Source organism: Veillonella sp. S13054-11 (assembly GCF_002959795.1).
Lineage (GTDB): Bacteria > Bacillota > Negativicutes > Veillonellales > Veillonellaceae > Veillonella > Veillonella parvula_E.
Genome location: NZ_PPCY01000001.1, coordinates 1 through 230686, shown reverse-complemented (window position 1 = coordinate 230686; position 230686 = coordinate 1). Strand labels below are relative to the sequence as shown.

Sequence of the window (230686 nt, the reverse complement as noted above, 5' to 3'; positions counted from 1 at the left end):
CCAGAAGAGATTAAAGATGTTCCAGGTCTCCGAAAGAGTGTTAAGGATGAGCTATTTAATACCTTACTTGGCGAAGGTATTTTATCCGATTTAAATCATTTTTTTGAAAGTCATCACATTTCATCGAAATGGAGTCGTATTGTATATACCTATTATGGTGTGCAGTCCGTCGCAGTTATAGAGGACAATCCTTATACATTATTACGTATAGCACCGGATATGCTCTTTGGTACGGCCGATACACTAGCAGAGCATCTTGGTATTAATGGTAGTGATACACGTCGTTTAGAGGCTGGTTTAGAATGGATTCTACGTAGTTTAGATAATCAAGGTCATACATGTTTACCAGTAGATCAACTTATCGGTCGACTTGACGATTTATTACAAACTGATGTAGATGATATTGCGAACTTTATTGAAAGCCTGCTGGAACAAGGTGCACTGTATAGTACGTATTATGAAGATATCTTATATATCTATCCGCCAGAGATGTATGTTTCTGAAGTGGAAGGTGTCCACTATACTCGTGAGTTTCTATTAGAAGCTGATCCAATAGCATTAGATATTTCTAGTTTTATTGAAAAGTTTGAACGAGACAACTACATTACCTTTGGTGATGCTCAAAAAGAAGCTATACAGCTCTCATTTTTTGAAAAGTTTTCTCTTATAACTGGTGGTCCTGGTACAGGTAAAACAACTATCATCAAAGCACTAGTAAAAGGTTTCCAACTCGGTGGATTGGGGCGCATTATACTTTGTGCTCCTACGGGACGTGCTGCAAAGCGTCTGACCGAGGCCACTGAGTTTGAAGCTACTACAATTCATCGTCTATTGGTACCTGTTCAAGGTAGTGACTCCTATGACTTTACAAAGAATGAAGATGATCCTCTAGATATAGATGTCATTATCATCGATGAAGCATCTATGCTTAATGTGCGTTTATTCTATTCTTTGATGGCTGCTATTCCAAAGGAAGCCCATGTCATTATTGTGGGTGACGTAGATCAATTACCACCTATAGGTGCTGGGTTCGTATTAAAAGATTTATTAGATAGTGATTGTGTGCCCTATACACGACTTAATCAGATTTATCGTCAAAGCTCTGGTAATACTATCGTTGAAAGTGCTTACGCAATTAACCGTGGTGAAATGCCTAACCTGGAAGGTGTGAGCGAAGAGTTTTCTTTTATTCCTGTTAAATCTTATGACATGATGATGAAAGCCATCATTGATGTATATAAACGTGAACAAGAGACGATAGAGGATGAATTAGATATTCAAATTATTTCTCCTATGCGCCGTGGTGAAGCAGGTAGTACATTGATTTCACAATATGTACAACAAGCCGTAAACCCTCCAGACAGCTATAAGGGAGAAGTTCGTGTCAATGGTATTACGTATCGCGTTGGGGATAAGGTTATTCAAATTCTCAATGATTATGAGTTAGAAGTGTTTAATGGCGAAATTGGCGTTATCTATGCTATTACGCGGACCGATATTTGTATCCGATTTATCCATAAAGAGGTCCGTCTACCTATCGATGAAGCACATATGATTATGCCTGCTTATGCTATTACAGTTCATAAGAGTCAAGGTAGTGAGTATGGTGTAGTTATTATTCCATTTGTTCCACGTTATGGTGGTATGTTACAACGTAATTTATTGTATACTGCTGTTACACGGGCAAAGCGTAAAGTAATCATCGTTGGTACTACGAGCGCAGTTGAACGTGCTGTGCGTACTGTTAATGCCGATGAACGTTACACATTGTTTAAAGAACGACTACAAGGGAGATGTGATTCGTAATGAGTCTTTGGGATTTCCTATTTCCACCTGTATGCCCTCACTGTGGTGCACCTGTGGCAACACAAGGGGATTGGTGTAAAGCTTGTTTTACAGATTTATTACATATTCGTCATGTACCACATAAATTTTTACACTATGTAGATGATGTATGTGTGTTGGCCGAATATCGTGGTGGTCTAAAGTCTATGATTTACGATGTAAAATTTAATGAAAAAAAGGAGCAGTCCAAAGGGGCCGCTCCTTTTTTAGTATCGTACAACTTTTACATGAAATATAATGAGTCTAATATTGTGAATAGTAATTGTAAAATTATGTATGATTATATTGTTCCTGTACCATCTAGCAAAAAGAAAAAAGCTAAGAGAGGATATAATCAAGTAGATTTATTCTTTCTTGAATGGGCTCATTTTTTATGGGAAATAGATAGAAAAAACTTTAAATGGTTAGATTGTATATACAAGTTTGATACTTCTCGAGATATGTGGGGATTAACAAATAAAGAAAGGCATCAAAATATTGATGATGCCTTTGTTATATGTGCTGATTATAAGGATATTGATTTTACCAATAAGAATATATTAATTGTTGATGATATATATACTACAGGTGCCACAATTGAAGCTGTAGCAAAAGTCTTACAAAAGCATAAAGCGCTACGCGTTGATGCCCTTACGCTGGCTAGTGGTAGTTTCTAATCTTTATTACTAAATGTAGGAATATAATATTTGATTTCATATTAGCCAAGCACATCAATAAATGCTTTAACTACATCAGGATCAAAGAGTGAGCCAGATGCACTAAAGAGTTCTTCTTTTGCTTTAGCTTTTGTTTTTGCCCAAAATTCAGTAGAAGGATTAACTGTTGTATCATAGTAATCTGCTACAGCAATAATTCGAGCTCCTAACGGAATATTGGCACCACGTAAATGTTTGGGATAACCAGAACCATCCCATTTTTCATGATGGTAACGAATATAAGGTAAAATTTGTTGGCAGCAAGGATAGTTTTCAATCATATTGGCACCACTTGCCGCATGTTGTTTATACTTAGACATTTCTTGCTTATTAAGATATGGAGATTTTTGGATTAATGCATTAGGAACCATTAATAGACCCACGTCATGAAGTAAAGCTGCGTGACGAATCTGTTCAATTTCATTTAATGGTAAACCCATTTTAGCTGCGATGCTAACAGCATAGTTTGAAACCTGAATAGAATGTGTATAGAGATGATAGCTTTTCATTTGTATCATCTGTAAAAGTTGTGCGCTTATGGCTTCTAAACTGTCTTTCTCCAGTTCATACAAACCTGATGGTTGCATCAATGATAACATAAACATAATAAACCCCTCTAACTAACAAACTGAACATATGGTACAACCCCTCGTACTTATGTTCATATCGTACAACTTTAGGCCGTTCTAATTTAACAGTATACAAATTATACACCATAAATAATTTTTTGTGTATGATACGTATGTTCTTACAAATATGTTGTATTCATATTTGGCATACAAAAACTAATTGACAATTTAAGAATCCACTAGATATGGTACTTAAAAAATGTGATTTTAGAAATATTAAAATATTATGAAGAATATTTTAGGTTTTCTATTCCAATTTTCTATACATCAACAAATAGGGGTTGCAAAATTTATTCTCATTGTTCTAAGAATTATGCGATAATATGTTTGGTAAAAAATTATGTTTGGCTACTTAACTATATAATCAAAAATTTTTTAAAATAATAGTAAAACTAGACATGAATACTGTTATTCTTTATAATACGTCTATACGGGTCTGTGGTTGAAAGTCGAGGCTAGTCGCAGGCAAAACGATCCACATAAGCAGCCCAAAGGGTTGTGAGCATGGTGCGGCTTAGGTGTAAGTCCTGCCGATAAAATCGAGAGAGGTAGTAGTGGGGAGTCTTGGACTTATGAGCGAACCTTCCAGCAGGCGAGTGTGGGGGCAAAGACCAGGTCAGCCGTATAGGGGCACATGAGGCTTTTCTCATGTGCTTTTTTTATACAGTTGTATATTATAAAATCTATAGAAAACCACTAACTATGGGAAAGTTTTTATACATAACAGTAATATTTATACAAACAATGTATAAAATTAAAATATAAATATAGCGATTTTGCGATTGTATCTAAAATTATATACAAAATTATTGACATAATTATACTAAATCTATATACTATTATAAAGTAGTAGTAAGTTAAAATAATGAGGTTGATAATATGTTAAATAGCAAAGTAAAAAAAATAATTCTTGGCGGTTGTATGTTAGTGATGGCGGCTTCTTTAGTTGGTGGATGTGGTTCCTCTAATCAACCTACATCTAATAAACTTGTCGTTGGCACTAATGCTACATTTGTTCCATTTGAGTTTAAAGATGAAAAAACTCAAGATTATACAGGTTTTGATATTGAATTGATTCGTGCGATCGGTAAGCGTATTAATAAAGATGTGGAGCTAAAAAATGTAGCTTTTGATGCTTTGATTCCAGCTTTGAACACACATGATATTGATGTTGCTGCATCTGGTATGACTATTACAAAAGCGAGAAGTGAAAAAGTATTATTTTCTTCTCCTTATTATGAAAATGCCTTAGCAGTAGTATATAAAGATGGAACGGCTGTGAATTCTCTTGATGACTTAAAGGGTAAAAAAATTGCAGCCCAATTAGGTACTACTGGTGCAGATTTAGCTCATAAAATTGAAGGTACTACTGTAAAAGAATTTGACCATAGTAATGAAGCTTTGTTAGAATTACAAAATGGTGGAGTAGATGCAACTGTAATCGATTTACCTGTAGCTCAATATTACAGTACTAAGCATCCTGACCAACATATTAAATTTATGGCATATCCAAATACTAAAGAATATTTGGGCTTAGCAATTAATAAGGATAACAAAGCATTGCAAGAAGAAATCAATAAAGCAATTGCTGATATGAAGGCTGATGGTGAATTTAATACATTATATAAAAAATGGTTTAATGTAGATGCACCTGCTGATATGCCAGTAGTTTTAGAATTTAAATAATAGGAGAGATTATGAGTTTTAATTGGGGGTTAATTGCGGATAATTTACCGCTCTTGTTACAAGGTGCTTTAGTGACTGTAGAAATTACAGCCATGTCTGTAGGTTGTGGCTTTTTTATCGGTCTTTTAGTATCTTTAGCAAATTTATCTAAATTTAGATTAGTTAGATTGCTTGCAAAATGTTATGTAGATATCATTCGTGGTACACCATTACTGGTGCAAATTTTCCTAATCTATTTTGCCTTGCCTATGATTACAGGTCAACGGATTGATCCATATATTGCGGCTGTTACCGCATGTAGTATTAACTCTGGTGCTTATGTATCTGAAATTTTCCGTGCTGGTATTCAATCTATTGATAAAGGTCAAATGGAGGCTGGTCGTTCTCTTGGTTTAACTTGGGGACAAACCATGCGTTACATCATTATGCCTCAAGCTTTTAAAGCAATTATTCCTCCGTTAGGGAACGAATTTATTGCCATGTTGAAAGATTCCTCTTTAGTTTCTGTTATCGGTTTCGAGGAGTTGACACGTCGTGGTCAATTAATCATTGCTAAAACCTATGCATCCTTTGAAATCTGGGGTACGGTTGCTGTGATTTACCTTATTATGACAGTGACTATCTCACAATTAGTTGGATATCTTGAAAGGAAATATAGCATTAAATGATTAAATTAGAAAATGTACATAAATCTTTTGGTAAAAATGAAGTACTAAAAGGTATTAATTTACATATTGAACAAGGTCAAGTAGTTGTAATCATCGGTCCTTCTGGTTCTGGTAAAAGTACGGTACTGCGCACTATGAACTACTTGGAGGAACCTACATCTGGTAAGGTTATCGTAGATGGCATGGATCTTTCTGATAAGAAAAAGTTAAATGACGTTCGTGCTGAAGTAGGAATGGTATTCCAAAACTTTAATTTGTTCCCGCATATGACGGTTATGGAAAACCTTACCTTAGCTCAAACTAAGGTTCGTAAAACATCTATGGAAGAGGCTAAGAAGATAGGTCAAGCTTTACTTGATCGAGTAGGCTTGGCGGATAAAGCCAATGCATACCCTGATTCTTTGTCAGGCGGTCAAAAGCAGCGTGTTGCTATTGCTCGTGCTTTAGCTATGAAACCAAAAGTAATGCTTTTTGATGAACCTACTTCAGCTCTTGATCCTGAAATGGTTAGTGAAGTGCTAGATGTTATGAAGTCTTTAGCTGAGGAAGGTATGACGATGGTCATCGTTACTCATGAAATGGGCTTTGCGAAAAAGGTAGCGGATAGAGTGTTATTTGTTGATGGTGGCTTGATTTTAGAAGATAATACACCTGAACGCGTATTTGATGCACCTACCAATGAAAGAACAAAATCATTCTTAGATAAAATTTTGTTAGATTAAATAATATAATTATAGGAAGCAAATTCTAGAATTAGAAATTGCTTCCTGTTTTTTTACATTAAATTTAACCTATCTATTTATATTAATTTTTATTATATATGTATAGCTTAATATCTATTAATATATTTGATAACTTTTAGACTGAATTTATTAATTATAAAGAGTTTGTATAAAGCTTTGCAGGGTAGATTAATCTGAAAAACACGATTATTGCTATAAATATTTGTGATATAACAATAATTTATACAGTCATTTTTAAAAACAATAATTTTTAATTCACATATTTTTATGATTATAAAAATATACAATTAATTTATAGGGCGTATATAATTATTTATAACATGTATAGATATAGGGATTGTTGAGATTTACAGCAAATGATATTCTTGTTTCTAGTGTTTGTATATTCATTAAAAATGTAAATATTGTTGTTTGATATTTTATACATGCTGTGTTATGATACACATATAGAGCAAGACAGCAAGACAATATATATATTTTTAGGAGGATGTTACCATGTTAGGTAAAGTAAAATGGTTCAGCGCAGAAAAAGGTTATGGTTTTATTGAACGTGAAGACGGTAGCGATGTATTTGTACACTACTCTGCAATCCAAGACGAAGGTTTCAAATCTTTGACTGAAGGTCAAAATGTAGAATTTGAGATTGTTGATGGAAACCGTGGACCTCAAGCCGCTAACGTTGTTAAAGCGTAACTACATACCAAAAAAATTATAAAAACAATATATAATTGGACCCCGATAGTATATACTATCGGGGTTTTTGGATTTTCTATATACATTTTATACATAATTCTACAAAAAATATAAAATTTTTACATAAAAAAGAAGGAGTTTTACAGTTGGATGTAGAAGTACTAAATATAACACGAGAGATAAGGTTATATAATACCACACACTCGCATCTCGTGGATGATTTTTAGAAAGGGTGTTGACTTATGAAAGTAGCAATTAGAGGAAAAAACATTGAAGTAACAGATGCCTTAAGAGCATATATCGAAAAAAGATTGAGTAAATTGACTCGTTACTTCGATGATGAGTTAAATGCACAAGCGGTTTTATCCGTTGTAAAAGATAAATCTACAATTGAACTTACATGCTTTGTTGATAAAATCGTTCTTCGTGGTGTGGAAACCAACGATGATATGTATGCAGCTATTGATTTAGTAGTGGATAAAATTGTTCGCCAAATCCATAAATATAAAACTCGTTTGGCTAAACGTTTCAAAAAACAAGAAGCTTTCCATCCTGAAGCTTTGGCAACTCCTGTGGAAGAAGAAACTATTGAAGTTGTAAAACGCAAACATTTTGTTGTGCGTCCTATGGATGTTGAGGAAGCGATTTTACAAATGAATCTTATTGGTCATGATTTCTTTATGTTCTTCAATGCTGAAACTGAATCGATGAACGTTGTATATCGTAGACATGATGGTTTCTATGGTTTGATCGAGCCAGAACTTCAATAATATATAATGTCGGCTGAACTTAATCCTAACTCCTTTCTACTTTAAATCAGCCGATTATTATATTAAGGTGGATGACTTAAAATAGTCATCCACCTTTTTTGCCAAAATAATATTATAAATAATCTTGAAATGCCTTGAATTCTTTGACTATTCAAGGCTTTTTCGTTATAATAAGTTAGATAAAATAATGTAAGATGTCCCGTAGAGGAGTGATTTGTTTGTTAAGCTTTTTACAAAGGCTATTAGGCAATAATAACGCAAAAGAAATTAAAAAAATGCGTGCTATTGCAGATCATATTAATGAAATTGAACCTAATTATATTAAATTAAGTGATGCTAACTTAGTGGCAAAAACTGATGAGTTTAAACGTCGTTTGCAAAAAGGGGAAACGTTAGACGACCTATTGCCAGAAGCATTCGCTGTAGTTCGTGAAGCATCTAAACGCGTTTTAGGCATGCGTCATTTCGATGTACAGTTAATGGGGGGCATTTGCCTGCATAATGGTAATATCGCGGAGATGCGTACTGGTGAAGGTAAAACATTAGTAGCTACATTGCCCGTATATTTGAATGCATTGACCGGTAAGGGTGTACACGTTGTAACAGTAAATGATTATTTGGCGACTCGTGATAGCGAGCAAATGGGACGTTTATATAATTTCTTAGGACTTTCCACGGGCCTTATTGTGGCTAATCTTGACTTTAATCAACGTAAAGAAGCCTATGCGTGTGATATTACATATGGTACAAATAATGAGTTTGGTTTTGACTATTTACGCGATAACATGGTAACCGATGTTGTTCAAATGGTACAACGACCATTGAATTATGCCATTGTGGATGAAGTAGACTCCATTCTTATTGATGAAGCAAGAACACCATTAATTATCTCAGGCCCTGGTCAACGTTCCACTGATAATTATTATAAATTGGCTAAAATTGTTCCTCACCTTATAAAAGATGAAGACTATGTTATCGATGAAAAACAAAAAACTATTGCCCCTACAGATTCTGGCATCGCAAAGGTTGAAAAAATGCTTGGTGTTGAAAACCTATATGATGCAGAAAATATCGAGTTGAATCATTTGCTTGGTGCTTCTTTGCGTGCCTATGCTATGATGCATCGTGATACAGACTATGTAGTTAAAGATGGTGAAGTTGTTATCGTCGATGAATTTACGGGCCGTTTGATGTTTGGACGCCGTTACTCTGATGGTTTACATCAGGCTATTGAGGCTAAAGAAGGTTTGAAAGTTGAACGCGAAAGCCAAACCTTAGCATCTGTTACATTCCAGAACTATTTCCGTATGTATGATAAATTATCAGGTATGACAGGTACTGCTAAAACAGAGGAAAAAGAATTTATCGATATTTATGGATTAGAGGTTATACCAATTCCACCAAATAAGCCTTTAATCCGGATGGATTTGCCTGATCAAATTTTCAAAACTAAAGCTGCTAAATATCGTGCTGTAGTACGAAATGCAGTAGAACGGCACCAAATAGGGCAACCTATTCTGATTGGTACTACATCTATTACACAGTCTGAAGAACTTTCAGACATGTTGTTGCGTGCAGGTGTACCTCATAAAGTATTGAATGCTAAACATCATGAACAAGAAGCAGAAATCGTTGCAGCTGCTGGCCAAATGGGAATGGTAACAATCGCTACTAATATGGCTGGTCGCGGTACAGATATTACTCTTGGAGAAGGTGTGCCAGAACTAGGTGGTTTAGCAATTTTGGGGACAGAACGCCATGAAAGCCGACGTATCGATAATCAATTACGCGGCCGTGCTGGTCGTCAAGGGGATCCTGGTTCTTCTCAATTCTTTTTATCATTAGAAGATGACTTAATGCGTATCTTTGGTGCTGACAATATTACAGGTATCATGGATAAACTTGGTATGGAAGAGGATGAACCTATCGAGCATTCTTTGATTACTAAATCTATTGAACGTGCTCAAAAGAAAGTAGAGGATCATAACTATAACATTCGTAAATATGTACTCGAGTATGATGATGTTATGAATCAACAACGTGAAGTATTATACGAACAACGACGTCGTATTTTACGTAACGAATCCTTGCGTGAAACAATTAATGAAATGATTGACAAGCTTGTTACCGAATCTGTAGATGCTTATGCTGATGAAAAGCTCTATCCAGAAGAATGGGATTATGAAGGTCTCTATAAACATTTAAGTCAATATTTCTTAACAGAGGAGATTATGTCTTCTCAAGATATGGAAGAATATAGTCGTCAAGACTTATTAGAACGCTTATTAGAAATTGCTCATGAAGAGTATCAAGATCGCGTTGATATGCTTGGAGAGGCTATGTTTAGTCAACTTGAAAAGGCGATTATGTTGCGCGTTGTTGATAATAAATGGATGGAACATTTGGATAATATGGATATGCTACTAGAAGGTATTGGCCTCCGTGCATATGGTCAAAAGAATCCGTTGGTAGAATATAAGTTTGAAGCTTTCGATATGTTCCAAAACATGATTGCAGCTATTCAAGATGAGACAATCATGGCATTATATAAAATTCGTGCACAATTGATTCAAGAAATCGAAGAACCAGTTGATCACTTAGAAGGTGCACAATCCCATCATGAAGATGTGTTGGAGCCACAAAACATAGATTAAGATTTGTGAATGGCACGTTGCTCAAAGGGATTTCCACTGGGCAACGGCCATTTTTCTATTTTGTTAAGGTAATAGTTTATTGATGTAATAGGCTAATTAACTAAAGGTGGTGAACATAAATTGTTAGAAGATTTAAAACCGATTATTTCTAATCTAGAAGAACGTATTTATGGGATGAGGGATTCACTTTAACATCGCTCAGAAGGAAGACCGAATATTTACACTTGATGTACAGATGAGTGATCCTACATTTTGGGATAATCCAGATAAAGCTCGTGAGATTTCTCAAGAGGCCACACAACTAAAAAATGCTGTAGAAAGCTATAAGCAACTTGTTAGTGATATTGAAGATGCTAATATGATGCTTGAAATGGCTATAGATGAAGATGACCTCTCCATGGAGAGTGAAATCAAGGAATATGTTAAGCAAATAGAAGAAACCTTGGAAAAGCAAGAAGTACTTTTATTGTTAAGTGGTGAATATGATGCAAATAATGCTATTTTAACATTTCATGCTGGTGCTGGTGGGACGGAGGCACAAGATTGGTGTTCTATGTTAATTCGCATGTACTTGCGCTGGGCTGAAAAATCTGGCTTCTCCATCGAGTTAATGGATGAACAACCTGGTGATGAAGCAGGGATAAAATCTGCTACATTCCTTGTTAAAGGTGAAAATGCCTTTGGTTACTTGAAGTCTGAGAAAGGTGTGCATCGTCTCGTTCGTATTTCACCATTTGATGCCGCGGCTCGACGTCATACATCATTTGCTGCTGTCGATGTAATGCCTGAAATCGATGATACTGTAGAAATTAATATCGATATGAAAGACGTTCAAGTTGATACATATCGTGCTAGTGGCGCTGGTGGTCAGCATATTAATAAAACCGATTCTGCTGTTCGTATGACCCATAAGCCAACAGGTATTGTAGTACAATGCCAAACACAACGTTCTCAAATGCAGAATAGAGAACAAGCTTTACGTTTGTTACGGGCGAAACTATTTGAGTTAGAGCTCGAAAAGCAAGCTGAACTTAAAGAACAGATTGGAGGTACCTACCAAGCAATTGAGTGGGGGAGTCAAATTCGTTCCTATGTATTCCATCCATATAATCTTGTTAAGGATCATCGTACTAGTGTAGAAACTGGTAATGTTCAAGCTGTTATGGATGGCAACTTAGACCCATTTATTGAAGGTTTCTTAAAAAAAGAGGCTAACTTAACAATTTAGGAGATACTATGAAAAAGTTTTTACTATTCCTATTAGTGCTAATTATTGCTCTTGTAGTGGCATCCCAATTTTTATTACCATCTTTTATTGGCTCTCGTATTGAAAGTCAATTAAATGAAACATTGAAACCAACGGCTCAAACAGTAAATGTTGAGGCTCAACCTGCTTTCAAAATTTTATATGGTGAGGTGGATCGTGTTTATGGCACTTTGGAGAATATTAAACTGGGTAAATTGAATTTTGCTAGCTTCCGATTTGATGCTAAACAAATTTTTGTTAATCCAATTTCTTTATTAGCTAGTCAACAAATTGATATCGTTAGTGTTGGGAATGCTAGTATTGATGGGACTATTAATAAAGCTGATTTAGGGACTTTCTTAAGTAATGAAGCAGGTAGTGATATTCAAGACGTACAAGTTGACATTAGTAAAGATAATATCAGCCTAACCGGTAAAATGAATGTAGGCATGGTGTTTAAAGGGGATGTTAAATTAGATGGGAATTTAGAGTTAAAGGGCAATACATTATTGTTTTCACCTAAAAAGTTCACCATAAATGGTGCTACAATTCCTGGTATGACATCTAATGTGTTAGAAAGTACTCAAATTTATGACTTTAACAATTTTCCAATTCCTGTAAAAGCGGAAAGTTTAACTGTTGATAATGGTGAAATTCTCATTAAAGTTAAACCTGTACTCAACTAGAAAGGATTTGTCGTGAATCATCGGAACGCACAAAAAAGTAAGTACTCATGGATTCTTATACTTTGTATTATTATAGGTCTTTTATCTTCCTTATACTTAGTATTTGAACGCCATCAGATTGAGAAATCTCAAAATCATATTGAAAATATTGTAGACTATGATGCAGTTTTACGAGCCAGCGCCTTTGAAAAGCGTAGTCAACAAGAAGCTTTTGATGCATTACATAATGCTGGTGTGACTGCTTTTGCTATTTATGATCGCACGTTAGAAAAAGCAAAAGATGCGGGCCAAGTTAAAGTATTAAGCTCTGAAGAGATGGACTCTGTTCGTGTTAATGGCGCTGCGATTAAACCTGGGGCGACTTATGTGGCATTAATTTCAGGTAAAGAAGGTTATTATAAAGAAATTCGAGAGGATTTATACCACCGTATTGGCAAGGACAAGGTGAAAGAGCTTAATACAAGTATTGGTCCTGTTCTTGAATTGTATGGTGCAACAGCAGATAGCTATGCAAAGATGAATCTTGGTATTTCAAAGTTGCAAGCACAAGAGGTTGTAGATCGTGGTTTCAATGTTATCGTTCGTCCAACAAACTATAGAAACGTAACATCTGAAGATATTCAATATGTATTTAAACGACTTGAAGGCATTCCTCATGTAACAGGGATGATTTTTGCTGGTAAAGAAGCTCTAGGTGCACCTAATTTAACGGATGAAACATTAGCATTACTAAATAAAAACCATATTCCACTAGTTGGTATCGAAGCTGTAAATCAGTTGCAGTATGAGCCACAACAAGGTTTCTTGGAAATGGCGGCCAAAAATAATTATAGTGTAGGTCGTGTGTATACTATCGCTAAAGAGGAGTTAAAGAAAATTACCCCTGAAGAAGCGGCACAACGCTTTTACATTAGTGATATAGAGCGAAATATTCGTTTTAACTTGTTTCCGATGTATGAAACAGGTATAAATAATGAAACTGTATTACAGACTACAATCAACTATATTAACATAGCTACAGAGAAATTGGCTGTAAAAGGTTATGAATTTGGTCCAGCGGATATTTATCCTGCTTATACACCAAATCCATTATTAGTAGTTATTACAATGATCGGGGCTATAGCACTTTTTGTATATGTTCTACAAATGATGTTACCAATGTCTAAGCATACGCAACTTGTGGCCTTTTTTGGAATTTCTTTGGCATCCATTGTTGTATTTATTCTTACAAGTGGTACCTTAATTACTCAAATATGGGCTCTATCTAGTGCTATTATGGCTCCTGTAGGTGCTATGATACGCTTGATGGAAGAGTGGCGCCGTTATGATGGTGCACGTCCATTAGGTGCCATTAAGTCTACGATTCTTGCCTTATTATATCTTGTAATTGCTGCATTATTTGCTGCTATTGGCGGAATGTATATCGCATCTTTATTGGGCAATACGAAATTCTTTATGGAGTTTGCTCTCTTTAGAGGTGTTAAGTTGACCTTTGTTCTGCCAATTATTTTAGTTATTATTGCGTACCTTCAACGATTCCCATTGTGGAACGGCCGCATGATTAATTCCAAAGAAGAAGCGAAAACATTTGTAGTGGAATTCTTAACTATGGATGTTAAATTATATGTATTCTTTATAATAGCAGCACTTGGTGGTGCAGTATGGGTATTTGTTGGCCGTAGTGGACACACTGCAGGTGTTCCTGTACCAGGCTTTGAACTTATGCTACGTCGTTTTCTTGAAAATACAATGTATGCGAGACCGCGTGAAAAAGAGTTCATTATTGGTCATCCTGCTTTAATGCTAGCTACCTTTGCGTTCATGCGTAAGTGGCCTACAGTAATTCATTTCTTGTTAACTCTAGCTGGTGTTATTGGCATTGCTTCGATGGTTGAAACCTTCTGTCATCTTAGAACGCCAGTGTTCATGTCCATCATGCGTGGTTATGATGGTTTGTTAATTGGCGCCCTTTTTGGAGTGCTTCTTATCATCGCAGTACGGTTTATGATGTACGTAACACAATGGTTCCAAGCTAGGGAGGTTGACCATGAGTAATATTGTTATCTCTGGTTATTATGGCTTTGGTAATGCTGGTGATGAGGCCATGCTTTGTGCTATTATCGATGCTATTCGTAAAGAAGAGGCTGATGCACATATTACTGTAATTTCTGGTAATCCTAAAGAGACTAGTAAAAAGCATAATATTAATGCTGTAGGTACATTTTCTGCATTGGGTATCTTAAAAGCAATTGCTCATTCGGATCTTGTTATTAGTGGTGGTGGTAGTTTATTACAAGATGCTACTAGTATTCGCAATACTTACTATTACTTAAGTATTATGGCGTTAGCAAAGTTGCTTGGGAAAAAAGTAATGCTATACTCCCAAGGTATTGGTCCTTTAAATCGTTCATCAACACGTCGTGCCGTTGGATTTGTATTGCGTTTTGTAGATACTATTACAGTTAGAGATTCTATTTCAAAGGATGAACTAGTTTCTTTGGGAATTGAAGATGTAGAAGTTACTGCAGATGCGGTATTGGCCATGCAACCAGCAGATCTTTCAATTGGCTCTCATATTCTGAAAGGGTATATATCTAAAATATCTGAAGCAGATGAACAACGTAAACGAATTGGTGTGGCGGTTCGTAGTTGGAAAGAGGATACAGAGTATAGAGAATCCTTAGCTAATGTATTGAGCAGATTACAAGAACAAGATAATGTGGAAATTATCTTTATTCCTATGTCACATCCTGAGGATACAAAAGAGGCTAAGATCATTGCCAGCTATATGCCGAATGGCGCTATTGTGCTAGAAGGTCCGTTCTCTACAGAGCAACAAGTGTCATTATCTGGAAATGTGGACCTCATGATTGGTATACGTCTTCACGCTTTAGTTTTTAGTTCTTTAATGGGAAAACCAGTTATTGGTATTTCCTATGATCCTAAAATTACAAGCTTTTTACATATGATTGGTCAAGAGCCTATTGGCACAATGACTCATTTGCGTGAAGAAGCCTTATATCAATGGTGTCATAAATTGTTGAATTCTCGTGAGGAGTATCAAGCATCTTATGATCGCATTGAATCATTGCGTGTAGATTCCCAACGCAATGCAGAAATTGCTATTTCATTACTTAAAGATTATTAATATATTGGATTTTATCCAGAAAGTGAGGTCTCTATGGCTACATTAACACAAGATGTTAAACAATTAGTTCAAGAGAAGGCAAAAGCTATTCGCGTTGGTATTGTACAGTCTGTAACGGCAGCGAAATCCGGTCACCCAGGTGGTTCATTATCCATCGCCGATGTGATGGCCTTGTTGTACTATGTTGAGATGAATGTAGATCCAGCAAATCCAAAAGCTCCTAATAGAGATCGTTTTGTCCTTTCTAAAGGTCATGCAGCGCCTGCACTATACGCTACATTGGCTGAAAAAGGTTATTTCCCTAAAGAAGAACTTTTGAACTTACGTAAAATTAATCATATGTTACAAGGCCATCCTGATATGAAACACACACCAGGTGTAGATATGTCTACAGGTTCTTTAGGACAAGGCATTTCTGCGGCTTGTGGTATGGCATTGGCAGGCAAAATTGATAATGCAGATTACCGTGTATACTCTATTCTTGGTGATGGTGAGCTTGAAGAAGGTCAAGTGTGGGAAGCTGCAATGTTTGCTGGCTTTTATAAACTGAATAATTTGACAGCTTTTGTCGATTTTAACGGTCTTCAAATTGATGGTGATATTACTAAAGTTCTTTCTCCATTACCAATTCCAGAAAAGTTCAAAGCTTTCAATTGGAATGTTATTGAAGTTAATGGTCATGACCTTGATGAGCTTCATAATGCTATTGAAACTGCGAAAGCTTTCACAGAAGGCCCAACATGTATTATCATGCATACTGTAAAGGGTAAAGGCGTTGAAGAGATGGAAGGTCAAGCAGGCTGGCATGGTAAAGCACCAAGTGAAGAGCAAGGTGTAGCCTTTGTTAATGAAATTATGGGGGTGCAATAATGGGTAAAGCAACACGTGAAGCATATGGTAATGCGCTAGCTCGCATTGGTAAAGAGAATACTAATATTATCGTACTAGATGCGGATTTATCCAAATCTACTAAAACAGATACATTTAAAGCTGTGTGCCCGGAACGTTTCTTTAACGTAGGTATTGCAGAGCAAAACTTGATTTCTGTTGGTGCTGGACTTGCAGCGGCAGGTAAGATTCCATTTGTATCATCTTTCTCCATGTTTGCTACAGGACGTGCATTTGAACAAATTCGCAATGCTGTATGCTATCCTAAATTAAACGTGAAAGTATGTGCTACACATGCGGGCATTACTGTTGGTGAGGATGGTGCAACGCACCAAAGTTTAGAGGATATTTCCTGTATGCGTACATTGCCAAATATGACTGTAGTGGTGCCTGCTGATGAGCGTGAAACAGAGGCTGTTATCGAATGGGCTGCATCTTATAACGGTCCAGTATACGTTCGTTTGGGGCGTGCTGGTGTAGATGATGTAACAACAGAAGGCTACTCATTTGTGCCAGGTAAATCTACTATTTTGGTAGATGGTTCTGATGTTACAATTATTGCTTGTGGTGCATTAGTTGGACCTGCTGTAGAGGCATCTAAAACTTTATCTGAATCTAATATATCTGCACGTGTTATTAATATGGCATCTATTAAACCTATTGATGCTGAAGCAATTATAAAAGCCGCTGCGGAAACTGGTGCTATCGTTACAGCTGAAGAACATAATATTATTGGTGGCCTCGGTTCTGCTGTATCTGAAGTAGTAGTATCTAATAAGCCTGTACCTATGGAATTCGTTGGTGTCCAAGATACATTTGGGGAGAGTGGAACACCAAAAGAACTAATGGCAAAGTATGGCTTAACTGCCAATGATATTGTAGAAGCCGTAAAACGTGTAATCGCTCGTAAATAATCAAAGGGGATCCCATGATTGAATTTAAGAATGTTAGTAAAGTCTATGATAATGGTTCTGTTGCATTAGACGATGTGTGTTTAACCATTAACGATGGTGAATTTGTTCTCGTTTGTGGTCACAGTGGTGCAGGGAAATCAACATTATTTAAGTTATTAACACATGAGGTAGTGCCAGATGCTGGTACTGTCATTGTTGATGACTTTGATGTTACGCGTATGAAGCGCAGTAAAATTCCTAAATTGCGGAGAAAGCTTGGCGTTGTATTCCAAGACTTTCGATTATTGCCTAATAAAACGGTAGCAGAGAATATTGCTTTTGCTCTTGAAGTTATTGAAGAAAAACCAAAAATTATTAAAGAAAAGGTGAGTCATGTATTAGACCTTGTTGGTTTATCTGAGAAGGCTAATGATTTACCAGAGGATCTTTCTGGCGGGGAACAACAACGTGTTGCTATTGCGCGTGCAATTGTTAATCGCCCAACAGTATTAATTGCTGATGAACCTACTGGTAACCTTGATCCTGATACTAGTAAGGATATTGTTGAATTGTTTAAGCATATTAACAATTTCGGCACTACCGTTATTATGGTTACCCATAATATGGATCTTGTTTCATACTTGAATAAACGCGTTATTCGTTTAAAAGACGGCCGTGTTCAAAGTGATAATATGAGAGGTGCAGAAATTAATGAAGCCTAGAACGATAAAATACTATTTTAAAGAAGCACTGAAGTCTATGAAACGTAATGGACTTATGACATTAGCGTCCATTTCTACAGTGGCTTTATCCTTATTTATGCTCGGTGTATTCCTTTGTGGTGTCATTAATTTGAATAACATGGCATCCAGTCTAGAAAATCAAGTACAGTTAAGTATTTACTTAAAGGATGGCTTAACAACTGATCAAATTATGGCAGTAGGAAAGCAAATTAAGGCTATACCTAACTTAAAGCATTTAGAATTTGTTAATAAAGAGCAAGCTATGAAGGAGTTCAAAGAACGCCTTGGTGATCAGCAACAATTGGTGAATGCTTTAGGTGATGTAAATCCGTTGCCTAACTCATATGTGTTAACCTTTGATAATCCTAGCGATGTAAAAGCAACTGCAAAATTAGCTACGACATTCCAAGGCGTAGAAAGTACACACTATGGTCAAGATATTGTAGAAGAGCTTTTCCGCATTACGCAAGTAATTCGTATTGGTGGGATTGTATTGATTGCTTTCCTAGCAGCTGCAACACTATTCATCATTTCAAATACAATTCGGTTGACTGTATTCGCACGTCGTAAAGAAATTGCAATCATGAAATATGTAGGTGCTACTAATGGATTTATTCGTTGGCCATTTTTGATTGAAGGCATGTTGTTAGGCTTAATTGGTGCTATCATTGCCGTTCTTTGCGTTGGTGAATTTTATCACTTCATCACAATGGAAGTTTCTGAATCATTAGCATTCTTCCCTTTAGTACCAATGTTCCCATTCTTCTATGATGTAGCCCTTTATATCTTAGGTGGCGGCATAGTAGTAGGTGCTATTGGTAGTACTATTTCTTTGAAACAATACATGAAGGTGTAATGTTTATGAATAATAGTATATTTAAATCTCGCTTCGTAGCGGCAATTTTGACTGGTATAGTGGTATTGGGAACACCATTATACATCGTTGCAGAGGACGAAGATTTAACAAATCAACTTGATTCAATTCAACAACAAGTTAATCAACAAAATGCTGAAAAGGCAGATGCTGAAACTGTAATAGTCAGTGTATCCGAACAGTTACGTCAAATCGAAGAACAATTACGTCAGGCTCAGCAACAATTGGATTCTATTCAACAACAACGTATAGCTGTTGAAAATGATATTACAGTGAATGAAAAATTACTTGCTGAAGCACAAAAGCGACTAGAAGGGCGAGAAGCCGTATTTTATAAGCGTGTACGTGATATTTATATTAATGGTCGTTTAAGTTACTTAGATGTAGTTATTGGATCTAAAGATTTTACAGACTTTGCTAATCGTTTAGAAATTTTAAAACGAATTATTGATTCTGATATTAAATTAATTGAGGAAATCAAAAAAGAGCGCGCTGAAATAGCGGCTCGAAAGCAAGCACTAGAACAGTCTCGCGCAAAACTAGTTGAGCTTGAAAAAGCAGCTGCGGCAAAACGAGCTGAAATAGAGCAAAAGAAGAAAGAACGTGAGGTAGTTCTTCAAAAGGCTCAAAATGATCGTGCTACAGCAATGCAAGCAGTAGAAGAATTAAATGCATCTTCTGCACAGATTACAGCGTTATTGAAAGCACGTCAAGCAGAGCGTGCCGCTGCTCGTGCTGCAGCAGCGGCTCAACAATCTTCACCAACTTACTCTTGGGTACAAGGGTCTGGTCAACTTGGGTGGCCTGTAAGTGGTGAAATTACCTCTCCATATGGCTATCGTACACATCCGATTTGGGGCACTACAATTTATCATTCTGGCATTGATATTGGTGTTGATGAAGGTACACCTGTTCATGCTGCAGATGGTGGTACTGTTGCTTGGTCGGGTTGGATGGGTGGCTATGGTTATGCCGTAGTTATCGATCATGGTAATGGCATGTCTACTCTTTATGGACATAATTCTGAACTTGCTGTCTCTGAAGGGCAAGATGTAGGTAAGGGTCAAGTTATTGCCTATGCTGGTAGCACAGGTAATAGTACAGGGCCACATGTACATTTTGAAGTTCGTATAAGTGGGGATCCTGTGGATCCTATGGGATATTTATAATATGAAATTTGATACACGTACAGTGTTATGGAGTCTATTGAAATATATAGGCTCTGGCATTGTTATTATGTGGCTTACATTTTGGTATCTTTCCGGTTCATTCTGGGGGCTACCAAGATTATTTATAGCCTATTATACTGCGAGTCAAGTTTTTATGACACCTATGGCTAAAACTACCCTTTATGATGGTATGCTAAAGGGGTTAATTGACTCTTTGGGAGAACCGCATAGTGTTTATTTAAATGCAGAAGAATATAAATCTATGAAAATGCAAACATCTGCAACATATGCTGGTGTTGGTATGGTCCTTGGTACTGATGATAAAGGTCTATATGCAGTTAGCGTAATGGAAGACCAACCAGCTTTTAAAGCTGGAATTAAACCTGGAGACCACATTATTGCTATCGATGGACAATCCACTACTGAAATTCCGGTAGAGGAAGCATCTTCTCGTATTCGTGGCGAAGCTGGTACTACTGTATCTCTAGATATTGAACGTAATGGTGAAAAGTTGCATTTTGATATCACTCGTGAATCCATAGTTTTGCCTACTGTTAAAAGTAAAATGCTTACTAGCACAGTTGGATATATTCGTATTAGTCAGTTTGCAGAAAATACCGCAGAAGATTTTGCCACTCAATATAAAGAGCTTCAATCTCAAGGTATGAAGGCTCTTGTCTTGGACCTACGAGATAATCCAGGCGGTTTATTATCTACTACTGAAAAGATATCTAACTATATTATGCCTCCAGGTACACTCGTAACAGTACAAAATCGATCAGGTAAAAAGGATACTTATAAGTCAGATGGACCTGATGTAGCTATGCCATTGGTTGTTTTAGTTAATAAGGGCTCTGCTAGTGCATCAGAAATCATAGCAGGGGCTGTTCAAGATCGTAAATTAGGCACTATCGTAGGTACTAATACATATGGTAAAGGTACCGTTCAAACTATTTTCCCTAGTTTAGATGATGAAGGAATTAAAGTAACTATTGCTAAGTACCACACGCCAAGTGATCGTGTTATTGATGGAACAGGTATTAAACCTGATGTAGAAATCGATTTACCAAAAGGTGTACATCCATCTAGTACATTAGATGATATTCAAATTAAAAAAGCATTAGAGCTATTACAGCAATAATGCATAGGAGTTAAATTATGTTTATAGATAGAGCGCGCGTCTTTGTTAAAGCTGGTGACGGTGGGGATGGTATGTCCAGCTTCCGTCGAGAAAAATACGTTCCAAATGGCGGCCCTAGTGGTGGTGATGGTGGTAAAGGTGCGGATGTTGTTTTTAAAGCTGACAAGAATATTAATACGCTTGTAGACTTTAGATATAAACGTCAGTTTAAGGCACCAGCTGGCGGTAATGGTGAAAGCTCTAATAAGCACGGTCGAGGTTCCGATCCTCTTATCATTCCAGTTCCATTGGGTACAGTAATTAAAGATGAGGAAACAGGAAAAATCTTTTGCGATCTTGTCAACGATGGCGATACCTTTGTTATTGCCAAAGGTGGTCGTGGCGGCCGTGGCAATGCTCGATTCCAAACTAGTGCTAACCGTGCACCAACCTTTGCAGAAAAGGGTGAACCTGGTGAAGAATTCTGGTTACAATTAGAGCTTAAAGTATTAGCTGATGTAGGTTTATTAGGTTATCCATCTGTTGGTAAATCTAGTATTTTGCGAAAAGTATCTAAAGCTCAACCAGAAGTGGCAGCATATCACTTTACTACACTAACACCAGTACTTGGGGTAGTTACAATTTCTGGAGATCGTAGCTTTGTTTTGGCCGATATTCCGGGCCTTATTGAAGGGGCTAGTGAAGGTGTAGGTTTAGGTCACAATTTTCTACGTCATGTTGAACGTACGAATATTTTAATTCATGTTCTAGATGTATCTGGTATGGAAGGCCGAGACCCTAAGGTCGACTTTGATGCGATTAATGAAGAGTTACGTAAATACTCTGAAAAATTGGCTAATAAGAAACAAATTGTAGCTCTCAATAAGATCGATATGGTCTTTGATGACACGACGATTCCCGAAACAAAAAAATATTTTGAAGATAAAGGCTATGAAGTATTTCTCATTAACGCCTTAAGTGGTGAAGGTTTGTCAGAGCTTATGGAACGAGCTTACTACTATGTAGAAAACTACGAACCAGAGCCTGAAGCAAATGATGACACAGTTGTATACGAAGCAAAACAAGATGTAGAATTTGTCATTACTCGTGGTGATGATGCTGCTTTCTACATTACTGGTAAACGTATTGAACGATTAGTAGCTATGACAAATCTTGACGATGATCAATCTCTTCGTAGATTTCAACGCATTTGGCGCTTTATGGACCTTGATGCAAAATTGAAGGAAAAAGGCTGTAAAGACGGTGATGAAGTTGTAATCGGCGATCAGCGCTTTACTTTCCAAGAGTAGGAGTAATAATGACAGGAAAACAAAAACGGTATTTACGTTCATTGGCGGCTACAATACCACCGGTTGTCCAAATTGGTAAAAATGGTTTAGAGGATAGCGTTATAGATAGTGCTCGTGCAGCGATTACAGCACGTGAGCTTATTAAGGTTAAATTACATAATAATAGTCCTGAAGATAAGACAATTTTTCAAGACTTAGCAGATATGCTTGGCGCTGAACTAGTTCAAGTGATTGGTTTTAATGGTGTTTTATATAAAGCTAAAAAAGAACCTAAAATCATTTTGCCAAAATAATTTTATATCTAGTAGATCATAAAAATTTGTATACATCGTAGTTAAGAATTTCAACCTTAGGAGGTTAGTCTATGCGCAGCGCCATCGTTAATGCAAAACGAATTGTAGTCAAAGTTGGTAGCAGTACGCTTTGTTACACTAACGGACATTTAAATTTGGAGCGTATTGAAAGATTAGTGCGCCAATTATCAGATTTGGCTAACCAAGGTAAAGAGATTATTCTTGTTTCCTCTGGTGCTACTGGTGCAGGTCTTGCCCCTTTAGGCTTTAAAGAAAAGCCTAGAGATCTCGTATTAAAACAAGCAGCTGCTGCAGTAGGTCAAGGTATTCTCATTCATATGTACGAGCGCATGTTTCGAGAATATGGTCGAACCGTAGGGCAAATTCTTTTAACGAAAGAGGATAGTACTGGACGACATAGTTATCTTAACTTGCGTAATACATTACATACTTTATTGCAACTTAACGTTATTCCTATTATTAATGAAAATGACGTGGTTGCTATCGAAGAATTTAAAATCGGTGATAACGATACATTATCTGCTACTGTTGCAGGTATTGTAGATGCAGATTTACTTATCATTTTGTCAGATATTGAAGGCTTATATACAGCTAACCCAGCCACTAATCCAGATGCTACTTTGATAGAAACTGTTTCTGAAATTAACGATGAAACCTATGCTATTGCAGGTGGTGCTGGTTCTAATATGGGAACGGGTGGTATGTATACAAAAATTAAAGCTGCTCATATGGCAACAAATTCTGGTGTACCAATGGTTATTACCTCAGGTGAAGTAGAGGATTCTGTTCGTCGTGTATGTAAGGGTGAACAAATTGGGACACTCTTTGAAGCCCATGATGCAAGTTTATCTGGTAAACATCATTGGTTAGCTTTTGGTAAACGATTAAAAGGCTCCATTACGATTGATGACGGGTGTGCTCGCGCTGTTTTAGATAAGGGTGCTAGCATTCTGCCCGCTGGTATTATTGAAGTAGAGGGGACTTTTGGACCTGGTGATACAATTTCCATTTATCATGATCATAAGGAAATTGGTCGTGGACTTATTAATTATAGTATTGATGATATGAAGGCGATTAAAGGTCACAATACAAATGATATAGCCGAGATTCTGGGTATTAATACGACCTATGATGAGGCTGTACATCGTAATAATCTAGTTTTATTACACTGAGGAAATCCTATGAACCAGTATGAAAAAATTTGTAAAGATATGGGCCAGAGAGCTAAAACGGCATCTTTTGAATTAGCCCAACTCGACCAAGAAACTTTAGATTCTGCATTGTTAGCAATTGCTGATGCTGTAGAAGCACAAACAGATGAAATTATGGCGGCTAATGAGTTAGACCTAGAAAAATCTGTTGACTATAATTTACCTCGAACTATGATAGATCGATTGACTTTGACACCTAGTCGCATTGCTTTAATGGCAGAAGGGGTGCGTCAAGTGGCTGCTCTTGAAAGTCCTGTAGGTTCCATTATAGAAACAATCACTCGTCCTAATGGTTTGATTATTGAAAAGCGATCCGTACCTTTTGGTGTAATTGGTATTATCTTTGAAGCCCGTCCTAATGTAACCATAGATGCAGGTGTTCTTTGTTTAAAGACAGCAAATGCTACAATTTTACGAGGTGGTAAGGAGGCATTTCACACGAATCAAATCATCGTGTCTATCATGCGGAATACCTTAGAGTCGTTAGGTATTAATGGTGACTCTATTCAACTCGTTGAGGTGCTTGATCGAGATCTGGTTGGAGTACTTTTACAACAACGGGAATATATTGATGTAATCATTCCACGTGGGGGTGCTGGACTTATTCGTCGTGTTGTAGAAGATAGTAGTATCCCTGTTATTGAAACTGGTAGCGGTGTATGTCATACCTTTGTTGATGAATTTGCTGATTTAGAGATGGCTTTAGAAATTGCAGTCAATGCTAAAGTCCAACGTCCATCTGTATGTAACTCTATGGAAACCTTACTAGTTCATCAAGCTGTGGCTAGAGAGTTTTTACCACGCCTTAATATAGCACTACTAGAATATGGTGTTCGTATTCATGGTGATGAGGCTGTAGCTCAATATATGGTAAATACAATTCCTCTAACAGAAGAGTCTTTCAGCACAGAATACAATGATATGGACTTAAATGTGCGTATCGTTGAAAATCTTGAAGAAGCTATTGATCATGTGAATCGGTATACTACACATCACTCTGAGGCTATTATCACAGATGAACCTATGCGTGCTAATGTGTTTATGAATTTAGTAGATTGCTCTACTGTGTATCATAATGCATCTACACGTTTTACAGATGGCTTTGAGTTTGGCTTTGGTGCTGAGATTGGCATTAGTACACAAAAACTCCATGCTCGAGGTCCTATGGGGTTACAGGCTCTAACATCTTATAAATATTTTGTATTTGGAGAAGGCCAAGTACGGACGTGAAGAAATTATATTATTTTTTAAGGGCATACTATAGATACATTCAAACACCAAAGGGACGATATGAATGGATATCCTATATAAAAGCATTGCTCATATTCATCATTATTTGTGTCATTGTCATTAAGGGAGTGACCACATTATGGTAGATAAACGTCGTATAGGTATAATTGGTGGAACATTTAATCCCATTCATTTAGGTCATCTAATGATTGCAGAGGTGGCTTGTGAAAGCTTTAATTTAGAAAAGGTTATCTTTGTACCTGCTCGTATTCCACCACATAAGCAACATGATGTGATTGATAGTCATCATCGCTATGCTATGACGGCGGCCGCAGTTTCGGATAATCCAAATTTTGAAATTTCTGATGTAGAGATGCGCCGAGAAGGCCCTTCGTATACCGTTGATACGATTCAATATTTTAAAAAACTATATGGTCCTACTGTTGAATTTTACTTTATTGCAGGGACTGATACTATTCGTGCATTACCGACTTGGAAATTTATAGATGAACTTATAGATGAGGTTCATTTTATTGGAGCTACTAGGCCAGATGGATCAAGTGCTATTGATTCTACTTTGGATGAGTTAGGATCTAAAGCACGTGAAAAAATACATGTTATGGAAGTGCCTGAAATGAAATTGTCTGCTACGTATTTACGAGAGCGCTTACGGTCTGGAAAGACCGTTCGTTATATGTTGCCTAAATGTGTAGTGGATTATATAGAAGAAAACCATATATATGGGAAGGAATAAATGATGTTATCGTTTGATGAAATACAACATAGGGTAAGCCAATGGATGGGGAAAAAACGTTTTAAGCATACTCTAGGTGTTGTTGAATCCGCAACTCAGTTGGCTAAACTTTATAATGTTGATGTAGAAAAAGCACGATTAGCGGCATTGCTACATGATTGTGCTAAAGAAATGCCTTTGAAAGAGATGCAAGATTTGGTGAAGGAGAATAATTACAAAGCTGATGAAGAATTATTAGCCAATGGTAATCTTTTACATGGATTAGCAGGTATGATTCGAGCTAAACTTGAGTTCTCTATAACCGATTCAGAAATTTTAGAAGCTATTCGTGTTCATACAACTGGTAAGGTAGGGATGTCTACATTAGATAAAGTTATATTCTTAGCAGATTATATTGAACCCAATCGTGATTTCCCAGGTGTTGATGAACTTCGAACGGTAGCTAAAAAAGATCTAAATAAGGCTGTATTGCTTGGTTTTGACAATACTATTAATCACCTTATTGAGCAACATCTTTCTATTTATCCTTTGACCATTCTTGGTCGTAATGATGTATTAAAATCTTGTAAATAATGGAGTTTTATATGGACGAACGTGAACGAGCAAGAGCTCGCCGACGTAGAAAAAGACGTCAACAAAAGTCATCTGTGAAGTGGCCCAGAGTTATTCTGGCTATTGTTGTAGTTTTTACTTTGCTCGGTGGGATAGGGTATGGCATATATAGTGGTGTATCTTATGCATATAGAGCAATTGTCGGAACTACTGAAGCTACTGAAGCCGTGATAGATAGTGAAAATAAACAGGACGCAAATACTGTATCAGTAGAGCAAAAAGGCTTAGATAAACCTTTATATATTTTGGTTATCGGCACTGATGACAATAATCCTAGTCAAGGTGATAGTCTATTCCTATTATCTGTAAACCTTGATCAAAAAACGATGGACGTTATCGGCATTCCAAGTAATAGTAAAATCGATAATCGTGATCAAACCGATGCGACTATGTTAAATAGTATTTATGAAAAAGGAGGCATTGAACTTACTAAAGCTGTAATTGAGGATATGTTCCATATTTCAATCCCGTATTATGTAGTAGTTAATCAAACTGCCTTCAAGAAAACTAATGATGTGTTAGGAAATCAGCAAATTTATGTAGAACAACCGATGGAACATATTGATGCAGAAGGCAATATAGATATTGATTTGCGACGTGGTTACCAAACTTTAGATAGTAATAATGCCTTAGCGTATTTACGATATTCAGATCCTAAACACGATACCTTTACTCGTGTACAACGACAAGAGCGATTCTTAAAGTTGTGGGTAGAACAAGAGCATAATGCATTTTTTATAACAAATGCATGGCATATTTGGCGTATTTGGGAGCATTATGATAGTAATATCTCCACTTTAGATGCTATTAAACTGATATATAATGCGAGCAAAATTAATAAAGAAGAAATCCACTTCTATATACTTCCTGGTGAAAAAGAACTTATAGGTGAAACGACTTATTGGAAGGTAAACCCCACGGAAGCTCAACGTTTAGTGGGTATTACAATGGGTAATTTACCAGCTAATGAAATGACGCAATTTATATCTGCACCAACAAATAGTACGTCGAAGGTTGCACCTGAATCGGAACATAATGGTGGCACTATTACAAAACCCACAGAACCAGGTGAGGAGAGCGGTAGTAAGCGATAAGATAAGAGGCAATATAATGAAAAAGAAAGAAGATATTAAACAAATCGTATTAGAACTTGCACAAGCTGCATTTAATAAAAAAGGCAGAGATATTGAAATTCTTGATTTAGAAGGTATTTCAATGTTAGGTGATTATTTTTTGATTGCCAGTGCAAATAACATCAAGCAATCTCAAAGTATTGCTGATGAAATGGAAGATAAAGCAGCCGAATTAGGTATGACAGTTCGGCACAGAGAAGGTTATCGTGAAGGAGAATGGATTTTATTGGATTTCGGCGATATAATTTGTCATGTCTTTGGTGGTGATGAATTGCGTGAATTCTACAGTCTAGAAGAATTGTGGAATGACGCTGGTCGAGTTCCATTTGAAGGAGTATAATATGGCTACAGAATTGTTGGAAAATACAATTGCCACATTGAAAGTATTGCGTACTAGTGACCAAGGTGCTTTTCTAGATGGTCAAACAGGCAATACAAATGATGATATTTTGCTTCATAAAGATCAACAAACTTCACCAGTTACTATAGGAGATGAGGTAGAAGTATTTTTATATCGCGATCCAAAGGGGCGTTTAACTGCTTCTATGCGTTTACCAGCTATGAAGGTTGGCCAAATTGGTTATGTTGAGGTCATCAATACGACAAATTTTGGTTGCTTCGTTGAGGTTGGCACAGAACGTGGTATCTTTATGCCTCATGCTGAGATGCGTGGTCGCCCTCAGGTAGGGGAAAAGGTATGGGTTCGTCTATATACTGATAAATCTGGCCGTTTTGCGGTCTCCATGGATGTAGATGATGAAATGCGTCGTGCCTCTAAAGCTGCTACTGAAGCTACGGTTGGTCAACTTGTAAAAGGTGCTATCTATAACTTAACGAGTGATGGGGCATTTTTTATCACTCCTGAGCGTTGGATTGCCTTTTTACATCGTTCTGAAATGACGAGAAAGTTAAAAGTAGGGGAAATGATTGAAGGTCGTATTACTTTCAAACGCGATGATGGTCGTGTCAATGTATCTATGCGCCCTACAAAGGAAAAAGCTCTTGTTTCAGATGGTGATATTATTATGGAATATCTTTTAAATCGCGGTGGAAAGATGCCATATAGTGATGAGTCTTCAGCGATGTTGATTAAAGATAAGTTCAATATTAGTAAGGCTGCGTTCAAACGTGCCTTAGGGCATTTAATGAAAGAGAAAAAAATTGTTCAGGAGGATGGTTGGACATTGCTTACCGACATAGGTCGCCAATGGACACCTCTTGTTAGTGATGAGTCCCAAGATGAGGAATAAAGACGATGAAAATTGTCATTGTAGGCGCTGGTAAGGTTGGTTATTCATTAGCACAACGTCTTGTTCAAGACGATCATGATGTATATGTTATCGATCGCTCACCAGAACGCATTCATAATCTTGAAAATACATTAGATGTTAGCCTAGTTTTAGGGAATGGCAGTGATGTTCAATTATTGAATGAAATCGATATATCTGATGTTGGTATGTTTATTGCTGTTACTGATTCAGATGAGGTTAATATGCTATCCTGTTCGGTAGCTAAAATAAAAGGTGTGCCTACAACTATTGCACGCGTTCGTGATAATAGTGTGGCGGAACATATGGATGAGGAGATACGAGCTCAATTAGGTGTTGATCTTTTCATCAATCCTGAAATGGTTACAGCTCAAGAGTTACTACAAATTTTAGAAACACCATCAGCTATAGATGTTGAGGAGTTCGGTCAGGGTGCTGTGCGCCTTATGGAATTCAAATTGAATAATGAATTTCCTCTATTAGAACAGCCACTAAAAGAAATTCGCTTTCCTGAAGGTGTTCTATTAGTTGGTATTTTGCGCTATGGTGAAATGATTATTCCGCATGGTGAAAGTCGTTTACAGGCTGATGATAGTGTATTTTTCCTAGGTTTGAAAGAGTCCGTTTCTGAAGTGGAGAAACTTTGGTTCCATAATTATAATACATTCTATAAACGGGCTGTAATCATTGGGGCAGGTCTCTTAGGTCGTAACTTAACTGTATTACTAGAAAAAGCTGGTTTTTCTGTGAAGGTTATTGAAAAAGATTTTGACCGTTGTGAGAAACTGGCAAATCAAGTGGATAAAGCCATGGTTATCAATGGGGATGGTACTGATTTTGATTTGCTCGAAGCTGAGGAAATTGCTGATAGCGATGTAATTATTGCTCTAACAGATGATGATAAACTTAACTTACTTGTAGCACTTGTAGGGAAGCATATGGGCATCCCAAAAACCGTTGTTCGTGTGGGACGGCCAGAATATATTATGCTGATGGAGCAAGTAGGTATTGATGTAGTATTTTCTCCACGTTTATTAACTGCAAGTCAAATTTTGCGCTTTGTACGAAGTGGAGAAGGGGTTGTATCTATTTCCACCTTTGAAGGTGGTAAAGCCGAATCTATCGAAATTGAAATTACCAATGAATCACCTGTAGCAGGTAAACAATTGAAAGATATTCGTTTACCTGGGAAGGCCTTAGTAGGTGTAATTTTACGGGAAAATGAAGCTATCGTACCTCGTGGTAATACTCAAATTTTAGATGGTGATCATATCGTTCTCTTTACATTACCTGAATCGGTAAGCAAATTGCTTAAATATCTTACTTAGTAAGGAGGGGCTATGCGAATTCAAATCGTTATGTCCTTAGTGGGTCGACTACTCTATATATTTGGGGTTTTTACTTTAATCCCTTTTATATATAGTGTCGTATTTGAAACTGCATATTGGTCATTCCTTATAACCACAAGCCTTTCTTTAGTTTTGGGGACGCTTTTATCTTATTACGGTTGTGAAAGTCAAAGCTTTAGTATTCGTGATGGGTTCTTAGTTGTATCCTCTACTTGGATATTTACGGTTATTTTGGGGGCTTTACCTTTTTTGGGGAGTGGCATATTGACTAATGTTTTTGATGCTTTATTTGAAGCCACTTCAGGTATTACTGCAACTGGTGCAACTATTATTTATAGTGTTGATACGTTACCAAACACATTTGTATTGTGGCGTGGTCTTATGCACTGGGTTGGAGGGATGGGGATCATCGTCCTTATCTTATCATTTTTAAAGAATTTAGGAGCAGATGCAGCACATTTCTTTAATGCAGAGGCATCTGTACCAAAGCCTGGTGTTGTAATGCCGCGTATTCAATCAATGGCCACCAAGCTTTGGCAGTTGTATATTGCCTTTACTGCTCTTTGCTTTCTTATGCTGTGGGCTGGCGGCATTGAACCTTTTGATGCGTTAAACTATGCCTTTTCTATTATTGCCACGGGTGGATTTGCACCGACATCAGCAGGGGCTTTTATTTATGAACAAAGTAATTATATTTGTTTCGTATTTATATTCTTTATGTTTCTTGCTGGTGGCAATTTCTCTGTGTATTACAATGCACTTCAAAAAGGAATTCGCGTTTTAATTAATGATTTTGAAACACGTATGTACTGGCTTGTAGTGTTTATTGGTATTGCCATTGTATCAATATCTCTAGCATTACAATCTAGCTATTCTAGTCCTTTAGAGATTGTTAGAAATGCTGCCTTTAATTTAGTTTCGCTTCAAACTGGTAGTGGTTTTGCTATTAGTGATTATGATTTGTGGCCTGCTGCAGCACAGATGATGTTATTTATTTGTACATTTTTTGGTGGTTGTAGTGGTTCTACAACGGGCGGTGTAAAAATTATACGACTTATTATTTTGATTAAGAGTTCTATAATTTATCTGCGAAAATCAATTCATCCTGATATGGTTCAAGTAGTACGTATTAATGGCAAACCGATGCCTACTAAATGGATCCAGATGACACAGCAATTTTTATTTTTATATTTAATGATTTATGTGGTATCTGTTTTTCTAATGACTTGTACTGGTCTTAATACATATGATTCTATGCAAGTGGTTACGGCCTTTCTTAGCAATGTAGGACTAGGGTTTGGTGGCTTTGGTCCTACTGATTCCTTTAATGTTATGCCGGATACTGCTAAATGTATTGCTATTGTAGACATGTTACTAGGTCGTTTGGAGTTATTTACGATTTTAGTTATGCTTCACCCTCAGTTTTGGGAAGGGTATTTTATTAAAAAAGAGGTTCCTAAACGATATCGTATTCTATAGGAGGGCGGGAACTATATGGAAGTTATAAAACGTCCTCTAGGGCTTTATAAAGCAAATTGTTATGTACTTATCAAAGAGGGAAAATCTATAATCATTGATCCGGGCTTTCATTGTAACCACATTATTGATATGGTTGCGGATTCTGAACCTATAGCAGTTTTATTGACACATGGTCATTGTGATCATGTGTCCGCCTTGGATGAAGTATGTACACATTATAATATTCCCGCTTATTTACATCCTTTAGATCAAGAATTGTTACAGTTAATTCGACGGAGACCAAGTGTATATAAGAAAAAAATGTATACACATTGTAATGATTTAGTAGAAGGGCAATTACAGTTAGATCCTTTTAATATAATAGTTCATCATACACCTGGGCATAGTGCTGGATCGGTTTGTTTAGAAATTGAAGGCCATCTATTTACTGGTGATACTTTATTTAAACAAAATGTGGGAAATACAGATAATTATAACAGTAATCCAGCTGATTTGATTAAGAGTTTGAATCATCTTTTAACTTTGTCTAAGGAGTTAATTGTTGAGCCTGGACATAGGGAATCTACTATATTAAAACATGAGGAAGAATTTATTAAAAATATTGTAGTATAGTGTTGACAAAAGTCCTGATAACCGATATACTAAGCAAGTACTTTGGTTACGGCCCCGTGGTGTAGCGGTTAACATGTCGCCCTGTCACGGCGAAGATCGTCAGTTCAAATCTGATCGGGGTCGCCATTTATGCCTCGGTAGCTCAGTTGGTAGAGCAACGGACTGAAAATCCGTGTGTCGACAGTTCGATTCTGTCCTGAGGCACCATTTATATGCGGGAATAGCTCAGCGGTAGAGCACCGCCTTGCCAAGGCGGGGGTCGCGAGTTCGAATCTCGTTTCCCGCTCCAATTTTATATGGCGGCATAGCCAAGCGGTAAGGCAGAGGTCTGCAAAACCTTTATTCCCCAGTTCGATTCTGGGTGCCGCCTCCACAATCGTTACCCATGCCGGGGTGGCGGAACAGGCAGACGCAACGGACTTAAAATCCGTCGGTTGGAAACAACCGTACCGGTTCGATTCCGGTCCTCGGCACCAATTAAGACTAACTTTGGGTTAGTCTTTTTTCTTATATACAATTAAAACGATTTGTGAAAATTATTACTATAAGTTACGTATAAATATATAAGAGATAGATAAATCTATGAATAAGAAACCTAAGTTATTGATTAGTGAATGCCTATTTGGTGTACCCTGTCGATATGATGGCAAAGACAATTATATAGAAACGATAGAGGCTCTAAAGGAATATTATGAATTAGTACCAGTATGTCCGGAAGTGTTAGGGGGACTTAGTACGCCTCGTGATCCTGCGGAGCGGCAGGGTGAACGTATATGTACTGTTAATGGAGCTGATGTTACAGATGAGTTTGTAAGAGGTGCTCAATTAACAGTTGATATTGCACTAAAATATGGTTGCAAGCAAGCTTTGATGAAGGCGAAAAGTCCTAGCTGTGGATATAAGTGCATTTATGATGGAACTTTTACTAGAACATTGAAAAATGGTCATGGATGTACTGTAGAGGCTCTATTAGAAAAGAATATAAGAATTTATACGGAAAATGATATAGAGCTTTTGCTTGCAGAAAAAAAGAGATGAGTTAAACTCATCTCTTTTTGGTTATATTAAGTTGTTTTACTATTAAAATAACTTAATACAATAGAAAAATAATGGCAACAATATCAATTAAAGACTACTTGTTTGTATTAACAGGATCATTTGCTAATGGTTGTTCACCAAGTAATGTAGTTAAGTTATGTAGATTAAATCGATATTGAGCATTACTAAAATCTCGTGTTGCATCATATCGTTGACTTGGAGCATGCATGAGACCAACTAATGTATCGTATAGCAAATCATTAGTAAAGAATTGATGCTCGTGTTTTGCAAGTACCTTAGCAGTCTGTGGATAGGTTGAGCGATATTGTGGAGATAGGTATACCCAGAATGGAATATGTGTCATAACAAAATCAAATGTATCAGGGTTATGCGATTTGTCTAAACTTTCACCGTGATCGGAGAAATACACCATGGCTTGTAAGTTTAATTTGTCTTTGCCATAATTGTAAATTTGTTGTAATAACCAGTCTGTGTATAATTGGCTGTTAGCATATGCTTCTTGACCATCAGGATACGGACCTTGTTTCCACTTGCTAAATTCATGCGGGTAACGATCATTGTAGTAAATATGACTACCCATAATATGTATAACGATAAAGTTGTTCTTGGTAGGATCTACAGTTTCTAATAATGGCAATAGAGCTTCATCATATCGATCTGAGAATGCATAAGATTCATGGGCCCATTTTGTTGTGTCTGCAGTCTTAGCCATTAATGAAATAGCTGTATCATATTCACCGAATACACCTTGATTGCTAAACCAAGAAGTCGTGTATCCCGCTTTTTTAGCAATATCTAAGATATTGGCTGAATCAAGAAATGGTTTATCATCATATTGATTTCGTTCAGATAGTGCACGCTCCAAGGTTGGTACTGTTTGTACGTACGATGAATAGGCATTATCAAAGAAGACAAAGTCTTTATTGTCCGAACGCATATTGCCTTGCCATGGAGTATCGTCATATGGGAAGTTTGGATTATATACTTTCATATAATCTCGAGAACTAGATTCGCCAATGACTAGAATAATAGTACCAGGTGTTTTGTTCACCGCTGTTTCCTTTGTGTCTAAATTAAAGGAATCAAATACTAAGTGGTGATTATCATTATATTGTTGCATTTGTTTTACATAATCGCCTGCAGCAATCCAGTTCGCCACAATACAGGTTTGTGGGAACAAGAAGAATGGTACATATACTAAAAAAGCTACAAGGGATGCGATAAGCATAGCTGACCGCATAGGACGTGTAGTATTTAAGTTTACTACTGCTTTCATACCTAAGTTAGACCAGTACAATAAATAAGTCCATAAGATAAGACCAATACTTATTGCTATAAGACCAGGTATTCCAGCTGCATTCTTTAAAAAACCAAATGCTTCTTCTGGATTGGTCATATATACGGCTAGCAGACTGGCTGGCGTTAAGCAATGCCAAGTAGTCATGTAATAGCCGATCTGTAAGAATGGTATTAAGCTCAGAATCATGGAAATGATAGCCATGATTAAGGATGTTGTTTTATGGAAGCGATTTGTTTGGTTCAGTAAAAACTGAATGCCTGATAATCCCATGAAAATTAATAAGCCAAATAAAAAATCATTAGCAAATTCATAGAAGTATAATGGCTTCACATAGGACCAATGGAATAAAAGAGGAAAGGTAAGTGCCCATAAGATTCCGACTAGGCCATACCCTAAAAAAGGCCTGTGGAAAACGGTACACCCCATAAAATATTGAAATAAAAAGGTACCTACAATTGTTGGTACAGCTAAAATCGTAATATCCTCTACATCAAGCCCTAAGGTTATGGGCTCATAAATTAAAAATAAAATGATATATAAAACAATACCTATAATACCAAAGCGAAAAATTGGATTTCGCCCAATTTGCCTCACACTCGATGACATAATAAATCCTCTCTAAAAGGAATACACAATAACGTATCTTTTTTTAATATAAAATAATTACAATAATAAAGATAGCAGATGAGTGTAAAAAAAACAATTATTTGAAAGTACTACTATAAATGCTTTATAATTATATAGTTAAAAACATTTTTTCTGAGGATTGGGTTTTATGGGAGATTATAACTACAAGTTGGACGTTTTTGAAGGTCCCCTTGATCTGCTCTTGCATCTCATTGAAAAACATAAAATAGAAATTACCGATATTCCTATCGTTGAAATAACGAGTCAATACTTGGCATATCTAGACAATTGGAACCATTTTGATATTCATTATAGTAGTGAATTTCTTGTTATGGCATCTACCTTATTACAGATTAAATCACGCATGTTATTACCTAAGGCTGAACCTGAGCCCGATGAAGCAGAGGATCCACGTGACGAGTTGGTAGCAAAATTAGTAGAATTTAAGAAAATTAAGGATATTACATCTCTATTAATGGAGCGTACCGCTGTATCTGCGAATATATTTAGTCGTCCTGAAGAAACGAGTGTGCTTGGATTAGATAGTGTATATAATTTGGAACTTTCACAGTTATATCAAATTTTTTATCAAACTATAAAACGAGCTAAAGAGTTACCAGAAGAAGAGACGATTCGTGAGGTAAAGGTTGAAAAGGATACGTATAGTTTAGAGGACATGATTATATCCTTGTCTAGTCGGATACATCGTGGCGAATGTCTATATTTTAGGGAGTTATTAGTAGCAATTGAAACGAAAAGTGGTATGGTAACCATCTTTATGGCTGTTTTAGAATTGTTAAAACAACAAGTTATGGAAATGCGTTATGAAGATGATGATATTATATTCACTGCTATCTTAGAGCGGGCCGTGTAGAAAGGGGGCTATATGAGCTTACCAACGATGCATTTAGAAGCCGTTTTGTTTTCATCGGCAAAGCCTATATCGATAGATATGTTAGCAGAAGTGTTTGGGCTTTCCACAGAGGCGACACAAAAATATATAGAAGAATTACAACGAGAACTAGAAGAACAGAATCGAGGTATTCGAATACGTATATCTGGAGCCGGTGTTGAATTAGTAAGCGCTGTTGAATGTGCTGATTATGTTGGGCATATTCGTAAAAGAGAAGATAAATTATCTAATGCGGCTATGGAAACATTAGCTGTTATCGCCTATAAGCAGCCTATTACAAAGGCTGAAATCGAAGAGGTGCGCGGTGTAAATAGCGATAAAATTATAAAACAATTATTGACTCGATCTCTTATAGCTGAATTAGGTCATAAGGATACTGTAGGTAGACCGATTCTATATGGCACGACTGATGAATTTTTGAGAAGTGCTGGTGTAGAATCGATAGAAGCCTTACATCAAGAAGTTTCGGAAACAGAAGGGTAGCATGGAACGATTACAAAAATATATTGCCAGTTGTGGTATTGCATCACGGCGTAAGGCAGAAGAACTAATTACAGAAGGTAAAGTACAGGTCAATGGTCGCAAGGTAACCGAATTAGGGGTCAAAATTAATCCACAAAAAGATAAGGTTAAGGTTAATGGGCAATTATTGGCTCAAGAGAAACCAGTATATTATTTGTTAAATAAGCCAAAGGGGGTCATTACATCTGTGTCTGACCCTCAAGGTCGAGAAACGGTTTTAGATTATATAAAAAATGAAACGAAACGAATTTACCCTATTGGTCGTCTCGATTTATATACAGAAGGTTTGTTACTGCTTACGAATGATGGAGAGTTGGCACAAAATCTAACGCATCCATCTAAAGGCGTGGAAAAGACTTATGAAGTTCGTATCAAAGGTCGTGTTCGCGATGATGATTTGCAAATTATTGCAAATGGTGTAGAGCTTGAAGATGGTATAACTGCACCTGCAACAATTGTAGATTTAGGTTTTGATGATCATAATGGTGTACATGAAGTAGAAATTACAATTCATGAAGGTCGCAATCGTCAAGTTCGTCGTATGTTTGAACACTTTGGCTATCGTATTCATAATTTAAAACGCATTGCGTATGCTGGTCTTACTTTAGGTGGTGTGAAACGAGGCGCTTCTCGTCAACTAACAATTCGTGAAGTAAAAGCGCTAAAAGCATTGGGGACAGATAAGGCATGAAGCAAATCATAGTCATTGGCGGTGGTGCGGCAGGTCTAATGGCAGCTGTTATAGCAGGCCGTGAAGGAGCACGCGTCATCTTATTGGAAAAAATGAATATGGTTGGCAAGAAAATGGGCATTACCGGTAAAGGTCGCTGTAATATTACGAATAGTGCAGATATGGCCGAATTTATAAAAAATACGCCTGGTAATGGTAAGTTCTTGTACGGTGCCTATGAACGCTTTAGTAATGAAGATCTTCTGGACCTATTGCATAGCTGGGGGTTAAAAACTAAAGTAGAACGTGGGGGACGAGTGTTTCCTGAATCCGATTCTGCATTAGAAGTACGCAATATCTTTATGAAAATCCTAAAAAAGTATAATGTTCAAGTTCATTTAAATGAACCTGTTACATCGATTACTGTACAGGAAAATCGTGTAGTTGGTGTTACAACGGATAAGGAACAATATGCTTGTGATGCTGCTATTATTTGTACTGGTGGTGCATCTTATCCATTGACAGGTTCTACTGGTGATGGTTACGTTTTAGCCGAAAAAGTGGGACATACTATTACTGATATTCGTCCATCCTTAGTCCCTATCGTTACAAACGAAACGTGGGTAAAGGAAATTATGGGGCTTAGTCTTCGTAATGTTGAGGTATCCGTAATTTCTAAAAGTAAGGTACAAGCTAAACAATTTGGGGAAATGATGTTTACTCATTTTGGTCTTACGGGGCCTACAATTTTATCATTAAGTCACATGGTAGGTAAGTTGCTTCGTAAGAAAAATCCTCAAATTACCATTGAAATTAATCTTAAGCCTGCTTTAACTGCAGAAGTATTGGATAATCGCTTGCAAAAGGATTTTGATTTATATTCTAAAAAACAATTGGCTAATGGGATGAAGGATTTACTACCTGTAAATCTTATTCCCATTGTTATAAAGCTTGCTGAGTTAAATCCGGCTAAACCAATTAATCAAATTACAAAGGAAGAGCGTTTGCGCTTATGTCATGTATTGCAACATATGACAGTAACTGTTAAGGAATTACGACCTGTAGCGGAAGCTATTGTTACAGCAGGTGGTATTTCATTAAAAGAATTTAATCCTAAAACTATGGAGTCTAAATTGATTGGTGGTTTATATGGTGCTGGTGAAGTACTAGACATAGATGCTTTTACAGGAGGCTATAATTTACAAGCTGCCTTTTCCACAGGCTATGTGGCGGCTATGCATGCCGTACACGGTGATGAAGAATAGAGGTTATTATGAACACTAAAAAAATTGCCATTGCTATTGATGGTCCTGCTGGGGCTGGTAAAAGTAGCATTTCTAAAGTAGTGGCCAATGAATTAGGGTATTTATATATCGATACAGGTTCCATGTATCGCGGTGTTACATGGGCAGTTCTTGATAGTCAAATTGATGTTAAGGATCAAGCTGCTGTAGAAGCTTTATTACCTTCTTTAAATTTGACTTTAGAGCCTACTGCAACAGCATGCAAGGTCTATATTAAAGGGAAAGATGTTACATCATTAATTCGCCAGCAGCAAATTAATGATAATGTATCGACTATAGCTTCTTATAAAGGGGTTCGAAAATATTTGGTAGAACGCCAACAAGAGATGGCCGCCGTTGGGGGAGTTATATTAGATGGACGTGATATCGGTTCTGTCGTATTACCTAATGCAGAGCTAAAAATTTATTTAACCGCTTCTGTAGATGCACGTGCAAAACGTAGATGGTTAGAAGTACAAGGTACATCAAACGAGCAAACACTAGACGAAATTAAAAAGAATGTTGTTAGTCGTGATGAAATGGATAAAAATCGTGAAGAGTCTCCACTTGTATGCGTTGAAGATGCAGTGGTTGTAGACTCTAGCGATATGAATTTCGATGAAACTGTGGCATATATATTGAATTTAGTGCAGGAGACAATCAATCATGAATAAATTTTCAACCTGGTTATGGCGTACCGCTTTTTGGCTTCGCTATAAGGTAGGGTATGGACTGAAAGTATATGGTCGTGATAATTTTCCAATGGAAGGACCCGTTATCGTGGTGCCTAATCATTTAAGTAATAATGATCCCCCTATCTGTGGCTATGCTTTGCCTAGACATGTACACTTTATGGCTAAACAAGAATTATTTGTGAATCCTATTTCGCGTTTTTTTTGTACATGGCTTGGTGCATTTCCGTTAAATCGCGGTGCTATTGATAAAGTTGCTATTCGTCATGCCATGGGACTACTTAAAGATAATAAGGTTTTAGGCATATTTGCAGAAGGTAACCGTCAAAAAAGTGGTAAGCTTGGTAAATTTCATGATGGTGCAGCATCAATTGCTCTTAGAACAGCGGTTAGCATAGTGCCTGTTGCTATCATTGGCTCTCACAATATGGAACGTAATAAAGTGGCTTGTATTATTGGTAAACCGATTCCAGTTGAAAAAGCTAAAGCGACTCCAGAAGCGATTCAAAAAGTAAATGATAGTGTTAAAAGTGAAATCCAACGAATGATAGATTCTTATCATAACAATTGTATAGAGGAGACTTTATGGAAATAATTTTGGCTAAAAACCATGGTTTTTGCTATGGTGTAAAACGGGCTGTTGAAATGGCAAATGAAGCTGCAAATAACGATGGTAAAAGCTATACATTAGGTCCTATTATTCATAATCCTCAAGTTGTAGGTCGTCTTGAAGACAAAGGGGTAAGCCCTGTTCAAGAAGTGTCTGATATCGCTGAAGGCACAATGATTATTCGCTCTCATGGTGTAGGACCTGCTATTTACGAAGAGGCAGAAGAAAAAGGATTACATGTTGTGGATGCCACATGTCCACATGTAAAAAAAGCACAGCAAGATGCAAAGTCTGTTATAGATGAAGGTATGACTTTGGTGATTTTGGGAGAAAAAAACCATCCTGAGGTTAAAAGCATCAATTTATGGGCAAATAACGAAGGAATAATCATCGAAGATGAAGAATCCGCCCAAAAACTACAAGTTGTGGAAAAAATGGGCGTTGTTGTACAAACAACCTTTTCACAATTCAAATTTAACAGTATAATAGACATATTAGAGAAAAAATCTAAGAATCTTAAGGTTTTCAAAACGATATGCAATGCAACGCAAGAACGACAGAATTCTGCCGTTGATTTAGCACGTAATGTAGATCTTATGATAGTGATAGGCGGTAAGAACAGCGGCAACACAAACCGATTGGCAGAGGTTTGTCGTGACGTTGGATGTACAACGTATCACATTGAAACTTCTACTGAATTACAACTGGAATGGTTTAACCGAGTACAGACGGTAGGAGTAACAGCAGGAGCATCGACTCCCGACTGGATTATTAAGGAGGTCATTGAGACAATGAAAGATTTTGCAGAATTATTAGCAGCCGAAGGTCAAGAAGAATTTAAGAAAGGGAACGTTGTAGAAGGTACAGTAGTTCAAGTCGAAGATGAACGAGCTTATGTATCTTTTGGCTACAAAACTGAAGCCATTTTGAACAGAACTGAAATTTCTTATCCAGCACCAGAATCTGCCAAAGATGTGTTAAAAAATGGTGATGAAATTAAAGCAGTTATCATGAATCACATCAAAGAAGATAATCCTATTTATCTTTCTATGACTCGCTTGGCTAAAGATGAAGATTGGCAATATGTTATCGAAGCACAAGAAAAAGATGAAGCTATCGTATGTAAAGGTATTGATGCTATCCCAGCAGGTTTAGTAGTAACAGTTAAATCCCTTCGTGGTTTCATTCCATTGTCCCAAGGTGATGTTCATTTCGTGAAATCCTTAGACAACTTGGTTGGTACAGAATTTGAAGCTAAAGTACTTGAAATCGATGAAAAGAAAAACCGTTTGGTTCTTTCCCGTCGTGCAGTATTGGAAGTGGAACGTCAAGCTAAATTAGCTGAAGCATTGAAAAACATCAACGTTGGCGAAAACTATAAAGGTATCGTTCGTAAAATCATGCCTTATGGTGCATTCGTAGATATCGGCGGTATTGAAGGTTTACTTCACATTTCCGATATTTCTTGGCAAAAAATCAAAAAAGTGGAAGATGTTCTTTCTGTTGGCCAAGAAATCGAAGTTAAGTTACAATCCTTCGACGCTGAAAGCAATAAATTATCCTTGTCCTTAAAAGCTTTATCTAAGAGCCCATGGGACGTTGCTGAAGAAACATTGCATGTTGGCGATGTTATTAACGGCAAAGTTGTTCGTTTAGTAGCTTACGGTGCATTCGTAGCTGTTAATGACGACATCCAAGGTTTACTTCACATTTCTCAAATTACAAAACAACGTAATGCGAAAGTTGAAGATTACTTGAATCGTGGTCAAGAAGTTGAAGTTAAAATCATTTCTCTTAACAAAGATGAAAAGAAATTGGGTTTGGCTTTGACTGAGTTGATGGAATCAAAAGAAACTGCAGAAGACGCTGAATAATTCATTGTCTAATAAAAGGCTAGCCAAGGTTTCCTTGGTTAGCCTTTTTGCGTACTTTACTTAGAATATGATAAAATATAGTAATGTATTAGATTAGATAATGAGGTGAAACTATGGCAAAACCATTAGTGGCTGTTGTAGGCCGTCCAAATGTAGGTAAATCTACACTTTTTAATGCCATTGTTAATAAACGTATCTCTATCGTTGAAGATATTCCGGGGGTAACAAGGGACCGTATTTACTTCGATGCAGAGTGGTTAAATCGTGAGTTTACAATGATCGATACTGGTGGTATCGAGTTCATTACTGAAAATAGTCATGTTATTCCTAAGATGATGCGATTACAAGCTGAATTAGCTATTGAAGAAGCGGATGTAATTTTATTTGTCGTCGATGGTAAACAAGGTATTGTACCTGCTGATGAAGAAGTTGCAAATATTCTTAGAGCTAGTGGAAAACCTGTTGTACTCGTAGTTAATAAGATTGATAGTGTAAATCAAGAGCCGAATATTTATGAATTCTACAATCTTGGTTTGGGGGATCCCATTGGCATTTCCGCTAAAAATCTTATGAATTTAGGTGATTTGCTGGATGATACTGTTAAACATTTTCCACCAGTTGGCACTAATGTAGATGATGAAGATACTATTCATGTTGCCGTTATTGGTCGTCCAAATGTAGGTAAATCTTCTTTGACTAATGCATTATTAGGACAAGATCGTGTAATAGTATCTGATGTAGCAGGTACTACTCGAGACTCCATTGATACGTATTGGACTCATGAGGGCCAAAAATTTGTACTTATTGATACGGCGGGAATGCGTCGTAAGTCTAAAATCGAAGAAGCCGTTGAACGATATAGTATTGTCCGCTCTTTGCGATCAGTAGATCGTGCTGATATTGTAGTTCTTGTACTAGATGCTCAAGATGGTGTTACAGAACAAGATAAAAAAATTGCAGGTTATGCTTACGAAGCGGGTAAAGGTGTAGTCATTGTTGTGAATAAATGGGATCTTGTTGAAAAAGATGACAAAACAACATTGCGTTTTACTGAAGATATTTATGATGAATTAGGTTTTTTACAGTTTGCACCTATCCTGTTTGCTTCTGCTTTAACTAAGCAACGTATTCACCGTTTAGCTGATATGTTGAAGTTTGTATCTGAACAACAATACCGCCGTGTATCTACGGGGACGTTAAATCAATTATTACAAGATGCACAAACCGTAAATCCTGTACCATCTCGCAATGGTAGAATTCCAAAAATCTATTATATGACGCAAGCTAGTGTTAAGCCGCCTACATTTATTTTATTTGTAAATGAACCAGAGCTAATTCACTTCTCTTATATGCGTTTCTTAGAGAATCGATTGCGTGAGTCCTTTGGTTTTGAAGGAACTCCGATTCGTTTAGTATTACGTGGCAAGAAACGGGATGATGAAGACTAATGGATATTATGATTATTGTATATGCTGTATTATCATATCTTATCGGATCAATTCCTAGTGGATTAATTATAGGTAAGCTTTTCTTTAATACAGACGTACGACAATATGGCTCTAAAAATATTGGCGCTACTAATACATATCGAGTTATCGGTCTTAAAGCAGCCTTACCTGTATTTTTATGTGATGCTTTAAAAGGGGCAGCAGGAGTAGTGCTACTCTCACCTTATGGGCCTATGTTTATGATCTTAGGTGGTATTCTTGGGATGATGGGACATAACTGGTCTGTTTTCCTTGGGTTTAAGGGTGGTCGTGGCGTTGCTACGGGTTTAGGTGTACTTATTGCTCTTTCACCAATAGTAGCATTGATTTGCTTTTTGGTATGGGGTGTTATCGTATATTTCACTAAACTTGTATCTTTAGGCTCTATCATTGCCGCTGCATTAGTACCAGTACTGATGTATTTCACTGGAGAATCCTTCTGGTTTGTTGGCTTTGGCGGGTTAGCAGCTTTGTTTGTCATTGTACGTCATTGGGATAATATTAAGCGTCTACTTGCTGGAAACGAGTTAAAAGTAGAGCGCATTAAAAAGGATTAAAGAATGAATGTTGTTGTTATCGGCTCTGGTAGTTGGGGGACGGCCCTTGCTATTAAATCCGTTTTAGCTGGAAATACTACAACTATATATTGTCGTCGTCCAGAATTTGCAGATAAACTTGCAAAAGACTTAGAGAATAAAGACTATTTATCAGGTGTAAAACTTCCAGAAGAATTACAATATAGTTCTGATTTAGAGGCATGTATTAGTAATGCCGAAGTGGTATTAATGGTTACTCCTTCTGTACATGTACGTACCAGTTTAGAGGCTATTAAACCGTATGCTCATAAAAATCAAGCCTATATTCTATGTTCAAAAGGTGTAGAACGAACCAGTGGCAAACTTTTGACGACTGTGATGAAAGAGGTTCTTGCTACCATAGGGTGTCATTTAGCGGTTTTGTCTGGACCTAATCATGCAGAAGAGGTTGGTCGCAACTTACCTGCTGCATCTGTGCTGAGTACTGAAAGCCTAGAGGTAGCTACAACATTGCAAAAGGCATTATGTAGTCAAAATTTTAGAATTTATGCAAATACTGATATGATTGGTGTTGAACTAGCAGGAGCCACGAAAAACATCATTGCCCTTGCAGCTGGTATTGCAGATGGTTTAGCTTTAGGGGATAATTGTAAGGCTTTACTATTAACACGTGGCCTTCATGAGATGACTCGCTTTGGGGTGGCCTTAGGGGCCCAAAAAGAAACCTATGCTGGTCTTGCTGGTATGGGGGATTTGATTGCTACTTGTATGAGCCCACATGGTCGTAACCGTGCGGCTGGTCAAAAACTAGCCGAGGGTAAGACGATGGATTTTATTGTTAATCATACTAATATGGTTGTAGAAGGATTTTTCGCAACAGAAATTATTTATAAAATGGCTTGTAAACATCAAATTGAAATGCCTATAACGAAGGCTTTATATGAGGTTTTATACGAAAAAAAATCTCCATCCATAGCATTAGCTGAGTTGATGGGGCGTGATATTAAAATTGAAGTATCATAAATAAAAGATACTTTTAATTTGGTTATTTATATACTATAATTAATGAGTATAATCTTGTGAGGGTTGTATGCGAATTATTGGCGGAACTGCTAAGGGACATGCTATAAAAGCACCTAAAGGATTAGATACTAGGCCTACACTTGATCGTGTTCGTGAAAGTGTATTTAATGTATTAGCCAATAGAGGTATATTTGGTTCTGATATACTAGATATATTTTCTGGCACTGGTGCAGTAGCAATTGAAGCCTTAAGTCGTGGTGCAGCACATGCAGTAGCAGTGGACTTTAAAACGGGAAAACTAATTTTAGAGAATGCTAAACATTGTCGTGTGGATGATCGGTTAGAAATTATTCCGAGGAAACTTTCACAATTAAAAAATTATATAGTAGGGCGACAGTTCGATTATATATTTTCTGACCCGCCATATGAAAATGGATTTATACAAGATACCATAGATTTGGTTGTAAACTATGCTTTGTTAAAACCTGAAGGTGTTTTATTATTAGAACATCATAAGGATGAGGTTTTTACCTTACCAGAATCATGGGAATGTATAAAAGAACAGAAATTTGGTTATACGGTAGTTTCCTATTTTGTAAAGACAGCCGAAAGGAGCTAAACCTGTGCGTATAGGTGTATGTCCGGGTAGTTTTGACCCAGTTACTAATGGACATGTTGATATTTTTGAACGGGGCAGCCGATTGGTTGATAAATTAATCATTGCTGTCAGCTCAAATCCGAATAAAAATTCCTTATTTTCTATGGAAGAACGGGTTGAGATGATTCGAAATTCTGTCAAACATATTCCTAATGTTGAAATTGATTGTACAGGTGGCTTGCTCAATGAGTATGTTAAATCCAAGAATGCTACTATTATTATTCGAGGATTACGTGCATTGAGCGACTTTGAATATGAATTTCAGCGCGCATTATTTGCAAAATATTTGGATGATGACATTGAAACAGTATTTATTATGACAAATAACAAATACTCTTTTGTCAGCTCCACGGGTATTCGTGAACTAGCTAAATTTGGTGGTAAGCTAGATGGTCTTGTTCCGGATGATGTTAAGGAAAAACTTGAAGAACGCTTTAATACGGTCCATAATAAATAGGGGTGAATTGTATGAAAACAGAAAAATTATTAGAAGATTTAGAGGTTCTTATTGAATCTAGCAGCCGTATTCCTATGACTACAAAACGTATGGTTGAGGAAGACGAAATTATGCGTATTATTGATTCTATTCAGGAATCCTTACCTTTGGAACTTGAAGAATCTCGTCGTATTGTAGCAGATAAAGATAAAGTGTTAGCTGATGCTCAACGTCAGGCTGAAACTTTGATCGATCAAGCTAAAGACTACATTGCTAAATTGACAGCTGAAAGTGAACTTGTAAAACAAGCTCAAGAACAAGCTAATCAAATTATTAATGCAGCAAATCAATCCTCTGATGAGCTGAAAGCTAGCTCTATTCAATATGCTGGTGATGTTCTTAAATATGTTGAAAATAACTTGGAGAAAACATTGGAAAGCTTGCGTCAAAATCGTGAAAGTTTGAAACAAACTGAACAACGTACGGAAGAAAACCAATAGTTTAAACAAAGGCTAGATATCATATTATATCTAGCCTCTTTTTATATGTTAAATTCCATAGAAAACTTAAGATAAGTAATATCAAATTTCAGATCAATATGTAAAAAATAATGTGAGCAAAATAATAAGCCAAAAATAAAAGCGAAGGGATACCTTCGCTTTTATCATTCTCTATAGTTTTCTGGTTTTTTAGGTTCCACAATCATAGTTTGATGGGTATTAAAAATAACAAATCCCAAAGGAGATCCAGGTGGCTTTTTGATATTTTTAATGTATGTATAATCTACCGGGACCTTACTAGTATCACGAGCTTTACTAAAGTAGGCTGCATATTGTGCTACTTTAGATAGAATCATATCGTCTGGCTCAACATTGAGTCTTAAAATAAGGTGCGAACCTTGGATATCTTGTGTATGGAACCAAATGTCAGTTGGCTTTGCAAATCGGTGTGTTAAATATTCGTTTTGCTGATTGTTACGACCGATGAATATTTCACCTTCATCAATTGTTAAGTGAATGTAGTTAGATTTACCTAGTTTGTAAGATAATGGTTTTTTTGATTTTTTTATAATGCCTGCCACCATACATTCTTTGCGTATTTCTTCTAAACTTTCACGAGTGGTGGCTAAAGAGATACTGTACAGAATGGATTGTAAGTATACTAGTTTTGTGGTACTAGCATTGAGTTGGTACTCGCCGCTAACCATACGATTTTTTAGTTTTGTATAAAGCTTATAATACCATTGTGCATTTTCCACAATCGTTAAGTTTGGCTTTAAAGGAATAGTTAAGATTTCGTTTTCTTCGGAAAGAAGATTTTGCAATTCAATAGAAGGCTCATATTGCACTTGAAGGTGTGCATTTATCATTAGAAGATCACCATATAATTTATAGGTTTCCATTTTCTTAGTATCTTCTAATTCATCTTTAATCTTTTGATGGCGACCTTCTTCCTTTTTGATGGCTGCTGTTAAGATTTTTTCTAACTCTTTATCAGCTGTATGAATTGCTTTTGTATTATGAATGGATTCCTCTAAGGCTTCAGAAATAGTGTTGTATTCTTTTAATACCTTATAGTTGTGTAATAAAATACTTGCGTAAGCTTTTTTATTGTTATCGTTGACTAAAGTAAACAAACCTTTGCTATTTTCGAGCTTTACCTTGAGGTCGTACAAGGCTTTAGCAAGTGTATCTAGTTGAGAAGTATCTAAATCAGTTATGATTTCTTCACCACTTAATTTGGAAATATATAAAAGTTCATCCAATAAAGGTTTACCAAAACCGTTAAAGATAGCTCGAATAGATTGCTGCACAGAACCATTACCAAAGGAAGTAAGTAGATTTTTTATTTCATTATTATCAAAGTCCATTAAACTTACGCGATTAGTATTAGGTGGTAAATCATACTGTAATTTTGGACTAATAATACGTTCACGATTCATGAGAGGGGAAACGTGAATTAAGGACTCTAAAATAATACCGTCTTGTACGAAGATACAGTTGGAATATTTGCCCATTAATTCAATATAAATATATGTACTCGTAATAGAACCATCCATTTCTAGTTTATCCATTTGGATACACATGATACGGTCACCGTTGATTTGTTCCACCTTTACGATGCGGCTACCTTCAATATGCTTTCGCAAGAACATGCAAAGTGAGCTTGGTTCTTTTGGTAGATCTTGAAGTGGTTGGCTAAGATACATCGCTGGTGTGGCGCCTACGGTAATGATCAAGTTTTGATCTTCGTTAAGTGCTCGAACTTTAAATAATAATGTAGTTTTATCTATTTGATATAGTTTTTGTATTTGACCTGTTTGTAGACGCTCATTTAATTCTTTAGCGAGTACAGACATGGTAAGTCCGTCTAAATTCATAGTACTCCTTTCAAATATATTTAGAAGTATAGTTTAGTATACCATAGTGTACATATAATTCTCAGTATTTAAACACGGATTGTGTAATTCGTGGTACAATAATAAAAACTACTAAGGAGGATGATTTATGAAAAGTATGACCGGTTTTGGTTCTGGCACAGCAACCAAAGATGGCATTACCTGTACTGTAGAAATTAAGTCCGTAAACGCTCGCTTCTTGGATCTGTTTATTCGTAGTCCAAAACAAATGAATCCTTTTGAAAGTACTATTCGTGGAATGATACAAGATCGTATTACTCGTGGTAAGGTTGAGGTATCAGTTTCTATTCTAGATGCAGGGGAGCGACCTAAAACTTTTACTATTAATAGTGTATTGAGAAAACAAATACAAGAGTTGTTGGTACAAGAAGAATTCTATGATGATTCTAAAAAGGTACCTTTACAAGCTGTAAATTCGATTTCTACTGAATGGGTTCAACAACAAGATACACCAATTGCAGAAGATGTTCTATCAGATATTGTAAAAGAAGCAACGATTCAAGCATTAGATGCTTTAATAGCAATGCGAACTGCGGAAGGTCAACATATCAAGCAGGATCTATTAGATCGTATCGATACACTTGAAAAAATCATTACTAAAATTGACACTAATAAATCTGGTGCTGTAGAAGCATATCGCGAACACATAAAAACTAAAATTCAGGAATATTTAATTTCTTTAGAAGCGAGTATTAGTGAGGATCGTTTTATACAAGAGATTGCTCTATTGGCTGATAAGACGGATATTACGGAAGAGATTGTCCGATTTACCTCTCATGTGGTACAATTAAAAAATACACTTGCAGATACAAACTCAATCGGTCGTAAGGTCGATTTTATTTTGCAAGAAATGAATCGTGAAGTAAATACAATCGGCTCCAAAGCAATGGATTCGATTATTACTGAGCTTGTGGTTCAACTTAAATGTGAGTTAGAGAAAATTAGAGAACAAGTACAGAATGTAGAGTAATAGGAGGTCTATGAATGAGTATTCAATTACTGAATATAGGCTTTGGTAATATGGTATCTGCTAACCGTGTTATGGCTATTATTAGTCCTGAATCCGCCCCTATAAAGCGGATGGTTCAAGATGCTAGAGACAAGGGATTGCTCATTGATGCCACATATGGTCGTAAGACACGTGCTGTATTAGTTATGGACAGTGGTCAAATTGTATTATCTGCAATTCAACCTGAAACCGTAGCACATCGACTTGTGCAACATGATGTGGATGTAGATACAGTGGAATCATAGGAGTGCATATGTCAGACAGAGGATTATTAATCGTTATATCCGGGCCATCTGGCGCAGGTAAGGGTACGATTTGTGCGAATATTCGTAAAGAAATGCCTAATTTAGTTTATTCCGTTTCTATGACAACCCGTGCTCCACGTGTGGGTGAAAGGGAAGGAATTAACTATTTCTTCCGCTCTAAAGATGAATTTGAGTCTTTACTTAGTGAAGACGCATTCTTAGAATATGCTAAGGTATATGATAATTACTATGGTACTCCAAAACAGCATGTAATGGATTTATTAGATGATGGGAAAAGTGTACTATTAGAAATCGATATTCAAGGCGCTATGCAGGTTAAGGAACGTTTTAGTGATGCTGTATTTATTTACATTGTACCGCCGTCACTATCGGAGTTATCTGAACGTTTACATAATCGTGGCACAGATGCTAAAGAAGTCATTGATAAACGATTGTCATTGGCTTGTTCAGAATTAGCCTTAGCTCATCGTTATGACTATATCGTCGTAAATGATGATTTAGCAGAGGCTTCTGAAAAGGTTGCCTCTATCTTGCGAGCTGAGTCTTGTAAGATTAGTCGTAATAAAGAGCAAATTCAATATATTTATAAACAATATCAAGAGTCTAAGGAGAAGTGATAGTATGATGGTAAAACCTCCATTAAAAAAATTGGAAAGCCAAGTAGATAGCAAATATACATTGGTGACTTTAGCGGCTAAACGCGCTCGCGAATTAACAGATGGCGAACCTTGCTTAGCAGAATCTACACATGCGACTGACAAGCCTGTATCTTTGGCATTTTATGAAATTGCTGAAGGTGAAGTGACATATAAACGCACTAAAGAAGGCATTAAATAAAAAATCAATTCCTTGTATCAATGATACAAGGAATTTTTAAAAGGAGAAGAACATGCGCGGAAAACATATCATTGTCGCAGTATCTGCAGGTATTGCAGCGTATAAGGCAATTGAAGTGGTAAGCAGACTTCGTAAAAAAGGGGCTGAAGTAAAGGTTGTAATGACACAAAATGCAACGCATATTGCGTCACCTTTAACATTTGGTGAAATTAGTGGACATCCTGTAGCTTTAGACATGTTTGAACAAGTTCATCAGTGGGATGTAGAACATATTGCACTGGCCACTTGGGCAGATGCATATGTAGTTGTGCCTGCAACAGCAAATGTGATCGGAAAAATTTATGCAGGCATTGCTGATGATATGTTAACTACAACAATTATGGCCACCACAGCACCTAAGTACCTTTGTCCTGCTATGAATACAGAAATGTATAATAATCTTATTACTCAACGCAATTTAGAAGGATTACGTTCTTTGGGCTACCATATTATGGACCCTGCAGAAGGTTGGTTAGCTTGTGGCATCACTGGTGTAGGACGTTTACCGGAGCCCGAAGCAATTGTGGATTGGCTAGAAGCTAAAATGTGCAGCACCAATGAGCTTGAAGGTACTACTATACTTGTTACAGCTGGCGGAACACAGGAGAGTATTGATCCTGTTCGGTATATTGGAAATCGTTCTAGCGGTAAGATGGGGTATGCCATTGCAGAACAGGCTGCACGCATGGGGGCTAAGGTGATATTAGTAAGTGCTCCCACATCCTTGCCTATACCAAATGGCGTAGACTTTATTTCTGTAGATTCCGCGGTATCTATGCAGGAGGCTGTTGAAGCTCGTTATAATGATGTTAATGTAGTTATTATGGCTGCCGCTGTTTCTGACTTTAGAGTCCTTCATAAAGCAGAGCAAAAAATAAAAAAAATGGAGTCTATGACCATAGAACTTGTAAAAAATCCAGATATTCTACAAGGGTTGGGCTCTAAAAAAAGTCATCAAATTCTTGTTGGTTTTGCGGCAGAAACAGAACATGTAATCAAGTATGGTCAGGATAAAGTGGCTAAAAAAAATCTAGATATGCTTGTAGCCAATGATGTAAGCAAATCGAATGCAGGTTTTAATGTAGATACGAATGAAGGCTATTTTTTATATCCTGATAAAGAGCCTAAAGAAATGCCTAATATGAAAAAATCTGACCTTGCTCGACATATCCTTAGAGAAGTTATTGATTTAGTAGCAAACAGAGCTGATATAAATTAATTCTTGTGTGTGTTGTTTTAAAAAGGGTGTGTTTTTCTTACATGTTTGCTATACAAAAAGCATATTTAGACGGCTCATTAGGAAAAGGAAAATGGAGTAATAATATTATCGCCGGATTGGTCGTAGGGGTTGTGGCTCTGCCTTTAGCAATGGCCTTTGCTATTGCTAGTGGAGTTACACCGCAAGCGGGCATTTATACGGCAATCATTGCAGGTATATTTGTATCCTTGTTTGGTGGCTCCCCTGTTCAGATTGCGGGCCCTACAGGGGCATTTATCGTTCTATTGAGCAGTATCGTTGTCAATTATGGCTTTGAAGGTTTACAAATTGCGACCATGATGGCAGGAGTTATTCTGGTTTTAATGAGTGTTGCAAAGTTAGGGACAGTCATTCGGTTTATACCCACACCTGTTATTATGGGTTTTACAGCGGGTATTGGTGTTACAATTTGGGTGGGGCAATGGCCATATTTCTTTGGATTTCCACCGTTGCCTTATATGGCTCATTTCCATGAAAAATTATGTGCTATGATTCAGTCCTTACCATACTCTGACTTACCTACATTGGGGATTGCGATCTTAAGCTTAAGTCTACTGTTAGTTTTACCTAGAATCCCATATATTAATAAAGTTCCAGCTCCCATTGTAGCTATGATTGTTGCTACGGTTATTCAAGCCATCTACCAATTTCCTACGGTTTTAACCATTGGTAGTGCATTTGGTGGCATACCTCAAGGTTTGCCAGAATTTTCTGTACCAAAATTGAGTTTTGATAAAATCTTATCCTTAATCGGGCCGGCTTTTACAATTGCCATGCTAGGCGCTATTGAATCCTTATTGTCTGCAGTTGTTGCTGATGGTATGAGTGGAACCAAGCATGAATCTAATACTGAATTATTTGGACAAGGATTAGCTAATATATTTGCGCCATTGTTTGGTGGAATTGCATCAACCGGTGCTATTGCGCGAACTGCCACAAATATTCGTCAAGGTGGTAATTCTCCGGTGGCAGGTATTGTTCATGCCATTACATTAGGTGCCATTCTTTTATTTTTAGCCCCATATGCAGTGTATATTCCGTTGGCATCTATGGCAGCCATATTATTTGTAGTAGCCTACAATATGAGTGATGTACCACGTTTTATACGAATGCTTGTTCTCGCACCTCGTCCAGATCAAATAATATTATTGCTTACCTTTTTCCTGACTATTTTTACGGATTTAGTAGTAGCTGTAAATGTAGGTGTAGTACTTGCAGTGTTGCAGTTTATGCGTAAAATGGTTAATACAATTGATGTGCATGAAGCAAGTAGTGCCGAATTATCAGCTCAGATTAGGCATGAGATTACAATCCATCCAGAAATAATGGTATACACTGTAGATGGCCCATTATTCTTTGGCGCTATAAGTGCATTTGATAGAGCGTTAAACTCTATACATAAAGATCCTAAATATTTAATCATTCGTTTTGTAAAAGTACCATTTGTAGATTTAACGGGTTTACGTATTTTACGAGGTATTATTGAAGAACTTCAAAAAAGAGGCATAGAAGTTTTGCTTAGTGATGTGAGTTACGATATACGCAGAGAGATGTATAAATCTGATTTCTTGGATATTCTGGGCCGTCATCATATGTATCGTCAGTTTGAAAGTGCCCTTCATAAGGCCGAACATGATTTAGCTTTAAAAGAGGCAAGAGAGGTATAATAATGACTTGCTTTCTCACTGTAAATACACTATAATATTTTTGTAACTCATCAAGAGTAGTGGAGGGATAGGCCCTGTGAAGCTACAGCAACCATTCCAAGCGGAAAAGGTGCTAATTCCTATGACAAATGTCGTTAGATGGGAGGGTCTCTCATGAGTGCATGAGAGACTTTTTTTCGTATTAGGAGGATAAAATGGCTGAAAAACATATGTTTTTTACTTCTGAATCTGTTACTGAAGGCCATCCAGATAAAATAGCTGACCAAATTTCTGATGCTGTTTTGGATGCGATTATTGAAAAGGATCCAACTGCTCGTGTGGCTTGTGAAACTTTAGTTACTACTGGTTTAGTTCATGTAGTAGGTGAAATTTCTACTCACACATATGTTGATATTCCTCGCATCGTACGTGATACAATTCGTGAAATTGGTTATACTCGTGCAAAATTTGGTTTTGATTGTGATACTTGTGGTGTACTTGTATCCATCGATGAACAATCTGCGGATATCGCCATGGGCGTTGATGAAGCACTTGAATCAAAAGATGGCAATGGTGAAGTGCTTGATAAAATCGGTGCTGGTGACCAAGGTATGATGTTTGGCTATGCATCTAATGAAACACCTGAACTCATGCCTTTGCCAATTTCCTTGGCACATCGTTTATCTCGTCGACTTACAGAAGTTCGTAAGGATGGGACTTTAACTTACTTACGTCCAGACGGTAAAACTCAAGTTACTGTAGAATATGTTGATGGTAAACCTAAGCGCATTGATACAATTGTTATTTCTACGCAACATAGCCCTGAAGTGACCCAAGAACAAATTAAAGCCGATTTGAAGCGTTATGTAATTGACGCAGCGTTGCCTGCTGAATTCGTTGATGAAAATACTAAATACTTCATCAATCCAACTGGTCGTTTCGTAATTGGAGGCCCTCATGGTGATGCTGGTTTAACTGGCCGTAAAATTATTGTAGATACATACGGTGGTATGGCCCGTCATGGTGGCGGTGCATTTTCTGGTAAGGATCCATCTAAAGTGGACCGTTCTGCAGCATACGCAGCGCGTTATGTAGCTAAAAATGTTGTAGCAGCAGGTCTTGCTGATAAATGTGAAGTGCAAGTTGCTTATGCAATTGGGGTTGCTCATCCTGTATCTATTTTAGTTGATACTTTTGGTACAGGTCGCATAGAGGAAACAAAAATTCAAGAGCTTGTTAAAAAACATTTCGACCTTCGTCCAGCAGGAATCATTGAAATGCTTGATTTGTTAAAGCCTCATTATCGCAAAACTGCAGCGTATGGTCACTTTGGTAGAACTGATGTGGATTTACCTTGGGAACGTACAGATAAAGCACAAATTCTAAAAGAAGAAGCTGGCTTATAATACAAAAGGTCTTGGTAGAATTTCTACTGAGACCTTTTATAATAAACGAAAGGAAATAATGTATGCGCGTAGCACAAGTTATAATTAACAGACCAGCCAAACAACTTCATAAACCTTTGAGCTATTTAATGCCTGAAAAGTTTGGTAATGTTTTGCCTGGTACGCGCGTACTCATTCCTTTAGGACATAGTCGTGAAGAAGGCATTCTTATTGGTTACGACGAGTTAGTTGAGCCACCAGAGTTCACTTTACGAAATATTGTGCAAGTATTAGATAGTGAACCTTGGTTTACACCGGAAATGATGGATACGGCCCGTCGTCTAAATGAGTATTATTTATTCTCTTATGGCGATGCATTGCGATTGTTTACAGTGAATAAGACATTAAAATCTTACGAGGCACCAAAAGAAGAATGGTTAGTAGTTATGCCAGAATTTTCGGTGGCACAATTTAGTGAACGGAAAAAGAAACAACGAGAATTAGCAAAATACTTACTTGAAGTGGGCGGAGCATCTAAGGCATTACTGCTAGCTAAAGGCTATTCTCGTATGGTCATTAAACAAGTGAGTGAAGCTAAAGGTATTGTCGTTGAAGCTCGTTTTAAAGCCACAAAAACAACATTTGATGAGCTTTTAACAGAAGAAGTTAATATTCCTCTTACTGAAGCTCAACAAGCTGTATATGGACCAATACAAGCTGCAATGAATAGCCATAAACATAAAACCTTTTTACTTCATGGTGTCACTGGTAGTGGTAAGACTCAATTATATTTACGTGCTACAGCAAAATGTATTAGTCAGGATAAGACGGCTATTATTTTAGTACCTGAAATTATATTGACTGATCAAATTGTGAGACGATTTGTAGAAACTTTTGGTGACGAAGTCGTAGTATTTCATAGTAAATTGACGGTACAACAACGGAACAATAATTGGGAGCGTTTGCGCCGTAAGGATAGTCACATTATTATTGGCGCTCGTTCTGCCGTATTTGCGCCAGCTGAGGATATCGGGCTTATTGTGGTCGATGAAGAACATGATCCATCTTATAAACAAGAGGATATGGTTCGATATCATGCACGTAACGTGGCATTGTGGCGTGCTGAGGCACATGGTTGTCCCGTTATTTTAGGCTCTGCTACACCATCTGTTACTTCGTACTATAAAGCTAAGCAAGGGGAGTATCATTTACTAGAGTTGACAAATCGCATTTTTGAGCAACCTATGCCGAAGGTTACTATAGTAGATATGAAGGAAGAAATTCTTCATGGAAATTACTCCGTTTTTTCTGATGCCATGAGTCGCTTAATTCAACATACATTGGATGAGCATAATCAAATGATTATTCTGTTAAATAGACGCGGTTATAGTACTTTTGTTATGTGCCGGGATTGTGGGGAAACTATTATGTGTCCTCATTGTGATGTAGCTATGGTTTATCACCAAGCTAGTGAAGAATTGCGTTGTCATTATTGTGAACATCATGAACCAATTCCAACTGTTTGTCCCAAATGTAATAGTAAGAGGATTAAGTTTTTTGGTTCAGGCACACAAAAGGTAGAGGAAGAGTTACGTCGTCACTTTAAATCGGCCCGCATTGCTCGTCTTGATCAAGATGTGACAAAAAATAAGCAATTAGCAGAAGATATTTTACATGACTTTGGGGCTCATAAATATGATATTTTGTTGGGAACACAAATGGTATCTAAAGGACATGACTTTAAAGATGTAACAGCTGTTGGTATTTTAACAGCCGATTCAGTTTTGAATATTCCTGTTTATACAGCTTCAGAACGAACTTTTGATTTACTTACTCAAACCTCTGGACGTGCCGGTAGGGGTGAAAAACCGGGTAGCGTTGTAATACAAACATATAATCCTTTAAATTATGCTATAATAAAGAGTAAGGCTCATGATTATATAGGCTTTTACAATGAAGAAATTCAAAACCGTAAAGCTTTAGGATATCCTCCATTTCGCGAAATGATTCATATGGTTGTGCGTCATCAAGATATGAAAACATTAGAGTCTATAGCAAATCGTATTGTCGATGACTTGGAGTCTTATAAAGGAAATCAGGATATTTTGATTAATGGTCCTTATGAAGCGCCTATAAAAAAAGTGCGCGATATGTATCGTTTAGCTATTATGATTCGCGGTACAGATTTAACGAATTTGAAAGAATATATATATAACTCATGGATTTTCACGCAAGAAGGACTGCTGATTGACGTGGATCCCGTGTAGTGTAGGAGTATCAATGGCTGTATTAGATGTTGTGAAAGCAGGTCATCCCGTTTTAAAACAAGTGGCGGAACCTGTAGAACATGTTAATAAAAAACTTAGAGCCCTTATCGATGATATGGCTGAAACTATGTATAAGACTGAAGGGGTTGGTCTTGCAGCACCTCAAGTGGCTGTAGCTAAACGTATTATCGTTGTAGATGACCAATCTGGTAGTGGTCTTATTGCGCTAATTAACCCTGAAATCACTCATGCTGAAGGTTCTCAAGTTGGACCTGAAGGATGCTTAAGTGTGCCAGGATATTTCGGAGATGTGGAACGATTTAATAAAGTCACTGTTAAAGGTATTGATCCACATAATAAGAAGGTAACTATAAAAGCTGAAGGTTTTTTGGCGCGTATTTTCCAACATGAAATTGATCACTTGGAAGGTCATTTGTTTATTGAAAAAGCAACTAACTTACGATTAATTACTGATCATCCAGAGGAGAAAGAAATTGTCTGATAATAAACAATTACGCATCGTTTTTATGGGGACACCAGACTTTTCTGTGCCTACCTTAGAGGCTTTGATTCAAGCTGGTCATTCTATTGTCGGTGTGTATTGCCAGCCTGATAAACAAAAAGGGCGTGGTAAACAAGTTCAAATGCCCCCTGTAAAAGTAGCTGCTTTAGAGCATGACTTGCTTGTATATCAACCAGTCACTTTGCGTGATGAACAAGTGAGAGCCGAATTAGAAGCATTACAACCAGATGTAGTGATTGTTATTGCGTATGGTAAAATATTACCTCCTTGGCTTATTCGATTGCCGCAATATGGTTGTATTAATGTTCATGCCTCTATTTTACCTAGTTATAGAGGCGCTGCGCCAATTCATTATGCAATTCTTAATGGAGACTCTAAAACGGGTGTTACCATAATGCATATGGATGATGGCCTTGATACAGGTGATATCATTGACATTGTGGAGATAGATATTTTACCCGGTGAAACGACAGGACAGTTATTTGAACGTATAGCTGTACTGGGGGGTGAAACTATAGTGCCTGTATTAACTCGTTGGGTTAATGGAGAAATTGTGGCTACACCACAAGATGATTCAATGGCTACACATACTACTAAGATTACAAAAGAAATGGGGCAGATCGACTGGTCTAAGCCGGCTAATGAAATTGCAAATCTCATTAGAGGACTTAATCCAGCACCTGGATGTTATACATATCTCGATGGAAAACGTTTAAAAGTATGGTCTGGAGAAGTGGTTCCCAGTGATACGACTCACTGTTTGATAGATGTCCATGGTAAACATGTACCAATTGCTATATCAGCCACAACTGTGCCTGGTACAATCGTATCTAAAATAGCCGGTTTAGGTGTATTTTGTGGTGATGGAAATATAATTCTATTAACAGAAGTCCAACCAGAAAATAAAAAACGCATTTCTGCAATTGATTTTATAAATGGTCATCAAATAAAGGAAGGTATCGTTTTTGGGGACTCAATATAAGCAGTACGAAACGTATCCGTTATACTTGATTTTATCAACTATTACATGTGCTTTGCTCACAGCAGTACTAGCCTTTCTAATGTATATATTAGAACCAGGACTTTTACAATTGCATCCATTTGCATCAATTATAAGTAGTGTAGTTATATCTATACTTATTGCTATTATATGGATTTTGTGCTTATCTTTAATTGTTGCTAGCACAGGTATTATAAGGTTACATCCTATTGTTTTAAGACTAGCCAATCAGTTTATTTATGGATTATTTCCATTAACTTTGGCGATTGGTAAGGTGAGAGGGGTTACTAAGGATCAACTCCGCCAGTCTATGATTGATTTAATCAATCATTTAGTAATGCTAGATATGTATACGGTAGATCCAGAACGTATATTATTATTAACTCCTCACTGTTTACAAGAAAGTTCGTGTGTTCATAAGGTTACACATGATGTATATAATTGTAAGCAGTGTGGGCGATGCCAGGTTGGTAATTTGTTGCAAGTGGCTAAGGACTATGGTTGTCAATTTATAGTTGTCACTGGAGGCACCTTAGCGCGGATGAAGGTAAAGGAAGCACGCCCAAAAGCTATTGTAGCAATAGCTTGCGAACGAGATTTAGCAAGTGGAATGGCTGATGTATTTCCCATCCCAGTTATTGGGGTATTAAATGAACGTCCTAATGGGCCATGTTGTAATACAACAGTCGATTCTGAACGTGTTCGAGCAGTAGTAGAACAATTGATTGGTAGGAATAGTAATGATAGAGGTAAAGACTAATCAACAACAAAATATTCGATTGCTCGCTGTAAAAGCATTGAGTGAAATTAATCGCAATGGTGCTTATGCAAATATAAAGTTGCAAGAGTATTTACAGAAATATCATCTATCCGATTTAGATCGAAGATTCTTTACTGAACTTGTGTATGGGGTCATTCGTAGAAAAAATTACTTGGATGCTATTATTGTTCACTTTGCAAAGCGACCCTTAAAGAAACTATCTTCTATGGTTGTGGAAATCCTTAGACTTGGTATTTATCAAATTATCTATATGGATAAGGTTCCTGAAAGTGCGGCTGTTAACGAATCTGTTAAACTCGCCAAAAAGCTAACTAGAGGTTTATCTGGTTTTGTAAATGCTGTTTTGCGTTCGGTTTTACGTGAAAGTGATAGCATTTCTATCGGTGAACTAGCTAAGTCCGAAGCTGAAGAAATTTCCTTTATCTACAATCAACCATTATGGCTTGTCAACTTATGGATAAAAGAAATGGGAAAAGATAAGACCGTAGATCTTTGTTCTTGGTTTAATGAACAACCTCGTTTGACGGCTCGCATAAATACAGTGAAAGTATCTATTGAGGATTGTTTAAAAGAATTAGAAGATTTAGATTGGATTGTAGAACAGGATACATATATTCCTGAAGTAGTTTATATTGATGGACATCAAGGTCATTTAGAAAAAGCTAAACCTGTTTTAGAAGGTCATATTACTTTTATGGATAAAGCATCTATGTTAGTAGCCCATGTGGTAGATCCTCAACCAGGAGAGCTTATCTTAGACTGTTGTGCTGCACCAGGTGGCAAGTCTATGCATATGGCAAGTCTTATGAATAATACAGGAGCTATTATGAGTTGTGATATTTACGACCATAAATTAGAACTGATTAATCAAAATGCTGAGCGATTAGGTGTATCTATTATTTCTACTAAGCTTCAAGATGGTCGTTATCTTCCTGATAATTGGAAAGAACAATTTGATCGCGTCTTAGTTGATGCTCCTTGTTCTGGTCTAGGTATATTACAAAAGAAATTAGACATGCGTTGGCGTAAAACAGAGTCTTTACTTATTGAGTTGCCGCCGTTACAACTTGAAATATTAGAAAAAGCTTCTGAAATGGTTAAGGTTAATGGATATTTAGTATATTCCACATGTACTATGAATAGTGGTGAAAATGAAGCTGTTCTAAATAAATTCTTGGCAATTCATAAGAACTTTATCATCGATCCTGTATCATATAAAGGGGCACCACAAGCTATAGATGGTATGATTACAACCTATCCACCGCGAGATCATATGGATGGTTTCTTTATGGCTCGCATGAAACGCTTATCATAATATAAGAAATGGAGCACCATGATAGAATTATTGGGTAAGTCTTTAGAAGAATTACAATCTATCTTTAAGACCCATAATATACAAAAGTTTCGAGCGAAACAGTTAATTGACTATATCTATCATAGATATATTTTTGATTTTGAAGACATGACACAATTTCCGAAAGACTTGCGTCAATGGCTAGGTGATAATTGTGTTATTTCTTTACCTACATTAATTACAGAGTCTATTGCCCCTGATGGAAAGACTCGCAAAATACTTGTAGAGATGTCAGATCAAAGTCGTGTGGAAGCAGTTTTGATGGAGCAACACTATGGGTATTCTGTATGTGTTTCCTCTCAAGTGGGGTGTGCTATGGGATGTGTATTCTGTGCTTCTACACAAGGTGGCTTATACAGAGATTTAACAGTCGCTGAGATTATTGGACAAGTTGTCATATTTGGGGCTCTTACTAAAGAGGAAATACACTCTGTTGTCGTTATGGGCGCTGGGGAGCCGTTACAAAATTATGATAATGTATTACAAGCATTACAACTACTACATGATCCTATGATTTGTAATATTAGTTATCGTAAGATGACGATTTCCACTTGTGGTTGGGTTCCTAATATTTATAAATTAGCTGATGAAGGTTTGCCAATAACCTTAGCACTTTCATTACATGCTACAAATAATGAAGTTCGTCGTAGTATTATGCCCGTTGGGGCACGTTATGAATTGACGGAAGTCTTAGATGCGGTAAAATACTATTATAATACGACACAGCGTCGTGTTACCTTTGAGTATATTCTTATAGATTCTGTAAATGCATCTATAGATGATGCTCATGCTTTGGGGAAAATCTGTAAAGATTTCCCAAATTGTCATGTTAACTTGATCCCAGTTAATGGCAATGAACATATTGAATTATATAAACCATCTATTACGAATATGAATACATTTAAAGACATCGTTAGTTCCTATGGCGTATCAGTAACGGTACGAAAGGAAATGGGCGATGCAATCCAAGCCGCATGTGGACAGTTAAAGGCTGCTCATGGTCGGAAAAAGGAGAATCATGAATAATTTTGTTGGTTTAAGTAAAATTGGGCTTGTACGCCAGCGTAACGAGGACCGTTTTTTCATTGATGGCCATATTTGTGCTGTTACTGATGGCATGGGTGGTTATAGCGGTGGTGAAATTGCAAGTACCTATGCTGTAGATGAAATAAAAGAATATTTGTCCTCCCTTGAAACGATAGGTCAACAAGACTTATGTGATGCTATCATTCACGCTAATCAACGTATTGTAAATCGCGTTGCTTGTGAAGAACGACTTGCTGGTATGGGTACTACCGCTGTAGTTACAGCTATAAATGGTAATCAACTTTACTGGGCAAGTGTTGGTGATAGTCGTTTGTATGTATATAGAGATGGTCATTTACGACAAATTACTACGGATCATTCTATGGTACAAGAATTATTAACAGCTGGAGAGATTACAAAGGATGAAATGCTAAATCACCCTCAACGTAATTTATTAACCCGTGCAGTCGGTGTTGATGAAATCTTAGAGGTTGATAGTGGTGTAGAGTCTATTCTTCCCGGTGATCGTATTTTACTTTGCACTGATGGATTAAGTGGCTATGTATCTGATGATGTAATTGCCTCTGCATTACAATCAACGGATGATGATATGTTGGTTATTGAATCATTGATGGAAGCTGTATATGAAGTCGGAGCAGGAGATAATGTGACCATTGTGGTGGGAACAATCTAATCTAGAAATGGAGAAATAATGAGTACTATGAATATAAAAGGCATACTTCTAGATAACCGCTACCGTATTGTTGATAAAATTGGCGTTGGTGGAATGGCTGATGTATACCTTGGAGAAGATACCTTACTAGGTAGACAAGTAGCAATAAAAGTATTGCATGCTAATTTTGCAAATGATGATGAATTTGTGACTCGATTTAAACGAGAAGCACAAGCGGCAGGTAAATTAAATCATCCCAATATTGTAAATATGTATGATGTAGGTTTTGACCAAAATTTACATTACATTGTTATGGAATATGTAGATGGTGAAACCTTAAAAAAATATATAACTCGTCATGGAAGATTGTCTATAGATGAGGCTGTTAAATTTACTATTGCCATAGCTGAAGGCTTAGAACACGCTCATACAATGGGTATTGTTCATTGTGATATAAAACCACATAATGTTATTATTACCAATACGGGGCGCGTTAAAGTAACTGACTTTGGTATTGCTCGTGCAATAAATGCAACTAACACAGTTATGTATACGAATTCGATTTTGGGTTCTGCACACTATTTATCACCAGAGCAAGCTAGTGGTAAACCAGTAGATGGAAATACAGATATCTATTCATTGGGTGTTGTATTGTATGAAATGCTTACAGGTCGTGTACCATTTGAAGGGGAAACGCCAATTGCAGTAGCATTAAAACACGTTCGTGAGAAGGTAGAACCTCCAACTCGATATAATCCATCAATCCCTCCGCTTTTAGAAGCTGTTGTTATGAAGGCATTATCTAAAAATCCTGCAGATCGCTTTGATTCTATCTCTGATATGATCAGTGATTTGCGGTTATCTCAAGGTTTTACAATGGGGAAAACACAACGTCATGAACCATATGATTTTGCTACACAAATGATTCCTGCGGTTGATCCTGAAGCACTTGAAGATCTAAGTACTATTCAAGAAGAACGTAAAGACGAGGGTAAAAAGAAGAGTATGTTAAGTAAAATTGCATCGATTCCACAAAAATACATCGTTCTAGGTGCTGCTGTCATTTTTTTAGTAGCATTTTTAGGTGCTTTCTTAAGCTACGGAAATTTCTGGAGTAATACAACAGTAGATGTACCTAATGTGGTAGGCAAACAAGTTTCTGTAGCAAAAAATATCTTAGAAGATAAACATTTGCGTGTGTCTACAAGTGAAGTTACGAATCCTGATGTGCCAGCTGGTCAAGTTATTTCTCAAACACCTGGGGCTGGAGAAAAGGTTAAAGAGCAACGGACAATTCACCTTGTAGTTTCTAAAGGTGTAGGCGATATTACGGTGCCAGATTTAACTGATTTAACTGTCGATCAAGCCCGTCAACGACTTAAAGATTTAGGTTTAGTTGTGGGGAAAATAACACAACAATCTGTAGATGGTAAAAAAGATGGTGTAATTATTGCTCAGAGTCCTTCAGGAGATTCTAAAGTGTCTAAAGGGACAACAATTGATCTCGTAGTAAATAAAGCGAAGGCTAAGAAAGTCAAAGTACCTAATCTTGTTGGTATGACATTAAAAGATGCTCGTGATACATTGAGTAATATTCAACTAGGTGTAAACCAAGTATCTGGATCTGTGGAAGAAAAATCTGTGGTTATAGAGCAAAGCATTAAAGCTGGCGACGAAATTGACGAAGGTTCCACATTAAATCTTACGACTGAGTTCAAAGATGATAAAAAGAAATCCGATAAAAAAGAAGGAAACAGTGGTAATAAAACAACTGGTACTATAGATGTTACTGTACCAGCTGGTTCTAAAAATCAAGAACTTAAAATTGTCGTAAAAGATGATGAAGGTTCTGCCGTAATCTATGATGATACGAATAAACCTGGAGATCGTGTTGTTAAAAAAGTGTCTGGTGTAGGTAATGTACGTATTGAGGTGTACCTCAATGGTGCATTAGTGCAAGAAACTGCATTATAAGAGGTACTATGATTACAGGCATTGTTGTCAAAAATATGAATGGGTACTTTTATGTACAAGATGATACAGGTACCATTCATGAATGTAAGGTTCGTGGCAGACTTAAGCAAGGACGCTATAGTTTACTTGTAGGGGACCGCGTTACGATTTCGGAGGATGGGTTCGTTGAATCCATCCATGAACGTCATAATTCGATGGTTCGCCCTGCAGTAGCTAATATTGACCAAGTTGTATTAGTTGTGGCTGCCCATGAACCAGATATTAATGAGTTATTACTCAATAAAATGCTCGTTATGATTGAACATGCGGATATACCTATCGTACTATGTATCAATAAATGTGACTTGATGGATTCAGAGACGAAAGCTATGGTTGATCTTTATAAATCAATCGGCTATGAGGTTTTGATGACATCCACATATAATATGACAGGCATTGATGATTTGCGTCATGTGCTTCAACATAAGGTAACGGCTTTTGCAGGACCATCTGGTGTTGGTAAAAGTAGTCTTTTAAATGCGGTAGACCCCAAATTTGCCTTCCAGACTGGGGAGGTAAGTGATAAGATTAAACGTGGTAAACATACTACTCGTCACGCTTCTTTATATAGTTTAGATGCAGATTCTTTTATCATGGATACACCTGGATTTAGTGCTATTGAATTTAATGATGTTTCCCTTGAAAGATTGCCTACATTATTCCCAGAATTTGGTGAATATGTTGATACTTGTAAATTTAATCCTTGCTATCATGAACATGAACCCATTTGTGGGATTAAAGCTGCTCTAGAAGCTGGTCATATTCATCAAGGACGATATGATGCTTATATGTCTATACGTAATGATATAGAAAGTCAACGAAAGAGGTTTTAATATGATAAAAATTGCACCATCTATGCTTTCCGCAAATTTTGCGGTGTTAAGCGAAGAATTAAAATCTATTGAAGCAGCGGGGGCTGACTTATTACATATCGACATCATGGATGGACACTTTGTTCCGAATCTAACCTTTGGTGCTCCCATTGTGAAAGCCATTCGTCCATATACAAAATTACCATTTGATGTGCATTTGATGGTTACTAATCCTGGTGATTATGTAGAAGAATTTGCAAAAATTGGTGTAGAATATTTTACTTTTCATCAAGAAACTGTACCTCATATGCATCGTTTGATTCAACATATCAAGCAGTGTGGGATGAAGGCTGGTGTAGCATTGAATCCTAGTACACCTGTATCTCTACTAGAAGATGTAGCTGCAGATTTAGATATGATTTTAATTATGTCTGTGAATCCAGGATTTGGAGGACAATCTTTTATTAAGAATGCCATAAAAAAAGTTAAACAAGCTAAGATATTGTTAGAAGAAGTAGACAATTCAACGGCAGTCATTGAGGTGGACGGTGGTATTAACGATATTACTTGTGTACCGATTAAAAGAGCGGGGGCTACAGTTTTAGTTGCTGGTTCTGCAGTGTTTGGAGCAGAAAATCGTGCAAGTATGATTGACTCCATTCGCAATAATTGAATAAATAGTTTCATAATATTCTATAATTCAAATTTGAACATAAGATCGTACATCAATAAGAAAGAGAATGTATTTAAAATAAGGAGTGAGGAATACTTAAAGAATTCCTCACTCCTTGCTTGCTTTTGCTATGATTTTTTGTTAAAATTATTAGGTATGAAAAATATGCACGTCAGTGGACTTCGGTACTGTGCCTAATTTTGGGTGACCCGAAGGATGAAGCGGCGGAGGTTAATTAACAGGAGGTGCCACAATGGCAGTAGTATCAATGAAACAATTATTAGAGGCTGGTGTACACTTTGGTCATCAGACTAGAAGATGGAACCCTAAAATGGCGAAATTCATCTTCACTGAACGCAATGGTATTTATATCATTGATTTGTCTAAAACAGTTAAAAAAGTAGAAGAAGCTTACAATTTCTTGCGTGAAGTTGCTTCCCAAGGCGAAGTAATCTTGTTCGTAGGTACTAAAAAACAAGCTCAAGAAGCTATTAAAGAAGAAGCTATCCGTGCTAACATGTTCTTCGTTAACGAACGTTGGTTGGGCGGTATGTTGACTAACTTCAAAACAATTGAAACTCGTATTAAACGTTTAAAACAATTGGAAGCTATGGCAGAAGACGGTACTTTCGAAGTATTGCCTAAAAAAGAAGTTATCGGTCTTCGTCATGAAATGGATAAATTGGAAAAATACCTTGGTGGTATCAAAGATATGCCTAAAATGCCAGGTGCTCTTTTCGTAGTAGATCCTAAAAAAGAAAAAATTGCTATTGCGGAAGCTAAAAAATTGGGCATTCCAGTGGTTGCAACAGTTGACACTAACTGTGACCCAGATGAAGTTGATTTCCCAATTCCAGCAAATGACGACGCTATCCGTGCTGTTAAATTGTTGGCTGGTAAAATGGCTGACGCTGTTCTTGAAGGTCGTCAAGGCGAATCCTTCGAAGAAGCATTAGATAACATGGTAGCTGACTCTGCTGAAATGGTTCGAGACGGTAAAGCTTAATCGTTGTCGTATTAGCATTTGAAAGATAAATCTATAACATATATAATTGGGGTAAGGACTATATCCTTACCTTAATTAATACTAGGAGGAACAAAATAATGGCAATTACTGCTACTTTGGTAAAAGAATTGCGCGACATGACTGGCGCAGGTATGATGGACGCTAAAAAAGCATTGGTTGAAACTGACGGTAATATCGATAAAGCGGTTGACCTTCTTCGTGAAAAAGGTTTGGCTGCGGCAGCTAAAAAAGCTGGTCGTATTGCAGCTGAAGGTGTAGTACAATCCTACATTCATGCTGGTGGTCGTATCGGTGTTTTAGTGGAAGTTAACTGTGAAACTGACTTCGTTGCAAAAACTGATGATTTCCAAAATTTAGCACGCGATATCGCAATGCAAATTGCGGCTGTAAATCCTACATACTTGAACCGTGAAGAAGTTCCTACTGAAGTCATTGAACATGAAAAACAAGTATTATTGGAACAAGCTAAAGTAGAAGCTGAAGAAGACGTTAAAGCTGGTCGCAAACCAAAACCTGAAGCTGTTTTAGAAAAAATGGTTGCTGGCCGTATCGAAAAATTCTATAAAGAAAATTGCCTATTAGAACAAGTATTCATTAAAGATGGTGATAAAACTGTTACAGACATCATTAATGAAAGTATTGCAAAAATCGGTGAAAACATCAACGTACGTCGTTTTGTTCGCTATGGTTTAGGTGAAGGCATTGAAAAACGCCAAGATGACTTCGTAGCAGAAGTAATGGCATCTGTTGGTAAATAATTAATAAACAATAAGAGAACACCGTACAGTGTTCTCTTATTTTGCAATAGAGGAGTAAAAATATGGCAAAAAGAAACTTTCGACGTATTGTTTTAAAGTTGAGTGGTGAAGCATTAGCAGGTGAACAAGGTTTTGGTATTAATCCTGATGTTGTCGAAGAATTTGCAAAAGAAATTGCTGCTTTAGCAAAATCCACTGATTTAGAAATCGCAATTGTTGTTGGTGGTGGTAACCTATGGAGAGGTTTAGCTGGTAGCAATCAAGGTATGGATCGTGCTACTGCTGACTATATGGGGATGCTTGCAACAGTGATGAACTCCTTAGCATTGCAAGATGCATTAGAACAAGCTGGTGTAGATACACGTGTACAAACGGCTATCGAAATGCAAGAAATTGCAGAACCTTATATTCGTCGTCGCGCTATTCGTCATTTAGAAAAAAAACGTATCGTCATCTTCGGTGCTGGCCTTGGTAAACCTTACTTCTCTACAGATACAACAGCTGCATTACGGGCCGCTGAAATTGAAGCCGATGCTATTTTAATGGCAAAGAAATTTGCTGATGGCGTATATGATTCTGACCCTAAGACAAATCCTAATGCCGTTAAATTTGACGAATTAACATATAACGAGATTATCACAAAAGAATTAAAAGTAATGGATGCTACATCCACAACTTTATGTAAAGATAACAATATTCCTATTATTGTATTTAGCATGGATATTCCTGGTAATATTACAAAAGCTGCTAAAGGTGAAGAGATAGGGACCATTGTTCGAGGAGAATAATTCATATGGAAATTAAAGAATTGTTACAACAAGCAGAAGACCGCATGAATAAGTCTATTGAGGCTTTAAAACATGAATTCGCATCTATTCGTACAGGCCGTGCTAGTGTAGCACTACTTGATAAAGTAATGGTTGATTATTATGGAAGTCCATCACCCATTAATCAAGTTGCGAATATCTCCGTGCCTGAACCTCGCATGATTGTGATTGCACCTTGGGATAAAACAATGATTGGTGCTATTGAAAAAGCAATTTTACAATCTGATTTAGGTTTGAACCCAGGTAATGATGGTGCACAAATTCGTTTAAGTATTCCTCAATTAACTGAGGAACGTCGTAAAGAAATCGTTAAAGTAGTTCATAAAAAGGCTGAAGATGCAAAAGTTGCAGTGCGCAACATTCGTCGCGATGTAAATGAAGCATTAAAAAAAGAAGAGAAAGCTAAAACGATTACTGAAGATGATGCTAAAGACGGTTTAGATCAAATCCAAAAGCTTACCGATGCTAAAGTTAAGCAAATCGATGAGTTAAAAGCAGTAAAAGAAAAGGACGTATTAGAAGTATAATGTTTGATTCTAATAGCCTTATTGGAATACCATGGCAGCTTGCAAAGTCTCGTTTGCAGGCTGCCCATATTCCTTTTAAGGTAATGATTGGTGGATCCTTTAATCGCTTCTTTGAAATTTCAGATAAAGGATTTTATGTGGCACGTATTACAAAGGTTGATGAGTGCTTACATATACTACTATATAGACCAATGATTGCCAGCGACTTCGGAAATTCTATCGAGGTAGACTATGCTAAAGAAATTATTTAACCGTAAACGTTCTGATACGCCTGTCATTGATCGTAATATAATTCCACAACATGTTGCTATTATTATGGATGGTAATGGACGATGGGCTAAACGCAGAGGCATGCCGCGCTCCATGGGGCATCGTGCTGGTGCAGATGTATTAAAAGAAATTGTTATGGCCGCAGATGAGATCGGAATTAGAGCTCTTACGGTATATGGTTTCTCCACGGAGAACTGGAAACGTCCTGAACAGGAAGTTTCTTTACTTATGTCTCTCATAAAAGAATACTTAAATAATAATGTTAAGTATATGCATGAACATAATGTACGCATTCGATTTATTGGTTTTATTGGAGGGCTTTCAGAAGACCTACAAAAAATCATTCAAGATGCAGAATTATTAACTCAGAATAATACAGGCCTCACATTACAGTTAGCGATTAACTATGGTGGGCGTGATGAAATAGTTAGAACTATTCGCGACATTGTAAAATCCGTTGCGGATGGCGTTATTACAATGAACAAAATTACTGAAGAATATGTAAGTTCTCAATTATTCACTAAAGAGTTTAGCGATGTAGATTTATTAATTCGTCCTAGTAGTGATTTTAGAATTAGTAATTTTTTGTTATGGCAACTAGCGTATGCTGAATTTTGGTTTACCGATTTGCATTGGCCAGATTTTACTAAGGAAACTTTACTTGAAGCTGTGGCGGCATATCAGAAACGAGAACGCCGATTTGGTGGCTTATGTGATGAGGAATAAAAAATGTTAAAAACACGTGTTATTACCGCTGTTATTGGTTTTATTATTGCCTTAGGGGCCATTACATTTGGTGGATTAGTGTATGATGTGCTAATTACACTTTTAGCTTTATTAGGGTGGCGTGAGTTTGTATTACTTGGTAAAGCTAAACGTGTTCGGATATCCATTATATGGGGATATATTAGCATTTTATTGCTAATGATTGCTCTTGCATGTCATCAGTATATTATAGCTATAGCTATTTTAGTATTAAGTTTATTTGCCAATTATATGTTGTGTACATTTGGTGAAACTAAGTACTCGATGTCTAGTGTATCCTTTAGTGTATTTGGTTTATTATATATTGGTATGGGTATGACTTCATTGCTCTTGATTCGTCATGATTCAATTTACATGAATATATCAATGCCTTTTGAACTATATAACTGGGGCACTATTACACTTTGGTTATTATTGTTTACTACTTGGGCTAGTGATACCTTTGCATATTTTTCAGGTCGAGCTTTTGGTAAACGTAAAATAGTACCATCCATTAGCCCTAATAAAACACTAGAAGGTTTTATTGGTGGATTTATCGGCTGTATCCTTACAGGTGCAGTATTTTCGTATATCGTTGGCATTCCTTGGTGGATGGGAATCCATGTAGGTATGATTAGCGGTATATTAGCACCATTAGGTGATTTGTTTGAATCAAAGATTAAACGACTATGTAATGTAAAAGATTCTGGTACATTATTACCAGGTCATGGCGGTGTATTGGATCGCTTTGATAGTTTATTATTTGCGGCTCCTATTACATTAGTATATATATTACTATTTTCGTACTAATTTCATAGAGGTACACTTATGAAATACCTAAGTATTATCGGCAGTACTGGCTCAATCGGTACACAGACGCTTGATGTGGTGTCTCAACATCCAGATCAATTCAAGGTGGTTGCCTTAGTGGCACATCATAATATTGACCTCTTAGAACATCAGATTAAAGAATATAAACCTTTGGTGGCGGGTCTTGTAGATGAAGGTGCTTTTAAAGAATTACAAGCACGCTATACAGGTCCTACAAAATTGATAGGTGGTAAGGAAGCCCTCATTGCAGCAGCTACAATTCAAGAAGCAACAATGATTGTTACTGCTATTGTAGGTGCTGCGGGCATTGAGCCTACAGTGGAAGCTATAAAACAAGGTAAGACTATAGGTCTTGCTAATAAAGAAACTCTTGTTGCTGGAGGTCCATTAATTACGACTTTAGCTAAAGAACATGGCGTGCAAATCCTACCTATCGATAGTGAACATAGTGCTATATTTCAGTGCTTAGAAGGACAGAAACGTGACAATGTTGATTCTTTAATCGTCACTGCTTCTGGTGGTCCTTTACGCACATGGGATTCTAGTAAAATTCAAACTGCAACTGCTGCAGATTGTTTGCGACATCCTACTTGGAATATGGGCAATAAAATAACTATAGATTCTGCCTCTTTATTCAATAAAGGCTTAGAGGTAATAGAAGCTCATTGGTTATTTGGTTTTGATTTTGATCATATTGATGTAGTAGTACATCCTCAAAGTATTGTTCATTCTATGATACGTATGAAGGATGGTGCAATATTAGCGCAAATAGGTAATCCAGATATGCGCGAGCCCATTCAATATGCTTTGACGTATCCAAAACGTGAAGTTTTAAGTATGAATCATCTTGATTTTACTCAAGCTCTACAATTGGAGTTTTTACCTCCACGATATGACGATTTTCCTGCACTTCGACTTGCGTATGAGGTGGGACGTGCTAGTGGATTTAAACCTGCTGTATTTAATGCAGCCAATGAAACGGCAGTATATGCCTTTTTAGAAGATAAAATCGCCTTTGGTGATATTTATAAAGTCGTTACTTCTGTTCTTGAATCTATGGGAACAGAAGATGATTTTACATTAGATAATTTATTATCCATCGATAGATGGGCCCGTGAAAAGGCAACATCGTTGATGTTATAGGAGAATATATGATTACGGCATTAGCCACAATATTTGTATTTGGTTTAATCGTGTTTATTCATGAATTAGGCCATTTTATTACAGCTAAGATGTCAGGTATGCAAGTTGATGAATTTGCTATAGGTTTTGGTCCAGCCATATTTAAAGTACAAAAAGGGGAAACTTTATATTCTATTCGTATAATTCCTCTTGGAGGATTTAATCGTATTGCTGGTATGACACCTGACGAGCCTCTTAATGAGCGCTCCTTTTATAATAAACCTGCGTGGAAAAAATTTATTGTTATTTCTGCAGGGGCTGTATTTAACTTTATATTAGCCATTGTACTTTTCTTTGGCCTAAATGTGACTGTAGGAAATCTTACATATACAAATGAACCTGTAATTGGTAACATTATTGCGGGTAGTTCTGCAGAACAGGCTCATTTAGAAGCTAACGATAGAATTATTACGATTGATGGTAAAAAAATTAGTACTTGGGATGATATTCGTCCTAGCTTACAAGGCACAGCAAACCATGGTGTAACTGTTGTTGTAGAGCGTGAAGGAAAAACTATAGAGACTACGGTAATACCTAAAATGGAACAAGATAGTCCTAAGATTGGCATCTACCCTAGCTTTACTCGTGAAACTTATAGTATTGGTGAATCTTTGAGCCTTGCTGTTAGTCGGACGGGGCAAACTATTGTTGCTATGGTCAGTGGGATTTACGATATGATTCGTGGCACACAAGCAGCCGAATTATCTGGTCCAGTAGGAATTTCCCAAATGGCAGGTGCTATTGCACAATCAGGATTTGCACCACTATTAAGTTTTGCTGCATTCCTTAGTATTAACTTAGGGGTTATTAATCTTTTACCATTACCTGTTTTAGATGGTGGTCACTTGATTATTATCTTGGCGGAAGCTATAACAGGCCGTAGATTACCTGCTAAAGCTCTTATGTATATACAAATGGTTGGGGTTGCCTTAATGGTAGCATTATTCTTATATGTAACAACGCAGGATATTTTCCGTTTACTATAAGACAGATGGGAGATTACAATGATTGTACGTAAACCAACAAATGGTATCTATGTAGGTACAGTTAAAATCGGCGATTATGCACCGGTAAGTATTCAATCTATGATTACTACGGATCCAGTACATACAGAGAAGGCAATTGCAGAAATTAATCATTTAGCAGAGGCTGGTTGTGAACTGGTTCGTGTCGCCGTTCCTACAATGGCATCTGCAAAGGCTTTAAAGGCTGTTAGAGCGGGCATTTCAATTCCTTTGATCGCCGATATTCACTTTGATTATAGATTAGCTTTAGAAGCTATTGAAAATAATGTTGATGGATTGCGCATTAATCCAGGAAATATTGGTGGTGAAGATAAGGTTTTAGCCGTTATTGAAAAGGCAAAACCTAAACAAATCCCAATTCGCATTGGTGTTAATGCAGGCTCTTTACCAAAGCATATTCTCGATGCTCATGGAGGACATCCTACAGCGGATGGTATGGTTGAAACAGCTTTAGAACACGTAAGAATTTTAGAAAAACTCGATTATCGTCAAATGAAATTATCCATTAAAGCAACGGAAGTACCTCTAATGGTGGAAGCATATCGTAAGTTATCTGATAAGATTCCTTATCCGTTACATTTAGGGGTAACAGAAGCTGGTACTATTAAACAAGGCACTATTAAATCTGCTATGGGGATTGGTGCATTATTGCTCGATGGCATTGGTGATACATTACGGGTATCCTTAACTGGAGATCCAATTCACGAAATTGAAGTAGGTAGAAGTATTTTAAGTAGTTTAGGATTAAGAAATTTTGGGGCCACTATGATATCTTGTCCTACATGTGGCCGTTGCCAAGTAAATTTATTTGATATGGCTGGTATTGTAGAAGAACGTCTAGCATCCATAAAAGCGCCTATTAAGGTTGCCGTTATGGGGTGTGTTGTAAATGGTCCAGGGGAAGCGCGTGAGGCCGACTTTGGTATTGCTGGTGGTGATGGTCAAGGTATTATTTTCCGTAAAGGGAAAGTTATTAAGACTGTACCAGAAGCCGAATTAGTAGATACATTGTTTAGAGAAATTGACCAATATTTAGAAAATTTAGATGAGGAGTCTTTATGTTAGCCACTAAATTATATGCACCTACATTGCGTGAGGTTCCATCTGACGCTGATGTAGTAAGCCAACAGCTTATGCTTCGCGCTGGTTTTATGCGTAAAACTGCAAATGGTTTATATAGTTTTTTACCATTAGGTTGGAGAAGTATCAAAAAGATTGAAGCTATTGTACGTGAAGAAATGGATCGTGCTAGTGCTCAAGAAATTATGATGCCAATTTTACAGCCTGCAGAAATTTGGAAAGAGTCTGGCCGTTGGAACGCATATGGCGCAGAAATGATGCGTATCAATGATCGTCATGATAATGAATTCTGTCTAGGACCAACACATGAAGAGATGATTACAACCCTCGTTAAAAATGAGATTAACTCATATCGTCAATTACCAGTTAACTTATATCAAATTCAAAGTAAATTCCGTGATGAGCGTCGTCCACGTTATGGCTTGATGCGTAGCCGAGAATTCATTATGAAAGATGCTTATTCTTTTGATGTAGATGAAGCCGGTTTAGATGAATCCTATAAATCTATGTACGATGCATATACACGTATTTTTACACGTTGTGGTCTTACATTCCGCCCAGTAGAGGCTGATAGTGGTGCAATAGGTGGTAGTGGTACGCATGAGTTCATGGCCATTGCCGAAGCTGGTGAGGCTGATATCGTATATTGTACTAAGTGTGATTATGCAGCTAACATTGAAATCGGCAAGCCTGGTATCATGAAACAAGACGAAGAAGCTCTTCAAGAGTTATCCGTTGTGGATACTCCTAATGCTAGCACTATTGAAGCTGTTGCGGAAATGCTAAACTTACCACTACATAAAACTATTAAAGCTGTAGTGTTCTCTATTGATGGTAAAGTGGTATTAGCCATCGTTCGTGGTGACCATGAAGTAAATGAAGTCGCTGTACAACATGCCGTACTTGGCTCTGTAGAGCCTGAGATGGCTACACCAGAAGAATTAGAAAAAGTAGGTTTAACAGCTGGCTTCATCAGTCCTATTGGTTTAAAACAAACAGAAGATTTTGCTATTGTTGTTGATGAATCTGTTATGGAAACTTACAATGTTTGTGGTGGCGCTAATAAAAAAGATGCTCACTATGTTAATATCAATCCAAAACGGGACTTTAATGTAGAAGACATTATTATTGCTCCAATTCGTTTGATCACGAAGGACGATGTGTGTCCTAAATGTGGTGGTGCTTTAGAACATGCTAAAGGCATTGAAGTAGGTCAAGTATTTAAATTGGGTACAAAATATTCTGAAGCATTACAAGCTACATTCTTAGATCAAAATGGTCGTCCTAATCCAATGATTATGGGTTGCTATGGTATCGGTGTATCTCGTACACTAGCTGCTGCTATTGAGCAATATCATGATGAAAATGGTATTATTTGGCCACGTTCTATCGCTCCATTTGAAGCAGTTATTGTCCCAATTAATGCAAAAGACGAAGCATTAATGTCTACTAGTCAAACTATTTATACTGCATTACAAAATGCTGGTGTAGATGTATTGTTAGATGATCGTAAAGATCGTGCAGGTGTTAAGTTCAAAGATGCTGATTTGATTGGTTATCCACTTCGCATTACAGTAAGTAAAAATACTCTTGAGAATAACGAAGTAGAAATTCAAATCCGTAAGTCTGGAGAAGCTCTTCCATGTGCTATTGATTCTGTAGCTGATAAAGTAACAGAATTGCTTCAAAACTTATAATAGAATTGCGATTCTAGTGAATGTTCATTAGGGTCGCAATTTTTCTTTCTAAACTTGAATTAATAGATTAAATAAGTCATAATTAAATGATAGAATATTTGGAATGGAGGTGCTATATGCTTGTAGATTTTCATATGCATTCCATCTTTTCAGATGGTGTTGAAACACCTAAAGATCTATTGCAACATGCCATAGACTGTAATGTATCTATGATGGCTTTAACCGATCATGATGAAATAGACGGCATTCAAGCATTGCGTGCTGCTCAAAAGAAGTTAGATCCTAATGAATCTATTAAAATCGTAAATGGCTGTGAATTTAGTGCTGATTATAAAGATAAGTCAATTCATATTTTAGGATATTGTTTTGATGAAAATAATAAAGATTTAATCGATTTTATTACGTTTTTTAAAGGAAAACGTGAAGAACGTATCGATGAAATTATCCGTCGTTGTAACAATGAAGGATATTATATTACAAAAGAAGAGCTCATTAAACAATTTCCTGATACTAAAGCTTATGGTCGCCCACATATTGGTAAACTTTTAATTGATGGTGGTTATGCCAAGGATATTAATGATGTATTTAAAGGTATTCTTCGAAAAGATAGTCCTTGCTATGTTCCTAAGGTAAAAGTAGAGGTTCCTTATATTATTGATATTATACATAAAGCTGGAGGACTTGCTGTTATGGCTCATCCTAAATTGGTTACTAGTGATGAATATGTGTTGGAAATGTTAAATTATGATTTTGATGGTATGGAGGTATATCACTCAAAGCATAATGATGATGATGTGGAGCGATATAAAGAATTCGCTAAAAAGCATAAGCTATTTATTACTGGTGGTTCTGATTACCATGGTATTGTAGGCAAGAAACCTGATAGATTTGGTGATTACTTAGTATCTGGTAAGGATGTATCAGAATTTATTAGTTTGTTATAAATGACGAGGTAGGCTATGGAAGTCGTTGCTTTTGTAGGTAGTAGTGGCACAGGTAAAAGTCATCGTGCCCTCGTAGTTGCTCATGAAAATAAAATTGAATGTATCATCGATGATGGTATTTTGATTCATGATAATAAAATTGTAGCTGGCTTTTCTGCAAAAAAAGAGTCTAGTCGTTTAAAAGCTGTTCGTCGTGCTATTTTTCAAGACGAAGTACAAGTTAAATCCGTACGAGAACAATTAGATAAGATTAAACCTAATAAGCTTATGATTATCGGCACTTCTGATAATATGGTTAAGAAGATTACTAAAGCTTTAGGCTTACAAGAACCTGATCGATATATTCGTATAGAAGATGTTGCAACACCTAAGGAAATTGAAAAGGCACAACATGCACGTCTTAAAGAGGGTAAACATATAATTCCTGTGCCGACTATGGAATTAAAGCCACACTTTAGGGGGTATTTGATTGATCCAATCAAAACCATGTGGCGCCGCAGGACTTTGAAAAAACAAGATCAAGATACCTTAGGTCAAATTGGTTCTGAAGGATTTGAACGTTCTGTTGTACGGCCTGCTTTTAGCTACTATGGTCGACTCACTTTTGACGATGAAGTAATTATTAAATTGATTAGAAATGGGTTAAAAAAAGTAGCTGGTGTCGATGAGACCAGTATAATTTCTTTTAAAAAAAGCGACAAAGGTCAAAACGGTCTTGTTGTTGATATGGCTGTAGTTATTGAACATGGATATCCTGTTAAACCGTTGATGCAACAGGTACAAAAATCTGTTCGCAATGAAATTGAATATATTACCGGCATGTCTATTGAACGCATGTCCATTAAAGTTAAGAATATTATTGAAACAAAACGTAAGATTGTTAAAGTGTAGGAGTTAGAATGAAGTCTTATTATATTTACACCTATGGTTGTCAAATGAATACCGCCGACTCTGAGCGATTATCGCATCAGCTGGAATCTGTTGGGTATATACCAACAGAGAATGTTGAAACTGCAGATTTAATTCTGCTAAATACTTGTGCAGTGCGTGAAAATGCAGAAACTAAAGTTTATGGGCGTATAGGTGAGCTAAAAAGACTAAAACGTAATAATAAAAACTTGATTATCGCCGTCACAGGATGTATGGCTCAAAAAAATCAAGCAGAAATGTTTAAACGAGCTCCTCATATTGATATTGTATTGGGTACTCATAATATTCAACATATTAACGAGATGATTGAAGAAGTACAACATGGACATACGCATCAAATCAGCGTAGATATGGATAACTCTGTATTGCCTGAATTAGAGGCAAAACCAAATGGCTCTTTTTATGCATGGGTACCTATTATGAATGGCTGTAATAAATTTTGCACCTATTGTATTGTTCCCCATGTACGTGGTAGAGAGATTAGCCGTCCTGTAGAGGCCATTGTTAAAGAGGTTACAGACCTAGGGGTTAAAGGATTTAAAGAGATCACTTTATTGGGGCAAAATGTAAACTCTTATGGCCTAGATTTTAAAGATGGTACAGATTTTGGTACATTAATTGATGCTCTTGATGGTATTCCTGGTATAGAACGTATTCGCTATATGACAAGTCATCCTCAAGATATGAGTAAGTCTATGATTGATGCTCTTGGTAGGTCATCCAATATTGTGACGCATTTACATTTACCTATTCAATCTGGTTCCAATCGTATTTTAAAGAAAATGAATCGTCATTACACGGTAGAGCATTATAAAGAATTACTTTCTTATTGCCGTGAAAAAATAAAAGATGTGGTGGTGACTACGGATATTATTGTAGGTTTCCCAGGAGAAACTGAGGAAGATTTTCAAGCTACATTACAATTATTAAAAGATGTGCGCTATGACATGGCGTATACGTTTATCTACTCTAAGCGATCTGGAACGCCAGCAGCAACTATGGATGATCAAATTCCAGAAGAGATTAAGCGCGTTCGCTTACAAACATTGATGGATGTACAAAATGAAATCTCTTATGAATTAAATAAACCTATGGAAGGACAAGTATTTGATATTATTGTAGAGGGACCAAGTCCTCGTGATGAAGACATGTGGTTCGGTCGTACATCTGGTAATAAAATGGTTTTATTCCCTAAGGATGACTCCCTATCAATTGGTCAAACTGTACCAGCTCATATCGATAAAGCTCAAACATGGGTTTGTTATGGTAGTATTGTAAAATAAACTATTAGAATCAAAAAGAACTCGTCACTATTATGTTAACTCTAAGGTTAGAATTTTTATCTAAAATTAGTTTGCTAAACATGTGGTGGCGATGTTCTTTTTTACCATAGATGCTGATTAGAAATCATATGTGTTATAATAATAAAATAATATAAAAGTTGTATATTGAAGACATTCATAGGTATGAACACCATTTACATTTTGTATTTTTACAAAGAAGGTGTAACTATGAAACTTGATTTAAACGCTGTAGGCGAAACGGCATTATTGACACTATATGCAAGAGCGAAAGATTATGAGTCAGATCAATCTGTATTAAAGGATCAGAAATCCTGGGATATTTTAAAGCATATTGATTATGATTTTGATCAATTTAAAGATGTTAAGATGTCTTATTATGGAATTTTAGGACGAGCAAAAGTAATCGATGAAGAGATACGAAACTTTATATCTCTATATCCAGATTGTATCGTCGTATCATTAGGTGCCGGTTTAGATACTATGTTTTATCGAGTCGACAACGGTTATATTGATTGGTATAATATCGATTTTGCCGGAGTGATTGAAGCACGTACACAATTTTTTGAGCCTCATGAACGAGTACATAACGTAGTGAGCTCTATAACTGATGAATTGTGGACTAAAAATATTGAGATAAATGGCCGAAAACTATTGCTTGTTAGTGAAGGGGTAGTTATGTATCTTACACTGGATGAAATGAAGCAATTCTTAGGCTTACTGACTGATTCTTTTGAAGAATTTACCTTATATCTTGATATGATTTCTCCTTACGTGGCAAAACGTAGTAAACAACATGATATGCTCAGTAAAATGGATGTTACTTTTCAATGGGGAACTAAGGATGGTCATGAAATTGTAGTTATGAATCCTAAGCTTAAACAGACTGGATTGATTAATTTTACAGGAAGTATGTTGTCCTTAGCACCTATTGTTTATAAATTATTATACCCGTTTATATATTTGTTTAATAATCGTATGGGAATATACGAATATAAGCGGAATCTGTGATATGACTCATAATATATGAGGTGAATATGAGTAAAAAGCAAACACCTATGATGGAGCAGTATTTAGATATTAAATCTAGATACTCTGAAGAATTATTGTTCTTTCGATTAGGTGATTTTTATGAATTATTTAATGAGGATGCTTTAGTCGCATCACGTGAACTTAATATTACCTTAACAGGTCGTCCTACAGGAGATGAGGAACGCACACCGATGTGTGGCGTTCCTTTTCATGCGGCTGAAAGCTACATAGAAACGCTTGTAAAAAAAGGATATAAAGTTGCTATCTGTGAACAACTAGAAGATCCTAAAGCAGTTAAAGGCATTGTTAAGCGCGATGTCATTAAAGTTGTTACTCCTGGTACAGTGATGACAGAAAATGGTAACGATGCACGGTCAAATAACTTTTTATCATTATTTTATATGGTAAAAGATACGTGGATTCTTGTGTTTTCTGATGTATCTACAGGGGAAGTTATTTGGCACCGCATTACTGATTGTGAAAAACGCAGTGATATGTACGATGCACTCAGCATGTATAGACCAAGTGAAATCATATTGCCTGAAGGAACGATATTACCGCAAGATATTCAGGATTTTATTGAAAATCAATTTAGTAATGTCGTATTTTCTCCTTTTTCTACATACTATACACAACGTGAAGTAGCTGAAAAAGCTGTAACTCATTTCGGTGATTTAGGCCTTATGGAAGAGGATGTATGGGAAGCATTAGGTTATATGCTTTTATATTTAGAGGATATCATTAAATCTGAAATTTCTCATATCAACTATGTACATCAATTAAGTGTAGGTAATCGCCTTATTCTTGATACATCTTCTTTGCGGCACCTTGAAATTACTCATAATTTACGCGATGGTGGACAAAAAGGTACTTTACTGGATGTACTAGATCGTACGTTGACACCAATGGGGGCACGCCTTTTAAAACAATGGCTTGAAAGTCCATTAACTGATATAAATCAAATACAACGTCGTCAAGCAGCCGTTTCAGAACTTATTACACGCGGTGCTGAACGTTCTCATATTCGTAACTTTTTAGATTGTATTTACGATTTTGAACGCATCGTTGGTCGTGTTGAAACCGGATCTGTGTCTCCCAGAGATTTAACGGCTCTTCGTGAGTCATTAGCAGTTCTACCTGATATTAAGAATGTATTAGGTACATGTTCAAGTCTAGCTTTAACATCTATTAATGAGCGCATGCAAGATCATAAAGATATTTATGACTTATTATGTCGAGCTATTGCAGAGCAACCAGCGTTGACATTAAAAGACGGTCGTGTTATTAAAGATGGATTTAATGCTGATTTAGATGAGCTACGTTCTTTAGCGACTAATAGCGAGCAATGGCTTGCTAAGATGGAAGCGGATATTAAAGAAGCTACAGGGCTTTCAAAAATTAAGACTGGTTACAATAAAGTGTTTGGTTACTATTTCGAGGTATCCCATAGTAAATCAGAACAAGTACCAGACTATTTCATACGAAAACAAACCCTGGCCAATGCTGAACGCTATATTACGCCTGAGTTAAAAGAGTTTGAAATTAAAATTCTCAGCGCAAAAGATAAAATCATCGCTTTAGAGCACGAACTATATCAACAATTGCGTAATGATATTAAACTCGTTATCAAAGATGTGCAAGAAACGGCTCGTGCTCTTGCAGACCTTGATGTATTATGCTCATTAGCATTAGTTGGATACGAAGAAAACTATATTTGTCCAACTATTGTGATGAATGGTCAAATCAATATTCGTGATGGTCGTCATCCTGTTATTGAAAAGTTCTTAAAACGTGAGGTATTCGTACCAAATGATATCGTTTTAAATCATGATGAAGAAGAATTTTTACTCATTACAGGCCCTAATATGGCAGGTAAATCTACTTACATGCGTCAAGCGGCTATCTTAATGATTATGGCACAGATTGGTTCCTTTATCCCTGCTCGTGAAGCGTCTATCTCACCTGTGGATCGTATTTTTACACGTGTCGGTGCTAGCGACGATATTTCTACTGGTCAAAGCACGTTCATGGTAGAAATGAAAGAGGTAGCGTATATTTTAGAAAATGCTACTCATAATAGTTTAATTATTCTCGATGAAATTGGTCGGGGTACGAGTACCTTTGATGGTTTGAGTATCGCACAAGCCGTAGTGGAACATATTTGTAAGCACATTCATAGCAAGACTTTATTTGCAACGCACTACCATGAATTGATTTGCTTAGAAGAAAGCTATAGTAAATTAAAAAATTATACCGTTGCAGTTAAAGAAAAAGGGAAAGATGTTGCTTTCTTGCGTCGTATCATTAAAGGTGGTGCAGATCGCAGTTATGGTATCCATGTTGCCAGACTGGCGGGCCTACCTAACTCTGTATTAAAACGAGCTGAAGTGATTTTAGAATCCTTGGAAGATCAAAGTCATGATGCAAGTGACTTAAATAATCGAGTTATGGGTGCTCAACTTACTAATGTGGCAAAACCAGCGGTTAAGCAAGTTAGTGATTCTCCACTAGGCAATTTATTTACCCATTCCGTAGTAGATAGCTTACTGGAAGTCAATGTAATGAGCATGACTCCAATTGAAGCATTAAATAAATTATATGAACTACAAGATGAGGCTCGTAAAGGAGGCGGGAAATAATGGCAACCATTCACGTATTGGATGAAACGACAATCAATAAGATAGCTGCCGGTGAAGTCGTTGAACGTCCCGCATCAGTTATTAAAGAGCTCATTGAAAACTCTATTGATGCGTCTGCCACTAATATTGAGGTTGAAATTGGTGAAGGCGGTGTGGCCTATATGCGGATTACTGATAATGGTATCGGTATGACGGAGGAAGATGCTCGCTTGGCGATTCTACGTCATGCAACCTCTAAAATTCAACAAGTAGAGGACCTCTTTGATATTGCGTCCCTAGGCTTCCGTGGGGAGGCTTTGGCTAGTATTGCCTCTGTATCTCATTTCTCTTTGACTACTCGTAAAGCAGACTCTGATTTGGGGACTCGTATTACTGTTGATGGCGGCACTTTTACCGATTGCATTCCTTATGGTGCGGCACCTGGTACAACTATCGAAATTAAAGATTTATTTTATAATACGCCGGCTCGTCGTAAATTCTTAAAAACGGAGCGTACAGAAGCCTCTAAAATTCAAGATATTGTAGGGAAATTAGCTCTAAGTAATCCACATATTTCTTTTAAGCTTATCATAGATGATCGGGTAGCTATTATCACACCAGGAAATGGCGATATTAGTGATACTGTAGCTGCGCTATATGGATATAAAACCAAAGATGATATTTTTACTGTTGCTTATGAAAGTGATTCTATCTATATCGATGGCGTAGTGAGTAAGCCCACACTTCTTAAAAGTACAAGGATATGGCAGACCATTATCGTCAATAATCGCGTGATTTCTGATAAAACCATAATGAAGGCTATCGATAATGCATACCATGCACTATTGCCGAAAAATGGTCATCCTTTAGTGGTACTAAATATTACTGTGCCTGCGAGAATGGTTGATATAAACGTACATCCTCGCAAGAGTGAAGTTAAATTCTCAGATGATAAGATTATATTTAAAGCCGTATATCACGGTATCTTAAATGCTTTAAATAATCCACTCCATGAGAGATACGAACGAGAGTCATCATCTTATATGACTGGTACAGTTGCTAACATATCCGATAAATATGGTAATGATATTGCTAGTAATAGTAATAGTAATAGTGATATTAAGAATTTTAGTTCTAATAGTACATTCTTAGCTGGTAATACTACTTATGATTCTTATCAAGCACCTACTGTTGTACACGATTCGATGCAGTCAGCTGAACATATAGCAACAGCTATAGATTATGATAAGGTTTTTGGTGGACGCCGTACAAAAGGCTATGAAGTCATGCGCGGTGAAACTTCGCAGTTTGTGGAAAATCTTAAAACAAAGGGGTATACACCACCTGCACCTAAAGCTACTTATGAACAATCCTCTTTTGTAGATGAAAGTTTTGAAGCTGTTCCTACTGCATACACTAGTTATACTTCGGAAGATGTAGAGAAGTTTAAATCCTTGTCTCACGATATTCGTAACGAAGAGATAGAAGAACGTACAATTCAAAACTCGGGCTTTTTACCAATGGGTCAAGTTGCATCTTGTTATATATTAGCTAAAAAAGGTGATGATCTATATATCATAGATCAACATGCTGCACATGAGCGTGTGCGTTATGATAAGTTGTGTAAGTCTTCTGAATCGATTCCTATGCAATCTATTTTGGTTCCTCAGTATAGTGAGGCCACAAATGATGAAATGAATTTGGTAGAGGAAGAACGAGAAACATTACTTGATCTTGGCTTTGATGTAGAGTTAGGTGGTCCTACTAAGATAAAATTAGTAGGGGCTCCAGTAGATTTAGTAGAGTCAAAAGCATTTGAAATTCTCCAATATATATTCTCTTACTTACATGATCATCAACAGCCTACTAAGGCCCAATTACGACATGAAATGCTAGCTTATGCATCTTGTAGAGGGGCCATCAAGGCAGGTCATAATTTAAATATGTATCAAATGACTACCTTAATTGAGGACTTATTTAGTACCGAAAAACCATATGTATGTCCTCATGGTCGTCCTACGATTATCAAATTTACACCTGATGAATTAGGTAAATTATTCTTACGGTCTTAATATGAATATATTAACTACAGCTCAAAAATCTAATGAGGCCATTCAAGAGGAAGCCAAAGCTTTGGCTTCCTCTATGCATATGGCCTATATAAAAAGAGGAAAATTATCTATACCAGCATTATTTAATGCTTATCCATGTGATTTTATTGTTGTTCTTTCTGGTAATGGCTTAACTATTCATTTTCCTGATAATCAGCAACATAGCTTTCATTTATCCATGGCTCAATTACGTATACTACGTTTGCAACGTGGAGAAGGAGATCATTTAATTAATGCTGTTCAGACAATACTAAATACTAATAAAATAACTGATAAAGAAGAATTTTCGTTTCTTGATTGTACAATTGGTCTTGGTAGTGACAGTATCGTTGTGAGCTATGCTTTTCCTCAGGCTAAAATAAAAGGTCTAGAAGGTTCTTTACCTATATGGCTTGCCACATCTTATGGTTTAGCTCATTATTCGCATAATGTGAAAAGTGTGACGGACGCATTACGTCGTATTGAGGTAAGTTATGATATCTTTGAAAACTATGTACCTAATCTACCAGATGAAAGTATAGATATTATTTATTTTGATCCCATGTTTGAGGTCCCTGTAGAGGATAGTCCTCAATTTAAACCACTTCGTGGACATACTGTGGAAAGTCATATTGATGATAAAATTATGGAGGAAGCTATGCGTGTTGCCTCTTATGGTGTTATCATTAAAGAACGACCATTTAGTTCTGTCTTTCAGAAATATCCACCTCACCAATGGGTAGGAGGAAAATATAGCCGCATAGGCTATGGTGTATATATGAAGGAGCTATTGTGAATCCCTTAATTACCATCGTTGGACCTACTGCGGTAGGCAAAACAGATCTTACCTTGGACTTAGCAGAACAGCTACATGCTGAGGTTATTTCTGGTGATGCTTACCAGGTTTATAAACAACTTAATATTGGTACCGCTAAACCATCGGTGGATGAACTTAATCGGGTGAAACATCATCTCATCGATATACTGGAACCAAATGATTCATATTCGGTATCTATTTTTCAAGATCAAGCTAAAGAAATAATTGCAAGATTAAAAGATAGAAATATCCCTCCTATTCTGTCTGGTGGTACAGGACTGTATGTCCAATCATTATTGGAAAACTACAACTTTAATGATGTTAAACCTGACGAATATTTGCGAGCAGAACTCGATGAGCTCTATAGTACAAAAGGTATTGAAGGCTTACGAGAATATGCTTTCACATTAGGTAAAGAGCATAATATAGAGATACAATATAGCGACAAACATCGTTTGTATCGAGCTATTGAGATATTGCATCATGGTGATGTAGATTCGTTGCGAAATCAGACAAAAGATGGTGTATCCTATAAAGGTCCTGTTATCGGTCTCATGAGAGATCGTGATAAATTATATGAACGCATCAATTTACGCGTTGATATGATGTTTGATGCAGGTTTGATTGAAGAGGTGGAACAACTCATAAAATCTGGAGTGAATCCAGATTGCCAAGCTTTTAAAGGTATTGGCTATAAAGAGGTTGTAGACTATATAAATGACAATATAACATTAGATGAGTGTCGTGACTTAATTAAGAAGAATACACGTCACTTTGCTAAGCGCCAAATTACATGGTATAAACGTATGCCATATATAGAATGGATACATATTGATAGCAATACATCTAAAGATTTTATATTTAATAAAGCTATGGATTTAATCCGTAGAGAAGGATTAGCATGACATTAGAAGAAATACGCAGTAAAGCCCTAGAAATGGCTGAACCAGAATTTAAGAAATTTGAACCTATTGCATTGGCCAATACAAAAAAAGTATTAGAAGCCTTTAAGGAATGCCAAGTATCTGATTATCATTTCACTGGTACTACTGGTTATGGATATAACGACGTAGGGCGTGAAAAATTAGATGAAGTATTTGCCTATGTATTTAAAGGTGAAAAGGCTATCGTTCGTCCTCATTTTGTTTCTGGTACACATGCGTTAGCTACTACATTAATTTCTTTGATGGGAAATGGCTCTAAAGGGACAGAGTTTATCTATGCCGTAGGGGCTCCTTATGATACGATGCAATCCGTTATCGGTGCCGCTCGTGAAGTACGTGGTTCTTTAGTAGAAAAAGGTTTTACCTATACTGAGGTACCATTGAAAGATAATACTTATGATGTTGAAGCTATTGCTAACGCTGTTAACGATAATACGCGGGTAGTAGTGATTCAACGGTCTCGAGGCTATAGCACACGTGAACCTTTATCTATTGCAGATATTAAGGTTATTGTAGATGCTGTAAAAACTAAAAATTCTAAAACGATTTGTTTCGTAGATAATTGTTACGGTGAATTTACAGAGCTGCAAGAACCATTAGAAGCTGGTGCTGATATTATGGCTGGCTCTCTCATTAAAAATGCAGGTGGCGGTTTAGCACCAACTGGTGGTTACATTGTTGGTAGAGAAAACCTTGTAGAGGATGCAGCATATCAATTGACAGCTCCTGGACTTGGTGATCATATGGGTTCATATGCTCCTGGTTATCGCTTGTTCTTCCAAGGTTTATTTATGGCACCTCACGTAGTATTACAAGCTCTTAAAGGTGCTGTATATACGGCTGCTGTAGGTGAGTTACTAGGCTATGATGTATTCCCTAAGGTAAATGCTGATCGCTATGACTTGATTCAAGCCATTAATCTGAAAAATGGGGAAGAAATGGAGCATTTCTGTGTAGGTATGCAAGCCTATTCTCCTGTAGATGCTCACGTACATCCTATTCCTGGGGATATGCCTGGGTACGAAGATAAAATCATCATGGCTGGTGGTACCTTTGTACAAGGTTCCTCTATTGAACTCAGTGCCGATGGTCCTATACGTCCACCATATACAATTTTCATGCAGGGTGGCCTAGTATTTGAACATTCCATGCTTGGTATTTTAGGAGCTGCTGAAGAACTATTAAAACATAGATAATGTTTAGAATCTCTTTCTTTTGTGAAAGGGATTCTTTTTATTTCAAATCTTTTCAATATACCTATTTCTAGGCTATAATATAAGTTGCTATAATTTTATAGCAATACTACTCGGACTTTTACACCGAACTAGTGTTTTACACGTCAGGCTTTCACCCTGATTAGTTTTATGATCAAGAGATCATTAAAAGGAGAAAGTATGGAAAAAGTTATCGCTGTAGCTATGAGTGGCGGCGTAGACAGTTCTTTAACTGCTGCAATGCTATTAAAACAAGGCTATAAAGTATTTGGTATTACCCTATGGTTATGGGTGAGTGGTACGCCCTATGATGAGGTGCCTCTTGCCGTAACTGATGCTAAGAAGATGTGTGATTTTCTTGGTATCGAGCATCATGTTATCGATGCTCGTGATGTATTCTACGAAAACGTAGTAGATTACTTTGTAAAAGAATATGCCTATGGTCGTACGCCAAATCCTTGTGTATTTTGTAACAAGAACATCAAGTTTGACTTGATGCTCAATCGTGCTCTTGAATTAGGTGCCACACATATGGTAACTGGTCATTATGCACAAGTAAATTATAATGAAAAAACAGGTCTATATGAGTTACATAAAGGTGTTGATCCTACAAAAGACCAAAGTTATGTTATGTACAATATGAACCAACGTATTTTGAGTCATCTTATGTTCCCATTAGGTGGTCAATGTAAGACTGAAACACGTAAATTAGCTGCTGAATATGATTTGCCAGTCGCTAAAAAACCAGATAGTGTAGATATTTGTTTCTTGCCTCATGGGAATTATCAAAAGCTTGTGGTAGAAGAAATGAAGGGTAAGCCAGAGTCTGGTAATATCGTTACCGAAGATGGTGAGGTATTAGGTAAGCACAACGGCTTATTTAATTATACGATTGGTCAACGTAAAGGCCTTGGTATTGCTTATAAACACCCTTTATATGTTATTGGATTTAATGGGGATCGTAATGAGGTCATCGTGGGTCCTAACGAACATCTCTTTACAAATCGCATGATTTGTAAGTTCTATAACTTCTTAGATGATACAATTCATAAGGAATTGAAGGCAGAAGGAAAAATTCGCTATGCAGCTAATCCTTCTCCTTGCACAGCACGTATCCTCGATGACGATACAATGGAGGTTATTTTTGAAGAACCACAACGGGCTATTACCCCAGGTCAGTCTGTAGCCTTTTATAATGGCACTCAATTATTGGGAGGTGCTGTTATCGATCACGTATGTTAGAAAGGAGAATGCAAGTTCTTTGAACTTGTTTACATGGTATGTCAACGAAAAAGATTCGAAACTTCTGTATTATAGCTCATATCGACCATGGTAAATCAACCATTGCTGATAGATTAATTGAATATACTGGTACATTACAAAAACGTGAAATGGAGGCTCAAGTTTTGGACTCCATGGACCTTGAACGTGAACGCGGCATTACTATTAAAGCGCAATCTGTTCGTATTTTGTATAAAGCTCAAGATGGTGAAGAATATATTTTGAATCTCATCGATACTCCGGGCCACGTCGATTTCAGCTATGAAGTATCTCGTTCTCTTGCAGCCTGTGAAGGGGCATTACTTGTTGTTGATGCTGCTCAAGGTGTGGAAGCGCAAACATTGGCAAATGTGTATCTCGCTTTAGAACATGATCTTGAAATCATTCCTGTTATTAACAAGATTGATTTGCCGTCAGCAGATCCTGATCGCGTTAAACAAGAAATTGAAGATATTATTGGTTTAGACGCATCTGATGCTGTATTATGCTCTGCCAAATCAGGTATCGGTATCCCTGATATTTTAGAAGCTATTGTAAATAAAGTTCCTGCACCACCAGATAAATCTGATGAGCCAACAAGAGCCTTGATTTTTGATAGCCGTTTTGATGCGTACAAAGGTGCTATTGCTTATGTCCGCGTAAAAGAAGGGTCAATAAAAGCAAAAGATACAATTCGCATGATGCATGATAAAAAGGACTTTGATGTTACAGAACTCGGTATTTTTACTCCCAATCTTGTACCTGTGCAAGAATTACCATGTGGCTCAGTAGGTTGTATTGCAGCTAGCATCAAAAATGTAAAAGATTGCCATGTAGGCGATACTGTAACATTAGCTAATAATCCTGCAACTGAGCCATTACCTGGTTATCGTAAGGCTGTATCTATGGTGTACTGTGGCCTTTACCCAACAGAATCTAAAGATTATGAAAACCTTCGGGATGCATTAGAAAAGTTACAGCTTAATGATGCTGCTTTAGAATATGAAGCAGAAACATCATTGGCATTGGGCTTTGGTTTCCGTTGTGGGTTTCTCGGTCTTTTGCATATGGACGTAATTCAAGAACGTTTAGAACGTGAATATAATTTGACGCTTATTACGACGGCTCCATCTGTAAATTACAAAGTGTACAAAACAAATGGGGAAATGCTCGAAGTCGATAATCCTGCTAAATTACCACCTCCAACGGAAATTGACTATATCGAAGAGCCTTATGTAAAGGCTACTACAATCGTACCTAAAGATTTTGTTGGTACTATTATGGAGTTATCCCAAGATAAACGTGGTGAATATCAATCTATGGAATATTTGGATGAAACACGCGTATCTGTTGTTTATCATTTGCCATTGAGTGAAATCATTTATGATTACTTTGATAAATTAAAATCCGCTACAAAGGGTTATGCATCTCTTGACTACGAATTGATTGGATATAAACAATCTCCAATGGTTAAGATGGATATTCTCTTAAATGGTGATCCTGTGGATGCATTGTCCATTATTGTACACAAAGACCGTGCAGCTACACGTGGTCGTGCATTAGCTGAGAAATTGAAAGAATTGATTCCTCGTCAAATGTTTGAAATTCCTATTCAAGCGGCGGTAGGTACAAAAATTGTGGCTCGTGAAACTGTAAAAGCTTGGCGTAAGGATGTTTTGGCAAAATGTTACGGTGGTGATATTTCTCGTAAGCGTAAATTACTTGAAAAACAAAAAGCCGGTAAGAAACGCATGAAGTCCGTCGGTTCCGTAGAGATTCCACAAGAAGCATTCATGGCGATTCTCAAGGTTGAGGACTAATAAAATGAAAACAGATTCTGATATTCTGAATCTGTCTACACTGAGGGATATGGGGCTGTATGTCCATATCCCTTTTTGTAAACAGAAATGTATGTACTGTGATTTTTCTGCTTACCAAAATTTACAAGATTATTACGAAACCTATGTATATGCTTTAGTACAAGAAACCGATTTATGGGTCTCTGAACATCCAGAGTCTACATCTAAAGCTATTGATACAATTTATTTTGGTGGAGGTACGCCTACAGAATTATCGATTCAACAACTACAGATGATTCTTGATAAAATCAAAAATACTTTTACAATTACTGACGATTGTCATATGACTATTGAATCGAATCCTGGGGAAGTAAATTTACATTATTTAACGAAATTAGTTAAGCTTGGTTTTAATCGTATTAGCTTTGGTGTTCAAACATTTGACGATAAGGCACTTACCATGCTTCATCGCAGTCACAACGGGAAACAAGCAAAACAAGCCGTTTATGATGCTAAAGAGGCGGGCTTTGCTGATATTAATATTGATTTGATTTATGGTCTGCCACGACAAACATTAGAGGATATTCAACATAATTTAGATATTGTAAAAGACTTACCGATTAATCATATTTCAACGTATGGACTTCAAGTTGAGGTAGGAACGTATCTATATCATTTAGTACAAAAGAACCTTATTTCTATTCCTAGTGAAACCATTGATGAAGTTATGTATGACATGATGATGGACGGATTAAAAGAACTAGGCTTTGAACGATATGAGATTTCAAATTTCGCTAAGGCTAATTCCTATAGCCGTCATAATTTAAAATATTGGCACTATGTAGATTATTTAGGCTTTGGTGCTGGTGCTCATTCCTTCTATGACGGAGTTCGCCGTAGTAATAATCGTAATGTAATGCCCTATATACAATCTGTTGACAGATATATTATGCCTACTATCGATACGGAGACGATTACTTTAGAACGAGCTCAAGAGGATTTTTGCTTTTTAGCTCTTCGCACTAAATGGGGCCTTGATGAGCAAAAATTCGGAGATAAATTTGGCGTATCTGTTCATGATCTATTTGGTACTGCTTTAGAGAATTTAGTTAGTAAAGGTTTATTAAAGTATCAAAATGGAAGTTATCATTTAACCGCTGAAGGTGCCAAGCATGGGAACTATGTATTTAGTCAATTTATTCGTGAGTAATTTCTCACAGTTTCTCAAAATCTAATATGTTAGTATAAATAGGATGATGGTGAATAAGCATGCTAGATTTTAGGAGGAGCGATGAAGACATCTGTAATATTACACGGTTTACATAATGAATTTACTTTAGATCAAATGAAAGCATGCATAGAACTTGTTGAAAAATATGGCGGATCCTTCCGTCATGTTGTAACAGGTATACAAATTACAGGTATTGAAAAAGATGATAAGGAACAGTTTATTTCTGAATTGCCTGATGGCGTGACAACTGTTATTCATAGAGGTGTTAATTCTTTAATTGCTTGTGTAGGTAAAGGTCATTGTAAAAATGGACAAATGGAAACTAAAGAATTGGCTGATTATGTAGAGAGAAAGCATTACGGCCGAAAAACATCTCACAAGTGCAAAATTGGCATCAGTGGATGTGGACGTAACTGCCCTGATGCGATGGTAAAGGATATTGCTTTTATTGGCACATCTCAAGGTTTTATGTTGGCTGTTGGTGGTAATACAGGCATGAGACCAGAAGCTGGCAAAATTTTGGCTAGACATCTTACTGTAGAGCAATCCAAAAAAGCTGTAGATATTTTGATTGATTGGTATGCTAAATATGGTGAACCTCGTGAACGTATGGGGAAACTGTTAGAGCGTCTTGGTAATCCATTAGAAGGTGTAGAACTATAAATTATTATATTTCTAGTACTTATTGATTTATGGTTTTAGTCTGTAAATAGTTAGGGCCCAAAAAGTATTCTAACTAAGAGTCTATTAATAACAGAATTACAATAAAATTATTACAAATATAAACACTTATACTATTTCAGGTTTTAATAATATAAATTTTATTAGACCAACATATTCTAATATTAAAATTTTGGGATATGACATAAACGTAGATAGTATAAGTGTTTTCTTATTGTTACACTTTGATTTTTTGACTAATTAATCAAAAATATTGAATTGTCTTTTTGACTAAATAGATATTATTTGACTTTTTTGGCATTTTTTAGCTTGACAATTTTTTTTAATATGGTAATATTATACATGCGATTAGCACTCAAAGTTAATGAGTGCTAACAAGAGGTGTCATTATGGATGAAAGAAAACAGCGCATCTTGCGAGCCATAATTGAAGACTATGTTAAGTCCGCAGAACCTGTAGGATCTCGAACGATTGCTAAAAATTATGATCTTGGCATCAGTCCTGCTACGGTGCGGAACGAAATGTCCGATTTAGAGGAATTAGGCTATTTAGAGCAACCTCATACATCGGCTGGACGTATTCCTTCAGCTAAGGGCTATCGCTTATATGTTGATTCTATGCTGAGTCGACAACCTGTTCCATTACAGGATGCTGAAAAAATTGAAATGTTATGGAAACGTTCCAATGGATCAACGAGTGAACTCTTTCTAAATATGGCTAAACTACTTTCACAGGTAAGTCATAGCATGAGTTTATTCTTAGCACCAGCCCATGATAGAGCATTAATCAAATACATTCATGTATTACCGCTAGATAGTCATCAAGCCATTATGGTAGTTATTACTGAAACAGGAGCACTCGATAATGAGTTGATGTACTTTGGTGAAAGTGTTTCACCAGAGCTTTTACAAAGTCTAGCCATACAATTTAGCAATGCACTACAGAATGTAAGTATTGGTCATGTAACGGCTGAGGCCTTAGGATCTATATTGGTCCATATGGAAGGACCGCAGGGAATTTTATTAATCCTTTCGGAAACATTATTACGAGCTATTAATAAACGTAAGTTGTTCTATTCGGTAGGTACCACAGAGTTGTTAAATCAACCAGAGTTTAAGTCTGTTGAGAAGGTACAACCCTTGCTTTCCTTAGTGGAAGAACAAAATCAATTAGGACAGTTATTAAAAGATGATTCTCCAACACCTGTTAAGGTCAAGATTGGTATTGAGAATGAAACTGAAGCGCTACATTCAATGAGTGTGGTACAAGCTGATTTTACGAATCAAGATCAGCCTATCGGAACTCTTGCTATTCTTGGTCCAACGCGGATGGAATACGGACGTATCATCGGCATGTTGTCCCATATGAAACATATAATGGAAACTATGGTAAAAGAACAAAACAGAAAGGGCAAATAATGGCTGAAGAACAAGACATTAAACAAGAAACAGTGGAGGAAACAGAGGATACTACGAATGTAGAGGAACTAACTGTTGAAAAAACTGAAGAAGCTGTGGCTGATGCTGCTCAAGTGTTAGAAGAACTTAAAGCCGACTTTGATAATCGATATAAACGGTTACAAGCGGACTTTGAAAACTTCAAACGTCGTACTAACCAAGAAAAAGAGCAACTTGCTGGATATGTAAAAGGGGATGTATTAACGGACCTTCTTCCTGTATTGGATAACTTTGAACGGGCCGTTCAAAGTCCTGCAGAAGGGGAAGCAAAAGTATTCCTCGATGGATTCATTATGATTCATCAAAATTTGATGGCTATGTTATCTAAACATGGTTTAGCTGTTATTGAAGCTGTGGGTCAACCATTTGATCCAAATTTCCATCAAGCGATTATGCGTGTACCGTCAGATGAATATGAATCCGATACGGTGTGTGAAGTTTTGCAAACTGGTTATACTGTTGATGGTCGTTGTATACGTCCAGCAATGGTAAAAGTTGTTGAATAGATTATAAAGTTTTAGGAGGTATATATTATGGCAAAGGTAATTGGTATTGATTTAGGGACAACAAACTCTTGTGTTGCTGTTATGGAAGGCGGCGAACCTACGGTTATTACAAATCAAGAAGGTGCACGTACAACTCCTTCCGTTGTTGGGTTTGCAAAAAATGGAGAACGTTTAGTTGGTCAATTGGCTAAACGTCAAGCTGTATCCAACCCAGAAAACACAATCATTTCTATTAAACGTCACATGGGTACAGACTACAAAGTAACTGTAGAAGGTAAATCTTATACTCCTCAAGAAATTTCTGCAATGATTCTTCAAAAAATCAAAGCTGATGCAGAAGCTTACTTGGGCGAACCTGTAAAACAAGCTGTTATTACAGTTCCTGCATACTTTACAGATGCTCAACGTCAAGCTACAAAAGACGCTGGTGCCATTGCAGGTCTTGAAGTACTTCGTATCATCAACGAACCTACAGCAGCTGCTCTTGCATATGGTGTAGATAAAGATGAAGATGGTAAAGTTCTTGTATTTGACCTTGGTGGTGGTACATTCGACGTATCTATCCTTGAACTTGGTGATGGTGTATTTGAAGTATTAGCAACATCTGGTAATAACCACCTTGGTGGCGATGACTTCGACCAACGCATTATGAACTACCTTATTGAAGAGTTCAAAAAAGAAACTGGTATCGATTTGTCTAATGATAAATTAGCTGATCAACGTTTAAAAGAAGCTGCTGAAAAAGCAAAAATTGAATTGTCTGGCGTAGCTAGCACAAATATCAACTTGCCATTTATCACAGCTGATGCTACTGGTCCTAAACATTTGGATGTAACATTGACTCGTGCTAAATTTGAAGAATTAACTGCTGATTTGGTACAAGCTACTATAGAACCTACTCGTAAAGCTATGAGTGATGCTGGCTTATCTGCATCCGATATCGATAAAGTATTGTTAGTTGGTGGTTCTAGCCGTATTCCAGCTGTACAAGAAGCAATCAAAAAAGTATTGGGTAAAGAACCAACTAAAAATGTTAACCCTGATGAATGTGTAGCTATTGGTGCTGCTATTCAAGGTGGCGTATTAGTAGGTGAAGTTAAAGACGTATTGTTACTTGACGTAACGCCATTGTCCCTTGGTATCGAAACAATGGGTGGCGTATTCACACGTATTATCGATCGTAACACTACAATCCCTACATCTAAATCTCAAGTATTCTCCACTGCCGCAGATAACCAACCATCTGTAGATATCCATGTATTGCAAGGTGAACGTGAGTTCGCAGCAGATAATAAAACATTGGGTCGTTTCAACTTGGATGGTATCCCAGCTGCTCCTCGTGGGGTTCCTCAAATCGAAGTAACATTTGACATCGATGCTAATGGTATCGTACATGTAAAAGCTAAAGATTTAGGTACTCAAAAGGAACAAAAGATTACCATTACTTCTTCTAGCGGCTTGAAAGAAGAAGAAATTGACCGCATGGTTAAAGAAGCTGAAGCTCATGCAGCGGAAGATAAAGCTAGAAAAGAAGAATTAGATGTTAAAAACAATGCTGATTCCTTAGTATATCAAGCTGAGAAAGCATTGAAAGACCTTGAAGGTAAAGGCGATGCTGCTTTGATGAAAGAAGTAGAAGAAGCGAAAGATAAATTGAAAAAATCTATCGAAGCTGGCAATATCGAAGACATCAAAAAAGATAGTGAAGCTTTGGAACAACCATTACATAAATTAGCAGAACAAATGTATGCAGCAGCTCAACAAGCTCAACAAGCAGCTGGTGGTGCTGAACAAGGTCAACAACAAACAAAATCTGATGACAATGTAGTTGATGCTGATTACACAGTAGTGGATGATGACAAGAAATAAGAAGGGTTGGTAACGAATGGCACGAGATTATTATGACATCCTAGGGGTTAGTAAAAATGCCTCTCAAGATGAAATCAAAAAAGCCTTCCGTAAAAAGGCACGCCAATACCATCCAGATGTAAATAAAGATAATCCAAAGGAAGCGGAAGCAAAGTTTAAAGAAGCTAACGAAGCTTACGAAGTATTGTCTGATGAAACTAAAAAAGCTCAATATGACCAATTCGGCCACGACGCCTTCAAACAAGGAGGCGGCGCTGGTGCCGGTGGTTTCCAAGGTGGCTTTGGCGGTTTTGGTGGTCAAGCTGGAGGCTTTGGTGATATCTTTGGCGACATTTTTGGTGGCATGTTTGGTGGTGGACGCCAACAACAAGGCCCTCAAAAAGGTAATGACTTGCGTGAAGATATCGATATTTCCTTTGAAGATGCAGCCTTTGGTAAATCTATGGAAATTGAAGTGCATCGTCATGAAGAATGTGATCACTGTCATGGTACTGGTGGTGAACCAGGCTCTCGTGTCGATACTTGTCCAAACTGTCATGGTTCTGGTCAAGAAGCGGTTATTCAAAATACTCCATTTGGACGTATGCAGTCCGTTCGCACTTGTTCCCGCTGTCATGGTACGGGTAAAAGCATTGAAAAACCTTGCTCTAAATGCCGTGGTACTGGTGAAATGTTGGCTAAACGGAAGATTTCCATTAAGATTCCAGCTGGTGTAGATAGCGGATCTCGTTTACGTGTAGCTAATGAAGGGGAACCTGGTATTTTAGGCGGTCCTAAAGGGGATCTCTATGTATATATCTTTGTTCGTCCTCACAAGGAATTTGAACGAAATGGTAATGACGTTATTAGCCGTGTAAATATTAGCTTTGCTCAAGCTGCTCTTGGTGCGACTATACAAGTTAACACTTTAGATGGTAAAGTAGAGTTAAAGATTCCGGAAGGTACTCAAACGGGAACGGCATTCCGCGTAAAGGGCAAAGGTATTCCATATTTGCGTAACCCTAACCAAAGGGGTGATCAACACATTGTGGTAACCGTCCAAACGCCTAAGAAGTTGACAGACACTCAACGTGAGCTATTGTTACGCTTTGCAAATGAAAGTAATGAAGATGTAAATAACTTACAAGTGAGCAAAAGTCTCTTTGAAAAAATCAAGGACTGTTTAACGAAATGAACAGCTCATGTGAAGGAATGGTTTGTTCCATCACATTCCCTATAAAGGAGCATATATGCAATGGATAGAAATATCCGTTGTCTGTGAAAGAGTAGCCACCGATGAGGTGACTACTCTTTTTGACAATTATGCAGACAATGGAATTATAGAAGAAGATGTTGAAGATCAGCCTAATTTAATAAAATTGTCTATGTACAGTGATCCATCACTAGATGACGATATGATTAAGTCTGATTTGAAAAAACGTCTTACAGAAGCAAATATTGGAATTATATCGATAGATACACATATTCTTGATGAGTCAACTTGGTTAAACTCTTGGCAACAGTATATTGAACCTACAGAAATTTTACCTAACTTAGTCATTAAACCAGCATGGCAGGAATACAATAATGTAGATAATAAAACTATTATTATAATCGATTCAGATATTTCCTTTGGTACCGGGTCTCATGAGACAACACGGACTTGTGCAGAGTTATTAAAATCCTATAGTGAATCTATGGATCTTGATACAGCTACTTGTTTGGATATTGGTACTGGCACAGGTATTCTTTTATTAGTAGCAGCCCATTTAGGTATTAAAAATTTAGTTGGTATAGATATAGAAGAGTATGCTGCAAATCAAGCTCGAATTAACTGTGAGAATAATCATGTATCTGCTGAAATCATTTGTGGTAATTTGGATAGTGATTTCAATAGTACTGCCCAATTAATTTTAGCTAATTTAACAGTAGATCCCCTTAAAATACTATTACCTCAAATTGGTAAGAAACTGGATGATAAGGGCATTTTGATTATTAGTGGCATTATTGATGATCGTTATGATGAAATCATGCCATATATTGAGGCTCATTGGCATATTATTGAGGAGCGCGTTGCAGGACCTTGGCATACATTTGCGCTAGAAAAACGATGAAAAAGATTTTTATTCCTACACCATTAGATGAAATAATAGAATTGCCGAAAGATGTGACCCATCATGTACTACATGTATTTCGCCATAATATTGAGAAGCCTATAACTGTAACAGGTAGTGACAATCGTTGTGGTACATATCAAATTACAGAAGAAGTAGACGGTAAAGCTCAAGCAAAACTGATTGAATATGTAGATGCAAATCTAGCATCGTATCGTACTATTCTAGTTCAATCATTATTAAAAGGTGAAAAGCTAGAATGGGTGTTACAAAAGGCGACGGAGTTAAATGTGGATACAATTTATCTTGTGCCCACAGCTAACTGCGTAGCTAAATATGATGAAAAAAAGCTTCAATCAAAAGTAAATCGTTGGGAAAAAATAATGCTAGAAGCAGCTCAACAATGTGGACGAAATCACTTGCCTACACTCGTAGTAGGAGAGACGCTTTTACAAGCATTAGACATTGAATCTGAGGCGTTGAAATTGGTAGCCTATGAAAATGAAGCAGGGCAGACTATCAAAGATGTACTTAAAACTTTACATTCCGATAAGTCTGTAACTGATGTTTTAATTTGTATAGGTCCTGAAGGGGGCTATCAAGAGAAGGAAATCAATGCTATTATAAAATATGGTGGAAAATCAGTATCGCTAGGAAATACAATTTTACGGGCTGAAACTGCTGCTATTGGATCGTTATCGATGATTCAATATGAATTAGAATTATAAATAAAATACGAATAGAGAGGTGCAATGAAAACCGTTGCTTTTACAACCTTAGGGTGTCGCGTAAACCAATATGATACAGATGCCATGAAAGGTTTATTTTTACAAAATAATTACGAAGCGGTAGACTTCGATGAAAAAGCTGATATATATGTAATTAATACCTGTTCTGTAACGAATATGGGGGAAAAGAAATCCCGTCAATTAATCCGCAAGGCAAAGCGTCAAAATGAAGATGCCTATGTTATTGTAACTGGTTGTTATGCTCAGCTTGATCCAGATGCGATTGCCGCTATAGATGGTGTTAATCTCGTTATTGGTACAAATAATCGCTCTAAAATTGTTGAATTAGTAGAGCAATTAGAATCTACAGAACGACAAATTAATGCTGTTCGGGATATCATGAAGGAATCTAACTTCGAGGAAATGCCGTTATATGGTAATGAATCTGACAAAGCTCGTGCGTTCATGAAAATTCAAGAAGGTTGTAATAACTATTGCGCCTTTTGTATCATTCCTTATACTCGAGGAAAATTAAAATCTCGTAAAGTTGATGATATTGTACAAGAGGCAAAACGTTTAGTAGATCATGGATTCCATGAAATCGTATTAACTGGTATACATTTGGGTAATTACGGTGTCGAATTACCAGGTCGTCCAACATTAGCTGATGTGGTAAAAGCTTTATTAGAGATTCCTAATTTATACCGCATTCGTTTCGGGTCCATTGAATCCGTAGAGGTTTCTGATGAGTTAGTAGAATTAATGGCTACGAATAAACGTGTTTGTCCTCATTTACATTTACCATTACAAGCTGGTTCTGATCATGTATTAAAGTTGATGAAACGCCATTATACATTACAAGAATATAAAGATTTAATTACAAGTTTACGTTCTCGTATTAAAGATTTATCAATTACAACTGATATTATTGCTGGTTTCCCTCAAGAAACTGATGAAGACTTCGAAGAAACATTGAATACAGTACGTGAAATTGGATTTACGCACATTCATGCTTTCCCATACTCCATTCGTGAGGGTACACCTGCAGCCACTATGGCGGATCAAGTACCAGAAGCTGTTAAGAAGACTCGTGTAGCACTTTTAAATGGTCTCAGCCAATCTGGTTATGAAAAATATGCAAAATCTCGCATTGGTAAGCCTGGTGAGATTCTCATCGAAAAGGAAGAGAATGGATACTACATGGGCTTAACAAATGAGTATGTAAATGGTAAAGTTAAATCAGATGGGACACATAAAGTTGGTGATCTTATCGGAGGTACTGTAGTAGGTTTAGAAGATAATTATTTAATTATTGAATAAGGAGTTATAACATGAGTGAATGTATTTTCTGCAAAATTATCAATGGCGAAATTCCGTCTAAAAAAGTGTTAGAAAATGATAAATTCTATGCTTTTCATGATATTCAACCTGTAAAAAAAGTTCATGTATTAATCGTACCTAAAAATCACGTATCTAATATTGCACATCTTAATGAAAAGAATGCAGATTATGTTGAAGGGTTACTGCCATTTGTTCGTGATGTAGCAAAAGAGCTTGGTATCTCTAAAGATGGATATCGTTTAATTTTTAATACTGGTGAAAAAGCAGGTCAAACTGTATTCCATATGCATGCACACCTTTTAGGTGGAGAAGAAATGGGCTGGCCAGAAGCCTAATTTTGAGTATTATGTATTCTTTTTATAATACTCTTTAAAAAACCTATAAAATATACTTGAAAATATTGACAACATCTATACCTATACATATAATATTATATGTGCGTATGTAAATTATCAGCACTTCCCGAGATTATTTTTGGAGGGAGGGATATAGATGTCTGAAATCAAAGTCGGTAAAAACGAAACGCTTGAAAGTGCTCTTCGTCGATTTAAACGCTCCTGCCAAAAAGCGGGTGTTTTGTCTGAAGTAAGAAAACGCGAACACTATGAAAAACCAAGCGTAAAAAGAAAGAAAAAATCTGAAGCAGCAAGAAAACGCAAATTCAGAGCATAAGATGATTACCCTAATTCTGCCTTTTCATGGCTTTATGAAATCCAGAATTAGGGTTTCTTTATTATATACATAAGGAGGAAATATGAGTTTAAAAGATCAATTAAAGGAAGATATGAAAGCAGCTATGAAAGCTCGTGAAGAAGGTAAAACAGCGTTATCTGTAATTCGTATGGTCAATAGTGCCATAAAAAATACAGAAATCAATGACAAAATTGAGTTAGATGATGCTGGCATTCTTGGCATTTTAGCTAAGGAAATGAAAACTCGTCAAGATTCCTTAACAGAATTTGAAAAAGCAGGCCGTGAGGACTTAATTAGTCATGTAAAAGAAGAAATGGCTGTATTACAAAAATATTTACCAGAGCAATTGAAAGAAGATGAAATTCGTACAATTGTACAAGAAGCCATTGCTGCATGTGGTGATAACGTAAATATGGGCAATGTTATGAAACATGTAATGCCAAAAACAAAAGGGCGTGCAGATGGTAAGGTTGTCAATAATATTGTTAAAGAATTACTTGGATAATATATAGTGATATCAACGACCATTCTATATACAGTTATTGATTAAAGTTGATAGTATTGGATGTGTTAGATGTAACTTTAAAAGAATAATGAAATTCTATAGAAAGTTATTGACATATATTTTCAACATATGATAATATGAACTCAATAAAATAATTGGTCAACGAAGACTCCACTTTAGATATATAGATTTATATATTTATTTGTTGGAGTCTTTTTCTTTTAGGAGGAACAAATATGTCGACAACTAACGAATTATTATATTACATTCCGGCGGGTCAATATGGGAAAGAAGGCGTTCTTGCATTATTAGAACAACATCCTGAAATCAAGTTCGTATCTCTTGTAGGGATTGACTTAGCAGGTAATGATACTGATGAAAAGATTCCTATGTCAGCATTCTTCGATGACTACGAATCTTTCTTTGAAGGTCGTGCTGTTCAAACAGATGGTTCCTCTGTAGTACTTACAAATATTGCTACATTAAATAATGCTCGTGTAGATATGTGGGGCGATCCAAGTGTAAACTGGTTTGTTGATTACAACTACGAAAATATTGATCCTGTTACAGGATTACCAACTGGTACACTTCGTATTCCTGCATTCTTGATGCATAACTATCGCTATGTAGATTCTCGTTCTATTTTAAAACGCAGCTGCGACTATGTACGTGCTGAATTATTGGCTTTGATTAAAGAACATGGTTTACCTGGTATGCCGCATGTGAAAGCTGATGAAGTTGTAGATATCATTTTCACATCTGCAACAGAACTAGAATTCTGGGTAAAAACTCCATCTAGAACAGTTACCAAAAAAGAATTATCCGTATCCCAAAAATTACAAGAACAATACTGGCAACGTACTCATGGTACAGTTCGCACTGCATTAGAACAAGCTGTTGAACGTCTTGATAGATATGGTATGGTTGCTGAAATGGGTCATAAAGAAGTAGGTGGCGTTAAAGCTAAACTTGATGAAGATGGTCATGAAGCAGTTGTATTAGAACAATTAGAAATCGACTGGAAATTCTCAAATAATCCATTACAAACAGCAGATAATGAATTACAAGCTCGTATCATTGTTCGTGAAGTATTCCGTGAAAATGGTCTTGATGTAACATTTAATGCAAAACCAATAATTGGTGTAGCTGGTTCTGGTGAACATACTCATTTTGGTGTTATGGCTAAATTAAAATCTGGTAAAGTTGTTAACTTATTTAGCCCAGAAGATATGCGTAAAGAATCTGCTAGCTCTTTAGGCATTGGTGCAATTATGGGACTTTTAAAACACTATGAAGCCATTAATCCATTCATCAGCTCTACAACAGATTCTTTAAACCGTTTAAAACCTGGGTTTGAAGCGCCAGTATGTATTGTTACATCTTTAGGTACTGATCCATCTGAACCTAGCCGTAACCGTACAATCCTTTGCGGTTTAATTCGAGATATCGATAATCCTATGGCGACACGTTATGAATTGCGTTCTCCAAATCCTTACACTAATACATATACTGCTTTAGCATTGATCTTTATCTCTGCATTTGATGGTATGAAATATGCCATTACATCTGGTAAAACACAAGCTCAATTGGAAGCAGAGCTTTCCAAAGAAGTAGGTGAAACATCTGATTATCTTGCTACAAATCGTGCATACCGTACTGAAAAAGATGTGTTTGATGATTTCACACAAGAAGAACGTAATCAAATGTTTGGTGTTGCTCCAGCTACTGTATGGGAAAATATAAAGGGTTACCAAAATAATCCTGAATTAGTAGAAACATTGGCTCAAGGCAATGCATTTGCTAAAGATTTAATGGACTCTTTTATTGCGTCCATTCTTAAACGCTGGAAACTAGTATTGGCTAACCGCTTAATCCCAAACAATTTGGATACAGTTCGTAGCATGGTTGCAATTCATACTGACAGCCGAAATAGTGTAGATGATAAACGCTTTGCAGAAGTTAATGACTTACGTTTCTACCTTGCGAAAGATAGTGATGATCGTAAATCCTTATTCACTCGTTTAATTGATGCACTTAATGATGGTGAATATGATTTAGCATCCCAATTACAAATCGAAATGAATGATAAAATGGAAGAATTAGAAGCTAAGTACGCTAACTACGCTAAAAATATCTTCTAATAAAATCAATTTATTAATAAAAATGGCCTCTACTACGGTAGAGGCCATTTTTCATTTAAATATATCTAAATAAATTAGATATATTCAAACAAAACGATTTAAATTTTATTCGTTATGTCCAATAAATTTTTCTACTAATACTAAGCTACATACAAGTACAAAAATTGCAACAGACCAAATTAAATTATCAAATGATGATTCATGATTGATAATTAGAAGTCTTACAATTGCAGTTATGCCAATGTATAAAAAGAAGTTAAGCGGAAAGTGGAAGTTATTTTTAAAATATTTAACGATGAGTGCAATAAACTCAAAGTATAGAAAGAAGGTAATTAGTTCTTCAATCAATAAAGAGTATGTACTATAACCTTGAATATTCGCCCACGTAACATAGACAAGACTAATCAATGTATTAATAAGTGCAATACAAAGTGCAATACCAACGCCTACAAGGGCTATATTTTTTATCGTTAATAATAGTTTAGAAATACGAATCCACATATATAATTCACCTACAATAAAAATCTAAATACTATACTACATAAAAAAGACCGTACACCGTACGGTCTTTTTACCTTTATATTAAGCTATTAGCAAAAATCTTAAGATTAGATATCAGCTTTAATAGCTTCTAATGCAGCATCGAAGTTAACTGCTTGAGTTACTTCAGGTACATATTCAACATAAGTTACTTTGTTATCTTTGTTGATTACTACAACGCCACGAGTTAAAAGACGAAGCTCTTCAATCAAGAAACCATAGTTTTCACCGAAGGAAGCATCTTTGTGGTCAGACAAAGTAATAACTTTATCTACGCCTGCAGCACCACACCAACGTTTTTGAGCGAATGGTAAGTCCATAGAAATTGTCAATACGACTACATCTTCGGAAAGTGCTGTTGCATCTTGGTTGAACCAACGAGTTTGAGCATCACAAACACCTGTATCAAGGGAAGGAACAACGGAGATAACTTTTACTTTACCTTCGAAGTCTTTTAAAGTTTTAGCTTGCAAGTCATTGCTCAATACAGTGAAGTCTGGAGCTTGTTGACCTACTTTAATTTCTGGGCCAACTAATGTGATAGGGCCACCTGCAAATGTTACTACGCCAGTACGTTTTTCCATGTTGTATTCCTCCTAAGAGTTTTAATTCTAATTATGTAAAATATAATTTCTTTATATGCATAGTATAACATTTACATTACCATAAGTAAACTAAAAAATTCGATATAGTATTAATTAAAAAGATCTTTACGATTGATTACTGTAAAAATTTAAAGAGGCCATTTAACTAATATTAATATTGATGAAATAGAACTGCTACTGTAATAAAATATTTAATCTAACTGTTATACGTATAGGTGTATTAATGTATCATAAAAAATGTGTATACTATAAAGAGAAAAGTTAACGTAATAAAATTTGTTGATTTAGCTTTTACAGTATTGATTTAAATTCAATTACAATATAATGATACTAGTAATTATATAGGCAATGATTTTGATTAGACTTAATAGGATATGTTAGAGAGGACCTATGAAACCAATAGATTTATTTATGCAGTTTTTCCGGCGTGAAGGCTGGATCTATGCCATTGGCTTAACTATGTTGATGGCAATTGACGTGGCTTTTTTATTTGTTCCTCAATTTATTGGTAATGCTATAGATACGTTGAGCAATAATAAGGAAGGGTTAGGCACTTATATTTTTTATTTCATTTTATTATTTATTATTATCACTATTTTAAAAGTTATCTCACGCAGAACCCTATTAGGCTCTATTCGTCGCATGGAGTATCTTTTTCGTGAGATTTTGTGTAGTAAAGCATTACAAGTAAAAACAACGTACTATGAGGCTAATGGACCTGGTAAGGTTATGGCGCTCATGACTAACGATGTAACATCGCTACGTGTTGCCCTTGGTCTAGGTGTAATGATTATAGTGGATATTATTTTCTATTCCATTGTGGGCTCCATAATTTTAATTCAAAAGATTAATACTGTATTAGCTTTTAAAATTATGACACCTGTATTCTTAATTATTGTGGCTATATTTGTACTAGGCAGAAAGCTACGTATTAAACAACGTAGTGCACAAGCTACTTATAGCGATTTAACAGAGTTTGGACAAGAGTTATTTCAAGGGATGGATGTTATTCGAGCTTTTAATCGTGAAAGTATAATCTCTAATTCTTTTGAAAAAATAAATAAACTTAATTATAAGAAGAATATGGATGTTGCACTACTAGATGCAATATTAACACCGTTAACAAGAATTGCACCCTTTATTTGTATCAGTATTAGTATATTTATTTGTGGACATTTAGCTGTAGAAGGCAAAATGACTATAGGCGAATTTGTTACTATCAATTCTTTTATCATGTTAATTGTAGGGCCTTTAATAGGCTTGGGGGGACTTATTTCTATTGTACAAAAAGGTCTTGCTTCCTTAGATCGTATCATGGATTTCTTGCATTTGCCTACTGAAATAATAGAGGATACTGATGAAGTATTGCCGCTTGAGGATATTCATATTCGATACTTAGATTTTACTTATGAAAACTCTAAAGGGCATGCATTATCTCAGTTGACAACGACAATACCAAAAGGTTCATTTATTGGTTTAGTTGGTAAACCCGGTTCTGGCAAAAGTACATTGTTTAAATTGCTTATTGGATTACAAGAGTGTCCGGAAAAATCTATTTATTTTGGCAGTCAAGATTTAGCTACTGTTTCTTTATCAAAGCTTAGAAACTCAATTGCTTATGTGCCGACACAATCTTACCTATTAAGTACGACCATTGCTGATAATATTAAATTTGGTAAAGATTTATCCATGCATGAAACTGTAGAGTTGGCAGCACAAAAGGCAGACTTATATAGAGATTTAGGCGATTTGTTAAACGATGATTTACATGAGCTTGCTGAAGAAGGTCATGATTTATCAGGTGGACAGAAACAGCGAATCAATATGGCTCGCGGCTTTTATAAAAATGCGCCATATGTATTGCTAGATGATTGTTTTTCCGCTTTAGATGCAGTAACAGTTACAACAATATTAAATTCATTACATAATGTAAAAGATCAGACGATTCTATGTATTTCACAACGACTAGAGGTTGTAGAGAAAGCAGATAAAATACTAGTATTTGATGAGGGGCGTATCGTAGAAGAAGGTACTCATGAGGAATTATTAGCTAACAATGGTTTATACCGTACCTTATATGAAGCGCAGAATGGAGGAGACCATCATGAAGAAGCGTGATCTAAGAAATGACTGGGCTCTATTCTTCTATATAACTGCCTACATTAAGCCTTATTTAGGTATTCTATTTTTAGCAACTGTTGCGCTCGCAGGAAATTTAGTACTATTACTTTTACGCCCATATTTAACTAAGCAAGTTATCGATCTTGGATTTGCCACTAATGATATCGCTGTTATTGAATACTATGCTTTAATGTATGGCTTTACTATAATTGGTAGTGTATTATTTATCTTTGTAGAGAATTACTTTTTAAAAAGTTTTGGTCAAAAAATTATCTATAATATTCGTAGTATTATATTCCAAAAGATTCTTAATAAACCACATGATGAATTTTATAAGTTGCCAATTGGGAATTGGGTAACTCGCATTACTAATGATGTAGAGTCATTACGTACATTATATACAGATGTAATTCTGAATTTGGCAAGTAGCGGTTTAATGATTATTGGTATATTAGGATTTATGTATGCCATTAATATACCTTTAGCAATAATCATGACAATTTTACTACCTATAATGGGTGGAATTATTTGGGTGTTTCAAAAGTTTTCTCGCAAAGCATTCCGTCAGGTAAGACGTTCTGTAGCGGCTTCTAATGCAAGCATCAAGGAACTGTTAAATTATATTGTAATCGTAAAATCCTATGGTGGCGAAAGAGCAATTGAGGAACGTTATAATACTGTTAATAAAGGTTTCTTAGAAGCAGGTCTTTTTGAGGTTACCACATTTTCTATTTTTAGACCGCTCGTAGATGGTCTATTCTTTGTTGCGTTAATTGTTATTTTTACAACTACGAATTTAATAGACTCCGTAGCTGATGCTGGTACAGTATTTGCCTTTATACAATATATGGACCGATTTTTCCAACCATTAAAGGAAATTGCAGATAAATATAACTCCCTACAAAGCGCATTAGCTGGTGCTGAAAGATTAGTTCCCTTATTAGAGGAAGAAGAGCGTCAGATGGCTAATGAAGTTCCTGATGAATTTAAACATATAGAGACTATTGAATTCGAGCATGTATGGTTTTCCTATGAGAATAACGACGTTTATGCGCTAGAGGACTTTACATTCACTATTAAAGCTGGAGAATTCATAGGTATTGTAGGCCCTTCTGGTAGTGGTAAATCAACACTTTTATCATTGTTGATGGGAATCTACAAACCAACAAGAGGGGCTATCTATATTAACGGTATAAATATTGCTCAATATGATAGTTCTGTGCTTCGTCATTTAATGGGATATGTTTTTCAGCAAGCTTATCTATTTAAGGGTTCCATTAGAGATAATTTAACACTTTTTGATACATCAATTTCTAATGAGGATATGGTCAATGCAGCAAAACAAGTTAACTTGCATTCTATGATTGAACACCTTCCGGAAGGGTATGACACACCGGTTGGTTATTTAGGCTCTTTATTATCTGATGGGCAAAAGCAATTATTGGCTTTTGGCCGTACCTTGATTAAAAAAACACCTATTCTATTGTTAGATGAAGCAACGGCTAACATTGATAGTCATACGGAGAAGCAAATTCAAGCAAGTATTGAAAATATTCGAGGTAGTAAAACAATCGTAAGTATTGCTCATCGCCTTTCAACAGTTAAAGATGCCAATAAAATAGTGTATATGGAATATGGTAAAATAATAGAAATAGGATCTTTTGATGAACTTATCAACTTAAAAGGGGCCTTTTATAATCTCTGGAATAATCAACACAGTGGGAGTTAGTATGGAATATATCCAATCTAAAGATAATAAGACCATTAAGCGAATTATCTCTTTAGGGCAGCGTAAAAATCGCCAAAAATATGGAGAGTACATTGTTGAAGGTATTCGATCTATTCGAGATATTGCAGCTATGGGGGCAGTAAAAACAATTGTTATACGTGAATCTAAAGCGCAAGATAAACATGTATTAGATTTATTAGACTTAGATACTGTTCAATTTGTACCTAAATTTATTGCACAAGATCCAATATTTGATAAGGTGGATAATACCGTAAATGGACAAGGTGTAGTTGCTATTGTATCAAAACCAAAATACGATATGGAAAGCATTCACATTGATGATGGTTTATATATTACATTAGATGGAGTTCAAGATCCTGGCAATCTAGGTACCATAATTCGTACAGCAGTTGCAGCAGGTGTAAAAGGTATATTTTTGATGAAAGGAACTGTGGATCCTTTTAATGACAAGACAGTGCGCAGTACTATGAGCGCCTTACATAAAATACCTTTATATGAGGATATTACCTTATCTCTGTTACATGATATGGTAACTGAGTCTAATATGACTACCTATGTAACTGCTTTAGAACATTCCAATCCTTATCATACTGTACGTTATGCTAAGCGAACTATGCTAGTATTAGGAAACGAAGGGAATGGCGTAACACCAGAGGTTATGAATCTATGTACAAATCGTATTATGATTCCTATGTATGGTGATATGGAATCCTTAAATGTAAGCGTAGCTGCTGCATTATGTATGTATAAAGTACAAGAACAATTGATGCCTTAGTATATATGATAAAAATTTATGACCTTATAAAAAGTCCTCTACTAGTATACAAGTAGAGGGCTTTTGTATTGATTTTTTAGTTGTGTATTTGGTACAATAACATATATCCTTTGTGGGAGAACAAAGTTCTCCCTTTTTTTCATGAAAAGGAAGATAACTATGTCCAAATTAATTGTAAATGCAGACGATTTTGGCCTTCATAGTGCAGTTAATGCTGGTATTATTGATGGTCATCGTAGGGGTATTATTACCAGTACCTCTTTAATGGCAGGAGGAGAAGCTTTTACAGAAGCCGTAAGTATGGCAAAACAGAACCCTAAGTTGGGCATTGGTATTCATATTACCTTGGTAGGTGGGGTGAAACCAGTATGTGATCCATCAGAAGTTTCATCACTTCTCACACCAGAAGGTGTATTTCCAGAGAACTATGTAGAATTTATTAAACGTATTTACTCTGGCAAAATCAATTATAGTGAATTACGTAAAGAGATTCATGGACAAATAGCTCAAATAATGGATACCGGGTTAAGGGTAACTCATATTGATGGACATCAACATATGCATGTTCTACCAACGGTATTGCCAATTGTGATTGAACAGGCAAAATCCTTTGGTATACATGCTATACGTATACCCGATGAGTCTACTGGTTTTATGAATTATATGTATTCCCCAATTCGATTTCTTGGTAAAGTTGGTTTATCAACGGTTGCGGCTAATGCGCGACCAATCATACGAAATAATTGTATGACTACAACCCAATATTTTTGGGGCATGGCAAATGGAGGCCATATAAATCAGAAATCTCTAATGGGTATCCTAAAAGCGGTAAATAAACATTCTGGTACCCATGAATTGATGGTTCACCCAGGTAGTAATAGTAGTATTCTTAGTAAGCTTTATAATTGGGGTTATCATTGGGAAGATGAGTTGCAAGCACTCTGTTCCAGTCATACGCGATTATATATAAGTCAACATGATATAGAGCTCATTAATTATGGAGACTTGGTATGAGTAAAATGATGAAGAGAGGCATCTTTATGTTTCTCTTGTTGTTGGCTGTATCAATCGGTATCATTTACTATACTATTGATTTAGATGCATTGAAAGCCATATCATCTTTTAATAGTATTTCCTTATTATTAGCTGTAGTTGCTTTAGTATCAGGTATGTATTTTGATGGATTACGACTTCAAAGGCTCGTAAAAATTGGTGGTTACAAGTTATCGATACGAGCAGTGCTACGAGTTATTTTTAGTAATTATTTTATGGCTATGTTGACACCTGGAGCTAGCGGGGGGGCTGTCGCGCAAGTACTGGTGTTGAGAAGTTATGGCGTACCTATATCTAAAGGTACACCGATTGTATTAATACGTACCGTATTTTCCATTATGTTTTTGGTCATTATGCTGCCATTAGTATTCTTACGAGATGCTATTGAAATTCCATATATCTCTCGTGATATGCTTTTGATTTTTGCCGTGCTTGCTGTTATAGCGGCCTTAGTGGGAACTTATATATTACAGACTAAATATATGCGTCAATTTGTCTATAATCTAGCACAACGATTTAAAGCACATAACACTAAAGATTGGCTTTCTAAATTAGAAACATTAAATCAAGGTCTTGGTTTACTTTATAAACAACCTGTCCAATCTTTAATAGTTTTTATTGAATCTGGTTTGAGTTTATTATGCTTATATTGTATTGCACCCGCTTTAATGTATGCTTTCACACCAGATATTCCTATTATCGATATTTTAGATCGCATGATTTTATTAAATCTTATTTTGTATTTTGCACCAACCCCAGGGGGAACAGGCATTGCAGAAGGTCTATTTGTAGTATTATTTAGTGCCTTTGTACCTAATGGAACAGTGGGCATCATCGCTGTAGGATGGCGTGTTGTGGCTGAATATATGCCATTCTTCATCGGTATGTATGCAGTATTAACATTATATGGACGACAATTCGTTGCCCAAGAAACTTCAAGAGAACAATAAGGGAGTGTGCTCTATGTCTAAACCAAAAAAAGATAAATTTTATCTGGTTCAAGAAGATATTTTACCAGAGGCTATAAAAAAGACGATAAAAGTAAAAGAAATTCTAAAACTAGGTGAGGTTAAAACAATTAACGAAGCAGTTGAAAAAATGGATTTAAGTCGATCTGCGTATTATAAATACAAGGATTATGTTTTTCCATTTTTTGAAATTGCTCAAGGGAAAATTGTTAGTATTTATGTTTCTATGTCAAATGAATCTGGTATGTTATCAAGCGTTTTGAAAGCCATTGCTGAACGTAACGGTAGTATTTTAACGATTAATCAAGATATTCCATTACAAGGCATTGCGAATAGTAGTATTTCTTTTGAAACCAAGGATTTACAAGGTTCATTAGAAGATTTATTGCTAGATATTCGCTCTATGAAGGGGATTATCAAGGTAGAGATTTTAGGCCAAGCATAGGCTAATTAAGAGAGTAGGACGATTATGACCACTATAAAAATTGCTTTATTAGGTTTTGGTACTGTTGCACAAGGTACTTTTAACTTATTGCAAGACAATGCTGAATTAATTAAAAATCGTACAGGTGTCAATGTTGAAATTTCAAAAATTTATGTACGAAATCCAGAAAAATATAGTCATATTACATTACCAGAAACAGCTAAATATGTAACTGATATTGATGAAGTGTTAAAAGACGATTCCATCCAAATGGTAGTGGAATTGATGGGTGGTACAAACTTTGCAAAAAATTGCGTAGAAGGAGCCTTAAAAGCTAAGAAGAATGTGGTAACTGCAAATAAAGACTTACTAGCAGAAGCTGGTCCATACTTATTAGACTTAGCGAGTAAAAATGGGGTAGATCTACGTTTTGAAGCATCTGTTCTAGGTGGTATTCCTATAATCCGCACATTATATGAATCGTTAGCCGGTAATCGTATTACTGAAATCATTGGTATTATGAATGGTACTACAAACTTTATTTTGACTAAAATGTCTGAAGAAGGTTTAAGCTACCAAGATGTATTGAAAGAAGCACAAGATTTAGGATATGCAGAGGCAGATCCTACAGCTGATGTAGAAGGACTTGATGCAGCTCGTAAATTGGCAATCCTTGCATCTATTAGCTTTAACCGTCGTATTTTCTTTGAAGATGTAACTGTAGAAGGTATTACTTGTATTGATACTGAAGATATAAAATTTGGGAAAGAGTTTGGTTACAATATTAAATTATTAGGTATTGCTAAAGAAACTGCTCAAGGATTATCTTTAAATGTATATCCTGCATTTATTCCTACGACACATCCATTAGCATCTGTTCGAGGATCCTACAATGCAATTTATGTTAAGGGCAATGGTATCGATGATGTCATGCTATATGGTCGTGGTGCAGGTAGCTTACCGACAGGTAGTTCTGTAGTATCTGACATAATGGAAGTGGCAAAGAATGTCTCTTATAATGAAACAGGGCGCTTGAAACCGTTCTATTATGATCAAAAAGATATTTATTCTCCAGGTAAAATCCAATCTAGCTACTACTTGCGTTTAGCAGTGGATAATAAAACAGGTGTTCTAGCAAAAATCTCTGCAAAATTAGCAGAACAAAAAATTTCTGTTTTATCCATCGTTCAACGAAATATGGATCCAGAAACTGCAGTTCTTGCCATTGTTACATCTAAATGCCCAAGATCTTATATTTTAAATCTTATAGACTCTTTTAATAGCTTGCGCTCCGTTAAGGCTGTTAATAGTGTTATTCGTATTATGGAAGCTTAATTATGAATACTGTTCGTGTACAAGTACCTGCCACTAGTGCAAACTGTGGCCCAGGTTTTGATTGCTTAGGATTAGCACTAAATCTTTATAATATATTCAGATTTACACCAGATGAAAATGCTACAGAATATACATATACTTTTGAAGGTTTTGGTGCAGATATTTTACGCGCTGAAGATCCTAAAAAGAATCTAATTGGTTTCGCTATGGATCAAGTTTTTGCTACTGCTCAAGAACCAATTCGATATGGTCATATAACTTCTGAAACCTTGATTCCTCCCTCTCGTGGACTAGGTAGTAGTAGTACGGCTATAGTAGGGGGACTTTTACTGGCGAACGCATTAGTAAAGCATCCACTTTCAAAAGAAGAGTTACTGGTTATAGCAAATCGTATGGAAGGTCATCCAGATAATGTAGCGCCAGCTATTTACGGAAATTTATGTTGTGCTACAGGTTTAAAAAATAAGGTACTAAACACGGTCATTTCTATTCCTCCGGAGCTACATTTTGCTGTTGTAGTACCAGAAGTCATGGTATCTACTGAGTATGCTCGTTCTGTGCTACCAAATCATATTCCATTCAAAGAAGCTGTACAAAATGTAAGTCATGCTTCATTATTTGTAACAAGCTTAATTACGCATCAATTAAGTAATTTATCTGTTGCCTTAGATGACAACTTGCATGTACCTTATCGTAAGACATTGATTCCTCATTGTGATGAAGTTTTTGAAGCCGCAAAAGTTGCTGGAGCTTACGGTGCTACTATCAGTGGATCGGGTTCTACTCTAATTGCATATGTTGATAAAGCTCATGTACAAGAGGTAGCAAAGGCTATGGGGGCTGTATTCACAGCAAATGAGATTGAAAATAAAATATATTGCTTAGAAGCTGATACAACTGGAGCGTTAATTATATAGTTTATGGTATAATTATAGTGTTAGGCATAGTCCATAACAATAATTGGAGGAAACTATGAACAATATAAAAACAACACTTTTGTTAGCTACGCTAACGGCCATTTTAGTGGTTATTGGTGATATGATTGGCGGCAGAAGCGGTATGATTATGATGTTTGTCATATCCATGGGTATGAATTTTATGTCTTATTGGTACAGCGATAAAATCGTTTTAGCCCAATACAATGCTCAACCTGTTACTGCACAGTCTAATCCAAAACTATATGCAATGGTAGAGAAATTGACTAAAAATGGTAATTTACCAATGCCAAGGGTTTATATCATTCCCAGTGAAGTACCGAATGCATTTGCAACAGGTAGAAATCCTAGTCATGCAGCAGTTGCTGTTACAGAAGGTATCCAACGTCTATTAACTGATGAAGAATTAGAAGGTGTGCTTGCACATGAATTAACACATGTTAAGAATCGAGATACATTGATTAGTACAATTGCAGCTATGATGGCTGGTGCTATTTCTATGATAGCCAATATACTTCAATTCACTGCCATATTTGGGCGCTCTGATGATCGAGAAGGCACTAACCCTTTGGCGCTTCTTGGTACGATCATTATTGCACCTATCGCAGCTGGTCTTATTCAGATGAGTATTTCCCGTACTCGTGAGTTTTTAGCTGATGAGGGAGGCGGAGATATGTGTCGCAACCCATTAGCACTGGCTTCTGCACTTGCAAAAATTGACTACTACTCTAAACATGGTGCATTGCCTAATGCAAGTAATGCTACAGCCCATATGTTTATTATTAACCCTATGATGGGAATTGGTGAAAGCTTGAGCAATCTTTTTAGTACACATCCTCGCACGGAAGAACGTATTCAAAAGTTAAAGAAACAAGCTATGAATCCAAAGTATAAAGAAAAGGCAATATTATAATTAGTATCTACTGGAGGGTATCATGCAAGAAACATTAGTTTTAATTAAACCAGATGCAGTTAAACGTCAATTAAGTGGTGAAATCCTTAGCCGTTATGAACGTAAAGGCCTTGTTATTAAAGCATTAAAACTTTTACAAGTACCTCGTGAATTAGCGGAAGAACACTATGCAGAACATAAGGAAAAGCCATTCTTTGGTGAATTAGTTGATTTTATTACATCAGGCCCAGTTCTTGCTTTTGTGTTAGCTGGTGAGAACGCAATTGTATCCGTACGTGCTTTAAACGGAGCAACAAATCCTGTAGATGCTGCCCCTGGTAGTATTCGTGGTGACTATGCCCTAACAATGGATGCTAACGTAGTACATGCTTCTGATTCTCCAGAAGCTGCTGCTCGTGAAATTCATCTTTGGTTCCCTGAATACAAATAATCTCAAGGTTGGTATTATTTAGCTTTTATTTCTACATCCATGTATATCTATAGGAGGTAATCATATGGCAAGTAGTGTTTATACAAAAACAGGTGATGCTGGTACAACTGGTTTATACACGGGAGAACGTGTACAGAAATCATCTTTACGCGTAGAAGCTTATGGTACAATCGATGAATTACAAGCTTTTTTAGGATTGGCTCGCGCTTATGCTGAAAATCCACGTGTTGCTGCTGAATTATACGATATTGAGCGAAACTTATGGACATTAATGGCCGATATTGCAAGTTTAAATACTGCTCCGGTAATTACTGAGCAATATGTAAAGCATTTAGAAAAAGTTATTGATCGCTTTGATGCAAAGTTAGAACCTTTATCTAGTTTTGTCATTCCCGGTGAAAAACAATCTTCTGCTTATTTACATGTAGCTAGAACGATTACTCGACGTGCGGAACGCGCTTTATGGCGAGTATTAGACGCTGGTGAAAGTGTTCACGAATCTAATTTAAAATACTTAAATCGTCTATCCGACCTTTGCTTTATCTTGTGTCGTGTAGAGGAAGAACTTGGGGCTGAATAAACAAAAAAAGCTATGTATTTTACATAGCTTTTTGCTCGTTATAGACCTATTGTGAAATTGTTTGGTTTAAAACATCTTGAGGGCTAGGATAGTAAAAGAAGATATGAGGAATTTCATAACGGAATTTTTCTCTTAATAAATTGGCTAATGTTGTTTCAAAGTTTATAATTTTATCAGCGCCGAAATCAAAGTCTTCAACTAATACTAATAGTTGTGCTTCAACTTGCGGTGCGTTTTCAGGTAAAGCTTCTGGTGGTAGAGGAACATTCACTACTACTCGTGCAGTACCAATATATTTACCTTGTCCGTCATCGATGGCAACACGATATGTATTATCCCATAGCGTAGCCATCATTTTTAGTTTCATATTCATAATTTCCATAGTATCGCTCCTTTGTTATACTTATAATGATACTGAAATTATAAATTCTTGTATAGGTGCATTATGAAATCACAAATTATATTGTGTTCCGGTGGGGCACGCAGTGGAAAAAGTGAATTTGCTGAACGTTTAGCATTGGCTACAAAGGGGCCAAAAGCTTATGTAGCTACGGGCCAAGCTTTTGATGAGGAAATGGTGGATCGCATCAAAAAACATCAAGAGCGACGAGGAAAAATATGGAATAATTTTGAAGTACCTTTACATTTAGCTGATGAATGGGAAAATATCAGTCAATCAGCAGATGTAATTCTTATAGATTGTTTAACCATGTTCACTACCAATCACATGATGGCTTATGGCTCCATTCGTGGTCAAGAAGATGCTAATAGATTAGAACAGACAATACTTTCAGAATTAGACACTTTATTAGACTCGATACAATCATGTGAAGGTAAAACAGTTATATTTGTGACCAATGAAATTGGGTTAGGTATTGTGCCGGATAATAAACTGGCTAGATATTTTAGAGATATTGCTGGTCGTGTGAATCGAGCAGTAGCTTCTGTTGCAGATAAACTCTATTTAACAATTAGTGGTGTTACCATTGAATTGAAATCACAGGAGGTTCATATAAATGGCTAAGAAAATCATGTTTCAAGGAACGAGTTCTAATGTAGGTAAAAGTATTCTTTGTACTGCATTATGCCGTATTTTTTATAGAAAAGGTTTTAAGACCGTTCCTTTTAAAGCACAAAATATGGCCCTCAATTCTTATGTGACAAAATGGGGCGATGAAATTGGCCGTGCTCAAGTCGCTCAAGCCGAAGCCGCTGGTATTGATCCAATTGTTCAAATGAATCCTGTGTTATTAAAACCTACAGGAAATCAATCGTCTCAAGTTGTATTGATGGGGAAACCTGTTGGCGTATATAGTGCCAAAGAATATCATACAAAATATTCACTAACCGCTTTAGATAAGGTTAAAGAATCTATTGATTTCTTAGACTCAAATTTTGATATGATGGTTATCGAAGGTGCCGGTAGTCCTGCAGAAGTTAACTTAAAAGCAAATGATATTGTAAATATGCGTATTGCCAAGATGACTCAAGCTCCAGTTTTTCTCATTGCAGATATTGACCGAGGTGGTGCTATTGCGTCCATTGTTGGTACCTTAGAATTATTAGAACCAGAAGAACGCGATCTTATTAAAGGTATCGTTATCAATAAATTCCGTGGTGATATCAAACTATTAGAACCAGCTCTTACATTTATTGAAGAAAAAACAGGTAAAAAAGTGGTAGGTGTTATTCCTGCCATTGAGAACCTCGATATTGATGAAGAAGATTCTGTTGCATTAGAGAACAAACGCAATAGTGGTACTAAAGATATTCAGGTCGTAGTTATGCAAACACCTAAAATCTCTAATTTTACAGACTTTGATGCACTTAATTATGAGCCAGATGTATCTGTCCGTTTTGTAGGCCCTGGAGATGTTATCGGTACGCCAGATTTAATTATATTACCTGGTTCTAAAAATACATTGGCTGACTTAACATATTTACGTGATACAGGCTTTGCTGATGAAATCAAAAAATTGGCTGCTCAAGGTACACCTGTTATCGGTGTTTGTGGCGGTAACCAAATGTTAGGTAAAACTATTTATGATCCGCATCATATGGAAGGTGATATCGAGGAAATTGAAGGACTTGGCCTTGTTGAATCCTCCACGACTATGAAGGCTCAAAAAACTACCCATCAAGTACAATTCAATGTATCTAATTTACAGTTTTTAAATGGTACTTTCAGGGGTGAAAAATTAGTAGGCTATGAAATTCATATGGGGGATACTACGCCACTAGCAGATTCGGTGTCTCGTTGCTTTACAATTACAAGTCGCAGTGAAGAGGCTGTCAATGTTATTGATGGTTTTATTGATGGTAATCATCAAGTAATGGGTACATATATTCACGGTGTATTTGATAATGACGAGTTTAGACGTTTTATTATCAATCAATTACGTGAACGCAAGGGATTACAACCATTAGATGTAGTATTCCATTATTTTGACCATAAAAATGCGGCATATAATCGCTTAGCTGATATTGTGGAGGAACATCTAGATATGGATTATATTATGTCTACCTTGGGATAGTAGAGGAGATATATGGAACATTTAGCAATTTTTCACTGGTTTTCAAAGTATAACTTTGTGTGCATACCAGTTTTAGCATTTTTATTGGATTTAATTATTGGAGATCCCAATAGTAAATATCATCCAGTGGCCATTATTGGACGTATAATATCTTTTTTTGAAGCCGTTCTTTATAAAGACACTGATAATGATACGAAGAAATTGTGGTACGGTGGTATTGCAGTAGGTTTAATTCTTATATCGGTATATATCATAGTATCTTTATTGTTATGGCTAGGTGGAGTAGTAGACGAATGGGTATACTATGCTTTCGAAGTAGTGATCCTCTACATTGCCATTTCTCCACGTTCATTGGCTGGCGCAGGTTTTACCATTAGTCAGTTAATAAAACAAGGTAATATTGTAGATGCTCGCAAACGTTTATCATGGATTGTGGGACGAGATACGGAAGACTTAGATGAAAGCGAAATCACTCGGGCTACAGTAGAAACGATTGCGGAAAATACGGTAGATGGTATTATTGCACCTTTTTTCTTTTTTATTATCGGTGGCCCTATGGGGGCTATTCTTTATAGAACTGCTAATACTATGGATTCTATGTTAGGCTATAAGAATCAAAAGTACTTGTACTTTGGTCGCGTAGCTGCACGCTTTGATGACATATTAAATTGGATTCCTGCCCGAATTACCTTTGTATTATTTGTAATTTCTGCATTCTTTTTACGCTTTGATGCTAAAAAGGCAATAGAAATCGGTTTACGTGATGCAAAAAAACATCCTAGTCCTAATGGGGGGTATGCAGAAGCACCTGTGGCAGGGGCCTTACATATCCGTTTAGGTGGTTACAATCAGTATTTCAAAAAAATGACCTTCCGTGAATATATGGGCGATCCTATTGAAAAGCTAAACCGTAACCATATTACTCGAACAATTTATATGATGTATGTTACGACTATACTAATGGTTATCATTAGTACAGTCATTACCTATGGGATGAATGTATAATGACACCTTTTTTTATAGCACTACAATTTTTAACGCGTTTAAAAATTGTAAATCAAACTGAATGGTCTGTAGAGGACTTTGGTAAATCTGTTGTAGCCTTTCCTTATGTGGGCCTTATTATTGGTCTCATATTAGCTATATTATATGGCGTATTATCGCCATTTATTCCGATTATGCCATTGATGTTAATTATCGTTGTGGCTGAGTTTTTAATAACTGGTGGCCTTCATGCTGATGGTTTGATGGATACAAGCGATGGTTTGTTTTCCGGCCGTGAAAGAGAACGTAAACTAGAAATCATGAAAGATAGTCGTATAGGCTCCTTTGGAGTTGTTGCTTTTGTATTTGTTACACTTTTGAAATGGCAATTATTAGCTTCGATTCCATCGGCTGAATTTATACCTATGGCACTCATTATGATGCCTTTAATGAGCCGTTGGTCTATGGTTTTTAGTATTCGATCCTATCCATATGCTAGAGAACAGGGGATGGGGGCAGCATTTGCTAATTTAGCACCTAAACATGTTATTACTTATAACACCATATCTACGTTCTTTATGCCTATTCTATTACTATTAATCGGTTTAGTATTATATACACTTTTATATGGTGCTTATGCAATTTTTTCAGCACCTGATGTAGGGTATTTAGTAGGATTAGGTGTGTTAGTATATGCTACTATAGGTATTTTCCAAATCAATATTGTTAGCATGATTATTACGTATATTATTAACCGATTATTAAACCGCTATATTGTAAAAGCGTTAGGTGGCACTACTGGTGATACATATGGATTTGTTGTGGAAGTAACTGAAGTATTATTGATATTGGTATATAGCATAATTGTATCTATACAATCAGCTACGGTAGTTAATAATCCAACTATGTTCTAACTCTAAATTTTTGATTTTCAAAGTTTTAATATTTTTAGAACGTATACTTTATTTGATGTGAAAGGAGTTTAATGTGACCTATTATGTAAGAGCCCCAGGTACATGTGGGGAATTTCTACAAGGTTCTATTGATGGTCAGTCATTTTTAGTGACATGTCCAATTAATCGATACTCCTACGCATTGAGTAATGTAATACAACCTTTTTCTAAAGAATTTTGTGCACTTCAACCAAAGTCTGCACAAGCTCGTAAATTAGTACAAGAGTTGGTCCAACAAAAAAATAAAAATCAAATTTGCCCGCCTGTGTATGTAAGATCTGATATTCTACAAGGAAAAGGCATGGCTTCAAGTTCGGCAGATATTTCTGTAACAGCTATGGCTACAGCTTTGGCCATGGACTATGATTTATCATTAAAAGAACTTGAGCAAATTTGTCTATCTGTAGAGCCTACAGATGCCTCTTTTTATCAAGGTGTAACTCAGTTTGATTATATTAAAGGGACTATCTCTAAGCCATTAGGTATGTGCCCACCTTTAAAAATCCTCGTTTTTGACGAAGGCGGTAGCATTGATACAGTTAGCTTTAATAAACAAGCAGATTTACAAAATAAAATTTTAGAAAAAGAATCTATTATACAAGAATCCTTTGATTTGTTTAAACAGGGGCTTACAACGCATGATATAAAGCTTATTGGCCAAGCTGCTACATTGAGTGCCTTTGGCAATCAGCGTATTTTATATAAACCTAATTTATATGACTTTCACGATGTAGGTAATTCTTATAATAGTGTAGGAACAATCATCGCTCATAGCGGAACCATTATGGGACTATTATTCCCCGTTGATTATGGTCGTATTAATGATTGTAAGAATGAGATTTTGCGTAAGTTGCCACAATTATCCTATGTAGATACGGTTGAAACTACGAATGAAGGATTAACTTATATCAAACGATAAAGTATTTCATAGAAAGAGAATAGTATGTCTAAAATACATGGGGGCAATATCTTTCAGTTTGCCCATGAACAACGAATTGAACCATATGAGGTTATTGACTTTAGTGCTAATATCAATCCACTAGGCCCTAGCCAACGTGGCTTATCTGCATTAGAACCTCAATTGCGATATATATCACATTATCCGGATGCTACAAATGATGATATATTAAATGCCATTGCTGATATCTATGGTATGAATAAAAATCAAATTGTAGTTGGCAATGGAGCGGCAGAGCTATTATATGCAATTTGTCGGTTACCTGGCTATACGGGCGCTTTTGTTCCCGCACCAGGTTTTTCTGAATATAAAGCTGCTTTAGAAGCAAGTAGAATTCCAGTACGCGATATTTATTATAGACCACGGGAAGATGAACATGGAAAACCTTATTTTGAGGTTCCTTATTTAGCATTAGAAACTTTTGCAGCCGAGTTAAAAGGGCAAGATGGTCGTATTATTGTATTTCTAGGTAATCCCAATAATCCAGATGGTACGTTACTTGATAAGAACCATATTCGTACTATTGCAAGCATGCTGAAAGATGCTAATAGTTTACTTGTTATAGATGAGTCCTTTATCGATTTTGTTGGTAACGACACATTACAAGATAATGAATACTCCATGCGCTCCCTAGTTAACGAGTTTGATAATATTATCGTGGTTCATTCTTTTACAAAATTCTATGCCGTGCCAGGGCTACGAATTGGTGCTGCTTTCAGCAATCCTCTTATCATTGAGCAACTAAATAGTTTTATTCCAACTTGGTCTGTTAACACATTAGCTCAATCCTATACAGAGGCGGCTTTGAATGATGTAGAGTATGTGAAACGAACAAAACAAGTATTACATGAAGAGCAACTTTTTATGTATAACTCATTAGATACTATAAATGGTATTACTGTATATCCGCCTTCAGCTAATTTTATATTGTTCCACATTGAACAAGAAGGAATAACAGCAGAGTCGATTAATGAAGCGCTTAAAAAATATAATATGATTGTTCGCAACTGTGATTCTTATATGGGATTAAATAATCAATGGGTTCGCGTTGCAATAAAAGATCATGATACTAATGTTAAGTTAGTAGAAAAATTAACAGATATTTTGAAAGTATAGGAAGACTATGAAAACATTGTATATTGTGCGCCATGGTGAAACTGATTGGAACAAAATGGGAAAATACCAAGGCATCACAGATGTTCCACTTAATGAAAATGGTTTAAATCAAGCAAAGGCATGTGGTCAGGCTCTTAAAGATGTTAAATTTGATCGCATATTATCTAGTGATTTGAGTCGTGCTTTAGTTACAGCTGAAGTCATTCGCGGTGAACGTACTACTCCTATTACGGTAGATAAACGCTTACGAGAACTTAATTTTGGTGATTGGGAAGCTATGTTATTTTCAGATATCGAAGATCGTTGGCCTGGTTTGATAGATGAAATGTATTTGCGACCACATCTAGTTAAGGTTCCTAATGGTGAAAGCTTTAAGAATTTACAAGACCGTGCATGGGCAGGTCTAGAGGAATTCATCAATGTTAATAATGAGGAGGAAACACTTCTCATTGCTTGTCATGGTGGAACTATACGAACATTATTGTGTAAATTATTAGATATTTCCATTAGTCATTGTTGGAATTTTAGTCAAGGTAATACAGCAATAAATCGTATATTCTATAATGGCATGGGAGAATTTGATCATAATATTTTAAACTTGCTCAATGATACAGCACACGTAGATGTATTACAAGGTCATGCATAATGCGACTAGATAAATTATTAGCCAATAAAGCTTATGGTAGTCGAAAAGAAGTCCATCAAATCATAAAAGATAGAAGGGTTACCATCAATGGTAGTATAACAACGAAAAAAGATACTCATATTGATATTGATGTTGATATAGTTGCTGTTGATGGTAAGATTGTTAGTACTACTCAACTATATTATGTAAAATTTCATAAGCCAAAGGGCTATGTTACCGCCGTAGAAGATTCTAGTCACCCTGTTGTTATGGATTTACTCCCTCCAGAATTCATAAAAATGGGAGTAGTTCCAGTAGGCAGATTAGATAAGGATACAGAAGGACTTTTACTATTAACTAATGATGGTGTGTGGGGACATTCTATCATCAATGGTAATAAACATGTGCCTAAGGTTTATTACGTAGAATTTGAAGGAACGCTATCTGATGAAGGTATACAACGTATTAAAGAGGGAATTCTTCTTGGAGATGGTACGCAATGTAAACCGGCAGAAATTGAATTTGTATCGTTACATTCAGTACATGTAACAATTGAAGAAGGTAAGTATCATCAAGTTAAGCGCATGATTGGTGCTGCAGGTGGTACTGTAACATATTTGAAACGTCTTACGATTGGTCATATTGATTTAAGTGGCATTGAAGAGGTTGGTTCTGCAATGGAATTGACCGTTGAACAGATAGAGGGCTTTAAAAAATAGCATAAAATTCTATTCAATATAGGTATTTTATGGTAAGATTAATTGTACTTTATAGACTAGGAGCAAGATTATGAATGGATTAAATCTGCTACAACAGTATATTAAAGAGCAAGAATTAACAGGCGTCATTTTAATAAGCCCTATAAATCTACATTATTTTGCAGGCTTTACTGGTACTACAGGCTTTGCTATCATTACTCAAGATAAAGCCTTTATGATTACTGATTTCAGATATACTGAACAAGCAACAAAACAATGTGAAGGGTACACAGTTATTCAATATGAAACAACTGTTATGGATACTCTTGTAGATATATTCAATGAACATCATATTCACGAAGGTTTATTCGGTATAGAAGGCAAACAAATGCCTGTGGATACGTATGAAACTTTATGTGATACATTAGATGAACGCTTTAATTTTACATCTATCAATTTTGCAAAACTACGTGCGGTTAAGCGTGAAGACGAATTAGACTTATTGCGTAAAGCCGCTAAAATTGGTGATGATGCTTTTGCTGCCTTGCTACCACAACTAAAGGTAGAGATGACAGAAAACGAAGCGCGCATTATATTAGAATCAGAAATGTTAAAACGTGGATCAGAGGAACCTTCCTTTGCAACCATTGTTGCTTCTGGTAATCGTTCTAGTATGCCTCATGGTGTAGCCAGTGATAAGGTCATTGAAGCAGGTGATTTTGTTACCTTTGACTTTGGTGCAGTATATAAGGGTTATCATTCTGATATGACTAGAACTATTGTAATGGGGCCTGCCTCTGAATTACAAAAGAAGCTGTATGGTATAGTTTTAGAAGCACAAAAACGTGGCGTAGCTGCAGTTCGGGCTGGTATTACTGGTAAAGAACTTGATGCAGTTTGTCGTGATTATATTAAAGAACATGGATATACCAAGGAATTTAATCATGGTACTGGACATGGCGTAGGTCTTGAGATTCACGAAGAACCAGTAGCCAATACTAAATCCGATACGGTATTTACAGAAAATATGATCATTACGGTAGAACCTGGCATTTATATAACAGGTACTATCGGATTGAGAATAGAGGATAGTGTCATCGTCAAATCTGACGGCTATGAGGTGTTGACACATAGTCCAAAAGAGTTAATTGAAATAGGTATTTAGAAGGAGAAGAGTTAGATGATTTCCAGTAATGATTTTCGTCCAGGTGTAACCGTTGAAATTGACGGTAATGTATGGCAAGTAGTTGATTTCCAACACGTTAAACCAGGTAAAGGTGCTGCATTCGTACGTACTAAAATGAAAAACTTGCAAACTGGTTCTGTAGTTGAGCGTACATTTAATGCAGGTGAAAAAGTGCCTAAAGCACATGTTGATCGTCGTCGTATGCAATACTTATATGAATCTGATGGCTCTTATACATTCATGGATAACGAAACTTATGATCAAGTTGAACTTACCCTTGAACAATTAGGTGATGCTAAAAACTTCCTTCTTGAAAATATGGAAGTATCCATCATGTTCTTCCAAGGTATCGTAATCGGTATTGATTTACCTGTAGCTGTTGAACTTCGCGTAGTTGAAACAGATCCTGGTATCCGTGGCGATACTGCAACTGGTGGTAATAAACCAGCCGTATTAGAAACAGGCTACACTGTAAAAGTACCTCTCTTCATTGAAGTAGATGATGTACTTCGTATTGATACTCGTACAGGACAATACATCGAACGTGCCTAATACTCATTGATATGTATTGGGGCAAGATCTTTTCAAGGAATCTTATTCCCCATATATCGTAACATTTGCACTGTAAGCACTTGTCGTCTATGTAATTATATATAGGGACAGGTGCTTTTTTTGAAAGAGGCCAGTATGACCAAGAAAAATACTGAACTAGAGTCGGGTAAGATTAAGATTAATGATGATGTATATGCTACAATTGTAACAATGACAGCGCTTGACACAAAGGGAATTCATCATATGAGTTCCACCTTTAATGATGGCGTTAACACTTTTTTTAGACGTAAATCCGATCATGAAGGTGTTAAGATATCCTTTAACGATGAAGGAGCAATATCAGTTACACTATATGTGTGCATTCAGTATGGATATCGTATTCCTGATGTTGTTTTACGTCTACAAGAGCGCATTAAAACTGCTTTAGTCTCTTATACAGAAATTGAGGTTCAAACTATTGATGTAGTTGTACAAGACATTATTTTTGATGATTTAGTAACACCTCAACAGCCATAGGAGGTATCTCTATGAGTTCAGATAATCAATTAAATTATGGTTTAGACACGGATACCATTGATATTGCAGATTCTGTCATCATTGATGTAGCAACAAAAACTTTAGGAACCATTCCTGGTATTCATTCTTTAAGCCCACGCTTTTACGATGAGTTGGTAGAGGGTATTACCCATGCTTTTGGTCAGCGTAGCTTACCTGGTATCAATGTAAAGCATCGTAAAGGTTTTATTGAAATTAATATTTATATTAAAGCATTGTATGGATATAATCTCATTGAATTATCGAAACAATTGCAATTAGAAATCAAACAAACCTTAAAAAATATGCTAGATCTTGATCATATTAAGGTTGATGTGCATATTGAAGGTATTGTAAAAGAAAAGGAGCCAGTTTTACATGGTAACTAAGCGAAATCGGCGAGAGGCTCGTCAATACGCATTCCAAATGTTATATGCCAATGAATTTCATACTGATCAAAATGATGTTCAATTTCCCGAAGGAAACATTCATAAAGCAATGGATAAGGCATATGCAAATAGTATTATAGAGGGTGTACTATCAAATGTTGAAGCAATTGATGCTACATTACAGCCATTCTGTAAATCTCGTAAAGTAGCAAATTTAGATAAGGTGGATCGTTCTATCTTACGTATTGCAGTTTGGGAAATGAACAATAAAGTGGAACCTTTAGAGCCATCTATTGCTATTAATGAAGCCATTCAATTAGCTAAAGAGTTTGGCTCTGATGCATCTTATAAATTAATTAATGCAATCTTAGACGCATATAATAAGAGTAAATAATGAAACGATATTACTTAGGCATTGATACGAGTTGTTACACCACAAGTTGTGCCATTGTAGATAGCGACTTTCACATAGTAGGGGAAGCACGTAAAATCTTAGAGGTAAAACTGGGTGAGCGAGGACTACAACAATCAAATATGGTCTTTCAGCATACAAAGGCGTTGCCTAAGTTAATGTCAGAGTTGCCTCAGGTACCAATTAGCGGCATAGGTGTTAGTGGCTTTCCGCGCCGTGAAGAACGCTCTTATATGCCTGCCTTTATGGTCGGGTTAGGACAGGGGCAAACCTTGAGTCATCTTATGAATGTGCCTTTACATATTTTTGCACATCAAGAGAATCATATATTAGCTGCTTTGAGGGATTTAAAAAATATTCCTAATGACCCATTTTTGGCATTACATCTATCAGGTGGCACGACAGAACTATTATATTGCCATTATCAAGGAAACGGTATTTTTGAATCTCATATCGTTGGTGGTTCTAGAGATTTACAAGGGGGACAATATGTTGATCGCATAGGTGTCGCGTTGGGCTTACCATTTCCTGCAGGTAAACATTTAGAGGCATTAGCATTACAAACTACAGAATATGAACCATTGCCATCATCTGTAAAAGACGGATGGATTAGCTTTGCCGGTCCTTGTAGTGCTGCTATGCGGCGTATAAATAACGCTATGAGTGATATAGATAAATCTAAGTTAGCTAGAGCTGTTTTTACTTCCATTGGAAATGCTCTAGAAAAAATGATTACTTATCATACTAAAGAGAAACCTGTACGTGCACTCATTGCTGTAGGTGGTGTGATGAGTAATAGTTTACTTCGTAAGCGGATGGAAACCTATTGTAAACGAAATCATCTCCAATTACATGTGGCGCAACCACAATTCTCTGTTGATAATGCCACAGGTAATGCTTTTGGTGCTGCTTATTTACAAGAATCTAGAGGATAATCGTGAATGTATTAACCATTACACAATTAAACAATCTCATAAAACGTACCTTAGATCGTGAATATCTATTAAAGAATGTATATGTAAGTGGTACCATTATTAATGCAAAACGTCATAGCAGTGGTCATATGTATTTTTCTTTAAAAGATGAGGAATCTGCTATTGATGTGACAATGTGGTCTAGTACCGTCATGCAAAAGGGACTAGCTAATGCCATTCAAAATGGTTTATTAGTAACTGTAAAAGCATCTGTTAACTTTTACAATAAAATGGGCCGTTTAAATCTCATTGCATCAGATATGCAAATAGGTGCTAAAAGTCCGTTACAGCTCGAATTTGACGCTCTAAAACGAGAGTTAACTGCTTTGGGGTACTTTGATGATAGCCATAAAGTAGGTTTACCCTATATGGCGAGTTGCATTGGTATTGTTACATCCCAATCTGGTGCTGTATTACATGATATTCTACATGTTAGTAAACAACGCAATCCACTAGTTCAATTTAAATTGTTTTCCGTTCCTGTACAAGGTAGTACCGCAGGCCCAATTATAGCAAAAGGAATTGCTACGGCAGATGCTGATCCAGATATTGATGTCATCATCGTTGGTCGTGGTGGTGGATCTATGGAGGACTTGTGGTGTTTCAATGATAGAGCTGTTGTAGAGGCAATTTATAATGCTCATACACCGATTATTTCGGCGGTAGGTCATGAAACAGATTACACCTTATGTGATTATGTAGCTGATGTACGTGGTGCTACGCCTAGCCATGCTGCAGAAATGGCAGTACTTCCAATTACTATATTACAAGATCAGTTGACAGAAAAAGAAGAGTATTTACACGAATATATACGCTATACACTACAACAAAAACGTACAGATTTAACATTGCTCTTTAATCGAAAACTTGGCATTCCAGCTCTGCAATTTTTACATAAGCAAAAATCACACTTACAAGAGCTTTCTCAAACTCTAACTAATGCAACTAAAGAACGATGTAATGCAGAGAGACATAGCTTAGCATTATTGGCACAACAGTTAGAGTCACTAAATCCATTACAAATGATGATTAAAGGTTTTGCAAAGGTTGAGCATGATAACAAACCTATTACTTCGGTTGCCCAATTACAACCAAATGACGATATACGAGTTACACTAGCTGATGGTTATATTACTGCTACGGTAAAGGAGGCGCACAAGGATGGCCGCATCACTAAAAAGTTATGAGAAAAAATATAAGGCCTTAGAAGATATTGTTAAGCAATTAGATGATGGGGATATGACCATTTCTGAGCTTTTATCACAATATAAAAAGGGCTTAACTTTGGTAAAAGAATGTGCTGAAATGCTCGATTCTGTTGAAAATGAAGTACAACAAATTATCGAAGAAGTCCGCATCAGCGAATAAGGAGATTCTATGTTCAAAGATTATTTAGCATCTAGCAAACAAAATATTGAACAATGGTTAGGCGAAGTACTTAATAGCCCAAATCAAGAATTTGAACAACTTTATGAATCTATGAATTATAGTTTAATGCAAGGTGGCAAACGAATACGACCTATTTTAACTAAGGCTGTGTTGGAAATGCTTCATAAAGAGCCAGCTGATTATAAGGAATTTCTATGTGCTATGGAGTGTATCCATACGTATTCATTAGTTCATGATGATTTACCAGCTATGGATAATGATGATTATCGCAGAGGTAATTTGACCAATCACAAAGTATACGGTGAGGGACTTGCTATTTTAGCCGGTGATGGGTTATTAACATATGCCTTTCAATTGATGACTTCAAATACAGTTGCTAGTGCACAGCAAAAACTAGATGCTATACAATGTGTTGCTACTGCTGCTGGTCCAGAAGGTATGGTTGGGGGACAAGCCTTTGATTTGCTCAGTGAAGATAAACATATTCCTTTAGAAGAATTAAAGGTTTTACATACTGGTAAAACAGGTGCACTATTTAACGCTTCTGTAGAATTAGGTCTTATTCTTGGAAGTGCTAATAATACTACGCGAACAGCCCTTATGGAATATTCTAATTGCCTGGGATTATTATTCCAAATTACTGATGATATTTTAGATGTAACCGGTACTATTGAAGAATTAGGGAAAACACCCGGTAGTGATATTCGCCAACATAAATCTACCTATGTATCTTTACTAGGTTTAGAGCAAGCAAAACATCAATCCTACTTAGTAGGTAGCCAAGCTCATGATGCGTTAAATTTGGTTTCTTATGATACAACTATACTATCAGCATTAATTGATTATCTTTTAGAACGTACGAATTAATGGGTATTACCTGTAGAAGGTATAAACAATGATTGATATATTACCACAAATAGCACATAATTATATCGCACAAGCTGCATTTTGGGGCTGGTTTACGGCTCAAGCTATCAAATTTGTATGGCAACTCTTAAAACATGGTAAATTCCGTCCAGAACGCCTTGTTGGATCTGGTGGTTTTCCAAGTTCACATACATCATTTGTAATTGCTACAACAACAGCGATTTACCTTAAAAATGGTGTAACGGATCTATTTATATTATCCTTAGTATTTTCAATTATTGTTATGTATGATGCGTCTGGTGTACGATTAGAGGCAGGACGACAAGCTCAAATACTTAATCAAATTGTAGATTATTTTACAAAAAAAAATATACCTGTTGTCATTACACGTAAAGAAGCATTAAAAGAGTTGTTGGGACATACACCTATCGAAGTATTTGGTGGTTTAATTCTCGGTATTCTCGTGGCCTTTATTCAGTTTTATTGTATTTATCATGGTGTAATATGAACAATAAAGAACGATTAGATATACTCCTCGTTAATCGAGGCCTTTTTGAAAGTAGAGAAAAAGCAAAAGCAGCTATTATGGCGGGCCTTATATTTATGGATACTACGCGCATAGATAAAGCAGGCACCAAGATTCCTGCGGATGCTAATATTATTGTAAAAGGCAATACTTTACCTTATGTAAGCCGTGGAGGACTTAAATTAGAAAAGGCTATTCAAACTTACCCTATCGATTTACATGGGGCTGTGATGATTGATATAGGAGCTAGTACAGGTGGTTTTTCAGATTGCGCATTACAAAACGGTGCGTCTAAGGTCTTTGCCATCGATGTAGGATATAATCAATTAGCTTGGAAATTACGCCAAGATTCACGTGTAATTAATATGGAGAAGCAAAATATCCGTACTGTTACTGCTGAACAAATAGGTGAACTTGTTGATTTTATTTCTATTGATGTAGCATTTATTTCTTTAGACAAAGTTTTACCAGTAGCTACTAATTTATTAAAAGATACGGGCTCACTTGTGGCCTTAATAAAACCACAATTTGAGGCTGGTAAAGAAAATGTTGGTAAGGGCGGTATAGTGCGAGATAGTGAAATCCATAAAGAAGTATTACATCGTATTCTACATGTTGCGTATGATTGTGGATTGTATACACATGGCTTAACTTTCTCACCAATTAAAGGTATGGAAGGTAATATAGAGTTTTTAGGTTATTTTAAAAAGTACGAAGAAGGGGCCTTAACCATTGATGATACTTTGATTGATACAGTGGTTGCAGAAGCCCATTCATTATAGGAGATTACTATGCGTATCGGATTCTTCCCCAATATGGGGAAAAGCAATATTATGGCAGTTTTAAAAATGGCTGCACATATTTGTAAAGATGAAGGTATCGAAGTATTTTTGCCAGATGATCTCGAATCAGATGCACCTGCACGAGTACTTAAGATTCCTGAAACTCATATTTTAAGTCGCCCAGAAATCTTCAAACAAATAGATATTGCCTTTAGTTTTGGTGGTGATGGTACCATCATCCATCTTGCAAGACAAATTTATCCATATAATGTACCTGTTTGTGGTATTAATCTTGGCGAACTAGGTTTTTTAAATCAAATTGAAATTCATCAAATGCAAAGTCATATTAAACGTATTGCTAATGGTGATTATAATATTGAAAAGCGCGGACATTTATATGCTTATATCGAACGTCATGAGGGTAAAGAGGAAGAACTAGTTCCTATCATTAACGAAATTGTTATCACTCGTGCTGAACCGGCTAAAATGGCTCGAATTAATATGTCCATAAATAATCAACATACGCAAATGTATCCATCGGATGGTTTAATTATTTCCTCTGCTACAGGTTCTACCGGCTATAATCTATCGGCTGGTGGTCCAATCATGAAACCAGATAATCGATCTATCATTGTCACCCCAGTAGCACCACATTTAATTCAAGGTGTAAGCCTTGTTTTAGAGGAACATGATACGATTCAAATTACAATGCCGGAAAGAGAACCACAATTACATATTTGTATTGATGGTACATTTGACTATACTTTTACAAATAAAGAAACCTTACATATAAGCTCTAACCCTGTATATTGTTTATTTGTACGATTCAAGGATCAATGTTTCTTTGGTACACTATTTAAAAAGTTAGCATCTCGTCGAGATGAATTGTTATAACCAAATCTCAAGTGGGGTGGTTTTTTGATTAACATTAACAATGCTGTTCAATTCCAACATTTAATCTGGGATAGATGTATGGAAAATGCCAAAGTGGTAGTAGATGCTACATGTGGTAATGGCCATGATCTTTTATACCTTTCTAAACGGGCACAAAAAGCATGCCATCTATATGGAATTGATATTCAAATGAAAGCTATTAAAACTAGCAAGGAGCTTTTACAATCAAATGATATTGCGCCAGAAGTGAGTTTAACGTTTATTCATGACTCTCATGATTTAGCGGTAGCTCATCAATTAAAGGATGAAGTTATTGATTTAATGATTTTTAACCTAGGATATTTACCTGGAGGAGATCACCAAGTTGTAACAAAACCGCATCAAACCATTGATGCCATAAATGAAGGTTTACACAAACTTTCCAAGTCTGGAGTTATTACAATAGTTGCTTACCCTGGAACAACAGAGGGATTTGAAGAAATGCAGTCTCTTAAATCGTATTTATCAGATTTAGATCAGAAAATATATAATGTATGTCATTGGCATCCGATGAACCAAATACATAATCCACCTGAGTTATTTATATTGCAAAAACGATAAAACGAAATATATCTTTATTCATTATGAATAAAACTCATACTCAGTTAGTAAAACCCCCTTTATAGGGGATTTTAATTATACATGTATATTTTTTTATTTTTAAATTATTAATTCCCTATAAATAGATGAACCTTATGAGCTATGAATTTGCACGTTATCAATATATAGAATATTAACAATATTTTAAATATTAATATAATATGCATAAGACGTATAATATATGCGATTTATACCATATATTAATTATGAATATATGGTATAATATTATCAGAAAGATACTATTCTCTTTTATGTGCAAGGTTTAAAAAAGGGAGTTCAAAATGAAACGCTATCGCTATAACAAAATTAAAGAGATCGTGCAGTCCAAGGCGATTGAAACACAAGAGGAATTAGCTGCGGCTTTACTAGAAGAAGGTATTGAAGTTACACAAGCTACAGTTTCTCGTGATATTAAGGAATTAATGTTAATCAAAATTCCTACAGGCGATGGACATTATCGTTATGCATTATCTCCAGAGGAAAATGTAGTTTTATCTCGTAGTCGTATTAACCGACTATTCCAAGATTCTTTGATTAAGGTTGATCACAGTTTAAACCAAGTTGTATTACATACAATCCCTGGTTCTGCTCAATCTGTAGCATTTTCTATCGACCATGCAAAATGGACTGAAATTATTGGTACATTAGCAGGGGACGATACTATTTTGTTAATTGCAAAATCCGACGCTGAAGTTCCAGCAATTTTAGCGAAAATTCAAGATTTAATGAAGGACTAATAATATGTTAACGCAAATGAGCATTCGCAACTTTGCGTTGATTGAGCAAATGAATATTTCATTTAATGATGGCATTACTATCTTTACCGGCGAAACTGGGGCAGGGAAATCCATTCTTATGGATGCCTTTAGTATCCTATTAGGAGAACGCGCAAGTAGCGAGTTTATTCGTCACGGTAAAGATAGTTTTGTTATTGATGGAATATTTGATATTGCTAATCACCAAAGTATTCAAGACCTATTAGAGTCTAAAAATATCATGATAGAAGAAGGCCAGTTAATTCTATCTAGATCCTTTAACCGTAATGGCAAATCTAGTATATTGGCTAATGATCAACCAATACCTTTAAAAGCTTTAAAGGAGATTGGTCAATACTTAGCAGATATTCACGGACAATATAGCAACCAACGTTTACTAGACGCTGATACACATCATGAATATTTAGATACTTTTAATAAAGAAGGAAAAGAAGCCTATAAAGCTTATACTGATGCGTATAAAATGTATAAGCAAGCAAAACAAGATGTAGATCATTTACAAGAAAATATGTCTGAGCGAGCCCGGGAGCTTGATATGCTTAGATACCAAATCGACGAAATTGAAGATGCTGGTCTGAGTGTTGGTGAAGATGTAACTATTGCAGAAGAACTTAAGCGTCTTGACAGTTTTGAACATATCGATAAGGTTTTAGGTTCTTGTTATGATGCCTTTTATAATGGACGTCAACCATTACTTGATACGATTAACTCGATTAAGGTAGAGGTTAATGATCTAGTAAAATATGACAGCGAGTTAAAAGATGTCTCAGAAATGGTGGACTCTGCTTATTTCCAATTAGAAGAAGCTGCACAATCTTTAGATCGTTACAGGGATACTATCAGCTACGATGAAGAGCGTTATAAGTATTGCCAAGACAGAGATACCACAATTTATAGCTTAAAGAAAAAATATGGTGAAACCGTAGAAGATATTCTAGCATACGAAGAAAAGGCGCAATCTCGTTTAGAAGAACTAGAAGGCCTTGTATTTGCTCAAGATGAATTAGAAACTCGTCTTGAAGAAGCAAAAAAGGTAGCAGAAGAAGCGTTAACAGTTTTACACGAGGTACGTCAAAAAAATGCAAAAGATATTGCTACGGCCTTACATCAAGAATTAGTGGATCTAGGGATGCCCAAAGGGGATATTCAATTTCATATTGAAGAGGGGACTGAGTTATCCTCATTAGGTGCAAAGTCTATTGAAATGTTATTCTCTGCGAATAAAGGGGAACAGTTATTACCTCTACATAAAGTAGCATCTGGCGGTGAGTTAGCTCGCATTGCATTAGCCTTTAAATCAGTATTCCGCAGTGACGCTTTTAAAACGATGGTATTTGACGAAATTGACGTCGGTATCAGTGGTGATATAGCACTTAAGGTGGCAGAGAAAATACTTAATTTATCTAAAACCAATCAAGTATTTTGCATTACTCATCTGCCTCAAACAGCAAGTATTGCGAAACAACACTATCATCTATCTAAAATCGAGCAAAATGATCGTACAATTTCTACATTAGCAGTTTTAAATGAGGAAGAACGAGTAACACAAATTGCGTCTATGATGTCTGGTAAGGGAATGTCTGCTACAGCACTTGCAGCGGCGAAAGAACTTATTGACCATTTTAATTGACTAAAATCGCATAATTACTTATACTAATAGTATTAAATGAATATGTTGATAGAGGTGCGAGTATTAAGAGTAATCATGAGGAGTAGGCATGCATTGATCCATGATAAAAGGGATGCTTGCCGAAGTTCGATGATTGCGACTCATCGTTCTGGTTGTCTATTTAATAGATAGACAACTGTCATCAATCCTGTATTGGTGGAGTGCTATCATTGAGCTTTTCGTAAGAGTATATATAGTTATATAATCTATAAGGCCAGTGGATGCATCCACTGGCTTTTTTGGAGGTATATATGATTCGAGTAATGGTAAATGGCGCTGGCGGCAAAATGGGTCGTGAAGTAGTTAAAGCAGTACATAATGATCCTGAATTAACATTAGTTGGTGGTATTGATCCAACTAAGGCAGGGGAAGATGTAGGCTCCGTAGCAGGAATCGAACAATTAGGTATCAAGATGAATGCCTCCATCGATGAGGTATTAGATACAAATAAACCTGATGTCATTGTAGATTTCACTAATCCAGCTGTTATTTATGAAAACGCAAAGAAAATGTTATCCGCTGGTATCCATGTAGTCATCGGTACTACAGGATTGACCGCAGAACAACGAGATGAACTTGATGCAATTGGTCGTTCCAATCAAGCGAATTGCTTAGTGGCTCCAAACTTTTCTCTTGGGGCGGTAATGATGATGAAAGTGTCTGCAGAGCTCGCTCCATATTTCCCTAATGTAGAAATTATAGAATTACATCATAATCACAAATACGATGCGCCTTCTGGCACAGCTATTTTAACAGCTAAATTGATTAACGATGCTAAACAAGCTGCTAAGGTAACTGCTGATGAGGATTTGACTCGAGAAAGCTTACCAGGTGCTCGTGGTGCTAAGGTTGACGATGTAACAATTCATAGTGTACGCCTTCCAGGTTATGTGGCTCATCAAGAAGTATTATTTGGTGGTTATGATGAAACATTAACTATACGTCATGATAGCTTAAGCCGTTTATCTTTTATGCCAGGCGTAGTATTAGCATGTAAAAAAATTAGTTCTAAAACTGGCTTAACATACGGTTTAGAACATTATTTATAATATTTGTACAAGGAGATGTATCAATGAAAAAACCTAATGTTGCTATTCTAGGTGCTACTGGTGCAGTAGGTGCTGAATTTATTACACTTATTGAAGAACGTAACTTTCCTTATGAAAACTTAAAACTATTAGCTTCCGCTCGTTCTGCAGGTACAGAACTTACTGTGAATGGTAAAACATATATTGTAGAAGAAGCAAAACCTGAATCTTTTGATAATATTGATATTGCATTATTTGCAGGTGGCTCTATATCTAAAACATTAGCGCCTGAAGCCGCTAAACGCGGTGCTATTGTAATTGATAACTCTAGTGCATTCCGTATGGATCCTGAAGTTCCACTTGTAGTACCAGAAGTTAACCCAGAAGATATTTTAAAACATAAAGGTATCATTGCAAATCCTAACTGCTCTACAATCATTATGAGCTTAGGTTTAAAACCTCTTCATGATATTTCTCCTATTAGACGCGTAATTGTAAGCACATACCAAGCTGTATCTGGTGCAGGTAAAGAAGGTATTGAAGAACTTGAAAATCAAGTAAAACAATATACTGCAGGCAAAGAGATGACAGCAAATCTATTACCAACAGGCTCTGCTCCTAAACACTATCCTGTAGCTTTCAACTTATTGCCACAAATTGATGTGTTTTTAGAAAACGATTATACTAAAGAAGAAATGAAGATGGTTTACGAAACACAAAAAATTCTTCATGACGAAACTATTCAAGTAGTTCCAACTACAGTTCGTGTTCCTGTATATCGCTCCCATTCTGAATCTGTCTTGGTAGAAACAGCAGAACCGGTATCTGTAGAGGCTTTCAAAGCGGCATGTGAAAAATTCCCTGGTTTACAAGTTAAAGATAATCCTGCTGAACAAATTTACCCTATGCCATTGTATACATCTAATCAAAACGACTGTGAAATAGGTCGTATTCGTAAAGACTTATACAATGACAACGGTATGAACTTCTGGATTGTAGGGGACCAAATTCGTAAAGGTGCAGCTCTTAATGCGTTGCAAATTGCTGAGTACTTGGTGGAAAAACAAGCATTTTAATCTATCAAGGGGAGGATATATATGAAAACCTTTGGTCGAGTGTTAACAGCTATGGTGACATCCTTTAATAGTGATGGATCCGTAAATATTGAAAATTGTATTGATATCGCCAATTATCTGTTAGATAATGGCTCTGATGGTCTTGTAGTTTGTGGTACAACGGGTGAAAACCCAACTATGTCTAGAGACGAAAAATTAGCTCTATTTAATGCGATTGCAAAAGAATGTGGACATAAAGGTTCGATTATTGCCAATGTAGGCAGTAACGATACAAAAGCTTCTGCAGACTTTGTAAAGGAAGTCTCTAAAATCGATGGTATCGATGGTTTGCTAGTTGTAGTACCTTATTACAATAAACCTAACCAGCAAGGTCAATATTTGCATTTTAAAACTATTGCAGAAGCTACTACATTGCCAATCATGGTGTATAATGTTCCAAGTCGTGTGGGGACAGGTATTTTCCCAACTACCTTAGTTCAACTACATAACGAATATCCACATATTTGTGCGATTAAAGAGGCAAGTGGTAATTTGATGATTGCTTCTGAAATTAAGCGCTTAATGCCTAGAGATGATTTCATGGTATATAGTGGGGATGATGGTCTTACATTACCGATGCTTTCTATTGGGGGGTGTGGGGTAGTATCCGTAGTATCTCATGTAGCAGGCAAAGATATGAATGCTATGATTCAAGCTTATGAATCTGGTCATAACCACGAAGCGATTCGTATTCATCAAGCCTTATCAGAAATCATAAAAGCAATGTTCATCACCACAAATCCGATTCCTGTCAAATATGCAGCCCGTAAAATTGGCTTGCCTGTGGGAAAATTTAATTTACCAATGTGTGAACCAACGGCTGATGAAGCAGCATATATTGATAAAGCATTAGCAGAATATCTAAAATAAAATATCAGTATAAAATAAAAACCAGTAACTACATTGTAGCTACTGGTTTTTATTTTACACTACAATCTTACTGTTATTTTTGATTAGAGTGACATTATTTGTATTATATTAATTGTATTTTAATGTAAAAATTTATAATTATGGTATAATTTCTCTGGAGATAGTATTTTTAACTATACTCTAGTCTACTGTTAATTCATGATAAACAGATAAATTGTGAAAGTTCGAACCGACCAATATGGCGGGTACATTTAAAACACAAGGAGTTTAGCATGATACTAACAATGTTAAAAGGTAAAATTCACAGAGCTACTGTGACACAAGCAGAGCTTGATTATGTAGGGAGTATTACAATTGATACAGATTTATTGAATGCATCCGGAATACGAGAATATGAACAAGTTCAAATTGTAAATATTAATAATGGAGCACGTTTTAGTACATATACTATTGCCGGAGAAGCAGGTAGTGGTGTTATATGTTTAAATGGTGCTGCTGCACGACATGTGCAAGTACATGATAAGATAATTATCATGTGTTATGCACAGCTTTATGAAAACGAAGTTGAGAGCCATAATCCTCTCGTTGTATTTGTAGATAACAATAACAAGATAAGTCATATAAAAAACTATGAGAAACATGGTTTATTAGTTGATCAAAAATAATTGTCATTGATCGAATTACAGTAGACTGTATAGGAGACTATCTTCGTATTTACAATATAACGGAGGAATATAATGGAATTTATAACAACTATCGAAAATGTACGGAATATAGTAAATAGCTGGAGAAAAGAAGGTTACACAATTGGTTTTGTACCAACCATGGGATTCTTACATGAAGGACATGCTGCATTAATTGATCAAGCTAGAAAAAATAACGATAAGGTCATTGTCTCTATATTTGTAAATCCTATTCAATTTGGAGAAAATGAAGACTTGAGTACTTACCCTCGTGATATTAATAGTGATAAAAAGTTATGTGAATCACATGGTGTCGATCTTATTTTTGCTCCAAATCCGGAGGAAATGTACCAAGATAAAAAGGCATTTGTAAACATTGCGGATTTATCTGATACATTGTGTGGTATTCGCAGACCAATTCACTTTAAAGGCGTTTGCACTGTGGTGGCAAAATTCTTTAATATTACTCAACCAACAAATGCGTATTTTGGTGAAAAAGATGCACAGCAATTAGCCATTATACGTAAAATGGTCTTTGATTTAAATTTTCCTGTCAATATTATTGGTGTTCCCATTGTTCGTGAAAAAGATGGTTTAGCAAAATCTTCGCGTAATACATATTTGTCTAGTGAAGAACGGAAAGCCGCTACCATATTGTATAAAGCTATTCAATTGGGAAAACAAACTATACAATATGGTTGCTCTGCTAAATGTATCATTGATACTATGACAGACACTATACAAACCGAACCGCTTGCTAAAATAGATTATATTTCAGTTGTTGATGCTAAGACTATGCAACCTGTACAAGAGGTTACTGCTCCAGTATTAGTGGCTATGGCCATATATATTGGTCCTACACGACTTATTGATAACTTCTCATACGATCCAAAATAAGGAGAGAGGTTATGAATCATTTACTTACACTCAACAACGTTCTTTCCAAATACTTGATTTTTATAATCCTCGGCTTTTCATGCATTGCCTATATAGTACCAGAATACTTTACTTGGGCAATCGCTTATACACCTTTTTTACTTGGTATAGCCATGTTTGGAATGGGGCTTACTATTAAGTTTGAAAGCTTATGTAGTATCCTTAGGCATCCAAAAGATATTTGTATTGGTGTACTTGCACAATATACGATAATGCCTCTATTAGCTTGGGGAATTTGCCATATATTCACATTATCACCAGATATTGTTATTGGTGTAATATTAGTAGGTTGTTGTCCTGGTGGAACAGCCAGTAATGTTATAACCTATATTGCCAATGGTGATGTCCCTTTATCTGTAGGAATGACAATTACTTCAACATTAATAGCTCCCATAGTTACACCATTATTAATCTTATATATCGGTGGCGCATGGGTAGATGTTCAAGTTCTACCTATGATGATTACTATGGTAAAAGTTATTATTGTGCCAATCTTATTGGGCGCAGTAATCCAATATGTATGTAAATCACATATCAATACTTTAACCAGCATTAGTCCGATTTTCTCAATGATTGCTATTATACTGTTAATAGCAGCCATTATTGCTATCAACAAAGATAAACTATTGATTTCTGGGCTTGAAACACTTATTGTTGTTGGTATACATAATATACTAGGTCTACTACTAGGATTAGGTGTAGGAGCACTGCTTAAATTAAGATATGATAAAACTACAGCGCTAGCAATAGAGGTAGGAATGCAAAATAGTGGTTTAGCCGTAACATTGGCAGCAACAAATTTTGCATTAAATCCATTAGCAACGCTAGTAGGGGCTATTTTTAGTGTATGGCATAATATATCAGGTGCTATTTTTGCTACTCTACGGAGAGAAAATAGTTTACATTAAAAATAAACTTTTTACATGCAACAAAAAAACGGCAACAATATGTTGCCGTTTTTTTGTTGCTTATATTCTATCTCGTACAAGACCGATTACAAGGCCCTCAATATGACAATCATCTACAATGATTGGATCAAAGTCATCATTTTCAGGTTGCAAACGAATGTGACCATTTTCTTTATAAAAACGTTTTACTGTAGCTTCATCATCAATACGAGCAACAACAACATCGCCGTTATTAGCAGTATTTTGATGCCGCACGATGAGCATATCACCTTCATACATACCTATATTCATCATAGATTCGCCTTGAACACGTAATAAGAAACAGTCAGAATCACCAGTCAATTGAACTGGCAATGTAAGCGTGGACTCTAGGTTTTCTACTGCAGTAATAGGCATACCTGCTTGTACAGTGCCGATAAGAGGTACTTGTTTAAGTCCAGCACCTAAAAACTCAAAGTTATCAGAGCTAGACGTTTCATTACCGGCTACTGAAATAGAAGGTTTAGTATCTTCTAATACAGTAATAGCACGATTTTTATTGGGATCACGTTTAATATAACCAAATTTTTCTAAAGTATTTAAGTGAGATTGAACGGTGGAAGTAGAACTTAGCCCTACATGTGTACAGATTTCACGAACTGTAGGACAACGATATTCATTATGTAATGAATCTTTTATAAATTCTAATATACGGCGCTGTTTTGTATTGATATCTGTAGCAGGGCGTCTCATGATAAACCTCCAAAGCCAATCTAAGGTCAAAATAGTATCAATATATCTATGAGTAAAAATTACCACATAATGTACTATATAATAAAAATATAAGATATTTACTTAACTTATATACCTATTATAGGCAATTTTAAAATTTTTTGCAAACATTTGTTCTAAAACACTTGACCGAACATTCGTTCGTGTGCTATTATAAGCATGTAAACAAACAAATGTTCTCAGATATTATGTTCGATATAAATGTGAGGTATGAGATGAAAAATATATTGATGATGGTAGGAATGTGCTTAACAGTATTATTTGGTTATAATATGTCAAATCCTGCAACAGAGGTAAATACACATAATGTACGTGAAGTAAAGGTTCAAGTAGGCGATACAATGTGGGATATTGCAGCACGTACAGCTCATAAAGATATGGATGTTCGTGAAATGGTATATACCATGAAGGAACTTAACAATATTAGTGATTCTGGTGCTCTTGTACCTGGTACGGTTTTAAAAGTACCAACAAAGAAATCTGATAGTCCAGTTAGAGCTTTGGACTATGTGGCTCAAAACTAAATATATATGGGTTAATCCCACGCAAAAAAGCAGCTACTCTAACAGAGATAGCTGCTTTTTGTTATCTAATGTATGTTATTAAACGATTTATAGTTATTGTCTAAATCAACTGATTTATGATTGTTATCTAAATCGTTTTTCAAAGATCGTTGAAATAGGATTATCTACAAATTTGTTTGCCTCATTAATGTAACGACGAACCATATTTACACTATGATGACGGGTTTGACGCATAATATTACGCTCCTCAACACCATAAGCTGCTGCAGTCGTTGCAAAGCCATGACGTAAACTATGAGCGCCATACATAGTCGGATCTAGACCAATAAGAGAAATATATTTTTTTACGATTTCTGAAATCATCTTATCGGATATAGCTGTTTTACGTAAAGACATATTTTTTGTAAACCCTCTAAATACAGGTCCCTCAGTAATACCAGAAGCACGTAACCATTGTTGTAAGGCTCGTACTGCATCTAACGGAGAACCAGATAAATGTGGGATAGCTACCACTGCACCTTGACCTTCTTGGTCGGCCTTAGAGGATGCTACAAAGATTTCAACACCTTGTGGTGAAAATTGAAGATTTTCTACTGTAATAGCTGCAATCTCACTGCGCCGGAAAGCACCCATAAAGCCAATCAAAAGAATAGCTTTATCGCGCAATAATTGAAGTTCCGGTACATCTAGCTTAGTCATACAGTCTATAATATCTTCAATATCTTCTAATAAAACTGGGGTTTTTCCTTGTTGGAATGTTCCTTTTAATCGTCTAATACCACGTAAGGCCTGTTTAACGATAGGAGCCATACATGGATTATCTCTTTGGCCAGAAGCATTAAAATTTTCAGATATAGCACTAATACGACGTGAAATTGTATTTGCCTTTGCATAATCTGCTAGATCGTTAATATAATTTACTATTGTTTCTGGTGTAGCTGGAAAATAAGATACCTTTTGATAAGTACACCAATCTACGAAATCGTCCCAATCCGATTCGTAAGCATCAACAGTATTCTCAGCCTTAGATAACAATATGCTTTGTTTTGCTTTCATAGACAACTTTGTACTATTCATAAGCGCATCATTATTGCGCAAATAAAAATGCTTTTGTTGTTTCTTAGACTCTGACATAATTCACCCTTACCCATAAAATATTAATATAATTGTACCATAGATTAGATCTTTATATGCTATAATTAGAGAATATAATAAATAATTCGGGAGCGTTTACGAATACATGACGAAGAAATACATATTAGTAGGAACAGTACTTGTTCTTTTGGGTACAAGTGGTTGCTCATACATTCCAACAGAAAATATTTCTTATGGTGTATATTATAATGATACAGATCTATCAAATACACCAAAGAACGAATTACAAGCACGTTTACAAGAGGTGAATGATAAGATACCTCAGACTATATCTATCGATATGGGAAATAATAAAAAACAACAGGCCACATATCATGATTTAGGTATTCAATTCGATACAGAGGCTATGGTAAAAGCTATTTCCACATACGGCTATGAGGATGATATGTGGACAGTATTGTCACATAGATTTAATGGTTTATTTTATGGTCATCATTTTAAACCACAATATAAGTTAGACGAAGTAAAAGGCAAAACATATCTCACTGAGTTAGCAAAAACAATAGATACACCTGGTCATGATGCCTATCTTACTGTTGAAAATGGACAAGTAGTAATACATCCGTCAAAAGAAGGCAAACGTATTGATATCGATGCTACCTTGAAAAAGCTAAAAGATGATCTACAGATTAGCGATAGTATAAATTCTCTTTCTATGGTATTTACTACGCAGAATACGGTAAAAGTTACTGATACTGATCTAAAACCTTTAAATACTGTATTAGCATCTTTCACAACGGAGTATAATCCAAGTAATGAAAGCAGAACACATAATATCCAATTAGCTTCTGATAAGATAAATGGTACACTCATTAAGCCCGGTGCACAATTCTCTTTTAACGATGTTGTAGGCGAACGTACTGCAGAAGCTGGCTATGATGATGCGCCTGTTATGATTGATGGCAAATTAGTTCCAGGCATTGGTGGCGGTATTTGCCAAGTAAGTTCTACTATTTTTAATACAGCTTTATTATCTGGTATGAATATTGTTGAACGTACACCTCATTTTGAACCAGTTGGATATATTCAAGCTGGTAGAGATGCTACGGTAGCTTGGGGCTATTTAGACTTTAAGTTTAGAAATCCGTACCAACATTCTATTTATATCTTAAGTGTTATGAATAATGGTACGTTAACTATTTACATTATAGGTACAGCTGAAGATAAACCAAAAAATGTATCTATCTCTGTAGGCGATTATGGTGAGATTCCAAATAAAACAATAACTAAGGTAGATCCATCTTTAAAAGAAAAAGAGGTACAAGAGGGCCATGTAGGCTTAAAAATGAATACGTATAGAACCATTACATATGGTAACTGGGTTACTCAAACTGATTCCTTTGAGTCTGTATATGACCCTGTAGATACAATTATTACAATGCCTGCAACACCTGAAGTGCCACCTAAGAAAACAGATAAAAAGAAATCATAACTATAGCTTTTATGAAATATAGCCTAAACTATTGACCATTGTATATAAATAGTTTAGGCTATTATTTGGGCTGTAAATGAGAAATCATTATATACGTAAATAAATTAGTATAGATTAATTATTAAAATAAAAAGCATAATAAGACATTCTCAATAATTATCATTTAGGTAAAAGTAGAATAGAAGAGGAATTTATGGACACAATTTTACAATTTGATCACTCTTTAATCTTCTATGTACATGAACATTTTGTATATAGTTTTTTAACACCAATTATGGCATTTATCTCAAAAATTACAAGCAATGGCGCATTATGGATTATAATAGCCTTATTATTAATGCTACAAAAAAAATATCGTGTTTTAGGCGTGGCAATTATTATTGCTTTAGGATTTGTATTTATAATTGGCGACCAAGGTTTAAAACCAAATGTAGCGAGATTAAGACCATTTGTTGATTTTCCAAATGTAACGGTGCCGTTGGAATCTGCACTACCAAAAGCTACAAGCTATTCATTCCCATCAGGTCATAGCTTTGGTTCATTTGCATCAGCCATGACTATTTACCTAGGCTTAGGCCAAATAGCACCTCAGAAGCGATATTTAGGGATTTTAGCATTATTAGGTTCAATAGTAGTAGCATTCTCTAGAGTTTACTTATTTGCACATTATCCAACAGATGTATTAACTGGTTTAGTATTAGGAATCATCGTAGGATTCATTGCCTGGAAGTTAGCAAGAATTGGTTGGAACTGGTGGACTAACCGTCATAATGATGTAGAATACGAACCATACACATTTAAACGTAAATAAGCAAAAAACTTGATGAAATAAAGGATTGGGCCATTTAGGCCCAATTTTCTTATATAAATTACTTCCGATAATATATCGTTATCGGAAGTAATTTGTGTTCAAAACAAAAACTAGCCTATAAGTCTATAAGCTAGTTTATTTTAGTTAATCAAAATAATCAGTAAAAAATTAATTATTTATCATATGAATCTATTTCTTTTATATATTCCGCTAACTCAGGTTCATCAATAGTAACTTTATCAAACTTAGGTTCAATAATTATATTACCGTTATAATCCATTAGGCCATATTTCCCTTTAGATTTATAAACAAATAAAGCTTTATAAAATGATGTTATATCGTCATCATAATGTGGTAATTTAAATAATTTATAACCTGAGTTTGTATCAATTACATATTTTATTTTATCATAAGTTGCTGTAGTAACTTTATTTAATACATAATTAGGCTTTGATGTATCTATACTATCAAAAACATCAGCATAAAATACACCTGAACTAGCATTAAAAATACTATTACCATATGAATCTTTCAAAATAAAGCTACGATCACTTAATCTTTCATAAGAATAGTTATTCGTAGCAACTATAGTTTGATCTAATGAGTCTACAATACCATACCTATTATTTTCATCAGTCACAACAAAGTACTTAAACTCTTTACCTAAATGTTTTATAGATTTATATTTAGGAGGAATAACGATTATATTATCCTTTGTCTTCATACCATATAAAGTATTACCTTTATCATCTACTTCTGAAAATAAATCATAAACATCTGATGGAGCTCTACTATAAAAATTCTCATCAGAATATGAATCACCTCCCACACCATCATTATTACGTATTTCTATATAATCATTACTGTTAATAAGGTCTATAGCTTCATCAACACTAAGTAAAACACCATTTTCTGTAAGATATTTTGTATAATCATCTATAGTATATAATTTATAAAGATATTTTTTATCTTTTCTAGACCAATATTTGGTAATACTCTCTTTGATACTTCTAATAGGACTATCAATAATTGGATTGCCGCTTACTCTATTATATACATACCAATATTCTCCTTTTTTACCTAATATTATAGTATCACTTAAATCATCATAATCAGTAATAACATCATTAATAGCATATGTACCATCTAAGTTTAATAATTTAAAGCCCCCATTAGTGAAAGCTTTAGCAAATTTATAATAGAACTCATATTCATACCCTACTGGTAAATAGGCTAGTTCAACTAAATTTACATATCGTTTTTGACCATTTTCATAAAATGATCCATATACATAGTTATTATTATATCCTTTTATATACTCCACATGTAAGTTATCATATGGGCCCAATATCCATTGTCCTTTTTCATCAACAATGGTATTGCCAGTTTGGGATTCTAATGTAATATATTCTTTTGCAGCTATTATATTACATGCAACCAATGCTATTGCAAAGCTTAATATAAACTTTCTCATAAAGCACTCCATTACACAACACATCAATAGTTGATTTCATATTAACATATTTATATTCTTTAAATAAACTATACTTTTCATATTCTTAATTATTCTATATGCCAATAAAGTATTATTATTACATAAAATTTATATTGAATTTTTTAGAATCAGATTGTAAAATAGTAATATAAATTATCTGATTTACTCATACTCTTATGGAGGAATTTTATGTGCTGGTGTGATATTGTAAGTAAAGCCAAAATTGGCGGTTTAAAACATTTAGGAAATGGCATGGAGAGTTCTTTAAGATTTCTTGCTGAAATGGTTGTTGGTTTAAGTATTATTCGCGTGTTAGTTAACTGGGTTTTTGGTATCTAATTTCTCAGATGAATATAAACATATTAATAGGCGCTTAGTTATCTAAGCGCCTTATTTTTATATATTTTGATTTATAAAATTAGTTCCTTAACTATACACCCAGTGTATTATTCATATGCTTCGCTACAATCAATGTATTCCATAATAATTTGACAGATTTGACCATCTTTATCAAATGCCCAGTATACTGGATATAAACCATCACCAAATCCAGATTGAATCATCGGTACTGTCAATTCTGTATCAGGAATTGTAAAGTTAATCCAATCACCTTTAGAACGTTGGTATTGTGGATAGGCCATAGCATTTAATTGGAATAAATCACTATAATAGTCATCGTATATATTTTTTTCAGGATAGTTTATATGCCATTGTTCATAAAACTTATTATATGTTTCAATTGTTTGTGCATCTACAATTGTAGCTAAACCCGAATCTACAGGAAATCCAATATAGGTATCTCCATCATCTAAATCGGTTAAGTCCTCTGTCCCTTTTAATGCTAATTCATAGTATACAGGCTCATTGCCACTAAAAACAACTCGACTAGCTACATAACGATACTCATTTGGTTCCATTTCAATTATCTTAGTCTCTAACAAATACGTACCTGGTGTTACCTGTCTAAGATATGTATCTGGTTTGCTTGGCAATGTTACTAGAGGATCACAACACGTAATATAACCTGTTGGAAAATTTACCGTCCACATAGGTAATGTGTGTAACGGAAATCCTTTTAACTCCTTTCGGTTAAATAAATCGTGATATGGTACGGTAGGTTTTAATTTACCTTCAGAACCTAATCTGTTAAAGGTTTGAATCCATTCGCTAGTTAATTTAGATTGTTCCATATTACTCCTCGGCTTCGTATTTACAATGAATATATTCGCCTTCTAATACTTCATAGGCTGCGGTTTTACGAATAATTTGCTTCACTAAGGTATCTAGTTTTGAACCATTAGAATAGTCTGCAGGTGCATAATAACGGATACGATGATGACGCATCATCTTATATACCTTTTCTTTATCCTTCTTAAATGGATCATAAACACCTATAGAATGACCTCCATTAGCGTTCACAAGACTCATACAAGGAATATCTGTATCGCTATCCCCAATATAAATCATGTTACGGAACGGCACACGTTGATTTTCAGGCTTAATGTAATCATTAACACCAGTATCATTAATATCGAGAATTCCTTTTTGAATGCGGAACAAAAATTGTGTCTTATTCGTATAGTTAATGGCTTGTGCGGGCCAAACAGCTACACCTTTATCATCGAACATAAATGCACTGGCATAGATTTTGGTGAAAGCCCCCTCTTTTGCCATTTCAGTGCCTTCGATCATTTCTTTTAAGCCAGACGAAATAATATAATGTTCAATCTTAACGCCTTGTTCTAAGCCATATTGACAAATGCGTTCAAACCAAGTCCGTACCCCTTCGTATAATTCTACTTGATTGCCGTATTCCATGAGCTTATCTTTTGTTACATAGAAATGGCCTACTGCTTCTTGAATCATTTTGTACATATAGGCTAAGTTATTATCCATATCATGTTTTTTAGCCAATTGATTTGATTCATGCCAAAATTGTTTGATTTGCTCTTCGTTATAGCCTACCGATTGAATAAAACCTTGTGCCTGCATATCGTCAGGGGTTAATGTCTTATCAAAGTCATAACACATTGCTAACACGGGCATAGACGAGTCAGGTGATAGTAAATTATCTTTACTATCTTTCTTATACGTTATCATAAATGCACCTCCTTTTAAACTAAACAAAAAATACATTTACACTCTCTTATATTCCTGAGATACCTGCTTGACAACCCCTTTGGTATCTATTTTACACGATAAGTCAATTCATTTAATTTAGTAATTCCTCGTAATTCTCTCTAAAATAAGCTATCCTGTGTTACAGTTTCTTTTACAATCCAGCTCTTTTCCGTACTTTCTTTGATAATTTCTCTTTTTGAAAGTCTTCCAATAAGTAAACTAGAATTTGGATCATGATGTAAACGATTATATCGAACTACTGCTTGATTAGTATTAGCATAACAATAACGGCAAAAGTGGCTACAGCTATCATAGGCACCAATATCACCATGTAAATAACAATTACATTCTAATCGTGCTGGTGTGCGTTTAGGTGCTTTTAATTTTATATTCCAGGCCCTCTCATAACAATCTAAGGTTAAACACCCCTCTGTATCAGCACCAAACTCTTTAAAGATATCCCTTTCTCCACAGGTTTTAAGATTCATATGATTGGAATGAGCTATGGAAACAAATTCTTTAATGATCTTAGTTTGAACATCTAAACTTGGTCTATATCCTTCTGGAAAATTCTGAGCCACCTTATCCAATATATCTAAAAAGCTAACAACAACTGTATCTGTATAACCTTTAAGGGCTTGAGCCATTTTGTAAAATCTTTCACAATGAAAATCAACAGTATATTCATTAGTTAAAATGATAGGATCATAGCGCCACACCATAGATTGAGAATTAAGCTGTTTAGAAATATGTTTAAACCCTTCTATAATAGACGCATAAGTTGGCACATAGGGTTCAATATCAGTTCCATAAGGCGTTATAGTCATATGCCAGTATTGTCTGTAATCAACAATTTCATTTAGTAGTGGAATAAACGGTAAAGGATTCTTTGTACAGAATGCAATACCATCTACCACTTCTTGATTAATTGGATACCGTGTCACCTGTAGGGGATTATAAGGGTTACGAACATCTACAAATCCTTCACGTATACGATTGATTAGCCATTGCCCATAAAAAGCAGGAATATCTGTACGTTGTCCAGTCTGTAATATCATAGCCCCTGCCCTTTCAGTAAAATAAAAACATAGGAGTATTATATCATATCTAATAGTAAGTATTTATGGAGTTAATGTGATTTTTGCTGTATAGTTCATTATTATTTTATGGTACTATACATACTATAGAATATGAGGAGAACTAAATTATGAATGATACTTTTGAACGCAACCATCCTATGAAGGATGATAAAGAATTTATTACAGCCTATTGGGCAGATCGATCTCACGATTTTGGCGCTTTACGTGCAAAAGAATTAGAAAGTCCCAAACTAAAATTATGGAGAGAAGAATTAACTTGTCATATATTTGATTCTGATAGATCTTTACGAATATTGGATATTGGATGTGGAGCCGGCTTTTTTAGTATTATACTATCTCAGCTTGGTCATACAGTGCATGGCATTGATATTACACCTAATATGATAGATGAGGCAAATCAACTAGCAGAGTCCCTCGATTGTGATGCAACCTTTTCTGTGATGGATGCAGAGAATCTAGGATTTGATACTAATACCTTTGATATCGTTGTGGCCAGAAATGTAACGTGGAATTTACCCCATCCTGACAAAGCCTATGCCGAATGGTTTCGCGTCATTCGCCCAGGCGGTTTGATTTTAAACTATGATGCGGAACATGCTCGTAATCATCATAATGTACCACAATCTGTTCATCATGCCCATGAACATGTAAGCAACGAATTAAAAGAACGGTGTCATACCATTTATCATATGCTCGACATTTCGTCTTATACACGACCTCAATGGGATAAAGAACTACTTACTAAATTAGGTGCTAGTTCTGTTACCATTGATCTAACTGTAGGTCCGCGTATTTACAATGAGGAAGACGAGTTTTATATTCCTGTACCCATGTTCTTGGTGAAAGCAATTAAATAAATCTATATAATATATAACACAAAACCCACTCTATGATTATCATGAGTGGGTTTTGTGTTTAGATTGACTGCTAATTACTAAAATATACCTGAGCTTTATCAATCTCTGCCCGTAGTTTTTCTTCATCAATTGTAAGCAGTTCTTTGTCTTTCATAAGAACTTTACCACCCACAATTGTAGTATTTACATCGGAGCTATTAGCAGAGTATACAAGAGCTGCTAAATCATTGTAACGAGGCATCCAGTGCATACCAGATACATCATATAGCACGATATCTGCACGATAGCCTTTATCTAATACACCAAGATCTGTATATCCCAATGCTTTTGCACCTTCTACAGTGCCCATGTTCCATGCGGCTTGAGCAGGAATAGCCTTTGGATCATAAAGACGTGCTTTATGTAATGTTGCTGCAAGACGTACTTCTTCAAGCATATCAGCATTATTATTAGAAGCGGAGCCATCTGTACCAAGACCAACCGTAATACCTTTGGCAATCATTTCAGGTACTGGTGCAATACCGCTAGCTAATTTTAAATTAGATTGTGGATTATGCGCTACGGCTACATTATTTTCAGACATAATAGCCATATCTTCGTCTGTCACATGAACGCAGTGTGCGGCTAAGGTAGTATTCCAGAATAAACCTAAATCATGCATATGCGCAATTGGTGTCTTACCAGTAGCTTTCATAACAGTCTCCACTTCTCCTTTTGTTTCGGACAAGTGCATATGAATACCACAATTTAATTCATGAGATAAGGCAATCACCTTTTCCATATAATCATCAGGGCAAGTATATGGTGCATGTGGTCCAAGCAATACTTTGATGCGGTCATTATCAAAGCCGTTCCAAGTGCGGAATAAGTCAGCATTTTCAACTAATGCTTGATCTGCTGTTGGGGATACACCGGCTAAGCCACGTGACAATACAGAGCGAATACCTGTTTCTTTTACCACCTCAGCAGTAGTATTCATAAAGAAATACATGTCGCTAAATGTAGTGGTACCAGTGCGCAACATTTCAGCAATACCGAGTTGTGTGCCGTACCGTACATAATCGTCATTTAATTTTGCTTCTGTTGGCCAAATAGCCGTTTCAAGCCATTCCATAAGCTCAAGATCATCTGCATAGTTTCTAAATAGACCCATCGCAATATGAGTATGTGTATTTACAAGACCTGGCGTAGCCAATTGACCTTTACCGTCTAGTACTTCCTTAGCAGAGACTTTTACCTTTTCAGCTTCACTATCGTTTAAAATAGCTGTAATATAACCATTATTAATTGCAATGGCATGATTTTTTAGAACCCCCTCATCGGTGAGGACGTCTACATGAGTAATCAATAAATCAGACATAGTCTTCCCTCATAGGTATAACCGAGCCATGATAGCTCGGTTATATTTGTTTAATTTGAAAGCTAGTATAGTTTAGATACAAAATGTATTACAGAAACCATTATATTTCAATACAGTATTAGTTTACTTTTGTTAGATAATCGATTTGTTCTTGTGTTAAAGAATCTAAGTCATAGCCCATGGAGTTCAACTTAAGTTTAGCGATTTCCACATCTAATTCATGAGGCAATACGTATACTTTTGGATCCATTTCTTTACCGTTTTTCAAGATATACTCTGCAGCAAGGGCTTGCATAGCAAATGACAAGTCCATAATTTCTGCAGGGTGACCATCGCCAGCTGCAAGGTTTACTAGACGGCCTTCAGCCAATACATAGAGTTTACGACCATCAGACATAGTATAGCCTTCGATGTTTTGGCGAACCCTTTCGTGGCTTACAGCAAGTTCAGTAAGATCAGAAACATTCACTTCGCAGTCAAAGTGACCAGCATTACATAAGATAGCTTTATCTTTCATCACTTTGTAATGCTCTTTTACAATAACATCTTTACAACCTGTTACAGTACAGAAGATATCCCCAACCTTAGCGGCTTCAATCATAGGCAATACTTTGAAGCCATCAAATACAGCCTCTATAGCTTTAATTGGATCTACTTCAGTTACATATACGTGTGCACCAAGGCCTTTTGCGCGCATCGCAACGCCTTTACCACACCAGCCATAACCAGCAACAACAACGTTCTTACCTGTTACAGTTAAGTTCGTAGTGCGCATGATACCATCCCAAACGGACTGACCTGTACCATAGCGATTATCGAAAAGATATTTACAGTAAGAGTCATTTACAGCAATCATAGGGAATGTTAATTGTTTAGCGTTCTCTAATGCATATAAACGATGTACACCTGTTGTAGTTTCTTCACTCCCCCCTAACAAACGTTCTTTTGCATCTTGTCGTGTAGTATGCAATAGATTTACTAAATCACCACCATCATCAATGATAATATGTGGTTTATGATCAAGTGCTTTATGGAGAAAGTTAAAATATTCTTCATCAGTACAATCGTACCAAGCATATACAGTAATGCCCATATCTACAAGACCTGCAGCTACATCGTCTTGTGTAGACAACGGATTGGAGCCCGTTACAATTACATCTGCACCACCGCGTTTTAATACAGTCGCAAGGTATGCTGTTTTTGCTTCCAAGTGAACACTAACAACAATTGTTTGGCCTTTGAAAGTTTGTTCTGCTTCAAAACGGTCACCTAATGTGTTTAATGTAGGCATAAAGTTAGAAACCCAATCAATTTTTTTGCGACCTTCTGTTGCTAAATTTATGTCTCTAATTAAAGATTGCATAATATCTCCTTTTACTCATACAAGTAGATACAATAAAATAAATAGTTGATAGTAAATCTACTTAGATTTATTGATATTATATAATGTTGTTAATATCGTTGTAGATACTTACTTATATAGATAATATATTGCTTATATTTTGAATGCTTAATAAGCTAATCATTAAGATAATAGATTATTTAGATTCTACAATCTGGCGTAGCTTACCGATTGATTCTTCATAATTTGGAGTCAATACTCCCTCTTCGGTGATAATCGCTGTTACAAGTTCATGAGGTGTTACATCAAATGCAGGATTAAGTACATCAATACCACTAGGGGCTGTTTGAACACCGTGTAAAGCGGTTACTTCATCATCGTTACGCATCTCAATAGGAATATCGCTACCATTTTCCAAAGTAAAATCAAATGTACTATAAGGAGCGGCTACATAAAACGGAATATTGTGGAATTTAGCTAGTACAGCCACACCATAGGTACCAATCTTATTGGCTACATCCCCTTTTGTAGTGATGCGGTCAGCACCGACGATAACGGCATCAATTAATCCATGTTGCATCGCATAGGCTGCCATATTATCTGTTTCAAGAGTAATAGGAATACCATCCTCGTAAAGTTCAAAGGCTGTGAGTCGAGCACCTTGTAATAATGGACGTGTTTCATCAGCATACACGCGTTCCAGTTGTCCATTTTCATGTAATTTACGAACAACACCAAGTGCTGTTCCTAGACCACCTGTAGCTAGTGCACCCGCATTACAATGAGTTAAGATGCGAATATTCTTTTTACCTTCAAATAATGTAGCCCCTGCTTCGGCCATACGTCTATTCAAAGACACATCTTCTTCGTGAATGATAATAGCCTCTTTTGTAATGAGGTCTACTACTTCACTCATTGAGGACATACTGTCAACATTAGTTTTCACAAGAGAAATGACACGATCTACAGCCCAAGCTAAGTTGATTGCCGTAGGGCGAGTTTCTTTTAAGATCTCACTAAACTCATATAAGCTTGTAAGTTGTTCACTAAATGGCGCCTCTAAACGTCCTGCTTCCATAGCAGCTAAAATGAGACCATAACTAGCAGCTACGCCAATAGCAGGTGCGCCACGAACGCGAAGCATTTTAATAGCTTCGGCCACTTGGCGCCAATCTGTACAGTGAACGTATGTAATTTCAGTAGGCAATTTAGTTTGATCTAATAGTACCAGCGTATCTTTACGCCATTCAATATTAATCATAACTTCTCCTTCGATAAACTATTGTGTATCATTATGAGTTGATTATAGTTTAAAACCACCATATTCATGCATGCGATTATGAGCATCATAACGAGCATCCACATCGATTGCATCAATAGCTCCTAAGATAAGAGATTTTAGTTGAGCCGCCATATTGCCCATCATTTCTACAACTTCCGCATGTGTCAAAGCAGATTCAGAAATACCTGCTGCATAGTTGGTAATCATAGAGATCGTAGCATATGCCATTTCAGCTTCATTCGCTAAATTTACTTCCGGTACATTTGTCATACCTACTGTATCGCCACCGAGCATGTGGAACATTTTGATTTCTGCAGGAGTCTCAAAACGAGGGCCTTCAGTACATACATAGGTACCGCCATTATGTATCGTAAGGCCTTGTTCCGTACCTACCTTTTGAAGAATATCACGTAATTCAGGGCAGTATGGATTTGTTACATCAAGATGTGCCACTGGACGGTCCCCACCTTCATAAAACGTAGTGATGCGGTTCTTTGTAAAATCTAAGAATTGGTCAGTCAACACAAAATGACCTGGCTTAAAGTTCTCATTTATAGAACCTACTGCTGTCGTGGAGATAATAAATGTAACGCCTAGTTTTTTGAGGCCCCAAATATTAGCACGATAGTTAATTTTGTGTGGAGGAATTGTATGATCTTTGCCGTGACGAGCTACAAAGATTACAGTTTTCCCATGGTATGTACCTTGTACATAATCTATTTCACCATATGGTGTCATTAAGGATTCTTCATGAATATTTTCAAAGATGGACGGATCATAAACACCAGTACCACCAATTATGCCAATTGCACTCATTGTGACCTCCTATTATTAATAACTCTATCTTTTATTTTCTCATAGAATAGAAAAACAGGCTATAGGAAAAACCTAGTAGCCTGTATTTTTTCTACATATTATAAAGTTTTTATTGAATTGGACCTTTTGGGATGAACATATCTTGTAACTCTTCACGTGTGAAATGATATTTTTCATTACAATAATGGCAAACAAGCTCTGTTACGTCATCTTCCAAAATAGCATTCTTATCTTCTTCACGTAATGTCATTAGCACACTGGCAAAGCGATCACGACCACAACGACATTGGAAATGAATTGGTTCATTATATACTTCATTCACAGTTAAACCATCGAGAACACGTTCCATAAGACCTTTACCATCTGGGTTTGCTTTCAAATATTCTGTAATAGGACCAAGTTCATTAATATTCTTTTCTACTTGTGCTAATGCTTCATCTGTAGCATCCGGTAAGGCTTGTACGATAAAACCTCCAGCTACAACCGTATGGTAATCTGGATCTACTAATACACCTAAACTAATCGTAGACGGTACTTGTTCAGATGCATATAAATAATATGCCAAATCCTCTGCTACTTCACCACTTTGAATCGGGCTTGTAGAAGTATAGTCTTGCGCTAACTGCGTGAAACGAGTCACTTGCACTTCCCCATTATGACCTACGGCAGAACCAACATCAAGCTTACCAGCATGCTTTAAAGGTACATCAACATGTGGATCATCTACATAGCCTCGAACCGTATTATCAGAGAATGCATCTACATGAACTACACCTAGTGGACCATCACCTTTAATACGAAGACTTACGTTTTCATGGTTTTTAAAATCCCCAGCTAATAAAATAGCTCCCGTCATAGCACGACCTAAAGCAGCTGTTGCTACAGGCCATAAATCATGACGTACACGAGCTGTTTCAACTGTATCGGTTGTTACAGCTAAAGACATACGAACCCCTTCTCGGGTTGTAAAACGTTTTATATAATCCATTCTATCATTCCTTATTTCTACTGATTTTATTAAGGTATTACTTTTATATTGCTTATATAGTATATCATGTCAAATATTTAACTTTCAATAATAGAGAATATATGTTCGTCTAGTCTTATTTAAATTTAAAAGAACATATTTTCGATGATATAAAAACACCCAGTACCATAAGATACTGAGTGTTATATATACAATTCTTAGATTTGATCGATAAGGTTAACCATTTCGATTGCACCCATCGCACAATCATAACCTTTATTACCCGCTTTTGTACCTGCGCGTTCGATAGCTTGCTCAATGTTTTCAGTAGTTACTACACCAAACATAACAGGAATACCAGTTTCCAAAGATACATGTGCGATACCTTTGGCTACTTCGTTGCATACATAATCATAATGAGTAGTGGCCCCACGAATAACAGCACCTACACAAATAACTGCATCATAACGACCAGATAAAGCTGCTTTCTTAGCAATCAAAGGAATCTCATAAGCACCTGGAACCCAAATTACTGTAATATCCTCTTGTTTAACATCGTGACGAAGTAAACAATCTTCAGCGCCTCCGATTAATTTAGATGTAATGAACTCGTTGAAACGAGAACCGATAATAGCAAATTTCTTACCAGTACCTAATAAGTTACCTTCTTGAACCATCATTATATTGACCTCCTTTATTCCATCTAAGGAAATATATATGTAACGACCGAGTTATATGGTGAAAGTTAATTAGTCTTCTAACATATGACCCATTTTCTCTTCTTTTGTTTTTAAATAGCCTGCATTAAATTTATTTGCAGCAATGATGAGTGGTACACGGCTAGTTACATTGATTCCCCAATGTTCTAAGCCATGACGCTTTTCGGGATTGTTAGTTAATAAGCGGATGCTTTTAATACCCAAGAAACGGATAATTTGAGCCGCTAAGGAGTATTCACGCATATCTGCAGGGAAGCCTAATTGTTCATTTGCTTCTACTGTATCAAGGCCCTGTTCTTGTAATGCATAGGCTTTAATTTTATTGGTCAAACCAATGCCACGGCCCTCTTGTCGCATATATACAACAACGCCTTTGCCTTCTTTTTCAATAGCGCGCAACGCATTGTCTAATTGTTCGCCACAATCACAGCGCTTAGAACCAAATACATCGCCTGTTAAACATTCAGAATGAATACGTACAAGCACATCGCTACAATCTTGAACATTGCCCTTTACGATAGCTAAATGCTCTTTATGATCTAATTCATTTTTAAATACAAAGATATTAAAATCACCAAATTTAGTAGGCAACTTAGAACAAGCACCAAGCTCAACCATATCTTCATGTTGTTTACGATATTCTATAAGTTCTGCTACAGAAGCAATTTTCAAGTCATGTTCTTTAGCAAATTCCATAAGATCCGGTAAACGTGCCATATCGCCATCATCTTTTGTGATTTCACAAATAACGGCAGCCTCTTGTAACCCGGCTAAACGACAAAGATCAATAGATGCTTCTGTATGACCTTGTCGTACCAATACGCCTCCCTCTTTATAGACAAGTGGGAACACATGACCTGGACGGCGAAAATCTTGAGGTTTTGCAGATGGATCTAATAATTTTTGGATTGTATAGGCACGCTCTGCTGGAGATACACCGGTTGTAGTATCTACATGGTCAACAGTAACAGTGAAAGCAGTTTCATGGTTATCAGTATTTTTAGTAACCATTGCAGGAATGCCAAACTTTTCTAACGCTTCGCGGCGCATAGGCGTACATACGATACCGCGAGCGTATTTAACCATGAAGTTAATGTTTTCTTGCGTCGCAAACTCTGCAGCAATGATAAGATCACCTTCGTTTTCACGGCTTTCATCATCAACGATAATAACAGGTTTACCAGTTTTAAGGTCTTGTAAGACTTCATTAATAGAATGTAATTGTTCGCTCATAGGAACGCTCCTTACTTATATAAATCCATTCTCTACTAAGAGGGATTGCATAGATTTTTTAGGCTTTTCTTCGGTAGGTTCACTACCAAGATTCATAAAATGACGAATATATCGTCCAGCAATATCCGTTTCTAAATTGACCTCTGTTCCAATATGAGTAAAACCTAAAATAGTTTCACTCAAAGTGTGAGGAATGATAGAGACGGAAAAACTACTTTCTGTTCGTCGCATAATTGTGAGGCTAATTCCATCGATGGTAATGGAGCCCTTATAGATAACATAATCCATAACGGATTTTGGAGTTTCGATAGTAAAGATAATGGCATTATCGGTTTGTTCACGATTAATAATACGACCTGTACCATCTACATGGCCTGCCACAATGTGACCACCAAATCTACCATTAGCAAGCATAGCTCGCTCTAAGTTGACTGGTTGATGGACTTTCAAATTAGTAAACGTAGTCATCTTAATGGATTCTGGCATCACATCCGCTGTAAATATACTATTGCCAATCGTTGTGGCCGTCAAGCACACCCCATTAACAGCTACGGAATCACCAACTTTTAAATCGCTAAAAATTTTTTCTCCTCGAATTGTTATGGTTAAGGATTTAGGGCCCTTTTTAATGTTCTCGACGCGGCCAATTTCTTCAACGATTCCCGTGAACATAAGCGCCCCTCCTTCCTTGACGATACGCTTCAATGCGAATGTTATTATCTAATACTTTAATCTTGGTGAAAGTTAGTTGTGGCGAAGCCTTTAAACTTTCAAAACCTCGACCTCCTACAGCTGGTGTTGCATCGTTACCACCAATAATGGTATTTCCAATATATGTTACGACCTTATCAAAGTTCTTCGTTTCCACAAAGGAACTGATAATTGCAGATCCACCTTCAACAAGAATAGATGTGTAACCTAGTTCACCTAGTTTTGTAAGAATATCATCGATAGATAATTTCTTAATATCAATCACAATGTCTGTGCTCTTGCTTTTACGAGTAGAAATAGATTCTACTACGGTTACTTGAGCACCAACTTGTTCTAATACTTGTATCCGATCCTTAGGACAACCTTTAGATACGAATATATGAATCTTGCGATTATTTATTTCAAAGACGCGACTAGTAGTAGGTGTTCTACCAAGACTATCCAAGATAATTACATCTGGTTGATGAATCGTAATCGGTTCATCAAGTATGCTTTTATCTAATAACGCATCTGATAATTCACTATCCGTTAAACGACAATTTAACTGTGGATTATCTGCCAAAATTGTACCAATTCCAACGAGCATGGCATCATGCGTGGCACGCAACACATGTCCATCGCGACGAGAGGACTCATTTGTAATCCATTGAGATTGTCCAGTAGATGTAGCAATTTTCCCATCTAATGACATAGCACTTTTTATAGTGACAAAAGGCTTACCTGTCTGTATATAGGTAAAGAAATGCTCATTTAGTTCAGCACATTCATCACTACATACGGGGCAAACAACCTTAATACCTGCTTCACGAAGTAACTCCATTCCCTTTCCAGAAACTAGTGGATTTGGATCTGTACTACCTACTATTACTTTAGCTATGCCAGCCTCAATGATACGAAGCGCACAAGGTGGTGTTTTTCCATAATGAGAACATGGCTCTAATGTTACGTATAAAGTAGCACCTTTGGCATTATCACCTGCTTGATTTAGTGCATGCACCTCAGCATGAGCTGTACCAGCTTTATGGTGATAACCTTCACCGATTATTGTATTATCTTTTACCACAACAGCACCAACCAAAGGATTTGGTGAGGTGTGACCTGTGGCTAATTTTGCCAGTTCAATGGCGCGCTTCATATATACTACGTCATCCACCATATCACCTCAATAAAAAAAGGACTATTACATAGTCCTTGGGTCATCATAAATGCGCACAACAAATGTGCCTCGTCTTTTCTCATCCAGACTCTACTGTCGGTATCGGAATTGCACCGATTCATACCAAAAAGGTTCGCGGACTTTACCGCCGGTAAGGAATTTCACCTATCCCCAAAGACTTATCTATTTTGTTTATGAATTAATAGTAACACTTTTATTAATGTTATGCAAGAATAATAGTTTTGTATTGAGAAAGAATATTAAATAATTTGATTAAAATATAATTTTTAGAACACAAATACTAGAATAATATAAATAATAATATATATTTACTTTTAATATAAACATATATAAACTATGTATACAGTAAATAGTAACTTTTATCACATAATTACAAGTTAAACAAGTCTAATATAGTATATATGGTTTGAATAACCATATTTTAATGATAGTAATTATTAAATATAGGTGATAATATGGCAAAAAAACGAATTTCTGATGTACTTATAGAAGTCTTAGCCAATGCGGGCATCGAACGCATTTACGGTATCACTGGAGATAGTCTAAACTCTGTAAATGATAGTTTACGCCGCAATGGTAAAATTGCTTTTGAACATGTACGACATGAAGAAACAGCAGCCTTTGCTGCCGGTGCAGAAGCATCCCTAACTCATAAACTAACTGTATGTGCTGGTAGCTCTGGTCCTGGCAACTTACACTTGATTAATGGTCTCTTCGACTGTCATCGCAATCGTGTTCCAGTATTGGCCATTGCTTCTCACATTCCTCAATCTGAAGTAGGTTTGAACTATTTCCAAGAAACACATCCAGAAAATCTATTCAAAGAATGTTCTTGTTTCTGCGAACTTGTATCCAATCCTAAACAAATGCCGGAAATTCTATTCCGTGCTATGAACGCTGCTGTTGGTAACCAAGATGTTGCAGTTATCGTTCTTCCTGGTGACGTTGCCGTTATGGAAATGGAAATTGACGAATTACCTGTATGGACCCCACCTCGTTTACCTCATATCGTTCCACAACGAGAAGATATTGAAGAAATGGCTGCTCATTTAGAAACAGGCAAACGTATTACCCTATTCTGTGGTGCCGGCTGTGAAGGTGCCCATGACGAAGTGGTAGAATTAGCAAAACGCTTGCAAGCACCGGTTGTACATGCTTTCAGAGGTAAAGAATGGGTTGAATGGGATAATCCATATGATGTAGGTATGACTGGCCTATTAGGCTATACATCTGGCTACCGTGCTATTGAACAATGTGATACATTGGTAATGCTTGGTACAGACTTCCCTTACCGTCCATTTTATCCAGAAAATGCGAAAGTAATACAAGTAGATAGAGATCCTAGTGCTTTAGGTCGTCGCGTACCTCTTACACAAGGTATCATTGGTACTGTAAAAGATACGTTAAAAGAATTATTACCTCTTGTAGACCAACGTGGTGATACTGAATTTATCGACACAGTGCGTAAAGCGTACACTAAATTTAGAGGTGATTTAGATAGTTATGCCGTTGCCGAGCCAGATGGTGTAGCAATTCACCCTCAATACTTCGTAAATCGCCTCAATAAACTAGCAGCAGAAGACGCGATCTTTACCTTTGACGTAGGGACTCCAGTTATTTGGACTGCTCGCCATCTAAAAACAAATGGTAAACGCCGTATTTTAGGATCCTTTAGCCACGGCTCCATGGCTAATGCTATGATGCATGCTATTGGCGCTCAAAATGCTTGTCCAAATCGTCAAGTCATCTCCCTCTCTGGTGATGGTGGCTTTACAATGATGATGGGCGAAATGTTAACATTAAAACAACTTAACTTACCTATTAAAATCTTTGTATTCAATAACGAAGAACTTAGCTTTATCGCTATGGAAATGAAGGCTTCCGGCTATCTAGACTACGCTACAGACTTTGTAAATCCAGATTTCGGTAAACTTGCTGAAGCTGCTGGTATCAAAGGTGTGAGCATTCATAACTCTAGCGAAGTTGATGAAAAAATCATGGAAGCCCTTAACCATAATGGCCCAGTCATCGTTAACGTTCGCGTAGATAAACAAGAACTTGCTATGCCTCCTAAAATTGCATATCAACAAGCTAAAGGCTTTAGCAAATATTTAATAAATGCAATCCTTGATGGCCGTGGTACAGAGCTTAAAGAAATGGCCAAAACAAACTGGATGAAATATAAATCCTTATACTAATATTGCAAAATTTACAAAATCTGCCAAAATAAATAAACTGCAAAACTTTCAAAAAGAGGTGTCATCATTCGATGATACCTCTTTTATTGCATAATTTTAATCATATACTGTTATAAAACCTTCAGTCCAGCCCCTTAAATTGAGAGTAATTGTATCAATTCCTAAACAATCTAAACCATATACTTTAAATATATCCCAGGTCTTATACCACTTTAATGCTTTCTCTGCATATTCTAAAGTGCTAAATAAACCTATGTATCCAGAACTGGAATAATATGGATCTATATCGTAATCATACCAAACACCATAAATTTTGTTATTTACTATTTCATAGTTAATATCATCACCTATATGAGCACAATCATTTAAATAGTGATTTTTTATAGAAAAGGAATTATCATTTAACTTAGAAAATCCAGACAATATTTTAGATTCAACTAGAGCCTCTTCAGCTAATGATATATCAGAAAAAAATCCTAATCCAAAATATTCTGTATAAGGTAGCTCTTCATTCTTTTTATAGTGTGCTAACGCTTCATATATTGGAATTCTCATAATTCACCAACTTGATTCAATATACATATAACAGATTAACTATTTCTTGTTATCTATAATAATCATCCTCGTAATCGTCTTTATACCGTATTGCATTGACCTCCGATGGAGATAATACATTTCCCTCTTCATCTACATATTCCCGGAATTCGTTAAAGTATACACCTGGAATATCTGATTCTTCTAATTCAGGACTATCTTCTGGCTTAATATACCAAAGTTTAATATCATCAGCTTGATTCGAAAGTCGATCAGTTATGTTAAAAGTATTACTATTTTCTTCTACTTTTGTATTTAGTTTAGGCACTTTAGAAACACTACTATTTGATGAATAGATTCCTAATAATTTTAATAAACTACCTATCATTTCCCAACACTCCCTTGCACCAATGATATATATTAATTATATTGTAGCAAACTACATAAAAATAAGCACTATATCGACATTTGAGATATAGTGCTTACTTTGTATTTGAGTCTTACCTTGTATTTTGTTATGCTCCAAAGAGTGACATTTGTTCATCTTCAGGTAGTTCACCACAGCATTTGAGGTCTTTCATAAGATCAATGATGGTATTTGATACTTTACAACGGCGTTGTAAGTCTTTTAGAGATGTAAATGGACGTTCATTTCTTTCCTCGACGATAGCATCAGCCACTGTTTCACCAAGTGAATCAATAGCTAAGAATGGTGGCAATAAAGCTCCATCCTTAATGCTAAAGCGTCTAGCTTCAGAATGTTGAATATCTACATTAATAAAACGATAGCCTCGTTGATACATTTCCATAGATACTTCCAAGGCACTCATAAGGTCCTTGTCTTTAGGGCTGGCAGCACGATCAAGAGCCTTGATACGGTTAAACTCGGTCAATTGTGTTTTAAGGTCTCCTGTCATGATTCGTAAGTCGAAGGCTTTCGCGCGAATGGAGAAATATGCTGCATAGAATGCCAATGGATGGTATACCTTAAACCATGCAATACGGAAGGCCATCATTACATATGCTACCGCATGGGCCCTTGGGAATAAATAGGAAATCTTTTTACAAGACTCAATAAACCATTCAGGAATATTATTTTCACGCATTTCTGCTTCAAATTCCGTTGTAGCTTGACCTTGTTTATTTCGTTTTTCAATCCCCTTCCCTTTACGTACGTTTTCCATAACGAAGAAGCTGTGCTTTCTATCCATACCACGATGAATCAAGAAGTTCATTACGTCGTCACGGGTGGAAATAGCTTCGTTTAACTTACAAGTTCCATTTTTAATAAGGTCTTGCGCATTATCGAGCCATACATTCGTACCATGAGAGAAACCAGAGATACGTACTAAGTCAGAGAAGGTTTGCGGACGAGAGTCTTCCAACATGCCCCGTACAAACTTCGTACCACATTCTGGTACGGCTAAGCTGGCTACCTGGTCACCTTGCAATTGTTCAGGTGTTAAACCAATCCCCTCTGTAGAGGAAAACAAGCTCAATGTCTTTGGATCATCAAATGGTATTGTCTTAGCATCGATACCTGTCAAATCCTCTAGCATACGAATAATTGTGGGATCATCATGGCCCAGAATATCAAGCTTAGTCATACGACCTTCGATGGAGTGATAATCAAAGTGTGTCGTTAATACGCCACTTTCCTTTTTATTCGCTGGATGTTGTATGGGCGTAAAATGATGCACATCCATATCTCGAGGACATACCATAATACCACCAGGGTGTTGTCCCGTAGTATTCTTTACATTTGTAAAGCCTTTCGCTAAATGTTCAAAGAATCCATTGCGGGCTTGTATATCTCGAATTTCGGCGTATTTTTTAACATAACCAAAAGCAGTTTTATCAGCTATAGTACCAATTGTACCGGCTTTAAATACATTGTCACGACCAAATAGTTCTTCCGTATATTTGTGAGCTTTTGCTTGGTAATCACCGGAGAAGTTAAGGTCAATATCTGGAACCTTGTCACCTTCAAAACCAAGGAAAATTGCAAATGGAATATCATGTCCATTTGTTTGTAAAGCATGACCGCATTCAGGACAGTCTTTACGAGGCAAGTCAAAGCCCCCTGCATATTCACCCTTTTCAAAGAATTCTGAATATTTACAGTTAGGGCATACATAATGAGGCGGTAATGGGTTTACCTCTGTAATCTCAGACATGGTAGCGGCAAAGGATGACCCTACGGAACCACGGGAACCTACGAGATACCCATCATCAAGAGATTTTTTTACCAGCTTATGAGCGATGTAATACAATACGCCGTAACCATTGGAAATAATACAATCCAATTCATAATCGAGACGTTCTTGTACGACACGAGGCAATGGATCACCATAAATAGCCTTCGCATTTCTATAGCACATTTCTGTGAAAGCTTCGTCAGCACCTTCAATCTTAGGTGAATATGTACCATCAGGCACTGGCTTAATATCTTCAATGCTATCATTAATAGCACGTGTATTAGTAACGACTACTTCGTATGCTTTCTCTTCGCTTAAATAAGGGAAGGACGCAAGCATTTCATCTGTAGTACGTAAATGTAAATCTGGCTGTTCGTCTGCATCTGGATAACCACATGCAGTTAACATGATTTCACGATAAATTTTTTCTTCTGGTGTCAGGTAGTGAACGTCACAAGTAGCACATACAGGTTTGTTTAAGGCTTCTCCTAATTCGATAACGGTCTTATTCATATCAATAAGTGCCTGCTCGTCGGGCATGAGACCTTTACGAACCAAAAACGTATTGTTAGTATGTGGTTGAATCTCAAGATAATCGTAGAAGGATGCTACTTCCAAAAGCTCTTCTTTTGTAGCTCCACGAACAATGGATTGCATAAGCTCCCCTGCTTCACAGGCAGAACCGATGATAATACCTTCACGATGTTCTTCAATAACGGAGCGAGGCAAACGCGGACGAACTTTGTAATGTTCAAGGTGAGAAATGGAAATCATTTTATATAAATTACGCAAACCAACCATATTCTTAGCTAATAAAATAATATGGTAACGTTTATCTTTTTCTTTCTTTTTCTTTTTATCTAGTACAGGCTCTTCATCTTTTATTACCGTTTCATCTTCGATGAGGTAACCTTCTACACCATAGATAACTTTAACACCTAACTCCTTACCAAGAGCTTGCGCTTCTGGGAAGGCTTGTACTACGCCATGATCCGTAATAGCCACCGCAGGATGACCCCATTTTTTAATTGTTTTAAACAAGTCTTTTACAGATACGAGAGCATCTTTATCACTCATCTTAGTATGTAAGTGGAGTTCCACACGAGAGTCCGGACGATTTTCAGTTCGTTCCACACTAGTAGTTTCTATTGCTTCAATACTGCGAATAGAAAGGATATAATCCTTGTCAAAACGATCATCAAAGCTGACACTACCTTGTACGCGAACCCGTTGTAAGCCTTTTAGTTGTTTTAATAATTCATCCCCTTCTTCAGGACTGTTCGTAAACTTGATAAATTTAATGCTATTTGTATCATCTACAATGCTGCCGTTAACGATACTTTTACCCGTCTTAGTATCACGTTTATCTAAACCAACAAAGACACCTTCAAAAATTACACTAGGTGTATCCAAGGTCCCCATGATTTTAGATGTGACCCCTTCAATTTTAGGTCCTAAAATCATGCCTTCATCAGTAGGTGCATCCTTTGGTACACGACGAGGATATTTACCATCCCCTTCACTTCCTTTAGCCGTAGATTTTGTAGTTTTTTTAGGTCCAAAGCCTTTGCTTGCTTTAGGTGTACTACTCACAGATGCGATAGTATCACTACTGCTAGATTCGGCAGCCGTATGATTAGAACGAGACACAACAACTGGACTATTGTTGAAATAGCCTAATTCAATAGCTTCTACAAATGGGGCAAAATCATCTTCGTCTACATCATCATATTCATCTTGTTGGTCATAACCCGCAAAAGACTTGCCTCTAGGTTCTTGATTTTTAGCCTCTTCAGCTTCACGTTGTGCTTCAGCCGCTTCAATCCATTCACCAGCACCACAGCCACCGCCATAATAATAGGTATCTAACCCTTCACCCGTTTCAGTATCTACTTTCCAAGCAAAGCAACAAGCTGTATCTGTATTTGTTGGAATATCATCAAAAGAGATATTTTTTTCCTTATACCATGCAGACAACCTTTCACGTAGACTAAGCAATGTGGAAAATGCAGAGTCTGCTGCTTGAATCGTCACATGTTGGCTATGACAGTTCACATAGAAGGATGATTTCTTATTCCGTTTTGGTACAACACGATAACGTACTTTCATTTTTATCCTTTATACCCACAATAGGTAATACATAAATCTCTAAATCGCCAAATATCGCCCTTACTACTACGACTATCTAAAATAATCTCATAGAGCCCTTTTAATAAAGCTCGCAAGGCCTTAACTGAAATTCTAGGACTTGCTTCGTAAGCCAACTTAATCGGATACGGTTTAAATGACGAATCATGGTCCTTACATAAGTTTTGTATGGCTTGAACAGACATTCCCGCTTGGCGACATTCGCTAACCAGTAGCTGCAAACGTAACTGCCCCTCAATATAGCTCATAGCACGATCTAATTCTTTATAGCCGAACATAAACGGAAATAATTCAAGCAATGTATCAATATCTCGTTTCAACAAAGCCTCTTTAAAGGTGAAAATATTTTTAGCACCATAGTCACTGCCATTTTCCTCTAGGAATTCTTTGGTAATTACTTTTTCCCCAGTAATTTGCAAGAAATATCGGTCAAACTCAGTTCTCATAAAAGAAACAGGTACATCTTGCCACAAATCGATGAGATGAGCTACGTATTCTTGTGCATCAGGCGTCATGTTAAAGCCATGAGATGTACAATATTGACGAATCCACATCACAAGGTCTGCCCCTTCAAGGCGCTTGCATTCAAGATTCGGTATTTTATTTAAAAGCTCTTTATTCTGCTTGATTCGTTTATCTATCATGTCATGATAAATCAAAACAATTGGATTATCCCCATTATATTCCATGATGAGCTCATATAATGGGACCCAAGCATCACTATTTTTGCCGCTTTTACGAATAATGGGCAAGTTAACTAAGCAAAACACTTTTTGATCCCCAAAGAGTGAATCTTCACAGAGCTTTTCACTAATCTTCTGTGGGCCCGCCTCATCGTCTAATACGGTCACTGGAAGGTCTGGATAGGCACTTAAAAATTTGCGTTTCTCTTCTTCAATTAATTGTGGCTCATCGCCATAAATGAGTTGAATATGTGCCATGTTTCCTCCTTTCACAGATAGATATCTTTGATATAGCCGTATCCCATTATATACATATGTTCTGTTGATGGATCCACATCGCGTAACGCACCGTGGGGACTACCAAATAGAATTGTACTATGAGGTGAAATACGCCCTATTTCATTCATTACACTGGATCGACTCGTTATATATAACACATTAGTCTTATCATTTAATTTTAGATTTTTTTCTCTACTTTGTCCATTATATACGACGATTTGGTTCATACCATTTTTATATACCACCTGTGCAGAACCGTTACTGTGAAAGTACTCAACTTTTACATCTTTAGGCTTTACACCATATGCCCTTATGGCCTGATTAATAAGTCTTTCATTAGGTATAGTTTTAATATAATCTGGTGCATCGATTAATAGATATGCTCCTCTATGGTTTGGGTCTATGCAAAGTAACACATTACACTGTTTCATAGGAATATAATGGATTATTGTGTCCTTATGATACTGAGTCACATAGTATGAAGCACCAAAGGTTGCAACCATACATAATAAGGACATCACTATATATACAGTATACTTATTCTTATGTGTCAAAAAATACGTAAATAAACCTAATAGAGCATAATATATATAAACACAATAAAGATGCATCATACCAAGCCAAAGTAGACTATAACTACGTCCTAACACATGATTTAAATATAAAGATATTCGCAATAGTACATCTACTAAAGACCATATTAACGATATAGGGAATACGTAACTGACTAAAGTACTTACAAAAATTAAAACTATGGATATATCTAATAGGGGCGCTACTATACAGGCTGCTAGCAAACTAGCAATACTAATATAGTGAAAGTAATAGAGTTGTAATGGCAATATGAGTAACTGTGCGGATACACATAATACAAAAGGTGTTTTTATCCACCTTGGTAACCACTGTATCCGTTCATATAGTACCTTTCCCCATATGAGTAAACCATAGGTTGCACCAAAGGATAACTGAAAGCTTACATCAAATAAAGAAAAAGGATCATATACAAGACATATAATAGCGCATATACATAAAGCCTGTTTAGCTTGATATAATCGTCCTTTTACATAAGCCATGCACATGAGTATACTCATCATCGTTGCACGTATAACTGGTGCATCTCCACCAATGATACAGCAATATGTACAAGCTACTAATATACCTAAAATTAAGCATGTGCGCTTCCGTAATTTAACGAGTCTTCCTAAACCGTAAATTAAGGCTAATAGCAGTGCAATATGTGAGCCAGAGATAGAAAGAATGTGGATGAGACCCGTATAAGCAAAATCTTTTATTCGCTCTTCCCCTAGCTCACTATAATGACCACCCAAGCATAAGGCTTGTGCTAATACCTTTTGTGGGCCATCTAGATTACTAGCAATATTTTTTTCAATAGATTCTCGTATTTGACCACATAAATATAAACTTCTCCTATATATTTCTTCATAAATACTCTTTTTATATGAAAATGTTTGTAAATCTTTAGCACTGGCAGGTCGATAAACTCCATCGTAGATTCGTCCTCTTGTGTTAGAACCCATATATCTGCCTCGAAGATTGATTCGACCTTCCTCTTCGATGAGAAATAAAGACTTTGGAGTTCCTTCAATAATGGCTTGTTCTCCCAATTTTATTTTGTTATTTGTAGCTGATACCTTAGAGTATACTTGCAAACGTCCTTGAGCCTTTATATAGGAGTTTTTTGCGGTATCTTTATAAGGATGTAATCTATGAAGAGTAACATTATATTTGTAATATTTCTGTCCATCTAGATTTACTATTTCAGGAGATGATACAACAGTACCTAGATATTCTCCTTCTTGCTGTAAATAGTATGATGTATAACTATTATAATTAATAATTTGTAAATCTGTTTGATAATAAGATAAACCAACTAAAACAAAGACTAAGATGATTAACTTGCTAAGTGAATGCCATCTTTCAGACGATTGTAATGCTTTGAAAATACCCACAACTATAATAGCTAACCCAATAGCAAAGATGTAGTGCATCTGCATAAGTACAGGATAATACTGACCATAGCCTAATATTGTACCCATAATTATAGAACCCAATATAGTATGTGCCCATTGACTATGGGTTAAAACCTTAGTGTTCCAATTAACATCATTTGCATCAAAGAAGGGTTCATCATTCTTGCTATCTTGATGACTAAATTGTAATTTTGTCTTTAATCTTCTTAAATACTCCGTCACCAATGCCCTTCACCCCCTTAATACCTTCAATGGATGTAAAGGGACCCTTTTGCGAACGATATTCTTCAATTCTCTTCGCCATAGCTGGGCCAATACCTGGTAATGAATCTAATTCCTTTGCAGTTGCCGTATTGATATTAATCTTGTTACCGCGCAATAAAACCTCTGGATTACCGTGAAAGTTAAATACTATATGGATATGATCTCCCGCATTTACTGGTTTTGCCATATTGACTGATTCTATATCAGCATAAGGTAGTAGCCCACCTGCAAGCTTTACCATATCTCCATAAGTAGCTGAATTTTCATATTCATACAATCCTGGTGATACAACAGCACCTGTAATATACGCAATTGGTTTATTGGGCAATTGTTCTACATTTGATATAGAAGAATTTCCATCTATTGCCCCTTCAGCTAGGACAGAATCGCTTTCATCTGTTATAATAGGCCATAGGAAATAAATTCCTACTAAAATACATAGGATTAATATAATTATCGTATACGGCTTCAATTTACTTTTCATAATGCACCTCCTACTAAAGGATTTTCCAATATAAAAGTAAACTCCTACCGTTGACTCTATTGGTCACACAAGCAGGAGTTTTATAATTGATGTCGAATATAAGGAGACTCAATGAATCAAGATACATTAAGAAAATATGCCCGTACATTATTACAATACGGCGTAAATTTACAACAAGATCAAACTTTAGTTATTTCTGTTGATGTGGAAAATAAAGACTTTGCAGTTATCGTTACAGAAGAAGCCTATCAATTGGGGGCTAAAGAGGTTGTCCTCAACTGGCGCTGTTCACCTATTGCACGTCAACGTTTAATGCATGCCAAAGAAACAGTCTTAGAAAAACCTGCTAACTGGATTCCTGAATTCTATAAGCAATATATCGATGATAAAGCGGCATTCTTATCTTTAATTAGTGCCAACCCTAAAGCCCTTGCTGGCATCCCGACAGAACGTATTTCTTTACATTCTCGTAATTTAAACAAAGCCTTATCCTTCTATCACACAGCTATTATGAATTCGTCTGTTACTTGGTGCGTTGCTTCTGTGCCAACTGTCTTATGGGCAGATTTACTCGGTTATGAAGGTACCGATGAAGAAAAAATTGACCAATTGTGGGCAACTTTGCTTAAACTTTGTCGCATCGAAGGCATTGAGGCAAAGGATACATACCGTCACCACATGGCTAAATTACGCCATCGTCGCGAAGCAATTAATAAACTAGACTTAAAAGCATTGCGTTACACTTGTGAAAATGGTACTGACCTCTTACTAGAATTACCAGAAGGTCATATTTGGCAAGGCGGTGAAGAAGCGTCTAAAGATGGTACTATCTTCAATGCTAATATTCCTACCGAAGAAATTTTCTCTGCACCACAGTACAATGGTGTAAACGGCATTGTATATAGCACAAAACCTTTAATTTACCATGGCAATACGATTTCTGATTTCTCCTTCACTTTCAAAGAAGGTAAAATTGTAGAGTACACTGCCAAAGAAGGTTATGAAGTACTAAAAGAATTAGTTGAGACAGATGAAGGCTCACACTACCTTGGCGAAGTTGCATTAGTTGATCATTTTAGTCCAATCAGCCAATCTAATCAAATCTTCTATGAAACATTATTCGATGAAAATGCATCATGCCATCTAGCAATTGGAGCCTCTTACCCTACATGCCTCAAAAACAGTGATGGTTTATCTGACGACGAATTAAAAGAACGTGGTTTGAACCACTCTTTAACACATGTAGACTTTATGATTGGTCATGAACATATGAATATCAAAGGCTATACACGTGATGGCCAAGAAGTAGACATCATGATCGATGGTCGCTTACAAGTATAAACATAAATAAAAGATAACGAAATCCCCCATATACAACTGTATATAGGGGATTTTAAAAGCAATTAAATTTTTATTACATTACAATGTGATATTCAAAGTGCGGCCTGTAGGCTTGTATTCAATAATTTCTACACCTGCGGTTTTTAACATTCGTTTAGAAGCTTTTACCTCTTTCGTATCCTTATATAGGTCATCACGATAGATAACGGCCTTAATACCACTTTGAATAATGGCTTTCGCACATTCATTACAAGGGAAAAGTGTTACATATATTTTAGAACCTTCTAAAGAACCGCCCCGATAATTAAGTATGGCATTCAGTTCACTATGAACGGTATAAAAGTATTTATTATCATCCGCCGTATCGCGTTCCCATGTGAAATCATCATCACTACAATTTAATGGCATCCCATTATAGCCAATAGACAATATTTTATTATCATTGCTCACAATACAGGCACCTACTTGTGTGTTGGGATCTTTAGAACGCTGTGCCGCTAAAATGGCAACACCCATGAAGTATTCATCCCAGGAAATATAATCGTTACGTTTTGCCATAGTTACCTCTCTTAAAAATAAGCCCCCATCTACCTATGTAGTTGGGGGCTTACATTATTAACCAAAAATATCATCATTTATATTTATTTAACAACGATATTTACAAGTTTACCTGGTACATAAATAACTTTTACAATGTTTTTACCTTCTGTAAACTCTTGAACACGGCTAGACTCTTTAGCCATTGTTTCTAATTCTTCTTTCGTAATATTTACGGAAACAGTAAGTTTATCGCGAACTTTACCATTTACTTGCAATACTACTTCTACTTCATCTACTACAAGCGCAGCTTCTTCGTATACAGGCCAATTTTCAGTATGAATGGATGTAGCTTCACCCAATTCATGCCACAACTCTTCTGTCATATGAGGAACAAATGGTGCTAAAAGAAGCAATAAGGAATGTGTCAATTCATTAGCTAATGCGCTATTGATTGTTTCTGCTTTATCCTTATGAGCGTACATAGCATTTACAAGTTCCATGATAGCAGAAATAGCAGTATTGAAGTTGAAGTTGTTATCGAGGTCTTCTGTTACCTTTTTGATAACACGGTGTAATTCACGACGCAATCCGAATTCGTCTTTTGTAAGATCACCGGTTACATTTTTCTTAGCTTCTTCGTTGTACGCATCAACAATACGCCATACACGGCCTAAGAAACGATAAGAACCTTCAACACCTTGGTCAGACCAATCAAGGTCACGATCTACAGGCGCTGCGAATAGAATAAACAAGCGAGCAGTATCTGCACCATAAGTATTGATAATTTCTTCAGGAGAAACTACATTACCTTTAGATTTAGACATTTTACTGCCTTCTTTAAGAACCATACCTTGTGTCAACAAGCCACGGAATGGTTCATTTGCATCGATAAGGCCTAAATCGTGAATAACTTTCACAAAGAATCGAGAGTACAATAAATGCAAGATAGCATGTTCAATACCGCCGATATATTGGTCAACATTCATCCAGTAATTAGCAATTTTTTTATCGAATGGAGCTTGGTCGTTTTTAGCGTCTGTATAGCGCAAGAAGTACCAAGAGGAATCGATAAATGTGTCCATCGTGTCTGTTTCACGACGTGCAGGGCCACCACATTTAGGACATGTAGTATTTAAGAAGCTTTCAGATGTAGCCAATGGAGATACAGCACCAGATTCAAATTTAACATCCTCTGGCAAGCGTACTGGCAACTCTTCTTCAGGAACGAGTTGTTCACCACAAGTTTCACAGTATACTACAGGAATTGGCACGCCCCAGTAACGTTGACGAGAAATCAACCAGTCACGAAGACGGAAGTTTACCTTACCTTCACCAATGCCGCGTTCATTAAGAGCTGCCGTGATATTTTTACGAGCCTCTTCAGATGTTTGGCCATTATATTCACCAGAGTTAACAAGAATACCATCTTCATGATACCATTCTTGCCATTTTTCAAGGCTGTATTCTTCACCTTCACGAGTTACGACTTGTTTAATAGGCAAATCATATTTATGAGCAAATTCCCAGTCGCGTTCATCATGTGCAGGGGAGCCCATTACAGCACCAGTACCATAGTCTACCAATACATAGTTTGCAATCCACACAGGAACTTGTTCGCCAGACATTGGGTTTACTGCATAAGACCCAGTAAACATACCTTCTTTAGGTGCCTCTGTAGATGTACGGTCGATATCGCTCATATTGCGCATACGCGTAATGAAAGCTTCTAATTCAGTTTTATTAGGAGCATTTTCAATGAGGCGTTCCACATATGGATGTTCAGGAGCCAATACTACATAGCTTACGCCGTAAATAGTATCAACACGTGTAGTATACACAGATACGCGTTCATTGATGGATGGCACTTCAAAGGAAAATTCTGTACCTTCAGAACGACCAATCCAGTTCTTTTGCATCAACTTAACGCGTTGTGGCCAATGATCTAGAGTATCTAAATCAGCTAACAAGCGATCTGCATATTCAGTGATGCGTAAAAACCATTGCGACAAATCTTTTTTCTCAACAGGGTTATCACAGCGCCAACAAGCACCATCGATGACTTGTTCGTTTGCCAAAACAGTATGACAAGTTTCACACCAGTTTACTTTAGCTTCTTTTTTGTACGCTAAGCCTTTTTTATAAAATTGTTGGAAGAACCATTGAGTCCATTTATAGTAATCTTCTTTGCAAGTCGCTACTTCACGGTCCCAATCGTAGGACAAACCAAGAGCTTTTTGTTGTAATTTCATGTTCTCGATATTATCAAGAGTCCATGTTTTAGGTGCAAAACCATGTTTGATAGCCGCATTTTCAGCAGGCATACCAAAGGAGTCCCAGCCCATTGGATGCAACACGTTGAAGCCCTTCATTTTTTTGAAACGAGCTACTACGTCACCGATGGAATAGTTACGCACGTGACCCATGTGTAAGTTACCAGATGGGTACGGGAACATTTCTAATACATAGTATTTTTCTTTAGATTCATCATATTCTGTTTTAAATGTATGGTTATCTTCCCAATACTGTTGCCACTTTTTTTCAATATCTTGGGCTACATACTTTTCGTTCATGTAGGGGCCTCCTCATATGGTCAACCTCATAGGTTGCCATTTTATAATTAATATTTTTATTTTACTACGTACTGTAAAAGCAGTCAAACACTAGCGTTTTACGACTTGAATAGTTTTTATTAAATCATTTTTAGGGCTTGTATTTTGATCAGAACTATGACTAGTATATAAATCATTTTGCTCTTTAACAGTTTGTTTATTGTGTTCTTTTCTAGCTTTAGCCTCTTCTTCTAAGCGTTTTTTCTCAGCTTTTACTTTTTCAACTTCTTCTTTTGCTTTGCGTTTAGCAGCTTCTTTCTCTTCTTTAGCTTTCCGTTTTGCTTCCGCTTTAGCTGCTTTTTCTTTTTCTTTTTCTTCTAAGCGTAATTTGTATTGTTCAAGCTTTGTTAATGGTTTAGCTTCTTGAACTACAGGTTCAGGAACAACTGCTGTAGGAGATTTAGGAATACCACGTCCTAAGTCTTTTTCTTGAATCATAGTAATCGTAGAAATATCTTCAAACCCTTTACGCCATGCTGCAAACCCACCAAGGTGTAATTCTTTTACCAGATCAAGTTTTAAGCCTAACGATGTATTATCTTCAAACCAAATACGATCTGAACCAGAAGCTGTTGGAATAGATAAATAGTATAACTTTAATCGATCGTCCCAAGTCATTTTATCTCTGTAATTAGCAAAGTAATTACTTGTATTCTTCATAGCCAATGTCTCGCTTTTTGCATAACCATTCGTTTCATGCCATAAGCGCATATAGAATGGTACGCCTAATATTAACTTTTGAGAAGGAACTTCAGATAGCATTCTTTCTGTATGGCTACGGACCCAAGGATAACTTGCAACAGGACCTGCAGTAGTACTCTTAGCCCAAGTTTCGTCATACGCCATAAGAACTACATAATCTACTGTATCTGCCAAAGCTTTACGGTTATACACTAATGACCATTCTGGACTATCAGAATAGCCAGTCACATCGATAGAAGTTTTAATATTATACTGATGTAAATGATTAGACAAATATGCTACAAATGTTGTTAAACGATCACGATCAGCATAATTAATGTTTTCAAAGTCAAAGTTATAACCATCAAACCCATATATATAGGCATATTGAACAAGGTTATGAGCAAATTTCTTCCATACCGATTGATCCGACAAAATACCACTTGTAAAATTAGAGTCAAACCGATTAGTAATTAACGGCCAAATATGATAGCCTTTATCCTTATACGCTTTCACATAATCAATATTTACATTTGAACTTGCTTCTAAACCTAAGCTATGCAATTTAAACCAACTTGGAGAAATAATATTATCACCACTCGTATTGAGTTTTGCCTGATACGGAATTCCCTCTGTTGTCCATGGATCAAAAGCCCAAGCCAATGGTGTTTGCAATGTATAAGGCGCTTTCACCGTAGATGCTTCTGGTGCAGGGCCTAAAATAAGTTGACCATTATTTTTTGTATAACTAACACCCAGCATAGCTGGTTCAGACTCAATATCTACATAGGATAGACCATCTTTTTTGGTAATGGGCAATTTAACAGGTTCACCTACGGATGTAGGATTTAAAACAACCTTATCACCTTGTAATTCACTTTGTGGAACATACACGGTATATGATGTTTTATATTGATTTGCTTCGTAATGACGTGTAGTATTAGCTAAAAATTGATCTAATGGAACCAATACTTCTGCATGTACGAATGTACTTGATAATGCGGACATTACTAAAGCCGTTAACGATTTTATAATAGTAGATTTACGAATCATGTACTCTCCTAATTCTAGGTCCCATACTGGGATACAATACCAATTTCTATATTATACCATATTATATATAGTTCATCTCTTTTCTTGCACGAAGGATATATGTAATTTATAATTTAATCTATGTACTAATAAAAATTATCACATAAGGAGTTTTGTATGCATCAATATTTATTTTTCATAGGGGACTTCCCTATTAGAGCCTATGGTACCATGTTAGCTTTGGCTATCATCTGTGGTGCCTCTGTTGCCTATGTACTTTTGAAAAAGGATGGTCGCGGATGGCATGAACACATCATCGACTTTTCCATTACTGTTGCCGTAGCTGGTCTCATCGGTGCTCGCCTATGGGATGTCTTTTTCTTTGATTGGGATTATTACGGTAATCATTTATTGGAAATTCCCTTTGTTTGGCAAGGAGGCATGGCCATTCAAGGTGGCGTAGTACTAGGCACAATTGCGGGCTATTGGTATCTTCGTAAAAACAAGATTGACTTTTGGGCTTTTGCCGATTTATTTGCCCCTGCATTGATTTTGGCTCAATCCGTAGGTCGTATGGCAAACCTCTTAAACGGTGATGCTTTTGGTCATCCTACGGGCGGTAATTATGGTATTATCTATCCTGAAAGTACCCTTGCATACCGCACCTACGGTAATCAACCGCTTTGGCCTGCCGAAGTATGGGAAGGTCAAATCGATATTCTTATCTTTGTGGCCCTTCTATTATTTGGATCTTTTAAGCATGCTAAGGGTCAAGTATTCGTACTATATGCCATTCTCTATTCTACGGCTCGCTTTTTCTTAGAGTTCTTACGTGGCGATTACGTAAACGTAACGTTAGGTCTAAAATCTGCTCAAATGACGAGTTTAATAGCTATCATTGTCGGTATCTGTGTATTCATCTATCTAGGCTATCTAGAAAAGAAAAATCAAAAGGTACTTGTTGATATAGAATCAACAGTAAAAACTAAAAAACGTAAATAAATTACATATAAAAAGAAAAGTCCTGCATTCATTGGTTTTACCATTGAATGTAGGACTTTTACTATTTTTTGAAATAAAACTATTTCTTAAAAGGATATTTCTTATAAATTTTCTTTAGCTTTTAGAGCTTCCAGTTCTTCTAAAGCACGATTTGCAATCAGTGCATTTTTTTCTTTTTTCTTACGTACTTTTTGAGGCCACGACTCCATAATGCCAAAGTTGACATTCATTGGTTGGAAGTTAGAGCCTTCGTAGTTAGAAATATAGTGGCTAAGAGAGCCAATAGCCGTCGTCTTAGGGAATTCAATAAACGGTTGTTCCTTTAAATAACGATATACTTGTAGACCTACCATGAGACCGCTAGCAGCAGACTCCAAGTAGCCTTCTACACCTGTCATTTGACCAGCAAAGAATAGACGTGGTTCTTTTTTTAGTTGGAATGCGTGATTTAACAAATCAGGAGAATTGATATATGTATTGCGATGCATAACACCATAACGAACAAATTCTGCATTTTCGAGTCCTGGAATCATACCGAATACACGCTTTTGTTCACCCCATTTTAAATGAGTTTGGAAGCCTACCAAGTTAAACATGGTGCCTTCCTTATTTTCCTTACGCAATTGTACCACTGCGTAAGATTCCTCATTGGTACGTTTATCCACTAAGCCTACAGGCTTTAATGGTCCATAACGTAATGTATCTTCACCACGGCTTGCCATGATTTCTACGGGCATACAGCCTTCAAAGTAGATTTCTTTTTCAAAATCCTTTGGCTGTACGGCTTCAGCTGTTTTAAGCTCATGCCAGAACGCTTTATATTCCTCTTCTGTCATAGGACAGTTAAGATAATCCGCATCGCCTTTGTCATAACGAGAAGCAGCAAAAACTTTATCGTAGTTTAAAGATTCAGCCGTTACGATAGGTGCAGCAGCATCGTAGAAGTAAAAGCCTGTTTCACCAGTTAGGGCTTTAATCTTATCTCCTAATGCTTCAGATGTAAGTGGACCAGAAGCAAAGATAACAGTTCTCTCTGTAGGAATCTCAGTTACCTCTTCGTGATGAACTGTAATATTAGGATGGCTCTTTACCTTCTTAGTCACCATTTCACTAAATAAATGACGATCAACGGCTAATGCACCACCGGCAGGTACAGCAGTTGCATCGGCACATTCCATAATGATAGAACCTAAACGACGCATTTCTTCTTTCAAAAGGCCTACCGCATTTTCAATATTACCAGCACGCAACGAGTTACTACATACGAGCTCTGCAAATTGATCTGTTTGGTGCGCCGGAGAACTCTTCACAGGGCGCATTTCATATAAGTCTACATGAATACCTCGGTTAGCGAGTTGCCAAGCCGCTTCGGAGCCTGCAAGGCCTGCACCAATAACAATAACATTTTTATTATTCAATTGTAGTTTCCTCTTTTTTAGCTTTACTAGACTTTTTAGATTCTTTTACAGGTTCTTCACTAGCTTCGCTCTTTTTCTTTCTTGTTTTCTTTGGTGGTCGAGTCGGACAAGTTTCATTGGAACAGAACTTTTTAACTGTACCATTTTTATATGTCTTTTCAACCATTATAGAACCACATGTTTCACAGAAATCATGGGTTGGCTTATCCCATAGTGTAAAGTCACATTGTGGGTATCGATTACAGCCATAGAAAATGCGTCCACGACGAGACTTACGTTCTACGATTTCCCCTTCTTTACATTTAGGACACGTTACCCCAGTTCCCACTGTAATAGGTTTTGTGTTTTTACATTCTGGAAAATTAGAGCATGCTAAGAACTTACCGTATCGACCAAATTTATATACCATTGGACTATGACAAAGTTCACATATCTCATCGCTTTCCATAGATGCAATTTCAATGCGGTCTACATCACTTGCATCTTCTAGTTCTTGCGCAAAGACCTCGTAGAAATCAGATAATACTTTTACATACGTATCCTTACCAGATGCGATAGCATCAAGTTCTTCTTCTAAATCACGGGTAAAGCCAGTATTGATGATTTTTTCAAAATATGTAATCAAGAAGTCTACCACCACAAAGCCTAACTCTGTAGGCACGAATTGTTTATTCGTATTTTCCACATAGTTACGGCTTACGATAGTATCTAGAATTGGTGCGTATGTACTAGGGCGACCAATGCCAAGTTCTTCTAATGTCTTGATAAGACTCGCCTCGGAGTAACGTGGAGGTGGTTGTGTAAAATGTTGTTCAGGCAATACCTCTACCGTATGGGCAGCATCATTCTTTTTCAGAGCTGGCAATTGAGGTGCATCCTCTTTTTTCACATCTTCATAAACGGCACTGAAACCTGGGAAGATAACACGAGAGCCAGTTGCTTTAAAGGTATAGTCATCTTTAACATTCAACTCAATCGTTGTGGATTCATTTTGTTGAGGCGCCATTTGGCTCGCCATAAAACGATTCCAAATCAACGTATATAGCTTAAGTTCATCGCGACTCAAGAATGGTTCCACCATTTTAGGTGTTAACTCGAGAGATGTAGGACGAATCGCCTCATGCGCATCTTGTGCAGAACCTTTAGAACCGTACACATTTGGTTTAGATGGATAATATTCCTCCCCATAGTTACGAAGAATAAAGTCCTTAGCCATAACTTGCATCTCTTTAGAAATACGCGTAGAGTCTGTACGCATGTACGTAATCAAACCTACGTGGCCATAGGAGCCAATTTCTAAACCTTCATATAAATGTTGGGCAATCATCATCGTACGCTTAGCACCAAAGTTCAATTTACGCACACCATCTTGTTGCAACGTAGATGTTGTAAACGGAGGTGCCGCTTTACGAGAACGTTTGCGCTTTTCAATATTTGTCACTACTGCATCTTCACCGCCAATAGCATCAACCACCGCTTGTGCATCGCTTTCAGTAGTAATATCGATTTTCTCGCCTTTAATATGTGTCAACTCCGCTGTGAAAGATTCTTTTTTAGGTGTTTCAAAATTACCTTTAATGGTCCAATATTCTTGTGGTTCGAAGGCTTGGATTTCGCGCTCTCGTTCACAGATGAGTCGAACTGCTACAGATTGTACACGACCAGCGCTGAGACCCTTACATACTTTTTTCCAAAGTAATGGACTCAATTTATAGCCTACGATACGATCTAATACACGGCGCGCTTGTTGAGCATCTACCATATTCATATCGATGGTACGTGGAGCCTCCAAAGCCTCTGCTACGGCATTTTTAGTGATTTCATTAAACGTAATACGACATGTAGACTTAGGATCTACATTGAGAATGTACGCTAAGTGCCAAGAAATGGCTTCCCCTTCGCGGTCAGGGTCAGTTGCAAGCAATACGGCACTGCTTTCATCAGCATAGGAAACGAGTTCATCTATAACCTTTTTACGAGTTACAAGATTGCTGTAGCGCGGTGTAAAGCCATGCTCTATATCGATGCCCATTTGAGATTTAGGCAAGTCTCGTAGATGGCCCATACTTGCTTTTACCACATAGTTAGGACCTAAGAATTTTTCAATTGTTTTAGATTTAGCAGGAGATTCTACAATAACCAAGACTTTGCCGTTCGGATTATATACGCGAGGTTCCCGTTGCTCCGGTGGCACAGAAGTTTGTAGTACAGATTTATCCCGTACAATCCCCATTGGAGTAAGGGCTTCTTTAGTAACCTTACGCTTTATAGTAGTACTCTCTTTCTTAGTATTTTTCTTTTCTGTATCTTTACTAGTACTAGCTGCTTTCGGCTCGCCAATAACGATAGATCGTTTAATGGACAAGTATATCACTCCTAGTCATATTAATATAGCCTCTCGGCGGATGATTCTCTATAGCCCCTTCCATTTCTAATGTTAGTAATAAGGGCTGTAGTTGTTGTAATGGAATACGAGTCGCTTTCAAAATATCACTAACCGTAATACATCGATCATGAGGTATTTCATTCAATATTACACTCCTATCCACATTAAAGCTTAACATAGAGCACCCTTTTCTATCAACACTTTGACTATGATTCCCTATTTGAACGCTAGCTTTTACGCCTTTATTACCTTTATTATTTGTTGGTAAAAGTTTATGTTCACTAGAAAAATATTCCCGCATTGTTAAATGGTATTGTTCAACTATATCCTCATAACCAGTAAGTACATATGCACCATTTTTCATTAAGAATTTATTTCCATCTGCTGTATGGTCTAATAGATTACATGGTACCACAAATACATCTCGACCTTCACTAACCGCCATATCTGCCGTAATCAAAGAACCACTACTAGACTTGGCCTCCACTACGATAACACCTCTGCATAATCCACTAATGATACGATTCCGTGCTGGGAAATGTTTTGCGGACGGCGGTGTACCTGGCGGGTATTCGGAGAGAAGTAACCCATTATTTTGTAATATACGATCAAATAATTTTGCATTTTCTCGAGGATAGGTAATATCTAAACCACATCCCATAACAATGATTCCATACCCCTGACTAGCCAGAAGGCCTTCATGACCATGTGAGTCTATACCACGCGCCCCACCACTAACAATAATGGTACTATATTTACCTAATTCCTTGCCGAGCATTCTCGCCACATTCCGACCATATAAGGAGCAACTCCTTGCTCCAACAATAGCAATACGATTTAAGCGTCCATCTAAGAGTGCCCGATTACCTCTCATAAATAAAATGGCTGGCGGATTATATATATGATTTAAAATAGACGGAAAGTCTTTGTCTAAAAAGGTAGTAAAATCCATCTGGTATTCGTCTACTTTATGGATAATATACTCTAATTTTTCATCTTTAGCCGATGCTGAAATGGCACGTTTATCAGATGCAGAAATATATGTATAAGATTTTAAGTTTTCTACATTCTTAATAGCTTGCCACGCATCATAAGGGGATCCAAAATCCTCTATAAAACGCCTTACATATGTGGCTCCAACATTGTATAAGCTTTGTAATCCTGCAATATAAATATTGTCATCGTATCTAGTCATATAAACACCTAGTAATTCTTTCTAAGTATATAATCATTAATTTTATATAGAATCAAACAACTACTTTTGGCAAATAAACAACTACTAAATTTATGAGATAATTACTTTATTTGCCAGTTCTAAATAACATTGCTTCAGAAATATGATGTGGTTCTACTTTTGGATTTTCTTCTAAATCAGCAATTGTACGAGCCACCTTTAATATGCGATCAAAAGCTCGCCCACTTAAATGAAAATGGTCAAATATATTGCCTAAAACACTCCAAGCCTTATCTGTAATATTGCATAGTTCACTAATTGCCTTATGGGGAACTGCTCCATTCGAATTAAAGTCAAAACCTTCATATCGTTTCTGTTGCATAGCAGTGGCCATGATAACTTGTTGTCTCATACTTTCACTCGTCATATTTGAAGATGATGTATCTAACAGCTGTTCAAGGGTCGGTCTCTCAACGGGAATATGCAAATCAATACGATCCATAATCGGCCCTGATAACCGTTGCTGATAGTTTTTAACCATCGTTTCTGTACAGACACATTCCTTATAAGGATCATGGTAATACCCACAAGGACAAGGATTGGCCGCAAGAATACAAATAAAATTAGCTGGATATATATAATTTCCTTGAGACCGATTTATAGTAATCGTTCTAGACTCTAAAGGCTGTCGTAATGCATCGATTACTTGGCGTTGAAACTCAGGCGCTTCATCCATAAATAATACGCCTCCATGAGCTAATGTTACCTCTCCAGGACGTCCCTGTATCCCTCCACCGACCATACTAGCCAAAGTTGCCGTATGATGAGGATGTCTAAAAGGTCTAGATTTCACTAGCCCATTATCACCTAGTAAACCTATTACATCTTGTATACGACTCACTTCAACAATTTCATTCCAAGTCATAGGAGGCAATATGGTCGGCAATCGTTCGGCCATCATCGTTTTACCCCCACCTGGAGGCCCTATCATAATACAATGATGATGACCTGCAGCACTGATGAGCATGGCTCGTTTGCCTAACTCTTGACCTTGTACATCGCCAAAATCAACTGTATATGGTTGATTAGTCTTTATAGTTATACTTTCATCCGTAACAGACGTATCAACACAATTATTACTAATCATAGTTACTTGTGGTTTACTGATTGTATCTAGATTTTCATTGCTTCCGGTTAATGGCATAGACTCTAAAGGCCCTAGAATTGATTTATTGGCATTGTGTTTATCTACTTTTCCTTTTTTGATACTTATTTGTTTATTTTTATCAACTACCTTTGGCTTAATTTGTTCCTCTAAAATAGTAATAATTTCTTGTAGTGATGATCCACCATATATAGTTAAATTAGGAATAGACTGTAGCACTTTACCATTTTCAATACTTGTATAAATTTTTGAATAATTAGCATCTAATCCTGCTAGCGACATAGCTAGAGTCCCAAAGGTCGGTAATAACGAACCATCTAACGCTAACTCTCCCATAAACAAACTCTTATCAAATAAAGCCGAAATTTTAGCTTTACGCCCATTTATCTGTCCTGATGCAAGCAGAACCCCTAAAGCGATTGCTAAATCGAGCCCAGCGCTACTTTTACGAATTGTAGCCGGGGCTAAATTGACTACGATGCGTCTCATTGGAAATTCGTATCCACTATTTTTAATGGCCGCTCGTACCCGTTCACGAGCCTCTTTAACAGATTGATTAGGTAGTCCAACGATATCAAAGACCGGCAAACCTTGTGATATATCAACCTCTACAGTAATGATACATCCATCAATGCCGTGTAAGGTGGCTCCATTTAATTTTGCGTACATAAACTGACCTCACTAAAAGCACTGTGGTAAATAATGAATAGAACTTTGAAAGTCCTCGTGCAAATACACCTCTATTACATCAAAGGATATTTCCTTCCAACGGCGCTTTTTTTGATTTAAATCATATAGAAACAACATAGCAGCTCGTTTAATATGCTTTTGTTTTTTCTTGGTAACTGCCTCACGTGCTAGTCCATGTTGCATACCTCGGCGAGCTTTAATCTCTATAAAATGATAGACTAAATCACGTTTAGCAATGATGTCTATTTCGCCTAAACGGGTTCGATAATTTGTATCTACTACCGTAAGTCCCATTTTTTCAATATAATTGGTAGCTACTCGTTCCCCCCATTTGCCCAGTTCTTTTGAATCGAGTTCATTAAATGCTTTACCAGTACTAATCGTTTTCATATATACCTCCTAATAAGGTGTATCTGCAACAACAACTCATAGAATTTAATATCTATACTATATTAATCTTTCAACAGGTAATACTTACTTGTAGCGTAAATTATGGAGGTAACAAAAGTAAATACAAAAGAGGTTCCTAATAGTCACATAGGTGACCAATAGGAACCTCTTTACGGATATAAACTATATGCAATTTATAATGATATAACGAATAAAACTAATACGACTATAGGACTTAACTTAATAGTCGAATCATAAAGTAAATCTATTACCCATATATAAATAACTAAGATTTACTCAGGTTTAACCCAACGTACAATAGATTTAATAGGCTCAAAGCTCTTACGATGAAGCGGTGTTACCCCTTGTTGCTCGATAGCTTCTTTATGTAATTCCGTATAGTAACCTTTATGAATACCAAAGCCATAACCAGGGAACTCAACATCAAGGCTCTTCATATATCGATCTCGCGTAACCTTTGCAATGATGGATGCAGCAGCAATATTAGCGCTTTTACTATCGCCCTTAATAATGGATTCAACAGGAATCGTTAAATCAGGCAATTTCATAGCATCAGCCACTACTGCTTCAGCTGGTACGCTGAGCGTACGAATAGCCTCATACATCGCTTGTCGCGTTGCTTCATAAATATTGAGTTCATCAATCTTTTCTGGGCCGTAGGAAATACAGCTAACAGCAACAGCTTCGTCCATGATGATATCATAGAGCGCTTCACGCTTTTCTTCCGTTAGCTTTTTAGAGTCATTAAGGCCTGGAATTAATGTCATAGGTGGCAAGATAACAGCAGCTACCGTAACAGGCCCCGCAATAGGACCACGCCCCACTTCATCGACGCCAGCCACATGGTAGATACCTTGATCATAGAACATTCCTTCATAGTCATACATACCCATGAGGCGTTGCTGTTCTTTTAACTCTTTTTCTTGACGCTTAATATAAGAAGCAGCCAATTTCTGTACAGAACTACGAGTATCCTCTTGAGCAAAAGACAAAATCTCTAAGGCTTGTTCAGTTTCAAAGAGAGCTTTAATATCTGCTACTTTTAACTTAGAAAATACATCTTTATCCATTATGACTCTCCTCACCATCTGTAGAATAGTACGGTTCTTCATCAACTTGATCGAGAGTAATTGTACCTAACTTAGTATTGCGGTAATCTTGCAAGATAATACGGCGAGCCTTGTCAAAATCTACAATGCCACCGCTTACAAGACAACCTCGACGACGTCCGATGCTTTCAAGAATCGTATCAACATCGGTCATCTCTTCTTCTTTTAATTTATAACGCTCTACCAAAATATTTGACGTGTTCGTCAATAAGTAATTTAATAGCTGTTTTATAACATGCTCTAAATCATAAACATCATCGGAAATGGCACCTGTCATAGCGAGGCGAGCCGCTGCACGTTGGTCCTCTAATTTTGGCCATAATACACCTGGTGTATCAAGCAATTCAAGATTTTTACCGATTTTAACCCACTGTTGACCACGTGTATGACCTGCCTTATTAGCTGTACGCGTTGCAGCAGAACCAGCTAAAGAGTTAATCAATGTAGATTTACCAACATTAGGAATGCCTAAGATAATAGTCCTAACAGAACGACTGCGAATACCTTTCGCTACCCAACGATCAATGATAGGTTTACTTAGACGTTCTACGGTAGATAGTAATTTTTTATTGCCTTTGCCAGATTTAGAATCGATAGCCAATACTCTAATGCCTTGTTTAGTAAAGAATTCAGTCCATTCCTTTGTGGCTTTAGGATCTGCTAAGTCAACTTTATTTAACAGTACAATATGTGGTTTTTGACCAACGAGTTCAAGGATTACAGGATTCGCACTAGAGCGAGGAATACGCGCATCTAATAACTCGATAACAACATCTACCTTCTTGATGTACTCTGTAATCATACGAGTAGCTTTCGCCATATGCCCAGGGAACCAATGTACGATAGGTGAATCTGCCATTTTATATCCTTTCTACATACTTTATATACATCTCATAGAGATACTTAGTATATTTTATATTTATCTTTTTACAGCTCTATATTCCTCTATTATAACTCTTTAATTCATAGAATAATAAAATAGAACTATTCATATCCAATTTTAGCAAATCAGAACCACCCGTAAAACGGGTGGTTTGCTCACGGGCTATAAGCCCGTAGTACTAGGCCAGCGTCTAAAGGCGCTGGCTTTCACTACGTTCAAGCCGCATAGCCATTGACTCGTAACCTTCCCCTCAAAGGGGATATGTATTACTTGCTACCCTTAAAAGGGTCCTCATATTCTTTTACACTTAACTTATCCTTCATTTGGTCATGTAACTCTTGCTCACGTATATATTTTTTTACTGTTGCCTCATTTAGACCTACCGTACTAACATAATATCCCTCAGACCAAAAGTGTCTATTTCCAAATTTATACTTTAAGTTTGCGTGTTTATCGAACATCATAAGTGCACTTTTACCTTTTAAATATCCCATAAAAGATGAAACTGCTATTTTAGGTGGGATTAATACTAACATATGCACATGATCTGCCATAAGCTCCCCCTCTATAATCTTGACGCCCTTATATTCACATAAACGCCTCAGTATTTCACGTAAACTATTTCTATATTGATTATATATAACTTTACGTCTATACTTAGGTGTAAATACTATGTGGTATTTGCATAACCATTTTGTGTGCGCAAGACTCTGTGTCTTTGTTGCCATATAAAATCACCTTTCTTTTGCATATAATGCGGCTTGAACACCTACATTATACTTAAGCAAGGTGATTTTTTTGTATAACTTTCGTTGCCGCACCCGCATAGCGGGTGGTTTTATGGTTCGCGACTACGTCACGAACCAGTCTAAAGACAATAAAATAAAAGGCTGCCAACGGCAGCCTTTTATGAACATTAGCGTTTTTCGCGAATACGAGCAGCTTTACCAGTAAGGTTACGTAAGTAGTACAATTTAGCACGACGAACAACACCACGGCGCATAACTTCGATTTTAGCTAAACGTGGGCTGTGAAGTGGGAATGTACGTTCTACACCTACACCGGATGCAATACGACGAACTGTAAAAGTTTCACGTACGCCACCGTTTTGACGTTTGATTACCAAACCTTCGAACACTTGGATACGTTCACGAGTACCTTCCACTACTTTTACGTGTACGCGAACTGTGTCACCAGCGCGGAAAGTAGGGATGTCTGTACGAAGTTGTTCTTGTTCAAGTACGTTAATAATGTTCATTGTTTCCTCCTGTTTGCAGACATTCAATACCTACACCTTATAGGCAGCGGACTGTCTCAAATTAACAGCAATATAGTATCATAAATCACGTACTGTTAGCAAGTATTTTCTATATTATTTTAATAATCCAAATATTTACGTATTATTTACGTATAATTGGTCGTTTTAACTTACCTAATAAGCGGTATAAATTCTCCTGTTCTTCATCCGATAAATCAGAGAACATTACATTAAGAAATTCGTTATATGTATGTAAAAGAGTTTTGCCTAACCGTTTCCCCTCATCTGTTAAAGTAACTACAGATATACGTTTATCCATATAATCAATATGTTTTGTAACATATCCCAATTCAATGAGAATATCTGTCTGCTCCGACACAGTAGCAGGACGCATATTTAGAGCATCTACTAACTGCTTCTGTGATGCTCCTTGGGAACGCATATATAATTCAATAATAATTCTATCACGAGACTTTTCTTTACCGCTTGGCACCTTACATAAGGCTTTATATAATTCATCATGATTCATAATCATCTATCTCCTCATACAACTTTGTATATTATAAAGTATTCGCCATAGTCTCTAAAAATCCTGCATAAAATTTGCATATTCTTCGTAAAAGCAAAAAAGAGGTACACACGGTACCTCTTCTCTTGTATATCATTGTAAAAATTTAAACTTTTACTATAATATATTATTTTAATGCACTAATATCGCCGATAATAGCCATTACACTGTATGCTAAGCGAACAAGTTGTAAACGGTTTGCTTTAATAGCTTCATCTTTGTCCATAACCATTACATCTTCAAAGAATTTGTTGATGGCTGGAACTAAAGTAGCTGGAACTGCCACGACTGCATCATAATCGCCAGCTTCCCAAGCAGCACTACTTACTTCAGATGCTTTAGAAGCAGCTTCAAACAATGCTTTTTCAGCATCTTCTTTCAACAAATCGCTATTAACACCAGTATATTCCACATCTTTTACAAGATTGTACATACGAGTATAAGCTTGAACAAGTTCAACGTCTTCATCGATGCGGTTAGCTAACAATGCATTTACAAGACCTTCTACATCAGCAACGGACAATTCGTTGTTGGACAACAACAAGTCGATTACATGATGAGGAACCTCGCGATCAAGGAAAATATTTTTCAAACGAAGTGTGAAGAACTCTTCTACTTGGTCAAGCAATTCGTCTTGTTTTTCAGCTGGTACATTAAGCAATTCCATAGATGCTTTGAAGATTGGACGCAAGCTAATATTCCATTCGCTACCAAGCAAGATGTTCAAAATACCAATTGTTTGACGACGCAATGCATATGGATCTTGAGAGCCTGTAGGGATTAAACCACGGCTGAAAGTGGCAACGATATTATCTACTTTATCGATGATAGACAATACTTTACCTGCTTCAGTTTGAGGCAATACATCGCCTGCAAAACGTGGTAAATATTGTTCGAAAATAGCTTCTGCTACTTCAGGAGATTCACCATCAAGTAAAGCGTATTCTTTACCCATTACACCTTGTAATTCAGTGAACTCTGTAACCATACCTGTTGTAAGGTCAGTTTTAGCAAGCTCTGTAGCACGTTCTAACACAACAACTGCATCTTCGTGTAAGCCACATTCTTCACCGAATACACGGCCCAATTTAAGCAAACGTTCAGTTTTATCCGCTAAGTTACCAAGACCTTCTTGGAATACGATTTTAGTCAAACCATCTTGACGGTCGATAAGAGGTTTCTTGCGGTCTTCGTTGAAGAAGAATTTAGCATCATCAAGACGGGCGCGCAATACACGTTCATTACCAGCTTGAACTACTTCGATAGAATGATCAGAGCCATTACGAACTGTTAAGAACATTGGCAACAATTTACCGTCTTGACCAACCAATGGGAAGTAACGTTGATGGTCTTTCATCGGTGTGATGATCGCTGCATCTGGAAGTGCCAAGTAGGACTCTTCAAAACCACCGCACAATGCTGTAGGCCATTCAACAAGGTAATTGATTTCTTCTAACAAATCATCATCCCAAACGATGGATGCATTTTTAGAAGCTGCCATATCATGTAATTGTTTGGAAATCAATTCACGACGTGCGTCTTGATCAACCATAACAAAGTTTTCTTTTAATGTGTCTACATAGGATGATGCATTTTTGATAGTAATTTCATCAGCACCTAAGAATCGATGACCACGTGTTACATTACCAGATTTTACAGTAGCAAATTCTACAGGAATTACTTCTTCATCAAGTAATGCTACAAGCCAACGTACAGGACGTACAAATTTAGCATCTAAATTGCCCCAATGCATGGATTTAGGGAAGTTAAGACCTGTAATCAATTGAGGTAACATATCAGTTACGATATCTTTTGCAGGTACGCCTGCAGTTTTAGTTTCAGCATAAATATAACCGTCTTCTACAACGAGATCCGCTACATCAAGGCCTTTACCACGAGCAAAGCCGATAGCTGCTTTTGTGGCATTACCGTCAGCATCATATGCGATAGACGCAGAAGGACCTTTATGACGTTCACTGATTTCAGCAGATGTGTCAGTAAGACCTTTTACGATAAGAGCCAAACGACGTGGTGTACCGTATGTTGCGATGCTTTCAAAAGGAAGATGGGCATCATTTAATTTTGTTTCAGCCAATTGTTTCAATTGACCTAAGATATTTGGCATAAAGCCGGCAGGAATTTCTTCTGCACCGATTTCAAATAATAAATCCTTTGCCATCTTATTTATCTCCTTTCAAAAGTGGGAAACCTAATTCTTCGCGTTTAGCAAGGTATTGTTGTGCACAAATACGAGCTAATGCACGTACGCGGCCGATGAAAGCAGTACGTTCACTGATGGAAATAGCACCACGGGAATCAAGCAAGTTGAATGTGTGGGAACATTTCAATACATAGTCGTAAGCTGGTAATACATAACCGGCTGCACAAACGCGTTTTGCTTCTGCTTCGTACATATCAAATAATTTGAAAAGCATATCTGTATCAGCTAATTCAAAGTTATATACGGATTGTTCAACTTCGTTAGCATGCCAAACGTCACCATATGTAACATTTTCATTCCATTTAAGATCATATACATTTTCTACACCTTGAATGTACATAGCCAAACGTTCTAAACCGTATGTAATTTCAACGGAAACTGGTTTACAGTCGATGGAACCAACTTGTTGGAAATATGTGAACTGAGTTACTTCCATACCGTCGAGCCATACTTCCCAACCAAGACCCCAAGCACCCAATGTTGGAGATTCCCAGTTATCCTCAACGAAACGGATATCGTGATCTTCAGCATGAATACCCAATGCAGCCAAAGATTGTAAGTACAATTCTTGGATGTTATCTGGAGATGGTTTCACGATAACTTGGAATTGATGATGTTGGAACAAACGGTTAGGGTTATCGCCATAACGACCGTCTGCTGGACGACGAGAAGGCTCTACATAACATACAGCCCATGGTTCAGGACCAATAGCATGTAAGAATGTAGCAGGATTCATTGTACCTGCACCTTTTTCTATGTCATATGGATTTTGAACGATACAACCTTGATCGCTCCAGAATTTTTGTAAATTTAAAATAATCTCTTGAAATGTCATTGCTGCCTCCACTTTACACAACCGACATAAAATCAACCATTTCGTTACAAACAAAAAAGTCCCTGTAACGAAAAACGTTACAGGGACGAGTATACCCGCGGTTCCACCCTATTTGGCTTGCGCCCTCTTTTTTCTATGTTGGCCTTTACTAACAGATACCTGCGTTCCTGCCAATGCTCTACAGCGCCTTCAACCAAATGTGAGCTTACACCATCCTCACTCGCTAGAGAGGTTTACTACTCTGCTTCATTGCATATATTATAGATAATATTGTAGCAATACAGGGGGAAGAATGTCAAACTATTATTTTATACGCGTAAAGCTAGTTTCAGCACAATAAAAAATATTGAGAAACAAACAAAAGAAGTTAAGTAAAAATCATAATGGATTGGACTACCTGTTAAAATATCATCTACTATTCCATATAAGATATTAAGTATAGCTAATACTGCAAATCCATATACTATTAATCGTCGCATTATATTTTCCTCTCAATAAGCTAGTTATATTATAAAAATTTAACTTTAAGTCAAAAATAAATTTATACTTTTAGAACAAGTTTTAGTATACCAAAGAATATTAGCCAACAAACAAAGAATGCTCCATAAAAATCATAGTGAATTTCAGCACCAGTCATATAATCATAAGCAATACTATATATTATTGAAATTAAAATAAATAATGCAAAAGCATAGAAAAAGAATCGTTTCATGATATCCACTTCAATAATTCCTAAAATAAAAAACCATTCCAATAATACTAGAATATACAATTACAATAATAGATAAATATATACTTATATTAATATATATCTTTTTGAAAAACATTTAATAAAATTGTAAAACATCTACCAAAGATAATCAATTTATTCTCGATAGTAGTTTAGTCACCCTTAGTATTATAATCTAAAAGTGCAATGTATTTTTGTTTATTTAATGCTAAAGTGATATTGTCTAATGTATCTTTACAACTGAATGTATTATCACATTATAAATATATTCTTTAAAAATACTTTATAAATAAGAAAAACGATAAAAGTAATAATACAGATATTATAATCAAAACATCTAAAGTACGTATCAAACGCCATCCTCTTTTTTCATAATCAGTTAGTGTTCCTGCTTTACTTTTTCTCCATAAATTATAAGTACCTAAAATACATATTCCGAACATAAAAATGGTATTAAATATCTCAATAAATTTAGGTAAACCAATATATGATTTTATGAAAATACATATAAAAAAATAATTTCCAATTACTGTTAAAAGTGTAACCTTCTGAGTACCCCAACTTTTAAACATAAGATAGTTAAAACCTAATAGAAAAAATAGATTTACCATTTTTTCCATTCGTCTTCTTCCTCCTTTATATACTCTTTTATCAATTTAGTTTCCTCATCAGTAAAAATGTTATACTAGTTTTTTTTAATCTTTTGATGAATACAGAAAAGATTACTATACTAGACTAATTCAACCTTACTTATTGATGGTTTAAAAACAATCATATACAAAGCATAAATATTAACAAAAGGAATAAACATTGTTATTACCCAGTATCCACTATGCCCAGTATCATGTAACCGTCTTATAGTACAACTTAAATTTGCTAACATGTACCAACCCCAAAATATCCAATATATAATAATACTCGCAACAATAGCTGTTTCAATATTAAATATATTTTCATAAAAAAAGAACAATACAGAATTTAGAGCATTTGTTAAAATCTGAAACATAAGCACGCCCCAATATAATTCTTGTCGTTTTGCTCTTGTTCGGTAATCAAATAGCTTATTAATAAACATAGATTTAAAAGAATCTATAGAATGAGATAATCCAATAGCATCCCAGTAATCTTCTTTCTCAGTAGTATTACTAGGACTATAAAAGGGTTCAAAGAAAATAATATAATCATCACTCTTTTGATTCCCATTTGAAAGACCATGTATATTTGCTTCTTTATTTGATGGTAGTAGTACAAGCAATAGAGTTAATATATGTTCATAGAAAAAATAGCTATAAAGGTTAAATGTTACAATAATATTAATATGATCAAAACTTTGATTATATCCCCAATAGCATAAAACACCTATATTAAAAGCTAAAATACAACACTGTATATATTGTCCAATACGTGTATTACTATAATCATTCAAACGTCTCTTAACTAATTCAGATAATACATAAGCGCCTATAACATTAAAAATAACTGTTATTATAATAAACATTGGTTCATCAATCTTGTAATTAGAGGAAAAAATTACATCATCAAAATACTCCTGAAAAGTTTCATTGAAGTTAAATTTTAGGGAGCCTATAATCCCAAGAAGATTTATTAAGTTACCAAAATATATCTCTATAAAAAGAAATATTAAGCCTACCAAATACGAAAAACGAGTCAACCTTTGATTAAAAAAAAGATTTCTAATATTATGTTTTAATAACAACCATTCATCAAAAAATTTAAAGTTAATCATGACAAACTCCAAAGCTTAATTATCATACAAAGGTACAAAGTCTTCTATCGCAGATTTTTAATGTTAATACCATTCTTTTACAAGATTTGTTCTATATTAAATGATTATTGTAAAAGTAAGTTATATAAATTTAATAGGCTAGACCTCAAGACAATTTAAAATAACTATACTTAGATAAAATACTTAGTTGCAAAACTTATTTATAAAGATTACGTACCATAAATCAGTAGGATCTAGTAACCCAAGTATCACGATCATATCTTGGTTTGGAGTCCTTCTTAGTTATCTCAGATATAATCTTTCTTTCATCTTCTGAAAATTGATCAATACTCTCTAAAATTATAAGTTCATCACCATATGCTCTTTGCAAAGACTCTAAATTACCATCTTCTGGAGATTCAAATGTTTTACTTAAGCCTTTATGATTTGGAATAATACGTACTGTACCATAGGGTAATACGTTAACAACAACTATACCGAAATCACCATTAGAATATATATATGGAAAATCTGTTGCAAAACCAGTCATATTTTTATTCAGCCCGGTTTGTTTGCCATAATCTACAAGAGAGGTTATAAAAATTTGATATTCGTATATTCTAATTCCAACAAAAATTAAAATAATTACTAGTAGCGATAAAACTACTGTACAAATTATCTTTATGAGCTTTCTAATGGGCATAAAAACTCCTTAATTCTTTAGATGTAAATACAAAATATATATCCTCAACTACTTTTATAATATTTCTATAATCCTAATTGATTGAATACAAGTATTATTAATTAGATTAAAGTTATAATCAAGCTGATGAATAATTTGGAAAACTTTCTGTTTGAGAAAAAATTTTTTTACAGCTCAAAAAATAATTTTAATAAAGCAAAAATAATAAGCCAGCATACAAAAGCAAGGCCATAAAATTCATATTTTAACTTATGACCTTTAAGATAGTCATATATTATTTTTCCCATAATAGAGAATAATATAATCAAAAAGATCACATAAAATGCTAGCTGTATCATTGTAATAAAAACTCAAATAATTAAAATAATTGACATTTATAAGCGCAGAATTGCTTTCAATATACCAAAGAATACTAACCAACTAACAAAACCTGCACCGTAAAAGTCATAATGTATCTCAGCTCCAGTCATAAAATCATAAGATATTCCATATATAATTGATGTCAATGAAAATAATGCAAATGCATAAAAAAATAATTTTTTCATAATATTCACTTCAATAGTTCCCAGAGTAGAAAAGCTATTCCAATAATACTAAAAGAAACAATTATAATAATAGACAAAGAATTATTTATATCAAAATATATTTTAGATATCCCTTCCAATGTTCCCTTCTTATAACGATAATAAAATATATATTCACCAGCCAAGATAAGGAGTAATGTGCATAATGTATTGATTTTTTCAATACCATTAATATGCTTATACATAGAATAAAGATTTATTCCTCCCCATATATTACTAAATAGAAAAACTATGATAAATTTTTTGAGATTATTACGCTGATTTTTAAATAACATATAGTTAAATATCAATAAACCAATAACTATATACAGTGCCGCATCTGAATGCAATAAATTACTATACATAAAGGTATACTTTCTATTAATCAACAATTAGTGATTTTTTGAAAATCATTTAATAAAATTGTAAACCACCTACCAAAGATAATCAATTTATCTTCAATAGGTGGTTATTTTATTCACCCTTAGCAATACGGTCTAAGAGTTCAATATAGCTTTGTTTGTTTAATGCTGGTGTAAAGTTGTCTAATACATCTTTAGCGCCTGCTGCGTCATCGTATAGTAAGTCTACGATAGTCATAGCCAAGGCTTGTGCTGTTTTAATGTACGCTACATCAGGTACAGAGATTTCGTATTCTGCGCTGTGCAGTACGCCATTAATACAGCCAACCCAAGGATGGATAACCGGCATCAAGTGAGATACGTCGCCCATATCGGTACTTGCCGTCATGTGATCGCCTTGGAATACATTTTCTTCACCAAATAGCGGATTAGAGTTTTGGCGTAACATTTCATTCATACGAACATCGTTTCTCATCGGCAAATAACCTGGCAAATCGTTAATTACACAAGTTGCCCCTACTGCATCGCCACCAGCTTTTAAGGCACGGTTTACACGACAATTGCCATCTACAATAGCGTCGATATTGGACGCACGAACGTAGCTTTCAACTTGAACATAATCAGGTATGCAGTTAACCAATGTACCACCTTGATTAATAATTGGGTGGAATCTGAAATAGTCGCTTTCTTTGAAAGTTTCACGAATGGAGTTAACCCCCATTACGCCCATCAAAGCAGCATTAAGAGCATTGATGCCTTCATGGGGTGCTTGAGCCGCATGAGCTACCTTACCGTGATATTCAATCAGTTTAGATACAAAACCATTAGAGGTACTACCAAGTCCCATTTCACCAGCTGGTGTTTTGGCTGTCTCCACATGCATTTGCATAGCCATATCAATATCGTCGAAAGCTCCTTCATAGATGAGCTGTTGCTTACCACCCATATACTTAAGCTTACCTTGCTCACGCAATTTATTGCGGTAATCAATTTCAATCATTTCCTCTGCAGGGACAGCAAATAATACGACATCCCCAGCGAGTTGATCCATCACAGCTTGTAGGCCCATAGCGACAGCAAACATATTTGTAATTTGTACATTATGACCACAGCAATGGGCGGCGCCTGTTAAATCATCGGCACGAGGATGGCGAGGACAGAGAATAGCATCTAATTCTCCCACCATTGCAACCGTATATTTACTATTTCGGCCTTTCATTCTACCTTTTACACCTGTTAGTGCATGGCCAGTAGTATAAGAAATGCCAAGTTCATCAAACATATCTTGAACCTTTTTAGAGGTTTTTACCTCTTTAAAACCAAGTTCAGGTTCAGCCATAATAGATTCTGCTAGTTCTCGTAAACGCGGTTGTGCATCAACAATAACTTTACAAACACGTTGTTTTACTTCTTCCTTTGTCATACGGCTCATAATATCTCCTTTATAAAATCGACCGTATAAAATACGGTCGATCATGTCATCATAATGTATAGATATCTTCTAAAATATAAATCTATAATTATATCTTAACATAGTTTAGACATCTAACATTATAATTTAGTATTAAATTAAACCTTCTAAATGAAGTACTAATTGGGCTAATGCTGTTGCACAGATGAAAGTACCTGCTGTTACAGCTAGTGCAACAGGAATAATGCGCCAAGATAAACGACGGAATGCACCAAGGTCTTTACCTAAGGATAAACCTGCATAAGCAAGTACAGGTGTTGTAGTGGCAAGGAATGTAACTTGGCTAGTTTTAGCGATAATCCATTCTTGGCCAGGCATACCTGGTAAGGATGCAATAACACCAACTAAAGATACCCAGAACACCATAGGTAATTTATTAGCATATGGCAAATTAGAGAGCAAAGCGCCAATTGTAGCAAGGACAGCCAAGATAGCTACGCCAACTAAACTATCACTAAATAGATGTTTACCATCCATTACATTACCTACTGCAGTGATGATAGCAGCAATACAGATAACGATGACAAATTGTGTTAATTTTTCGCTTTTACTCATGATGTGCTGCCTCCTCTGCTAAATCTTGTTCACGGGTACGACCTGTAAAGAAATTGTATGTTTTTTCCATAACTGGTAAAGAAACAAATAGACCAAAGTATACGCCTAGCACAGTGGTCAACAAGTTTGCCGCCCCAGCAAGAGCCATAATTTGTTGTTCATAATCTGGATATACTGCAATGATTGGAGCTGTAGCAGCAGCCATCATACTAGCACTACCTACACCAGCGCCCATAGCTAATGCCAATGGATGGAACCAACCAGATTGTGCCAACATACCCGCCAATACAGAGGACCACATTGCGCCAATAAGAACACCACAGATGTACATGCCCATAACACCACGGCCCTCAGGAGAGCTAAAACCGAATTTGTCGATAATAATCGCTACGTTCGGCTCACGGTCTACAGAGTAACATGCGCCTACTGCTTCACGACGCATACCTACTAATAAAGCTACAGGTAAACCAAATACAATAGTACCAAAGAAATGACCTAATTCTTGTAACAACAATGCCCAGCCAGCACTCGTAAGAATACCAAGATTAGGACCGATACCTAAACCTACTTTTACCATCAAGATCATAACGGCAATACCGATATAATCAGCAGATTTTTCCATCTGTTTAATCGTAAGAATTTTAAACTTAGGAATAGAAATTAATAAACCTAGAATCAATGTGTACAATAATGGTAACAATACAACAGGACCTAGTTTTTTTATGCCTATAAATTCAGCGACTACAGTTAGTACGAGCGCTAGAAAATGTATTTTGAGATTTCCCAAAAGCTGCATAATGACCTCCTATAAAAATATACTATAAATATTATTTCATTATATATAATCTATATTTATAGAGTCAACATTATATGTATATCTATGTATAAAACTAAACCTTTTTAATTAGAACAATTTTTAATATGCTCTAATTCTCTCATTAAGTAAATATTTAAAACTCTCTTTTAAATAAAATATATTAATTTTACTTTATATAGTTCTTAGAATTCTAATTGAATAAATCATTATAATTATATAGATAAAAATATAAACCACCTACAAAAGATAGGTGGTTTATAAATTAACCTCTAAAATACAATCTAATAATTCAATCTACTGATGTAAATCAAGATTTTACTACAACAGATACACCATCAGGAATGACTGTAATGCTTGCATCTTTACCTTTTAATGTCAAAGCTTTATTCAATGCTTCATCGAATGTATCAGCATGTTGCAAATGCATATCTGTAAGCATCTTAGGATCACATTGGTCTGTTACAACAATAACTGTAAATTGATCTAAAATACGAGCCAAGATTTGCATTTCCCATTGGTCTGGAATTGTTTCATTACGAGGAACCTTAGTAATGCGATCTAGTAATTCACGAGGTGTTTTCGCATTTTTAAGATTTTCGTATAGAGATTCCCCACCATGTCCATCATTACATGCGGCAATCATGATAATAATACCATCTTTTTTACAAGATGCTTCTGCGGCGGTCATACCTTTTACAGCTTGATATACATTTTGATCTAATGGGTAACCACCATTTGTAGTGATGACGATATCTGCTGGTACAGCTTTTACACTTGCTAATTCAGACACAAAAGCACAACCAGTTTCATGAGCGTCTTCCATATCCCCAGCAAAGGCATTGATAATATGTTTTTCTGCATCAATAACTACATTTAAAATAAATGCTAATTTCGCAGTACGACCAGCATATACCATATCCTTATGAATTGGATTATTTTCGATAATACCTGTACGAGCATAAGGACTGTTAATAAATTCAGCACAGTGATTTGCCATTACAGTCACTTCGGAAGCAATTCCTGGTAATACGCTTTTTCTACCACCAGAGAAACCAGCAAAGAAATGTGGCTCAATAAAACCTTCAGAAATTAATAGCTCAGTTTCTACAGCTAGTTTATTGATAATACACTCCCCACCGGATGGCAATACACCAATTTTTGCCATTTGACTAGCATCGCCAGAAATATGATTTACAATCTTTTCATTTGCTACGATTTCAGGGCCAAATTTATCTACCATTTCTTCATGAGTAGTAGGACGATGGAAACCAGTTGCCAATAAAATGGTAATATCGATAGATGGATTGGCTTCACGAATACGACGAAGTAGAATTGGCATCGTAATTTTACTAGGTACTGGACGCGTATGGTCACTTGTAATAATGACCATATTGGATTTCCCCTTAACCAACTCCTCTAAGCGTTGGCTACCAATAGGATTATCTAGCGCATGTTCTACTAATGCTTCTTGCGATAGCTCAGCCTTATAAGAATGTGCTTTAGATTCTAATATACCTGCTATATTTTGATCAGGAATATTGATATCTACAAAACCTTTTGAATAGGGTACTTTAAATGTTTTCATGAAAATCACTCCTTAACTAAAAACTACCAAACTATAAATAGATCGCTACGACAAATCAATCCTCCTTCTTACCCAATTGTCGTTTAAGGTCTAATAAACTCATATCATTACGCTTAGCAATAGCAGCTAATGAATCATATTCATATTTATTTCTTATTACACCAAAGCCACTGCTTTTTTTGAAAGCAATCGTACTACCTTCCCAGTCTATTTCTCCTATAGACCTATTCAAAATATATCGTTCACATCGATAGTATCGAATACCAAGGCTAGTAGTATGCTTGAAAATTAAATTTCGTATGATCTCAATATCTTCAATCTTACATAGAACAGTTAGCATTGTGCCTGGACGTTGTTTTTTCATCATAATCGGTGTTGTAAACACTTCTAGTGCTGGTGAAAGTAGTAACTGTTCTATACAAAAGCCAATTTCTTCTGGTGTCATATCGTCGAGATTACAAGACAGTTCAATGATTGAATCTTCTGAATCATTTATCATTTCTACAAAGGCGCGAATACAATTAGGTCTTTCAAATTGTTTAGTACCAAATCCATAAGAAACTATAGTTGGTGTCATAACAGGCATTTCACTAAATGATGTACCAAAATACTTTGCTAATGCAGCGCCAGTAGGCGTGCATAACTCACCCTTAATCTGATAATCTGCGTACAATGGTATGCCAGCTAATAACTCCATCGTTGCTGGTGCAGGTACAGGTAGTTCTCCATGAGCACTCTGAACAGTTCCAGTGCCTACATGTATAGGCGATATAATAATCTCATCAAACTTCAATTTCTCTAAAAGAACACAAACGGCCACAATATCTGCAATAGCATCGAGCATGCCCAACTCATGGAAATGAATTTGTGTCACTGTCGATTTATGAACCTTGGCCTCCGCTTGAGCTACTAAATGATATACGTTTATAGCATTTTGTTTACAAACATCAGAAATAGATAAACTATTAATTATACTTGTTACCTCCTGTAGACCTCTACCATGAATATGCTCTTCACTATGTACATGGTGCAGAACATGTTCATTATGCGTATGTTTCTCAGTATGTTTGTCGTCTTTATAATGAGTACCATGAAGGTAATAATCATTATGATGATTACTATGATACTGATCATTAAAACTACCTTTATGGTTTTCAGATTCTTCTATATCATTAATGGTAACCACGACGCGATAGCCTTCTACTCCCTTATCTTCTTTAGATATTAGTGAGTAAGTAACATCAGGTATTCCCATTTGATTAAGTTGATTTATCCATGTTTGAGGATTATCTACTAAACCTAGTAATGTAGCGGTCAGCATATCTCCTGCAATGCCCATTTGGCAATCTAAAAATAATCGTTTCATTTATTTTCACCTATATGATTAATCATGTTTGCCGTATAAGCAGCACCAAATCCATTGTCTATATTGACAACTGTTACGCCACTCGCACAGGAATTTAGCATTGATAGTAGCGCAGTAACACCACCGAAGGCTGTTCCATACCCAACACTAGTAGGCACCGCGATGACAGGCACATCCACAAGTCCCCCAACTACACTAGCTAAGGCCCCCTCCATGCCTGCAATGACAACTATAACTTTTGCAGACATAATAGTATTTAGATGTTGTAATAATCGATGAATACCCGCAACGCCTACGTCATAAATTCTATGAACGGTATTACCGTAAAACTCTGCTGTAATAGCACATTCTTCGGCAACCTTATAGTCACTTGTACCACCAGTAATAACTGCTATAGCGGATTCAGTTTTTTGACTTGGAAGATCTCCAATATAACCAATATGAGCAGCATTTATATAGGTCAATTGATGCTGTTCTTGAACCTCTGCAGCCACATTCGGTGCTAAACGTGTAAGTAATATTTGCTCTTGCCCATAAGATAACATAGAGGAGATAATGGCAATTATTTGTTCTGTAGTTTTACCGGCACCATATATAACCTCTGGCACACCTTGTCGTATTTGACGATGAAGATCAACGTGCGCAAACCCTAAGTCTTCTATAGGTTTTATTTTTAGCTTTAATAAGGCTGCATCCACATCTACCTGTCCGTTTTTTACTTGCTCTAAAAGAGCTCTAATATTGTCACTCATGAACGCACCTCTAAATCTAATACAACATCATCAAACATAGATTTAAAATATGTGAGGATCTCACTTCTTTTATTAATAACTATAGTTATTTGATTTTCTGGAACTTGGATTTTGGCATTATTTCCCATCAAACGAACCCGAAAATCAGATAATCCTAGCGAGAAAAGATATCCCTCAGCTCGTTCTATATGAATCAAATCATTAAAAGTAATTCGTTGTCCTGATTGAAATCTTGTAGCCAAGCAAGCATAAGATGGTTTATCCCAAGTAAACAAATCAGCTTTATGAGCTAATTTTCGGATCATAGTCTTAGTTAGATTACATTCTCGCAGAGGTGATTTAACAGATAGCTCTGCAATAGCTTTCATTCCTGGTCGATCATCTACATCATCACTAGCATTAGTGCCATCACATAAAATAGTAAAACCATCACGTCTAGCATGTTCACTTATAGTTGAAAACACATGATGTTTACAGTAATAGCATCGATTACTTGGATTACTCGTTATATCGTCATATTCAAGTACATCAATATTTATTATTTTTAAGGGAATATCTATTAATTCTGCGACTTTCTTAGCATCTTCTAGTTCAAATTGTGGCACAAATTGAGATTTTACAGTATATGCTTTGCATAAAACTCCAGATTGTTTGGCTGCATATGCTAAATAAGTTGAATCGACACCGCCCGATAGGGCGATTGCAATATTACCAAAACCCATTAAATACTCTACTAAATTCATAACTTATATAACCTTTATCGATATTCTATACTCTATAGTATTATATATAAAAATAAAATAGAGTCTCAAACAAGGACTCTATCAACACACTTTCTTTAAATTCAATAAAACAACTTACTTCTGTATGTAGTATATGCTTTTTGATTTAATATTTCTAACGCATAAATAAGATAAATATGTATATATCAAATTGTTTTTTTTCTATATAAGGAAACAACCTACCCTAAAAAGATTTATAAGACCTTTTTAGGCTAGGTTGTTATTTATTAAGAAAAAAATATTATAAGTTAACTATATTTTCATAATTACCAAATATATTTGATTTTTATATACTCATTAAAAACTTTACACTTTGCAACGGCTTATCTATTTCTTGCTCGCAGTATGCAAATAGTAGCTTTTCTAGTTCCTTCCATATTGTTTTTGGAAGTTCTATAGGCGCGTCTTCGCCCCACTGGTAAGCTAAAATCTGAGGTAATGCGGCTTTCAAAGAACGAGAAATGCTAAGATTTGTAGTTTCCCGCACCTGCATCCAGAATGGCTCAATTCCGTCTTGATGGGTAAAAGCATTAGCACTAGGGACAACCCCTGCGAGGGATAATAGTTGCCATCCAAGCATTATCGTTCCCAATTGTACATTGCGGCGCCGAATTTGCTTGGAATAGTTTACAACAGTATCAAAGACTTTGCGATCTACGTCATACATGGCAAATAACTCTTGAATGAGCTCACTCGCTACCGCTGCATAAGCAATATTATCAAGGTTTACATCTAAGGATTCCACTACATAGGAGCCATCAATTTGCGTAACATTTACATATTCTCCATCGGGTACAACTGTAATATACATGGCACTAAATGGACGTAAATAGGAGCTGTTGCGCATCGTCATCATTCGCTTATGTGGAATCGATGCTTTAATAAGGCCCAAACTAGGCGTAATAAATGTAAATACGGAATACAACTTATACTTTTTTCTACTGATAACGATGGCTGGCGTATTAAAACCACCATTAAGCTTCTTCATTTTCTTCTTCCGTTGGTTCCTCTACTGGTATAGGTGTTACTTTAATGCGAGAGATACGATATCCTTGCATTTGAGTAACTTCAAAGGTGTAACCATGAGCATCCACCGTATCACCTACGATTGGTGTACGTTCTAATAAACCAAAGACATAGCCACCAATTGTATCAGAATCAGAATTATCAATTTCAATATTCATAATTTCTTCTACTTCGTCTACGAGGACCTTGCCATCAAACTCAAAAGAACCATCTGCATAGGACATCGTAGCTGGTAAATGCGGCTCATGCTCGTCTTGTATATCTCCAACTAGCTCTTCTATAATATCTTCTAAGCCTACAAGACCTACCATGCCACCATATTCATCTACTACTACAGCTAGATATATACGGCGCGTTCTCATATATTGCAACAAGGTAGATAATTTCATTACCTCTGGAACAGTAAGAATATCTCGTTTAATATTGCGCAAATCCTTACGGGCTTGATTAGGGCGTTCCATTAAATCTTTAATATGAACGAGGCCAATAATGTGATCCTTATCCTCTACACAGAGTGGATAACGTGTATGTACTTTAGAGCGGATAACCTTCATCGCTTCATCGTAACCATCTTCTACGAATACGCAGTCTACGTCTTGACGAGGCACCATAACCTCTTTCGCCATGCGATCTACGAAGTTAAAGACATTATCGATTAACTCAGACTCTACTTGGTCCAATTGCCCTTCCTCGTGGCTTCGAGAAATCATCATGCGAATTTCTTCTTCTGAGTACACAAGGTCAAGCTCTGTTAAATATTTTGTTTTGTAAAAGCCTAAAATAACATTGGAGATTTTACTAGCAATCCAAATAAATGGATACACCAATTTACCTGCAGCCACGACGATACGGCTATAGGTATTTACATATTTTGTAGGGAAGGATAGGCCCAATGCTTTAGGTACAATTTCCCCAAAAATTAAGACGATTAAGCTAATTAATAGTAATAGAATAATATCTAACACTAAATGCATCCAAGTACTATGAATATTAAGAACCGCCACTATACGATCAACAGTATTATCGAATACAAAAGTACCTGTGCCTGCAAGGGCCAAAATAAAGAATAGAATCAAAAACTGTGTAGTATTTAAAAAATACTCAGGATTTTGATAAAGCTTTAATAAAAATTCTCTATCCTTCTCCAAGAGGATGTCCATATCCTCTACATGTTCTTTACGAAGGCGTGCAAAGGAGAACTTTGCAACCACAAAAAAGTTAATTAAAAAAATACATAACAGACCAAACCCTATGGGTAACAGGCCATCTACACTATCCATCTTTATTCCTTTCATATGAATATGGAAACACTTATTTCTTTTTATTATATCAAATTATTTTCTATAACCAAGTTCAGATAACATACCAGATTTATTTCGCCAATCTTTTTTTACTTTAACCCAAAGGTCCAAGTACACCTTTGTAGCTAATAGCTTTTGAATATCTGCGCGCGCTTCAGCACCAAGTTGTTTTAATAAAGCACCTTTTTTACCGATAATAATACCCTTTTGAGAATCTCTTTCACAGTAGATTGTAGCGCGGATATAGGTAGTACCGTCATCACGTGTTTTCATTTCATCTACGTCTACAGCGATAGCATGAGGAATCTCATCTCGTGTAGCTAACAAGATTTTTTCACGAATGATATCGGAAATAATAAGGCGTTCCGGTTGATCCGTAATCATATCCTCCGGAAAATATTGTGGACCTTCCGGCAAGGTTTCCTCTAGAACCTTAAGAATTTCAGATAAGTTCTCTTTATCTTTTGCTGAAATAGGAATGACACCTGCAAAAGGATATGCATCTTGATAAGAAACGATTGCTTCTAAAAGCTCTTCTTTTTTGAGTGTATCAATTTTGTTGACTACCAAAAATACAGGAACCTTTACACGTTTCAATTGTTCAATAATAAAATTATCCCCAGGACCACGTTTTTCATTGCCTGCTACGACAAATAAAACGGCTTCCGTTTCTTTTAAGGACTCAATAGCAGCATCTACCATGAATTCGCCTAACTTGTGCTTAGGTTTATGCACACCAGGTGTATCCATAAATACGATTTGTTTGGATTCATCCGTATATACGCAGATGATACGGTTACGCGTTGTTTGAGCCTTATCGGATACGATAGCAATCTTATCGCCAATAAGAGCGTTGATTAAGGTAGATTTACCCACATTAGGGCGTCCTACAACGGCAACAAAGCCTGATTTAAAATGTTCGTTCTTATTCATTATATGGTGCATCCTCCCGCACATAACCCAGATTACCTAGGATAAATTCTTCCTCTGTGCGCATCTCTTTTTTATCTTCGTCGTTCATATGGTCATAGCCTAAAATATGTAAACAGCTATGAGTTGTCAAGTATGCTAATTCCCGTTCAAAACTATGTCCATATTCGATAGCTTGTTCACGAGTACGCTCTAAGGAAATAATCATATCACCAAGTAAGTGATGTTCCTCTTCACTACCTTCATAATCATCCCCTTCATTGAGGGCAAAAGATAATACATCTGTAGGTCTATCGATGCCTCGATATTCCTTATTAAGCTCATGAATTTTAGCATTATTGCAGAGTAAAATACTCATTTCATCTTCTTCGAGGCCATATACGCGACTCACTTCATCGCAGACCTTGCGTATAACAGCCTCAATATTGGAATCCTCTTGAATCTCTTCATCATAGCTAATGTGTATATACATGCTTATCCTTTCGCTACATTCTCTTTGGATACTGCGTTAGATTCTGTTAACTTACGTTCGTGATATGCATCGTAAGCTTTTACAATGCGACCTACTAAATCGTGACGAACAACGTCTTGATCGCTAAAGTAAACCATATTAATACCAGGCACATGACGCAATACCTTTTCAGCCTCGCCCAGACCAGACACAACACGTGGAGGTAAGTCAATTTGTGTCTTATCACCGTTGACTACCATTTTAGAATTGTTACCTAGACGAGTTAGGAACATTTTCATCTGCTCTGCCGTCGTATTTTGAGCCTCATCGAGAATGACGAAGGCATTTTCCAATGTACGGCCACGCATATATGCTAGTGGTGCTACCTCGATAGTACCACGTTCCATAAAGCGTTGTACTTGCTCGATACCAAACATTTCATGTAATGCATCATAAAGAGGTCTTAAATAAGGATCAACCTTGTCTTGTAATTCACCAGGTAGGAAGCCTAACCGTTCACCTGCCTCTACAGCAGGGCGTGTCAAAATAATTTTATCTACATTGCGGTTTTTTAAATAGAATGCAGCTAACGCTACGGCTAGGAATGTTTTACCTGTACCAGCAGGACCAATACCAAAAGTAATAGTATTTTTTCGGATACTATCTACATAGTATTTTTGACCTTCCGTTTTAGGCGTAATATTTTTACCGCGCATATTAACGGATAAAGTATCCTCAAACATAGTATGTACGGCATCAGCTTTACCATTAGCTACAAGTTTAGCCGCAATACGCACCTGAGACTCAGTTATGGTACTGCCTTCACGGTAGAGAAATACTAATTCTTCAAGGGTACGATAGAGAGCATTGACTTGGTCCTCATCACCCTTAATAACTACCGTATCACCACGTGCCACTACATCTGCAGAAATGACCTCAAGCATCATATGTAAATATCGATTATGTTGACCTAGTATGGATTGTGCTAGGTCATATGTAGGAAATGTAAATACTTGTTCGCTCATACAACCTCCTAATCTATAAATTTACGAACTGCTTTACCATTTAGGTAATCACAGAGATCACCTTGATGAGCATCTAGTTCGTCTAGTTTATCATCAATTAAATCTTGTATGCGCCACCAACCCATGGACCAGTTTGTAAAAAGTGTATTATCTTCAGGCGCTCGGCCTACAAGACGCTGTAAAACAATATCAGGGTGTAAATGACGTACAAAATTAACAACCCGATCAGCATATTCTTCCGCACTAATTAGGGTAAACTGACCCTCTTGATACCACTTGGCCATCAATGTGTTTTTTACAATATACAAAGCATGTAATTTCACTTGATCGACACCGAGTGCAGATAAAATACGAGCCCCTTCGATTGTGTCCTTCATTGTATCCCATGGTAAATTAACTATCATATGAGTTGTGACATTAAATCCATATTGCTTGATGCGTAACACGGCATCAATAAACTGGGCTAAATCATGACCACGATTAATCTTCTCTAATGTATCATAGTTAACCGTTTGAAGTCCTAGCTCAATATAGATATCCTTATGAAAACGATCCCTAATATCAGCTAATATTTCAAGATATTCATCGGCAATACAATCGGGTCTTGTTGCAATAGCAATGCCCACGGCTTCATCGATGCATCCTTGTTCAATATAGCTTTTAAAATCATCAAGATTCAAGTAGGTATTACTAAAGTTTTGGTAATAAGGGATGAACTTCTTTGCTTTATATTTAGGACCTATGTGAGCAATGTTTTCCTCTAATTGCATGCGCACAGTCATCCAGGCAGGACGATTTTCGTAACCCGCGCCAATTTCACCACAAAAGGTACAGCCTCCAACACCAGCCGAACCATCTCTGTTAGGACAGGTCAAGGGTAGTGCTACAGGTAATTTATAAACCTTTTCCCCATATGTTTCTTTATAATATTTAGATACCATGCGGTATCGTTTTGGTCTCGTTGTATCGGTCATAATACTCCTATTAAACTAACCAATCATCGCTTATTATGTAATATTTCAACTATCATAAATTCTCTAATCTTTTGATTATAAAAAATTAGATAAATTATTTTTATATTACTAACAAGCCTCTATTTCAGGACGTATAAAAGGTTTTACCTCTTTATTTACGTCGATTACAACTGTAAAAGGTACATTTGGTACATTCTCTATACCTAACACTTTAGCCGTATCTTCAGACATAGGCATTTCGACATATTGTTGGCGAATTTTGCGCCACTCTTTAAATGTATAGTTAGGAATATACTGAGATGCAATTTCTTCATTGCGCCAGAATGCTTCCCCTTCTTGTAAAAGTTCTTTTGTCTGTTTTGGTAAACCTACGGCTTCACTGCGGACCTTACCACGATAGCTAACGAGTGTATCATATTGTAATAATTCGGCAGCTACTGTATCACCTTTAGACAAGAAAAAATTGTACAAGAACTCTATTTGATCTATATCTTTCAAATTAATCTTATGATTACCTGCATCGAGCCAAGCCTGTGTCATGTCACAAAAATAGGAAAAGGCATCTTTTTTTGTCTCCACTTTAGATGGATCGTACTTTTCCATAGGTGGTACATGATTAGTAGTTAATCTATCCTCACCAGTTATAGATGTATCAGTATGTTCCTTTATGAGCTTACTACCAATATAACCAAACACAGTTCTAAATCGTTCGCTATTATAGAAGCGTTCAAAGACATCTTCAAAGTGTTTTAAAAAGCGTATGTCTCTATAAGGGAGCACGTGAGTGCTTAGTACTTCATATGGCGCTAAAGGATCACTAATATATTGATACTCATCCATGCGACGTACACCAGATCCTTTTAAAAGTTTCAAGAACCCTATTTGTAACGCATGAGGTTGTAAACTAAAAAGATCATTAAAGGATAAACCAAATCGCTGTTTATTCTCATAAGGCAGGCCTACAATTAAATCCATGTGCACATGAGTTCGGCCTGCTTCAATAATAGGGCGAATAGCCTTTTGAATATACGGCCAATCATTATATCGATTAATAGCATCTAAGGTTTTCTTATGTGTACTTTGAACCCCTACCTCAATTTGAATACGGCCTGGTGGTGTTTCACAGAGAATATTTGTTTCCCATTCCGTCATTAGCTCTGGTTCCATTTCTAGATGGAAATTCGTCTCCGTATCGGCATCACGCATGAATTCCATCATAGGTCGATGATGATGTGGCGCACAGTTAAAAGTTCTATCAACAAATTTAACTTGTTTTACCTTATGATCGATAAACCACTGTAGTTCTTTAAAAGTTCTTTCCTGCGGGAAAAAGCGAACTGTATTTTTATTGCCAGATAAACAGTACTGACAAGAGAATGGGCACCCTCGAGAGGATTCATAGTAGATGATTTTATGTTCTAAATCTATCATATCCTCTTCTACATATGGGAATGGTATAGTACTCAGATCTTTTACCTCCACCGTATCAGTAGAGCCCAGGAGTCGGCCAGAAATGTGGCGACCACGTACGCCAGGAATCTGCTCTTCTAAGCCATCCTTGCCAGCGATTAGTGCACTAATAAGTTGATAAAAAGCTTCTTCCCCCTCACCTTGTACGACATAGTCCACAGCAGCACAACGATTTAAGATTTCATCAGCTGTGAAAGACACCTCCGGCCCACCTAAAATAATTTTAATATCTGGTCGCACAGCTTTCACCATGTCTACTACATGTAAAGTCATCTCAATATTCCAGATATAGCAAGCAAAGCCCAATATATCTATATTGCGCTCTGTAATATCGCTAAGAATATGTAAAACAGGCATATTAATAGTATATTCTACTATATCGTATGCCTGTCCGTGAGCCTGCCCATACGCTTTAAGATAACGCAAAGCCAGAGAAGAATGTATAAATTTTGAGTTTAATGTGGATAAAACTACGTTCATAGGTCCCCTTTAAATCATCGAATGGCTCAGCCACCGTCTAGTCATAATATATGTATTATACCATTAAAAGAGACTAAATATAATAGAAATAATAGCACCCACTAAAATAACAACAGATGCGACAGTGAGAATGATACTGCCAAAGAATACAACAGCAGCCAAAATAATCCCTAAAACAATGAACAATATAATTCGACTAAGCCAGCTTGTACTATTAAAGCTATACACCTTAACTTTCGGTTCATATTGATTGTTTTCATCGTAATATTGTTGCTCGTCATTGATATTAGTTGGCGTTGAATCTACATGGACGGAATCGCCTACCTCTTCAATAGTTACACCATCAAATTCTCGTCTCTCATCGTCGGATAATACGCGTGTATTAGGTTCACCAGAATAAGTACTGCGACTATAAGTATCATCTGATTGACCATTTCTATATGTATTTTGATTATTGTTTATATTGTGTTGATCATTCATATGTATTTCCTTTATATGAACAAATACTAATTGATTTTATACAATTTATTATACCATATTTTACCATCATAATGGCAAATAGAAATCCCTTCAGATATAAAGCCATATATCTGAAGGGATTATTTTTTATATTGCTTAATGCTAATATATGTTAACACTCATATCAGTCATTTAAGAATTTTTTAAGTAATTCATTTACCATACCAGGATTAGCTCGGCCTTTGGATTCCTTCATAACTTGACCAACTAAGAAGCCTATAGCCTTACCATTACCACTCTTGAAGTCTGCTACTGGTTGTGGATTATTAGCAATAACTTGCTTAACAATTTCTTCAATAGCACCAGTATCTGTGATTTGAACTAGACCTTCCTCTTTTACAATAGTATCAGCATCCTTGCCGGATTCCCACATGGATACGATAACTTTTTTCGCAATTTTGCCGGAAATTGTACCTTTATCGATTAGGGCAATCATACCAGCCAAGTTTTCAGGACTTACCTTGGATTCAGCAAATGTTAAACCACTTTCGTTAATCATCTTAGATAAGTCACCAAGCATCCAGTTGGCCACAGTTTTAGCATCTGCACCTGCTTTAACAGTAGCATCTAAGAAGTCTGCAGTCTTACGAGATACTGTGAGAATTGTAGCATCCTCACGAGACAAACCATATTCAGATACAAAGCGTGCAATTTTAGCATCTTGTAATTCTGGCAATGCACGGCGCACTTCTTCGATTTTTTCGTCTGTAATTACGATTGGTACCAAATCTGGTTCTGGGAAGTAACGGTAATCGTTTTCTTCGTCTTTTTTACGCATCCCAAGCGTGATACCTTGTGCATCATCCCACGTACGTGTTTCTTGATCTACTTTGCCGCCAGCTTCGATTAACTTAGCTTGACGCAATGCTTCATATTCAACAACTTTTTGAATTGCAGTTAAAGAGTTAACATTTTTAGTTTCTGTACGTGTACCAAATTCTGTAGTGCCACGTAAACGTACGGATACGTTACAGTCACCTCGTAAAGAGCCCTCTTCCATACGACCGTCAGATACTTCTAAATATTGCAAAATAGACCGTAATTTTTCAACGTATGCTCGCGCTTCTGCACCGGAACGAATATCTGGTTCAGATACGATTTCAAGAAGAGGTACACCCGTACGGTTGTAGTCAACATTAGAAGATTTAGAGTCGGAAATAGTGTTGCCACTATGAATGAGTTTGCCTGCATCTTCTTCCATATGAATACGGGTAATACCAATGCGTTTAGTTTCACCATTAACCTCAATATCTAAATGACCATTTAGGCAAATTGGCAAATCATATTGAGATGTTTGATAGTTTTTAGGCAAATCAGGATAATAGTAGTTTTTACGGTCAAATTTGTTAAAGTTAAGGATTTCACAATTCAATGCTAAACCTACTTTAATAGCAAATTCTACTACCTGTTTATTTAACACAGGCATTGCACCAGGTAAGCCAAGGCACACTGGGCATACATGTGTATTTTGATCACCGCCGAATTCAGTGGTACAACCACAGAAGATTTTAGACTTAGTCTTAAGCTCCGTATGAACCTCTAAACCAACGACTGTTTCGTATTTACTACTCATAGAGAAACCTCCCCAGTTGGTGCTACTAATTGACAGTCTGGACGTGCTTGTTCAAATGTGAAAGCGGCACGTAACAATGTTTCTTCACCCATAGCAGGGCCAAGCAATTGTAAGCCGATTGGCAAATTACTGCTACTCATACCTGCTGGAATGCTAATGCCTGGAATACCTGCAAGGTTTGCTGGTACTGTACAGATATCCTCTAAGTACATTGCCAATGGATCATTTGCTTTTTCACCAAATTTATAAGACGTATTAGGTGCAGTTGGTGTTAAAATCAAATCCACTTTGGAGAATGCTTCATCAAATTCATTTTTAATGAGGCGACGAACTTTTAATGCTTTCAAATAGTAAGCATCATAGTAACCAGCGCTCAATACATAAGTACCTAACAAGATACGGCGTTGTACTTCAGGGCCAAAACCTTCTGTACGTGTTTTAGTAGACATGTCTACTAGATTATCTGCAGGTACGCGCATACCATAGCTTACGCCGTCATAACGAGCCAAGTTGGAGCTTGCCTCTGCCAATGCGATGATATAGTATGCAGACAACGCATATTTAGAGTTAGGCAAGGAAATCTCAACGATTTCAGCACCTAATTTTTTATATGTTTCGATAGCCTCTTCTATAGCTTTGCGAACTTCGCTATTAAGACCTTCGCCAAAGAATTCTTTTGGCACACCGATTTTAAGATTTTGTACATCATTTACAAGAGCTGTAGTGTAATCTACGCGAGCACCTGGAATCGATGTAGAATCTTTTGCATCGTAACCAGAAATAGCATTCAATACCAATGCAGCATCCGTTACATCCCGTGTAACAGGTCCGATTTGATCTAAAGAAGATGCAAAAGCAATAAGACCGTAACGGGATACATTACCATAGGTTGGTTTTAAACCTACTACGCCACAGAAAGAGGCTGGTTGACGAATGGAGCCACCTGTATCAGAACCGAGAGCCCAAATTGCAGAACCACTAGAAACAGCAGCTGCACTACCACCAGAAGAACCACCCGGTACACAGTCAATATTCCATGGATTAGTCGTTTTTGCTAATGCAGAATTCTCTGTAGAACCGCCCATAGCAAATTCATCCATATTAAGTTTACCAAGGCTAATATAATGATTGTCTTGTAAGCGTTCGATAACAGACGCATTATATGGAGGAACAAAGTTTTCTAACATTTTAGACGCACAAGTTGCGGGTTCGTCTTTGATACAAATATTATCTTTAATTGCACCAGAAATACCAGCTAATGGAGAAATCGCTTCACCTTTAGCAATTGCTTCGTCTACAACCTTAGCTATAGTTAAAGCACGGTCATGAGAATCGGACAAGTACGCATGCACAGTCGGTTCCACTTTAGCTTTATGAGCAATAACAGCATTCGTCAATTCAACGGCACTGATTTCTTTATTCACAAGTTTTTTATGTAATTCATGAATTGTCGGCACAGCAAAATCTCCTATTCTTGTACAACACGAGGCACTTTAAAGTACCCATCTTCTGCTTCTGGAGCATTGGATAAAGCTAACTCATGATCAAGGGATGGTTTCTTTTCATCCTCTCTAAATACATTGTGTAAAGGTACAGCATGAGCCATTGGTTCAACACCATCTAGTTCTAATGCATCTAGTTCAGCAACATAGGTCAAGATGTCAGACAACTCTTTTTCTACATGTGCCATATGTTCTTCTTTAACTTCCAAACGTGAAAGCAAGGCGATTTTTTTTATTTCCTCTTGGCTGATTTTCATCGGAACACATCCTTTCATAATTACTTATTATAAAGCATAGATGTATTATTTTCAAAGGAATTACTATAGCTGTACTACGGCTTTACGTAGGACGGAGCAAGCAGGTATAGTAATTTCTTTTTTACTAATTAATGCTAATAAAACGGGACCCCATCAAAAATTAAATATCTTCTCCGAGTTCTTTTAATAGCTCTACGAACTCTTCTTCGTTTATCACACGAATACCCAATTCATTTGCTTTAGTGAGTTTACTACCACTATCTTCACCAGCTATAACAAGTGTTGTCTTCTTAGAAACGGAACCAGTAACCTTAGCCCCATGAGCTTCAAGGATTTTACCCGCTTCAGTACGTCCCATCACCTCAAGCTTGCCTGTGAGAACGACGATTTCGCCTTCCAATTGATTGCCTGCAGCTTCTACTACATCTACAGTCATCTTAAGACCTGCTTGAGTTAAGCCTTCAATAATTGCCACATGTGATGGATCTTGACGATATTCAATAATGCTATCTGCCATTGTGGGACCGATTTCTTCAACTGCAACTAGCTCATCCTTAGTAATAGTCATGAACCGTTCCATAGATTTGACTACATTAGCTATAGTGGTAGCAGCCTTAGAGCCAATTAAACGGATTCCTAAACCATATAAGACTCGATCCAAACCGCGTGATTTAGAATCATTAATAGCCTTCACCAAATTTTCTGCAGATTTTTTACCCATACGATCCATCGTAACAAGTTGATCCACAGTTAAGTGATATAAATCAACCACATTTGTAATTAACTTGTTGTTGATTAAATTTTCTACGATACTAGGACCAAGGCCATCGATATTCATAGCATCACGAGAGGCAAAGTGGATAATTTGTTCCTTTTCAATAGCTGGACAATGTTTATTCGTACATCGAACTGCCGCTTCTCCTTCACGACGAACTGCAGGAGATTCACATACAGGACATGTATTAGGAATTGTAAAAGGAATTTCAGAACCATTTCGCTTTTCAGGAACAACACGGATAACCTCCGGAATGATTTCCGCCGCCTTGTGAATGATAACGTGGTCCCCAATACGAATATCCTTTTCATCGATAAAATCTTGGTTGTGTAATGTGACTCGGCTTACGTTCGTACCAGATACAAATACGGATTCAAGCTCACCAGTAGGAGTTAGAACCCCTGTGCGACCTACATTAATGGTAATATCTTTAAGGATTGTTTCCACTTCTTCAGGTGGATACTTGTACGCAGTGGCCCATTTAGGATCCTTTGCAGTGCTACCAAGAACCTCTTGATCATCAAAGCTATTTACCTTAATAACCATTCCATCTGTATCATATGGAAGTTCATGGCGCTTATCACCCCAATAATTAATGGCTTCAATTACTTCATCAATTGTTTTACATACACGATAATGAGGATTTACAGAGAACTTAAAGTTCTCTAAGCTCTTAAGCAATTCCTCTTGGCTATGAATATTGGCTCCCACTTCAGAACCTATAGCATATGCAAAAAATGCTAAATTCCGGTTAGCAGTAATAGCTGGGTCTTGTTGGCGTAAGGAACCTGCTGCAGCATTTCGGGGATTTACAAAGGTTGGGAGACCTTCTTCATCACGTTCTTCATTAATACGTTTAAATTCACTATGAGGCATATACGCTTCACCGCGAACTTCAATAAACTCTGGCGCATTATCTAAAAATAATGGAATAGATTTAATGGTACGTACATTAGCTGTTACATCTTCACCAACGCGACCATCACCACGCGTAACAGCACGAACAAACATACCATTTTCATAATGTAAATTAACCGCTAAGCCATCGATTTTTAGTTCTACAACATACGCAGATGGCTTATGGCCAAGTTTCTTTTCTACACGATTCCCAAATGCTCGTACTTCATCAGCATTAAATACATTACTAAGGCTTAACATAGGACGTCCATGAACGACCTTTTCAAAGGAGCCTTCCACCTTCATACCAACCCGTTGTGTTGGAGAAGATGGCACAATATATTCAGGATGAGCTGTTTCTAACTCCACAAGCTCACGATATTTTTTATCATATTCAAAGTCGCTCATAGTAGGAGCATCCTTTACGTAGTATAAGTACTGCGCATGAGTGAGTTCCTGTTGCAACTCTTTAATTCTATCTTTCGGATCCATTTTATATCCTTTTTTACAGAAATATAGTTATTTAAATAATTGTATATGTTCCCCATTTAACCATATACATAATTAGGATAATCATCCCTTTTTAACTGGTGCAAATTTTGCCATTACAACGCGCACACCTTGTGTAGGAAACTCAATGGTCAATTTCATACCAGCACCTTCACCAGTTACGTTGATTACTTTGCCATTACCCCATTTACTATGAATCGCCGTATCGCCCACCTTCCAGTCGGCAATTACTTCATTGCGTACGATTGGCTTCGTCACGGGGCGGCTAGTAACACTCATATGTTGAGGTACATGACGTTTAATATCATCAGGCACTTTACGCTTAGCACGTAAGCCATCTACTAATTCTTCGGGAATTTCATCGATAAATCGAGATGGTAAATAACTACTAGTACGGCCAAATACTGTTCTAGTAGTGGCATTAGAAATATATAATTCCTTTTCAGCACGCGTAATGCCTACATACGCAAGACGACGTTCCTCTTCAATTTCTTCAGGGTTCATCAAGGTACGACTATGAGGAAATAAACCTTCTTCCAAACCACATAAGAATACGATAGGAAATTCCAGACCTTTTGCGGCATGTAATGTCATCAATGTCACCTTAGACTCTTCTTGCTCGAAAGAATCTACATCATTGACAAGCGCAACTTGCTCTAAAAAGTCCTCTACAGTACCAGATGGATTTGTATCTTGGAAGTCTTTTGCCACAGATAAAAGCTCGCCAATATTCTCAGCACGAGCTTGATCCTGCGGGTCTGTACTCTCTTCTAATTGTGCCAAATAACCTGTTCTATCTAGAATAGATTCCAAGATATCTAGTACAGTTCGATTCTCCATTTCAGATACAAGAGTAAAGATGAGAATACCAAATTCTTCTAACTTTTCCTTAGTTTTTTCCTTAATAGAATCAATTAAATGTAATTGCGTAAGCGTCATAAATAAAGATGTACCATTCGCACGAGCATATTCTTGTAGCTTAGCAACCGTAGTGGCCCCAATACTCCGTTTAGGCACATTGATAATACGCAACAAGCTCAAATCATCAAAAGGATTATATAATACACGTAGATATGCTAAAACATCTTTAATTTCCTTACGATCATAGAACTTTGTGCCCCCTACCATCGTATAAGGTAAGGCCCGCTTAATGAGTGCTTCCTCAAGGACACGAGACTGGGCATTTGTACGATATAAAATGGCCATATCCCCGAATGGAACATCGTGAATATCATGTTTCTTTGCGATTGTGTCACCGATAAAAGCAGCTTCCTCATGTTCAGATTGAGCCGTAAAATGCTGAATTTTCGCACCTTCCGTCTTATCGGTCCAAAGATTTTTCTCTGGACGTCCCTCATTATTATCGATAACAGCATTGGCTGCATCGAGGATAATTTTTGTTGAACGATAGTTTTGCTCCAATTTTATAGATGTGCAATTAGGATAGTCTTTTTCAAAATCTAAGATGTTTTGAATATCCGCACCACGCCAAGCGTAAATACTTTGGTCAGCATCCCCTACAACGGCAATATTCTTCCAATGTGAAGCTAATAATTTCGCCAATAAATATTGTGCATGGTTCGTATCTTGATACTCGTCAATCATAACATAACGGAAACGATGACTATATTTATCAAGAACAGCTGCATTAGACTGTAATAATTTAACGGCTACTAATAAAAGATCATCAAAGTCTAATGCATTATTCTTACGCAACTCCCGCTCATAATACTCATAAACATCAGCTACCTTTTGTTGGTAAAAGTCTCGCGCTTGTTTTCTAAAATCAGAAGCAAAAAGCAATTGATTCTTAGCATCTGATATGGCGGCTATCATAGCCCCTACTGGATAGTATTTATCATCCAAATTTAACGCTTTCAATGCGGCCTTAATAACAGCTTGAGAATCAGATGTGTCATAGATAGTAAAATTGCTGTTATACCCTAAGAAACTATCGATTTCAAAGCGTAAAAACTTAGCACAAAAACTATGGAATGTACTAAGCCATATACGATTTGCCACATCGCCTACAAGACATTCTACACGGCTTTTCATCTCTTTTGCCGCTTTATTGGTGAAAGTAATAGCCAATATTTCATAAGGATTAACACCTTGTGCCAATAAATGTGCAATACGAACTGTTAAGACCTTTGTTTTACCAGATCCAGCACCGGCTAAAATCAATAAAGGGCCTTCCGTATGCTGGACAGCTTGTTGTTGTTCTTTATTTAAACCTGTTAATAATGAATTCATCGGAATACACCTATTGCCCTTACATATACAACATAAACTCCAAATATACATAAATAATCTTTAATAAGCTGTGAAACAAGTATGTATAGTTAAAAGCTAAATTGTTATAAGTAAATAAACACATTTATAATAGCAATTAAAATATTCATGCAATATACTTGAAGCCCTATAAATAGAGAAGAAGAACGTTGCGAGCAACGTTCTTTTTTAGTTTGTATACTATTTCATAGCACCAAGAATTGGTGGTACAATTTGTTTTTTACGAGACATAGTATTAGGTAAGAATACACCATTATCTTTTATTTCTTTTTCAAATGCTTTAGTAACTACAGCTTCTACATCGCCACTAAACAACAATGTTGTACTCTCATCGAGAATATTTGTAATCATGATGTAAGATGCATCGTAGTTATTAGCATTGCGAAGCGCTTCTAAGGCTTGTACTAGTTCACCTTGTTTAGCCAATATATCAGTTGTATCCATAACAGAAATTTGACCGATAGAAATAGTCTTACCTGCTTCAGAGAATTCTTTCATGTCTGTACGAACAATATCATCGTTAGTTAAATCAGAAATATCTGCTCCCGCTTTCAACATATCTAGCCCATAGGACTCAATATCTACGCCAGCGATTTCAGCTAATTTATGAGCCATTTCTTTATCTGTTTCTGTACATGTTGGAGAACGGAATAACACAGTATCAGAAATGATAGCAGATAACATCAAGCCTGCAACGCCTTTAGGAATTTCTTGATTATTCTCCATGTACAACTTAGTAATGATTGTATTAGAGCAACCTACAGGTTCTAAACGCATGAATACAGGTCCATCAGTTTCGAAGTCACCAATGCGGTGATGATCGACAACACCACACATATTCATGGATTTATAGCCATCAATTATTTGTTTGGATTCGTTATGGTCTGTTAAATACAAATTACCGCCTTCTGGAGCAAACTCTTCCCAATTTTTAACAACTTGAGGGTGAGCAAAGCCAAAATGGTTCAAAATATATGTTGTTTCTTTGTTAGCTTCACCTGCACAGACTGGAGTTGCTGGTGTCCCCATTTGTGTTAGTAAGTTAGCAAAGGAAATAGCAGAACAAATTGAATCAGTATCAGGGCTTTTATGACCTGCTACATATGTTTTTACATCACTCATAATATACCTCTTTTATATTAATTTCATACTTAATATCGACTTACGTCAATCCGATTTTTAACTATATCATTATATCATAAATCATACAAAAAAACACGCCACTACTAAGTAGTGACGTGTTTTTAACATTCTATAAAATTATCTAATATAAATGATTAGTCGTGATTCTTTTTGCGGTTTGTAAACAAACCAGGTCCAATTGTTTCAATGATGATAAACAACATTGGGATGATAAAGATACCAAACAATGTAGCTGTTGTCATCCCTGCTACTACAGTAATACCCATAGAAGTACGTGCACCAGAACCAGCACCACTAGATACTGCCAATGGTAATACACCAAGGATAAATGCAAAGGATGTCATCAAAATTGGACGCAAACGAATTTTTGCAGCTTCGATAGCAGCATCAACAACATTCATACCACGCTCGTCAACGCGAATCTTAGCATACTCGATAATCAAAATCGCATTTTTCGCAGCCAAGCCAACCAAGGTTAAGAGACCGATCTGCATATAAATATCATTTGCTAAGAAATATCTGCCTGTGAAGTTCAATAAGAATGGTACTAAAGAAGCACCAATCATACCAGATGGTACGGAGAACAATACGGCAAATGGAACCTTCCAAGACTCATATAAGGCAGCCAAGATTAAGAATACAAAGACAAGCCCTAAACCTAGAATCAACATAGTTTGAGAACCGGCTTTTAACTCTTCACGAGATTGCCCTGCCCAATCATATGTATAACCAGCAGGTAATGTTTTAGCGGCGGCCTCTTTTAATGCATTGATAGCATCACCAGAGGAATATCCTCTAGCTTGAGAACCACCAATTTGTACGGCCATCGCATTATCAAAGCGAGTAATGCTAGATGGTGTACCCGTTTGTTCCTTTGTAATATAGTTAGAAACAGGTACCATTTGGCCATTACTATTTCTAACAGCTAACATATTAAGCTGATCTGCATTTTGACGATATGCGTCTTCCGCTTGGACTACAACCTTATAGTTTTTACCATAAGTAGTAAAGTCGTTAACTTGAATACTACCGTAGAACCCTTGCAAAGTGGTAAAGATATCAGCTAATGCTACACCATCTTGAGCCGCTTTTTCACGATTTACATCAAATTGTAATGTCGGCGTAGATGTATCAAAAGTAGTATAAATGGATTGAATTGCTGGGCTCTTACGAGCTTCCGCAATAAATTCATTAGTACGATCAGCCATAACTTGTGGACTATCGCCAGCTTTATTGATGATGTACATACTAAAACCACCAGTTGTACCCAAACCAGGAATGGATGGTGGATTCATAGCAATTACAGTTGCTTCTGGTACACCTTGAGCGGCAAAACCAAAGGTTTGACCAACCATTGCATTAATAGAAGTTGCAGCAGTAGTACGATATTTCCAGTCAGACATAGTAGCAAAAATTACACCAGCACTAGACTTTTGACCACCACCTAAAAGGTCAAAACCAGCGACAGTAAATACTTCTTGGAATAATTGTTCATCCTTAGGTTTTTCAGGATCATTTTTTTCTTCCAAGAAAGATGCAATTTTTTCAAGTGTAGCCATAGTCCGTTCAGATGTAGCACCAGGTGGCTCATTAATAGCAATCATGTAGTAACCACTATCTTCAGCTGGTACGAAAGAAGTTGGTAAGAAGTGGAAAACTAAGGCTGTACCACCTGCAAATACTAGCAATGTAATAACAATTAAACTTAAACGATGGCTTAAACGCGCTAATTGGATGCCATACCAATTACTGAATCGTTCTAGAGCAGCATTAAACTTATTTAATTGGCGATGTAACCAATCTTCACGATTTTTAGATATATGTGGTTTCAACATTGTAGAACATAATGCTGGTGTCAACACAAGTGCAATAATAGCTGAAATTACAACGGAAACAGCAATCGTTAATGCGAACTGTTTGTAAAGGATGCCTGTCATACCACCCATGAAAGCAACTGGTACAAATACAGCAGTCAATACAAAGGCAATACCAATTACTGGTCCTTGCACATTTTCCATTGCTTTAATAGCCGCCTCTTTTGGAGGTAAACCATTATATTTTAACTCATATTCAACAGCCTCTACCACTACGATAGCATCATCAACAACAAGTCCGATAGCCAAAACCATGGCAAAAAGCGTCAAAGTGTTAATAGAGAAATCTAATAAAACAAAAGCGCCAAATGTGCCAAGCAAAGATACTGGCACAGCAATCATAGGAATGATTGTGGAGCGCCAAGATTGTAAGAAGACATATACTACAACTAAAACAAGGAGTAATGCCTCTACAAATGTATGCTCAACCTCATTAATAGATGCACTTACGAATTTAGTATTATCTACAACTACGTTATATTGCATATCTGGTGGGAAGGATTTAGATTGCTCATCTAGAACTTTCTTAACATTAGCAATTGTTTCTAATGCATTAGCATCATTTTGTAGGGAAATAGCAAAACCGGCAACCTCTTTATGAGCAGATTTTGCGATGAAGTCATATCCTTCAGCCCCAATTTGAATACGGGAGACATCTTTTAGATGTAATACCTTACCATTAGTACTTTTAATAGCAATATTACCAAATTGTTCAGGTGTTACGAGACGTCCATCAATTTTGATAGGATATTGAAAGGCTTGTTCACCATTTGTAGGGTTTTTCCCTACTGTACCTGCTGCAGCTTGTAAGTTTTGACCTTTAATAGCCGCTGTAACTTCAGAGATAGTAACACCAAGTTTTTGCATCTTCGCAGGATCTAGCCAAATGCGCATAGAATAATCAGATCCGAACTCTTGTACAGAACCAACACCCTTAATGGATTTGATAGTATCCATCATATAATTGGTACCATAGTTCTTTAAGAATGTTGCATCATATGTGCCATTTGGTGAACTCAAAGAGAATATAAGTGCCATATCACCAGAAGATTTAGTGGTTGTAACACCTACAGCTTGTACCTCTGAAGGCAATTGTGCAAGTGCTGCTTGAACACGGTTTTGCGTATTAACCGCATCCATATCAGCATCTGTACCTTGATTGAACTGAACAGTCAACGAATAGCTACCGTTACTGGAACTATTAGATGTCATATAGTCCATATCTTGTACGCCTACAATCTGCGTTTCAATAACACTGGCTACTGTATCATTAACAACTTGAGCAGTTGCACCAGTATAAGCAGTATTAACTTGAACTGTAGGTGGAGAAATTTGTGGATATCGAGCTACCGGAAGGTTCATCATAGAGATAAGCCCTACCAACGTGATAACAATGGCTATTACGATGGCAAAGATAGGTCGATTAATAAAGAATTTCGACACGATCTATCCTCCTTTTATTTTGTAGCTTTCAACTGTTCTTTAGTTAGTAGTTTGCCATTTACTTTTACGCCATTTTTCACCTTAGTTAAGCCGTCAACGATGATTGTATCACCAGCAGCCAAACCAGATTTAATGATTGTTTCATTACCTTTAGTACCACCAACCTCTACTGTCTTTTGTTCTACTACACCAGCTGCATTTACAACATAAACAAAGTTTTTGTCCATGATTTGTAAAATAGCACGACTTGGTACAAGGATTGCATTTTTAATCTTTTCACCAGGAGAAACAACAGTGGCATACATATTAGGTAATAATAAATGATTAGGATTTGGGAAGGATGCTTTCAATACAAGCTTACCCGTAGATTGATCTAAACTCTTAGCCGCTTGAACGATAGAACCAAGTTCATTATACGTTTCGCCATCAGCAAGTTTTAATTGAATATTTGGACCATTAGAATCATCCGTTGTAGGATTCTTCATAAAATCAAGATATTCTTGCTCAGTCATACTAAACTCAACAAAGATTGGATCGATAGAATCGATTGTAACCAATGTAGTGGAGCCAGCCTGAACGTAAGTGCCTGTATCTACGTCATCCATACGTAATGTACCAGAATATGGTGCATATACCATGGTATCCCCCATATTATCTTGAGCAATTTTTACGGATGCTTCATACGCTTCATACGTAGCCTTAGCTTGCTCTGTAGCACTACGTTGCGTATCTACACGTTGTTGAGCAATCGCATCTTGTGATGCCAAAGTTTCATAACGTTGAAGATCCACTTCTGCATTTTTCAAGTTTGCATTAGCTTGAGCTGCTTGGGCTTCTGCATTGGCAAGACTCGCTTCATATTGACGGGAATCAATTCGATATAGTGGTTGTCCAGCTACTACTTGTTCGCCACCTTTTACAAACTTCTCAACAATATAACCACTTACACGAGCATGTACAGCTACAGAGTTCTCCGCAACTACAGTACCAGCAAATGTTTGATCAACTTGTGTATCACTTGCTGTAAGTTTATATGTATTAACATTAATCTCACCAGCTTGCTGTTGATTGTTGCCACACCCAGCAATCATCACAGCAGACATTACGAGAGCTGCTAACATACGGGAATAACGATACTTCATTATCTGTACTCCTTTTCAGAAACTAATCATTCATGTCACATAATTACATAAATATCTTTATATATTTTACAGGATTCAATAGATAAAGTCAATTTTTCCGATACCCCTCTACCTTTGTAGAACATAGATAAAATCTGATTAAACCCACATATATTGTATACAACAAAAATGTTAAAAATTATTGACATTTTATATTCAACATAAACTTAAATAGTTTTAGAACTATAAAACTATAAATTACTAATTTACTTTTTTTCAGTTAATACTGTATAACCATGATCCTCAACTAGGATTGCTTCATTATTGTTTATCGGCACTAATGATATCTTATCTTGATAAGTATCTAATGTTTTCTGAGCAGTCTCTTCAAATGGATACTCTCCTAAATGAGGCACAACATAATGATTAAATACATTTACACCCATATAATCATCTAATTCAGATGCTATACTTTTATCATCCATTATCTGATTATATTCAATATTTTCAGACATAATAATTGCACCAGCAGATTCACCAATATAAAATAAGCCTTCTTTGATTCTTTCATAAAATAGGCCTATAAGATTTTTCTTTTTCAGCTCTTGTAATAGATAAAATGTGTTACCACCAGATATACAGATACATTCAGTCTTTGAAAATTTATCCTTTAAATAATCTTCATCATATTTAGAAATATCAATAATTTCCAATTCATATCCTAAAGACTTTAACATCTCAACACCTTCATCAATATATCCAGTATATGGTTCAACATTTCCAGCAGTAGGAATAAAAACTATTTTATTCGAAATCATTTTTGAAAGATACTTTTTTGTTATATTTTTTGTTCCTGCTAAATATGACATAAGTAAAATTTCCATGCTTTATCACCTCTAAGATTCTTTATTTAAATTAATTTGAAAATTTTATTATTAATATACAAAAAACCGCCTAAGAATCTACCTAGACGGTTTTAAAACCACTTAATCGACTTTCCTCTATTTATTATGGCCGAATAATCACAAATTTATCTATAAGCGCAGACTTATTTCTTAAAATGTCCGCTTATTATTTGGTGGAGATGAGGGGAGTCGAACCCCTGTCCAAGAGTGTTGCCATATAGACTTCTCCGAGCACAGTCTATGATTGAAATCTCGGGTTGCTATCGCTCACAGACAAGCTACACAACCCCAGTTCATATTGTCTCGCCTAATTCATATGAACAACTAAATTAGACCAGCCTACTGTTTGACGTCCATTCACACTTGGTAGGCACAAGTATGAGGGACGTAGCTTATGCAGCTAATGCAAAATTTTCTTCTGCGTTTAAATGTTTTTCCACCGTTTAACGGCCTCATGGAACGCCGACTCGCTATCTATACCACACGCACCCCTGTCGAAACCTTTACATCCCCGTGCGTCGGTTTAATAATTATAAGCCTATTTGGTATTACTGTCAATTGTATGAAACCTTTACAGTTCAGATATATTCACTCTTCTTAGACTACTCGTTTTATCTGATATAGACTAATTAACCAATCAATTTAGGATTCTTTTAATACTGTCTTTATTTAGATATATTATCTACTATCATGAGTCTAATTGCTTCATAGCATTATGCAGTGATTGGCACACATAATCAATTTCTTCTTTATTATGGGCAGCTGTAATGGTTAAACGAATCCTACTTTCACCAATAGGAACTGTAGGAGGACGTATCGCTGTACCTATAATTCCAGCATTGTATAAATAATTTGATACTGTTAGAGTATCCTCATTGCTACCGATAAGTATTGGGAAAATTGGAGTATCATTCGTAGCACATATTCCTATAGAATTTAAGCAATCTGCCATATAGTTCACATTATTTTGTAGTCGCCTTAAAACAGATGTATCAGACTCAAGAACATGTAATGCAGCCAGGGCTGCCCCTATGTCAGCAGGAGATAATGCAGTGGAGAATATAAAGCTACGACTCATATTCACAAGATAATCAATGATGGTGCTATTAGCAGCTACATAGCCGCCAACAGAACCTAACGATTTGCTCAATGTACCTAGCTGAATATCCACTTCTTTTTCGAGTCCATAATAAGCAGCCGTGCCATGCCCGTTGCCAATGGTCCCTGTCGCATGAGCATCGTCTACCATAAGTAAAGCATTATACTCACGGCTAAGCTCGTAGAGCTTATCTAATGGAGCTATATCGCCGTCCATGCTAAAGACCCCATCTGTGACAATGAGCTTACGTACATTACGATCTACTTGTTTAAGTAAAAACTTTAATTCCTCTACATTACAGTGACCATAGGCATTTACAGTAGCCTTACTCAATCTACAACCATCAATAATACTAGCATGATTTAATTCATCGCTAAAGATAATCGTATTTTTATCTGCTATAGCAGAAATAGTACCTACATTTGCCATGTATCCAGTATTAAACACGAGAGCCTTTTCTGTATTCTTAAATTTTGCTAGTTCCTTTTCAAGTTTTGTAAACAAGGGAAATGTACCAGATACAAGACGGGAACCGCCTGAACCAGTACCATATTGTTGAGCCCCTTTAACGGCTTCATTTATTACACGTTGATCAAAGGTAAAACCTAAATAATTATTTGATGCCATCATCAAATATTCTTTATCATCTTTTTTAACTCGTACTGCATCTATAGGGCAGTATTCCATTAGAGTACGCAAATTATGGTTATTTATTTTACTATCTAATTGTTCTTGGAAGAATTTATACATACGATCACCACTGAACAAGTACAGGTTCTTTTTCCAAGTACTCAATTACGCCTTCCAAATCAATATTCGGCTTTACAAAGAATACACGTCCCCCTAAATTAGAGCCAGTTTCCTTCATATTAGGGATACGATGATAAACACCATTACAAGCGACGTAGCCTATTGTGTAATCTGGATCATCAGACCAACATAATTCGCCTACAATCCCTTCTGCAGATTGCACCTTAGACGCCAATACTAAGGCCTCTCTCATATGTTCATTTTCCCCTAGTTTTTCCGAATCAAATGAATCCATATGACTCACGCGAACACCACGATTACCAGAATCTATGCGCTCACCAGAAATTGCATCAACTAACATAGCACCTCGCATAGATGAATCCAAACCTTCTAATAGAAAAATAGCATGTTTAACAGCAGTTTCACTAATATCGGCGCCCTGTAAAAGTTCAACAGCTAATTGATGCGCCTCAGCAACAGTATTTGCAAAATGTTCATTTACTTTTAAGCATTCTATATATGTAATTGTTTCTGAAGGAATCAAGTCCACTGTAATATTAATAAAATCAGCTGGCCCCTTACTATGATGCAGCGCTCGTTCGGCTAAAGACTGAGCGATAGCTCCAACTTGATTTAAGGTCACAATGCGTTCTGCGCCAGAAATATGGTGGCCCCCGTTTTCATGGGGACCACCTTGAGCTGCGCGCATACGCACACTATATAATTCATCCATTATGATACCTTACCTTTAACTACATTACTTTGAGGTACTTGGTTGTGAATTTTATGGAATACTTTCACAAATACTGGTGCCATAATTACTGTAAAGATCATACCTGGAACTGCGAGAGCTATCATAGGTAATGCAGCCTTACCAACATATAAAGACAAAGATAATCGCGCCAAAGCAGATGCAATTGGACCAGAAACCATAATACCTATCATGTGATTATGGCACATCCAAAGGATTAATCCTACAATGAGCCGGAATTGCATAGCAATCATAACATTTAAAATAGTTTGAGTACCTAATGCTAAGCCTATTAGACTAGATAAACAACCACTTATAATATACTTTTTAAATCCGAATACGGCACATATCGCTACCGCCAACGGGGCTGATAATTGAAACTCTATACCTGGAATGACATTAGGTATTTTAATAGCCCCTAATACAGTAATCATGGCAGTTAAAATAGCAACCTCTGTAATGTACCGAATGTTCTGATTCATAATGTATCTCCTCTACTTAGAAAATGTCAACTACAAACATCTCTTATTGCTGTCTCTTATACACATCT

At 36.4% G+C, this 230686-nt stretch carries 218 protein-coding genes, 5 tRNA genes, 1 other RNA gene and 3 riboswitches (1 of these 227 cut by a window edge); of the genes, 149 read left to right on the top strand and 75 right to left on the bottom strand.

The genetic code is table 11. The features are described 5' to 3' along the window. Together VPHSUH08_RS01120 and VPHSUH08_RS01115 are read left to right on the top strand one after the other, a co-directional pair. Window positions 1-1806 carry the 3' portion of an ATP-dependent RecD-like DNA helicase gene (locus tag VPHSUH08_RS01120; RefSeq protein WP_105086526.1) on the top strand. It extends 348 nt beyond the left edge of the window, so the window shows 1806 of its 2154 coding nt (coding positions 349-2154); the start codon falls outside the window, past its left edge; the stop codon is at window positions 1804-1806. After that, window positions 1806-2501, top strand: coding sequence for a ComF family protein (locus VPHSUH08_RS01115; RefSeq protein WP_105086525.1), 696 nt, complete (start codon window positions 1806-1808; stop codon window positions 2499-2501). Before VPHSUH08_RS01120 ends, VPHSUH08_RS01115 begins: the two co-directional genes overlap by 1 nt. 41 nt (window positions 2502-2542) lie before the next feature. Here VPHSUH08_RS01115 and VPHSUH08_RS01110 read toward each other — a convergent pair whose 3' ends face one another. Further along, window positions 2543-3145, bottom strand: coding sequence for an HD-GYP domain-containing protein (locus VPHSUH08_RS01110; RefSeq protein ID WP_004693025.1), 603 nt, complete (start codon window positions 3143-3145; stop codon window positions 2543-2545). A gap of 903 nt (window positions 3146-4048) precedes the next feature. On the opposite strand from VPHSUH08_RS01110, the gene VPHSUH08_RS01105 reads away from it, so the two are divergent. From VPHSUH08_RS01105 to VPHSUH08_RS00940, 34 genes are all read left to right on the top strand, one after another. Beyond that, a complete protein-coding gene (locus VPHSUH08_RS01105; protein WP_024061785.1) occupies window positions 4049-4855 on the top strand; it encodes a basic amino acid ABC transporter substrate-binding protein in 807 nt (268 codons plus the stop codon). An 11-nt stretch (window positions 4856-4866) separates the two neighbouring features. Next, a complete protein-coding gene (locus VPHSUH08_RS01100; RefSeq protein WP_004693053.1) occupies window positions 4867-5523 on the top strand; it encodes an amino acid ABC transporter permease in 657 nt (218 codons plus the stop codon). Next, window positions 5520-6245 (top strand): amino acid ABC transporter ATP-binding protein, encoded by a 726-nt coding sequence (locus VPHSUH08_RS01095; RefSeq protein ID WP_012864269.1) that lies wholly within the window; start codon window positions 5520-5522, stop codon window positions 6243-6245. Before VPHSUH08_RS01100 ends, VPHSUH08_RS01095 begins: the two co-directional genes overlap by 4 nt. A gap of 516 nt (window positions 6246-6761) precedes the next feature. Further along, entirely contained in the window at window positions 6762-6959 is a 198-nt protein-coding gene (locus VPHSUH08_RS01090) for a cold shock domain-containing protein (RefSeq protein WP_004693056.1), read from the top strand. A 242-nt stretch (window positions 6960-7201) separates the two neighbouring features. Then, window positions 7202-7729, top strand: coding sequence for a ribosome hibernation-promoting factor, HPF/YfiA family (hpf, locus tag VPHSUH08_RS01085; RefSeq protein ID WP_008600782.1), 528 nt, complete (start codon window positions 7202-7204; stop codon window positions 7727-7729). A 218-nt stretch (window positions 7730-7947) separates the two neighbouring features. Further along, entirely contained in the window at window positions 7948-10383 is a 2436-nt protein-coding gene (gene secA / locus VPHSUH08_RS01080; RefSeq protein ID WP_105086524.1) for a preprotein translocase subunit SecA, read from the top strand. A 120-nt stretch (window positions 10384-10503) separates the two neighbouring features. Then, window positions 10504-11611 (top strand): peptide chain release factor 2 gene (prfB, locus tag VPHSUH08_RS01075; protein ID WP_206669385.1). Its coding sequence is split into 2 segments (ribosomal slippage): window positions 10504-10560 and window positions 10562-11611, totalling 1107 coding nucleotides; the frame shifts between segments, so codons are not numbered across the junction. A gap of 8 nt (window positions 11612-11619) precedes the next feature. Continuing rightward, window positions 11620-12315 (top strand): LmeA family phospholipid-binding protein, encoded by a 696-nt coding sequence (locus VPHSUH08_RS01070; protein ID WP_004697145.1) that lies wholly within the window; start codon window positions 11620-11622, stop codon window positions 12313-12315. A gap of 12 nt (window positions 12316-12327) precedes the next feature. Further along, complete coding sequence (locus tag VPHSUH08_RS01065; RefSeq protein WP_021148074.1) at window positions 12328-14370, top strand: DUF5693 family protein; 2043 nt, start codon at window positions 12328-12330, stop codon at window positions 14368-14370. After that, a complete protein-coding gene (gene csaB / locus VPHSUH08_RS01060) occupies window positions 14363-15463 on the top strand; it encodes a polysaccharide pyruvyl transferase CsaB (protein ID WP_004693157.1) in 1101 nt (366 codons plus the stop codon). Before VPHSUH08_RS01065 ends, csaB begins: the two co-directional genes overlap by 8 nt. A gap of 33 nt (window positions 15464-15496) precedes the next feature. Further along, window positions 15497-16333, top strand: coding sequence for a transketolase (locus tag VPHSUH08_RS01055; protein WP_012864276.1), 837 nt, complete (start codon window positions 15497-15499; stop codon window positions 16331-16333). Beyond that, on the top strand, window positions 16333-17265 hold the full coding sequence (locus VPHSUH08_RS01050) for a transketolase family protein (RefSeq protein ID WP_004697368.1): 933 nt from the start codon (window positions 16333-16335) through the stop codon (window positions 17263-17265). The genes VPHSUH08_RS01055 and VPHSUH08_RS01050 overlap by 1 nt, the downstream gene beginning before the upstream one ends. Before the next feature lie 14 nt (window positions 17266-17279). Next, on the top strand, window positions 17280-17966 hold the full coding sequence (ftsE, locus tag VPHSUH08_RS01045) for a cell division ATP-binding protein FtsE (RefSeq protein WP_004693165.1): 687 nt from the start codon (window positions 17280-17282) through the stop codon (window positions 17964-17966). Continuing rightward, a complete protein-coding gene (gene ftsX / locus VPHSUH08_RS01040; RefSeq protein ID WP_004693167.1) occupies window positions 17956-18843 on the top strand; it encodes a permease-like cell division protein FtsX in 888 nt (295 codons plus the stop codon). Before ftsE ends, ftsX begins: the two co-directional genes overlap by 11 nt. Window positions 18844-18848: 5 nt before the next feature. After that, window positions 18849-20030, top strand: a complete 1182-nt coding sequence (locus VPHSUH08_RS01035) for a murein hydrolase activator EnvC (protein ID WP_369907481.1) — start codon at window positions 18849-18851, stop codon at window positions 20028-20030. 1 nt (window position 20031) lies between these two features. Continuing rightward, a complete protein-coding gene (locus VPHSUH08_RS01030) occupies window positions 20032-21171 on the top strand; it encodes a S41 family peptidase (RefSeq protein WP_008600791.1) in 1140 nt (379 codons plus the stop codon). A gap of 17 nt (window positions 21172-21188) precedes the next feature. After that, the gene (gene obgE, locus VPHSUH08_RS01025; RefSeq protein WP_105086522.1) at window positions 21189-22460 is read left to right on the top strand and encodes a GTPase ObgE; all 1272 of its coding nucleotides are present in this window, start codon (window positions 21189-21191) and stop codon (window positions 22458-22460) included. A gap of 8 nt (window positions 22461-22468) precedes the next feature. Further along, on the top strand, window positions 22469-22753 hold the full coding sequence (yhbY, locus tag VPHSUH08_RS01020) for a ribosome assembly RNA-binding protein YhbY (protein ID WP_004693176.1): 285 nt from the start codon (window positions 22469-22471) through the stop codon (window positions 22751-22753). A 71-nt stretch (window positions 22754-22824) separates the two neighbouring features. Beyond that, window positions 22825-23946 (top strand): glutamate 5-kinase, encoded by a 1122-nt coding sequence (gene proB, locus VPHSUH08_RS01015; protein ID WP_004693178.1) that lies wholly within the window; start codon window positions 22825-22827, stop codon window positions 23944-23946. Between the two features lie 9 nt (window positions 23947-23955). Further along, on the top strand, window positions 23956-25215 hold the full coding sequence (locus VPHSUH08_RS01010; RefSeq protein WP_004697040.1) for a glutamate-5-semialdehyde dehydrogenase: 1260 nt from the start codon (window positions 23956-23958) through the stop codon (window positions 25213-25215). A 139-nt stretch (window positions 25216-25354) separates the two neighbouring features. Next, window positions 25355-25969 (top strand): nicotinate-nucleotide adenylyltransferase, encoded by a 615-nt coding sequence (nadD, locus tag VPHSUH08_RS01005; RefSeq protein WP_004693184.1) that lies wholly within the window; start codon window positions 25355-25357, stop codon window positions 25967-25969. 3 nt (window positions 25970-25972) lie between these two features. Next, complete coding sequence (gene yqeK / locus VPHSUH08_RS01000) at window positions 25973-26542, top strand: bis(5'-nucleosyl)-tetraphosphatase (symmetrical) YqeK (RefSeq protein ID WP_038150274.1); 570 nt, start codon at window positions 25973-25975, stop codon at window positions 26540-26542. A gap of 11 nt (window positions 26543-26553) precedes the next feature. Beyond that, a complete protein-coding gene (locus tag VPHSUH08_RS00995; protein WP_004697102.1) occupies window positions 26554-27675 on the top strand; it encodes an LCP family protein in 1122 nt (373 codons plus the stop codon). 16 nt (window positions 27676-27691) lie between these two features. Further along, complete coding sequence (gene rsfS, locus VPHSUH08_RS00990) at window positions 27692-28054, top strand: ribosome silencing factor (protein WP_004697255.1); 363 nt, start codon at window positions 27692-27694, stop codon at window positions 28052-28054. Between the two features lies 1 nt (window position 28055). Then, window positions 28056-28964 (top strand): S1 RNA-binding domain-containing protein, encoded by a 909-nt coding sequence (locus tag VPHSUH08_RS00985; protein ID WP_004697457.1) that lies wholly within the window; start codon window positions 28056-28058, stop codon window positions 28962-28964. A gap of 5 nt (window positions 28965-28969) precedes the next feature. Further along, entirely contained in the window at window positions 28970-30310 is a 1341-nt protein-coding gene (gene trkA / locus VPHSUH08_RS00980) for a Trk system potassium transporter TrkA (protein ID WP_105086521.1), read from the top strand. 12 nt (window positions 30311-30322) lie between these two features. Further along, on the top strand, window positions 30323-31810 hold the full coding sequence (locus VPHSUH08_RS00975) for a TrkH family potassium uptake protein (protein ID WP_004697205.1): 1488 nt from the start codon (window positions 30323-30325) through the stop codon (window positions 31808-31810). Between the two features lie 15 nt (window positions 31811-31825). Next, window positions 31826-32422 carry an MBL fold metallo-hydrolase gene (locus VPHSUH08_RS00970; protein ID WP_004697139.1) on the top strand — a complete coding sequence of 199 codons (597 nt, stop codon included), beginning with the start codon at window positions 31826-31828 and terminating at the stop codon, window positions 32420-32422. Window positions 32423-32472: 50 nt separating this feature from the next. Beyond that, window positions 32473-32548, top strand: a tRNA-Asp gene (locus tag VPHSUH08_RS00965). A 5-nt stretch (window positions 32549-32553) separates the two neighbouring features. After that, window positions 32554-32629 (top strand) — tRNA-Phe (locus VPHSUH08_RS00960). A gap of 7 nt (window positions 32630-32636) precedes the next feature. After that, window positions 32637-32711 (top strand) — tRNA-Gly (locus VPHSUH08_RS00955). A 9-nt stretch (window positions 32712-32720) separates the two neighbouring features. Beyond that, window positions 32721-32795 (top strand) — tRNA-Cys (locus tag VPHSUH08_RS00950). A 14-nt stretch (window positions 32796-32809) separates the two neighbouring features. Beyond that, a tRNA-Leu gene (locus VPHSUH08_RS00945) sits at window positions 32810-32898 on the top strand. 106 nt (window positions 32899-33004) lie between these two features. Beyond that, on the top strand, window positions 33005-33460 hold the full coding sequence (locus VPHSUH08_RS00940) for a DUF523 domain-containing protein (protein WP_105086520.1): 456 nt from the start codon (window positions 33005-33007) through the stop codon (window positions 33458-33460). Window positions 33461-33554: 94 nt separating this feature from the next. On the opposite strand, the gene VPHSUH08_RS00935 is transcribed toward VPHSUH08_RS00940, so the two are convergent. After that, window positions 33555-35387 carry a phosphoethanolamine transferase gene (locus VPHSUH08_RS00935; RefSeq protein ID WP_004697153.1) on the bottom strand — a complete coding sequence of 611 codons (1833 nt, stop codon included), beginning with the start codon at window positions 35385-35387 and terminating at the stop codon, window positions 33555-33557. Between the two features lie 169 nt (window positions 35388-35556). On the opposite strand from VPHSUH08_RS00935, the gene VPHSUH08_RS00930 reads away from it, so the two are divergent. The 13 genes from VPHSUH08_RS00930 to VPHSUH08_RS00870 all read left to right on the top strand — a co-directional run bounded on the left by VPHSUH08_RS00930 (window position 35557) and on the right by VPHSUH08_RS00870 (window position 46612). After that, a complete protein-coding gene (locus tag VPHSUH08_RS00930) occupies window positions 35557-36282 on the top strand; it encodes a ScpA family protein (protein ID WP_004696959.1) in 726 nt (241 codons plus the stop codon). A 12-nt stretch (window positions 36283-36294) separates the two neighbouring features. Then, window positions 36295-36804 (top strand): SMC-Scp complex subunit ScpB, encoded by a 510-nt coding sequence (gene scpB / locus VPHSUH08_RS00925; protein ID WP_004693207.1) that lies wholly within the window; start codon window positions 36295-36297, stop codon window positions 36802-36804. A 1-nt stretch (window position 36805) separates the two neighbouring features. Then, a complete protein-coding gene (locus VPHSUH08_RS00920) occupies window positions 36806-37534 on the top strand; it encodes a pseudouridine synthase (protein WP_004697430.1) in 729 nt (242 codons plus the stop codon). Continuing rightward, window positions 37531-38778, top strand: coding sequence for an NAD(P)/FAD-dependent oxidoreductase (locus VPHSUH08_RS00915; protein WP_004697422.1), 1248 nt, complete (start codon window positions 37531-37533; stop codon window positions 38776-38778). The genes VPHSUH08_RS00920 and VPHSUH08_RS00915 overlap by 4 nt, the downstream gene beginning before the upstream one ends. Window positions 38779-38786: 8 nt before the next feature. Further along, on the top strand, window positions 38787-39470 hold the full coding sequence (cmk, locus tag VPHSUH08_RS00910; RefSeq protein WP_105086519.1) for a (d)CMP kinase: 684 nt from the start codon (window positions 38787-38789) through the stop codon (window positions 39468-39470). Beyond that, window positions 39463-40083, top strand: coding sequence for a 1-acyl-sn-glycerol-3-phosphate acyltransferase (locus VPHSUH08_RS00905; RefSeq protein WP_004697382.1), 621 nt, complete (start codon window positions 39463-39465; stop codon window positions 40081-40083). The genes cmk and VPHSUH08_RS00905 overlap by 8 nt, the downstream gene beginning before the upstream one ends. After that, window positions 40074-41972, top strand: coding sequence for a bifunctional 4-hydroxy-3-methylbut-2-enyl diphosphate reductase/30S ribosomal protein S1 (locus VPHSUH08_RS00900; RefSeq protein ID WP_004697305.1), 1899 nt, complete (start codon window positions 40074-40076; stop codon window positions 41970-41972). The genes VPHSUH08_RS00905 and VPHSUH08_RS00900 overlap by 10 nt, the downstream gene beginning before the upstream one ends. 113 nt (window positions 41973-42085) lie before the next feature. Then, window positions 42086-43420 carry a ribosome biogenesis GTPase Der gene (gene der, locus VPHSUH08_RS00895; RefSeq protein ID WP_004697047.1) on the top strand — a complete coding sequence of 445 codons (1335 nt, stop codon included), beginning with the start codon at window positions 42086-42088 and terminating at the stop codon, window positions 43418-43420. Further along, a complete protein-coding gene (gene plsY, locus VPHSUH08_RS00890; RefSeq protein ID WP_004696947.1) occupies window positions 43420-44016 on the top strand; it encodes a glycerol-3-phosphate 1-O-acyltransferase PlsY in 597 nt (198 codons plus the stop codon). Before der ends, plsY begins: the two co-directional genes overlap by 1 nt. A gap of 3 nt (window positions 44017-44019) precedes the next feature. Continuing rightward, window positions 44020-45018, top strand: a complete 999-nt coding sequence (locus tag VPHSUH08_RS00885; RefSeq protein ID WP_004697398.1) for an NAD(P)H-dependent glycerol-3-phosphate dehydrogenase — start codon at window positions 44020-44022, stop codon at window positions 45016-45018. 67 nt (window positions 45019-45085) lie between these two features. Beyond that, the gene (gene rsmD, locus VPHSUH08_RS00880) at window positions 45086-45637 is read left to right on the top strand and encodes a 16S rRNA (guanine(966)-N(2))-methyltransferase RsmD (RefSeq protein WP_004697242.1); all 552 of its coding nucleotides are present in this window, start codon (window positions 45086-45088) and stop codon (window positions 45635-45637) included. Window positions 45638-45641: 4 nt separating this feature from the next. Next, window positions 45642-46133 carry a pantetheine-phosphate adenylyltransferase gene (coaD, locus tag VPHSUH08_RS00875; RefSeq protein WP_004693226.1) on the top strand — a complete coding sequence of 164 codons (492 nt, stop codon included), beginning with the start codon at window positions 45642-45644 and terminating at the stop codon, window positions 46131-46133. A gap of 11 nt (window positions 46134-46144) precedes the next feature. Continuing rightward, on the top strand, window positions 46145-46612 hold the full coding sequence (locus tag VPHSUH08_RS00870; protein WP_004693228.1) for a hypothetical protein: 468 nt from the start codon (window positions 46145-46147) through the stop codon (window positions 46610-46612). 164 nt (window positions 46613-46776) lie between these two features. On the opposite strand, the gene VPHSUH08_RS00865 is transcribed toward VPHSUH08_RS00870, so the two are convergent. Beyond that, a complete protein-coding gene (locus VPHSUH08_RS00865; RefSeq protein ID WP_004697185.1) occupies window positions 46777-48492 on the bottom strand; it encodes an NFACT family protein in 1716 nt (571 codons plus the stop codon). A gap of 127 nt (window positions 48493-48619) precedes the next feature. On the opposite strand from VPHSUH08_RS00865, the gene VPHSUH08_RS00860 reads away from it, so the two are divergent. The 52 genes from VPHSUH08_RS00860 (at window position 48620) to VPHSUH08_RS00605 (ending at window position 104255) form a co-directional block, all read left to right on the top strand. Then, window positions 48620-49501: a YicC/YloC family endoribonuclease gene (locus tag VPHSUH08_RS00860; protein ID WP_004696991.1), complete on the top strand. Its 882-nt coding sequence runs from the start codon at window positions 48620-48622 to the stop codon at window positions 49499-49501. A 14-nt stretch (window positions 49502-49515) separates the two neighbouring features. Beyond that, window positions 49516-49785, top strand: coding sequence for an extracellular matrix/biofilm regulator RemA (remA, locus tag VPHSUH08_RS00855; protein WP_004695657.1), 270 nt, complete (start codon window positions 49516-49518; stop codon window positions 49783-49785). 8 nt (window positions 49786-49793) lie between these two features. Next, window positions 49794-50423, top strand: a complete 630-nt coding sequence (gmk, locus tag VPHSUH08_RS00850) for a guanylate kinase (protein ID WP_004697194.1) — start codon at window positions 49794-49796, stop codon at window positions 50421-50423. A gap of 4 nt (window positions 50424-50427) precedes the next feature. Next, window positions 50428-50643, top strand: coding sequence for a DNA-directed RNA polymerase subunit omega (rpoZ, locus tag VPHSUH08_RS00845; protein ID WP_004695660.1), 216 nt, complete (start codon window positions 50428-50430; stop codon window positions 50641-50643). 52 nt (window positions 50644-50695) lie between these two features. Further along, complete coding sequence (gene coaBC, locus VPHSUH08_RS00840) at window positions 50696-51901, top strand: bifunctional phosphopantothenoylcysteine decarboxylase/phosphopantothenate--cysteine ligase CoaBC (RefSeq protein WP_004697207.1); 1206 nt, start codon at window positions 50696-50698, stop codon at window positions 51899-51901. Between the two features lie 41 nt (window positions 51902-51942). Then, complete coding sequence (locus tag VPHSUH08_RS00835) at window positions 51943-53607, top strand: SulP family inorganic anion transporter (RefSeq protein ID WP_004697039.1); 1665 nt, start codon at window positions 51943-51945, stop codon at window positions 53605-53607. A gap of 44 nt (window positions 53608-53651) precedes the next feature. Next, a riboswitch (SAM riboswitch) is annotated at window positions 53652-53752 on the top strand. A gap of 49 nt (window positions 53753-53801) precedes the next feature. After that, on the top strand, window positions 53802-54992 hold the full coding sequence (metK, locus tag VPHSUH08_RS00830; protein ID WP_004695665.1) for a methionine adenosyltransferase: 1191 nt from the start codon (window positions 53802-53804) through the stop codon (window positions 54990-54992). Between the two features lie 62 nt (window positions 54993-55054). Then, window positions 55055-57238, top strand: a complete 2184-nt coding sequence (gene priA / locus VPHSUH08_RS00825; protein ID WP_105086518.1) for a primosomal protein N' — start codon at window positions 55055-55057, stop codon at window positions 57236-57238. Between the two features lie 13 nt (window positions 57239-57251). Continuing rightward, entirely contained in the window at window positions 57252-57740 is a 489-nt protein-coding gene (def, locus tag VPHSUH08_RS00820) for a peptide deformylase (RefSeq protein ID WP_004695669.1), read from the top strand. Continuing rightward, entirely contained in the window at window positions 57733-58743 is a 1011-nt protein-coding gene (gene fmt, locus VPHSUH08_RS00815; protein ID WP_004697120.1) for a methionyl-tRNA formyltransferase, read from the top strand. Before def ends, fmt begins: the two co-directional genes overlap by 8 nt. Next, window positions 58727-59521 carry a DUF116 domain-containing protein gene (locus tag VPHSUH08_RS00810; protein ID WP_004695673.1) on the top strand — a complete coding sequence of 265 codons (795 nt, stop codon included), beginning with the start codon at window positions 58727-58729 and terminating at the stop codon, window positions 59519-59521. Before fmt ends, VPHSUH08_RS00810 begins: the two co-directional genes overlap by 17 nt. Continuing rightward, window positions 59502-60857, top strand: a complete 1356-nt coding sequence (rsmB, locus tag VPHSUH08_RS00805; protein WP_004695675.1) for a 16S rRNA (cytosine(967)-C(5))-methyltransferase RsmB — start codon at window positions 59502-59504, stop codon at window positions 60855-60857. Before VPHSUH08_RS00810 ends, rsmB begins: the two co-directional genes overlap by 20 nt. A gap of 18 nt (window positions 60858-60875) precedes the next feature. Continuing rightward, a complete protein-coding gene (gene rlmN / locus VPHSUH08_RS00800; protein WP_004695677.1) occupies window positions 60876-61922 on the top strand; it encodes a 23S rRNA (adenine(2503)-C(2))-methyltransferase RlmN in 1047 nt (348 codons plus the stop codon). Next, complete coding sequence (locus tag VPHSUH08_RS00795; protein WP_004697417.1) at window positions 61915-62616, top strand: Stp1/IreP family PP2C-type Ser/Thr phosphatase; 702 nt, start codon at window positions 61915-61917, stop codon at window positions 62614-62616. The genes rlmN and VPHSUH08_RS00795 overlap by 8 nt, the downstream gene beginning before the upstream one ends. A 27-nt stretch (window positions 62617-62643) precedes the next feature. Beyond that, entirely contained in the window at window positions 62644-64569 is a 1926-nt protein-coding gene (gene pknB, locus VPHSUH08_RS00790; RefSeq protein WP_008600842.1) for a Stk1 family PASTA domain-containing Ser/Thr kinase, read from the top strand. A gap of 8 nt (window positions 64570-64577) precedes the next feature. Beyond that, the gene (gene rsgA, locus VPHSUH08_RS00785) at window positions 64578-65441 is read left to right on the top strand and encodes a ribosome small subunit-dependent GTPase A (protein WP_004696976.1); all 864 of its coding nucleotides are present in this window, start codon (window positions 64578-64580) and stop codon (window positions 65439-65441) included. Window position 65442: 1 nt separating this feature from the next. After that, on the top strand, window positions 65443-66093 hold the full coding sequence (gene rpe / locus VPHSUH08_RS00780) for a ribulose-phosphate 3-epimerase (protein ID WP_004695686.1): 651 nt from the start codon (window positions 65443-65445) through the stop codon (window positions 66091-66093). Window positions 66094-66346: 253 nt separating this feature from the next. Beyond that, window positions 66347-67099 carry a 30S ribosomal protein S2 gene (gene rpsB / locus VPHSUH08_RS00775; protein ID WP_004695687.1) on the top strand — a complete coding sequence of 251 codons (753 nt, stop codon included), beginning with the start codon at window positions 66347-66349 and terminating at the stop codon, window positions 67097-67099. A gap of 98 nt (window positions 67100-67197) precedes the next feature. Next, window positions 67198-67878 carry a translation elongation factor Ts gene (gene tsf / locus VPHSUH08_RS00770; RefSeq protein WP_004697365.1) on the top strand — a complete coding sequence of 227 codons (681 nt, stop codon included), beginning with the start codon at window positions 67198-67200 and terminating at the stop codon, window positions 67876-67878. A gap of 62 nt (window positions 67879-67940) precedes the next feature. Next, window positions 67941-68666, top strand: coding sequence for a UMP kinase (pyrH, locus tag VPHSUH08_RS00765; RefSeq protein WP_004697414.1), 726 nt, complete (start codon window positions 67941-67943; stop codon window positions 68664-68666). A 5-nt stretch (window positions 68667-68671) separates the two neighbouring features. Further along, on the top strand, window positions 68672-69232 hold the full coding sequence (gene frr, locus VPHSUH08_RS00760; RefSeq protein WP_004695693.1) for a ribosome recycling factor: 561 nt from the start codon (window positions 68672-68674) through the stop codon (window positions 69230-69232). Beyond that, window positions 69232-69483: a hypothetical protein gene (locus VPHSUH08_RS00755; protein ID WP_004697100.1), complete on the top strand. Its 252-nt coding sequence runs from the start codon at window positions 69232-69234 to the stop codon at window positions 69481-69483. Before frr ends, VPHSUH08_RS00755 begins: the two co-directional genes overlap by 1 nt. Then, window positions 69464-70228, top strand: a complete 765-nt coding sequence (locus VPHSUH08_RS00750) for an isoprenyl transferase (RefSeq protein ID WP_004697327.1) — start codon at window positions 69464-69466, stop codon at window positions 70226-70228. The genes VPHSUH08_RS00755 and VPHSUH08_RS00750 overlap by 20 nt, the downstream gene beginning before the upstream one ends. A 3-nt stretch (window positions 70229-70231) precedes the next feature. Continuing rightward, on the top strand, window positions 70232-71056 hold the full coding sequence (locus tag VPHSUH08_RS00745; RefSeq protein WP_004697008.1) for a phosphatidate cytidylyltransferase: 825 nt from the start codon (window positions 70232-70234) through the stop codon (window positions 71054-71056). 18 nt (window positions 71057-71074) lie between these two features. Then, window positions 71075-72220 carry a 1-deoxy-D-xylulose-5-phosphate reductoisomerase gene (locus tag VPHSUH08_RS00740; RefSeq protein WP_004697114.1) on the top strand — a complete coding sequence of 382 codons (1146 nt, stop codon included), beginning with the start codon at window positions 71075-71077 and terminating at the stop codon, window positions 72218-72220. An 8-nt stretch (window positions 72221-72228) separates the two neighbouring features. After that, window positions 72229-73245, top strand: coding sequence for an RIP metalloprotease RseP (rseP, locus tag VPHSUH08_RS00735; RefSeq protein ID WP_004697010.1), 1017 nt, complete (start codon window positions 72229-72231; stop codon window positions 73243-73245). An 18-nt stretch (window positions 73246-73263) separates the two neighbouring features. Beyond that, complete coding sequence (gene ispG, locus VPHSUH08_RS00730) at window positions 73264-74349, top strand: flavodoxin-dependent (E)-4-hydroxy-3-methylbut-2-enyl-diphosphate synthase (protein WP_004695704.1); 1086 nt, start codon at window positions 73264-73266, stop codon at window positions 74347-74349. Beyond that, the gene (locus VPHSUH08_RS00725; protein WP_004695705.1) at window positions 74343-76061 is read left to right on the top strand and encodes a proline--tRNA ligase; all 1719 of its coding nucleotides are present in this window, start codon (window positions 74343-74345) and stop codon (window positions 76059-76061) included. The genes ispG and VPHSUH08_RS00725 overlap by 7 nt, the downstream gene beginning before the upstream one ends. A 116-nt stretch (window positions 76062-76177) precedes the next feature. Continuing rightward, on the top strand, window positions 76178-77005 hold the full coding sequence (locus tag VPHSUH08_RS00720; RefSeq protein WP_004695708.1) for a PHP domain-containing protein: 828 nt from the start codon (window positions 76178-76180) through the stop codon (window positions 77003-77005). A 15-nt stretch (window positions 77006-77020) separates the two neighbouring features. Then, entirely contained in the window at window positions 77021-77896 is an 876-nt protein-coding gene (locus VPHSUH08_RS00715) for an Asp23/Gls24 family envelope stress response protein (RefSeq protein ID WP_004695710.1), read from the top strand. Between the two features lie 8 nt (window positions 77897-77904). Next, window positions 77905-79218, top strand: a complete 1314-nt coding sequence (gene miaB, locus VPHSUH08_RS00710; RefSeq protein WP_004697437.1) for a tRNA (N6-isopentenyl adenosine(37)-C2)-methylthiotransferase MiaB — start codon at window positions 77905-77907, stop codon at window positions 79216-79218. 228 nt (window positions 79219-79446) lie between these two features. Continuing rightward, window positions 79447-80247, top strand: coding sequence for a class I SAM-dependent methyltransferase (locus VPHSUH08_RS00705; protein WP_008600861.1), 801 nt, complete (start codon window positions 79447-79449; stop codon window positions 80245-80247). Window positions 80248-80273: 26 nt separating this feature from the next. Next, window positions 80274-82907, top strand: coding sequence for a DNA mismatch repair protein MutS (gene mutS / locus VPHSUH08_RS00700; RefSeq protein ID WP_105086517.1), 2634 nt, complete (start codon window positions 80274-80276; stop codon window positions 82905-82907). Next, window positions 82907-84958 (top strand): DNA mismatch repair endonuclease MutL, encoded by a 2052-nt coding sequence (mutL, locus tag VPHSUH08_RS00695; protein ID WP_077708390.1) that lies wholly within the window; start codon window positions 82907-82909, stop codon window positions 84956-84958. Before mutS ends, mutL begins: the two co-directional genes overlap by 1 nt. A 1-nt stretch (window position 84959) precedes the next feature. Then, window positions 84960-85772: a class I SAM-dependent methyltransferase gene (locus tag VPHSUH08_RS00690; RefSeq protein ID WP_008600865.1), complete on the top strand. Its 813-nt coding sequence runs from the start codon at window positions 84960-84962 to the stop codon at window positions 85770-85772. Next, window positions 85769-86698, top strand: coding sequence for a tRNA (adenosine(37)-N6)-dimethylallyltransferase MiaA (gene miaA / locus VPHSUH08_RS00685; protein ID WP_004697251.1), 930 nt, complete (start codon window positions 85769-85771; stop codon window positions 86696-86698). Before VPHSUH08_RS00690 ends, miaA begins: the two co-directional genes overlap by 4 nt. Further along, the gene (locus VPHSUH08_RS00680; protein ID WP_004695726.1) at window positions 86695-87933 is read left to right on the top strand and encodes a methionine gamma-lyase family protein; all 1239 of its coding nucleotides are present in this window, start codon (window positions 86695-86697) and stop codon (window positions 87931-87933) included. The genes miaA and VPHSUH08_RS00680 overlap by 4 nt, the downstream gene beginning before the upstream one ends. A gap of 198 nt (window positions 87934-88131) precedes the next feature. Next, window positions 88132-89193, top strand: coding sequence for a tRNA 2-thiouridine(34) synthase MnmA (gene mnmA / locus VPHSUH08_RS00675; RefSeq protein ID WP_039964943.1), 1062 nt, complete (start codon window positions 88132-88134; stop codon window positions 89191-89193). A gap of 38 nt (window positions 89194-89231) precedes the next feature. Next, window positions 89232-91031, top strand: a complete 1800-nt coding sequence (gene lepA / locus VPHSUH08_RS00670; RefSeq protein ID WP_024061692.1) for a translation elongation factor 4 — start codon at window positions 89232-89234, stop codon at window positions 91029-91031. Between the two features lie 4 nt (window positions 91032-91035). Next, window positions 91036-92220: a radical SAM family heme chaperone HemW gene (gene hemW / locus VPHSUH08_RS00665; RefSeq protein WP_105086516.1), complete on the top strand. Its 1185-nt coding sequence runs from the start codon at window positions 91036-91038 to the stop codon at window positions 92218-92220. An 81-nt stretch (window positions 92221-92301) separates the two neighbouring features. After that, on the top strand, window positions 92302-92904 hold the full coding sequence (locus tag VPHSUH08_RS00660; protein ID WP_060919779.1) for a nitrite/sulfite reductase: 603 nt from the start codon (window positions 92302-92304) through the stop codon (window positions 92902-92904). A 407-nt stretch (window positions 92905-93311) separates the two neighbouring features. Beyond that, window positions 93312-94340 carry a heat-inducible transcriptional repressor HrcA gene (gene hrcA, locus VPHSUH08_RS00655; RefSeq protein WP_021148127.1) on the top strand — a complete coding sequence of 343 codons (1029 nt, stop codon included), beginning with the start codon at window positions 93312-93314 and terminating at the stop codon, window positions 94338-94340. Continuing rightward, entirely contained in the window at window positions 94340-94885 is a 546-nt protein-coding gene (gene grpE / locus VPHSUH08_RS00650; protein WP_021148128.1) for a nucleotide exchange factor GrpE, read from the top strand. The genes hrcA and grpE overlap by 1 nt, the downstream gene beginning before the upstream one ends. A gap of 27 nt (window positions 94886-94912) precedes the next feature. After that, entirely contained in the window at window positions 94913-96754 is a 1842-nt protein-coding gene (gene dnaK, locus VPHSUH08_RS00645; protein WP_004697142.1) for a molecular chaperone DnaK, read from the top strand. Window positions 96755-96770: 16 nt separating this feature from the next. After that, window positions 96771-97928 carry a molecular chaperone DnaJ gene (gene dnaJ / locus VPHSUH08_RS00640; RefSeq protein ID WP_004695739.1) on the top strand — a complete coding sequence of 386 codons (1158 nt, stop codon included), beginning with the start codon at window positions 96771-96773 and terminating at the stop codon, window positions 97926-97928. A gap of 55 nt (window positions 97929-97983) precedes the next feature. Next, window positions 97984-98847 (top strand): 50S ribosomal protein L11 methyltransferase, encoded by an 864-nt coding sequence (locus tag VPHSUH08_RS00635; protein WP_021148129.1) that lies wholly within the window; start codon window positions 97984-97986, stop codon window positions 98845-98847. Continuing rightward, complete coding sequence (locus tag VPHSUH08_RS00630) at window positions 98844-99575, top strand: 16S rRNA (uracil(1498)-N(3))-methyltransferase (protein WP_021148130.1); 732 nt, start codon at window positions 98844-98846, stop codon at window positions 99573-99575. The genes VPHSUH08_RS00635 and VPHSUH08_RS00630 overlap by 4 nt, the downstream gene beginning before the upstream one ends. A gap of 24 nt (window positions 99576-99599) precedes the next feature. After that, window positions 99600-100895, top strand: a complete 1296-nt coding sequence (gene mtaB / locus VPHSUH08_RS00625; protein ID WP_021148131.1) for a tRNA (N(6)-L-threonylcarbamoyladenosine(37)-C(2))-methylthiotransferase MtaB — start codon at window positions 99600-99602, stop codon at window positions 100893-100895. 11 nt (window positions 100896-100906) lie between these two features. Next, complete coding sequence (locus tag VPHSUH08_RS00620) at window positions 100907-101251, top strand: histidine triad nucleotide-binding protein (RefSeq protein WP_077708393.1); 345 nt, start codon at window positions 100907-100909, stop codon at window positions 101249-101251. A gap of 157 nt (window positions 101252-101408) precedes the next feature. Beyond that, complete coding sequence (rpsU, locus tag VPHSUH08_RS00615; RefSeq protein ID WP_004695751.1) at window positions 101409-101588, top strand: 30S ribosomal protein S21; 180 nt, start codon at window positions 101409-101411, stop codon at window positions 101586-101588. Between the two features lie 82 nt (window positions 101589-101670). After that, entirely contained in the window at window positions 101671-102114 is a 444-nt protein-coding gene (locus VPHSUH08_RS00610; RefSeq protein ID WP_004695753.1) for a GatB/YqeY domain-containing protein, read from the top strand. Window positions 102115-102350: 236 nt separating this feature from the next. Continuing rightward, window positions 102351-104255: a glutamine synthetase gene (locus VPHSUH08_RS00605; RefSeq protein ID WP_004695754.1), complete on the top strand. Its 1905-nt coding sequence runs from the start codon at window positions 102351-102353 to the stop codon at window positions 104253-104255. A gap of 105 nt (window positions 104256-104360) precedes the next feature. Here the strand turns inward: VPHSUH08_RS00605 and VPHSUH08_RS00600 are convergent, their stop codons facing one another. Next, the gene (locus VPHSUH08_RS00600) at window positions 104361-104756 is read right to left on the bottom strand and encodes a phosphate-starvation-inducible protein PsiE (protein WP_004695756.1); all 396 of its coding nucleotides are present in this window, start codon (window positions 104754-104756) and stop codon (window positions 104361-104363) included. 107 nt (window positions 104757-104863) lie between these two features. Continuing rightward, a complete protein-coding gene (tpx, locus tag VPHSUH08_RS00595) occupies window positions 104864-105379 on the bottom strand; it encodes a thiol peroxidase (RefSeq protein ID WP_008600893.1) in 516 nt (171 codons plus the stop codon). Between the two features lie 411 nt (window positions 105380-105790). Between tpx and VPHSUH08_RS00590 the strand changes: the two genes are divergently transcribed. From VPHSUH08_RS00590 to VPHSUH08_RS00540, 11 genes are all read left to right on the top strand, one after another. Continuing rightward, window positions 105791-107518: an ABC transporter ATP-binding protein gene (locus tag VPHSUH08_RS00590; protein WP_105086515.1), complete on the top strand. Its 1728-nt coding sequence runs from the start codon at window positions 105791-105793 to the stop codon at window positions 107516-107518. Then, window positions 107505-109250 (top strand): ABC transporter ATP-binding protein, encoded by a 1746-nt coding sequence (locus VPHSUH08_RS00585; protein WP_105086514.1) that lies wholly within the window; start codon window positions 107505-107507, stop codon window positions 109248-109250. Before VPHSUH08_RS00590 ends, VPHSUH08_RS00585 begins: the two co-directional genes overlap by 14 nt. Before the next feature lies 1 nt (window position 109251). Beyond that, window positions 109252-110046 (top strand): RNA methyltransferase, encoded by a 795-nt coding sequence (locus VPHSUH08_RS00580; protein ID WP_024061681.1) that lies wholly within the window; start codon window positions 109252-109254, stop codon window positions 110044-110046. Window positions 110047-110205: 159 nt separating this feature from the next. After that, window positions 110206-111060, top strand: a complete 855-nt coding sequence (locus VPHSUH08_RS00575; protein ID WP_105086513.1) for a ChbG/HpnK family deacetylase — start codon at window positions 110206-110208, stop codon at window positions 111058-111060. Then, window positions 111057-112049, top strand: a complete 993-nt coding sequence (locus VPHSUH08_RS00570; RefSeq protein WP_024061679.1) for a lysylphosphatidylglycerol synthase transmembrane domain-containing protein — start codon at window positions 111057-111059, stop codon at window positions 112047-112049. Before VPHSUH08_RS00575 ends, VPHSUH08_RS00570 begins: the two co-directional genes overlap by 4 nt. 13 nt (window positions 112050-112062) lie before the next feature. Further along, window positions 112063-112512 carry an ACT domain-containing protein gene (locus VPHSUH08_RS00565; RefSeq protein ID WP_004695770.1) on the top strand — a complete coding sequence of 150 codons (450 nt, stop codon included), beginning with the start codon at window positions 112063-112065 and terminating at the stop codon, window positions 112510-112512. 24 nt (window positions 112513-112536) lie between these two features. After that, window positions 112537-113826 carry a homoserine dehydrogenase gene (locus VPHSUH08_RS00560; RefSeq protein WP_024061678.1) on the top strand — a complete coding sequence of 430 codons (1290 nt, stop codon included), beginning with the start codon at window positions 112537-112539 and terminating at the stop codon, window positions 113824-113826. 2 nt (window positions 113827-113828) lie between these two features. Continuing rightward, window positions 113829-114743, top strand: coding sequence for a homoserine kinase (thrB, locus tag VPHSUH08_RS00555; protein ID WP_021148135.1), 915 nt, complete (start codon window positions 113829-113831; stop codon window positions 114741-114743). 55 nt (window positions 114744-114798) lie between these two features. Then, a complete protein-coding gene (gene htpX, locus VPHSUH08_RS00550) occupies window positions 114799-115674 on the top strand; it encodes a zinc metalloprotease HtpX (protein WP_105086512.1) in 876 nt (291 codons plus the stop codon). 22 nt (window positions 115675-115696) lie between these two features. After that, on the top strand, window positions 115697-116104 hold the full coding sequence (gene ndk / locus VPHSUH08_RS00545; RefSeq protein WP_004695778.1) for a nucleoside-diphosphate kinase: 408 nt from the start codon (window positions 115697-115699) through the stop codon (window positions 116102-116104). A 64-nt stretch (window positions 116105-116168) separates the two neighbouring features. Continuing rightward, window positions 116169-116684, top strand: coding sequence for a cob(I)yrinic acid a,c-diamide adenosyltransferase (locus tag VPHSUH08_RS00540; RefSeq protein WP_004695779.1), 516 nt, complete (start codon window positions 116169-116171; stop codon window positions 116682-116684). A gap of 46 nt (window positions 116685-116730) precedes the next feature. Here VPHSUH08_RS00540 and VPHSUH08_RS00535 read toward each other — a convergent pair whose 3' ends face one another. Beyond that, on the bottom strand, window positions 116731-117066 hold the full coding sequence (locus VPHSUH08_RS00535) for a hypothetical protein (RefSeq protein ID WP_004695781.1): 336 nt from the start codon (window positions 117064-117066) through the stop codon (window positions 116731-116733). A gap of 63 nt (window positions 117067-117129) precedes the next feature. Between VPHSUH08_RS00535 and cobU the strand changes: the two genes are divergently transcribed. From cobU to VPHSUH08_RS00390, 29 genes are all read left to right on the top strand, one after another. Continuing rightward, window positions 117130-117708 carry a bifunctional adenosylcobinamide kinase/adenosylcobinamide-phosphate guanylyltransferase gene (gene cobU, locus VPHSUH08_RS00530; protein ID WP_004695782.1) on the top strand — a complete coding sequence of 193 codons (579 nt, stop codon included), beginning with the start codon at window positions 117130-117132 and terminating at the stop codon, window positions 117706-117708. After that, window positions 117701-119218, top strand: a complete 1518-nt coding sequence (locus VPHSUH08_RS00525; protein ID WP_004697395.1) for a cobyric acid synthase — start codon at window positions 117701-117703, stop codon at window positions 119216-119218. Before cobU ends, VPHSUH08_RS00525 begins: the two co-directional genes overlap by 8 nt. A gap of 12 nt (window positions 119219-119230) precedes the next feature. Next, a complete protein-coding gene (gene cbiB / locus VPHSUH08_RS00520) occupies window positions 119231-120223 on the top strand; it encodes an adenosylcobinamide-phosphate synthase CbiB (protein ID WP_004695785.1) in 993 nt (330 codons plus the stop codon). Further along, the gene (cobS, locus tag VPHSUH08_RS00515; RefSeq protein WP_105086511.1) at window positions 120223-121116 is read left to right on the top strand and encodes an adenosylcobinamide-GDP ribazoletransferase; all 894 of its coding nucleotides are present in this window, start codon (window positions 120223-120225) and stop codon (window positions 121114-121116) included. Before cbiB ends, cobS begins: the two co-directional genes overlap by 1 nt. Before the next feature lie 73 nt (window positions 121117-121189). Further along, complete coding sequence (locus VPHSUH08_RS00510) at window positions 121190-122074, top strand: GHMP kinase (RefSeq protein WP_008713891.1); 885 nt, start codon at window positions 121190-121192, stop codon at window positions 122072-122074. Between the two features lie 24 nt (window positions 122075-122098). Then, complete coding sequence (locus VPHSUH08_RS00505; RefSeq protein ID WP_008713893.1) at window positions 122099-123229, top strand: histidinol-phosphate transaminase; 1131 nt, start codon at window positions 122099-122101, stop codon at window positions 123227-123229. A 7-nt stretch (window positions 123230-123236) separates the two neighbouring features. After that, window positions 123237-123875 (top strand): alpha-ribazole phosphatase, encoded by a 639-nt coding sequence (cobC, locus tag VPHSUH08_RS00500; protein WP_004697091.1) that lies wholly within the window; start codon window positions 123237-123239, stop codon window positions 123873-123875. Then, a complete protein-coding gene (locus VPHSUH08_RS00495; RefSeq protein ID WP_008713895.1) occupies window positions 123875-124573 on the top strand; it encodes a pseudouridine synthase in 699 nt (232 codons plus the stop codon). The genes cobC and VPHSUH08_RS00495 overlap by 1 nt, the downstream gene beginning before the upstream one ends. 70 nt (window positions 124574-124643) lie before the next feature. Continuing rightward, a complete protein-coding gene (locus tag VPHSUH08_RS00490; RefSeq protein ID WP_008713897.1) occupies window positions 124644-125717 on the top strand; it encodes a Xaa-Pro peptidase family protein in 1074 nt (357 codons plus the stop codon). 15 nt (window positions 125718-125732) lie between these two features. After that, window positions 125733-126290, top strand: coding sequence for an elongation factor P (efp, locus tag VPHSUH08_RS00485; RefSeq protein ID WP_004695799.1), 558 nt, complete (start codon window positions 125733-125735; stop codon window positions 126288-126290). 135 nt (window positions 126291-126425) lie between these two features. Next, complete coding sequence (locus tag VPHSUH08_RS00480) at window positions 126426-126806, top strand: Asp23/Gls24 family envelope stress response protein (protein WP_004695801.1); 381 nt, start codon at window positions 126426-126428, stop codon at window positions 126804-126806. A gap of 11 nt (window positions 126807-126817) precedes the next feature. Continuing rightward, window positions 126818-127213 carry an Asp23/Gls24 family envelope stress response protein gene (locus VPHSUH08_RS00475; RefSeq protein WP_004695803.1) on the top strand — a complete coding sequence of 132 codons (396 nt, stop codon included), beginning with the start codon at window positions 126818-126820 and terminating at the stop codon, window positions 127211-127213. After that, on the top strand, window positions 127203-127607 hold the full coding sequence (gene nusB / locus VPHSUH08_RS00470) for a transcription antitermination factor NusB (protein WP_008713900.1): 405 nt from the start codon (window positions 127203-127205) through the stop codon (window positions 127605-127607). The genes VPHSUH08_RS00475 and nusB overlap by 11 nt, the downstream gene beginning before the upstream one ends. After that, a complete protein-coding gene (locus VPHSUH08_RS00465; RefSeq protein WP_008713902.1) occupies window positions 127607-128560 on the top strand; it encodes a metallohydrolase in 954 nt (317 codons plus the stop codon). Before nusB ends, VPHSUH08_RS00465 begins: the two co-directional genes overlap by 1 nt. A 2-nt stretch (window positions 128561-128562) precedes the next feature. Continuing rightward, complete coding sequence (gene xseA / locus VPHSUH08_RS00460; protein ID WP_008713905.1) at window positions 128563-129786, top strand: exodeoxyribonuclease VII large subunit; 1224 nt, start codon at window positions 128563-128565, stop codon at window positions 129784-129786. Further along, complete coding sequence (gene xseB, locus VPHSUH08_RS00455; protein ID WP_008713906.1) at window positions 129761-129967, top strand: exodeoxyribonuclease VII small subunit; 207 nt, start codon at window positions 129761-129763, stop codon at window positions 129965-129967. Before xseA ends, xseB begins: the two co-directional genes overlap by 26 nt. Before the next feature lie 9 nt (window positions 129968-129976). Next, a complete protein-coding gene (locus VPHSUH08_RS00450; RefSeq protein WP_105086510.1) occupies window positions 129977-130855 on the top strand; it encodes a polyprenyl synthetase family protein in 879 nt (292 codons plus the stop codon). A 28-nt stretch (window positions 130856-130883) separates the two neighbouring features. Further along, on the top strand, window positions 130884-131363 hold the full coding sequence (locus VPHSUH08_RS00445) for a divergent PAP2 family protein (RefSeq protein WP_105086509.1): 480 nt from the start codon (window positions 130884-130886) through the stop codon (window positions 131361-131363). After that, window positions 131360-132163, top strand: a complete 804-nt coding sequence (locus tag VPHSUH08_RS00440) for a TlyA family RNA methyltransferase (protein WP_105086508.1) — start codon at window positions 131360-131362, stop codon at window positions 132161-132163. The genes VPHSUH08_RS00445 and VPHSUH08_RS00440 overlap by 4 nt, the downstream gene beginning before the upstream one ends. A gap of 9 nt (window positions 132164-132172) precedes the next feature. Next, window positions 132173-133057: an NAD(+)/NADH kinase gene (locus VPHSUH08_RS00435; protein WP_024061669.1), complete on the top strand. Its 885-nt coding sequence runs from the start codon at window positions 132173-132175 to the stop codon at window positions 133055-133057. Between the two features lie 24 nt (window positions 133058-133081). After that, window positions 133082-133657, top strand: a complete 576-nt coding sequence (locus VPHSUH08_RS00430) for a class I SAM-dependent methyltransferase (RefSeq protein WP_004695822.1) — start codon at window positions 133082-133084, stop codon at window positions 133655-133657. Window positions 133658-133977: 320 nt separating this feature from the next. Beyond that, entirely contained in the window at window positions 133978-134433 is a 456-nt protein-coding gene (gene argR / locus VPHSUH08_RS00425; protein ID WP_105086507.1) for an arginine repressor, read from the top strand. A 4-nt stretch (window positions 134434-134437) separates the two neighbouring features. Continuing rightward, window positions 134438-136102 (top strand): DNA repair protein RecN, encoded by a 1665-nt coding sequence (gene recN / locus VPHSUH08_RS00420; RefSeq protein WP_105086506.1) that lies wholly within the window; start codon window positions 134438-134440, stop codon window positions 136100-136102. A gap of 41 nt (window positions 136103-136143) precedes the next feature. Next, a riboswitch (Lysine riboswitch) is annotated at window positions 136144-136316 on the top strand. Between the two features lie 76 nt (window positions 136317-136392). Then, entirely contained in the window at window positions 136393-137190 is a 798-nt protein-coding gene (dapB, locus tag VPHSUH08_RS00415; protein ID WP_105086505.1) for a 4-hydroxy-tetrahydrodipicolinate reductase, read from the top strand. 23 nt (window positions 137191-137213) lie between these two features. Beyond that, the gene (locus VPHSUH08_RS00410) at window positions 137214-138245 is read left to right on the top strand and encodes an aspartate-semialdehyde dehydrogenase (protein WP_105086504.1); all 1032 of its coding nucleotides are present in this window, start codon (window positions 137214-137216) and stop codon (window positions 138243-138245) included. A 21-nt stretch (window positions 138246-138266) separates the two neighbouring features. After that, window positions 138267-139154, top strand: coding sequence for a 4-hydroxy-tetrahydrodipicolinate synthase (dapA, locus tag VPHSUH08_RS00405; protein ID WP_105086503.1), 888 nt, complete (start codon window positions 138267-138269; stop codon window positions 139152-139154). Window positions 139155-139426: 272 nt separating this feature from the next. Beyond that, window positions 139427-139819, top strand: coding sequence for an aspartate 1-decarboxylase (panD, locus tag VPHSUH08_RS00400; protein WP_101928273.1), 393 nt, complete (start codon window positions 139427-139429; stop codon window positions 139817-139819). 72 nt (window positions 139820-139891) lie between these two features. Then, complete coding sequence (gene panC, locus VPHSUH08_RS00395) at window positions 139892-140734, top strand: pantoate--beta-alanine ligase (RefSeq protein ID WP_105086502.1); 843 nt, start codon at window positions 139892-139894, stop codon at window positions 140732-140734. Window positions 140735-140745: 11 nt separating this feature from the next. Further along, window positions 140746-141681: a bile acid:sodium symporter family protein gene (locus tag VPHSUH08_RS00390; protein WP_008713926.1), complete on the top strand. Its 936-nt coding sequence runs from the start codon at window positions 140746-140748 to the stop codon at window positions 141679-141681. 60 nt (window positions 141682-141741) lie between these two features. Here the strand turns inward: VPHSUH08_RS00390 and lexA are convergent, their stop codons facing one another. Further along, on the bottom strand, window positions 141742-142413 hold the full coding sequence (gene lexA, locus VPHSUH08_RS00385) for a transcriptional repressor LexA (protein ID WP_008600953.1): 672 nt from the start codon (window positions 142411-142413) through the stop codon (window positions 141742-141744). 254 nt (window positions 142414-142667) lie between these two features. Here lexA and VPHSUH08_RS00380 point away from each other — a divergent pair, with 254 nt between their 5' ends. Beyond that, window positions 142668-142976: a LysM domain-containing protein gene (locus VPHSUH08_RS00380; protein WP_105086501.1), complete on the top strand. Its 309-nt coding sequence runs from the start codon at window positions 142668-142670 to the stop codon at window positions 142974-142976. A 123-nt stretch (window positions 142977-143099) separates the two neighbouring features. Here VPHSUH08_RS00380 and VPHSUH08_RS00375 read toward each other — a convergent pair whose 3' ends face one another. Next, the gene (locus tag VPHSUH08_RS00375; protein ID WP_105086500.1) at window positions 143100-144110 is read right to left on the bottom strand and encodes a site-specific integrase; all 1011 of its coding nucleotides are present in this window, start codon (window positions 144108-144110) and stop codon (window positions 143100-143102) included. Window positions 144111-144216: 106 nt separating this feature from the next. Here VPHSUH08_RS00375 and VPHSUH08_RS00370 point away from each other — a divergent pair, with 106 nt between their 5' ends. Together VPHSUH08_RS00370 and VPHSUH08_RS00365 are read left to right on the top strand one after the other, a co-directional pair. Then, window positions 144217-145563 (top strand): VanW family protein, encoded by a 1347-nt coding sequence (locus VPHSUH08_RS00370; protein WP_105086499.1) that lies wholly within the window; start codon window positions 144217-144219, stop codon window positions 145561-145563. A gap of 193 nt (window positions 145564-145756) precedes the next feature. After that, the gene (locus tag VPHSUH08_RS00365; protein WP_008600961.1) at window positions 145757-146374 is read left to right on the top strand and encodes a phosphatase PAP2 family protein; all 618 of its coding nucleotides are present in this window, start codon (window positions 145757-145759) and stop codon (window positions 146372-146374) included. 172 nt (window positions 146375-146546) lie between these two features. On the opposite strand, the gene VPHSUH08_RS00360 is transcribed toward VPHSUH08_RS00365, so the two are convergent. Beyond that, window positions 146547-147848, bottom strand: a complete 1302-nt coding sequence (locus tag VPHSUH08_RS00360) for a hypothetical protein (RefSeq protein ID WP_105086498.1) — start codon at window positions 147846-147848, stop codon at window positions 146547-146549. A 210-nt stretch (window positions 147849-148058) separates the two neighbouring features. On the opposite strand from VPHSUH08_RS00360, the gene VPHSUH08_RS09535 reads away from it, so the two are divergent. Next, window positions 148059-148208, top strand: a complete 150-nt coding sequence (locus VPHSUH08_RS09535; protein ID WP_004695850.1) for a hypothetical protein — start codon at window positions 148059-148061, stop codon at window positions 148206-148208. A 107-nt stretch (window positions 148209-148315) separates the two neighbouring features. Here VPHSUH08_RS09535 and VPHSUH08_RS00355 read toward each other — a convergent pair whose 3' ends face one another. The 3 genes from VPHSUH08_RS00355 to VPHSUH08_RS00345 form a co-directional block, all read right to left on the bottom strand. Further along, window positions 148316-149059, bottom strand: coding sequence for a DUF4241 domain-containing protein (locus VPHSUH08_RS00355; RefSeq protein WP_004697361.1), 744 nt, complete (start codon window positions 149057-149059; stop codon window positions 148316-148318). A gap of 1 nt (window position 149060) precedes the next feature. After that, complete coding sequence (locus VPHSUH08_RS00350) at window positions 149061-149969, bottom strand: HAD family hydrolase (RefSeq protein WP_004697132.1); 909 nt, start codon at window positions 149967-149969, stop codon at window positions 149061-149063. A gap of 140 nt (window positions 149970-150109) precedes the next feature. Continuing rightward, window positions 150110-151048 (bottom strand): DUF1848 domain-containing protein, encoded by a 939-nt coding sequence (locus VPHSUH08_RS00345; RefSeq protein WP_105086497.1) that lies wholly within the window; start codon window positions 151046-151048, stop codon window positions 150110-150112. 149 nt (window positions 151049-151197) lie between these two features. On the opposite strand from VPHSUH08_RS00345, the gene VPHSUH08_RS00340 reads away from it, so the two are divergent. After that, window positions 151198-151947 carry a class I SAM-dependent methyltransferase gene (locus tag VPHSUH08_RS00340; RefSeq protein ID WP_004697068.1) on the top strand — a complete coding sequence of 250 codons (750 nt, stop codon included), beginning with the start codon at window positions 151198-151200 and terminating at the stop codon, window positions 151945-151947. A gap of 70 nt (window positions 151948-152017) precedes the next feature. Here the strand turns inward: VPHSUH08_RS00340 and VPHSUH08_RS00335 are convergent, their stop codons facing one another. The 9 genes from VPHSUH08_RS00335 to ribD all read right to left on the bottom strand — a co-directional run bounded on the left by VPHSUH08_RS00335 (window position 152018) and on the right by ribD (window position 161533). After that, a complete protein-coding gene (locus VPHSUH08_RS00335) occupies window positions 152018-153307 on the bottom strand; it encodes an amidohydrolase (protein WP_004697167.1) in 1290 nt (429 codons plus the stop codon). A 118-nt stretch (window positions 153308-153425) separates the two neighbouring features. Then, window positions 153426-154670: an adenosylhomocysteinase gene (locus VPHSUH08_RS00330; RefSeq protein WP_004697218.1), complete on the bottom strand. Its 1245-nt coding sequence runs from the start codon at window positions 154668-154670 to the stop codon at window positions 153426-153428. Between the two features lie 175 nt (window positions 154671-154845). After that, window positions 154846-155910 (bottom strand): S-methyl-5-thioribose-1-phosphate isomerase, encoded by a 1065-nt coding sequence (gene mtnA, locus VPHSUH08_RS00325; RefSeq protein WP_004697241.1) that lies wholly within the window; start codon window positions 155908-155910, stop codon window positions 154846-154848. A gap of 42 nt (window positions 155911-155952) precedes the next feature. After that, the gene (gene mtnP / locus VPHSUH08_RS00320) at window positions 155953-156747 is read right to left on the bottom strand and encodes an S-methyl-5'-thioadenosine phosphorylase (protein ID WP_004697166.1); all 795 of its coding nucleotides are present in this window, start codon (window positions 156745-156747) and stop codon (window positions 155953-155955) included. A 109-nt stretch (window positions 156748-156856) separates the two neighbouring features. Further along, window positions 156857-157735: an Hsp33 family molecular chaperone HslO gene (hslO, locus tag VPHSUH08_RS00315; protein ID WP_021148164.1), complete on the bottom strand. Its 879-nt coding sequence runs from the start codon at window positions 157733-157735 to the stop codon at window positions 156857-156859. A gap of 197 nt (window positions 157736-157932) precedes the next feature. Continuing rightward, a complete protein-coding gene (gene ribE, locus VPHSUH08_RS00310) occupies window positions 157933-158394 on the bottom strand; it encodes a 6,7-dimethyl-8-ribityllumazine synthase (protein WP_004697404.1) in 462 nt (153 codons plus the stop codon). Window positions 158395-158463: 69 nt separating this feature from the next. Then, entirely contained in the window at window positions 158464-159666 is a 1203-nt protein-coding gene (locus tag VPHSUH08_RS00305; protein WP_004697328.1) for a bifunctional 3,4-dihydroxy-2-butanone-4-phosphate synthase/GTP cyclohydrolase II, read from the bottom strand. A gap of 15 nt (window positions 159667-159681) precedes the next feature. After that, window positions 159682-160338, bottom strand: coding sequence for a riboflavin synthase (locus VPHSUH08_RS00300; RefSeq protein WP_004696980.1), 657 nt, complete (start codon window positions 160336-160338; stop codon window positions 159682-159684). Continuing rightward, window positions 160319-161533 carry a bifunctional diaminohydroxyphosphoribosylaminopyrimidine deaminase/5-amino-6-(5-phosphoribosylamino)uracil reductase RibD gene (gene ribD / locus VPHSUH08_RS00295; RefSeq protein ID WP_004697371.1) on the bottom strand — a complete coding sequence of 405 codons (1215 nt, stop codon included), beginning with the start codon at window positions 161531-161533 and terminating at the stop codon, window positions 160319-160321. Before ribD ends, VPHSUH08_RS00300 begins: the two co-directional genes overlap by 20 nt. A 67-nt stretch (window positions 161534-161600) precedes the next feature. Then, window positions 161601-161716, bottom strand: a riboswitch (FMN riboswitch). A gap of 293 nt (window positions 161717-162009) precedes the next feature. On the opposite strand from ribD, the gene poxB reads away from it, so the two are divergent. Further along, on the top strand, window positions 162010-163752 hold the full coding sequence (gene poxB / locus VPHSUH08_RS00290) for a ubiquinone-dependent pyruvate dehydrogenase (protein WP_004697269.1): 1743 nt from the start codon (window positions 162010-162012) through the stop codon (window positions 163750-163752). Window positions 163753-163848: 96 nt separating this feature from the next. Here the strand turns inward: poxB and VPHSUH08_RS00285 are convergent, their stop codons facing one another. From VPHSUH08_RS00285 to VPHSUH08_RS00260, 6 genes are all read right to left on the bottom strand, one after another. Beyond that, the gene (locus tag VPHSUH08_RS00285; protein ID WP_004697195.1) at window positions 163849-164307 is read right to left on the bottom strand and encodes a hypothetical protein; all 459 of its coding nucleotides are present in this window, start codon (window positions 164305-164307) and stop codon (window positions 163849-163851) included. Window positions 164308-164356: 49 nt separating this feature from the next. Further along, a complete protein-coding gene (locus VPHSUH08_RS00280) occupies window positions 164357-164674 on the bottom strand; it encodes a hypothetical protein (protein ID WP_004697299.1) in 318 nt (105 codons plus the stop codon). Window positions 164675-164801: 127 nt separating this feature from the next. Further along, the gene (locus tag VPHSUH08_RS00275) at window positions 164802-168593 is read right to left on the bottom strand and encodes a PolC-type DNA polymerase III (RefSeq protein ID WP_004697377.1); all 3792 of its coding nucleotides are present in this window, start codon (window positions 168591-168593) and stop codon (window positions 164802-164804) included. Between the two features lie 2 nt (window positions 168594-168595). Continuing rightward, window positions 168596-169573, bottom strand: coding sequence for a DNA polymerase III subunit delta (holA, locus tag VPHSUH08_RS00270; RefSeq protein WP_004697054.1), 978 nt, complete (start codon window positions 169571-169573; stop codon window positions 168596-168598). An 11-nt stretch (window positions 169574-169584) separates the two neighbouring features. Further along, a complete protein-coding gene (locus tag VPHSUH08_RS00265) occupies window positions 169585-171807 on the bottom strand; it encodes a ComEC/Rec2 family competence protein (RefSeq protein ID WP_004697097.1) in 2223 nt (740 codons plus the stop codon). After that, window positions 171764-172333 carry a helix-hairpin-helix domain-containing protein gene (locus VPHSUH08_RS00260; RefSeq protein ID WP_004697355.1) on the bottom strand — a complete coding sequence of 190 codons (570 nt, stop codon included), beginning with the start codon at window positions 172331-172333 and terminating at the stop codon, window positions 171764-171766. The genes VPHSUH08_RS00265 and VPHSUH08_RS00260 overlap by 44 nt, the downstream gene beginning before the upstream one ends. 111 nt (window positions 172334-172444) lie before the next feature. Here VPHSUH08_RS00260 and VPHSUH08_RS00255 point away from each other — a divergent pair, with 111 nt between their 5' ends. Continuing rightward, entirely contained in the window at window positions 172445-173674 is a 1230-nt protein-coding gene (locus tag VPHSUH08_RS00255) for an aminopeptidase (RefSeq protein ID WP_004697444.1), read from the top strand. 78 nt (window positions 173675-173752) lie between these two features. On the opposite strand, the gene VPHSUH08_RS00250 is transcribed toward VPHSUH08_RS00255, so the two are convergent. The 3 genes from VPHSUH08_RS00250 to VPHSUH08_RS00240 all read right to left on the bottom strand — a co-directional run bounded on the left by VPHSUH08_RS00250 (window position 173753) and on the right by VPHSUH08_RS00240 (window position 178557). After that, complete coding sequence (locus VPHSUH08_RS00250; RefSeq protein WP_004697136.1) at window positions 173753-174232, bottom strand: dCMP deaminase family protein; 480 nt, start codon at window positions 174230-174232, stop codon at window positions 173753-173755. Between the two features lie 83 nt (window positions 174233-174315). Further along, complete coding sequence (gene leuS, locus VPHSUH08_RS00245) at window positions 174316-176784, bottom strand: leucine--tRNA ligase (protein ID WP_105086496.1); 2469 nt, start codon at window positions 176782-176784, stop codon at window positions 174316-174318. A gap of 90 nt (window positions 176785-176874) precedes the next feature. Then, window positions 176875-178557: a glycosyl hydrolase family 18 protein gene (locus tag VPHSUH08_RS00240; protein WP_105086495.1), complete on the bottom strand. Its 1683-nt coding sequence runs from the start codon at window positions 178555-178557 to the stop codon at window positions 176875-176877. Window positions 178558-178713: 156 nt separating this feature from the next. Between VPHSUH08_RS00240 and lgt the strand changes: the two genes are divergently transcribed. Continuing rightward, window positions 178714-179538, top strand: coding sequence for a prolipoprotein diacylglyceryl transferase (lgt, locus tag VPHSUH08_RS00235; protein WP_024061640.1), 825 nt, complete (start codon window positions 178714-178716; stop codon window positions 179536-179538). Between the two features lie 101 nt (window positions 179539-179639). On the opposite strand, the gene trmFO is transcribed toward lgt, so the two are convergent. From trmFO to VPHSUH08_RS00005, 45 genes are all read right to left on the bottom strand, one after another. Continuing rightward, on the bottom strand, window positions 179640-180956 hold the full coding sequence (trmFO, locus tag VPHSUH08_RS00230; RefSeq protein WP_024061639.1) for a methylenetetrahydrofolate--tRNA-(uracil(54)-C(5))-methyltransferase (FADH(2)-oxidizing) TrmFO: 1317 nt from the start codon (window positions 180954-180956) through the stop codon (window positions 179640-179642). After that, window positions 180949-183321: a type I DNA topoisomerase gene (gene topA, locus VPHSUH08_RS00225; protein ID WP_024061638.1), complete on the bottom strand. Its 2373-nt coding sequence runs from the start codon at window positions 183319-183321 to the stop codon at window positions 180949-180951. Before topA ends, trmFO begins: the two co-directional genes overlap by 8 nt. Next, window positions 183311-184537 (bottom strand): DNA-processing protein DprA, encoded by a 1227-nt coding sequence (gene dprA / locus VPHSUH08_RS00220; protein ID WP_105086494.1) that lies wholly within the window; start codon window positions 184535-184537, stop codon window positions 183311-183313. The genes topA and dprA overlap by 11 nt, the downstream gene beginning before the upstream one ends. A 106-nt stretch (window positions 184538-184643) precedes the next feature. Next, complete coding sequence (locus tag VPHSUH08_RS00215) at window positions 184644-186350, bottom strand: YifB family Mg chelatase-like AAA ATPase (protein WP_024061636.1); 1707 nt, start codon at window positions 186348-186350, stop codon at window positions 184644-184646. Window positions 186351-186362: 12 nt separating this feature from the next. Then, the gene (locus VPHSUH08_RS00210; RefSeq protein WP_004696986.1) at window positions 186363-186761 is read right to left on the bottom strand and encodes a YraN family protein; all 399 of its coding nucleotides are present in this window, start codon (window positions 186759-186761) and stop codon (window positions 186363-186365) included. Between the two features lie 293 nt (window positions 186762-187054). Then, window positions 187055-187852: a ribonuclease HII gene (locus tag VPHSUH08_RS00205; RefSeq protein WP_024061635.1), complete on the bottom strand. Its 798-nt coding sequence runs from the start codon at window positions 187850-187852 to the stop codon at window positions 187055-187057. Then, complete coding sequence (gene ylqF, locus VPHSUH08_RS00200; protein WP_024061634.1) at window positions 187845-188750, bottom strand: ribosome biogenesis GTPase YlqF; 906 nt, start codon at window positions 188748-188750, stop codon at window positions 187845-187847. Before ylqF ends, VPHSUH08_RS00205 begins: the two co-directional genes overlap by 8 nt. 290 nt (window positions 188751-189040) lie before the next feature. Further along, the gene (tnpA, locus tag VPHSUH08_RS00195; RefSeq protein ID WP_004693034.1) at window positions 189041-189502 is read right to left on the bottom strand and encodes an IS200/IS605 family transposase; all 462 of its coding nucleotides are present in this window, start codon (window positions 189500-189502) and stop codon (window positions 189041-189043) included. A gap of 188 nt (window positions 189503-189690) precedes the next feature. Continuing rightward, a complete protein-coding gene (rplS, locus tag VPHSUH08_RS00190) occupies window positions 189691-190032 on the bottom strand; it encodes a 50S ribosomal protein L19 (RefSeq protein ID WP_004695921.1) in 342 nt (113 codons plus the stop codon). A gap of 142 nt (window positions 190033-190174) precedes the next feature. Continuing rightward, a complete protein-coding gene (locus VPHSUH08_RS00185; protein WP_024061633.1) occupies window positions 190175-190561 on the bottom strand; it encodes a MarR family winged helix-turn-helix transcriptional regulator in 387 nt (128 codons plus the stop codon). Between the two features lie 166 nt (window positions 190562-190727). Then, the gene (glyS, locus tag VPHSUH08_RS00180; protein ID WP_021148182.1) at window positions 190728-192779 is read right to left on the bottom strand and encodes a glycine--tRNA ligase subunit beta; all 2052 of its coding nucleotides are present in this window, start codon (window positions 192777-192779) and stop codon (window positions 190728-190730) included. 1 nt (window position 192780) lies between these two features. After that, entirely contained in the window at window positions 192781-193656 is an 876-nt protein-coding gene (glyQ, locus tag VPHSUH08_RS00175) for a glycine--tRNA ligase subunit alpha (RefSeq protein ID WP_021148183.1), read from the bottom strand. Window positions 193657-194197: 541 nt separating this feature from the next. Next, window positions 194198-194368, bottom strand: coding sequence for a hypothetical protein (locus VPHSUH08_RS00170; RefSeq protein WP_021148184.1), 171 nt, complete (start codon window positions 194366-194368; stop codon window positions 194198-194200). Window positions 194369-194658: 290 nt separating this feature from the next. After that, entirely contained in the window at window positions 194659-195006 is a 348-nt protein-coding gene (locus tag VPHSUH08_RS00165) for a hypothetical protein (protein ID WP_024061631.1), read from the bottom strand. 110 nt (window positions 195007-195116) lie between these two features. Next, the gene (locus VPHSUH08_RS00160) at window positions 195117-196133 is read right to left on the bottom strand and encodes a DUF805 domain-containing protein (RefSeq protein ID WP_024061630.1); all 1017 of its coding nucleotides are present in this window, start codon (window positions 196131-196133) and stop codon (window positions 195117-195119) included. Between the two features lie 223 nt (window positions 196134-196356). Further along, entirely contained in the window at window positions 196357-196815 is a 459-nt protein-coding gene (locus VPHSUH08_RS00155) for a hypothetical protein (protein ID WP_024061629.1), read from the bottom strand. A gap of 374 nt (window positions 196816-197189) precedes the next feature. Then, window positions 197190-197360, bottom strand: coding sequence for a hypothetical protein (locus tag VPHSUH08_RS00150; RefSeq protein WP_021148187.1), 171 nt, complete (start codon window positions 197358-197360; stop codon window positions 197190-197192). A 492-nt stretch (window positions 197361-197852) separates the two neighbouring features. Continuing rightward, window positions 197853-199172: an amidohydrolase gene (locus VPHSUH08_RS00140; protein ID WP_105086493.1), complete on the bottom strand. Its 1320-nt coding sequence runs from the start codon at window positions 199170-199172 to the stop codon at window positions 197853-197855. A 132-nt stretch (window positions 199173-199304) separates the two neighbouring features. After that, the gene (locus tag VPHSUH08_RS00135) at window positions 199305-199766 is read right to left on the bottom strand and encodes a hypothetical protein (protein ID WP_105086492.1); all 462 of its coding nucleotides are present in this window, start codon (window positions 199764-199766) and stop codon (window positions 199305-199307) included. Then, a complete protein-coding gene (locus VPHSUH08_RS00130; RefSeq protein ID WP_012864410.1) occupies window positions 199759-200562 on the bottom strand; it encodes a DUF3100 domain-containing protein in 804 nt (267 codons plus the stop codon). The genes VPHSUH08_RS00135 and VPHSUH08_RS00130 overlap by 8 nt, the downstream gene beginning before the upstream one ends. A gap of 328 nt (window positions 200563-200890) precedes the next feature. After that, window positions 200891-202168, bottom strand: a complete 1278-nt coding sequence (larA, locus tag VPHSUH08_RS00125; protein WP_024061828.1) for a nickel-dependent lactate racemase — start codon at window positions 202166-202168, stop codon at window positions 200891-200893. A gap of 55 nt (window positions 202169-202223) precedes the next feature. Next, a complete protein-coding gene (larC, locus tag VPHSUH08_RS00120) occupies window positions 202224-203534 on the bottom strand; it encodes a nickel pincer cofactor biosynthesis protein LarC (RefSeq protein WP_024061829.1) in 1311 nt (436 codons plus the stop codon). After that, entirely contained in the window at window positions 203531-204286 is a 756-nt protein-coding gene (larB, locus tag VPHSUH08_RS00115) for a nickel pincer cofactor biosynthesis protein LarB (protein WP_024061830.1), read from the bottom strand. Before larB ends, larC begins: the two co-directional genes overlap by 4 nt. After that, window positions 204283-205029 carry an ATP-dependent sacrificial sulfur transferase LarE gene (gene larE, locus VPHSUH08_RS00110; protein WP_024061831.1) on the bottom strand — a complete coding sequence of 249 codons (747 nt, stop codon included), beginning with the start codon at window positions 205027-205029 and terminating at the stop codon, window positions 204283-204285. Before larE ends, larB begins: the two co-directional genes overlap by 4 nt. A 325-nt stretch (window positions 205030-205354) precedes the next feature. Continuing rightward, window positions 205355-206056, bottom strand: a complete 702-nt coding sequence (locus VPHSUH08_RS00105) for a DNA repair protein RecO (protein WP_105086491.1) — start codon at window positions 206054-206056, stop codon at window positions 205355-205357. Further along, a complete protein-coding gene (locus VPHSUH08_RS00100; protein WP_105086490.1) occupies window positions 206043-207374 on the bottom strand; it encodes a hemolysin family protein in 1332 nt (443 codons plus the stop codon). The genes VPHSUH08_RS00105 and VPHSUH08_RS00100 overlap by 14 nt, the downstream gene beginning before the upstream one ends. Window positions 207375-207428: 54 nt before the next feature. Beyond that, window positions 207429-208328 carry a GTPase Era gene (gene era / locus VPHSUH08_RS00095; RefSeq protein ID WP_077708456.1) on the bottom strand — a complete coding sequence of 300 codons (900 nt, stop codon included), beginning with the start codon at window positions 208326-208328 and terminating at the stop codon, window positions 207429-207431. Then, window positions 208321-208797: an rRNA maturation RNase YbeY gene (ybeY, locus tag VPHSUH08_RS00090; RefSeq protein WP_105086489.1), complete on the bottom strand. Its 477-nt coding sequence runs from the start codon at window positions 208795-208797 to the stop codon at window positions 208321-208323. The genes era and ybeY overlap by 8 nt, the downstream gene beginning before the upstream one ends. Before the next feature lie 2 nt (window positions 208798-208799). Then, entirely contained in the window at window positions 208800-209801 is a 1002-nt protein-coding gene (locus VPHSUH08_RS00085) for a PhoH family protein (protein WP_105086488.1), read from the bottom strand. Between the two features lie 8 nt (window positions 209802-209809). Then, a complete protein-coding gene (locus VPHSUH08_RS00080) occupies window positions 209810-210775 on the bottom strand; it encodes a TIGR01212 family radical SAM protein (protein ID WP_105086487.1) in 966 nt (321 codons plus the stop codon). Window positions 210776-210883: 108 nt separating this feature from the next. After that, entirely contained in the window at window positions 210884-212725 is a 1842-nt protein-coding gene (locus tag VPHSUH08_RS00075; RefSeq protein WP_105086486.1) for a B12-binding domain-containing radical SAM protein, read from the bottom strand. Window positions 212726-212788: 63 nt separating this feature from the next. Beyond that, window positions 212789-213205: a DUF308 domain-containing protein gene (locus tag VPHSUH08_RS00070; protein ID WP_024061837.1), complete on the bottom strand. Its 417-nt coding sequence runs from the start codon at window positions 213203-213205 to the stop codon at window positions 212789-212791. A gap of 163 nt (window positions 213206-213368) precedes the next feature. Further along, complete coding sequence (gene gatB, locus VPHSUH08_RS00065; RefSeq protein ID WP_105086485.1) at window positions 213369-214817, bottom strand: Asp-tRNA(Asn)/Glu-tRNA(Gln) amidotransferase subunit GatB; 1449 nt, start codon at window positions 214815-214817, stop codon at window positions 213369-213371. Further along, a complete protein-coding gene (gene gatA / locus VPHSUH08_RS00060; RefSeq protein WP_105086484.1) occupies window positions 214814-216274 on the bottom strand; it encodes an Asp-tRNA(Asn)/Glu-tRNA(Gln) amidotransferase subunit GatA in 1461 nt (486 codons plus the stop codon). Before gatA ends, gatB begins: the two co-directional genes overlap by 4 nt. An 11-nt stretch (window positions 216275-216285) precedes the next feature. Then, the gene (gene gatC, locus VPHSUH08_RS00055) at window positions 216286-216576 is read right to left on the bottom strand and encodes an Asp-tRNA(Asn)/Glu-tRNA(Gln) amidotransferase subunit GatC (RefSeq protein ID WP_004695967.1); all 291 of its coding nucleotides are present in this window, start codon (window positions 216574-216576) and stop codon (window positions 216286-216288) included. A 160-nt stretch (window positions 216577-216736) separates the two neighbouring features. Beyond that, on the bottom strand, window positions 216737-218740 hold the full coding sequence (ligA, locus tag VPHSUH08_RS00050; RefSeq protein ID WP_105086483.1) for an NAD-dependent DNA ligase LigA: 2004 nt from the start codon (window positions 218738-218740) through the stop codon (window positions 216737-216739). An 81-nt stretch (window positions 218741-218821) separates the two neighbouring features. After that, window positions 218822-221011: a DNA helicase PcrA gene (pcrA, locus tag VPHSUH08_RS00045; RefSeq protein WP_105086482.1), complete on the bottom strand. Its 2190-nt coding sequence runs from the start codon at window positions 221009-221011 to the stop codon at window positions 218822-218824. A gap of 219 nt (window positions 221012-221230) precedes the next feature. Further along, complete coding sequence (locus VPHSUH08_RS00040) at window positions 221231-222172, bottom strand: manganese-dependent inorganic pyrophosphatase (RefSeq protein WP_012864426.1); 942 nt, start codon at window positions 222170-222172, stop codon at window positions 221231-221233. Between the two features lie 155 nt (window positions 222173-222327). Further along, the gene (locus VPHSUH08_RS00035; RefSeq protein WP_105086481.1) at window positions 222328-225510 is read right to left on the bottom strand and encodes an efflux RND transporter permease subunit; all 3183 of its coding nucleotides are present in this window, start codon (window positions 225508-225510) and stop codon (window positions 222328-222330) included. Between the two features lie 14 nt (window positions 225511-225524). Continuing rightward, window positions 225525-226652, bottom strand: coding sequence for an efflux RND transporter periplasmic adaptor subunit (locus VPHSUH08_RS00030; RefSeq protein ID WP_060918851.1), 1128 nt, complete (start codon window positions 226650-226652; stop codon window positions 225525-225527). A 245-nt stretch (window positions 226653-226897) separates the two neighbouring features. Continuing rightward, the gene (locus VPHSUH08_RS00025) at window positions 226898-227515 is read right to left on the bottom strand and encodes a Type 1 glutamine amidotransferase-like domain-containing protein (protein ID WP_105086480.1); all 618 of its coding nucleotides are present in this window, start codon (window positions 227513-227515) and stop codon (window positions 226898-226900) included. Window positions 227516-227707: 192 nt separating this feature from the next. Next, window positions 227708-228049: a transfer-messenger RNA gene (gene ssrA, locus VPHSUH08_RS00020) on the bottom strand. A gap of 175 nt (window positions 228050-228224) precedes the next feature. After that, a complete protein-coding gene (gene bioF, locus VPHSUH08_RS00015; protein ID WP_105086598.1) occupies window positions 228225-229385 on the bottom strand; it encodes an 8-amino-7-oxononanoate synthase in 1161 nt (386 codons plus the stop codon). Between the two features lie 4 nt (window positions 229386-229389). After that, window positions 229390-230118: a 6-carboxyhexanoate--CoA ligase gene (locus VPHSUH08_RS00010; RefSeq protein WP_105086479.1), complete on the bottom strand. Its 729-nt coding sequence runs from the start codon at window positions 230116-230118 to the stop codon at window positions 229390-229392. Beyond that, window positions 230118-230618: a hypothetical protein gene (locus VPHSUH08_RS00005; RefSeq protein WP_012864432.1), complete on the bottom strand. Its 501-nt coding sequence runs from the start codon at window positions 230616-230618 to the stop codon at window positions 230118-230120. Before VPHSUH08_RS00005 ends, VPHSUH08_RS00010 begins: the two co-directional genes overlap by 1 nt. Window positions 230619-230686 lie beyond the last annotated feature (68 nt).

Excerpts from the sequence above, each read along its gene's own strand:
- VPHSUH08_RS01115 (WP_105086525.1), top strand. The coding sequence starts at position 1,806 with ATGAGTCTTTGGGATTTCCTATTTCCACCTGTATGCCCTCACTGTGGT.
- VPHSUH08_RS01110 (WP_004693025.1), bottom strand. The coding sequence starts at position 3,145 with ATGTTTATGTTATCATTGATGCAACCATCAGGTTTGTATGAACTGGAG.
- VPHSUH08_RS01105 (WP_024061785.1), top strand. The coding sequence starts at position 4,049 with ATGTTAAATAGCAAAGTAAAAAAAATAATTCTTGGCGGTTGTATGTTA.
- VPHSUH08_RS01100 (WP_004693053.1), top strand. The coding sequence starts at position 4,867 with ATGAGTTTTAATTGGGGGTTAATTGCGGATAATTTACCGCTCTTGTTA.
- VPHSUH08_RS01095 (WP_012864269.1), top strand. The coding sequence starts at position 5,520 with ATGATTAAATTAGAAAATGTACATAAATCTTTTGGTAAAAATGAAGTA.
- VPHSUH08_RS01090 (WP_004693056.1), top strand. The coding sequence starts at position 6,762 with ATGTTAGGTAAAGTAAAATGGTTCAGCGCAGAAAAAGGTTATGGTTTT.
- hpf (WP_008600782.1), top strand. The coding sequence starts at position 7,202 with ATGAAAGTAGCAATTAGAGGAAAAAACATTGAAGTAACAGATGCCTTA.
- VPHSUH08_RS01070 (WP_004697145.1), top strand. The coding sequence starts at position 11,620 with ATGAAAAAGTTTTTACTATTCCTATTAGTGCTAATTATTGCTCTTGTA.
- csaB (WP_004693157.1), top strand. The coding sequence starts at position 14,363 with ATGAGTAATATTGTTATCTCTGGTTATTATGGCTTTGGTAATGCTGGT.
- VPHSUH08_RS01055 (WP_012864276.1), top strand. The coding sequence starts at position 15,497 with ATGGCTACATTAACACAAGATGTTAAACAATTAGTTCAAGAGAAGGCA.
- VPHSUH08_RS01050 (WP_004697368.1), top strand. The coding sequence starts at position 16,333 with ATGGGTAAAGCAACACGTGAAGCATATGGTAATGCGCTAGCTCGCATT.
- ftsE (WP_004693165.1), top strand. The coding sequence starts at position 17,280 with ATGATTGAATTTAAGAATGTTAGTAAAGTCTATGATAATGGTTCTGTT.
- ftsX (WP_004693167.1), top strand. The coding sequence starts at position 17,956 with ATGAAGCCTAGAACGATAAAATACTATTTTAAAGAAGCACTGAAGTCT.
- VPHSUH08_RS01035 (WP_369907481.1), top strand. The coding sequence starts at position 18,849 with ATGAATAATAGTATATTTAAATCTCGCTTCGTAGCGGCAATTTTGACT.
- VPHSUH08_RS01030 (WP_008600791.1), top strand. The coding sequence starts at position 20,032 with ATGAAATTTGATACACGTACAGTGTTATGGAGTCTATTGAAATATATA.
- obgE (WP_105086522.1), top strand. The coding sequence starts at position 21,189 with ATGTTTATAGATAGAGCGCGCGTCTTTGTTAAAGCTGGTGACGGTGGG.
- yhbY (WP_004693176.1), top strand. The coding sequence starts at position 22,469 with ATGACAGGAAAACAAAAACGGTATTTACGTTCATTGGCGGCTACAATA.
- proB (WP_004693178.1), top strand. The coding sequence starts at position 22,825 with ATGCGCAGCGCCATCGTTAATGCAAAACGAATTGTAGTCAAAGTTGGT.
- VPHSUH08_RS01010 (WP_004697040.1), top strand. The coding sequence starts at position 23,956 with ATGAACCAGTATGAAAAAATTTGTAAAGATATGGGCCAGAGAGCTAAA.
- nadD (WP_004693184.1), top strand. The coding sequence starts at position 25,355 with ATGGTAGATAAACGTCGTATAGGTATAATTGGTGGAACATTTAATCCC.
- yqeK (WP_038150274.1), top strand. The coding sequence starts at position 25,973 with ATGTTATCGTTTGATGAAATACAACATAGGGTAAGCCAATGGATGGGG.
- VPHSUH08_RS00995 (WP_004697102.1), top strand. The coding sequence starts at position 26,554 with ATGGACGAACGTGAACGAGCAAGAGCTCGCCGACGTAGAAAAAGACGT.
- rsfS (WP_004697255.1), top strand. The coding sequence starts at position 27,692 with ATGAAAAAGAAAGAAGATATTAAACAAATCGTATTAGAACTTGCACAA.
- VPHSUH08_RS00985 (WP_004697457.1), top strand. The coding sequence starts at position 28,056 with ATGGCTACAGAATTGTTGGAAAATACAATTGCCACATTGAAAGTATTG.
- trkA (WP_105086521.1), top strand. The coding sequence starts at position 28,970 with ATGAAAATTGTCATTGTAGGCGCTGGTAAGGTTGGTTATTCATTAGCA.
- VPHSUH08_RS00975 (WP_004697205.1), top strand. The coding sequence starts at position 30,323 with ATGCGAATTCAAATCGTTATGTCCTTAGTGGGTCGACTACTCTATATA.
- VPHSUH08_RS00970 (WP_004697139.1), top strand. The coding sequence starts at position 31,826 with ATGGAAGTTATAAAACGTCCTCTAGGGCTTTATAAAGCAAATTGTTAT.
- VPHSUH08_RS00940 (WP_105086520.1), top strand. The coding sequence starts at position 33,005 with ATGAATAAGAAACCTAAGTTATTGATTAGTGAATGCCTATTTGGTGTA.
- VPHSUH08_RS00935 (WP_004697153.1), bottom strand. The coding sequence starts at position 35,387 with ATGTCATCGAGTGTGAGGCAAATTGGGCGAAATCCAATTTTTCGCTTT.
- VPHSUH08_RS00930 (WP_004696959.1), top strand. The coding sequence starts at position 35,557 with ATGGGAGATTATAACTACAAGTTGGACGTTTTTGAAGGTCCCCTTGAT.
- scpB (WP_004693207.1), top strand. The coding sequence starts at position 36,295 with ATGAGCTTACCAACGATGCATTTAGAAGCCGTTTTGTTTTCATCGGCA.
- VPHSUH08_RS00920 (WP_004697430.1), top strand. The coding sequence starts at position 36,806 with ATGGAACGATTACAAAAATATATTGCCAGTTGTGGTATTGCATCACGG.
- VPHSUH08_RS00915 (WP_004697422.1), top strand. The coding sequence starts at position 37,531 with ATGAAGCAAATCATAGTCATTGGCGGTGGTGCGGCAGGTCTAATGGCA.
- cmk (WP_105086519.1), top strand. The coding sequence starts at position 38,787 with ATGAACACTAAAAAAATTGCCATTGCTATTGATGGTCCTGCTGGGGCT.
- VPHSUH08_RS00905 (WP_004697382.1), top strand. The coding sequence starts at position 39,463 with ATGAATAAATTTTCAACCTGGTTATGGCGTACCGCTTTTTGGCTTCGC.
- VPHSUH08_RS00900 (WP_004697305.1), top strand. The coding sequence starts at position 40,074 with ATGGAAATAATTTTGGCTAAAAACCATGGTTTTTGCTATGGTGTAAAA.
- der (WP_004697047.1), top strand. The coding sequence starts at position 42,086 with ATGGCAAAACCATTAGTGGCTGTTGTAGGCCGTCCAAATGTAGGTAAA.
- plsY (WP_004696947.1), top strand. The coding sequence starts at position 43,420 with ATGGATATTATGATTATTGTATATGCTGTATTATCATATCTTATCGGA.
- VPHSUH08_RS00885 (WP_004697398.1), top strand. The coding sequence starts at position 44,020 with ATGAATGTTGTTGTTATCGGCTCTGGTAGTTGGGGGACGGCCCTTGCT.
- rsmD (WP_004697242.1), top strand. The coding sequence starts at position 45,086 with ATGCGAATTATTGGCGGAACTGCTAAGGGACATGCTATAAAAGCACCT.
- VPHSUH08_RS00870 (WP_004693228.1), top strand. The coding sequence starts at position 46,145 with ATGAAAACAGAAAAATTATTAGAAGATTTAGAGGTTCTTATTGAATCT.
- VPHSUH08_RS00865 (WP_004697185.1), bottom strand. The coding sequence starts at position 48,492 with ATGAATTTAGACGGACTTACCATGTCTGTACTCGCTAAAGAATTAAAT.
- VPHSUH08_RS00860 (WP_004696991.1), top strand. The coding sequence starts at position 48,620 with ATGAAAAGTATGACCGGTTTTGGTTCTGGCACAGCAACCAAAGATGGC.
- remA (WP_004695657.1), top strand. The coding sequence starts at position 49,516 with ATGAGTATTCAATTACTGAATATAGGCTTTGGTAATATGGTATCTGCT.
- gmk (WP_004697194.1), top strand. The coding sequence starts at position 49,794 with ATGTCAGACAGAGGATTATTAATCGTTATATCCGGGCCATCTGGCGCA.
- rpoZ (WP_004695660.1), top strand. The coding sequence starts at position 50,428 with ATGATGGTAAAACCTCCATTAAAAAAATTGGAAAGCCAAGTAGATAGC.
- coaBC (WP_004697207.1), top strand. The coding sequence starts at position 50,696 with ATGCGCGGAAAACATATCATTGTCGCAGTATCTGCAGGTATTGCAGCG.
- VPHSUH08_RS00835 (WP_004697039.1), top strand. The coding sequence starts at position 51,943 with ATGTTTGCTATACAAAAAGCATATTTAGACGGCTCATTAGGAAAAGGA.
- metK (WP_004695665.1), top strand. The coding sequence starts at position 53,802 with ATGGCTGAAAAACATATGTTTTTTACTTCTGAATCTGTTACTGAAGGC.
- priA (WP_105086518.1), top strand. The coding sequence starts at position 55,055 with ATGCGCGTAGCACAAGTTATAATTAACAGACCAGCCAAACAACTTCAT.
- def (WP_004695669.1), top strand. The coding sequence starts at position 57,252 with ATGGCTGTATTAGATGTTGTGAAAGCAGGTCATCCCGTTTTAAAACAA.
- rsmB (WP_004695675.1), top strand. The coding sequence starts at position 59,502 with ATGATAGAGGTAAAGACTAATCAACAACAAAATATTCGATTGCTCGCT.
- rlmN (WP_004695677.1), top strand. The coding sequence starts at position 60,876 with ATGATAGAATTATTGGGTAAGTCTTTAGAAGAATTACAATCTATCTTT.
- VPHSUH08_RS00795 (WP_004697417.1), top strand. The coding sequence starts at position 61,915 with ATGAATAATTTTGTTGGTTTAAGTAAAATTGGGCTTGTACGCCAGCGT.
- pknB (WP_008600842.1), top strand. The coding sequence starts at position 62,644 with ATGAATATAAAAGGCATACTTCTAGATAACCGCTACCGTATTGTTGAT.
- rsgA (WP_004696976.1), top strand. The coding sequence starts at position 64,578 with ATGATTACAGGCATTGTTGTCAAAAATATGAATGGGTACTTTTATGTA.
- rpe (WP_004695686.1), top strand. The coding sequence starts at position 65,443 with ATGATAAAAATTGCACCATCTATGCTTTCCGCAAATTTTGCGGTGTTA.
- rpsB (WP_004695687.1), top strand. The coding sequence starts at position 66,347 with ATGGCAGTAGTATCAATGAAACAATTATTAGAGGCTGGTGTACACTTT.
- tsf (WP_004697365.1), top strand. The coding sequence starts at position 67,198 with ATGGCAATTACTGCTACTTTGGTAAAAGAATTGCGCGACATGACTGGC.
- pyrH (WP_004697414.1), top strand. The coding sequence starts at position 67,941 with ATGGCAAAAAGAAACTTTCGACGTATTGTTTTAAAGTTGAGTGGTGAA.
- frr (WP_004695693.1), top strand. The coding sequence starts at position 68,672 with ATGGAAATTAAAGAATTGTTACAACAAGCAGAAGACCGCATGAATAAG.
- VPHSUH08_RS00755 (WP_004697100.1), top strand. The coding sequence starts at position 69,232 with ATGTTTGATTCTAATAGCCTTATTGGAATACCATGGCAGCTTGCAAAG.
- VPHSUH08_RS00750 (WP_004697327.1), top strand. The coding sequence starts at position 69,464 with ATGCTAAAGAAATTATTTAACCGTAAACGTTCTGATACGCCTGTCATT.
- VPHSUH08_RS00745 (WP_004697008.1), top strand. The coding sequence starts at position 70,232 with ATGTTAAAAACACGTGTTATTACCGCTGTTATTGGTTTTATTATTGCC.
- VPHSUH08_RS00740 (WP_004697114.1), top strand. The coding sequence starts at position 71,075 with ATGAAATACCTAAGTATTATCGGCAGTACTGGCTCAATCGGTACACAG.
- rseP (WP_004697010.1), top strand. The coding sequence starts at position 72,229 with ATGATTACGGCATTAGCCACAATATTTGTATTTGGTTTAATCGTGTTT.
- ispG (WP_004695704.1), top strand. The coding sequence starts at position 73,264 with ATGATTGTACGTAAACCAACAAATGGTATCTATGTAGGTACAGTTAAA.
- VPHSUH08_RS00725 (WP_004695705.1), top strand. The coding sequence starts at position 74,343 with ATGTTAGCCACTAAATTATATGCACCTACATTGCGTGAGGTTCCATCT.
- VPHSUH08_RS00720 (WP_004695708.1), top strand. The coding sequence starts at position 76,178 with ATGCTTGTAGATTTTCATATGCATTCCATCTTTTCAGATGGTGTTGAA.
- VPHSUH08_RS00715 (WP_004695710.1), top strand. The coding sequence starts at position 77,021 with ATGGAAGTCGTTGCTTTTGTAGGTAGTAGTGGCACAGGTAAAAGTCAT.
- miaB (WP_004697437.1), top strand. The coding sequence starts at position 77,905 with ATGAAGTCTTATTATATTTACACCTATGGTTGTCAAATGAATACCGCC.
- VPHSUH08_RS00705 (WP_008600861.1), top strand. The coding sequence starts at position 79,447 with ATGAAACTTGATTTAAACGCTGTAGGCGAAACGGCATTATTGACACTA.
- mutS (WP_105086517.1), top strand. The coding sequence starts at position 80,274 with ATGAGTAAAAAGCAAACACCTATGATGGAGCAGTATTTAGATATTAAA.
- mutL (WP_077708390.1), top strand. The coding sequence starts at position 82,907 with ATGGCAACCATTCACGTATTGGATGAAACGACAATCAATAAGATAGCT.
- VPHSUH08_RS00690 (WP_008600865.1), top strand. The coding sequence starts at position 84,960 with ATGAATATATTAACTACAGCTCAAAAATCTAATGAGGCCATTCAAGAG.
- VPHSUH08_RS00680 (WP_004695726.1), top strand. The coding sequence starts at position 86,695 with ATGACATTAGAAGAAATACGCAGTAAAGCCCTAGAAATGGCTGAACCA.
- mnmA (WP_039964943.1), top strand. The coding sequence starts at position 88,132 with ATGGAAAAAGTTATCGCTGTAGCTATGAGTGGCGGCGTAGACAGTTCT.
- lepA (WP_024061692.1), top strand. The coding sequence starts at position 89,232 with ATGTCAACGAAAAAGATTCGAAACTTCTGTATTATAGCTCATATCGAC.
- hemW (WP_105086516.1), top strand. The coding sequence starts at position 91,036 with ATGAAAACAGATTCTGATATTCTGAATCTGTCTACACTGAGGGATATG.
- VPHSUH08_RS00660 (WP_060919779.1), top strand. The coding sequence starts at position 92,302 with ATGAAGACATCTGTAATATTACACGGTTTACATAATGAATTTACTTTA.
- hrcA (WP_021148127.1), top strand. The coding sequence starts at position 93,312 with ATGGATGAAAGAAAACAGCGCATCTTGCGAGCCATAATTGAAGACTAT.
- grpE (WP_021148128.1), top strand. The coding sequence starts at position 94,340 with ATGGCTGAAGAACAAGACATTAAACAAGAAACAGTGGAGGAAACAGAG.
- dnaK (WP_004697142.1), top strand. The coding sequence starts at position 94,913 with ATGGCAAAGGTAATTGGTATTGATTTAGGGACAACAAACTCTTGTGTT.
- dnaJ (WP_004695739.1), top strand. The coding sequence starts at position 96,771 with ATGGCACGAGATTATTATGACATCCTAGGGGTTAGTAAAAATGCCTCT.
- VPHSUH08_RS00635 (WP_021148129.1), top strand. The coding sequence starts at position 97,984 with ATGCAATGGATAGAAATATCCGTTGTCTGTGAAAGAGTAGCCACCGAT.
- VPHSUH08_RS00630 (WP_021148130.1), top strand. The coding sequence starts at position 98,844 with ATGAAAAAGATTTTTATTCCTACACCATTAGATGAAATAATAGAATTG.
- mtaB (WP_021148131.1), top strand. The coding sequence starts at position 99,600 with ATGAAAACCGTTGCTTTTACAACCTTAGGGTGTCGCGTAAACCAATAT.
- VPHSUH08_RS00620 (WP_077708393.1), top strand. The coding sequence starts at position 100,907 with ATGAGTGAATGTATTTTCTGCAAAATTATCAATGGCGAAATTCCGTCT.
- rpsU (WP_004695751.1), top strand. The coding sequence starts at position 101,409 with ATGTCTGAAATCAAAGTCGGTAAAAACGAAACGCTTGAAAGTGCTCTT.
- VPHSUH08_RS00610 (WP_004695753.1), top strand. The coding sequence starts at position 101,671 with ATGAGTTTAAAAGATCAATTAAAGGAAGATATGAAAGCAGCTATGAAA.
- VPHSUH08_RS00605 (WP_004695754.1), top strand. The coding sequence starts at position 102,351 with ATGTCGACAACTAACGAATTATTATATTACATTCCGGCGGGTCAATAT.
- VPHSUH08_RS00600 (WP_004695756.1), bottom strand. The coding sequence starts at position 104,756 with ATGTGGATTCGTATTTCTAAACTATTATTAACGATAAAAAATATAGCC.
- tpx (WP_008600893.1), bottom strand. The coding sequence starts at position 105,379 with ATGGAAAAACGTACTGGCGTAGTAACATTTGCAGGTGGCCCTATCACA.
- VPHSUH08_RS00590 (WP_105086515.1), top strand. The coding sequence starts at position 105,791 with ATGAAACCAATAGATTTATTTATGCAGTTTTTCCGGCGTGAAGGCTGG.
- VPHSUH08_RS00585 (WP_105086514.1), top strand. The coding sequence starts at position 107,505 with ATGAAGAAGCGTGATCTAAGAAATGACTGGGCTCTATTCTTCTATATA.
- VPHSUH08_RS00580 (WP_024061681.1), top strand. The coding sequence starts at position 109,252 with ATGGAATATATCCAATCTAAAGATAATAAGACCATTAAGCGAATTATC.
- VPHSUH08_RS00575 (WP_105086513.1), top strand. The coding sequence starts at position 110,206 with ATGTCCAAATTAATTGTAAATGCAGACGATTTTGGCCTTCATAGTGCA.
- VPHSUH08_RS00570 (WP_024061679.1), top strand. The coding sequence starts at position 111,057 with ATGAGTAAAATGATGAAGAGAGGCATCTTTATGTTTCTCTTGTTGTTG.
- VPHSUH08_RS00565 (WP_004695770.1), top strand. The coding sequence starts at position 112,063 with ATGTCTAAACCAAAAAAAGATAAATTTTATCTGGTTCAAGAAGATATT.
- VPHSUH08_RS00560 (WP_024061678.1), top strand. The coding sequence starts at position 112,537 with ATGACCACTATAAAAATTGCTTTATTAGGTTTTGGTACTGTTGCACAA.
- thrB (WP_021148135.1), top strand. The coding sequence starts at position 113,829 with ATGAATACTGTTCGTGTACAAGTACCTGCCACTAGTGCAAACTGTGGC.
- htpX (WP_105086512.1), top strand. The coding sequence starts at position 114,799 with ATGAACAATATAAAAACAACACTTTTGTTAGCTACGCTAACGGCCATT.
- ndk (WP_004695778.1), top strand. The coding sequence starts at position 115,697 with ATGCAAGAAACATTAGTTTTAATTAAACCAGATGCAGTTAAACGTCAA.
- VPHSUH08_RS00540 (WP_004695779.1), top strand. The coding sequence starts at position 116,169 with ATGGCAAGTAGTGTTTATACAAAAACAGGTGATGCTGGTACAACTGGT.
- VPHSUH08_RS00535 (WP_004695781.1), bottom strand. The coding sequence starts at position 117,066 with ATGGAAATTATGAATATGAAACTAAAAATGATGGCTACGCTATGGGAT.
- cobU (WP_004695782.1), top strand. The coding sequence starts at position 117,130 with ATGAAATCACAAATTATATTGTGTTCCGGTGGGGCACGCAGTGGAAAA.
- VPHSUH08_RS00525 (WP_004697395.1), top strand. The coding sequence starts at position 117,701 with ATGGCTAAGAAAATCATGTTTCAAGGAACGAGTTCTAATGTAGGTAAA.
- cbiB (WP_004695785.1), top strand. The coding sequence starts at position 119,231 with ATGGAACATTTAGCAATTTTTCACTGGTTTTCAAAGTATAACTTTGTG.
- cobS (WP_105086511.1), top strand. The coding sequence starts at position 120,223 with ATGACACCTTTTTTTATAGCACTACAATTTTTAACGCGTTTAAAAATT.
- VPHSUH08_RS00505 (WP_008713893.1), top strand. The coding sequence starts at position 122,099 with ATGTCTAAAATACATGGGGGCAATATCTTTCAGTTTGCCCATGAACAA.
- cobC (WP_004697091.1), top strand. The coding sequence starts at position 123,237 with ATGAAAACATTGTATATTGTGCGCCATGGTGAAACTGATTGGAACAAA.
- VPHSUH08_RS00495 (WP_008713895.1), top strand. The coding sequence starts at position 123,875 with ATGCGACTAGATAAATTATTAGCCAATAAAGCTTATGGTAGTCGAAAA.
- VPHSUH08_RS00490 (WP_008713897.1), top strand. The coding sequence starts at position 124,644 with ATGAATGGATTAAATCTGCTACAACAGTATATTAAAGAGCAAGAATTA.
- efp (WP_004695799.1), top strand. The coding sequence starts at position 125,733 with ATGATTTCCAGTAATGATTTTCGTCCAGGTGTAACCGTTGAAATTGAC.
- VPHSUH08_RS00480 (WP_004695801.1), top strand. The coding sequence starts at position 126,426 with ATGACCAAGAAAAATACTGAACTAGAGTCGGGTAAGATTAAGATTAAT.
- VPHSUH08_RS00475 (WP_004695803.1), top strand. The coding sequence starts at position 126,818 with ATGAGTTCAGATAATCAATTAAATTATGGTTTAGACACGGATACCATT.
- nusB (WP_008713900.1), top strand. The coding sequence starts at position 127,203 with ATGGTAACTAAGCGAAATCGGCGAGAGGCTCGTCAATACGCATTCCAA.
- VPHSUH08_RS00465 (WP_008713902.1), top strand. The coding sequence starts at position 127,607 with ATGAAACGATATTACTTAGGCATTGATACGAGTTGTTACACCACAAGT.
- xseB (WP_008713906.1), top strand. The coding sequence starts at position 129,761 with ATGGCCGCATCACTAAAAAGTTATGAGAAAAAATATAAGGCCTTAGAA.
- VPHSUH08_RS00450 (WP_105086510.1), top strand. The coding sequence starts at position 129,977 with ATGTTCAAAGATTATTTAGCATCTAGCAAACAAAATATTGAACAATGG.
- VPHSUH08_RS00445 (WP_105086509.1), top strand. The coding sequence starts at position 130,884 with ATGATTGATATATTACCACAAATAGCACATAATTATATCGCACAAGCT.
- VPHSUH08_RS00440 (WP_105086508.1), top strand. The coding sequence starts at position 131,360 with ATGAACAATAAAGAACGATTAGATATACTCCTCGTTAATCGAGGCCTT.
- VPHSUH08_RS00435 (WP_024061669.1), top strand. The coding sequence starts at position 132,173 with ATGCGTATCGGATTCTTCCCCAATATGGGGAAAAGCAATATTATGGCA.
- argR (WP_105086507.1), top strand. The coding sequence starts at position 133,978 with ATGAAACGCTATCGCTATAACAAAATTAAAGAGATCGTGCAGTCCAAG.
- recN (WP_105086506.1), top strand. The coding sequence starts at position 134,438 with ATGTTAACGCAAATGAGCATTCGCAACTTTGCGTTGATTGAGCAAATG.
- dapB (WP_105086505.1), top strand. The coding sequence starts at position 136,393 with ATGATTCGAGTAATGGTAAATGGCGCTGGCGGCAAAATGGGTCGTGAA.
- VPHSUH08_RS00410 (WP_105086504.1), top strand. The coding sequence starts at position 137,214 with ATGAAAAAACCTAATGTTGCTATTCTAGGTGCTACTGGTGCAGTAGGT.
- dapA (WP_105086503.1), top strand. The coding sequence starts at position 138,267 with ATGAAAACCTTTGGTCGAGTGTTAACAGCTATGGTGACATCCTTTAAT.
- panD (WP_101928273.1), top strand. The coding sequence starts at position 139,427 with ATGATACTAACAATGTTAAAAGGTAAAATTCACAGAGCTACTGTGACA.
- panC (WP_105086502.1), top strand. The coding sequence starts at position 139,892 with ATGGAATTTATAACAACTATCGAAAATGTACGGAATATAGTAAATAGC.
- VPHSUH08_RS00390 (WP_008713926.1), top strand. The coding sequence starts at position 140,746 with ATGAATCATTTACTTACACTCAACAACGTTCTTTCCAAATACTTGATT.
- lexA (WP_008600953.1), bottom strand. The coding sequence starts at position 142,413 with ATGAGACGCCCTGCTACAGATATCAATACAAAACAGCGCCGTATATTA.
- VPHSUH08_RS00380 (WP_105086501.1), top strand. The coding sequence starts at position 142,668 with ATGAAAAATATATTGATGATGGTAGGAATGTGCTTAACAGTATTATTT.
- VPHSUH08_RS00375 (WP_105086500.1), bottom strand. The coding sequence starts at position 144,110 with ATGTCAGAGTCTAAGAAACAACAAAAGCATTTTTATTTGCGCAATAAT.
- VPHSUH08_RS00370 (WP_105086499.1), top strand. The coding sequence starts at position 144,217 with ATGACGAAGAAATACATATTAGTAGGAACAGTACTTGTTCTTTTGGGT.
- VPHSUH08_RS00365 (WP_008600961.1), top strand. The coding sequence starts at position 145,757 with ATGGACACAATTTTACAATTTGATCACTCTTTAATCTTCTATGTACAT.
- VPHSUH08_RS00360 (WP_105086498.1), bottom strand. The coding sequence starts at position 147,848 with ATGAGAAAGTTTATATTAAGCTTTGCAATAGCATTGGTTGCATGTAAT.
- VPHSUH08_RS09535 (WP_004695850.1), top strand. The coding sequence starts at position 148,059 with ATGTGCTGGTGTGATATTGTAAGTAAAGCCAAAATTGGCGGTTTAAAA.
- VPHSUH08_RS00355 (WP_004697361.1), bottom strand. The coding sequence starts at position 149,059 with ATGGAACAATCTAAATTAACTAGCGAATGGATTCAAACCTTTAACAGA.
- VPHSUH08_RS00350 (WP_004697132.1), bottom strand. The coding sequence starts at position 149,969 with ATGATAACGTATAAGAAAGATAGTAAAGATAATTTACTATCACCTGAC.
- VPHSUH08_RS00345 (WP_105086497.1), bottom strand. The coding sequence starts at position 151,048 with ATGATATTACAGACTGGACAACGTACAGATATTCCTGCTTTTTATGGG.
- VPHSUH08_RS00340 (WP_004697068.1), top strand. The coding sequence starts at position 151,198 with ATGAATGATACTTTTGAACGCAACCATCCTATGAAGGATGATAAAGAA.
- VPHSUH08_RS00335 (WP_004697167.1), bottom strand. The coding sequence starts at position 153,307 with ATGTCTGATTTATTGATTACTCATGTAGACGTCCTCACCGATGAGGGG.
- VPHSUH08_RS00330 (WP_004697218.1), bottom strand. The coding sequence starts at position 154,670 with ATGCAATCTTTAATTAGAGACATAAATTTAGCAACAGAAGGTCGCAAA.
- mtnA (WP_004697241.1), bottom strand. The coding sequence starts at position 155,910 with ATGATTAATATTGAATGGCGTAAAGATACGCTGGTACTATTAGATCAA.
- mtnP (WP_004697166.1), bottom strand. The coding sequence starts at position 156,747 with ATGAGTGCAATTGGCATAATTGGTGGTACTGGTGTTTATGATCCGTCC.
- hslO (WP_021148164.1), bottom strand. The coding sequence starts at position 157,735 with ATGGATTATATAAAACGTTTTACAACCCGAGAAGGGGTTCGTATGTCT.
- ribE (WP_004697404.1), bottom strand. The coding sequence starts at position 158,394 with ATGATGGTTCAAGAAGGTAACTTATTAGGTACTGGTAAGAAATTTGCT.
- VPHSUH08_RS00305 (WP_004697328.1), bottom strand. The coding sequence starts at position 159,666 with ATGAGCGAACAATTACATTCTATTAATGAAGTCTTACAAGACCTTAAA.
- VPHSUH08_RS00300 (WP_004696980.1), bottom strand. The coding sequence starts at position 160,338 with ATGTTCACGGGAATCGTTGAAGAAATTGGCCGCGTCGAGAACATTAAA.
- ribD (WP_004697371.1), bottom strand. The coding sequence starts at position 161,533 with ATGGTGGATGACGTAGTATATATGAAGCGCGCCATTGAACTGGCAAAA.
- poxB (WP_004697269.1), top strand. The coding sequence starts at position 162,010 with ATGGCAAAAAAACGAATTTCTGATGTACTTATAGAAGTCTTAGCCAAT.
- VPHSUH08_RS00285 (WP_004697195.1), bottom strand. The coding sequence starts at position 164,307 with ATGAGAATTCCAATATATGAAGCGTTAGCACACTATAAAAAGAATGAA.
- VPHSUH08_RS00280 (WP_004697299.1), bottom strand. The coding sequence starts at position 164,674 with ATGATAGGTAGTTTATTAAAATTATTAGGAATCTATTCATCAAATAGT.
- VPHSUH08_RS00275 (WP_004697377.1), bottom strand. The coding sequence starts at position 168,593 with ATGAAAGTACGTTATCGTGTTGTACCAAAACGGAATAAGAAATCATCC.
- holA (WP_004697054.1), bottom strand. The coding sequence starts at position 169,573 with ATGGCACATATTCAACTCATTTATGGCGATGAGCCACAATTAATTGAA.
- VPHSUH08_RS00260 (WP_004697355.1), bottom strand. The coding sequence starts at position 172,333 with ATGAAAAGTAAATTGAAGCCGTATACGATAATTATATTAATCCTATGT.
- VPHSUH08_RS00255 (WP_004697444.1), top strand. The coding sequence starts at position 172,445 with ATGAATCAAGATACATTAAGAAAATATGCCCGTACATTATTACAATAC.
- VPHSUH08_RS00250 (WP_004697136.1), bottom strand. The coding sequence starts at position 174,232 with ATGGCAAAACGTAACGATTATATTTCCTGGGATGAATACTTCATGGGT.
- leuS (WP_105086496.1), bottom strand. The coding sequence starts at position 176,784 with ATGAACGAAAAGTATGTAGCCCAAGATATTGAAAAAAAGTGGCAACAG.
- VPHSUH08_RS00240 (WP_105086495.1), bottom strand. The coding sequence starts at position 178,557 with ATGATTCGTAAATCTACTATTATAAAATCGTTAACGGCTTTAGTAATG.
- lgt (WP_024061640.1), top strand. The coding sequence starts at position 178,714 with ATGCATCAATATTTATTTTTCATAGGGGACTTCCCTATTAGAGCCTAT.
- dprA (WP_105086494.1), bottom strand. The coding sequence starts at position 184,537 with ATGACTAGATACGATGACAATATTTATATTGCAGGATTACAAAGCTTA.
- VPHSUH08_RS00215 (WP_024061636.1), bottom strand. The coding sequence starts at position 186,350 with ATGTACGCAAAATTAAATGGAGCCACCTTACACGGCATTGATGGATGT.
- VPHSUH08_RS00210 (WP_004696986.1), bottom strand. The coding sequence starts at position 186,761 with ATGAAAACGATTAGTACTGGTAAAGCATTTAATGAACTCGATTCAAAA.
- VPHSUH08_RS00205 (WP_024061635.1), bottom strand. The coding sequence starts at position 187,852 with ATGGATAAAGATGTATTTTCTAAGTTAAAAGTAGCAGATATTAAAGCT.
- ylqF (WP_024061634.1), bottom strand. The coding sequence starts at position 188,750 with ATGGCAGATTCACCTATCGTACATTGGTTCCCTGGGCATATGGCGAAA.
- tnpA (WP_004693034.1), bottom strand. The coding sequence starts at position 189,502 with ATGGCAACAAAGACACAGAGTCTTGCGCACACAAAATGGTTATGCAAA.
- rplS (WP_004695921.1), bottom strand. The coding sequence starts at position 190,032 with ATGAACATTATTAACGTACTTGAACAAGAACAACTTCGTACAGACATC.
- VPHSUH08_RS00185 (WP_024061633.1), bottom strand. The coding sequence starts at position 190,561 with ATGAATCATGATGAATTATATAAAGCCTTATGTAAGGTGCCAAGCGGT.
- glyS (WP_021148182.1), bottom strand. The coding sequence starts at position 192,779 with ATGGCAAAGGATTTATTATTTGAAATCGGTGCAGAAGAAATTCCTGCC.
- glyQ (WP_021148183.1), bottom strand. The coding sequence starts at position 193,656 with ATGACATTTCAAGAGATTATTTTAAATTTACAAAAATTCTGGAGCGAT.
- VPHSUH08_RS00170 (WP_021148184.1), bottom strand. The coding sequence starts at position 194,368 with ATGAAACGATTCTTTTTCTATGCTTTTGCATTATTTATTTTAATTTCA.
- VPHSUH08_RS00165 (WP_024061631.1), bottom strand. The coding sequence starts at position 195,006 with ATGGAAAAAATGGTAAATCTATTTTTTCTATTAGGTTTTAACTATCTT.
- VPHSUH08_RS00160 (WP_024061630.1), bottom strand. The coding sequence starts at position 196,133 with ATGATTAACTTTAAATTTTTTGATGAATGGTTGTTATTAAAACATAAT.
- VPHSUH08_RS00155 (WP_024061629.1), bottom strand. The coding sequence starts at position 196,815 with ATGCCCATTAGAAAGCTCATAAAGATAATTTGTACAGTAGTTTTATCG.
- VPHSUH08_RS00150 (WP_021148187.1), bottom strand. The coding sequence starts at position 197,360 with ATGAAAAAATTATTTTTTTATGCATTTGCATTATTTTCATTGACATCA.
- VPHSUH08_RS00140 (WP_105086493.1), bottom strand. The coding sequence starts at position 199,172 with ATGAGCCGTATGACAAAGGAAGAAGTAAAACAACGTGTTTGTAAAGTT.
- VPHSUH08_RS00135 (WP_105086492.1), bottom strand. The coding sequence starts at position 199,766 with ATGAGTAAAAGCGAAAAATTAACACAATTTGTCATCGTTATCTGTATT.
- VPHSUH08_RS00130 (WP_012864410.1), bottom strand. The coding sequence starts at position 200,562 with ATGCAGCTTTTGGGAAATCTCAAAATACATTTTCTAGCGCTCGTACTA.
- larA (WP_024061828.1), bottom strand. The coding sequence starts at position 202,168 with ATGAAAACATTTAAAGTACCCTATTCAAAAGGTTTTGTAGATATCAAT.
- larC (WP_024061829.1), bottom strand. The coding sequence starts at position 203,534 with ATGAAACGATTATTTTTAGATTGCCAAATGGGCATTGCAGGAGATATG.
- larB (WP_024061830.1), bottom strand. The coding sequence starts at position 204,286 with ATGAGTGACAATATTAGAGCTCTTTTAGAGCAAGTAAAAAACGGACAG.
- larE (WP_024061831.1), bottom strand. The coding sequence starts at position 205,029 with ATGAATTTAGTAGAGTATTTAATGGGTTTTGGTAATATTGCAATCGCC.
- VPHSUH08_RS00105 (WP_105086491.1), bottom strand. The coding sequence starts at position 206,056 with ATGAAGAAGCTTAATGGTGGTTTTAATACGCCAGCCATCGTTATCAGT.
- VPHSUH08_RS00100 (WP_105086490.1), bottom strand. The coding sequence starts at position 207,374 with ATGGATAGTGTAGATGGCCTGTTACCCATAGGGTTTGGTCTGTTATGT.
- era (WP_077708456.1), bottom strand. The coding sequence starts at position 208,328 with ATGAATAAGAACGAACATTTTAAATCAGGCTTTGTTGCCGTTGTAGGA.
- ybeY (WP_105086489.1), bottom strand. The coding sequence starts at position 208,797 with ATGTATATACACATTAGCTATGATGAAGAGATTCAAGAGGATTCCAAT.
- VPHSUH08_RS00085 (WP_105086488.1), bottom strand. The coding sequence starts at position 209,801 with ATGAGCGAACAAGTATTTACATTTCCTACATATGACCTAGCACAATCC.
- VPHSUH08_RS00080 (WP_105086487.1), bottom strand. The coding sequence starts at position 210,775 with ATGACCGATACAACGAGACCAAAACGATACCGCATGGTATCTAAATAT.
- VPHSUH08_RS00075 (WP_105086486.1), bottom strand. The coding sequence starts at position 212,725 with ATGAACGTAGTTTTATCCACATTAAACTCAAAATTTATACATTCTTCT.
- VPHSUH08_RS00070 (WP_024061837.1), bottom strand. The coding sequence starts at position 213,205 with ATGAATGATCAACACAATATAAACAATAATCAAAATACATATAGAAAT.
- gatB (WP_105086485.1), bottom strand. The coding sequence starts at position 214,817 with ATGAGTAGTAAATACGAAACAGTCGTTGGTTTAGAGGTTCATACGGAG.
- gatC (WP_004695967.1), bottom strand. The coding sequence starts at position 216,576 with ATGAAAATCAGCCAAGAGGAAATAAAAAAAATCGCCTTGCTTTCACGT.
- ligA (WP_105086483.1), bottom strand. The coding sequence starts at position 218,740 with ATGGATCCGAAAGATAGAATTAAAGAGTTGCAACAGGAACTCACTCAT.
- pcrA (WP_105086482.1), bottom strand. The coding sequence starts at position 221,011 with ATGAATTCATTATTAACAGGTTTAAATAAAGAACAACAACAAGCTGTC.
- VPHSUH08_RS00040 (WP_012864426.1), bottom strand. The coding sequence starts at position 222,172 with ATGAGTGATGTAAAAACATATGTAGCAGGTCATAAAAGCCCTGATACT.
- VPHSUH08_RS00030 (WP_060918851.1), bottom strand. The coding sequence starts at position 226,652 with ATGAAGTATCGTTATTCCCGTATGTTAGCAGCTCTCGTAATGTCTGCT.
- VPHSUH08_RS00025 (WP_105086480.1), bottom strand. The coding sequence starts at position 227,515 with ATGGAAATTTTACTTATGTCATATTTAGCAGGAACAAAAAATATAACA.
- bioF (WP_105086598.1), bottom strand. The coding sequence starts at position 229,385 with ATGTATAAATTCTTCCAAGAACAATTAGATAGTAAAATAAATAACCAT.
- VPHSUH08_RS00010 (WP_105086479.1), bottom strand. The coding sequence starts at position 230,118 with ATGGATGAATTATATAGTGTGCGTATGCGCGCAGCTCAAGGTGGTCCC.
- VPHSUH08_RS00005 (WP_012864432.1), bottom strand. The coding sequence starts at position 230,618 with ATGAATCAGAACATTCGGTACATTACAGAGGTTGCTATTTTAACTGCC.